Origin of the sequence: Bombella apis, assembly GCF_018221685.1 — a bacterium.
Lineage (GTDB): Bacteria > Pseudomonadota > Alphaproteobacteria > Acetobacterales > Acetobacteraceae > Bombella > Bombella apis.
Genome location: NZ_JAGJTM010000004.1, coordinates 438287 through 668972 on the forward strand (window position 1 = coordinate 438287; position 230686 = coordinate 668972).

At 60.6% G+C, this 230686-nt stretch carries 195 protein-coding genes and 2 tRNA genes (1 of these 197 only partly in view); 131 read left to right on the top strand and 66 right to left on the bottom strand.

All coding sequences use genetic code 11. The annotated features are described in order from the left end of the window. Positions 1-103 precede the first annotated feature (103 nt). Positions 104-1615 (bottom strand): globin-coupled sensor protein, encoded by a 1512-nt coding sequence (locus J8Z04_RS05200; protein ID WP_086431150.1) that lies wholly within the window; start codon positions 1613-1615, stop codon positions 104-106. 451 nt (positions 1616-2066) lie between these two features. Between J8Z04_RS05200 and J8Z04_RS05205 the strand changes: the two genes are divergently transcribed. From J8Z04_RS05205 to J8Z04_RS05230, 6 genes are all read left to right on the top strand, one after another. Then, a complete protein-coding gene (locus J8Z04_RS05205) occupies positions 2067-2582 on the top strand; it encodes a hypothetical protein (protein ID WP_143539797.1) in 516 nt (171 codons plus the stop codon). A 79-nt stretch (positions 2583-2661) separates the two neighbouring features. Beyond that, positions 2662-3867: an aspartate-alanine antiporter-like transporter gene (locus J8Z04_RS05210; protein WP_081562953.1), complete on the top strand. Its 1206-nt coding sequence runs from the start codon at positions 2662-2664 to the stop codon at positions 3865-3867. Positions 3868-3994: 127 nt separating this feature from the next. Next, entirely contained in the window at positions 3995-5218 is a 1224-nt protein-coding gene (locus J8Z04_RS05215; RefSeq protein WP_192848000.1) for an aspartate-alanine antiporter-like transporter, read from the top strand. Positions 5219-5234: 16 nt separating this feature from the next. Beyond that, positions 5235-6371 carry an asparaginase gene (locus tag J8Z04_RS05220; RefSeq protein ID WP_081562954.1) on the top strand — a complete coding sequence of 379 codons (1137 nt, stop codon included), beginning with the start codon at positions 5235-5237 and terminating at the stop codon, positions 6369-6371. Positions 6372-6445: 74 nt separating this feature from the next. Continuing rightward, complete coding sequence (locus J8Z04_RS05225; protein WP_232086306.1) at positions 6446-7675, top strand: SMP-30/gluconolactonase/LRE family protein; 1230 nt, start codon at positions 6446-6448, stop codon at positions 7673-7675. A 125-nt stretch (positions 7676-7800) separates the two neighbouring features. Continuing rightward, positions 7801-8709, top strand: coding sequence for a GIY-YIG nuclease family protein (locus J8Z04_RS05230; RefSeq protein WP_192848001.1), 909 nt, complete (start codon positions 7801-7803; stop codon positions 8707-8709). Here J8Z04_RS05230 and gpmA read toward each other — a convergent pair. After that, positions 8671-9408: a 2,3-diphosphoglycerate-dependent phosphoglycerate mutase gene (gene gpmA / locus J8Z04_RS05235; RefSeq protein ID WP_232086307.1), complete on the bottom strand. Its 738-nt coding sequence runs from the start codon at positions 9406-9408 to the stop codon at positions 8671-8673. The two genes, J8Z04_RS05230 and gpmA, sit on opposite strands and share 39 nt — an antisense overlap. 182 nt (positions 9409-9590) lie before the next feature. Here gpmA and J8Z04_RS05240 point away from each other — a divergent pair, with 182 nt between their 5' ends. Next, positions 9591-10130 (top strand): HdeD family acid-resistance protein, encoded by a 540-nt coding sequence (locus tag J8Z04_RS05240; RefSeq protein WP_081562957.1) that lies wholly within the window; start codon positions 9591-9593, stop codon positions 10128-10130. A 68-nt stretch (positions 10131-10198) separates the two neighbouring features. On the opposite strand, the gene J8Z04_RS05245 is transcribed toward J8Z04_RS05240, so the two are convergent. Beyond that, a complete protein-coding gene (locus J8Z04_RS05245; RefSeq protein ID WP_192848002.1) occupies positions 10199-11257 on the bottom strand; it encodes an isocitrate/isopropylmalate dehydrogenase family protein in 1059 nt (352 codons plus the stop codon). A 278-nt stretch (positions 11258-11535) separates the two neighbouring features. Here J8Z04_RS05245 and J8Z04_RS05250 point away from each other — a divergent pair, with 278 nt between their 5' ends. The 3 genes from J8Z04_RS05250 (at position 11536) to J8Z04_RS05260 (ending at position 16324) form a co-directional block, all read left to right on the top strand. Beyond that, entirely contained in the window at positions 11536-12846 is a 1311-nt protein-coding gene (locus J8Z04_RS05250; RefSeq protein WP_052349211.1) for a citrate synthase, read from the top strand. A gap of 52 nt (positions 12847-12898) precedes the next feature. Beyond that, complete coding sequence (gene acnA, locus J8Z04_RS05255; RefSeq protein WP_192848324.1) at positions 12899-15586, top strand: aconitate hydratase AcnA; 2688 nt, start codon at positions 12899-12901, stop codon at positions 15584-15586. An 81-nt stretch (positions 15587-15667) separates the two neighbouring features. Next, entirely contained in the window at positions 15668-16324 is a 657-nt protein-coding gene (locus tag J8Z04_RS05260) for an invasion associated locus B family protein (protein WP_192848003.1), read from the top strand. A 15-nt stretch (positions 16325-16339) separates the two neighbouring features. On the opposite strand, the gene J8Z04_RS05265 is transcribed toward J8Z04_RS05260, so the two are convergent. Then, complete coding sequence (locus J8Z04_RS05265; RefSeq protein ID WP_086431146.1) at positions 16340-17545, bottom strand: multidrug effflux MFS transporter; 1206 nt, start codon at positions 17543-17545, stop codon at positions 16340-16342. 181 nt (positions 17546-17726) lie between these two features. Here J8Z04_RS05265 and J8Z04_RS05270 point away from each other — a divergent pair, with 181 nt between their 5' ends. From J8Z04_RS05270 to J8Z04_RS05295, 6 genes are all read left to right on the top strand, one after another. Continuing rightward, positions 17727-18995 carry a glutamate-5-semialdehyde dehydrogenase gene (locus J8Z04_RS05270; protein WP_192848325.1) on the top strand — a complete coding sequence of 423 codons (1269 nt, stop codon included), beginning with the start codon at positions 17727-17729 and terminating at the stop codon, positions 18993-18995. 242 nt (positions 18996-19237) lie between these two features. After that, entirely contained in the window at positions 19238-19639 is a 402-nt protein-coding gene (locus J8Z04_RS05275; protein ID WP_192848004.1) for a hypothetical protein, read from the top strand. Positions 19640-19729: 90 nt separating this feature from the next. Continuing rightward, complete coding sequence (locus J8Z04_RS05280; protein ID WP_197981594.1) at positions 19730-20077, top strand: hypothetical protein; 348 nt, start codon at positions 19730-19732, stop codon at positions 20075-20077. A 247-nt stretch (positions 20078-20324) separates the two neighbouring features. Further along, entirely contained in the window at positions 20325-21773 is a 1449-nt protein-coding gene (locus tag J8Z04_RS05285; protein ID WP_332067140.1) for an alginate export family protein, read from the top strand. Between the two features lie 248 nt (positions 21774-22021). Then, on the top strand, positions 22022-23551 hold the full coding sequence (locus J8Z04_RS05290; RefSeq protein WP_192848005.1) for an alginate export family protein: 1530 nt from the start codon (positions 22022-22024) through the stop codon (positions 23549-23551). A 134-nt stretch (positions 23552-23685) separates the two neighbouring features. Further along, on the top strand, positions 23686-25101 hold the full coding sequence (locus tag J8Z04_RS05295; RefSeq protein ID WP_052349139.1) for an amino acid permease: 1416 nt from the start codon (positions 23686-23688) through the stop codon (positions 25099-25101). 120 nt (positions 25102-25221) lie between these two features. Here J8Z04_RS05295 and J8Z04_RS05300 read toward each other — a convergent pair whose 3' ends face one another. Continuing rightward, complete coding sequence (locus tag J8Z04_RS05300; RefSeq protein ID WP_043561539.1) at positions 25222-25650, bottom strand: EamA family transporter; 429 nt, start codon at positions 25648-25650, stop codon at positions 25222-25224. A gap of 247 nt (positions 25651-25897) precedes the next feature. Between J8Z04_RS05300 and J8Z04_RS05305 the strand changes: the two genes are divergently transcribed. The 4 genes from J8Z04_RS05305 to J8Z04_RS09455 all read left to right on the top strand — a co-directional run bounded on the left by J8Z04_RS05305 (position 25898) and on the right by J8Z04_RS09455 (position 31643). Beyond that, complete coding sequence (locus J8Z04_RS05305; protein ID WP_081562965.1) at positions 25898-27385, top strand: carbohydrate porin; 1488 nt, start codon at positions 25898-25900, stop codon at positions 27383-27385. A 10-nt stretch (positions 27386-27395) separates the two neighbouring features. Further along, positions 27396-28562 (top strand): NHL repeat-containing protein, encoded by a 1167-nt coding sequence (locus J8Z04_RS05310; RefSeq protein WP_143539796.1) that lies wholly within the window; start codon positions 27396-27398, stop codon positions 28560-28562. A gap of 10 nt (positions 28563-28572) precedes the next feature. Continuing rightward, entirely contained in the window at positions 28573-29769 is a 1197-nt protein-coding gene (locus tag J8Z04_RS05315; protein ID WP_192848006.1) for a Dyp-type peroxidase, read from the top strand. 350 nt (positions 29770-30119) lie between these two features. Further along, positions 30120-31643 carry an LA2681 family HEPN domain-containing protein gene (locus tag J8Z04_RS09455; protein ID WP_192848007.1) on the top strand — a complete coding sequence of 508 codons (1524 nt, stop codon included), beginning with the start codon at positions 30120-30122 and terminating at the stop codon, positions 31641-31643. Between the two features lie 310 nt (positions 31644-31953). On the opposite strand, the gene J8Z04_RS05325 is transcribed toward J8Z04_RS09455, so the two are convergent. Together J8Z04_RS05325 and J8Z04_RS05330 are read right to left on the bottom strand one after the other, a co-directional pair. Next, positions 31954-32030, bottom strand: a tRNA-Arg gene (locus J8Z04_RS05325). Positions 32031-32100: 70 nt separating this feature from the next. Continuing rightward, positions 32101-33081 carry an alpha/beta fold hydrolase gene (locus J8Z04_RS05330; protein WP_232086309.1) on the bottom strand — a complete coding sequence of 327 codons (981 nt, stop codon included), beginning with the start codon at positions 33079-33081 and terminating at the stop codon, positions 32101-32103. 97 nt (positions 33082-33178) lie between these two features. On the opposite strand from J8Z04_RS05330, the gene polA reads away from it, so the two are divergent. The 3 genes from polA to J8Z04_RS05345 are packed head-to-tail and all read left to right on the top strand — an operon-like array spanning position 33179 to position 37353. Beyond that, a complete protein-coding gene (polA, locus tag J8Z04_RS05335; RefSeq protein WP_332067156.1) occupies positions 33179-35959 on the top strand; it encodes a DNA polymerase I in 2781 nt (926 codons plus the stop codon). A gap of 35 nt (positions 35960-35994) precedes the next feature. Then, positions 35995-36657 (top strand): SCO family protein, encoded by a 663-nt coding sequence (locus J8Z04_RS05340; RefSeq protein WP_192848008.1) that lies wholly within the window; start codon positions 35995-35997, stop codon positions 36655-36657. An 18-nt stretch (positions 36658-36675) separates the two neighbouring features. After that, positions 36676-37353 carry an HAD family hydrolase gene (locus J8Z04_RS05345; RefSeq protein ID WP_043560784.1) on the top strand — a complete coding sequence of 226 codons (678 nt, stop codon included), beginning with the start codon at positions 36676-36678 and terminating at the stop codon, positions 37351-37353. Positions 37354-37434: 81 nt separating this feature from the next. Here the strand turns inward: J8Z04_RS05345 and purD are convergent, their stop codons facing one another. Then, positions 37435-38673, bottom strand: a complete 1239-nt coding sequence (purD, locus tag J8Z04_RS05350) for a phosphoribosylamine--glycine ligase (protein WP_086431138.1) — start codon at positions 38671-38673, stop codon at positions 37435-37437. 75 nt (positions 38674-38748) lie between these two features. Between purD and xseA the strand changes: the two genes are divergently transcribed. After that, positions 38749-40200, top strand: coding sequence for an exodeoxyribonuclease VII large subunit (gene xseA, locus J8Z04_RS05355; protein WP_043560782.1), 1452 nt, complete (start codon positions 38749-38751; stop codon positions 40198-40200). An 85-nt stretch (positions 40201-40285) separates the two neighbouring features. Then, the gene (locus tag J8Z04_RS05360) at positions 40286-40687 is read left to right on the top strand and encodes a hypothetical protein (RefSeq protein WP_232086311.1); all 402 of its coding nucleotides are present in this window, start codon (positions 40286-40288) and stop codon (positions 40685-40687) included. Positions 40688-40778: 91 nt separating this feature from the next. Here the strand turns inward: J8Z04_RS05360 and J8Z04_RS05365 are convergent, their stop codons facing one another. After that, positions 40779-43577, bottom strand: a complete 2799-nt coding sequence (locus tag J8Z04_RS05365) for an Rne/Rng family ribonuclease (protein ID WP_192848009.1) — start codon at positions 43575-43577, stop codon at positions 40779-40781. 597 nt (positions 43578-44174) lie between these two features. On the opposite strand from J8Z04_RS05365, the gene J8Z04_RS05370 reads away from it, so the two are divergent. The 8 genes from J8Z04_RS05370 to J8Z04_RS05405 all read left to right on the top strand — a co-directional run bounded on the left by J8Z04_RS05370 (position 44175) and on the right by J8Z04_RS05405 (position 53787). Beyond that, complete coding sequence (locus J8Z04_RS05370; RefSeq protein WP_227431372.1) at positions 44175-44999, top strand: N-acetylmuramoyl-L-alanine amidase family protein; 825 nt, start codon at positions 44175-44177, stop codon at positions 44997-44999. Positions 45000-45192: 193 nt separating this feature from the next. Next, positions 45193-46764 carry a 2-isopropylmalate synthase gene (locus tag J8Z04_RS05375; protein WP_043560779.1) on the top strand — a complete coding sequence of 524 codons (1572 nt, stop codon included), beginning with the start codon at positions 45193-45195 and terminating at the stop codon, positions 46762-46764. A 255-nt stretch (positions 46765-47019) separates the two neighbouring features. After that, positions 47020-48066: a rod shape-determining protein gene (locus tag J8Z04_RS05380; RefSeq protein ID WP_043560776.1), complete on the top strand. Its 1047-nt coding sequence runs from the start codon at positions 47020-47022 to the stop codon at positions 48064-48066. A gap of 67 nt (positions 48067-48133) precedes the next feature. Then, entirely contained in the window at positions 48134-49066 is a 933-nt protein-coding gene (gene mreC, locus J8Z04_RS05385) for a rod shape-determining protein MreC (RefSeq protein ID WP_043560775.1), read from the top strand. A 230-nt stretch (positions 49067-49296) separates the two neighbouring features. Further along, positions 49297-49863, top strand: a complete 567-nt coding sequence (locus tag J8Z04_RS05390) for a hypothetical protein (RefSeq protein ID WP_043560774.1) — start codon at positions 49297-49299, stop codon at positions 49861-49863. 73 nt (positions 49864-49936) lie between these two features. After that, on the top strand, positions 49937-51871 hold the full coding sequence (mrdA, locus tag J8Z04_RS05395; protein WP_043561512.1) for a penicillin-binding protein 2: 1935 nt from the start codon (positions 49937-49939) through the stop codon (positions 51869-51871). Between the two features lie 16 nt (positions 51872-51887). Then, positions 51888-53042, top strand: coding sequence for a rod shape-determining protein RodA (gene rodA, locus J8Z04_RS05400; RefSeq protein ID WP_052349127.1), 1155 nt, complete (start codon positions 51888-51890; stop codon positions 53040-53042). 88 nt (positions 53043-53130) lie between these two features. Next, complete coding sequence (locus J8Z04_RS05405) at positions 53131-53787, top strand: LysE family translocator (protein WP_043561507.1); 657 nt, start codon at positions 53131-53133, stop codon at positions 53785-53787. Between the two features lie 79 nt (positions 53788-53866). Here the strand turns inward: J8Z04_RS05405 and glyS are convergent, their stop codons facing one another. Further along, entirely contained in the window at positions 53867-55972 is a 2106-nt protein-coding gene (gene glyS / locus J8Z04_RS05410; RefSeq protein WP_192848010.1) for a glycine--tRNA ligase subunit beta, read from the bottom strand. Then, positions 55965-56861 (bottom strand): glycine--tRNA ligase subunit alpha, encoded by an 897-nt coding sequence (locus J8Z04_RS05415; RefSeq protein ID WP_192848011.1) that lies wholly within the window; start codon positions 56859-56861, stop codon positions 55965-55967. The genes glyS and J8Z04_RS05415 overlap by 8 nt, the downstream gene beginning before the upstream one ends. 278 nt (positions 56862-57139) lie before the next feature. Between J8Z04_RS05415 and J8Z04_RS05420 the strand changes: the two genes are divergently transcribed. The 5 genes from J8Z04_RS05420 to J8Z04_RS05440 all read left to right on the top strand — a co-directional run bounded on the left by J8Z04_RS05420 (position 57140) and on the right by J8Z04_RS05440 (position 63937). After that, positions 57140-57925: a DUF2076 domain-containing protein gene (locus J8Z04_RS05420; RefSeq protein ID WP_192848012.1), complete on the top strand. Its 786-nt coding sequence runs from the start codon at positions 57140-57142 to the stop codon at positions 57923-57925. A 150-nt stretch (positions 57926-58075) separates the two neighbouring features. Beyond that, entirely contained in the window at positions 58076-59692 is a 1617-nt protein-coding gene (locus J8Z04_RS05425; protein ID WP_192848013.1) for an FAD-dependent oxidoreductase, read from the top strand. A gap of 330 nt (positions 59693-60022) precedes the next feature. After that, positions 60023-60973, top strand: coding sequence for a GNAT family N-acetyltransferase (locus J8Z04_RS05430; protein ID WP_081562980.1), 951 nt, complete (start codon positions 60023-60025; stop codon positions 60971-60973). Positions 60974-61165: 192 nt separating this feature from the next. Next, complete coding sequence (gene aspS / locus J8Z04_RS05435; RefSeq protein WP_043560765.1) at positions 61166-62986, top strand: aspartate--tRNA ligase; 1821 nt, start codon at positions 61166-61168, stop codon at positions 62984-62986. Between the two features lie 135 nt (positions 62987-63121). Beyond that, positions 63122-63937: a nucleotidyltransferase domain-containing protein gene (locus J8Z04_RS05440; RefSeq protein WP_197981595.1), complete on the top strand. Its 816-nt coding sequence runs from the start codon at positions 63122-63124 to the stop codon at positions 63935-63937. Here the strand turns inward: J8Z04_RS05440 and xth are convergent. Together xth and J8Z04_RS05450 are read right to left on the bottom strand one after the other, a co-directional pair. Further along, the gene (gene xth / locus J8Z04_RS05445; protein WP_192848014.1) at positions 63934-64704 is read right to left on the bottom strand and encodes an exodeoxyribonuclease III; all 771 of its coding nucleotides are present in this window, start codon (positions 64702-64704) and stop codon (positions 63934-63936) included. The genes J8Z04_RS05440 and xth overlap by 4 nt on opposite strands. Before the next feature lie 27 nt (positions 64705-64731). Next, the gene (locus J8Z04_RS05450) at positions 64732-65067 is read right to left on the bottom strand and encodes a HesB/IscA family protein (RefSeq protein WP_086431131.1); all 336 of its coding nucleotides are present in this window, start codon (positions 65065-65067) and stop codon (positions 64732-64734) included. 145 nt (positions 65068-65212) lie between these two features. Between J8Z04_RS05450 and J8Z04_RS05455 the strand changes: the two genes are divergently transcribed. The 9 genes from J8Z04_RS05455 to J8Z04_RS05495 all read left to right on the top strand — a co-directional run bounded on the left by J8Z04_RS05455 (position 65213) and on the right by J8Z04_RS05495 (position 75140). Further along, positions 65213-66388, top strand: a complete 1176-nt coding sequence (locus tag J8Z04_RS05455; protein WP_192848015.1) for a deoxyguanosinetriphosphate triphosphohydrolase — start codon at positions 65213-65215, stop codon at positions 66386-66388. Between the two features lie 180 nt (positions 66389-66568). Next, on the top strand, positions 66569-68380 hold the full coding sequence (gene argS, locus J8Z04_RS05460; protein WP_192848016.1) for an arginine--tRNA ligase: 1812 nt from the start codon (positions 66569-66571) through the stop codon (positions 68378-68380). A gap of 3 nt (positions 68381-68383) precedes the next feature. After that, a complete protein-coding gene (locus J8Z04_RS05465) occupies positions 68384-69562 on the top strand; it encodes an SPOR domain-containing protein (RefSeq protein ID WP_192848017.1) in 1179 nt (392 codons plus the stop codon). An 18-nt stretch (positions 69563-69580) separates the two neighbouring features. Next, complete coding sequence (locus J8Z04_RS05470) at positions 69581-70342, top strand: segregation and condensation protein A (RefSeq protein WP_081562984.1); 762 nt, start codon at positions 69581-69583, stop codon at positions 70340-70342. Then, complete coding sequence (scpB, locus tag J8Z04_RS05475; RefSeq protein WP_192848018.1) at positions 70335-70967, top strand: SMC-Scp complex subunit ScpB; 633 nt, start codon at positions 70335-70337, stop codon at positions 70965-70967. Before J8Z04_RS05470 ends, scpB begins: the two co-directional genes overlap by 8 nt. Before the next feature lie 16 nt (positions 70968-70983). Next, positions 70984-71592, top strand: a complete 609-nt coding sequence (gene tatB, locus J8Z04_RS05480) for a Sec-independent protein translocase protein TatB (protein ID WP_192848019.1) — start codon at positions 70984-70986, stop codon at positions 71590-71592. 118 nt (positions 71593-71710) lie between these two features. Then, positions 71711-72493: a twin-arginine translocase subunit TatC gene (tatC, locus tag J8Z04_RS05485; protein WP_043561487.1), complete on the top strand. Its 783-nt coding sequence runs from the start codon at positions 71711-71713 to the stop codon at positions 72491-72493. Positions 72494-72572: 79 nt separating this feature from the next. Then, positions 72573-73838: a serine--tRNA ligase gene (serS, locus tag J8Z04_RS05490; RefSeq protein ID WP_192848020.1), complete on the top strand. Its 1266-nt coding sequence runs from the start codon at positions 72573-72575 to the stop codon at positions 73836-73838. 195 nt (positions 73839-74033) lie between these two features. Continuing rightward, entirely contained in the window at positions 74034-75140 is a 1107-nt protein-coding gene (locus J8Z04_RS05495; RefSeq protein WP_192848021.1) for a hypothetical protein, read from the top strand. 69 nt (positions 75141-75209) lie between these two features. On the opposite strand, the gene J8Z04_RS05500 is transcribed toward J8Z04_RS05495, so the two are convergent. Next, entirely contained in the window at positions 75210-77696 is a 2487-nt protein-coding gene (locus J8Z04_RS05500) for a helicase-related protein (protein ID WP_192848022.1), read from the bottom strand. Between the two features lie 194 nt (positions 77697-77890). On the opposite strand from J8Z04_RS05500, the gene J8Z04_RS05505 reads away from it, so the two are divergent. The 3 genes from J8Z04_RS05505 to J8Z04_RS05515 all read left to right on the top strand — a co-directional run bounded on the left by J8Z04_RS05505 (position 77891) and on the right by J8Z04_RS05515 (position 82501). After that, entirely contained in the window at positions 77891-78784 is an 894-nt protein-coding gene (locus tag J8Z04_RS05505) for a ferredoxin--NADP reductase (protein WP_192848023.1), read from the top strand. A gap of 203 nt (positions 78785-78987) precedes the next feature. Beyond that, a complete protein-coding gene (gorA, locus tag J8Z04_RS05510; protein WP_086431123.1) occupies positions 78988-80379 on the top strand; it encodes a glutathione-disulfide reductase in 1392 nt (463 codons plus the stop codon). 28 nt (positions 80380-80407) lie between these two features. Continuing rightward, a complete protein-coding gene (locus J8Z04_RS05515) occupies positions 80408-82501 on the top strand; it encodes an FUSC family protein (protein ID WP_192848024.1) in 2094 nt (697 codons plus the stop codon). Between the two features lie 75 nt (positions 82502-82576). On the opposite strand, the gene J8Z04_RS05520 is transcribed toward J8Z04_RS05515, so the two are convergent. Continuing rightward, positions 82577-83023 carry a hypothetical protein gene (locus J8Z04_RS05520; RefSeq protein ID WP_043560745.1) on the bottom strand — a complete coding sequence of 149 codons (447 nt, stop codon included), beginning with the start codon at positions 83021-83023 and terminating at the stop codon, positions 82577-82579. Between the two features lie 286 nt (positions 83024-83309). Here J8Z04_RS05520 and J8Z04_RS05525 point away from each other — a divergent pair, with 286 nt between their 5' ends. The 4 genes from J8Z04_RS05525 to gltX all read left to right on the top strand — a co-directional run bounded on the left by J8Z04_RS05525 (position 83310) and on the right by gltX (position 87879). After that, positions 83310-84689 carry a class II 3-deoxy-7-phosphoheptulonate synthase gene (locus J8Z04_RS05525; RefSeq protein WP_103765382.1) on the top strand — a complete coding sequence of 460 codons (1380 nt, stop codon included), beginning with the start codon at positions 83310-83312 and terminating at the stop codon, positions 84687-84689. Between the two features lie 59 nt (positions 84690-84748). After that, on the top strand, positions 84749-85924 hold the full coding sequence (locus tag J8Z04_RS05530) for a beta/alpha barrel domain-containing protein (RefSeq protein ID WP_086431121.1): 1176 nt from the start codon (positions 84749-84751) through the stop codon (positions 85922-85924). 107 nt (positions 85925-86031) lie between these two features. Beyond that, a complete protein-coding gene (locus tag J8Z04_RS05535; RefSeq protein ID WP_192848330.1) occupies positions 86032-86481 on the top strand; it encodes a hypothetical protein in 450 nt (149 codons plus the stop codon). Between the two features lie 60 nt (positions 86482-86541). Beyond that, complete coding sequence (gltX, locus tag J8Z04_RS05540; RefSeq protein WP_192848025.1) at positions 86542-87879, top strand: glutamate--tRNA ligase; 1338 nt, start codon at positions 86542-86544, stop codon at positions 87877-87879. 27 nt (positions 87880-87906) lie between these two features. Here the strand turns inward: gltX and J8Z04_RS05545 are convergent, their stop codons facing one another. From J8Z04_RS05545 to cysS, 3 genes are all read right to left on the bottom strand, one after another. Next, positions 87907-88890: an ion channel gene (locus J8Z04_RS05545; RefSeq protein WP_192848026.1), complete on the bottom strand. Its 984-nt coding sequence runs from the start codon at positions 88888-88890 to the stop codon at positions 87907-87909. A 72-nt stretch (positions 88891-88962) separates the two neighbouring features. Next, on the bottom strand, positions 88963-89745 hold the full coding sequence (locus tag J8Z04_RS05550) for an RNA methyltransferase (protein ID WP_043560726.1): 783 nt from the start codon (positions 89743-89745) through the stop codon (positions 88963-88965). 8 nt (positions 89746-89753) lie between these two features. After that, a complete protein-coding gene (cysS, locus tag J8Z04_RS05555) occupies positions 89754-91142 on the bottom strand; it encodes a cysteine--tRNA ligase (RefSeq protein ID WP_192848027.1) in 1389 nt (462 codons plus the stop codon). A 92-nt stretch (positions 91143-91234) separates the two neighbouring features. On the opposite strand from cysS, the gene J8Z04_RS05560 reads away from it, so the two are divergent. The 5 genes from J8Z04_RS05560 to J8Z04_RS05580 all read left to right on the top strand — a co-directional run bounded on the left by J8Z04_RS05560 (position 91235) and on the right by J8Z04_RS05580 (position 97821). Continuing rightward, positions 91235-92632 (top strand): MATE family efflux transporter, encoded by a 1398-nt coding sequence (locus J8Z04_RS05560; RefSeq protein ID WP_232086312.1) that lies wholly within the window; start codon positions 91235-91237, stop codon positions 92630-92632. A gap of 272 nt (positions 92633-92904) precedes the next feature. Continuing rightward, positions 92905-93201 (top strand): YtcA family lipoprotein, encoded by a 297-nt coding sequence (locus J8Z04_RS05565; protein WP_081562994.1) that lies wholly within the window; start codon positions 92905-92907, stop codon positions 93199-93201. Between the two features lie 15 nt (positions 93202-93216). Further along, on the top strand, positions 93217-94269 hold the full coding sequence (mdtN, locus tag J8Z04_RS05570) for a multidrug transporter subunit MdtN (RefSeq protein WP_043560724.1): 1053 nt from the start codon (positions 93217-93219) through the stop codon (positions 94267-94269). Continuing rightward, positions 94247-96124, top strand: a complete 1878-nt coding sequence (locus J8Z04_RS05575) for an FUSC family protein (RefSeq protein ID WP_192848028.1) — start codon at positions 94247-94249, stop codon at positions 96122-96124. The genes mdtN and J8Z04_RS05575 overlap by 23 nt, the downstream gene beginning before the upstream one ends. Continuing rightward, complete coding sequence (locus tag J8Z04_RS05580; RefSeq protein WP_052349106.1) at positions 96124-97821, top strand: TolC family protein; 1698 nt, start codon at positions 96124-96126, stop codon at positions 97819-97821. The genes J8Z04_RS05575 and J8Z04_RS05580 overlap by 1 nt, the downstream gene beginning before the upstream one ends. A gap of 16 nt (positions 97822-97837) precedes the next feature. Here the strand turns inward: J8Z04_RS05580 and J8Z04_RS05585 are convergent, their stop codons facing one another. After that, positions 97838-99040 carry an MFS transporter gene (locus J8Z04_RS05585; RefSeq protein WP_192848029.1) on the bottom strand — a complete coding sequence of 401 codons (1203 nt, stop codon included), beginning with the start codon at positions 99038-99040 and terminating at the stop codon, positions 97838-97840. 330 nt (positions 99041-99370) lie between these two features. On the opposite strand from J8Z04_RS05585, the gene rpsD reads away from it, so the two are divergent. Next, positions 99371-99988: a 30S ribosomal protein S4 gene (gene rpsD / locus J8Z04_RS05590; protein ID WP_043560719.1), complete on the top strand. Its 618-nt coding sequence runs from the start codon at positions 99371-99373 to the stop codon at positions 99986-99988. Between the two features lie 90 nt (positions 99989-100078). Further along, the gene (locus J8Z04_RS05595) at positions 100079-101620 is read left to right on the top strand and encodes a peptide chain release factor 3 (protein ID WP_043560717.1); all 1542 of its coding nucleotides are present in this window, start codon (positions 100079-100081) and stop codon (positions 101618-101620) included. A gap of 64 nt (positions 101621-101684) precedes the next feature. Here J8Z04_RS05595 and J8Z04_RS05600 read toward each other — a convergent pair whose 3' ends face one another. The 6 genes from J8Z04_RS05600 to aroB all read right to left on the bottom strand — a co-directional run bounded on the left by J8Z04_RS05600 (position 101685) and on the right by aroB (position 110052). After that, positions 101685-102626 (bottom strand): endonuclease/exonuclease/phosphatase family protein, encoded by a 942-nt coding sequence (locus J8Z04_RS05600; protein ID WP_192848030.1) that lies wholly within the window; start codon positions 102624-102626, stop codon positions 101685-101687. After that, complete coding sequence (locus J8Z04_RS05605; RefSeq protein WP_043560716.1) at positions 102619-103311, bottom strand: carbonic anhydrase; 693 nt, start codon at positions 103309-103311, stop codon at positions 102619-102621. The genes J8Z04_RS05600 and J8Z04_RS05605 overlap by 8 nt, the downstream gene beginning before the upstream one ends. 280 nt (positions 103312-103591) lie before the next feature. Beyond that, positions 103592-106231, bottom strand: coding sequence for an alanine--tRNA ligase (gene alaS / locus J8Z04_RS05610; protein WP_192848031.1), 2640 nt, complete (start codon positions 106229-106231; stop codon positions 103592-103594). 143 nt (positions 106232-106374) lie between these two features. After that, a complete protein-coding gene (locus J8Z04_RS05615; protein ID WP_166651622.1) occupies positions 106375-106791 on the bottom strand; it encodes a GtrA family protein in 417 nt (138 codons plus the stop codon). Positions 106792-107006: 215 nt separating this feature from the next. Beyond that, positions 107007-108164, bottom strand: a complete 1158-nt coding sequence (locus tag J8Z04_RS05620; protein ID WP_192848032.1) for an OmpA family protein — start codon at positions 108162-108164, stop codon at positions 107007-107009. A gap of 211 nt (positions 108165-108375) precedes the next feature. Beyond that, positions 108376-110052: a 3-dehydroquinate synthase gene (aroB, locus tag J8Z04_RS05625; RefSeq protein ID WP_192848033.1), complete on the bottom strand. Its 1677-nt coding sequence runs from the start codon at positions 110050-110052 to the stop codon at positions 108376-108378. Positions 110053-110203: 151 nt separating this feature from the next. On the opposite strand from aroB, the gene J8Z04_RS05630 reads away from it, so the two are divergent. The 3 genes from J8Z04_RS05630 (at position 110204) to J8Z04_RS05640 (ending at position 112426) form a co-directional block, all read left to right on the top strand. Beyond that, the gene (locus tag J8Z04_RS05630) at positions 110204-110410 is read left to right on the top strand and encodes a hypothetical protein (RefSeq protein WP_043560710.1); all 207 of its coding nucleotides are present in this window, start codon (positions 110204-110206) and stop codon (positions 110408-110410) included. A 12-nt stretch (positions 110411-110422) separates the two neighbouring features. Next, a complete protein-coding gene (locus tag J8Z04_RS05635; protein WP_192848034.1) occupies positions 110423-111376 on the top strand; it encodes a tyrosine recombinase in 954 nt (317 codons plus the stop codon). Between the two features lie 81 nt (positions 111377-111457). After that, positions 111458-112426: an acetyl-CoA carboxylase carboxyltransferase subunit alpha gene (locus J8Z04_RS05640; RefSeq protein ID WP_043560709.1), complete on the top strand. Its 969-nt coding sequence runs from the start codon at positions 111458-111460 to the stop codon at positions 112424-112426. 60 nt (positions 112427-112486) lie between these two features. Here the strand turns inward: J8Z04_RS05640 and J8Z04_RS05645 are convergent, their stop codons facing one another. Beyond that, positions 112487-113248 (bottom strand): competence/damage-inducible protein A, encoded by a 762-nt coding sequence (locus J8Z04_RS05645; RefSeq protein WP_192848035.1) that lies wholly within the window; start codon positions 113246-113248, stop codon positions 112487-112489. A gap of 138 nt (positions 113249-113386) precedes the next feature. Between J8Z04_RS05645 and J8Z04_RS05650 the strand changes: the two genes are divergently transcribed. Then, a complete protein-coding gene (locus J8Z04_RS05650) occupies positions 113387-114280 on the top strand; it encodes an SMP-30/gluconolactonase/LRE family protein (RefSeq protein ID WP_248460457.1) in 894 nt (297 codons plus the stop codon). Between the two features lie 63 nt (positions 114281-114343). Here J8Z04_RS05650 and mutT read toward each other — a convergent pair whose 3' ends face one another. Next, entirely contained in the window at positions 114344-114763 is a 420-nt protein-coding gene (gene mutT / locus J8Z04_RS05655) for an 8-oxo-dGTP diphosphatase MutT (protein WP_043560701.1), read from the bottom strand. Between the two features lie 218 nt (positions 114764-114981). On the opposite strand from mutT, the gene J8Z04_RS05660 reads away from it, so the two are divergent. Beyond that, complete coding sequence (locus J8Z04_RS05660) at positions 114982-117519, top strand: TonB-dependent receptor (RefSeq protein ID WP_332067141.1); 2538 nt, start codon at positions 114982-114984, stop codon at positions 117517-117519. Between the two features lie 56 nt (positions 117520-117575). Here the strand turns inward: J8Z04_RS05660 and J8Z04_RS05665 are convergent, their stop codons facing one another. Continuing rightward, positions 117576-118451 (bottom strand): ATP-binding protein, encoded by an 876-nt coding sequence (locus tag J8Z04_RS05665; protein WP_192848037.1) that lies wholly within the window; start codon positions 118449-118451, stop codon positions 117576-117578. Between the two features lie 85 nt (positions 118452-118536). Here J8Z04_RS05665 and yajC point away from each other — a divergent pair, with 85 nt between their 5' ends. Further along, a complete protein-coding gene (gene yajC / locus J8Z04_RS05670) occupies positions 118537-118893 on the top strand; it encodes a preprotein translocase subunit YajC (RefSeq protein ID WP_043561439.1) in 357 nt (118 codons plus the stop codon). 105 nt (positions 118894-118998) lie between these two features. Here the strand turns inward: yajC and J8Z04_RS05675 are convergent, their stop codons facing one another. From J8Z04_RS05675 to J8Z04_RS05685, 3 genes are all read right to left on the bottom strand, one after another. Then, positions 118999-119607, bottom strand: a complete 609-nt coding sequence (locus J8Z04_RS05675; protein WP_043560695.1) for a superoxide dismutase — start codon at positions 119605-119607, stop codon at positions 118999-119001. A 166-nt stretch (positions 119608-119773) separates the two neighbouring features. Next, positions 119774-120649: an NAD(P)-dependent oxidoreductase gene (locus tag J8Z04_RS05680; protein WP_192848038.1), complete on the bottom strand. Its 876-nt coding sequence runs from the start codon at positions 120647-120649 to the stop codon at positions 119774-119776. A gap of 140 nt (positions 120650-120789) precedes the next feature. Further along, the gene (locus J8Z04_RS05685) at positions 120790-121395 is read right to left on the bottom strand and encodes a LabA-like NYN domain-containing protein (protein ID WP_043560690.1); all 606 of its coding nucleotides are present in this window, start codon (positions 121393-121395) and stop codon (positions 120790-120792) included. 341 nt (positions 121396-121736) lie between these two features. Here J8Z04_RS05685 and rpoZ point away from each other — a divergent pair, with 341 nt between their 5' ends. From rpoZ to J8Z04_RS05825, 28 genes are all read left to right on the top strand, one after another. Continuing rightward, positions 121737-122102: a DNA-directed RNA polymerase subunit omega gene (gene rpoZ / locus J8Z04_RS05690; RefSeq protein WP_043560688.1), complete on the top strand. Its 366-nt coding sequence runs from the start codon at positions 121737-121739 to the stop codon at positions 122100-122102. 108 nt (positions 122103-122210) lie between these two features. Continuing rightward, positions 122211-124532 carry a RelA/SpoT family protein gene (locus J8Z04_RS05695; RefSeq protein WP_192848039.1) on the top strand — a complete coding sequence of 774 codons (2322 nt, stop codon included), beginning with the start codon at positions 122211-122213 and terminating at the stop codon, positions 124530-124532. Between the two features lie 4 nt (positions 124533-124536). Then, on the top strand, positions 124537-124941 hold the full coding sequence (acpS, locus tag J8Z04_RS05700; protein WP_081563005.1) for a holo-ACP synthase: 405 nt from the start codon (positions 124537-124539) through the stop codon (positions 124939-124941). 123 nt (positions 124942-125064) lie between these two features. Beyond that, positions 125065-125907: a signal peptidase I gene (gene lepB, locus J8Z04_RS05705; protein ID WP_043560682.1), complete on the top strand. Its 843-nt coding sequence runs from the start codon at positions 125065-125067 to the stop codon at positions 125905-125907. Beyond that, a complete protein-coding gene (gene rnc, locus J8Z04_RS05710) occupies positions 125904-126656 on the top strand; it encodes a ribonuclease III (RefSeq protein WP_086431112.1) in 753 nt (250 codons plus the stop codon). Before lepB ends, rnc begins: the two co-directional genes overlap by 4 nt. Then, complete coding sequence (gene era / locus J8Z04_RS05715; RefSeq protein WP_192848040.1) at positions 126649-127575, top strand: GTPase Era; 927 nt, start codon at positions 126649-126651, stop codon at positions 127573-127575. Before rnc ends, era begins: the two co-directional genes overlap by 8 nt. A 93-nt stretch (positions 127576-127668) precedes the next feature. Beyond that, positions 127669-128406, top strand: coding sequence for a UMP kinase (gene pyrH / locus J8Z04_RS05720; RefSeq protein ID WP_043560680.1), 738 nt, complete (start codon positions 127669-127671; stop codon positions 128404-128406). A gap of 74 nt (positions 128407-128480) precedes the next feature. Beyond that, positions 128481-129047 carry a ribosome recycling factor gene (gene frr, locus J8Z04_RS05725; RefSeq protein WP_043560677.1) on the top strand — a complete coding sequence of 189 codons (567 nt, stop codon included), beginning with the start codon at positions 128481-128483 and terminating at the stop codon, positions 129045-129047. An 11-nt stretch (positions 129048-129058) separates the two neighbouring features. Further along, positions 129059-129796, top strand: coding sequence for a polyprenyl diphosphate synthase (gene uppS / locus J8Z04_RS05730; RefSeq protein ID WP_277354978.1), 738 nt, complete (start codon positions 129059-129061; stop codon positions 129794-129796). Beyond that, positions 129793-130563 carry a phosphatidate cytidylyltransferase gene (locus J8Z04_RS05735; RefSeq protein WP_192848041.1) on the top strand — a complete coding sequence of 257 codons (771 nt, stop codon included), beginning with the start codon at positions 129793-129795 and terminating at the stop codon, positions 130561-130563. The genes uppS and J8Z04_RS05735 overlap by 4 nt, the downstream gene beginning before the upstream one ends. A gap of 95 nt (positions 130564-130658) precedes the next feature. Beyond that, positions 130659-131843: a 1-deoxy-D-xylulose-5-phosphate reductoisomerase gene (gene dxr / locus J8Z04_RS05740; protein ID WP_086441239.1), complete on the top strand. Its 1185-nt coding sequence runs from the start codon at positions 130659-130661 to the stop codon at positions 131841-131843. Continuing rightward, on the top strand, positions 131836-132921 hold the full coding sequence (rseP, locus tag J8Z04_RS05745; RefSeq protein ID WP_103765399.1) for an RIP metalloprotease RseP: 1086 nt from the start codon (positions 131836-131838) through the stop codon (positions 132919-132921). Before dxr ends, rseP begins: the two co-directional genes overlap by 8 nt. Before the next feature lie 224 nt (positions 132922-133145). Further along, a complete protein-coding gene (gene bamA / locus J8Z04_RS05750) occupies positions 133146-135641 on the top strand; it encodes an outer membrane protein assembly factor BamA (RefSeq protein WP_192848042.1) in 2496 nt (831 codons plus the stop codon). Between the two features lie 84 nt (positions 135642-135725). Next, on the top strand, positions 135726-136670 hold the full coding sequence (locus tag J8Z04_RS05755) for an OmpH family outer membrane protein (RefSeq protein WP_192848043.1): 945 nt from the start codon (positions 135726-135728) through the stop codon (positions 136668-136670). Between the two features lie 11 nt (positions 136671-136681). Beyond that, complete coding sequence (gene lpxD / locus J8Z04_RS05760; protein WP_192848044.1) at positions 136682-137713, top strand: UDP-3-O-(3-hydroxymyristoyl)glucosamine N-acyltransferase; 1032 nt, start codon at positions 136682-136684, stop codon at positions 137711-137713. A 175-nt stretch (positions 137714-137888) separates the two neighbouring features. Further along, positions 137889-138308 carry a 3-hydroxyacyl-ACP dehydratase FabZ gene (gene fabZ, locus J8Z04_RS05765; protein ID WP_197981607.1) on the top strand — a complete coding sequence of 140 codons (420 nt, stop codon included), beginning with the start codon at positions 137889-137891 and terminating at the stop codon, positions 138306-138308. Positions 138309-138313: 5 nt separating this feature from the next. Continuing rightward, entirely contained in the window at positions 138314-139168 is an 855-nt protein-coding gene (gene lpxA, locus J8Z04_RS05770; RefSeq protein ID WP_086431108.1) for an acyl-ACP--UDP-N-acetylglucosamine O-acyltransferase, read from the top strand. Continuing rightward, entirely contained in the window at positions 139165-140016 is an 852-nt protein-coding gene (locus J8Z04_RS05775) for an LpxI family protein (protein WP_043560655.1), read from the top strand. The genes lpxA and J8Z04_RS05775 overlap by 4 nt, the downstream gene beginning before the upstream one ends. Before the next feature lie 6 nt (positions 140017-140022). Next, positions 140023-140418: a lactoylglutathione lyase gene (gene gloA / locus J8Z04_RS05780; protein ID WP_043560652.1), complete on the top strand. Its 396-nt coding sequence runs from the start codon at positions 140023-140025 to the stop codon at positions 140416-140418. A gap of 174 nt (positions 140419-140592) precedes the next feature. Beyond that, the gene (gene rpmH, locus J8Z04_RS05785) at positions 140593-140727 is read left to right on the top strand and encodes a 50S ribosomal protein L34 (RefSeq protein WP_081563011.1); all 135 of its coding nucleotides are present in this window, start codon (positions 140593-140595) and stop codon (positions 140725-140727) included. 2 nt (positions 140728-140729) lie between these two features. Continuing rightward, complete coding sequence (gene rnpA, locus J8Z04_RS05790; RefSeq protein ID WP_086431107.1) at positions 140730-141080, top strand: ribonuclease P protein component; 351 nt, start codon at positions 140730-140732, stop codon at positions 141078-141080. Beyond that, positions 141077-141307 carry a membrane protein insertion efficiency factor YidD gene (gene yidD / locus J8Z04_RS05795; protein WP_081563013.1) on the top strand — a complete coding sequence of 77 codons (231 nt, stop codon included), beginning with the start codon at positions 141077-141079 and terminating at the stop codon, positions 141305-141307. Before rnpA ends, yidD begins: the two co-directional genes overlap by 4 nt. A 124-nt stretch (positions 141308-141431) precedes the next feature. Further along, positions 141432-143216 carry a membrane protein insertase YidC gene (gene yidC, locus J8Z04_RS05800; protein WP_081563014.1) on the top strand — a complete coding sequence of 595 codons (1785 nt, stop codon included), beginning with the start codon at positions 141432-141434 and terminating at the stop codon, positions 143214-143216. Beyond that, the gene (yihA, locus tag J8Z04_RS05805; protein WP_408580063.1) at positions 143216-143881 is read left to right on the top strand and encodes a ribosome biogenesis GTP-binding protein YihA/YsxC; all 666 of its coding nucleotides are present in this window, start codon (positions 143216-143218) and stop codon (positions 143879-143881) included. The genes yidC and yihA overlap by 1 nt, the downstream gene beginning before the upstream one ends. Positions 143882-143953: 72 nt before the next feature. Then, positions 143954-144850: an acetylglutamate kinase gene (gene argB, locus J8Z04_RS05810; protein WP_043561420.1), complete on the top strand. Its 897-nt coding sequence runs from the start codon at positions 143954-143956 to the stop codon at positions 144848-144850. A gap of 54 nt (positions 144851-144904) precedes the next feature. Beyond that, the gene (gene dapD / locus J8Z04_RS05815; RefSeq protein ID WP_043560646.1) at positions 144905-145735 is read left to right on the top strand and encodes a 2,3,4,5-tetrahydropyridine-2,6-dicarboxylate N-succinyltransferase; all 831 of its coding nucleotides are present in this window, start codon (positions 144905-144907) and stop codon (positions 145733-145735) included. An 8-nt stretch (positions 145736-145743) separates the two neighbouring features. After that, positions 145744-146889 (top strand): succinyl-diaminopimelate desuccinylase, encoded by a 1146-nt coding sequence (gene dapE / locus J8Z04_RS05820; RefSeq protein ID WP_192848046.1) that lies wholly within the window; start codon positions 145744-145746, stop codon positions 146887-146889. A 114-nt stretch (positions 146890-147003) separates the two neighbouring features. Further along, a complete protein-coding gene (locus tag J8Z04_RS05825; RefSeq protein WP_192848047.1) occupies positions 147004-148782 on the top strand; it encodes a chloride channel protein in 1779 nt (592 codons plus the stop codon). Positions 148783-148806: 24 nt separating this feature from the next. On the opposite strand, the gene J8Z04_RS05830 is transcribed toward J8Z04_RS05825, so the two are convergent. Both J8Z04_RS05830 and rfaE2 read right to left on the bottom strand, forming a co-directional pair. Further along, positions 148807-149940 carry an AGE family epimerase/isomerase gene (locus J8Z04_RS05830; protein WP_192848048.1) on the bottom strand — a complete coding sequence of 378 codons (1134 nt, stop codon included), beginning with the start codon at positions 149938-149940 and terminating at the stop codon, positions 148807-148809. Then, positions 149937-151427, bottom strand: a complete 1491-nt coding sequence (gene rfaE2, locus J8Z04_RS05835) for a D-glycero-beta-D-manno-heptose 1-phosphate adenylyltransferase (RefSeq protein ID WP_192848049.1) — start codon at positions 151425-151427, stop codon at positions 149937-149939. Before rfaE2 ends, J8Z04_RS05830 begins: the two co-directional genes overlap by 4 nt. A gap of 255 nt (positions 151428-151682) precedes the next feature. Between rfaE2 and J8Z04_RS05840 the strand changes: the two genes are divergently transcribed. Beyond that, a complete protein-coding gene (locus J8Z04_RS05840; protein WP_103765409.1) occupies positions 151683-152501 on the top strand; it encodes a sulfotransferase family protein in 819 nt (272 codons plus the stop codon). 13 nt (positions 152502-152514) lie between these two features. On the opposite strand, the gene truA is transcribed toward J8Z04_RS05840, so the two are convergent. Genes truA through def form a run of 3 tightly spaced genes read right to left on the bottom strand, consistent with a single transcriptional unit; the run spans position 152515 to position 154786 of the window. Further along, complete coding sequence (gene truA, locus J8Z04_RS05845) at positions 152515-153306, bottom strand: tRNA pseudouridine(38-40) synthase TruA (protein ID WP_192848050.1); 792 nt, start codon at positions 153304-153306, stop codon at positions 152515-152517. Then, the gene (gene fmt, locus J8Z04_RS05850; protein ID WP_192848051.1) at positions 153299-154231 is read right to left on the bottom strand and encodes a methionyl-tRNA formyltransferase; all 933 of its coding nucleotides are present in this window, start codon (positions 154229-154231) and stop codon (positions 153299-153301) included. Before fmt ends, truA begins: the two co-directional genes overlap by 8 nt. Positions 154232-154234: 3 nt before the next feature. After that, a complete protein-coding gene (gene def, locus J8Z04_RS05855; protein ID WP_192848052.1) occupies positions 154235-154786 on the bottom strand; it encodes a peptide deformylase in 552 nt (183 codons plus the stop codon). Positions 154787-154968: 182 nt separating this feature from the next. On the opposite strand from def, the gene J8Z04_RS05860 reads away from it, so the two are divergent. Further along, positions 154969-155484 (top strand): Hsp20 family protein, encoded by a 516-nt coding sequence (locus J8Z04_RS05860; RefSeq protein ID WP_043560630.1) that lies wholly within the window; start codon positions 154969-154971, stop codon positions 155482-155484. After that, entirely contained in the window at positions 155471-155734 is a 264-nt protein-coding gene (locus J8Z04_RS05865) for a DUF1150 family protein (protein WP_227656560.1), read from the top strand. The genes J8Z04_RS05860 and J8Z04_RS05865 overlap by 14 nt, the downstream gene beginning before the upstream one ends. 46 nt (positions 155735-155780) lie before the next feature. Here the strand turns inward: J8Z04_RS05865 and J8Z04_RS05870 are convergent, their stop codons facing one another. From J8Z04_RS05870 to J8Z04_RS05900, 7 genes are all read right to left on the bottom strand, one after another. Next, positions 155781-156017: a hypothetical protein gene (locus J8Z04_RS05870; protein ID WP_146046910.1), complete on the bottom strand. Its 237-nt coding sequence runs from the start codon at positions 156015-156017 to the stop codon at positions 155781-155783. A gap of 70 nt (positions 156018-156087) precedes the next feature. Continuing rightward, positions 156088-156834, bottom strand: a complete 747-nt coding sequence (lptB, locus tag J8Z04_RS05875; RefSeq protein ID WP_043560625.1) for an LPS export ABC transporter ATP-binding protein — start codon at positions 156832-156834, stop codon at positions 156088-156090. Continuing rightward, positions 156831-157760 carry an LptA/OstA family protein gene (locus tag J8Z04_RS05880; RefSeq protein ID WP_232086313.1) on the bottom strand — a complete coding sequence of 310 codons (930 nt, stop codon included), beginning with the start codon at positions 157758-157760 and terminating at the stop codon, positions 156831-156833. The genes lptB and J8Z04_RS05880 overlap by 4 nt, the downstream gene beginning before the upstream one ends. Positions 157761-157767: 7 nt before the next feature. Further along, on the bottom strand, positions 157768-158508 hold the full coding sequence (lptC, locus tag J8Z04_RS05885; RefSeq protein WP_212125591.1) for an LPS export ABC transporter periplasmic protein LptC: 741 nt from the start codon (positions 158506-158508) through the stop codon (positions 157768-157770). Further along, complete coding sequence (locus J8Z04_RS05890) at positions 158505-159482, bottom strand: KpsF/GutQ family sugar-phosphate isomerase (RefSeq protein ID WP_043560609.1); 978 nt, start codon at positions 159480-159482, stop codon at positions 158505-158507. Before J8Z04_RS05890 ends, lptC begins: the two co-directional genes overlap by 4 nt. A gap of 12 nt (positions 159483-159494) precedes the next feature. After that, a complete protein-coding gene (locus J8Z04_RS05895) occupies positions 159495-160145 on the bottom strand; it encodes a ribonuclease D (RefSeq protein WP_043560607.1) in 651 nt (216 codons plus the stop codon). A 60-nt stretch (positions 160146-160205) separates the two neighbouring features. After that, positions 160206-160292: transfer RNA gene (locus J8Z04_RS05900), tRNA-Leu, on the bottom strand. A 324-nt stretch (positions 160293-160616) separates the two neighbouring features. Here J8Z04_RS05900 and J8Z04_RS05905 point away from each other — a divergent pair. The 4 genes from J8Z04_RS05905 (at position 160617) to J8Z04_RS05920 (ending at position 169990) form a co-directional block, all read left to right on the top strand. Then, entirely contained in the window at positions 160617-162047 is a 1431-nt protein-coding gene (locus J8Z04_RS05905) for an NAD(P)-dependent oxidoreductase (protein ID WP_192848053.1), read from the top strand. Then, the gene (gene gltB / locus J8Z04_RS05910; RefSeq protein ID WP_408610203.1) at positions 162047-166606 is read left to right on the top strand and encodes a glutamate synthase large subunit; all 4560 of its coding nucleotides are present in this window, start codon (positions 162047-162049) and stop codon (positions 166604-166606) included. The genes J8Z04_RS05905 and gltB overlap by 1 nt, the downstream gene beginning before the upstream one ends. A gap of 93 nt (positions 166607-166699) precedes the next feature. Further along, on the top strand, positions 166700-168559 hold the full coding sequence (locus J8Z04_RS05915) for a M3 family oligoendopeptidase (RefSeq protein ID WP_232086314.1): 1860 nt from the start codon (positions 166700-166702) through the stop codon (positions 168557-168559). 72 nt (positions 168560-168631) lie between these two features. Then, positions 168632-169990: an ABC1 kinase family protein gene (locus tag J8Z04_RS05920; RefSeq protein WP_081563027.1), complete on the top strand. Its 1359-nt coding sequence runs from the start codon at positions 168632-168634 to the stop codon at positions 169988-169990. 63 nt (positions 169991-170053) lie between these two features. Here the strand turns inward: J8Z04_RS05920 and J8Z04_RS05925 are convergent, their stop codons facing one another. After that, positions 170054-170410: a hypothetical protein gene (locus J8Z04_RS05925; RefSeq protein ID WP_192848054.1), complete on the bottom strand. Its 357-nt coding sequence runs from the start codon at positions 170408-170410 to the stop codon at positions 170054-170056. Positions 170411-170592: 182 nt separating this feature from the next. Between J8Z04_RS05925 and uvrB the strand changes: the two genes are divergently transcribed. From uvrB to gshB, 4 genes are read left to right on the top strand one after another with little or no spacing between them, the layout of a single operon-like run. Continuing rightward, positions 170593-172710, top strand: coding sequence for an excinuclease ABC subunit UvrB (gene uvrB, locus J8Z04_RS05930; RefSeq protein ID WP_103765429.1), 2118 nt, complete (start codon positions 170593-170595; stop codon positions 172708-172710). A 2-nt stretch (positions 172711-172712) separates the two neighbouring features. Then, complete coding sequence (locus tag J8Z04_RS05935; protein ID WP_043560595.1) at positions 172713-173621, top strand: aldose 1-epimerase; 909 nt, start codon at positions 172713-172715, stop codon at positions 173619-173621. Positions 173622-173627: 6 nt separating this feature from the next. Next, entirely contained in the window at positions 173628-174128 is a 501-nt protein-coding gene (greB, locus tag J8Z04_RS05940) for a transcription elongation factor GreB (RefSeq protein ID WP_043560592.1), read from the top strand. A gap of 59 nt (positions 174129-174187) precedes the next feature. Continuing rightward, complete coding sequence (gene gshB, locus J8Z04_RS05945; RefSeq protein ID WP_081563030.1) at positions 174188-175174, top strand: glutathione synthase; 987 nt, start codon at positions 174188-174190, stop codon at positions 175172-175174. A gap of 40 nt (positions 175175-175214) precedes the next feature. Here gshB and J8Z04_RS05950 read toward each other — a convergent pair whose 3' ends face one another. Continuing rightward, the gene (locus J8Z04_RS05950; protein WP_192848055.1) at positions 175215-175517 is read right to left on the bottom strand and encodes a hypothetical protein; all 303 of its coding nucleotides are present in this window, start codon (positions 175515-175517) and stop codon (positions 175215-175217) included. Between the two features lie 184 nt (positions 175518-175701). On the opposite strand from J8Z04_RS05950, the gene J8Z04_RS05955 reads away from it, so the two are divergent. From J8Z04_RS05955 to J8Z04_RS05965, 3 genes are all read left to right on the top strand, one after another. Then, complete coding sequence (locus J8Z04_RS05955) at positions 175702-176358, top strand: class I SAM-dependent methyltransferase (protein WP_103765432.1); 657 nt, start codon at positions 175702-175704, stop codon at positions 176356-176358. Between the two features lie 169 nt (positions 176359-176527). Continuing rightward, positions 176528-177667, top strand: coding sequence for a heme-copper oxidase family protein (locus tag J8Z04_RS05960; RefSeq protein ID WP_192848056.1), 1140 nt, complete (start codon positions 176528-176530; stop codon positions 177665-177667). 11 nt (positions 177668-177678) lie between these two features. Next, positions 177679-178644 carry a heme o synthase gene (locus J8Z04_RS05965; RefSeq protein ID WP_081563033.1) on the top strand — a complete coding sequence of 322 codons (966 nt, stop codon included), beginning with the start codon at positions 177679-177681 and terminating at the stop codon, positions 178642-178644. A 234-nt stretch (positions 178645-178878) separates the two neighbouring features. On the opposite strand, the gene J8Z04_RS05970 is transcribed toward J8Z04_RS05965, so the two are convergent. The 7 genes from J8Z04_RS05970 to J8Z04_RS06000 all read right to left on the bottom strand — a co-directional run bounded on the left by J8Z04_RS05970 (position 178879) and on the right by J8Z04_RS06000 (position 186871). Next, entirely contained in the window at positions 178879-179856 is a 978-nt protein-coding gene (locus J8Z04_RS05970; protein ID WP_192848057.1) for a Tim44 domain-containing protein, read from the bottom strand. Positions 179857-179863: 7 nt separating this feature from the next. After that, entirely contained in the window at positions 179864-181213 is a 1350-nt protein-coding gene (locus J8Z04_RS05975) for a TldD/PmbA family protein (RefSeq protein ID WP_192848058.1), read from the bottom strand. Next, positions 181210-182478 carry a M16 family metallopeptidase gene (locus J8Z04_RS05980; RefSeq protein WP_192848059.1) on the bottom strand — a complete coding sequence of 423 codons (1269 nt, stop codon included), beginning with the start codon at positions 182476-182478 and terminating at the stop codon, positions 181210-181212. The genes J8Z04_RS05975 and J8Z04_RS05980 overlap by 4 nt, the downstream gene beginning before the upstream one ends. A 163-nt stretch (positions 182479-182641) precedes the next feature. Continuing rightward, positions 182642-184039 carry a threonine synthase gene (thrC, locus tag J8Z04_RS05985; RefSeq protein ID WP_043560577.1) on the bottom strand — a complete coding sequence of 466 codons (1398 nt, stop codon included), beginning with the start codon at positions 184037-184039 and terminating at the stop codon, positions 182642-182644. Between the two features lie 26 nt (positions 184040-184065). Continuing rightward, positions 184066-185103, bottom strand: coding sequence for a hypothetical protein (locus J8Z04_RS05990; RefSeq protein ID WP_192848060.1), 1038 nt, complete (start codon positions 185101-185103; stop codon positions 184066-184068). After that, positions 185100-185420 carry a hypothetical protein gene (locus J8Z04_RS05995; protein WP_192848061.1) on the bottom strand — a complete coding sequence of 107 codons (321 nt, stop codon included), beginning with the start codon at positions 185418-185420 and terminating at the stop codon, positions 185100-185102. The genes J8Z04_RS05990 and J8Z04_RS05995 overlap by 4 nt, the downstream gene beginning before the upstream one ends. Beyond that, positions 185417-186871 (bottom strand): PepSY-associated TM helix domain-containing protein, encoded by a 1455-nt coding sequence (locus J8Z04_RS06000; protein WP_192848062.1) that lies wholly within the window; start codon positions 186869-186871, stop codon positions 185417-185419. The genes J8Z04_RS05995 and J8Z04_RS06000 overlap by 4 nt, the downstream gene beginning before the upstream one ends. A gap of 205 nt (positions 186872-187076) precedes the next feature. Here J8Z04_RS06000 and J8Z04_RS06005 point away from each other — a divergent pair, with 205 nt between their 5' ends. Next, a complete protein-coding gene (locus J8Z04_RS06005; protein ID WP_192848063.1) occupies positions 187077-189338 on the top strand; it encodes a TonB-dependent receptor in 2262 nt (753 codons plus the stop codon). Between the two features lie 46 nt (positions 189339-189384). On the opposite strand, the gene J8Z04_RS06010 is transcribed toward J8Z04_RS06005, so the two are convergent. Further along, complete coding sequence (locus J8Z04_RS06010; RefSeq protein WP_192848064.1) at positions 189385-192261, bottom strand: [protein-PII] uridylyltransferase; 2877 nt, start codon at positions 192259-192261, stop codon at positions 189385-189387. Beyond that, positions 192251-194968 carry a DNA mismatch repair protein MutS gene (gene mutS, locus J8Z04_RS06015; protein WP_232086315.1) on the bottom strand — a complete coding sequence of 906 codons (2718 nt, stop codon included), beginning with the start codon at positions 194966-194968 and terminating at the stop codon, positions 192251-192253. Before mutS ends, J8Z04_RS06010 begins: the two co-directional genes overlap by 11 nt. A 185-nt stretch (positions 194969-195153) precedes the next feature. Here mutS and J8Z04_RS06020 point away from each other — a divergent pair, with 185 nt between their 5' ends. Further along, entirely contained in the window at positions 195154-195621 is a 468-nt protein-coding gene (locus J8Z04_RS06020; RefSeq protein ID WP_081563459.1) for a GAF domain-containing protein, read from the top strand. Positions 195622-195639: 18 nt separating this feature from the next. Here J8Z04_RS06020 and murJ read toward each other — a convergent pair whose 3' ends face one another. The 4 genes from murJ to tsaD are packed head-to-tail and all read right to left on the bottom strand — an operon-like array spanning position 195640 to position 199801. Beyond that, positions 195640-197196, bottom strand: a complete 1557-nt coding sequence (gene murJ / locus J8Z04_RS06025) for a murein biosynthesis integral membrane protein MurJ (RefSeq protein ID WP_192848065.1) — start codon at positions 197194-197196, stop codon at positions 195640-195642. Between the two features lie 3 nt (positions 197197-197199). Continuing rightward, positions 197200-197697, bottom strand: coding sequence for a glutathione peroxidase (locus J8Z04_RS06030; protein WP_103765443.1), 498 nt, complete (start codon positions 197695-197697; stop codon positions 197200-197202). An 8-nt stretch (positions 197698-197705) separates the two neighbouring features. Further along, positions 197706-198677, bottom strand: coding sequence for an NAD(P)H-dependent glycerol-3-phosphate dehydrogenase (locus J8Z04_RS06035; protein ID WP_043560562.1), 972 nt, complete (start codon positions 198675-198677; stop codon positions 197706-197708). Then, positions 198674-199801: a tRNA (adenosine(37)-N6)-threonylcarbamoyltransferase complex transferase subunit TsaD gene (gene tsaD / locus J8Z04_RS06040; protein WP_192848066.1), complete on the bottom strand. Its 1128-nt coding sequence runs from the start codon at positions 199799-199801 to the stop codon at positions 198674-198676. Before tsaD ends, J8Z04_RS06035 begins: the two co-directional genes overlap by 4 nt. A 69-nt stretch (positions 199802-199870) precedes the next feature. Between tsaD and hemC the strand changes: the two genes are divergently transcribed. Together hemC and J8Z04_RS06050 are read left to right on the top strand one after the other, a co-directional pair. Next, complete coding sequence (gene hemC, locus J8Z04_RS06045) at positions 199871-200920, top strand: hydroxymethylbilane synthase (protein ID WP_043560559.1); 1050 nt, start codon at positions 199871-199873, stop codon at positions 200918-200920. Between the two features lie 5 nt (positions 200921-200925). After that, on the top strand, positions 200926-201606 hold the full coding sequence (locus J8Z04_RS06050) for a uroporphyrinogen-III synthase (RefSeq protein ID WP_081563042.1): 681 nt from the start codon (positions 200926-200928) through the stop codon (positions 201604-201606). 69 nt (positions 201607-201675) lie between these two features. Here J8Z04_RS06050 and secB read toward each other — a convergent pair whose 3' ends face one another. After that, positions 201676-202194, bottom strand: coding sequence for a protein-export chaperone SecB (gene secB / locus J8Z04_RS06055; RefSeq protein WP_043560554.1), 519 nt, complete (start codon positions 202192-202194; stop codon positions 201676-201678). Between the two features lie 276 nt (positions 202195-202470). Between secB and J8Z04_RS06060 the strand changes: the two genes are divergently transcribed. The 8 genes from J8Z04_RS06060 to galE all read left to right on the top strand — a co-directional run bounded on the left by J8Z04_RS06060 (position 202471) and on the right by galE (position 210218). After that, on the top strand, positions 202471-203166 hold the full coding sequence (locus J8Z04_RS06060; protein ID WP_081563043.1) for a Tim44/TimA family putative adaptor protein: 696 nt from the start codon (positions 202471-202473) through the stop codon (positions 203164-203166). Between the two features lie 95 nt (positions 203167-203261). After that, positions 203262-204497: a murein transglycosylase A gene (mltA, locus tag J8Z04_RS06065; protein WP_227449642.1), complete on the top strand. Its 1236-nt coding sequence runs from the start codon at positions 203262-203264 to the stop codon at positions 204495-204497. Next, positions 204494-205333: a DNA-methyltransferase gene (locus J8Z04_RS06070; protein WP_086431081.1), complete on the top strand. Its 840-nt coding sequence runs from the start codon at positions 204494-204496 to the stop codon at positions 205331-205333. The genes mltA and J8Z04_RS06070 overlap by 4 nt, the downstream gene beginning before the upstream one ends. A 4-nt stretch (positions 205334-205337) precedes the next feature. Beyond that, on the top strand, positions 205338-205907 hold the full coding sequence (locus tag J8Z04_RS06075) for a Smr/MutS family protein (protein ID WP_043560545.1): 570 nt from the start codon (positions 205338-205340) through the stop codon (positions 205905-205907). A gap of 153 nt (positions 205908-206060) precedes the next feature. Then, positions 206061-207200 carry an ABC transporter substrate-binding protein gene (locus tag J8Z04_RS06080; protein WP_043560542.1) on the top strand — a complete coding sequence of 380 codons (1140 nt, stop codon included), beginning with the start codon at positions 206061-206063 and terminating at the stop codon, positions 207198-207200. Positions 207201-207237: 37 nt separating this feature from the next. Continuing rightward, complete coding sequence (locus J8Z04_RS06085) at positions 207238-208284, top strand: FecCD family ABC transporter permease (protein ID WP_052349086.1); 1047 nt, start codon at positions 207238-207240, stop codon at positions 208282-208284. Position 208285: 1 nt separating this feature from the next. Continuing rightward, positions 208286-209083, top strand: a complete 798-nt coding sequence (locus J8Z04_RS06090; protein WP_043560539.1) for an ABC transporter ATP-binding protein — start codon at positions 208286-208288, stop codon at positions 209081-209083. A 148-nt stretch (positions 209084-209231) separates the two neighbouring features. Further along, entirely contained in the window at positions 209232-210218 is a 987-nt protein-coding gene (gene galE / locus J8Z04_RS06095) for a UDP-glucose 4-epimerase GalE (RefSeq protein WP_043560537.1), read from the top strand. 38 nt (positions 210219-210256) lie between these two features. On the opposite strand, the gene hemF is transcribed toward galE, so the two are convergent. Continuing rightward, entirely contained in the window at positions 210257-211162 is a 906-nt protein-coding gene (gene hemF / locus J8Z04_RS06100) for an oxygen-dependent coproporphyrinogen oxidase (protein ID WP_081563047.1), read from the bottom strand. Positions 211163-211423: 261 nt separating this feature from the next. Here hemF and J8Z04_RS06105 point away from each other — a divergent pair, with 261 nt between their 5' ends. Further along, on the top strand, positions 211424-212320 hold the full coding sequence (locus J8Z04_RS06105) for an S-methyl-5'-thioadenosine phosphorylase (protein WP_043560531.1): 897 nt from the start codon (positions 211424-211426) through the stop codon (positions 212318-212320). Between the two features lie 75 nt (positions 212321-212395). Here J8Z04_RS06105 and J8Z04_RS06110 read toward each other — a convergent pair whose 3' ends face one another. Then, complete coding sequence (locus tag J8Z04_RS06110; protein WP_043561370.1) at positions 212396-213184, bottom strand: SDR family oxidoreductase; 789 nt, start codon at positions 213182-213184, stop codon at positions 212396-212398. A gap of 322 nt (positions 213185-213506) precedes the next feature. On the opposite strand from J8Z04_RS06110, the gene groES reads away from it, so the two are divergent. After that, the gene (gene groES / locus J8Z04_RS06115) at positions 213507-213797 is read left to right on the top strand and encodes a co-chaperone GroES (protein ID WP_043560528.1); all 291 of its coding nucleotides are present in this window, start codon (positions 213507-213509) and stop codon (positions 213795-213797) included. 54 nt (positions 213798-213851) lie between these two features. Then, positions 213852-215513, top strand: coding sequence for a chaperonin GroEL (gene groL / locus J8Z04_RS06120; RefSeq protein ID WP_192848067.1), 1662 nt, complete (start codon positions 213852-213854; stop codon positions 215511-215513). 105 nt (positions 215514-215618) lie between these two features. On the opposite strand, the gene J8Z04_RS06125 is transcribed toward groL, so the two are convergent. Further along, the gene (locus J8Z04_RS06125; protein WP_192848336.1) at positions 215619-218600 is read right to left on the bottom strand and encodes an ATP-dependent DNA helicase; all 2982 of its coding nucleotides are present in this window, start codon (positions 218598-218600) and stop codon (positions 215619-215621) included. A 106-nt stretch (positions 218601-218706) separates the two neighbouring features. Here J8Z04_RS06125 and J8Z04_RS06130 point away from each other — a divergent pair, with 106 nt between their 5' ends. Further along, positions 218707-220329, top strand: coding sequence for a lysine--tRNA ligase (locus J8Z04_RS06130; protein ID WP_192848068.1), 1623 nt, complete (start codon positions 218707-218709; stop codon positions 220327-220329). Positions 220330-220332: 3 nt separating this feature from the next. Beyond that, the gene (locus tag J8Z04_RS06135) at positions 220333-222372 is read left to right on the top strand and encodes a lysylphosphatidylglycerol synthase domain-containing protein (protein ID WP_232086317.1); all 2040 of its coding nucleotides are present in this window, start codon (positions 220333-220335) and stop codon (positions 222370-222372) included. On the opposite strand, the gene J8Z04_RS06140 is transcribed toward J8Z04_RS06135, so the two are convergent. Continuing rightward, complete coding sequence (locus J8Z04_RS06140; RefSeq protein ID WP_052349085.1) at positions 222369-222962, bottom strand: 2'-5' RNA ligase family protein; 594 nt, start codon at positions 222960-222962, stop codon at positions 222369-222371. The two genes, J8Z04_RS06135 and J8Z04_RS06140, sit on opposite strands and share 4 nt — an antisense overlap. Positions 222963-223116: 154 nt before the next feature. On the opposite strand from J8Z04_RS06140, the gene J8Z04_RS06145 reads away from it, so the two are divergent. The 5 genes from J8Z04_RS06145 to cyoD all read left to right on the top strand — a co-directional run bounded on the left by J8Z04_RS06145 (position 223117) and on the right by cyoD (position 228290). Then, entirely contained in the window at positions 223117-223881 is a 765-nt protein-coding gene (locus J8Z04_RS06145) for a Bax inhibitor-1/YccA family protein (RefSeq protein WP_043560517.1), read from the top strand. Positions 223882-224314: 433 nt separating this feature from the next. Next, positions 224315-225307: a ubiquinol oxidase subunit II gene (gene cyoA, locus J8Z04_RS06150; RefSeq protein WP_232086318.1), complete on the top strand. Its 993-nt coding sequence runs from the start codon at positions 224315-224317 to the stop codon at positions 225305-225307. 14 nt (positions 225308-225321) lie between these two features. Then, positions 225322-227319 carry a cbb3-type cytochrome c oxidase subunit I gene (locus J8Z04_RS06155; RefSeq protein ID WP_086441195.1) on the top strand — a complete coding sequence of 666 codons (1998 nt, stop codon included), beginning with the start codon at positions 225322-225324 and terminating at the stop codon, positions 227317-227319. A gap of 18 nt (positions 227320-227337) precedes the next feature. Next, positions 227338-227952, top strand: a complete 615-nt coding sequence (cyoC, locus tag J8Z04_RS06160; RefSeq protein WP_043561362.1) for a cytochrome o ubiquinol oxidase subunit III — start codon at positions 227338-227340, stop codon at positions 227950-227952. Then, the gene (gene cyoD / locus J8Z04_RS06165) at positions 227952-228290 is read left to right on the top strand and encodes a cytochrome o ubiquinol oxidase subunit IV (protein ID WP_043560511.1); all 339 of its coding nucleotides are present in this window, start codon (positions 227952-227954) and stop codon (positions 228288-228290) included. Before cyoC ends, cyoD begins: the two co-directional genes overlap by 1 nt. Positions 228291-228454: 164 nt before the next feature. Here cyoD and fdxA read toward each other — a convergent pair whose 3' ends face one another. The 3 genes from fdxA to J8Z04_RS06180 all read right to left on the bottom strand — a co-directional run. Further along, on the bottom strand, positions 228455-228787 hold the full coding sequence (fdxA, locus tag J8Z04_RS06170; RefSeq protein ID WP_043561359.1) for a ferredoxin FdxA: 333 nt from the start codon (positions 228785-228787) through the stop codon (positions 228455-228457). Between the two features lie 102 nt (positions 228788-228889). Continuing rightward, the gene (locus tag J8Z04_RS06175) at positions 228890-229177 is read right to left on the bottom strand and encodes an RNA-binding S4 domain-containing protein (RefSeq protein WP_043560508.1); all 288 of its coding nucleotides are present in this window, start codon (positions 229175-229177) and stop codon (positions 228890-228892) included. Then, on the bottom strand, positions 229174-230686 hold the 3' portion of the coding sequence (locus tag J8Z04_RS06180) for a helicase-related protein (RefSeq protein ID WP_232086319.1). Its footprint extends 1094 nt past the window's final position; the window shows 1513 of its 2607 coding nt (coding positions 1095-2607); the start codon falls outside the window, past its right edge; it ends in the stop codon at positions 229174-229176. The genes J8Z04_RS06175 and J8Z04_RS06180 overlap by 4 nt, the downstream gene beginning before the upstream one ends.

Consider the following 230686-nt stretch of genomic DNA (forward strand, 5'->3'; position numbering starts at 1 on the left):
GGATGGGCAGAGAAGGGCGTTTGTTGTCCTGTCTGTCCTGTACTGCTCCATGGTGCAGTATGCCGCCCGGCGGGCGGGGCACGGCGGCCCCCCCCCCCCCGTATCATTTCTGTCCCCGGAGAACGAACCCATCCAGCAGCTGCCGTAGCTGGCGTGTCCGCTGGGCCATGTTGGAGGTGGCCGCAGAGGTTTCTTCCACCATGGCGGCGTTTTCCCGGGTGCCCTGGTCGATGGTGACGACGGCACCATTCACGTCCCGCAGGGCCGATGCCTGCTCAGATGTGGCCTTTGATATCTCTCTGAGATGTGTGCCGATATTGGCCACGCTGGAGATGATGGTGTCGATGGCGCTGCTGGCATCCTTCATGATGGCTGAACCGGAATCAACATGGGTCTGGGAGGTATTGATGAGGTCCTTCACCTCTTCGGAAGCATCGCCCACCCGGTTGGCCAGTTTGCGGATCTCCTGCGCCAGGACACGGAACCCGCTGCCGGCTTCGCCCGCATGGGCGGCTTCAACACCGGTGTTCAGTGCCAGAAGATTGGTCTGCGTGGCAATGTTGGAGATGACGTTGGTGATCTTGTTCACGGCTTCGGCAGAACGTTCAATCTCTTCCATGGCCGTGCTGGCACGGCGGATCATGGTGCCGAAACGTTCCGTGATGGCCTGGCACTCCTCAACGAACTGGGTCGCCTCGCTGACACGGGATTCGGTGGAAGATACCGTAGCAGTGATCTGCTCCACGGCAGCGGCCGTTTTTTCGACAGAAGCAGCCTGCCGTTCCGTGCGCTGGGCGAGGTCCTGTGCCGCGCTGTTGATCTCATCAGCGGTATTGTCGATGCTCTCCGTTGCCTCGCTGATGGTATGAAGCGTCTGGCAGAGAGACGAGATGGCGTGATTGAGGTTGTCCCGCATGGGGAGGTAGGTATTGGGGAAGTTCCCATCCACCGTGTGGGAGAGGTTCTTGTTGGCAAGGGCGTCGATGATGTGGCCAAAGCGCTCGGTTACAAACCGGCGTTCTTCTTCAATGGCCTCATCCAGTTTGCTCATTTCTTCCTTGTTGAGCTTCTTGGCTTCATCAATGTAGATGGAAATGGTGAGGTCCATGTCCAGGAAGACGGCCTTGCTGAGGCTGGCGAGGGAGTCCGTCAGCTTGGAGAAGGACATCTTTGGGGGCAGCAGTGGTGCCGGAGGGGCCAGCTGGTTTGAGACATCTGCGATGATGTTGGCAAGCAGCAGGGCGTAGCCGCCGATGTACCAGCGTGGTTCCAGCCCGATTTCGGCGTGGGTCCGGCCGATGCGGCGCACCGTATTGGCATATTGCAGGCCGAAATTGGCACCTGCGATGTTCTTCCAGTAAGTCAGCTGCGCCTGTTTGGCTTTCTGTATCTGTGCTTCTGAGGAAAAAAAGCTTCTGGTCTGGGGGGTCCGGCGGACCGTGTCATAGAAGGCATCCAATGCTTTGGGCAGGCATCTGATGACGTATTTTTCAATACGGCGGATGGCCAGGCAGTCCTGTTCATCCAGCTGGAGGAAATGCAGCCGCTCTCTCAGGTTGTCAGTATCCTCAAGGCTTTCATTCGGGTTGTGCATGATAGCTGAAAATTTTGACATGATTCCCTCGTGAAGTAACAGATATTACCATGGATAAGACTTAAAAAAGCCTTTTTAAAGCCTTGTGGCGGATGGAAGCTTTTTGAAGTATTAAAAGAAATCTTATTTTAATATATTTGGTGTTCGTGTAGCCTGATGTTACCTTCTTCAGCATGTTGCGTTAACCATCTCATGCCGTTCCCTCTCTGAGGGCCAATCCCATCGGCTGTGTGGCTGTTGGCGAGGGCGAGGGGCATGAGGCTGGCCCATCAGCAACCATGTTACGTTTTTGTAACGCAGGTGTGTTTTATGGCATTCATGTCATGAATTGCCAGTATTCATCAGGGAAAAAGCCAGATTCCAGCATGAGGATGAGGTTGTGCGTGGGGCGTGACTGACCCCTGAGGGGGTGTGCGAGGCTCCCTGTTCTGGTAGAATGGGCCCCGGCAATTTTTTCATCCAGGAGGGGGCCATGGCCACAACCGCCAAAATCAGTGTTACTCTTGATCGTTCCAAGATGCTGAATTTCAATTCATCCATGTATGGGCCTGAGTTCCTTGAGCGTATTCTGGAGGCTGTGAAGGCCATTGCGCCCGAGCCTTATCAGGTGCAGGCCAATTTCGGGTCCGACATTGCTACGGTGGATGTCACCACGACAGAGGATGTTGAAGAATTTCCCGATACGGCAGCTATCTATGCGGCCATCCGGAAAACCTACGAAGAATGGAACCATGCCGTCCGTCAGATCGACGAAGAAAAGCTGGCTGACCTTCCGTTCGCCAAGAACCAGAAGCTGGTGAAGACGGAAGAGCATCGTGGTGAAGGCGATGCGTCCGACCGCTTCCTCGTCATTGATGTACATTATGATGATGAGGGTTTCATCGTGTACGAGATTGAAAAACTGGACCACGAGGGCAAGCCCATTCCCGATACCCGGGAGGCTGTCTCCTTGGAATATCTCGAGGAAATTTTTACAGCAGCTGAGTAAAAACGGGTCGCAGAAAAGCCACCATGGACCGTGATACGTGTGTGGCTTTTCGTTGAGTGTTTGGGAGAAAGGTCCCGAAATGTTCCAGTTTCTGTCTCACGGTCTGTCGTCGCTTTTTGCGCAGAGTCCGGAGCTGGCTTTTTTTCTTTCCATCGGTCTTGGTTTTTGGATAGGTCAGATAAAGATCGGTACGTTCCAGCTCGGCGGTATTGCCGGGTCGCTGGTGATGGCGGTCCTGATCAGCCAGTTTGGCGTCAAGATGGATTCTGACCTCAAGATCGTTCTTTTCGTTCTTTTCATCTATGCGGTGGGGTATAGCAGCGGGCCCGATTTTTTCCGCTCTCTGGGGCGGCAGTCCCTGCGAGAGATCATGCTGTCTGTCATTCTGGCTGTCAGCGGGTTTGCAACGGTTGTCGGGGTAGGGCGTCTGTTCCACCTGGACAAGGGCATGGCGGCCGGTCTGGCGGCAGGAGGGCTGACCCAGTCTGCCATCATCGGTACGGCCAGTTCGGCCCTTGCAGAGCTGGGATTGTCCGCTGCACAGTTGCAGCAGATGCAGGCCCATGTGGCCGCAGGTTATGCCGTGACCTATATTTTCGGTTCCATCGGTACCATCATTTTCTGCGTGGATATCCTGCCCTTCTTCATGCGGCGTGACATGAAGGCCGATGCCTTGGCGGCAGAGGCAGGGGGACTGCCGGAGGATGTGGGAGGTGAGACCGAGCAGCGTGGCGTTGTTCCAGCGGCGACCGATCTCGTCTACAACATGCTCGGCGTGGCTGTCGGGCTGGTCATTGGCCTTGTGGTCATCCGTGTGTGGGGTATGTCCCTGACGCTCGGTTGTGGGGGTGGGGCACTGATGTCCGGCCTGCTGTTCGGCTGGTGGCACAGGCGGCACGCCGGTTATGGGGAGATGCCGTCGTCTGTCTGTTCCTTCTGGGGCAATTTCGGTCTGGCTGGCTTCGTGGTGGTGACGGGGTTGCAGACAGGCCGGGAGGCTGTGGAAGTCATTGTCCATCAGGGGGTGCTCCTCCTGCTGCTCGGTATGGTGGTGACGATCCTGCCGCTGGTCATTACGGCGCTTATTGGCCGTTTCTTCATGGGGTACCGGAATGTCGCCCTGTTTGCCGGGGCCCTGTCGGGGGCACGTAGTGCCAACCCGGCCTTCAGTGAGGTCCTGGCCAAGGCAGGCAACAACACACCGGCCATCCCTTTTGTCATTACCTATGCCGTGGCCAATGTGCTGCTGACTCTTCTGGGGCCGTTCATTGTGGCTTTCGGGTAGGCTGTTCGCTGGCATCCATCCCGTCTGGATGGAACGTCCCATAATCGGTAAGTAATGTTCTGTAGAGAAAGCCTGGTTGGGAAACCGCCAGGCTTTCTCCATGACTGTTTGGAGAAAAGGTCACGGCATGTTCCAGCGTCTGTTTCACGGGTTGTCTCATCTCTTTGGAGAGAATCCAGAGCTGGCTTTTTTCCTGTCCGTCGGTTTTGGCTTTCTGATCGGGCGCATAAGGATAGGCGTGTTTCAGCTTGGGGGCGTGGCAGGGTCATTGTTGGTGGCCGTGCTGATCAGCCAGTTTGGTGTGCATGTGGGGTCCAGCCTCAGGACAGTACTGTTCATCCTGTTCATCTACGCTGTGGGATATCGCAGTGGCCCAAACTTTTTCCGCTCTCTGGGGCGGCAGTCCCTGCGGGAGGTGGCACTGGCGGTCATCATGGCCATCAGTGCGTTCGGGACCGTTATCGGGGTTGCGCGGCTGTTCCATCTGGACAAAGGCATAGCCGCCGGTCTGGCGGCAGGGGGGCTGACGCAGTCTGCCATCATTGGCACTGCCAGTTCCGCTCTGGAGAAGCTTGGCCTCCCTCTGGCTCAGGTGCAGCAGATGCAGGCGGATGTTGCTGTCGGCTATGCCGTGACCTATATCTTCGGGTCCATCGGCACCATCATTTTCTGCGCCACCATTCTGCCACTCTGCATGCGTCGCAATTTGCGGGATGATGCGCTGAAGGCAGAATCCCTGCCAGAAGATGCGACGGAGGATACGCTGCCTGCTGTCCAGAATGGGACGGTCCAGCGGACTGCCGTGCCGGTTACGACGGACCTTGTCTACAACATGCTGGGCATGGCGCTGGGGCTGCTGTTCGGGCTTGTGGTCGTCCATCTGGGCGGGGTGCCCATCACGCTGGGCAGTGGTGGTGGAGCCCTGCTGTCCGGCCTGCTTTTTGGCTGGTGGCATGGGCGACATCCGGGCTACGGCGCCATGCCGTCTTCTGTCTGCCTGCTCTGGGGCAGTTTCGGTCTGGCAGGTTTCGTCGCAGTGACAGGCCTTCAGACAGGTGGGCAGGTCGTGGCGATCATTACCCGCCAGGGGGGAACGATTCTGTTGCTGGGCATGATCGTCACCATCGTGCCATTGGTGATCACGGCTCTTGTCGGGCGTTTTCTGCTGGGGTATCGGAATGTTGCCCTCTTTGCAGGGGCTCTTGCGGGGACACGCAGCTCCAACCCGGCTTTTGGTGAGGTTCTGGCCAAGGCTGGCCATGGCAGCCCTACTGTTCCCTTTGCCATCACCTATGCCGTGGCCAATGTGCTGCTGACCCTGCTTGGTCCGCTCATCGTGGCTTTCGCATAAGAAAGGGCCGTCCATCATGACCATCCGACACACGCTGAACAGTCTGAAACCCCATAAGGGGGCCCGGCGCTGCCTGAAGCTGGCTTTTTCCGCTCTCAGGGTTCTTCCGCTTGGTACCGGGCTGGTGGCCGCCACCCCGGCTTCGGCGCAGGCAGGGCAGGGCATGGGGCGGTTGCCCCGTGTGCTCGTTCTGGCCACGGGGGGGACCATAGCGGGAAAGGCGGACCCACGTTCTGCAATCGGTTATGATGCAGGCTCGACAACGGGGCAGCAGCTTGTGGCCGCTGTGCCGGGTGTGGACAGGCTGGCCCAGCTTCAGGTGGAGCAGATCGCCAACATTCCTTCGCAGGACATGAATCACAAGGTCTGGTTCCGGTTGATGGAGCGTATCAATCAGGCTTTTGCCCGGCATGAGGCTGATGCCGTAGTCATCACCCACGGGACGGATACGATGGAGGAGACAGCCTTCTTTCTGGATACCGTCCTGCATCATGACCAGCCTGTGGTGATGACAGGGGCCATGCGTCCGGGCTCGGCCATCAGTGCGGATGGTCCGGCCAACATTTATGAGGCAGTCAAGGTGGCAGCCCATCCGCAGGCGAAGGGGCGGGGGGTGCTGGTCGTGCTGAATGATACCATCCATGCGGCCCATTGGGTCAGCAAGGCGGACAGCACGGTCCTGCAGACCTTCGTGTCCCGACAGACAGGGCCTGTGGGTATTGTGGACCCTGCCGCCGTACGCTTTTACGGGCCGCCGCGGCCCCGTCTGTTCCTGTCCCTGCCGGATGGCGCAACGCTGCCTGCTGTGGATGTGGTGTATGCGCATGCGGATATGGATGGTCGCCAGATTGATGATGCCATCCGTGCCGGTGTGAAGGGGATCGTCATTGCCGGAATGGGGGATGGCAATGTGTCGGCCCAGGCCATGCAGGCGTTGGACAGGGCCGTCCGGGCGGGGATTGTAGTCGTACGTTCCAGCCGTGTCGGTGACGGGTTTGTCAACCGTGATGTGGAAGTGGATGATGAGGCCCATCACTTCGTGGCGTCGTATGACCTCAACCCGCAGAAGGCCCGTCTGTTGCTGCAGCTGCTCCTGGCCGGTGGGGTGCAGGATGTCCAGGCCGTGCAGCGTGCTTTTGCCTTCGGGTATTGATTGCGTCGTGCTGAGTTCTACCTTGGTGTGAGTGCTGGATGTCGGCATGAAACGGGCCGGGGGAGGATGTGAATATGGATGAACCGATGCGGGATGGAAAAGCAGGGGCTGGTGGTTCTGCCGGCCGTCTGACACGCCGCGGTCTGCTGGCGGGTCTTGCAGGGGTAGCGGCGTCTCCCGTGGCGGGACATGCTCTTGGGTCCATCGTGTCGGGCCCGAGTGTGATTTCCTCCCCGCCCCGGACATGGGGTGCGGAGGAGACCCCGGTCAATCTGCCCGACCCTGACGTGCTGGCGCTTGATCCATCCTTCGGGCTTGTGAATTACGGCAATGCTCCCTTGCGGAAGCTCTGGCAGGGGGCTGGCTGGCTGGAAGGCCCGGCCTGGTGTACGGTCGGGCGTTTTCTGCTGCTGAGCGATACGATTACGGGGTGCCAGTATCGCTACGACCCGGAGGATGGGCCGCAGGGCCATGTGAGCCTGTACCGGCGGGAAAGTTTTAATGCCAATGGCAACACGTTTGATGCTGAAGGGCGGCTGGTGACCTGTGAGCATGGGATGCGCCGGGTCATACGCTGGGAGCATGATGGCAGTGTCACCGTGCTGGCGGACCGGTACAGGGGCAGGACGCTCAACTCTCCCAATGATGTCGTGGCAGCACCCGATGGCAGCATCTGGTTCACAGACCCGGCCTACGGGGACGGAGTGGTGGAAGGCCACGCCGATGTGGATGGTCCTGCCAATCCCCAGCGTCATCTCAATCCTTATCTGGATGCGGAGCTGACAAGCCAGTATGGCGGGTTGCGTCGGCAGGAGGATCATACCTTCCGGGTGGATGCAAAAACCGGGAAGGTGGAGGCCGTGCTGGGGCAGAAGGATGTGGCAGGGCCCAATGGTCTCTGTTTTTCCCCTGATGGTAGCCGGCTCTATGTGGCGTCCTCTGGTGTGGGCCCTGGTGCGCAGCCGCCTTTGCCGGACCATGCCATCCATGTGTTCGACCTGAAACAGGGGCGGCCGACCAACGGGCGTCTCTTCACGGATTTTACGCTGGCTGGCCGGGCCATGCGCCCTGATGGCCTGCGCACCGATGTGGAGGGCAACCTCTGGTGCGGTGCCTGGGGGCCGCTGGGGCTTTGCGGTGTGTTCATCTATAATCCACATGGCCAGATGATTGGCCGTATCCGCCTGCCTGTCGGCTGTTCGAACCTCACTTTTGGGGGGCCGAAGCGCAATGTCCTCTATATGTGCTGCGGGACGGCCCTGTTCAGCCTCATCACGGCCACGCAGGGTGCTGGCCGCAGCTGACATTATCAAAGGTTACCCACAGTTCCGGCGGATGGAATGGTGGAGGAATCGGGGATGGTGGTGTGAATAGAGGGTACGGAAAACGGCAGTCCGTTTTCTGATGTTTTTTGGAAGGACAGGACGGAATGCTCATGCCACATCCTCAGACCATCGAGATTTTTTTGCCGTTTGGGGATCCCCAGAGTCTGCGTGTCGCCTCGGTTGTGACCCGTACTGTCAGTCTGGTTGAAATTCCCCGGTCACAGCTGCGTCTTTTTTTACAAAGACCGGAAGCAGGGCGGGTGGGTCTTTATTTTCTTTTCGGGGAGGAAGATAAGACGGAGCAGCCGAAAGTATATGTTGGTCAGACCGGAAAGCTGGGGGAGCGGCTGAAGCAGCATAATATGGGAAAGGATTTCTGGAACAGGGCTGTGGTGGCCGTCACGTCCAAGGATGTCTTGACCGAGGTACATGCCCGTTTTCTGGAGGTGCTGTCTCTCAGGCAGGCAGAGGCGGTCGGTCGATATGTGCTGGACAACAGACAGAAAGGCAGGGATTCCCCGCACATGTCTTCCTCCATGAGGGCTGTCTGTGATGAACTCTTTGAGACCATCAGCATTCTGTTGACGACTCTGGGGTATCCTGTTTTTAAACCGGTCCTGGAGCAGTTTCCTTTAGGTGAAGGGCAGGTCGCCCAAGTGCAGGATGATGTACCGGAACTGTTTTTCTGTCGAGGCAATGGTGCTGAAGGGCAGGGCCGTTATACTGAAGAAGGTATGGTGGTTTTGGCAGGGTCTTATGTGCCCGTGTCTTCTTCAAAATTGGAGAAAAAAGCTCCCCGTGTAGCGGCCGCGCGTCAGGAAGCTCTTAAAAACGGTTTTTTGCGGTTGGAGGGGAACAGGTTGGTGCTGAGCCGGGACATGCTTTTCAAAACTTCTTCAAAGGCTGCCACTTTCTTGTTGGGACGTTATGCTACCGGTTGGAAAAGATGGAAAGATGGAGAAGGGCGTGCCCTGTCAAAATGGAGGCGGGGTGTCACCGAGAATGATGTCTGAAGGTTCCAGATAGTGGGACTGTTCAGGGTTGCCGGTATCATCCATTTCATAGACAAGTGGCGTGCCTGTCGGGATTTCCAGCGTCTGCGTTTCCTCGGGGGACAGGCCGTCCAGATGGCTGATGAGGGCACGCATGACGGTGCCGTGCGTGACGACGAGCAGGGAACGGCCCTGCCGCAGGGCTGGCAGCAGCGTATCCTGCCAGTAGGGCAGCACCCGCTTCATGGTCATGGCCAGACTTTCGGCGCAGGGAAGATCGCATCTAGGGATGGAGGCATAGCGGGGGTCGTTCCCCGGATGGCGCGGGCTGTCCGGCTTTACAGCTGGCGGTGTGACGTCAAAACTCCGGCGCCATTGCTGCACCTGTTCCCGACCGTAGCGTGCGATGGTGTCGTCCTTGTTCAGCCCCTGCAGGGCACCATAATGGCGTTCATTCAGCCGCCAGCTCCTGTATTCCGGCAGCCATGACTGGTCCAGCTCGTCCAGACAGTGATGCAGTGTGTGGATGGTTCTTTTCAGCATGGAGCTGTGGGCTGCATCGAAGCGGAAGCCGTGGTGCCGCATCAGGCGGCCTGCCCTGCGGGCTTCCTCATGGCCGTTGGCGGAGAGGTCCAGATCATTCCAGCCCGTGAACAGGTTGGCCTCATTGCCCAGGCTCTGCCCGTGGCGCATCAGCACCAGCTTTGCCCCCGTCATCATGAGGGTCCTCCTTTCTGCTCCATGCCGTACTGTCATGCATGTGCGCATGGCAGGCCAAGATGGCAGGATATGTCAGGCTGGAAAAGATGGCAGGCATCATTATTACGCATGGCTTCTGATACTTGTCAGAAATGTGAATATACGTCATCCTTTTCAGGGAAGATTATGGAGGGATAAGGCTCATGACTGATAATCAGCAGAAAAATCTGGTAAAGCAGGAAGGTAATTGTGGAATCGTCATGGGGGCCCTGATCGTCCTCACGGGTGTGCTTGTGGCCATGACACCCGTGCTGAGCATCATCTCTCTTACGGCCCTCATTGCGGTCGGGCTTCTGTTCGTCGGGGTTTTCACGCTGGTGGATGTGTTCCGCCGGACAGGCATGGAACGCCGGATGCTGGATGGTCTCCTGGGTATTTTCTTCATCATCCTGGCCATCCTGATCTTCTTCAACCCCGTAGGGTCGGCCATCGGGCTGACGATCTGGGTTGCTGCATGGTTCATCGTGCGTGGCGTGATGGAGCTGGCCGGAATGGGGGCTTCGCCTTATGGCCGCAGCTTCATGGCGCTGGATGCCATCGTCAATATTGTTCTGGGCGTGACACTGTTCTGCATCAACCCGATCACGGCACAGGCGGCGCTGGGCTATTATGTGGCCATCAGCCTGATGTTCTGGGGCTTTTCGGTCATCCATCGCAGCATCCTGCTCAAGCATCTGGTCTGAGCCCTGCTTTCAGGCCTGGATGAGGTCAGAACCCGGCCAGAAAAGGCCGGGTTTTTTCATGTTCCGGTTCAGGGTCTCTCCAGGGCGTTTATGACGGCCCTGGTGAACTGGTCTGTTGTGGCAGTGCCACCGAGGTCGCCCGTGCGTGTGCCGTTCTGGAGTGTCTGGATGATGGCGGTTCTCAGGCGGGTGGCCAGGGCTGCATGGTTTGTGTGGTCCAGCATGAGGGCGCCTGCGAGCAGGAGAGCCGTGGGGTTCGCCCTGTTCTGTCCGGCAATGTCGGGAGCGGAGCCATGCACGGCCTCGAAGATGGCCATGTCTTTTCCAATATTGGCCCCCGGAGCCAGTCCCAGCCCACCTGTCAGACCGGATATCTGGTCGGAAAGGATGTCACCGAACAGATTGGTGGTGACAATCACATCAAACTGGGAGGGGTCGAGGCAGAGCTGCATGGCGCAGGCATCCACGATCCGTTCATCACAGGCGATGCGCCCTTCATAACGGGCGGCAACCTTGCGTCCTGTTTCCAGGAACAGGCCGCTCATCAGCTTGAGGATGTTGGCCTTGTGGACCAGCGTTACCTTTCTGCGACCATGGGCCAGTGCATAGTCAAAGGCATGGGTCACGATGCGTTCGCATTCGGCCCGTGTTGTATAACCAGCTGAAAGAGCCATGCCCTGCGGGTCATCGCCCTGGGGAAGATAATAGTCACGGGCGGCGTAATAACCCTCGATATTTTCCCGGATGAGCACGATGTCCAGCCCGTCATAGCGGCGCAGGTCATCCCGTGGGAGAAGAGTACGGGCAGGGCGTATGTTGGCGTAAAGGTCGAATTTCTGGCGCAGTGTGACATTGACGGAGCGGAATCCCGTGCCGCTGGGCGTGGCCAGCGGTGCCTTGAGGGCAAGGCGGGTGCGTTCCAGGCTGCGGAGGGTGGCGTCCGGCAAAGGGGTTCCTTCGTCTTCCAGAGCATGGACTCCGGCTTTCTGCTCGTCCCAGAGGAAGGGGGCGCCAAGGGCCGCCAGAACCTCTTTTGTGGCCCGTGTGATTTCCGGGCCGATTCCATCACCGGGAATCAGTGTTACGGGTATGGGCTGTCCTGCTGTGGAGGATGTGTGGGCTGACATGGGGGAATTCTCCCTGAAAATGGGGCTGTGTGCCCTCTTCATGCCCGTGGTGGGTGAACCTTTCTGTCTGGCCGGTGGCATGATCCAGCTAGAGAGCACCAGCTCATCATGCTTCATGGGAATGTGACAAGAGCTGGAAGATAAAGATTTTTTTGTAGAGCATGATGCTTGCGGGGGCAGGAACTATGTGCGTTACTCAAATATAACGATACCGAAATTAAATGGACTGTTCCGGTGTTGTTTCGCAGGGAGGTCACATCATGGGGATCCGTGAAGTAATGGCAGCACAGCAGGATGCCGGGCAGTGGGTGCTTCGCAGGGTGGAGGGAACCGCGCAGGAGGTGCCGCTGGGCAGCATGAAGGGGCAGCTGGGGCCGGATGTGGTGGACATGCGGACCCTCTACCGGCGGGCGGGTGTGTTTTCCTATGACCCCGGTTTTGCCAATACGGCATCCTGCATGAGTGCCATCACCTATATTGATGGTGAGGCCGGGATATTGCTGCATCGTGGCTACCCGATTGAGCAGCTTTGCCAGAAAGCGAGTTTCCCGGAAGTCGCCTGGCTGCTGTCACACGGAGAGCTGCCTGATGCACGGCAGAAGGCCCGTTTCGAACATGGGTTGATGGCTGAGGCACATCTGCATGAGCAGATACGCAACTTCTTCAACGGGTTCCGGCGGGATTCCCACCCCATGGCCATGCTCTGCGGGACGTTGGCTGGCCTCTCCAGCTTTTATGGCAATCAGGGAGCGGACCAGCGGCACCGTATCACATCAGAGGAGCGGGAGATGTCTACCCTGCGGCTTGTGGCCAAGATGCCGACTCTGGCAGCCTGGGTCTACCGCTACAGCCGGGGGTTGCCGCTGATCTACCCCCGTCCGGGACTGAGCTATGCGGAGAACTGTCTGCACATGCTCTTCTCCATGCCGGAAGCAGCCTGGGAGGTGAATCCGGTTCTGGCACGGGCCTTCGAGAGGATTCTGATCCTTCATGCCGACCATGGGCAGAATGTTTCTACATCCACCGTGCGGACGGTGGGGGCCACGGGGGTCAATCCTTTTGCGTGTGTCGCTGCTGGTGTGGCGGCGCTCTGGGGGCCAGCACATGGCGGTGCGAACGAGGCCGTGCTGGATATGCTGGATGAGATCGGTACGGTGGACGGCATTCCGGATTTTATGAACCGTGTCAGGAATCAGGAGGATGGTACGCGGCTGATGGGCTTTGGCCACCGTGTTTACAGGAATCTGGACCCACGGGCCGGGCTGATGCGGAACATCTGCCATGAAGTGCTGGCAGAGCTCGGGATGGATCATGATCCCCGTCTCGAGCTGGCCATGAAGCTGGAAGAGACAGCCCTGAATGATGAGTATTTCATCTCCCGGCGGCTTTATCCCAATGTGGATTTCTATTCCGGAATCATCCTCCGGGCGATGGGGATTCCGTCCTCCATGTTCACGGTGTTTTTTGCCGTGGCCCGTACAGCGGGATGGGTTGCCCAGTGGAAGGAAATGCTGGAGAGCCGCGCAGGCATCAGCCGTCCCCGTGCCCTTTATGTCGGGCCGGACAGGCGGGATGTGCCGGCGTCCTGAGGAGCAGCCGGCTGAAGAAACAGGGCACGAGACTGGCAAGCGGGAGGGCATGATGACTGGAACAGACAGGACAGCCGGGCAGGGGGGCATTCCATGGCAGAGGCTGGAGCATGAGGGGCAGAGTTATCGATACGTATCGCTCCCCCAGGCTCTGGCCGGAGCGGGGGAGAAGGCGCAACGCCTGCCTTATGTGTTGAAGATCGTTCTGGAGAACGTGTTGAGGCAGGGGCAGCATGATGCGGCGGCGCTGGTGACGGGTTGGGCTGAGACCTGCCATGCCGAAGGTGAGATTCCGTTCCGTCCGGCCCGTATCCTGATGCAGGATTTTACAGGTGTTCCCGCTGTGGTCGATCTTGCCGCCATGCGTGACGGCATGAAACGGCTGGGTGGTGATCCGGAGGAGGTCAATCCGTTCATCCCTGTAGATCTTGTGATCGATCATTCCGTGACAGTGGATGTGGCGGGGCAGAAAGATGCTCTGGAGCAGAATGTGGCCCACGAGTTCAGCCGCAACCGGGAGAGGTACAGCTTTCTGCGCTGGGGGCAGCAGGCATTCGACAATTTCCGGGTCATTCCGCCAGAGGCCGGCATCTGCCATCAGGTGAATCTGGAATATCTGGCTCCGCTGGTCATGCGGAAGGAGGAAAAGGGCGTGACGACCCTTTTCCCGGATACAGTCTTCGGAACAGACAGCCATACGACCATGATCAACGGCCTTGGTGTTCTGGGCTGGGGTGTTGGTGGCATCGAGGCTGAAGCCGCCGCTTTGGGAGAGGCCATTGCCATGCGTCTGCCCGATGTGGTGGGGGTGTATCTGGAGGGACGGTCCGCTCCCGGCGTGACAGCGACGGACATCGTGCTGACCCTGACAGAACAACTCCGGGCGGAAGGGGTTGTCGGCAAGTTTGTGGAGTTTTTCGGTCCGGCGCTGGATCACCTGCCGGTGGCGGATCGGGCCACCATTGCCAACATGGCACCTGAATATGGAGCGACCTGCGGCTATTTTCCACCCGATGCACTGGCCATGGACTATCTGACCCTGACAGGCCGTTCGCCGGATCATGTCCGGCTCGTGGAAGCGTACCTGCGGCAGCAGGGACTGTTCCGGGAGGGTAATGAAACACCGCTTTTCACCACTGTGCTGCGTCTGGACCTGGGGACTGTGAAGCCTTCTGTTGCCGGGCCGAAAACACCCTCCCAGCGTCATGACCTTCCTGCCGTGGCAGAGACCAGCCGGGCCGCCCTGGCGGCCGAAGGACAGGGGGATGTCCGTTTCCCCATCCGCACGAAGGATGCCGCCCTTGCGGGGGAAAGCCTTGGTGCCGGGGATGTCGTGCTGGCAGCCATTACATCCTGCACCAATACATCCAACCCTGCGGCCATGCTGACAGCAGGGCTTCTGGCCCGGAAGGCCCGTCAGCGGGGCCTGAAGGTGGCACGGCGCATCAAGACCTCTCTGGCCCCGGGCAGCCAGGCCGTAACCCGGTATCTGGAACGGGCCGGTCTGCTGGAGGATTTCAGTGCGTTAGGGTTTGAGATCGTTGGTTATGGCTGCACGACCTGCATCGGCAATAGCGGCCCCTTGCAGGCTGACATTGCCCGGACGATCACGGAGCATGATCTGACAGTTGCCGCAGTGCTGTCCGGGAACCGTAATTTCGAGGGGCGTGTTTCCCCTCATACGAAGCTGAATTACATCACCAGCCCACCGCTCGTGATGGCCTATGCATTGGCCGGGACCGTGACACGGAATCTTGCGGTGGAACCTCTTGGCCATGATGAGGCCGGTCAGCCTGTCATGCTGGCCGATATCTGGCCCGGCGGGGATGAGGTGGCGAATCTCATGGCGCAGTCCGTCGTGGCGGAGGCCTTTGCCCGTGGCTATGCGACTGTGGAGCAGGGGCCTGCCCAGTGGCAGGCACTGGGAGACGGCAAGGCCGGTGCAACGTTTGCGTGGGATGGGTCTTCAACCTACATCCAGTCACCGCCGTGGCTGGAGGAGGCTGCCGGCGTGACGGGGCCAATCCGCAAGGCCAGGATTCTGGCCCTGTTCGGGGACAACATCACGACGGATCATATTTCTCCGGCCGGAACGATTGCCATCGGTTCGCCTGCTGCCCGGTATCTTGAGGAGCATGGCGTCTCACCGGCGCAGTTCAACTCTTATGGCAGCCGCCGTGGGAATGATCGTGTCATGGCACGGGGGACATTTGCCAATATCCGTATCCGTAATGAGATGATCCCCGGTAGTGAGGGTGGCGTGACCCGGCACTGGCCAGATGGGGAGGAAGGAGCCATTTTCGATGCTGCTGCCCGGTATCAGCAGGAGCAGGTACCGCTGGTGGTGGTAGCGGGGCGGAATTACGGCATGGGGTCATCACGGGACTGGGCAGCGAAAGGCCCCCGTCTCCTGGGGGTAAAGGCTGTCATTGCCGAGGATTTCGAACGGATTCACCGGGCCAATCTGGCAGGGATGGGGGTTCTGCCCCTTACCTTTCCCAAGGGGGTGACCCGTCAGACGCTCGGCCTGACGGGGCAGGAAGAAGTGAGCATCGACCTTCCGGCCCGGCTTGAGCCCCGGCAGTCTGTCCGTGTGTGTTTTACGGCACCGGATGGCATGGAGCAGGTCGTGCAGGCCACCCTCCAGCTGGAGACGGAGGCTGAGCTGGCCTATGTCGCCCAGGGGGGTATCCTGCCTTATGTGTTGCAGCGCATTGCGGATGGCGGGAGCGTGCGGTGACGGCATGGTCCATGTTTTCCTGATGATGTGTGTGCCGGTTGGTGTTACGGTGGCGGCATGACCGTAGAAGGAGAAAGAAAGATGTTCAGATGCCCTCATGCCGTCATGGTGATGACACTTGGTCTGCTGTCTGCCGTGCCAGCTTCTGCGGCTGGGCCGAAGGATGGTCGGGCCGCAGCTGTGGAAGCCGTGACGGAAAAAGGGGGAGGTCTGCCGGAAATCATGGCGGCTGAACATCCGGGAGTAACGGCCCGGTCCGCTTTTGCCGGGCCATGGCGTTATGGTTGTGCCTATCCGGCCAAGGGCAGCCGACAGGGGACGCAGTTCTGCACCATCCAGCTGGAACGCATGACGGGGACGACGATGGATAGCGGATTTTTCCTGCTGGCTCATGCCACGCCAGACCTCATCAGGAAGCCGCTGGCCCAACAGCCCTGGCAGATCAGCCTGAACCTGCCGACACGCTTGCCGTTCGACATGAAGGCCACTCTTCAGCTGAGCGTGGATAACGGGCAGGCCGTGCCTTTGCCCCTGCAATCCTGTGACGAGACAGGCTGCATGGCCCAGCAGGAGCTTCCGGTCAGTGCCGTGCAGGCTCTGTCATCGGGGAAGACGGCACAGCTGACGGCGAAGACGAAAACGGGCGAGACATGGGCCTATGAGTTCCCGCTCTCCGACATCCAGACGGGGATGCAGCAGATCGCAGGCTGGCTGGAGCGGGGCGAGCTGAACCCGTAAGAAGCGGGCCGGCCTTCAGCCCTTCCTGCCATCACGGATGAGCAGCAGGAAGACGAGGCTGAACAGCGAGGCCACGCAGATGATCGTGGCCATGGGGCGGGGTGTGGCATCCGCCAGCAGCCCCACCAGCCCGGACCCGATGATGCCGCTGCCATAATGGACGGCTCCCGTCATGGCGGAGACGGTGCCCGCATGGGCGGGGTCATCATGCAGGGCACCGGAGAGGGAATTGGCCACGATGAATCCGGCCATGGCGACATAGAGGAAGAGCGGCAGGAACAGCCCCCACAGCCCGCCATAATCAGTCCAGACATCAGCGACCAGCCAGAGCGAGACCAGAACGCTGATGATGACCCCCATGACAAGCAGCCTGTCGCTGCCCCATGCGTGGACCAGCCGGGCATTGATCATGTTGGCCGTCATGATGCCCACGATGCCCATTCCGAAGAGCAGCGCATAGAGCAGGGAGGAGGCGTGGTGGTAGCTGATATAGGCAAAGGGGGAGCCGGAAATGTAGGCGAAAGTCCCCGCATAGTAGCAGCCGCCGGCACAGGCATAGCCCAGCAGGCGGGGGCGGCGGATGAGGTGGGCATAGTGTGAGAAGGCATGGAGAACGGAGTGGGGGCGTTCATCCCGCTTCGGCAAAGTCTCCGGCAGGAAGAACAGGCTGCCGAGCATGATGAGGCCCACACAGACCAGACTGACGAAGATGGCCCGCCAGCCCCAGAAGGCCAGAATCTGTCCGCCAACCAGCGGGGCCAGCAGAGGCGTGATGGCCGTGACGGTCATCAGTGTGGAGAGCATCTGGGCGGCACGGTGGCCGTGATAGAGGTCCCGTACCATGGCCCGGGCGATCACGACATTGGCGCAGGCCCCGATGGCCTGAAGGAGGCGGAAGGCGATGAGTGTCGTGATGGAACCGGCAGCGGCACAGCCTGCCGACCCGAGAGTGAACAGGACCAGCCCGATGGCAATGGGCAGCCGTCGGCCATAATGGTCACTGACCGGCCCCCAGATGAGCTGGCTGAAACTGAACCCCACCAGATAGCCGGAGATCGTCCAGGCCATTTCACCTCCCGGCGCCTGCAGGGCCTGCGCCATGGTGGGCATGGCCGGCAGGTAGAAATCGGTGGAGATGGCCGCAAACCCCATCAGGACGCTGAGAATCCCCAGCAGGCGGAGGGAGTGGACGGTTGGTGGCTGTGTGGCGGTGGAGGACATGCCTCAAGAGATGCGGGGCCGTTGTCGGCCTGTCAAGCAGGGGCGGTACATGGGCATGGCGGGTTTCTGCCGGAGTGACCTTGCCATGCCGGTCCAGATCGGCACGATGGGGCTGGTGATGGATGGTGCGGATCATCCGGCAGCGGGAGGCCGGGCCGGTGGAGATGGAGGAGAAAGACCCATGCCGACAGGAACGCAGACGGACGCTCACGTCCCGCCCATGCATGTGCTGGCACGGCGTGCCCGTGAGGCAGCCGGGATTCTGGCCGTATGTCCGGCAGGGCAGCGGACGGCGGCACTGCGCCATGTGGCCGCAGGCTTGCGGGACGGAACGGAAACCTTGCTGGCTGCCAATCGCCGGGACCTTGAGCAGGCCAGTCTCAGCCCGTTCTTTCAGGAGAGGCTGATCCTGACGGCGGAACGGCTTGAGGGCGTGGCCCGCAGCGTGGACGCCCTTGCGGGCATGGAAGACCCGGTCGGACAGGTTCTGGCCGCATGGCAGCAGCCGAATGGCCTGAAGCTGCGCCGTGTGGCCACGCCACTTGGCGTGCTGGGGATGATCCATGAGGGGCGGCCCACCGTCGGGGTGGATGCGGCCATTCTGGCCATTCGGTCCGGCAATGCCTTGCTGCTGCGGGGCGGGCCGGAGAGTTTTCACAGCACACAGGCCCTGCATCATGTGATCCAGCAGGGGCTGGCCCGTGCTGGCCTGCCGGAGGATGCCGTGCTCATGGTGCCGGATGCCGGACCGGAGCATGTGGGGGACATGCTCCGTGCAGCAGGGCTGATCGACGTGACCGTGGTCCGTGGCGGGTGCGCGCTGGTGGAGCGTGTGCAGGCCGAGGCACGGATGCCGGTTCTGGCCCATGCGGCGGGGCTGTGCCACAGCTACGTCCATGCGGCGGCGGATCATGAGCTGGCCCGGAGGGTCGTGCGCAATGCCAGGCTGCGCCGTCCCGGCATCTGTGGGGCCACGGAAACGCTCCTGATCGACGCTGCCATTGCTCCGGGTCTCCTGCCGCAGCTTGTGGCCGATCTGGCAGCAGAGGGCTGCACCTTCCGGGCTGACGAGGCCGCCCGCAGCATCCTGCCGGAACTGCCCGCTGCCACGGAGGAAGATTTTGCCACGGAATGGCTGGACAAGGTTCTGAACATTTCCGTTGTGGCAGGGGTGGATGCGGCACTGGCGCATATTGTCCGCTTCTCGTCCCGTCATACGGAGGCGATCCTGACGGAAGATGAGGCCGTGGCGCAGTATTTCATGCAACGTGTCCCCAGTGCCATCGTGATGTGGAACACCTCGACGCAGTTCAGTGATGGTGGTGAATTCGGACTGGGTGGGGAAATCGGTATCATGTCAGGCCGCCTGCCGCCCCGTGGCCCGGTTGGCCCGGCCCAGCTCATGACATGGCGTTATGAGGTGCACGGAACAGGGCAGCTGCGCCCGTGACGGACCGGGATGACCCTTCCAGACCATTCCTGAACCGGAACGGGCCGTGCATGGTCATGTAAACGGATCGTGACGTGAAACCGTTTGATGCGCTCCGGGAGGGCGGTTGACGTGCGGGGCGGGGCGGGGCAGAAGGTGGTCTTCATCAGGAAGAGCTGTTGAACTGAAACAGCTTGACGTGATGGCCGATATTCGCAGAAGGTGGTCTTCATCAGGAAGAGCTGTTGAACAGGAGATGCCCCATGTTCCGAGATGAGATGGATACGACCCGGCCAGGTGAGGCTGCTGCCAGCCATGAAGGCGAGGGCGTGTCATCCGTGGGCAGGCGGGCGTTTTTCTCCGGTGTGGCGGCTCTTGTCATTGGTCTGCTTCTCGCCGCTCCTGTAGTTGCCGAAGCTGCTCCCCTCTCCATTCCTGCCACCATTACCATGACCATGCCCAAGGGTAGCGAGACAGTCATGGTCTGTACGTCCAAGCTGAATCTTTCGGACGTACAGGTTGCTTGTCGTCCTACTGAGAAGGTCGTCAAGAAGTTCCTGATAATGGCAGGGATTTTCGAAGTGGTTGGCATCGTCCTTCTTGTTCTTCTGATTGAGGGCATTGCCTTCTTTCTTCGGAAGCTGTGGGCACGGAGGAAGTCATGACGTTCTTGTGTGAACACTGGCCTCGTCTGTTTGCGATGAACATCCTTCCCATTGGATTCAATATCGGCATCACAGTCTATGCCTGTGCGAATGGCATCATCTCGTTCCCAGTCTGCTGTTGCCGTCAGCTATCTGCCGCAGGAAGACAGCGATGCCCGTGAAGTCGCCGTACTGATCCAGAAGGCCGGACGGAAAGCGGTGTTTCTGCCGGGTGACATACGGAAGGAGACGACCTGCCAGAAGATCGTTCACAGGGCCGTTCTGGACGCCGTTGCAGGTCTGTGGCGCTCAGCCGCAGTCCGTCGTGCAGCATTTCGGGGAGGAGACACCCTAGTACCGTCCCGGACAGCCGGTGGAGATTGCGCCGGTCTATGTCACCCTGGCCTCTCAGGAGAGCAGCTACGTGACCGGGCAGGTCTGGGGCATCACCGGCGGTGACGGCGTACCGGGCTGAGGGAAGGCGGGCTGCCTGTGGAGAACATGAGGCGCATGCTCTTTCGAAATATTTTTCCGAGATCGTAACATTCTCTGGGCTGCATTCTCTGGATTATACGGCAGACATGAGGTAATAAGCCGCCAGAACAGCCTGAGAATAAGGATGGTCATGGCGGCAAGGGTGCGGAAACTGCTTTGTACAGCTGCAATGTCGGCTGGTGTTTTTACCGCTTCTGAAGCATCTGCGGACGTGACCCTGTTTTCCCGCAAGGATATCACCCTGAATGCCGCTCTCGATATTGGGGGTGATGCCTTTTATTTCCCCAATGCCAATTTTGGCACGGGCTCTTATGCACCGCACAAGGCGGGTTATTACACACGCACGAAAAATGTTGGTCTTGGTGAGCTGTATGGCCAGCCCATGCTTTCAGGCACATGGCAGACCCCGTGGGGTTTTTCGGTGTTCGGGCTGGTTTCGGCCATCGGGTCCACGACGTTGGGTGACGGCGATGCAGAGAGCGTGAGCCAGACCTCCGGCACGCCCCGACAGGTGAATCTTGAGGATGCCAATCTGGGCGTGAAGATTCCGCTGAATGGGAAAAGACGTCTGATCATCGAGGGGGGACGGCAGAAATTCCAGATTGATGACGGTTTTCTCATGGGGAAGGGAGCCTACAGCTCTGGTGAGCGTGGGGCATGGTGGTATGCGCCCCGGTTTGCTTTCTCCGGGCCGGGGGTCATCAAGTATGAGGGGACATCCATCCGGTCCGATGTGTTCATGCTGGAGAACAACAGCAACAACCGGCAGACCTACGGCAATGACAAGCCGGAAACGAAGTTTGTCGGTTTTGACGTGACGCTCTTCCGCAGCCGTCCGGATGGAGATGGCGGCTCGTCCTACGGAGACCGGGCGGCTTATGTCACGCTGACCTATTTTTATGTCCGCCATGCCGACAAGGGAGCGGCCTACGATTACTCCAACAGGGCGGACCGGCAGGGTATGAGCGTGACGGCCCTGAGCTGGGGGGGAACGCCCTTTGCGATGAAGAGCCGCCCCTTCACGAAGAACATCACCTTCTATGGCAATTTTGTTTCCGAGCAGAACAGCCACGCAGGCAATGGGTACAAGGGGGTCAGTGCCTATGCCGTCTATGTGGAACCGGGCTATACGTTTTCCCGGGTTCCGTGGCGGCCTCATGTTTTCTACCGTTACACCCGCTTCAGCGGGGGGCGGGATCCCCACAGCCGGACGAAGCACAATTACGATACGTTTTTTCTTTATGATGGTGCCCGTTACACGTACGGTGGTTACTGGCCGGGGGAGATTGTGGGGAACAACATGTCCCCACTCTCCAACATGGAGGTCCATCAGTTTGACATTACCGGTGTGCCGCCCGTCCATCTGCTGAAGAAGGATGATGAGCTGAAGCTTGGCCTGCATTTTTACGATCTTGCCTATCTGTATTCCACGGGCGCAGGCCTGCCTGCGGGTACGAAGCGACATATGTCGGATGAAGTCAACGTTTCAGCAGAATATGCTTTTGATGCGAATACATCCGGTGCGATTGCAGCGGGTGCTGCCTTTTCTGGTCCAGCAGGGCGGGCACTGGCCAAGGCTGGCGTGCCGGATGGACAGACCATGCCGAAGATCCATGGAGCTTCCGGTGTAATGGAAATTTATTTTTATAAACATTTTTAATATTAGCGCCCATCATTCCGTTTCTGTTCTTCTGTCCGGTTTGATACGGAACAGGGCGTGGAAGGGTTAATAAACTGCCATTTAGAGCGTGTTTTCGTGAGGCAGTATCGTCATGATGAAGAAAAAGAATAAATTTTATATTGTCTCCATTTCATAGACTGTACTGATAAACAAGTCAGACGGTCGATAGACAAGGAACGGTTCTTCTGTAATAAAATTGTGAGGAAAATTTCCAAAAGGTTCCTCATATGTCATCAAAACTGCGGAAACTCTTCGTTTCGTTGGCCGCTTTGGGCAACGTTTATGTGATTTCTGACGCTTATGCTGACCAGACACTTGTTGCGACCAGAAACATTTCTCTCAAGGCCTCTCTGGATATTGGGGGTGATGCGTTCTTTCTGCCCAATACCAACTTCGGGACAGGGTCGTACCGTGAAAAGCGGACGGGCGGCTATGCCCTCATCAAGGATACGACATATGCCGAGCTGTACGGCAAACCCATTCTTGCAGGGCAGTGGAAAACGCCCTGGGGGTTCAGCGTATTCGGGCAGGCATCGGCCATTGGCTCCACGACATTGGGGGATGGCGATGCCGAGAGCATTTCCCAGACGACACGGACCCCTCGTGCGGTCACGCTGGAGGAGGCCAATCTGGGCATAGACCTGCCCTTCAACAAGGAGCGGAAGCTGATCATTGAGGGAGGACGGCAGAAGTTCCAGATTGATGATGGCTTTCTGATGGGGAAGGGTGCTTACAGCTCCGGGGACCGTGGCGCCTGGTGGTATGCGCCCCGGTTTGCCTTTTCCGGCCCTGGTGTCATCAAATATCAGGGGAAGGCGCTGCGGGCGGATGTCTTCATGCTGGAGAACAACACCAACAACAAGCAGACCCGCAATAATGACAGGCCGGAGACCAAGTTTGAGGGGTTTGACATCACATGGTTTCGCAGCAGGCCAGGAGGGGATGGCGGGGCCGTCTACGAGGACAGGGCGGCTTATCTGACCCTGACCTATTTTCATGTGCGGAAGGCGAATATCGGTTCAGCCTACGACTACGCCAATCGTGGGGACAGGCAGGGGATGAATGTCAGTCAGCTGAGCTGGGGTGGTACGTTCGTGCCCATCCGGGCGCTGGGCATCTCAAAGCACTTCACGCTCTATGGCACATTCGTTTCCGAGCAGAACAGCCATGCGGGCAATGGTTACAAGGGGGTCAGTGCCTATTCGACATATATCGAGCCAGGCTATACGTTCACCAGCCTGCCATGGAAGCCGCACGTCTTTTACCGTTACACCCGTTTCAGCGGGGGGAAAAACCCACATAGCCGGACAAAGCACAATTATGATACGTACTTTCTGTACGATGGGCGCCGGTATACCTATGGTGGCTACTGGCCGGGGGAAATTACGGGCATGTATCTGTCTCCCCTGTCCAATATGGAGATCCATCAGGTGGATCTGACAGGTGTCCCACCTGTCCATCTGTTGCGCAAGGCGGACGAGCTGAAGCTCGGCCTGCATTTCTACGACCTGTCTTTTCTCTACCCCACAGGGTCGGGTTTGTCCCGCAATGTGGGGAGCCACATGTCGGATGAGCTTGATTTCTCCGCAGAATACACGTTTGATGGCAACACATCAGGAGCGATTGCTGGCGGTGTTGCTTTTGCGGGGCCAGCGGGAAAGGCACTGGCAAAGGCCGGTGTTCCGGGAGGTATGCCTATGCCGCCCATACATGGGACATCAGGTGTGCTGGAGCTTTATTTTTACCGTCACTTCTGAGAAGGAACGGAGTTTTAATCTGTTCCGGCTTCCATTTTGACAGTAGATGTTACAAAATGGGAATGACTTAGCGGAGAACCCGTCATCTACTGGATGGGCGATTTGCACAGCCAACTATTCATAAGGACCTTTTCATGAAGGAACCCACCACTGACCAGGCTCAGGCCGAAGATAAGGGGCTCTCGAGTCGTCATATTGCGATGATTGCCCTCGGCGGCGTGATCGGCGCCGGGCTTTTTGTTGGTAGCAGTGCCGCCATTGCCAAAGCGGGACCAGGCATTGCGCTTGTGTTCGTTGTCGTCGGATTCCTGATCATGGGGATCATGCGGATGCTTGGCGAGATCGTTGTCAGCGACCCGGGGCGTGGCTCCTTCGTGGAGTATATCCGCCTTGCGCATGGTGACCGGATCGGCTTTGCCTCCGGCTGGCTCTACTGGTTCTTCTGGGTGGTCGTGATCGGCTCGGAAGCCATCGCTGGTGCCATGATGCTGCGGGACTGGATCGACCTGCCTGTCTGGCTGCTGTCGATCATCCTCATCCTCAGCATGAAGTTTGTGAATTTCTTTGCCCCGAAGATTTTTGGTGAGTGCGAGTTCTGGCTTTCCAGCATCAAGGTTTTCACCATCGTGGCCTTCATCCTGCTGGCGCTGCTGTATGTCCTGCATGTTTTTGGTCCGGGTGTGCCGGTCCATCACAACCTGTTTGGTCGTCGTGGGCTCTTCCCCAACGGGATCGTGCCGCTGCTGGCGCTGGTGCCGACCGTGCTGTTCACCATGATGGGCTCCGAGATCTCCACCGTGGCGGCGTCCGAGACGTCTGATCCGGGGCAGAATGTCTCCCGTGTGACGCGGACACTCGGCCTGCGCATCATGATGTTCTACGTTTCCTCCATCTGCCTGATCACGATGATCGTGCCGTGGTGGAGCCTGTATCCGGGCAAGTCCCCGTTCGTGGCCGTGCTTCAGACCATGGGTGTGCCGGGTGCTGCGCTGATCATGCAGATCGCCATCCTCAGCGCCGTGCTGTCCTGCCTGAACTCCAGCATGTACATCACGTCCCGCATTCTGACAGAGCTGGCCATCCAGGGGGATGCCCCGGCGTTTCTGGTGCGTACGTCGCCGGACAAGGCGCCCCGCATGGCCATTACCATCAGCTCCGTGGCTGGTCTTCTGGTCGCCTTCTCCTCGATCTTTGCACCGAGCGAGATTTTCGGCTTCCTGCTGAACTGTAGTGGTGGTCTGATCCTGCTGACATATGCGCTGATTTCCACGACGTACATCGTGCTGCGCCGCCGGAGCAAACGCTCTGGGACGAGCAAGCACTTCACCCTGCCGCTTTTCCCGTATCTCAGCCTCCTGTGCCTGGGTGCCATCATTCTGGTATTCGTGGCCATGCTGATCAATCCGGGTGAGCGCAACACGGCTTTTGCTTCTCTCGGTACGGCGGTCGTCTGCTACCTGATGGCCTGCAACTTTGCCAGCCGTCTGGCTCCCGTAACGACGGAAGAGCCGGCTGCGGTTGAAGAAGAAACCGGTAAAGAAGGCGAGTAAGCTGGAGGAAGAGGGAAGGCCTGCCTCCCTCTTCTGACAGAAGAGTCTTTTCTGAAGAAAACGGACCTGCCCTCTGGGTGGGTCCGTTTTTTTGTGGCGACTGATAACGGGGAGAAAGGTCTACCCCAGGGAGACCAGAATGGCTCCCAGCCCGATGAACAGGACTCCCAGCCAGCCCTTGAGGGAGAGTTGCTCCCCGAGGACGGTGACACTGAGTATGGCCACGAAAACAACGCTCAGTTTGTCAAGGGGGGCAACACGGGCAGCATCGCCCAGCTTTAGGGCACGGAAATAGCAGAGCCATGAGGCCCCCGTCGCCAGACCGGATAATAGCAGGAACAGGCAGCCCCGCATGTTGAAGCCTCTGGTCTCGTGAAATTTGCCTGTAATCAGCAAGATCATCCCCAGTACGCCGAGTATGACCAGCGTGCGGATGAAGGTGGCCAGGTCGGAATCAATGTTGTTGACGCCAATCTTGGCGCACAGAGCTGTCAGTGCAGCAAAAACTGCTGAAAGCAGAGCCCAGAAGACCCATGAGGTGGAAAGCATGATGATGTGTCCTCCTGATATTGTGGCAGAGACGTTCTGAAAGATGATCGGATGGGCCTGCGGGCTGTCTTCGTGTTTCAATCATGGTGGGGAGTAGACATCATGGCAATTCTGCTTCTTTGACGGGAATGGGCTGTTCAGAGTGCTGGTAACGTCTTTCAATTGCGAATGAGAATCAATTTTTAATTGAATCGAAAAATTTTTCCGATATCAATAATAAGAATCATTAACAGTTATCGGAGCCGCCATGCCCACCCTTACTTTCAGAAGGCTGTTCACCCGGTCCCGTTATTGTGCTGTGCAGGTTGCAGTGATTGGCCTGCTCTCGTTTTTCATGGAAAGTACAGCTCAGGCCCGTGCCCCCGTGGTCAATCTGGGCAATGCTGCAGCGGCAGGGGATGAGAGTGCAGACGGCCTCTTCGGGTTTCTGTCAAACTGGAAACGGGATTCCAACCTGCTCGGCAGCATGTGGGGCCTGCGGACAGCCATGGGGAAGGCGGGGCTGGTTTTTGCCCTTCAGGAGACGTCGGAGATTTTCGGCAATGTCACGGGGGGAACACGGCGGGGAGCCGCCTATGACGGCCTGACTGTTGCGGTGCTGCAACTGAATACGCAGCGGGCCTTTGGCTGGTACGGCGGTACCTTTCAGGTCAGCATGGAACAGATACATGGGCGCAGTCTCAGTGATGACAATCTTCAGGTGGCCCAGACCATCAGCGGGATCGAGGCAGACCGTTCCACCCGCCTGTGGGAAATGTGGTTTGACCAGAAATTTCTGGACCAGCAGGCTCTGGACATAAAGATCGGCCAGCAGAGCCTGGACCAGGAATGGATGGTGAGCAGCAATGCGCTCGTGTTTGCCAACACCATGTTCGGCTGGCCCATGGTGCCTTCGGCGGACATGCCCGGTGGCGGACCGGCCTATCCGCTCTCCTCACTGGGGGTGAGGGCGAAATACTGGATGGCCACACCATTATATGTGCAGGCTGGCGTGTTCAGTGGCAGTCCTGCTCATAATGTCAGTGTGGATGCTCAGAAGAGCAATCCATCCGGGACGAGTTTCGTGTTGAACCGGGGTGTGCTGGCTCTGGTGGAGTTCCAGTATGTCTATCCCGCCCTGGGGGCCATGGTCTCGCCAGATCAGGCCGATGCGCTCTCACGGGTCTATCGCATCGGGGCCTGGTATGATTCCGAGCCTTTTGCGGACCAGTACTGGGACAACATGCACGTGCCGCTTGCGTCTCCGGCAAGCAGTGGCGTGGCCCGCCGTCACCGTGGCCTTTTCAGCCTGTATGCGGTGGTGGACCAGATGCTGTGGCACAGCCATTACGATCCCAACCGGACATTCAATGTCTTTGGCCGGGCGATGGGGACGCCGCAGTCCGACCGTGCGCCCAACGATTTCAGCCTGAATTTCGGCTTCACGTTCAAGGACCCGCTGCCATACCGGCAGGATGACACGCTGGGGCTTGCCATGGGCTACACGCATTTCAGCAAGGCGCTGGCCAAATTTGACAGGGCGACCCGGTTCTACAACGGGAGCTACATGCCGTCCCAGAGCGGGGAAACCTACATGGAGCTGATGTATCAGTGCCAGATGACAGGCTGGCTCCAGCTCCAGCCGGACTTCCAGTACATTTTCAATCCGTCAGGTGGGGTGCCGAACACTCTCCACCCTGACAGGCGCGTGAAGGACATTGCCGTCCTTGGTCTGCGTGCGATCATTGCCCTGTAGGAGGTGCTTCATGAAACAGTTTCTACGCAGAATGCTGCCCGGCCTGGCCTGCCTCGCTTTCGCCGCCGTGTCTGCTCCACAGGGAGGGGAGGCTGCTCCGAAGGGGTTTCTGGAGACCATCCGCCGCCATGCCATGCTGGCTTCCACAAGTCCGGGCAATGGTGATCTCAATCCCTATGCGATTTATCTGGTGCCGCAGGATATGGGCAGCCTGAAGAAGGATGAAGTGCTCATCACCAACTTCAATAATGTGAACAATCTTCAGGGAACCGGCACGACCATCGTGGCCTATTCGCCCGTGACAAAAAACATACGCCTGTTTGCCAGTGCCCCTGCCAATCTGGCAGCCTGCCCGGGGGGGATCGGCTTCACGACAGCCCTAACGGTGCTCAAGGCGGGCTGGGTCATTGTTGGCAGCACGCCAAGCAAGGATGGGACAACAGGCACGAAGGGGGATGGCTGCCTTCTGGTTTTTGATGCCAACGGAAAATTCGCCACGGCGTGGAAAGGACCGGACATTACGGGGCCGTGGGGGAATATTGCCAGCATTGATAACGGAGACACGGCCACGCTTTTCATCTCCATGGCGGCGGCGGGGCTGCCAAGCCCCTATGTTCTGGACCCGGCAACGCATTATCCACCCATCCTGCACAATGCGACGGTCATGCGTTTCAATCTGCATGTTCCGCCGGGTAAGCCCCCTGTGCTGGACAGACAGTCAATCATAGCGACCGGGTTTGCCGGTCGTGCCGATCGTGACAATTTTCTTTTTGGGCCAACCGGACTGGCTCTGGACAGTGACGGCACGCTGTATGTCACGGATGGCTATGATGAGGAGGTCACGGCCATTGATGATGCCGTGAACCGCACGACCCCCGTGACACGTCAGAATGATGCCGTAGGGCGCATCATCACCAGAGGGCAGCTGCTCAACTGGCCACTGGCGATGATCTGGGTGCCGGGGCATCACCTGCTGGTGGCCAACGGGCGCAACGGGCAGGTTGTCGAGATAGACCCCGTGGCGAAGAAACAGCTCTATGCCCAGTGGGTGGACAATGACCAGGCCCAGCAGCCCCCGGGCAATGGCGACCTGTTCGGTCTGGCGATGACCCCTGACAACAGGGGATTCTATTATGTCGAAGATGACATGAACACGCTCAATGTTGCCCTTCCGTGAAAGTAGAACCATGACATTTTCTCTTTCCCGCCGCACTCTTCTGGGGGGGGCGCTGGGGCTGGCAGGGCTGGAGCTGATGCGCCCCGCCACCAGCCTTGCGATGGCCTCTTCCCTGCGTCATCAGCCTGGCATCATGCTGCCGCAGCTGCCGTTCCTGTATTTCATCACGTTTGATCTCACGGCGGAGAAGAAGGCCGATGTGGCCGACATGATGAGGGCATGGACGGAGGCCGCCGAGGCCCTGATGGCGCACCGGCCCGCCCCGCATCTTGTTGATTCCGGTGATGTGGATGGTCTGGAGCCGGCGAGCCTGACCCTGACCTTCGGCTTCGGGCCGGGGCTGTTCACGAAGGAGGGGAAAGACCGGTATGGTCTTGCGGACCGGCGTCCGGCTCCGCTGGCCGACCTGCCCCGCTTTACGGGGGATCAACTCGTTCCGGCCCATACGGGGGGTGATGTCTGCATCCAGAGCTGTGCGACGGATCCGCAGACGGCCTTTCATGCCATCCGCATTCTGGCCCGTCTGGCCGACGGCAGGGCAACCCCACGCTGGGCACAGACCGGTTTTTCACCGGAGTTTGGCCGGCATCAGACACCCCGCAATCTGATGGGCTTCAAGGATGGCACCATACAGCCCGATATAGCCAATCCCGCCGTGGCGAAGCGGGTCCTCTGGGCAGCCCCGACGGACGAAGCGTGGATGCAGGGGGGAACCTATCTTGTGGCCCGCATCATCCGCATTGCCCTGGAGCATTGGGACCGTACGAGGACGGGCTTTCAGGAGGAGACGATGGGGCGTCAGAAGCAGAGCGGTGCCCCCATTGGTGGCCATCATGAGAATGAGCCGCTGACTCTCAGCCAGACCGACAAAGACGGGAATCCTGTCACGTCTGAAAATGCTCACGCCCGCCTTGCCGCCCCGCAGGAGAATGGCGGTGCGGAGCTGCTGAGGCGGTCTTATTCCTATGATAACGGTTTGAGCTACATTGCCGAACGCTGGCCCCCGTGGCGGCAGGGCAACGAGTTTGACGCCGGGCTGATGTTCCTCGCCTATCAGCAGGACCCCCGCACGGCCTTCACCAGGATATTCGAGCGCATGTCGAAATTCGACATGATGAACCAATACACGACCCACATAGGCAGTGGCCTGTTCGCCTGCCCGGGGCGTCTTGATGGTCATTATGTGGGCGAGGAGCTGCTGGGGTGAGGGGCTAGTTCCTCTTTTGTGTGGGGAAGGCTTTTTCTAAAATTTGTAATGAGGATAGTGGGCGTATTTTTGTCATCCCTTATTTCATGGATAGTCAGTAGGTTGAGGTGGCTTAAATTCTATTATCATTAACGATTAAGTTTTCTTGGAGATCAAAAACTTTAAAGGGTTATTCTGTTGTTTGATAAGGTGATGCATGTGATACTTGGAGATGAGAAAGATGTTGGGTATCTTTTTGAAAGTGGAATTGTAGAGGAGGGCATTTCTTTCTTCTTCATGTTTGTATATTTTTTGATAAAAAGTACGGAATGAAAGAAAAGTAATACAGTTAAGAGGCCGAGAGACTGACAGTGAAAATTCATGAAATTGAATATCGCTTACAGAAATTATTGAACACGAATCCTAGAGAAGCGATTCGTGAAGTGAAAAAACTAAAATTAACAGTTAAGGATTCTATAGATTATTTTGATCTGGAATATGTGAAGGCCTGTATTTTGGTTAATGCTGGAAGTCTCATAGGGGAAAGGAACGTTATTGAAGAAGGCTTAAGAGTATTCCAGACGTGTCATGAAAAACGTCCCAATCCTGGAACGGCCTATAACTTAGCAAATGGCATATGTGCCATGGTTGGTACGCCGCCACATGATGAAGGTTGGTTGGATCATCAGGAGAGAACACGGCATGACCGTAACAAAATACGTCAATATTTCTGGAGTGCAGCAGACGGCGGCAAGTTTCACAATAAACTCAGATCAGTTGCTTTGACAAATCTTGGAAATCAATTTTCCGCTAGTTTCCGATATGGAGATGCGCAGGATGCATGGTTTTTTGCTCTGAGGGCAGACCTGAAGAATGGGGTTGCGGCCTGTTGTGCGGCGCGGAATCTCTTTTATTTGTATCAACAGGGAATGGGGTCTGATGCGACTCTTGAACAGATAAGAAGACTGAGTAGAATTGTAAGGCTGAATAAGGAGAGACTGACCGAATACACCAGTCAAAAAGAAGCTGACAATATTCTGAATTTTGTGAATCAGTGGGATGAACCTTTGTCTCAACCTTCGTCTGAGAGTCTTTATGTGCAATGGGTTAAAGATGAACGCCTTGCCCTTGCGCCGGTTTTGGAGGCCGTGAATTCTACTTCAGAAACCTTGGATTGGCTGTGTTTGCCCGGAATCGTAGTCCCGGTAGGTGAAGGTCAGCCAATCATATTTTCCATGTTTAATATGCTGAAAAGTGATTATATCCTGGCACGTGATCTGACATGGAGGGCTTTAGATAGAGATCACTGGGCGGATATAGAAGGGTTTGCCAGTACATCTGATGGTGCTTTATATGGAGCGGATGTATCGGCCCTTATTTTGGCCCATCGTTCTGTGTTAGATATTTTGGATAAAATATCCGTTTTTATTAACAGATATTTTGAAATTGGCGAGAATATGAAAGGTACAAATTTTAGCAAGCTGTGGCGTGTTCCTAAAGGTTTAAATGGAGAGTCTTCTCTAAAAGATAAATTTAAAGAAATAATCAATTCTGGTGTTCGAGCCCTTTATGGTCTGGTTGAATTGTCAGGAGATTATAACTCTGGAAATGGCATTTTTAATGCACACAAAAACATACGAAATTCCTCAACACATCGTTTTATGATATTGCATGAATATTTGTTTCCTGAGTTTCCTGAAGAAGAAAGAATTTTTGATGAAATAAAAAGATACGAATTCTCACAATTTCAGGATGAGGTTCTTCAGGCACTTCGTATTGCACGATCTGCGTTGCAAATACTTGTTTTGTCGATAAAACAGAATGAGGATATATTATCGAAAAATAGAGAGGGTGTTTGTTTGGAAATTGATGTTCCTGATTTTAGAAGAATGTAGCTGTGTTTTTTTAGATTTTATTCGACAATTCATGGTGGAGCACAATCTTACTTGCTCTAGCGTGGGAATGGCACGCTCGTCTCTGAATTTTTTGATACCGTCATTCTAATTCTTGTCCAACTTTTAGTAATAATTGTCTTTTTGCTGTATTAGGTTGGACGGGGACGGATAGCGTACCAAGAACTATCAGGATAGTGGTCCGATCAGGACACGGGAGACCTCATAGCTCAAGTCAAACCTGAGTCAATTCTTTGTGGCACTGTATTTGCCTTCGACGGTAAAAAGACATCAGAAAGCTGGGGAAAATCCATGGTGGACCCGGCGCGATTCGAACGCGCGACCTTTGCCTTCGGAGGGCAACGCTCTATCCAGCTGAGCTACGGGTCCCCGTTGGCGGTACTTTTAACGGCAAGTGGCGTGCTTGCCTAGCCCTTGCGGCACTCTTTTTTTATCCATGTCAGCGTGTCTGTTCCAGCCAGAGCCACATGGTGGCGGCACTGTCTCCGCCAGAGGGGAGAAAACGGTCAGGCCGCTCGATCCATGAGATGATGTCCCTGGCCGGACGGTCCTGCGGTTCACGGGTGATGAGGTGATACCCACGGGGCAGCTCATCCAGCCGGAAGAGGGACGGTGGAGCCTGCCGTATCAGCCGACGTGTGGCAGAGGCGGGGACGAACTGGTCCCTGTCTCCCCAGATGAGCAGGGTCGGTATCTGTACGGAGGGTGCCTGCTCCAGCGCATGGGCCATCAGATGCGTCAGCCCTCTCAGGGCGTGCACGTTCGTGCCGTGGCGGGTCAGCGGGTCGAAGAACATGCGGCGCATGGCCCGAAGATTGGCCGTGGCGACATGATGCCCCGGCATATGCGCACCCGTCAGCCGTGCCTGTGGCGTGATGAGGTTCCAGCCTTCCAGAAGGGTCTGCCACGGCTCACCAATCGTCATGATGGCCGGGGCCAGAAGGATCAGCCCGTCAGGGCGGGGAGTCGACAGGGACGTGCTGGTCAGGAGGGCAAGGGCACCCCCCATGCTTTCCCCCATCAGATGGAGGGGCTGGCCGGGCCAGCGCTGCTGGCACCAGCGGGCTTCCTCCACGGCATCGGCAACCATCCTGTCGGTCGTGCTCCATCCCCCCTTGGCGGGGAATTCGCCAAAGCCCCGCACGTCCGGTGCGACGATGAGAAAGCCCGCCCTGTTGAGGGCCGGGGCCATGACCTCCCAGGCGTCCCGGCTGTCTCCAAAGCCATGAAAGGCCAGAATGATACCACGTTGGGGAACAGTTGCCGGGTAGAGCCGTACCGGTGCTCTGCGGCCATCGGAGAGGGCAATTGTCGCACTGGCTGGGATGTAAGCCGCCTCGGCCGGGCGGTGGGGCAGGCTCCGGGGGGCTGGGGGTGTCTGGCATCCTCCGGGCAGGCCCATGAGCAGAAATGCGGACATGACGGACAGGGAGCCGTTTTTAAAACGGCGGAAATCGGCTAGAGAAGAAAGCATCTGCAAGACTGATCTGCCAGCACGGGCAGGGGAGAAAGACGGCGTGACGTCAGAAAACACACATCTGGTTCTGGTGGATGGTTCGGGGTTCATTTTCCGTGCCTTCTTTGCCATTCCCCCCATGAGCAGCCCGGAGGGTGTGCCCGTCAATGCCGTCTATGGCTTCACCAACATGCTCTCCCGGCTCATCAAGGAGCATGAAGGCCAGCCGATGGCCGTGATCTTCGATGCAGGCCGCAGGACATTCCGTAACGACATTTACCCTGATTATAAAGCCCATCGCCCCGAACCGCCGGAAGACCTGCGCCCCCAGTTCGACCTCATCCGTCAGGCAACCGACCAGTTCGGGATTCCGGCCATCGAGCTGCCGGGCTGGGAGGCGGATGACCTGCTGGCGACCTATGCCCGCCTGGTCGTGGAGCAGGGCGGCAGCTGCACCATCATCTCGTCAGACAAGGACCTGATGCAGCTTGTCCGCCCCGGTGTTTCCCTGAAAGACCCGATGAAGCAGAAGCCCATCGGTCTGGCCGAGGTTGAAGCCAAGTTTGGCGTCACGCCGGACAAGGTGGTGGATGTGCAGGCCCTCATGGGGGATTCCACCGACAACGTGCCGGGCGTGCCGGGCATCGGCCCCAAGGGAGCGGCGCAGCTGATCAATGAATATGGATCGCTGGAGGCCGTTCTGGCGGCAGCCCCCGGGATGAAGCCCTCTAAAAGGCGGCAGAACCTGATCGACCATGCCGAAGGTGCCCGCATCTCCCGGCAGCTTGTCCTGCTGGCGGATGATGTGGCCGTGCCGACACCTGTCGATGAGCTGCGGCCCCGTGAGCCGGACGCCGAAACGTTGCGGAGCTGGCTGGAGAGCATGGGGTTCTCTTCCATTCTCCAGCGCATGGGTTTTGGCGGCAAGGCCCGTCACCCGGCACAGCGCAGGCCCGAGGCCAGCCCGGCCTCAGCTGCGGCAGAGGGGCAGGATGCCGGGGAGATACCCCGCAGTGAGGCTCCTTTCGGTCCCTATGAGACCGTCACGGACAGGGACACGCTGGCCCGGTGGATCAACGCCGCCCGTGCCGCAGGACGTGTGGCCGTGGATACGGAAACAACCGGCCTGAACGCCCGCACGGCCGAAATTGTTGGCCTGTCTCTGGCCGTGGCTCCGGGCAGGGCCTGTTATGTGCCGTTCCGTCATGAAGGCACGCTGGAAGCTCCCGTGGGCGACCAGCTGGACGTGAAGGCAACGCTGGATCAGCTGGCCCCGCTGATGGCCGATGAGGCCGTCCTGAAGATTTTTCAGAATGCAAAATATGACCTCACCATCCTGCGGCAGGCCGGTCTGGAGGTCATTGCCCCGCTGGATGATACAATGCTGCTGTCCTACGCCCAGTCCGCCGGGGCGCACGGGCAGGGCATGGATGAACTCTCCCGCCTGCATCTGGATCATACCCCCATTCCCTATGATGACGTGACGGGCAAGGGGCGCAACCGGGTGCCTTTCACGCAGGTGCCGCTGGATAAAGCGACTGCCTATGCAGCGGAAGACGCCGACGTGACGCTGCGCCTCTGGGAGGTGCTGCGTGTGACGCTGCCCCGCCAGAAGGCGGCGGCCCTGTATGAGGAAATGGAACGCCCGCTCATCACCGTTCTGGAGCGCATGGAGGAAGCTGGCGTGCGGGTGGACGCCGATGAGCTGCGCCGCCTGTCGGAGGATTTTGCCACCCGCATGGCGGAGATGGAACAGGGGATTCATGACCGTGCGGGGCGGCCCTTCAACATCGGATCGCCCAAGCAGCTGGGGGAAATCCTGTTTGATGAGATGGGCCTTCCCGGTGGCAAGCGCACCAAAACGGGCTCGTGGGGAACGGATTCCCGTGTGCTGGAAGAGCTGGCCGAGCAGGGCCATGATCTGCCGACGGCCATCCTGAACTGGCGGCGTCTGGCCAAGCTGAAATCCACCTATGCGGATGCGCTGCTCAAGCTGATGGACCCGAAGACCCAGCGTGTGCATACCACCTTCCAGATGACGACCACGACTACGGGGCGTCTCTCCTCCAACGAGCCGAACCTCCAGAACATTCCCATCCGCACGGAGGAGGGGGCACGCATCCGTCAGGCTTTCGTGGCGGCTCCGGGGTACAGGCTTCTGTCTGCCGATTACAGCCAGATCGAGCTGCGCCTTCTGGCCCATGTGGCGCAGATTGAGCCACTGCTGGATGCCTTCCGTCACGGGCAGGACATCCATGCCCGCACGGCGTCTGAAGTGTTCGGCATCCCGTTGGAAGAGATGGACCCGCTGACAAGGCGACGGGCCAAGGCCATCAATTTCGGCATCATTTACGGCATTTCGGCCTTCGGGCTGGCCCGGCAGCTTCAGGTGCCGCAGGGTGAGGCCAGACGCTATATCGAGGCCTATTTTGACCGCTATCCCGGTATCCGGGATTATATGGAAAAGATGAAGGAAGAGGCCCGGGAGAAGGGCTATGTGCTGACCCCCTTCGGTCGCCGCTGTTATGTGCCGGGAATCACGGCAAAGCAGGCAGCGCAGCGGTCCTATGCCGAGCGTCAGGCCATCAATGCTCCCCTGCAGGGTGGAGCGGCGGACATCATCAAGAAGGCCATGGTCACCCTGCCGGACCGTCTGGCCGAGGCCGGGCTGAAGGCCCGGATGCTGCTTCAGGTACATGATGAGCTGCTTTTTGAAGTCCCGGAAGCCGAGGCTGAGGAGACGGCGGCCCTCGTGAGGGAGGTCATGGAATCCGTGGCCAGGCTAGATGTCGCTCTTTCCGTGGAAACGGGGCTTGGCCAGAACTGGGCTGAGGCGCACTGATGCAGCCGGACAGGAATGAGGAGACAGGAACAGACATGACGGACCGTTCGAAGACCGGGGCAGGCCCGGAAACTGACCCGAAGAAAACAGTCGTCCGTCGGGCCGGGCTGGTCGTTCTGGGGCTGATCCTGCTGGCAGGGCTGCTGGGCTATGGTGGTTACTGGCTCTCCACAGGGGCGGATGAAGGGGCACGGGTTCACGCACAGGGCAATGTGGTGGGCGGCTCCTTCCGGGTCTTTTCCCTTGGTGGTGGCATGGTGACGGAAGGTGATTTCCGGGGCTCATGGACGGTCGTCTGGTTTGTGGACCCACGCTGCCCGCCGGAACGCTGCCAGCCTCCGCTCAAGGCTCTGGACCAGACCCTCGTGACGATGAAGCAGAAAGGCCAGCTTGTCCTGCCTCTGGTCGTCTCGCTGGATGCCCGGGCGGAAGACCCGGACACGCTGAAGGACTATGTGATGGGCGTAGCCCCGCACATCTTCCCGGTCTTTGCGACCCCGAACATGACACAGGCCATGACACGCCTCTACCATGCGCCCTATGCGTTGGAGCCGGGGCAGAGTTACTATCAGTCGGCTCCATCTTTTGTGGTCATGACACCGGAAGGACATTACGCTGACACGCTGCCCGTGACGGATGATGCAGCTGGTCTGACGGCGGGTCTGGAACAGATCATGGCCCGTTCAGGACAGAATTGAGAGCAAGGAAGAGCCCACATGCTACGTTACCCCATTCTTCTGCTGGATTATGACGGCACTTTGGCCGAGACCCGCCCTGCCATCCTGCGGAGTCTGGAGGAGGCCTTCACGGATATCGGCCGGACGCCACCGCCCCGTTCCTACCTGAAGGAGCGGCTGGGCAAGGGGGATGCGCTACAGGGGTTCTATCAGAACATTGTGGATGAAGGGGCCTCCATGGATGAGGCCCAGCGTTATGTGGCTGCCTACCGCCAGCGTTATGCCCAGGCGGATGAGGAAGAAACCTATCTGTATGACGGAGCCCATGAGGTGCTCCAGATTCTCCAGGGGCGGGGCTACAGGATGATTGCCGTAAGCAACAAGCACGGCCCGACCCTGCGGCACAGCCTTGCCCGGTTTCAGCTGGAGCCGTTTTTTGAGGCGTCCATCGGTGCTGAAGAGGGGCTGCCCCGCAAGCCGGAGAAGGAGGTTTTCACGCAGCGTCTGGCCCATATGCTGCCGGGCTGGGGGGCGGAGCAGTGCCTCATGGTGGGTGATACGACAGCGGATATCGGGTTTGCCCAGACCCTTGGCATGGATGTCTGCTGGGCCAGTTACGGTCACGGTGTGGCAGAGGTTTGCAGGGAGATGAAACCTACCTATCAGTTTGACAGCTTGTGGGAACTGCCGAATCTGCTGTCAGAAACGGAAAGCTGACAGAACCCGGCGGACAGGTTCATACGGAACAGGCCCGGCTCATTTTCATGGGCCGGGCCTGTTTTGCAGGTGCGGAAAATCTTACAGCCCGATGTCGCTGCGGAGCATCTTGTCATCCCACTGGATGGTCGCAGCAGCTTCATAGGCTCGGGAGCGTGCCTTGGCTGCCGTGGGACCCGTGGCGCAGATGGTCAGGACACGCCCGCCATTGGCCAGAAGCCGGTCGCCATCCATCTTGGTTCCGGCATGGAAGACGGATACACCGGGCAGCTGTTCCGTCCGGTCCAGCCCGGAAATGACACCGCCCTTGACGGGCGCATCCGGGTATCCCTTGGCGGCCAGCACCAGAGAAATGGATGGTTTGTCCGAGAAGCGGATGCTGTCCTCGGACAGCGTGCCTTCCGCCAGAGCCTTGAGGGCAGGGAGAAGGTCGCTTTCCAGACGGATGAGCAGGGCCTGTGCTTCCGGGTCACCAAAGCGCACGTTGTATTCGATCAGCTTCGGCCCTTCTTCCGTCAGCATCAGGCCAGCAAAGATGACGCCACGGAACGGCGTGCCCCGGCGGACCATCTCGGCCAGCATCGGGCGGACCGTGAGGTCCAGTGCGGCTTCCTGCGCCGCCCGGTCGAAATCCGGTGGCGGGCAGATGGCTCCCATGCCGCCGGTGTTTGGCCCGGTATCGCCATCACCGACCCGCTTGTGGTCCCGTGCAGCCCCGATCAGGCTGGCTTTGTCATCCGCACAGAAGGCGAAGAGGGACACTTCCCGTCCGACAAGACATTCCTCGATCACCAGCGGCAGGCCGAGGCGGTCGATGGCTTCCAGAGCCTCATCCACGCTCTGGGCCACGACCACGCCTTTGCCGGCGGCCAGACCATCCGCCTTGATGACGATGGGAGCACCCTGTTCACGGACGTAGGCCTTGGCGGCCTCCTTGCTGCTGCTGGCGTCGAAACGCTGCCAGCGGGCGGTGGGGATACCGGCAGCATCGGCCACTTCCTTGGTGAAGGCCTTGCTGCCTTCCAGAGCGGCGGCAGCCTGGGAGGGGCCAGCGCAGGCGATACCCGCTTTCTGGCAGGCATCGGTCAGCCCTGCCACGAGGGAGACTTCTGGCCCCGGTACGACGAGGTCGATCTTTTCCTTCCGGGCGAACTCGACAAGACCGGCAATGTCATCAGCCGCAATGGGAACACAGCGTGCGCAGGCTGCCATGCCGGGGTTGCCGGGGGCGGCAAAGAGTGTGTCCAGCAGAGGGGACCGGGCAATGGCTGTGGCAAGGGCATGTTCCCGCCCACCTGAACCCACCAGAAGTACGCGCATCCTGTTTCCTTTTATATCTCGTGTGATGCAGATAGCCGCTTTCACGTCATCTGCCATTTAGCATAGAATGGCCGCATGATGGAACGAGAGAGCCTTCTTTCTCCCGCCGGACCGCAGGGCGGTACGGGGCCGGGGAGCAGCAACATACCGGAATATTCCGTAGGAGCCATTTCCTCGGCGATCAAACGTGTGCTGGAAGGCACCTTCGGGCGGGTACGTGTCCGTGGCGAGATCACGGAGATGAAGCGGTATGCTTCCGGTCATGTCTATCTCTCCCTCAAGGATGAGGGCGGGAAGATATCGGGTGTCATCTGGCGGGGGAACGTCTCCCGGCTGGGGATGGTGCCGGAGAATGGAACGGAGGTCATCGCCACCGGGAAGATTTCGTCCTATGGCGAACGCTCAAACTATCAGCTCATCATCGACAGCATGGAGTTTGCAGGGGAAGGTGCCCTTCTGGCCCGGATCGAAGCCCTGCGTGTCCGCCTGCGGGATGAGGGGCTGTTCGATCAGGGGCGCAAGAAGCCCATTCCGTTCCTGCCCCGTTGCGTGGGGGTGGTGACGTCCCGGTCCGGGGCGGTGCTGCACGACATCTGCACGACCATATCCCGCCGTTTCCCGCGGGATGTCCTGCTCTGGCCCGTGGCAGTGCAGGGGGAAGGGGCAGCCCGTCAGATCACCCATGCCGTGCAGGCCATGGGGAACCTTCCCAATCCGCCTGATGTGCTGATCGTGGCCCGTGGTGGTGGCTCATTGGAGGACCTGATGGCCTTCAATGATGAAGCCGTGGTACGGGCCGTGGCGGCCTGCCCCCTGCCGGTGATTTCTGCCGTGGGGCATGAGACGGATACGACCCTCGTTGATTACGCTGCCGACCGTCGGGCCCCCACACCGACTGCCGCCGCTGAAATGGCGGTACCCCTGCGGTCCGAGCTGATGGCGGATCTCGCCCATCGGGCGGCACGGCTTTCTGGTGGTCTGGCGGGGATATTGCAGCGGCAGGGGCTGCGGCTCCAGGCCGTGGCGGCCCGGATGCCGGACCTTCCGGGGCTTCTGGACACAGCCCGGATGCGGCTGGATGATCGTGCCCAGAGGCTGGAGCTGGCCCTGCCGGGATTTGTGATGCGTGCCCGTGCCCGGCTGGGGCAGGCTGCCTATCATTTGCCCGCCGTGGAGACCGTCATGGGGCAGCGGCGTGGCCTCGTGGAGGCACAGGCCGGGCGGTTGCAGTCTGGTTGGGAGCGGTATCTGGATGGCTGCCAGATGCGTCTGCTGCGGGCGCCGTTGCGGCTGGAGACGGTGCAGTCCCGGCTTGCCCTCCAGCGGACGAGGCTGGAAGGGGTGGCCCGGCATCTGAAGGCCGTCTCACCCCTCGCCATTCTGGAACGGGGCTATGTTCTGGTGCAGGATGAGGCAGGTCATGCCGTGACATCATCCGCTGCCCTGCCAGTGGGGAGCCATGTGCAGCTTTCCTTTGCGGATGGTGTCCGGCAGGCCCGGCTGGACCCGGATGAAGGCCGCAGATAGTCTGCACAGGAGATTTCGGAGCCCCGGGAGCCATCATGGCGTCCCGAGGAAGGACAGGACATCCATGAGGATGTGGAGGAGGGATATGGTGCGTAACATTGCGAGGCGCCGCCACAGATGTGGCTTGCAGAGACTGGGCTGTGGCCTGCTTCTTGTGGCAGGGAGTGTCCTGGCAGGCTGTAGCAGCCAGCCAACAGCCCGGCAGGTCGAGGCAGCGCAACATCCGGCCATCCAGAGCTTTGCCGGGGCGCCGTCTGGTGGGGGGAGCGGGGACAGTTCGTCCTCACCACAGATGAAGACGAACCTGCCATCTGCTCCCGTCAATACACCGCTTTGTGGTACGGCCCTGCGTGAGCAGGCCAGTACGGGGAGCGAAATCTATGGTCGCAGTCTGGCTACAGGCAACAGCTGTACCCGTAATGCCTGCTTCCAGCCATTGACGGGGACGTTCATTGCGGAGGATGGCAACAATAGCGTCTGTCGCTAACATCATATTTGTGTGGATGTGAAAAGGGCGGCCAGAGAGTGATCTGGCCGCCCTTTTTCATGGGCTCCGATGGGAGGGGGAGGAGGCGCCTTTAGCGCTTCCACCAGCCGACACGCCGCTTTTTGGGCTTTGCCTCATCGATATTGACAGGCTGCGGTGCTGCCACATTCTCGACCGGGGCTGTGTCCTCAGCCTTGGGGGCGGCTGCTACAGGGGCCTCTTCTGCCGTGTCCGCCTTTTTGCGGCGAGCTGGGCGCCGCCGACGGGCTGGTTTTGCCTCTGTCTCGGTTGGTGCCTCATTGTCCACACCGGTTTCAGCGACAGAAACAGGCGCCTCTTCCGCAGCCGGGGCAGCGTCCGCTTCTGCCGTTTCGTTCCGTGCCGGGCGGCGGCGGGGACGGGGGCGGCGCGCCTGACGACGAGCGGCTTCCTCTTCAGCCTCGGCAGGATCGACTGGACGGGCCGGTATCTTCACGACACGATTGTCGTCTTCTTCCTGGTCTTCGTCCACCACGATGCGGCTGCGTGTAGCCGGGCGGCGACGGGTACGGGTGCGACGGGCCGGTTTTTCATCATCCCCTTCTGCAGGGCTTCCCGTTTCCACGGGCTGCCTGTGGGGGCGGGAGGAAACGGCAGGTTCTTCTTCTGTGGCAGGAGGGGCTTCAGCACGTCCGCTCAGGCGGGCTTCCTGCTGTTCCATCATGTCGAAGATGTCGATGCCAGCCCCCTGGAAGGGATTGGCCGGTGTTGGTCCCTGATAGCCAGAAGATGCCTGACTGGGGGCCGGTTCATCCTGATGGCGTGCCGGGCGGCGACGGGATGCCGGGCGTTCACGGCGGCGGCTGGGCTGCTCGGTCTCTCCCTCACGGTGGCTTGGAGCAGACGGAGCGGCGGTCGTGACACGCCGTGTCCTTGTTCGGCGACGACCGGGCATGAGAGCCTGGTCATCATTGGTATCTGCCGTGCTGTCAGCCTCTGGCGCTGCGGGGCTCGCCTCCTGCAGGCTGGTCTCTGCCGTTTCGTCCCGGGTCTCCTGCTCGTTGCGGCGACGTCCACCACGGCGGCGGCGGCGGCGACGGGAGATGCTTTCACTGCCCGTTTCCTGTTCGTCCCGGGTATCTTCGGCCTCGGCTGGCAGGCTGGCTTCCATTGCAGGGGCAGCCCCTTCCGTGATGTCGATCGTACGGACCGTGTTGACAGGGCTGTCCTCACGGGAGGGTTTCTGGCGTGCGGCCAGCCGTTCGATGCGGAGCTCGCCTTCCGGCAGGCTGTCGTCATTTTCGAAACGGATGGTCATGTCATGCCGTTGTTCAAGCTGGCTGATGGCAGCCCGTTTGCTGTTGAGCATGTAAAGAACGATGCTGGGGCTGACATGGACGATAATGTCCGAAGAGCGACGGCGGCTGGCTTCATCCTCCACGCTGCGGAGGACCTGGAGGGCCATGCTTTCCACACCCCGGATGAAGCCGGTACCCTGACAGTGCGGGCAGGGGCTGAGCATGCTCTCGGCAATGGAGGGGCGCAGACGCTGCCGGGACATTTCCAGCAGGCCGAAATGGGAGATGCGGCCCAGCTGGATGCGGGCACGGTCCACCCGGAGGGCATCCTTGAGGCGCTTTTCCACCTGGCTGTTGTGGCGGCGGCTTTCCATGTCGATGAAGTCGATCACGATCAGCCCGGCCAGATCACGCAGGCGCAGCTGGCGGGCGACCTCCTCGGCCGCTTCCAGATTGGTGCGGAGGGCGGTTTCCTCGATATTGCGCTGGGAGGTGGACTTGCCGGAGTTGACGTCAATGGCCACCAGAGCTTCAGTCTGGTTGATGACGAGATATCCGCCGGATTCCAGCTTTACCGTCGGTGAGAACATGGCCTCCAGGTGGCTCTCCACCTGATAATGGGCGAAGAGATTCTGCCCCCTGTTCTGCCACATGCGGATGCGGCTGGCATTGTGGGGCATCAGCAGGCGGGCAAATTCCTTCGTGTTTTTCCATGCCTCTTCCCCATCCACCAGTACGGTCTCGATATCACGGGTGAACAGGTCCCGGATGGCCCGCTTGATCAGGCTTGCTTCCTCATAGATCAGCGCCGGGGCGATGGAGGAGAGGGCGTGGTTGCGGATGTTGTCCCATAGCTGGAGAAGGTAGTCGCAGTCTTTGGTGATTTCCGCTTCCGGGCGGCCTGCACCGGCCGTGCGGATGATCATGGCCATCGTCCGGGGCAGGTCCAGCTTGCCGACAATGTCCCGCAGGCGACGACGGTCCGTTTCGGAGGTGATCTTGCGGGAGACCCCACCGCCACGCAGGGCGTTGGGCATCAGCACGCCATATCGTCCGGCAAGGGAGAGGTAGGTCGTCAGGGCGGCGCCCTTGTTGCCACGTTCTTCCTTGACAACCTGGACAAGGATCACCTGCCGACGGCGGATGACTTCCTGAATGCGGTAATTGCGGAGGAACCGGGCCATGCGGCGGCTGGCGCTCTGTTCCTCACCGGTATCATGTTCCCCGCTGACGATCTCCGGGCCGGGCTCGTCATCCTCGGGAAGGCTGTCTTCGTCATCATCAGCCTCCGGATCGCTGTCCCGGCCCCGCTGCTCGGCAGCGTATTCTTCTTCCTGCAGGGCAAGGAGCTTTTCCCTGTCCGCAACGGGGATCTGGAAATAGTCGGGGTGGATCTCGCTGAAGGCCAGAAAGCCGTGGCGGTTGCCGCCGTAATCCACGAAGGCCGCCTGGAGGCTGGGCTCTACACGGATGACCTTGGCGAGGTAGATGTTGCCTTTGAGCTGACGGCGCGCTGATGTCTCGACATCATAATCTTCAATGCGCTTGCCGTTCATGACCACAACGCGGGTTTCTTCGGCGTGTGTGGCGTCTATGAGCATCTGCTTTGTCATGAAGGACTGGACTCCGTGGCGCACGGGTCATGGCCCTGTCTGCGCCGATTGTCTTGGTCAGCAGAGGGCAGGTGGTCCGGTCTCTTGCGGGCAGATACCCTGAGGGGGTCGCCAGATTGGATAACACAGAACAGCATTGCAGCCTCTGGTAAACACGCTGATGGCAGGTCCTGCCATCGGGAATTGACGCAGCCCGCCGGGGGATGGTGTGGCCATCCGGGTAGGCTGCCTGTGGTTCGGATGCAGTGTCTCCGCCAGGGTGTGAGCACACCGGGAACAACCGTCCCGGGCTATCTGCACCAAACGGCGTGAAAGGTACTGCATGTGCGGGCCCTGTCTGATGCTGTCCTGCCTGCCCGTTGTCAGGGGCGGGGATGCATGGGAGATCCGGGCTTCTGCAAAGCGACAATGGCCTAAATCGGCCTTCATGGCAAGTGGGTAGTTGGGGGGTGGTGAAAGGGGCAGAATAAAGCCATTTTTTCCTGTCTGTATCAGGCTGTTAACCAAAGAAAGCAGGAAGATTGTTCCCGTGGCAGGAATGATCGCCTAATGGGGTGTGACAGGCAGGACCTGGACCGGAGAGGGAGGAGGATCACCATGGCAAAGCTGACACGTCGTCATCTTCTTGGTGCGGCTGCCAGCGGGCTGCTGGCGGGCGGAGCGGGAAAGGCTGCGGCAGCACGGCATGGATTGCGGAAGGCCCCCGCCGTATTGCGTGGAGCATCACCGCCCAGACCCGTCATCATGCTGGACCCTGGCCATGGCGGAAAAGACCCCGGGGCCATCGGTGTCTCAGGAACGTATGAGAAGCATATTGCTGTGGCTGCAGCAACGGAGCTGCGTGCGCTTCTCATGGCGTCTGGCCGGTATGATGTGGTGCTGAGCCGGACGGATGACCGTTTCATCCCCCTTGCCGGGCGGGTGGAGCTGGCCCATCGGCACAAGGCGGATCTTTTCATCTCCATGCATGCCGATGCGCTGCATCAGTCTGATGTGCGTGGGGCCAGTGTCTATACGCTGTCCGGCAACGCTTCGGACAGGCAGACTGCCCTGCTGGCAGAGACGGAAAACAGTGCCGACCGTTTTGCCGGGCCGGGCATGGCCGACGTGCCGCCGGATGTGGAGGAAATACTCAACAGTCTTGTTCATGAAGAGACGCGCCGGGGGTCTGCGCATATGGCGGCCAGTGTGATCCGGTCATTCCAGAACCGCATCCAGCTCCTGCATCATCCATCCCGCCATGCGGCCTTCCGGGTTCTGAAGTCTGGAGACATTCCGTCTGTTCTGGTGGAAATGGGGTTCATGTCCAACCATCTGGATGAACAGGCGCTGCGTCGTGCTGCCCACCGTACGCAGATCACCCAGGCCATGAAACAGGCCATTGATGGCTATTTCCTGCGGCAGCGGAAAGGGATGCTGTAAAAAAACAGAGAGTTCCGCTTGCATTCCCTGTCATTGCTCGCTAGCGTGGAGGGGTAATGACATTTTTTCACGCCCTCCTTCTACGACTTATGAACCCCTGAACGCCATACAGGCGAGCAGGTTGCTTTGCTGCGTTCAGGGGTATTTTTTCCCATTTCGGGTTTTCGTAGATATCTGGAGTTAGAGCGTAGTTATGTCTTTTCAGCATCCTTCCTTTGGTCATGTTGCCGATAACCGTGTCATCATTTTTGACACGACCCTGCGTGATGGTGAGCAGTCCCCTGGTTTCTCCATGAATCTGGGCGAGAAGCTGCGGATGGCCCATGCGCTGGCAGCTCTGGGCGTTGACGTCATAGAGGCAGGCTTCCCGGCTGCATCGGAAGGAGACTTCGAGAGCGTGAAGCAGATTGCCGATAATGTGGATGGCCCCGTCATCTGTGGTCTGGCCCGCAGCGCCGCCAAAGACATCGAGGCTGCCGGAAGGGCCATCAAGGGCGCACGGCGTGGGCGTATCCACAACTTCATCTCCACGTCTCCACTGCACATGAAGTACAAGCTGCGGATGGAGCCGGAGCGGGTGTTGGAGCTGATCGCTTTCGGCAACAAGGAATCCCGCCGTTACACGGATGACGTGGAGTGGTCTGCTGAGGATGGATCCCGCACGGACCCGGATTTTCTGTGCCGCTGTGTGGAAACGGCCATTGCCAACGGGGCAACGACCATCAACATTCCCGATACGGTCGGGTTTGCAACCCCCGATGAGATGGAGCGCATCTTCAATATGCTGAGGGAGCGTGTGCCGGGGGCGGATCAGGTCATTTTCTCCACGCACAACCACAATGATCTGGGGCTGGCTGTTGGCAACACGCTGGCAGCGGTTGAAGGTGGTGCCCGACAGATTGAATGTACGATCAACGGCATTGGCGAGCGTGCTGGTAATGCCGCTCTGGAAGAAGTCGTGATGGCCCTGCGGACCCGTCATGACCGTTATGGCATGGAAACCGGCATTGAAACGCCCCGCCTGCTGGGCATGTCCCGTCTGCTGGCGACCATCACGGGCTTCGATGTCCAGCCGAACAAGGCCATCGTGGGGCGGAATGCCTTCGCCCATGAGAGTGGCATCCATCAGGATGGCATCCTGAAGCATGCCGGGACTTATGAGATCATGACGCCGGAAAGCGTGGGCTGGACGAGCACCTCGCTGGTGCTGGGCAAACATTCCGGCCGTGCGGCCTTCCGGGACAAGCTGAAGGCTCTGGGTTATGATGACCTGACTGAAGAGACGGTCAATGCGGCCTTCCAGCGTTTCAAGACCCTGGCAGACCACAAGAAGATCGTTTTTGATGATGATGTGCGGGCACTGGTGGATGATGAGAGCCGTGACCATGAGCGTGTCCGTCTGACCTCGCTGGAGCTGAAGGGCGGTACGCAGCATGCTGCCCAGGTCGTTCTGGATATCGAGGTGGATGGTGAGGCCCGTCATGTCTCTGCCACGGGCAATGGGCCTGTGGATGCCGTGTTCCGGGCCATCGGTGAGGCCTTCCCGCATCAGGCGACGCTGGCGCTGTTCTCCGTGGCCAATGTGACAGAAGGTACGGATGCGCAGGCCCGTACGACCGTGCGTCTCCAGGAAGGGGGGCGCCTGGTGGACGGGCAGGGGAGTGACCCGGATACGGTCGTTTCGGCAGCCCGGGCCTATATCCATGCCCTGAACAAGCTGCTGGTGAAACGTCTGCGGGGTGAACCGGAAGAAATGTCTGCCTGAAGATGAGAGAAGGGGACCGGTAGCCGATACTGCCATGCCTGCATGTCGGCTGCTGTTTTCCTTCTGTCATGGTGGGAATGAAACGTTACCGCATGTTAATTGAAGCGGAGTTTTCTGCGAAAAATATTGTCTCTGGCAGGAATATGGCCTTGCTGAACTGTTGTGGGGCTCTATAATTTGTGGCGAATGCTGTGGGTGGTGTTCTGCTTATTTTCATTCCCCGTGCGTGCGGGGTTATCCGGCCAGGAGTTTTGAATGTTCTCTCGTCTGTTGGGGCTCATTTCCGCTGATATGGCGATCGATCTCGGCACTGCCAATACCCTCGTTTATGTCAAGGGGCGTGGCGTGGTGCTGAGTGAGCCTTCCGTCGTCGCTGTAACGGAAGTGCGCGGGCGCAGACAGGTCCTGGCCGTGGGAAATGAAGCCAAACTGATGGTTGGCCGTACGCCGGGGAACATTCAGGCCATCCGCCCTCTCCGTGACGGTGTCATCGCCGACTTCGAGAGTGCGGAGGAGATGATCAAGCATTTCATCCGCAAGGTTCACAACCGCCGTTCCTTCTTCAGTTCCCAGATCGTCATCTGTGTGCCGTCCGGTTCCACTGCCGTGGAGCGCCGTGCCATCCAGGAGAGTGCAGAGAGTGCTGGTGCCCGCAAGGTCTATCTGATTGAGGAGCCGATGGCCGCAGCCATTGGGGCCGGTCTGGCCGTGACGGAGCCTTCTGGCAGCATGATCGTGGATATCGGTGGGGGAACGACCGAGGTTGCCGTGATCTCCCTTGGCGGGATTGTCTATGCCCGGTCTGTCCGGGTTGGTGGCGACCAGATGGATGAGGCCATCATGGCTTATATCCGTCGCAACTATAACCTCATGATCGGGGAAAGCTCCGCCGAGCGGATCAAGATTGATCTCGGCGCTGCGTCTTTTGACGCCAACATACAGACGGAAGAGCGGACCATGCCGCTCAAGGGGCGTGACCTGCTGAATGGCGTCCCCCGGGAAATCACCGTCAGTGAGGCCCAGATTGCCGAAGCCCTCCAGGAGCCTGTCGGGCATATCATTGATGCCGTAGCCACCGTGCTGGAGCATACACCGCCGGAGCTGGCCGCTGACATCGTGGAGAAGGGCATTGTCCTGTCCGGCGGGGGAGCGCTGCTGCGGCGTCTGGATGATGTCCTGCGTCAGGCTACCGGCCTGCCGGTTTTCGTGGCAGAGAATGCGCTTTCATGCGTGGCTGTGGGGACTGGCCGCACGCTGGAGCACATGCAGCAGCTCCGCAGTGTCCTGAGCAGCATGTATTGATCCCTGGTCTCCGGCGGGGGATTGTATCCTCCGTGACCGGGGGCTGAGCGGAGGGAAAAGGCGGGCCATGGTCTCCATTCACACACGTCAGCTTCTGTCCGGGCTTGTTCTGCCGGTCATGGTTTTTCTGGCTGTGGGGACTGTTCTGGCCGGGCAGATATGGCCGGGCAGGGCCATACAGATTCGCATGGCGGCGGCGCAGAAGGCCGGGGCCATCTATCAGGTTCTGTTGTTCCCTCAGCGGCAGTTTCATGAATGGCAGATCACCCTGCAGGGGGTGGGGGACCTGCTGGCCGCCAATGCGCAGCTTCGGCAGGAAAACCAGAAACTTGCTTACTGGCATGGTGAGGCCCAGACTCTTCGGCAGGAAAATGCCCGCCTGAAGGCTGTGCTGCACTGGGGAGCGGAAGATACCCGGGATTATGTCAGCGGATGGGTCGTTCGGGATGAGAGTGGCCCTTACCTGCGGGCGGTTCTGTTGCAGGTGGGGGAACACCGGGTGCAGCAGGGAAGTCTGGCCGTTGATTCTTTCGGGCTTGTCGGGCGTGTCAGTGAGGTGGGACCGCATGTGGTGCGAGTGCTGCTGATTGAGGATGCTGCCAGCCGGATTCCCGTCACGTTACAGAGCAGCGGGGGGGATGCCATGATGATTGGCGACAATACGCCTTATCCCCGTCTCATGTATTACAATCAGAGCCTCATGCCGGAAGAAGGCGAGCATATCGTCACACGGGGGCAGACAGGCCTGACAGGCGGTGTTGCCGTTGGTCATGTGCATTATCTGGCGCCAGGGCAGCCGGTTGTCATCCCTGATGCCGCTCTGGGAAAACTGGAGCTGGTTCGTATTTTTGATGGTGGCTTTACCCTGGAGGCCCCACCCAGTGCGGGAAGGGTCCGGGAGAAGCCTCCGCTCCTGCCGGATCATCGGGATGGGGAAGCCCCTTCGAATTGGCAGAATCTGCGCCGTTTTCTGCCATTTTCGTCTCTCAGGAACGGCTGAGGGTACTTTCTGGACGGTCGGCGTTCCTGATATACGGTCTCAAATTAAGCCGTTTGTTATCATCAAGGCCTTATAAGGCGGTTAGGTGGCATTTGTGGCACGATTCGGGTAATGGCATGAAACCTGCCCCGAAGGCGTGATCTGCCCTCCAGGGAGGTTTGCTTTCTGTAGAAGAGAGCACTATTTCCGGGAAGGCACGGGGGCGGGGGAGCAGCAACGGGTACGGGGCTATGGCATTACGGTTGGAGCAGGGGCGTCTGGATCATGAGGCGCTGGAGGGAACACGGCAGCGCAAGCTGATGGTTCGTGTGCGGCGCAAGCTGTCCCCCTGTGTCATCATGGTGGTTCTGGCTTTTGTGTTGTCCGCCCCGTTTGGCATACTCGGGCAGACCGAACTCCAGACAGCCCTGACACTGGGGACGGTCTGGTTCTGGGCGCTTTACCGTCCTGCTTTCATGCCCCTGTTCGGGCTGTTCTGTAGTGGGGTGGTGATCGAGTTCTTCAGTGCCAATCCGCCCGGCGTGCTCCTGTTCTGGATGCTGGTAGCCTATGGCGTGGCTCATGGCTGCCGTGTTGGTCTGTCCCGTCGTGGATTCCTGCTTTCCTGGAGCCTGTATGGGTTGATCGTGCTGGGAGAGGCCCTGACAGACTGGGTGTTGATGGTCATCCGGGTCCGGGGGGCGCTGTCGGTCTATCCCATTGTTTTTCAGGAGGCTCTCGCTGTAGGGAGTTATCCCTTTCTGCATGTTCTGTATTTATGGGGGCTTTCTGTTATGGAAAAGCATGACAGACTGTAATAGACTATGACCATCTGAAGTGTGGAAGCCTTGAGTTTTCCTTCCTTAATCTTTTTTTAAGCGTATATTGCAGATGTTCTTCCGGCGTGATGAAACTCGTCCGCCATTTCGGAAACGAAGTGGGCCAGCGGCTGACCTGTCTTTTTCAGAAGAACAGGCTGTCGGTGGGGGTATGTTCACACGCCGTGCCCTGCTGCTTCTGGCAGCGCAGACAGGGGTCATGGGGACGCTTGCCCATCATCTCTATCAGATGCAGGTCGTTCATGGCGATGAGCTGAAGGAGCAGGCACGCCGCAACCGGACCAGCCGCCGCCAGATTGCACCAGCCCGTGGTGAGATCTACGACCGCTGCGGTGTGCTGCTTGCCGGCAACCGTCCCAACTGGCGTGCGCTGATCATGACGGAGGAAACGACGGACCTCCAGGCCGTGGTGGACCGCTTTGCTACGATCGTGCCGCTGGATGACCGTGACCGGGCCCGTATCGAGCATGATCGCAAACATATCCATCGTTACGTCCCGCTGACCCTCAAGGAATTCCTCTCCTGGGATGATGTCGCCCGGCTGGGGCTGAATGCTCCGACCCTGCCCGGTGTTCTGATCGATGTGGGAACAACACGGGAATATCCGTTCAAGGACCTGTTGTCCCATATCATCGGGTATGTGGCCCCTCCCAATGAGACGGATGTCCAGCGGGATGGCATCATGGCCCTGCCGGGGATGAAGGTGGGGCGTGCCGGGGTCGAGCAGACGCAGGAAAGCCATCTGCGTGGACAGCCCGGCACGGTGGAGATGGAGGTCAACGCCCATGGCCGTGTCATGGGCGAGCTTGAGCGTGTGGAAGGCCAGCCCGGGGCCCGGCTGGAGCTGACGCTGGATAGCGCCTTGCAGACCCGCATCCGGGAGCGGATTGGTGAGCGTGTGGCCAGTGCCGTGGTGATGGACTGCCGCAATGGCGAGGTGATGGGGCTGGTCAGCACACCTTCTTTCGACCCGACCCTTTTTGATGGTGGCATCAGCCGGACACAGTGGAACAGTCTGATCACCGACCAGCGCACGCCGCTGGTGGACAAGGCCGTTTCCGGCCTTTATCCGCCGGGCTCCACCTTCAAGCCTGCCGTGGCACTGGCCGCCCTGAAGGCCCATGCCATCACCCCGTCGGACCGTTTTTCCTGTCCGGGTTATTACGACATGGGGGGCGTGCGTTTCCACTGCTGGAGCCGTTACGGGCATGGGTCGATCAACCTGCATCAGGCACTGAAATATTCCTGCGATGTCTATTTCTATCAGGTGGCCCGGCGCTGTGGCATGGAGGCGATTCATGAAGCCGCCGCCTTCCTGGGGCTGGATGGGAAGCTGCCGATAGAGCTGCCCCACATGCGGGCAGGGTCCGTTCCGACCCCGGAGATGCGCCGTCGCCATGGTCACCACTGGAATGGTGGTGATACCGTCAATGCCGGTATTGGGCAGGGGCTGGTGCAGACAACACCTCTGGCACTGGCCACTTATGTATCCCGTCTGGCAACGGGGCGGTTTGTGCAGCCACATCTTCTGCGCTCGGTGAGCGGGCAGGGCATTGCACCGGTTCTGGATCCCCTGCCTTTCGCAAAGGAGGCCCTCGCTGCTGCCCGGGGGGGGATGTTTGCTGTGGTGAATGAGCCACAGGGCACGGCTCCGGCCGCCCGGTTGAGCCTGCCTGGTGTACAGATGGCTGGCAAGACCGGCTCTGCACAGGTGCGGAACGTGCCGAGAGCCCTGCGTGAGAGCGGGCACTTCAACTCCATGAACCTGCCATGGCAGTATCGTCCTCATGCGTTGTTCATCTGCTTTGCACCTTATGACAATCCCCGTTATGCGGTGTCTGTCGTGGTGGAGCATGGCAATGCGGGTGCGACCGAGGCGGCCCCTCTGGCTGCACAGATCATGACGGATACTCTCATCAGGGACCCGGCCAGCCGGACCTCCCTGTCCCGGGGGGTCGTGGCGAGGGCTGACGGCCTGGATGACTGAGGGATAGAAGGACGTCATGCCGCTGAAGGACTTCACCGTTCCCCGTACGGCCCGCCGCCTGCTGCGGGCAGAGCCGAACCTGCGCATGTTCTCCCGGCTCTGGCAGATCAACTGGTTCTTTGTTCTGCTGGTCTGCTGTCTGGCCGGTGTGGGGTATGTTGCCCTGTATTCAGCCGGTGGCGGGCGTGCGGAGGCTTTTGCCCAGCCCCAGCTCATCCGTTTCTGTTTCGGGCTTCTGATGATGCTGGGCGTGGCGCTGGCCAGCCCACGGGTCTTGAGGATGCTCTCCGTGCCCATTTATGGGCTGTCCATCCTGCTCCTGGTACTGGTGCTGAAGATGGGGCATGTTGGCAAGGGGGCGGAACGCTGGATCAATCTGGGCGGCTTCCAGTTCCAGCCCTCCGAGTTTGCCAAGATTGCCCTGGTCCTCATGCTTTCAACATGGTTTTACCGGATCGGGCGGGACCGTATGGGCAATCCGCTGCGGCTCATCATCCCGGCGCTTCTGACACTTCTGCCGGTTGTGCTGGTGTTGAAGGAGCCCAATCTGGGGACAGCAACCATTGTTGGTGTGATCGGGGCTTCACTGTTCTTTGCGGCGGGGATGCGGTGGTGGCAGATCATCATCCTTGTTGCGCCCCTGCCGTTTCTGGGGCCCTTCATCTATAACCATCTCCATGATTATCAGAAGGCTCGGATTGATACCTTTCTGCATCCTGAGCACGATCCGCTGGGGGCAGGGTACAACATTCTCCAGTCCCGTATTGCTCTGGGGGCGGGTGGGCGCTGGGGGCAAGGCTACCTGCATGGCACGCAGGGGCAGCTGAGCTTCCTGCCGGAGAAACAGACAGACTTCATCTTCACCATGATCGGGGAGGAATGGGGGTATGTCGGGGGTGTGGCCGTCATCGGGCTACTGTTCCTGATCCTGCTGAGCAGCATGCTGATTGCCCTGCGTTGTCGGAACCGCTTTGGCCGGCTGGTCGGGTTGGGCATCGCCATGGATTTCTTCTTGTACTGCGTGGTCAATCTCTCCATGGTCATGGGGGTCATCCCGGTGGGAGGCGTGCCGCTACCGCTGATCTCCTATGGAGGGTCAGCCATGCTGACCATGATGTTCGGTTTCGGTCTGCTGCTTTCCAGCTGGGTGCATCGGGATGACCCTGACTGATCTATTGGAACCGTAGGGCCGAGACCCCACCTGGAGGAGGTCGGGTTGCGGAGTATCGTGGCCGGTTTTTTTCAGGTGTCTGTTTTTTATGCATCAGTGGCTTCTTCCCCTGCTGGCTTTTACGACCGCAGCGGCAATTTTCACCATCACGCCGGGGCTGGACTCCGTCATGGTCCTGCGGACAGCTGCCTCCGATGGGCGCCGTGCTGGGATCGGGGCCATTTTTGGCATTGCCGTGGGGCTGAGCCTCTGGGGGCTGGCAGCGGCCTTCGGGCTGACGGCCCTTCTGGCGGCGTCTTCCACGGCGTTCTTCGTCGTCAAATGTGTTGGTGCGGTTTATCTGGTCTGGATGGGCGTCAGCCAGCTTCTGCGCCCTCGTATGGCACTGACGACGGAGGCCGGGCCGGAGCAGGCCCGGCGGGTGGAACATCGCAACGCCTTCTGGCCGGGATTCCGCCGTGGGATGCTGACGGACCTGCTCAACCCCAAGGCGGGTATTTTCGTGATCACCTTTTTCCCTCAGTTCATCCCGCCTGCCACGGATGTGGTGGCGTTTACGCTCGTGCAGGTGGTGATCCAGGTTGTGCTGACCTTCATATGGCTGGGGCTGCTGGTGGCCCTGACGGTCCCGCTGGCACAGTTCTTCAACCGGCCCGTCGTGGTGCGCCGTCTGGACAGGCTGACCGGGCTGGTCTTCATCGGTTTCGGAGCCAAGATATTCCTGACAGACAGTCCCTCGCACTGAGAGGGACACATAAAAAAGGCCGGTGAGAGAACGCTCCCACCGGCCTTTTTTATCGTAGCCTGTTTTGTGAGACTGAAGCTCAGCCTTCGATCCGGCCAAAATCAGCAATCAGCTGGCCACTGCGGCTGAAGGCCGACAGCAGGCGCAGACGGTTGAGACGCTGGCCAGCATCTTCCGCATTGACGGTCACGGCCTCGAAGAAGCGGTCCATGATCGGACGCAGGGCGGCGAGATGCTGCATGGCACTGGTGAAGTCATCATCGGCCAGACTGGCCGTGATCTTCGGCCCGGCCTCATTCAGGGCCGCATCCAGGTCACGTTCCTCATCCTGTACATAGAGTGCCGCTTCAGGGGCCTGATGGTGCGGGCCGTCCTTTTTCTCCTCGATGCGCAGGATGTTCGTGGCCCGGCGGTAGGCTGCCAGAAGGTTCTGCCCGTCTTCCGTGCCCATCATGTCGGACAGGGCCTCCACACGGCTGAGCAGGCGGACCAGGTCGCCATCCAGATGATCGGTGAAGAGGCTCCTGTTTTCCTGCACCTGTGTGACGGCCAGCGTGGCATCCAGCACGTCGTGACGGCGTCCCTCATTGCGGAGCTGGACCCGGAGCCTGTCGGTGAAGAAGGGTTCCAGCTCACCCAGAGCGGAATCCTTGCCCTCCTTCCCGGCATAGGCCTCAGCTGCTCTGGAAAGCAGGCTGCCGAGGTCGATGCGCAGGCCATTGTCCCGGATGGTGCGGATCACCCCAAGGGCGGCACGGCGCAGACCATAAGGATCACCAGAGCCGGTGGGGGTTTCCCCGATGGCGAAGAACCCGGCCAGCATGTCCAGCCGGTCCGCCAGAGCGACGGCCACGGAGACGGGAGCACTGGCCGTGCCATCCTGCAATCCACGGGGCATGTAATGTTCGGCAACGGCCTGGGCCACTTCCGGGGCTTCACCATCATGGGCGGCGTAATAGCCGCCCATCACGCCCTGAAGCTCGGGGAATTCACCGACCATGCCGGTCGTCAGGTCGGCCTTGGCGAGCAGACCGGCCCGTTCGGCGTGTTTTACCTGTGCGTCACTCAGCTGCATGGCCGTGGCGATGATGCCTGCCAGAGTGCTGATGCGCCGTGCCCGCTCTTCCTGAGTGCCCAGTTTCGCATGGAAGGTGACGGGCTTCAGGGCCTCGACACGGCCGGCCAGTTTTGTCTTGCGGTCGAGGTCCCAGAAATGGCGGGCATCGGCGAAGCGGGCCCGCAGGACACGTTCATTCCCGGCGATGCAGAGCGTGCCGCCGTCGCTGAAGGTCTGGTTGGCCACGAAGGCGAAATAGGGAGCGGCTTTGCCGTCTTTCGTGCGCAGGGCAAAGTACCGCTGGTTGACCCGCATGGAGACCTGCATGACTTCCGGTGGAAGGTCCATGAAGGCATCATCGATGCGGCCCAGCAGGGGCACGGGATATTCCACCAGCCCGCTGACCTCACGGACCAGCCCTTCATCCTCGACAAGCGCCAGCCCCTTCTCATCGGCGAGCGCATGGACACCCTGACGGATGAGATCGGCCCGTTTCTCCTCGTTGATGACGACGTGGCGGGCTTCCAGTTCCTTCAGCCACTGTTCCGTGCCAATGACGGTGAACGTGCCGGGGGAGAGGATGCGGTGGCCTTCGGTCACGTTGCCGCTCTTTAGCCCGTGGGCGTCGTCATCCTGACGGGCCAGGGTGAAGGGAACTGTCTGGCCATCCAGCAGGCAGACAACGTGATGGAGCGGGCGTACCCAGGTGAAGAGGGAGCCATTGCCCCAGCGCATGGCCTTGGGCCACGGGAACTTCCAGAGGAGGTCCGGCAGCTGTTCGGCAACCAGCTCCGCCGCCCTGACTGGCGGCAGGGTACGGTTGAGAACCCAGAAACCGTTTTCCTTCGTCAGCTCATCGGGGCTGACGCCATGTTTGCGGGAGAACCCGGCAAGGGCCTTTTCCGGGGCATTTTCACGGGGGCCACGCTCGGAAATGGTGCGGGTGGGGATGCCCTCATCCACCTCGAGGCTGGCCGCAATGTGGCGGGCACCATGAAAGCTGCGGATGTTGCGGGGGTTCAGATCGGCGAGGGCCTGTTCCAGCAGGCGGGCGAGGTCCTCGGCAGCACGGGCCTGCATCCCGGAGGGGATTTCCTCGCAGAAGAGGTCAAGAAGCAGTTCAGCCATGAGTGGTTTCCTCCTCGTCTCCGGCAAGCCAGGCTTCGCAGGCTGCCCTGGCCAGTGTACGCACGCGCCCGATATAGGAGGCACGTTCCGAAACGGAAATGACCCCCCGGGCATCCAGCAGGTTGAACAGATGGGAGGCTTTCAGGCACTGGTCATAGGCGGGCTGGACCACGCCAGCCTCGGAGAGGCGGATGGATTCAGCCTCGGCCGCCCGGAACTGGGCAAGGAGCATGTCCGTATCGGCCAGCTCGAAATTGTGTCGTGAATAGTCCCGCTCCGCCCGGAGGAAGACATCCCCATAGGTCAGGCCCCGGCCATTGAAGTCGAGGTCATAGACATTCTCGACACCCTGCACATACATGGCCAGACGTTCCAGCCCGTAGGTCAGCTCGGTGGAGGGAACGACGGTCGGGATGCCACCAACCTGCTGGAAGTAGGTAAACTGCGTGACCTCCATGCCGTCGCACCAGACTTCCCAGCCCAGCCCCCAGGCCCCGATGGTGGGGTTCTCCCAGTCATCTTCCACGAAGCGGATGTCGTGCTTCTCGGGGTCGATCCCGATGGCCCGGTAGCTTTCCAGCAGCAGGTCCTGGCTTTCCTGCGGGGTGGGTTTGAGCAGCACCTGATACTGGTAATAATGCTGGAGGCGGTTCGGGTTCTCGCCATAACGGCCGTCGGACGGGCGGCGGCAGGGCTGCACATAGGCGGCAGCCCACGGCTTGCGGCCCAGTGCACGCAGGGTCGTGTGAGGGGACAGTGTACCCGCACCCAGTTCAGTATCGTAAGGCTGGAGAATGGCACAGCCCTTCTGTGACCAGAACTGATGAAGGCGCAGGATCAGATCCTGAAAGCAGGGGGGCCGGGATGTGGACAATTCACTAGGCTCCATTAACGTAAAGATGTCTGCATATTACAGGATGAGAGGCCGGATCACCAGCGGGTAGGGGTGGGAGAGGGTAAAGAAGTTGCCGCCGTGCAGGGCGGTTTCTTAAGATGGTCTTTACGGCAGGTGCATTCTGTGGGCCTCTGCCGGGAGGAGAGGGAGCCAAGACCCTTGCGGGGGATGGAGAGCTGTATCATATCATGTGGCATGAAGAGACAGCGCCCATGTCGCGCCCCGCCCGGGCGGGCAGGGGCTGCGGAGCAGTTGTGAAGGACAGCACGCCCATGAACTCGGAAGAACGTGATCTCATAAGTCGCTTTGTTGCCCGTGTTGGGGGAGGCGTGGGGCTGCCGAATGGCCAGAGCCCGGCGTCCCTGCCGCCGATCGACCCGGAGGCAGACCGTTTCATCGCCGAGAATTTCCAGCGTTTCCCGGAGGCCCGCTACCGTATCACGCAGCTGGCTGTCGTGCAGGAGGCGGCTCTCTCCCAGGCGCAGGCCCGCATCCGTGATCTGGAGTTCCAGCTCCAGCAGGCGAGGGGGCAGATCGCCCAGCTCCAGCAGCAGGCCAGTCAGCCGGGGCAGCAGTCAGGTGGGTTCTTCTCCGGGCTGTTCGGTCGGGGGGCTTCTGCGTCCGCTCCACCGCCTCGCGGGGCCGCCCTGCCACCGGGCTGGGGGCCTGCCTCTGGTGCTGCTGCGCCGGAGATGGGGCGGAGTTATGCCCCGCCACCGGGTTATCAGCCGGGTATGTTCGGGCGGTCCGGTTCCGGCTTTCTGGGGTCTGCCCTGTCCACGGCGGCCGGTGTCGCAGGCGGGATGATGGCGGCCCATGCGCTGGAGGGTCTGTTCTCCGGGGAGCATGGCCATGAAGGTGTCGGTGGTGCTGGCGATGGTTTTGGCAGTGAAACGACCATCATCAACAATTATGGGGACAATTATTCTGATCCGTTTGCCGGAAGCGGGACAGATGCCGCAGGGTTCTCTCCGCAGGATTTTGGCCCGCAGGATGCGCCGGTTGATAATGGCGGTGGCTTCGGTGGTGATGACATCGACAGGGACGATTTTTTCTGAGATCGGCTCCGAACGGAGCATGATGCAGGCGGGGCCTTCAGGGGCCCCGTCTTGTCATCATGGAGTACATATTCCGGCCGTGATGGCCCCATGTTCGGAACAGGCTATGTGACCGCCAGGGGCTGACAGAAAGGGACAGGACAGAGAGTTATGGAAAAAGCCCCCCAGCCCGTTCTCGGGCCTGATGCCAGCGCTGAGACACCGGACCAGCAGCCGGACCGGACCCTGTATGATGTGGCTGCTGTTGAGGATGTCAGGGAAGGAGAGGTTTTTTCTGTCATCATCAAGGAGCAGTCCATTGCTCTCGTGCGTGTCGGGGGGGAGGTTCATGCGCTGGGGGGGCGTTGCCCGCACAAGGGGGCGCCGCTGCGGGGGCGTCTGCACTGTTACAGCAAGGCTCACGGTGATGTGATTGTCTGCCCGTGGCACAAGGCGGTGTTTGGCGTACGGGATGGCCGGGTGAAGGAGCCGGTCGCCTTTTCTGGCCTGCCCGTCTATCCTGTCCGCCTCGTGGAGGGGCGGGTGCTGGTCGGGGTCAGTCCTTTGCCTGCCAGAGTTCCTGAGCCCTGCATGGAGGACAGTTCCGTGCTGGTGCTGGGTGGTGGTGCGGCGGCAGCCAGTGCCATTTATACCCTGCGTGAGGAGGGTTTTGCCGGTAGCATCATCCTCATCGGAGATGAGAGCCTGCCTCCTTATGACCGTCCATCGCTCAGCAAGGGCATTTTTCTTGGGGGGCCGGACAAGGTTCAGCCTCCGCTGCTGCTGAATGATGCTTTTTTTGCCCATCATGAGATCACCCGTGTGCAGGGGACAATCACCAGTCTGGACTGCACGGCAAAGCGTGTCGAACTGGCTGACGGGCGGGATTACAGTGCGGACCATGTGCTGATCACGACAGGGGGGCGGCCTGCGAAGCCGGATCTTCCTGGCATCGAGCTGACCGGGGTGATGACCATGCATGGCGTGCAAGATGCCCGCCAGATTGCAGAGGAGATCACGGGGGAGCAGGCTGTCGTGCTGATAGGTGGCGGGCTGACCACGTTGGAGCTGGCTTCTGCCCTGCGGCAGAAAGGGGCTGGTGTGACGGTGATTGCCCCGGAGCAGGTCATTCCCATGGAGGCCCAGTGGGGGCGGGAGGTCGGGCGCATCCTGCTGCGCCTGCATGCTGACAATGGCGTAGCTTTCATCACGGATAGTGAAGTGGTGAACATATACGGAAAGGACCATGTGGAGGGCATCGAGCTTGATGATGGCATGAAGCTGCCCTGCACCCATGTTCTGGTGGCTGTCGGCAATGAGCCATGCCGCAGTTTCCTGCCTGATGATGTTGGGACGGACGCTGATGGTGGGGTGTCTGGCATTGTTGTGGATGAGGACATGCGGGTTCTGCCCGGCATTTATGCGGCGGGGGATGTGGCCGCCTTCCAACATGAAGGAACGCTTTGTCGCATTGAACACTGGCGTCAGGCGCAGATAGAGGGGCGGGCCGCTGCCCGGACTATTCTTGGTCTGTCCCGGCAGCCCATGCCCATCCCCTGGTACTGGACCCAGCAGTTCGGCAAAAAGCTGGAATATATGGGGTGGGGAGAGCCGTTCGACCGGGTCCTGATAGAAGGGGACTTGAGCGGGTTCGACTTCATGGCGGCTTACATGAGGGGGCAGAAGGTGGTGGCGCTGGTTTCGGCTGGCCGGTCTTCCGCCATGGCTCGTGCTGCGGTCGATTTTAATGGGTTCGTTGCAAAAGAGGTGCGGACAAGCATCGTGTGATAGGGCTTGCATCCTGTTTGTTCCACATGGTTAACGGCTGCCTTCTGCAGGGCAGCCGTTTTCTGTTTCCGCAGCTGTTTTGTCGGGAGAGGGACAGGGGATGGCATGACTGTCAGCTCATGCTCATGCCGTGGGTACAAGTGAGAGTCTTCGTATCTGCTCTGCAATAATTGTAAGTTCTGTTTTTACCAAAAAGAAATATTAATGATACATTATGAATGTTTCATGTGGTCTGGATTTGCAAATTAAAAAAATAATTAATTTTTATATGATTATGCAAGTGCTATGAGGCGCCATCCATTCTTTTGTTACAACATGTATTGAGATATTATGCCAGATACTGCACCGTCTCGTCCGCATACTTCCATTTTTCATCAGGAATGGTGGCTTGCTACGGCCAGTCGGCAGGCAGTGTCCTTCATTGATGTGGAAATGGGGGGCAGGGTTGTTTCCCGTTTTCCTTTCGTAATGAAAAAGAGGCTTGGCTCTCCTGTCATCAGGATGCCCAAATATACCCGCACGCTGGGGCCGGATTTTGCTCTGCCACCATCAAAAACATTTCGCCAGGAGCAAAATATCAGGCATGTCGTGGACAGGACCGTTGCCAGCCTGCCCAAATATCATGGTGTCCATTTCTATCTGGACCCCGACAATGCGTCCTCCTTTGCGTTCAGGCTGGCTGGGTTCAGGGTGTACCAGGATTTCACCTTCCGCATCATGCCTGAAAAAACGCTGGACATGGCCTGGCAGGATTGTGACCAGAAGACCCGCAACCTCATCCGCACGGCGGATAAAAAACTCACTGTCCAGCAGTCTGGGGATGTGGCTCCGTTCATCGACCTGGTCAGGCAGGAACTGCCACAGAACCATCATGACTATGCCCTGCTGGAAGACCTGTTTACGGAGGCCCGTAATCGGGACCAGGCCATGGCGCTCTATGCTCATGATGGGGGCGTGCCCGTCTCGGCAGCCCTGCTCGTCTGGGATGACAGGGTGCTGTACTACTGGCAGGCCGTCCGTGTCCGCCGCTCCAGAGTGCCGGGCATGAACATGCTGCTGATCTGGAAGGCGATCGAGGAAGCCAAGAGGCGCAACCTGATTTTTGATTTCGATGGTTTCGGGTCTGTCAGAACGGCCAAGATGCTGGCCAGTTTCGGGCAGAAGCCGGTCATAAGGCCGGAAATCCGCTTCGAGACGCCCCTTTACGCCATGAAGTGCCGTCTCATCAATGTTGTCCGGCGGCATGTGCTCAGGAAGTACCGGGGTTACGATCTTTTCTGAGGTCATCATCTGGCCCTAGTTCCGGGGTGGTGGCGCTGATTAGGATTGGCTTTTCCACCACGATTGGGGTAGGAAATCCCTTACGGGGAGAGCTGCGTTCAGGGCGTGGCCGCCATTCCATGTAGCGAGCCGGAGCATTGGGCACAGCCTGTGCGGAGCCGGGTCACAGACAGATTGACGAGGTTTGAATTCATGCATCAGTACCGTACCCATTTCTGCAACGCCCTGCGTGCTGATGATGCAGGCAGGACCGTACGGCTGTCGGGCTGGATTCACAGCAAGCGTGACCATGGCGGGCTGCTCTTCATCGACCTGCGGGACAATTATGGCGTGACGCAGATCGTCGTTCCGTCCGAAGGGGCGCTGCTGGAACAGGCCGAGCGTCTGCGGGTGGAGAGCGTCATCACCGTGACGGGTGAGGTCGTGGTGCGTGAGGAGGGGCAGCGCAACCCTTCCCTGCCAACGGGTGATGTGGAGGTCCGGGCCAGCGGGATTGACGTGCAGTCCCGGGCGGAGGTTCTGCCCTTCCAGGTGGCCGGGCAGGAGAACTATCCCGAGGACCTGCGCCTGAAATACCGTTACATCGACCTGCGCCGGGAGAAGATGCACCGCAACATCATGCTGCGCAGCCAGGTCATCACCAGCCTGCGCCGCCGCATGGTCGAGCAGGGCTTCACGGAATTCCAGACTCCCATCCTGACGGCCTCCTCCCCAGAAGGCGCACGGGACTTCCTCGTTCCGGCCCGTCTGCATCCCGGCAAGTTCTACGCCCTGCCGCAGGCTCCGCAGCAGTTCAAGCAGCTGGCGATGGTGGCCGGGTTCGACCGTTATTTCCAGATCGCCCCCTGCTTCCGTGATGAGGCCTCCCGTGCGGACCGCAGCCCTGGCGAGTTCTATCAGCTCGATTTCGAGATGTCCTTCGTCACGCAGGAAGACATTTTCAGCGTGCTGGAGCCGGTTCTGGCTGGCGTGTTCAACGAATTCACACCGGAAGGCTGGAAGATCACGGACGGGGCCTTCCCCCGCATCCCGTATGCCGATGCGATGCGGGATTACGGGTCCGACAAGCCGGACCTCCGCAACCCGCTCATCATCAGGGACGTGACGGAACAGTTCGCTGACTCCGGTTTCGGTCTGTTCGCCCGCATTGCAGCCTCTGGTGGCCGTGTGCGTGCCATCCCCGCACCGGGTGCGGGCAGCCGCCCCCGGGCGTTCTTCGACAAGCTCAATAACTGGGCACGGGATCAGGGGGCCGGGGGCCTCGGTTACATCATTTTTGATGAGGAAGGTGGCAAGGGGCCGATCGCCAAGAACCTGGAAGCTGACCGTGTCGAGAAAATCCGTGAAATCTGCGGCCTGAAGGCCGGTGATGCGGTCTTCTTTGCAGCGGGCAAGGGGGATGAGGTCGTCAAGTTCTCCGGCGTGGTGCGGACGAAGGTGGCGACCGATCTGGATCTCATCGAGAAGAATGCCTTCCGCTTCTGCTGGGTCGTGGACTTCCCGATGTATGAGCGCAACGAGGAAACGGGCGAGATCGACTTCTCCCACAATCCGTTCTCCATGCCGCAGGGCGGTCTGGAAGCCCTGAACACGCAGGACCCGCTGACCATCAAGGCCTATCAGTACGACATCGTCTGTAACGGTGTGGAGCTGTCCTCCGGTGCCGTGCGTAACCACCTGCCGGACGTGATGCTGCGGGCCTTCGAGATCGCCGGTTATGGCCCGGATGTGGTGGAGGCCCGCTTTGGCGGGATGCTCAATGCGTTTCGTTATGGTGCCCCGCCGCATGGTGGCGCTGCGCCGGGTGTGGACCGTATCGTCATGCTGCTGGCCGATGAGCCGAACATCCGTGAGGTCATTCTCTTCCCGCTGAACCAGAGCGGTGAGGACCTGATGATGGAAGCTCCGGCTCCGGTCGAGCCTGCCCGCCTGAAGGAACTTTCCCTCAAGCTGGACCTGCCCAAGCCGAAGCCCTCCGCTGGTGGCAGCAAAGCTCAGGAAAAGCAGGGCTGATTCTGGTTCTCTGATCTGTTGATCTGATCCGGGCAAGGCTGGGGCGGCGCGATCCGCTCCGGCCTTTTTCGTGTCAGGTGTTTCTTCCTGCGCCGCTCTGTCCCATTCTGGGAAAGAAAGGGAAGGAGACCTGTCATGAATTTTGATGAGATCATGCCGGATTATGTGCCGGAAATTGCACCGGCCGTACGGGAGGAGGTCATGACCATCCTGCGTCAGATCGAGCGGGACCATGATGTTGACATCCTGTTCGCCGTGGAGAGCGGCAGCCGTGCCTGGGGCTTTCCCTCACCGGACAGTGACTACGATGTCCGCTTCATCTACCGTCACAGGCTGGACTGGTACCTGTCCCTGAAGCCGGGCCGGGACGTGATCGAGCTGCCCATTTCCGATGATCTGGACGTGAATGGCTGGGACCTGCGCAAGGCCCTGAACCTGCTGACGAAACCCAATCCAACCCTGATGGAGTGGCTGGTCAGCCCGGTGCGTTATCTGTGGCGGGAGGAAGCGGATGAGCTGGCTGCTTTTGCCAGACAGGTCGAAGCTGGACTGAGCTGCCAGCTTCACTACCTGAATCTGGGCCGCAACAGCTGGAGACGGGCGATCCGGGAGGATGGCAGCACGCATTACAAGCGGCTCTTCTATGCACTTCGTCCAGCCATGGCCTTACGCTGGATGCGCCTGCATGAGCATGGCCAGCCTCCGATGAACTTTCAGGCCCTCTGTCAGGGCTGCGACCTTCCGGCCGCCGTGCTCAGGCCCATCCGGGAGCTGCTGCACCTCAAGTCCAGAAGCCGGGAGCAGCAGAGCGGCCCCTCCATTCCTGCCGTGAATGAGCTGATCGAAGCCGAATTCGCCCATGCCGAGGCCATGACCCTGCCAAGGCCGGGCATGGACGTGCATGAGCAGGCCGAAGCCTTGTTTCGGAAGCTGGTGAAAGCCGAGTTCTAGGAAAGGCTGACCACTACCGGCACATGGTCGGATGGCTTTTCCCGTCCCCGTTCGTCCTTGTCGATGGTGAAGCCGGTCAGGCGGTCGGCAAGGCGGGGGGAGAGCAGGGCATGGTCGATCCGCAGGCCGGAATTGCGCTGGTAGGCTCCCGCCTGATAGTCCCAGAACGTGTAATGCCGCCCAGCAGGGTGCAGGCAGCGCAAGGCGTCCGTCAGGCCGGACCAGAGAAGGCGGCGGAAGCCCGCACGGCTTTCCGGGCGGAGCAGGGCATCGTCCGGGGACAGGGCCTTGGGGGCGTAATCCTCTTCTGTCGGGCAGACATTGTAATCCCCGATGAAGGCAAAGGATCGTCCCTCTTTCTGCAGGGTCAGGGACCGCTGGTGCAGGGCCTCAAGAAAGTTCAGCTTCTTGGCGAAACCGGCGTCCCCGCCTGAATTGCCATTGGGCAGGTAGAGATTGCCGATGGTGACCCCTTCAAGCTCCGTCTCGATGTAGCGGGCCTCGTCACTCTCGAAGCCGGGCAGATGATCGGTCGTGACGGTCAGAGGGACACGGCTGATGAGAGCCACCCCATTATAGGCCTTCTGCCCCGCCACGGCGACGTGAAATCCGGCTTCCTCAAAGAGTTTCGGAAACTGGTGCGCCTCGCACTTGATCTCCTGAAGGCACAGCAGGGTGCAGTCCGGGTTACGGTCCAGCCAGTCCTTTACCAGATGGGCACGGGTGCGGATGGAGTTGATGTTCCAGCTGGCAAAGGTCAGGGACATGGGGTGGAGGGCCTCCAGAGTGAAAAGTCAGGCGAGGGAGAAGCTGCTGCCACACCCGCAGGATGAGGCGGCGTTGGGGTTGTTGACGGTGAAATGGGCACCCATCAGCTTGTCGATGAAGTCCAGCTCGGCCCCTTCCAGAAGGTCGAAGCTGACGGGGTCGATGAACACGCGGGCCCCGTCCTTTTCGATCAGATGGTCACCAGCCTCTTTCTCCCGCACCAGTTTGAACTGGTACTGGAAGCCATTGCATCCTCCGGCGAGAACGGACACACGCAGGGCCATGCCGTCCGGTTCGGACTGCTGGCTGATGATCTCTGCAATGCGGGCAGCTGCCGCCCCTGAAATGCTAAAATCGGCCACGGACAATCTCCATAATCATCACAAAATTTCACGCCATTGCAGCATACATGGCGGAGAGATGTTGACACTATAAGGCCGGCCGCCAAGAATCGAAACCGGAAAGGCTGTATGCTTCGTGCGGCCCGCTCGGATATGGGGATGGCAGATGGAAATGGCCAGATACGCAGTGCAGCGGCAGGGTGCCCGTGGGCGTCAGTTCACGGAGGAGGAGAGCCAGACCCGCACGCCGTGGCAGCGTGACAGGGACAGGGTGCTTCATTCATCCGGTTTCCGTCAGCTGCAGTACAAGACGCAGGTCTTCCTCAATCACGAGGGGGATTTCTTCCGTACCCGCCTGACCCATTCGCTGGAAGTTGCCCAGATTTCCCGTTCCATTGCCCGGACACTCGGTGTCAACGAGGACCTTGCGGAGGTGATCGCCCTGGCGCATGACCTTGGCCATACGCCTTTCGGTCATGCCGGTGAGGATGCGTTGCAGGCCGCCATGAAGGACTGGGGCGGGTTCGACCACAATATCCAGTCCCTCCGGCAGGTCACCGAGATCGAGGCCCGCTATCATGGTTTCGACGGCCTCAACCTGACATGGGAAACGCTGGAGGGGCTGGCGAAACATCACGGGCCTGTCCGCCGTCCTGCACCGTGGCTGGCCAGTTTTGATGGGCGCTACCCGCTGGAACTCTCCAGCCATGCCTCCGTGGAAGCGCAGATCGCCGCCATCTGTGACGACGTGGCCTATCACGGGCATGACCTTGATGATGGTCTCCGTGCCGGTCTTCTGAGTTTTGAGGACATCGAGGCGGTTCCCCTGCTGAAAACCTGCCTCGAGGAGGCCCGGTCTCTGAACTGGTCAGGGCATGGAGCGTTCGACCGTGACCAGCGTATCCGTCATGAAACGGTCCGGCGTGTCATCAATCGGCTCGTCAGCGACCTGATTGAACAGAGCCGGAAAGCTCTGGATGAGCTGAAGCCGCAGAGTGCCGATGACGTACGCCATGCGGGTCGTGCCATCGTCGAATTTTCTCCGGAAATGGCAGACCGGAACAAGGAAATCCGCACATTCCTTCACGCCCGGATGTATCGCCACTGGCGTGTCCGGCGGATGACCCGCAAGGCCCGCATCGCTCTGGCCGACATATGTGCCATTCTGGGGGATGAGCCGGAACTTCTGCCCACGCCCTGGCAGGAGCTGGCCCTGGAGCGGCGACGTGCAGGCAACGAGGCTGCTGCACGTCGTGTCGTGGCTGATTATATTGCCGGGATGACAGACCGTTTCGCCATGGAGGAACATCGCCGCCTGATGGACCTGTCCGTTCTGGGGTAAGAGGTTGCAAGAATCGCCTGTTCTGGCAGCGAGTGCCTGCTGGGCTGTTCCAAAAAGAGGCGGTGGCTTTTATAGTGGCACGGAACAAGGATGGCAGGCAGTTCTGGTGGCCTGTCATGTAGTGGATCATGACCCCCTTTCAGGGGATTTTGACAGGTTGGATAGAGAAAGTTGCAGAATATGGCCGGCATTGCCCCGACAGCATCATCCCCGGATTGTCTTTTCGCCATCATGCGGGAGAAGGTCGTAACAGCTCTCAAGGCCGTTCTGCCAGACCTGCCGGACGATGTCGCAGCCCGGGTGGAGGTCACGCCTCCCCGTGATGCCGCCCATGGGGACATGGCCACCAATGCCGCCCTGCTGGCCGCCAAGCCCGCAAAGCGCAAGCCGTTCGAAATCGCCAGGGAGCTGGTGGCCGAGCTGGCCGCCCTGCCGGAGATCGCCCATGTGGAGATGGCCGGTCCGGGCTTCGTGAACATGACGCTGAAGCCGGAGCTGTTTCACGATGTCGCCCGGGCCGTGCTGAAGCGTGGGGCCGCCTATGGGCGGTCCACCCTCGGGGCGGGGCGCCGTGCCAATGTGGAATATGTGTCCGCCAACCCGACAGGCCCGATGCATGTCGGTCATTGCCGTGGTGCTGTTGTGGGGGATGCGCTGGCCAACCTGCTGGAGGCGGCAGGTTTCAGGGTCACACGGGAGTATTATGTCAATGATGCCGGGGCACAGGTCATCGCCCTGACATGGGCCGCCTACTGGCGCTACCTTCAGGCCATCGGTACGGATATTCCTGCCGAGGAATTCGGAGAGCTGGCACCCAGCGGCCTGCAATATCAGGGTGAGTATCTCATTGCCGTCGGGCAGGCACTGGCCGAAAAGCATGGTCGCTCCCTCGCATCTGCCGATGGTGGCGTGGCCTCGGTAGACACATGGTTCGGGACCGTCCGTGCGGAAGCCCTTGAGCACATGATGGGCATGATCCGGGATGACCTTGCCGCTCTGGGTATCCATCACGAGATTTTCAGCAGCGAGGCCGAAGTGCTGAAGAGCGGCGAGGTTGATGCCGCCATTGCCAGCCTTGAGACGCGTGGCCTGCTTTACGAAGGCGTGCTGGAGCCCCCCAAGGGCAAGAAGCTGGAAGACTGGGAAGCCCGCCCGCAGACGCTGTTCCGTTCCACCGAATTCGGTGACGATCAGGACCGTGCCCTGCGGAAGTCTGACGGGTCCAACACCTACTTCGCCAATGATGTCGGCTATCACGCCCGCAAGGCGTCCCGCTCCGATCTGCTGATCGATGTTCTGGGAGCTGACCATGGCGGGTATGTCTCCCGCATGAGGGCTGCCGTCGCCGCCCTGACGGAAGGGAAGACGGATTTTGAGGTCGTCATGTGCCAGATCGTCCGTGTGGTGAAGGACGGTGAGCCGGTGCGCATGTCCAAGCGGGCCGGGACCTTCGTCACGCTGCGGGATCTGATTGATGAGGTGGGCCGGGATGCCGTGCGCTTCACCATGCTGACCCGCAAGGCCGATGCGCAGATGGAGTTCGACCTGAACGCCGTCGTGGCGCAGACCCGGGACAACCCGGTCTTCTACGTCAACTATGCCCATGCACGCTGCCGGTCCGTCCTGCGGTTGGGAGAAGAAACCTATGGTGCCGCCGCCGTGACGGACGAGGCGCTCGCCGGGCAGGACCTGTCCATCCTGACGGCGGATGAGGAGCTGGCCGTCCTGCGCCGCATTGCCAGCCTGCCACGGCAGGTCGAGGCTGCCGCTCTTGCCCGGGAGCCGCACCGCATCGCCACATACTGCATCGATCTGGCATCGGACTTCCATGCGCTCTGGAACCGGGGACGTGAGGAAACCAGCCTGCGTTTTATCCAGGATGATGCACCGGAGGCCAGCAAGGCCCGGCTGGCCCTCGTGGCCGCCATTGCCTCAACATTGCGGATCGGCCTTGGCATCCTTGGTGTCGAAGCCGTAGAGGAGCTGCGCTGAACCATGTCCATGCCGGACGATCACCATAACGACATAGCGCCCCCTCAGGCTGATGACCGCCTGGGGGGAGGAAGCCGCAGGCCGCCCCGCAGTCGCCCTGATGAATCTCGGGGAGAACGGGCCGAGGTACGGTCAGGCCTGCTGGCGTCGCTCATGGGGGGGCAGTCCGGCACACGGGGATTGATGCTGCTTGGCGTGATCGGGGCTGCGTTGCTGCTGGGGATTGGTGGGGTCTGGAGCTGGATGGCCAGCCATCATCCGTCTGGTGTTCCGGTCATCGGTCCGCCACCTTACCCTGTGAAGGATCGTCCGGCTGATCCGGGTGGCATGATGGTCATGGGTGATGACACCACGAAGAGCGATGTGACCGGTCGTGGAGCCGTGCATCTGGCTCCCCCGCCTGAACAGCCGGATGCCAGCCTGCTGGCCGGTCGTCTGGCACCGTCCGCCTCCGGGCCTGGGGCGGGAGAAGCGGCCCAGAAGGTAGCGTCTGCCAATAGCGGACCGGCAGGGGATGCAGTGTCGCCCGGGAAACAGGTGGCTGCCTCCGGAGGGGACGCGGATGCTGGAAAAGGTGGCGTGACCCAGGGCGGGGACATCCAGAGCACGTCCCTGCCGCCAGATGATACGGCGGATCAGACGGCAAAGGGAGATGTGGCGGATAAGGGGGCGTCCTCAGCCACAGTGTCCGCGCCGAAGAAGCGTGAGCCATCATCCGATGCTGGGGATGAGGCCGATGAGGCGGACAACAGCCCGGATGAGGCCAGCAGCAGGGTGGAGACGCCAAAGCGGAAGGCACCGCTGGCCCGCAAGGCTGCTGGGGATGATGTGTCTGATGAGGCGTTGCCGCCGCCTGTACCCGCCCGGGCAAAGCCTGCCACCCCGATGGTGTCTTCTGAGGGACCTCGCAGAAAGGCTGCTGAAACAGGTGCGGCAGGGCGGTATGAGGTCCAGCTTGCTGCTCTGGCCAGTGAGGATCAGGCCCGGCAGGAATGGAGCCGCCTGCGCCACAGGCTGCCCGACCTTCTGGGAGGGTATGATCCGGTCTACCGGAAGGTGGAACGGGACGGGAAAACCTTCATTCGGCTGCGCATAGGCGGGTTCGAAGACAGGGCGGCGGCACGCCAGCTCTGTGTCCGGCTGCATGCACAGGCACAGGCCTGCGCCGTGGCGACGAACTGATCGTGGCAGCATCAGCCAGTGAGTGACGCATTGCATCTCGTGCTGGAGGGATTCGAGGGACCGCTGGACCTTCTGCTTGACCTTGCACGTTCCCAGAAGGTGGACCTCCAGCAGATTTCCATTCTCCAGCTCAGTGAGCAGTATCTGGAGGTTGTGGAGCGGGCCCGGCAGGGGGCGGCGGCGCTGCGGCTGGAAATTGCGGCGGACTGGCTCGTCATGGCAGCCTGGCTGGCGTGGCTGAAGTCCCGCCTTCTTCTGCCCTCGGCCGAGCAGGATGATGAAGCGGAGGATGCTGCGGGCCAGCTGCATGAGCGGTTGATCGACCTGGAGCAGATGCACCGGGCGGCCGCCTGGCTGGAGGAACAGCCACGGCTGGGACGGGATGTTTTCGCCCGGGCCGAGGCGGAAAATCACACACGGATTGAAATGGCACCGCTGAAGGGGGATGTGCCGTCCCTTGTTCTGGCCTATCTGGCGGCACGGCGGCGGGGAGGGCGCAAGCGGACCTATTCCCCCCGTGTGGCACGGTACTGGAGTGCCCAGCAGGCGCGGGAGGCTCTGGCCCGCCTGCTGGGGCGCAGGCGGGTGGCAGGCTGGCAGTCCCTGACAGATGTTCTGCCAGAGCTGATGGAAGGTGGAGCGCTGGAGAAGCGGGCTGCTTTGGCCGGTGCCCTGATGGCCGGGCTGGAAATGGCCCGTGGCGGCAGGCTGGAGCTGCGGCAGGACAGGGCCTTCGGCACTATTGAATGGCGGGAAAGAGAGGAGACCGGGCATGAATGAGAGAGGGCCAGCCTTTCAGCAGCTCCCGCCGGACATGGCCGGGCAGGATGAGTTTGCCAGAGCTGTAAGCCTCGTGGAGGCTCTGCTTTTTGCCAGTGCAGGGCCGGTGACGGCCAGCAGCATTGTGGGGCTTCTGCGGGAGCAGGGGCTGGAGGCACAGGCCGACAGTCCGGGTGCCGTGCTGGATGGGGTAGCCCAGCGGTACAGGGGCCATGCGGTGGAGCTTCAGGCCATTTCCGGTGGCTGGCAGTTTCGGACGAGAGCCATGTTCGGCCCGGCTCTGGCACGGGTGATCGAGCGGCCGAGACGGCTGAGCCAGGGGACACTGGAGGCTCTGGCCATCGTGGCCTATCACCAGCCCTGCACCCGGGTGGAGATCGAGACGATCCGCGGGGTCCGGCTGGGGCAGAGCATTCTTGATACATTGCTGGAGGAAGGGCTGATCACGCCCAAGGGTCGCAAGGAGGTACCGGGCCGTCCCGTACTGTGGGGAACGACGCCCCAGTTCCTGAAACTGTTTGGCCTTGCAAGCCTTGCAGACCTGCCCCGTAGGGAGGAATTGCTTTTCGAGCCTTCTTCCGATGGGGCGGGAACTGGGCTAGAAGACACCATACAGCCTTCATGAGGGGAGATGGCCACCGATGTTCGACCTGAGCTGGACAGAAATTGCCCTTCTGGCGATCGTGGCCCTCGTCTGCATCGGCCCCAAGGACCTTCCGGTAGCCATGCGGACCCTGTCCAGAGCCATAAAGGGCATCCGTCGGTTGGGGGCAGAGTTCCAGCAGCATATTGATGAGATGGTCAAGGAGGCGGATCTCAGCGAGGCGAGGGACCAGCTGCGGGAGATCAGGCAGTTCAGCCCACGGGAGCAGCTGCGCAGGGCCATTGACCCGGACCGCTCGCTGGACAGGCAGCTGGATGTTGGGCGGCAGGAAGGGATGCCCATGGCGCCACCACCGCCACCACCGCCCGCACCGGGCAGTGAGGAGTTGGGGGGCTCCCGGTCCCATGTTCCCCCCGCCCAGCCTCATAACGCCCGTATGCAGGCACAGGCAGAAGCGCTGGAGCGTGCCCCGGCCATCCTTCCTCCGACAACAGCCCTGCGGTTGATCGAGGAATCCCGTTACTGGCACCGTCCGGCATTTCTTCCGCCGGAGATTGCCCTGCATAATGGTCGTCGTGCGGCCATCCTGACAGCAGCCCAGCCCTCTGAGAGCATGAAAGGAGAGCCGCAGCATGGTTCAGCCTGAGACATCCGGTGATACGGCACGGACACCCGCCCAGCAGGTGGAGCAGCCTGCTGGGGCGCCGGGAGACGGAACGGTGCCAGGGCAGGCGCAGGAGCGCAGCGTGGCCGGTGATACGCCCATGCCTCTGCTTGATCATCTGATGGAACTGCGGCGGCGGCTCATCTGGTCTCTGGCAACCTTTGTGGTGGCCTTTCTCGTCTGCTATCATTTTTCCGGCGAGATATACCGGTTTCTGGCGGCGCCTCTGGCCAGCATCATGCGGCAGAAGGGCGAGCAGCCGCATCTCATCTATACCGCCCTGTACGAGGCTTTCTTCACCTATGTGCGTGTGGCCGTGTTCGGGGCGTTCTTCCTGTCTTTTCCCATGATGGCCATCCAGGCATGGATCTTCATTGCGCCGGGTCTGTACCGCAATGAGAAGAAGGCGTTCGCCCCGTTCCTGATCGCCACGCCGCTGCTGTTTCTGGCCGGGGCGGCGCTGGCCTATTATCTGGTCTTTCCGTTTGCGTGGAAGTTCTTCCTGTCCTTCCAGCAGCTTGGTGGTGAGAACCAGATGGGGATTGAACTTCAGGCCCGCGTGTCGGAATATCTGAATCTGGTCACGAAGATGATCATGGCCTTTGGCATCTGTTTCGAGCTGCCCGTGGTGCTGACCCTTCTGGTCCGGGCCGGACTGGTGGGTACGGCCCTGCTGCGGCGCATCCGCCGTTATGCCTATGTGGGTGCCTTCGCCATTGCGGCGGTCATCGCCCCGCCGGATGCCATCACCATGCTTGGGCTGGCCATACCGCTGGTCGGGCTGTACGAGGTGTCCATCCTTGCCGCCCGCATGGTCGAGCCGAAGCCGGTTACGGCCGATGACGATGATGAGGCCCTGCCCGAGCGTGGGGACGCCGCCTGAAGGCGACATTTCCCCGGCAGGGGAAACTGGTATAGACAGACCCTGACAGTTGTAGAGACCCAGCGGAGTATCCCGACCCATGCATGACCTCAGAGCCCTACGTGCAGACCCCGCCGCTTTTGATGCCGCCCTTGCCCGTCGTGGCCTGCCCGCCGTGGCTGAATCCCTCGTGAAGGAGGATGAGCAGCGCCGTGCCGCCCTGGCCGAGTTGCAGGAGGCACAGGGGCAGAGAAAAGGGCTGGCCAAGGAAATCGGACAGGCCAAGCGCAAAGGTGAGGATACGGCTGGGATTGAGGCTCGTGGTGCTGCCCTTCGGGACCAGATCGCCACTCTGGAAGCCCGTGCCAATGAGATACAGAAGCGTATCGATGATGTGCTCCAGCAGCTGCCGAATCAGCTGGATGCAAACGTGCCTGATGGCCGGGATGAAAACGACAATGTGGTCGTGCATCAGCGGGGGGAGGTGCCGTCCTTCGCTTTCGAGGCGAAGCAGCATTTCGAGCTGGGCGAGGCTCTGGGCATGATGGACTTCCCCTCCGCGGGAAAAATTGCCGGGTCCCGCTTCGTGATGCTGCGGGGCGCCCTGGCCCGGCTGGAGCGGGCACTGGGGCAGTTCATGCTGGATACCCATACGGGTGAATTCGGTTATGAGGAAGTGACTGTCCCTCTGCTCGTCAATGATGCAGCCATGTATGGCACGGACAAGCTGCCGAAATTTGCCGAGGATTCCTTCCATACCGATGATGGCCGCTGGCTGATCCCGACCGGTGAAGTGCCGCTGACGGCTTCCGTCATGGGGGACATCCTGCCCGCCGAGAGCCTGCCACGCCGCATGACAACCCTTTCCACCTGTTTCCGGTCCGAGGCCGGGTCGGCAGGGCGGGACGTGCGGGGGATGCTCCGTCAGCATCAGTTTACCAAATGTGAGCTTGTGTCCGTCGTAGCACCGGAGGAGAGCGACGCGGAGCATGAGCGCATGACCCGTGCTGCCGAAACGGTGCTGGAAAGGCTGGGCCTGCCCTTCCGCCGGGTGCTTCTCTGTGCCGGGGATACGGGCTTTGGTGCGGCAAAGACGTACGATCTGGAAGCCTGGCTGCCGGGGCAGCAGGCATGGCGTGAGGTGTCGTCCTGCTCCAACACGAGGGACTTTCAGGCCCGCCGCATGAATGCCCGGATGCGCCGGGAGAAGACGACGGTTTTCGTCCATACCCTCAACGGCTCCGGCCTTGCTGTGGGCCGGGTCATGATCGCCCTGATGGAAGTCCACCAGCAGGAAGATGGCAGCATCAGGGTGCCGGAGGTTCTGCGCCACTACATGGGTGGTCTGGACGTCATCCGGGCCTGAAAAAGCAGGAGGGATCATCCGTATCGGCTGGGATATGGATGATTGCCTGATGGTGCTTGAGGCCTGAAAAATATTTCCATTGAGTCATGAGCCTGCTTGCTGGTCAGTGGCGGGGGGCCTGTGATAGATGTCGTGGACTTGATCATGTGCAGGCGGCATGGACGCTCTGGCATATTTTGTTTTTCAGGATAACTCATGACACTGCTTCGTTTTCTGGGATGTGCCTTTGCTGTGGGTACATTGGCCCTGTCTGCCTGCTCATCATCTATCGGGCCACACAACATGCGGCGCGACCGGCTGGATTATGAGAAGGAGATGAGTCGGCAGCAGAATCAGGAGATGCTCTTCAACATCGTGCAGCTCCGCTATTCCCTGTCACCTACATTGATCGAACCGACACAGATCATCTCGGCCTATACGGCAGAGACGAATACCAGTGCGAACATCAGCGGTACGCCCTGGATTCAGGGTGCCGGGGGAACACTGGGCGGCTCGCTGGGCTATTCCTATAGTGACAGCCCGACGGTGACGTATCAGCCGGTTTCCGGGATGCAGTTCTCGGTCAACATCCTGCGGCCCATCTCACCGCAGACGCTTCTGCCGCTGATTTCCAGCGGTCTGCCGGTCGATACGCTGTTGCAGATGACGATGCAGTCCATCGGTCCAGCCAGCAACACGACCAGCACGATTGCCGGGACGGAAGGCAAGGAAGCTTCCATCCGTTTCACCTATCTGCTGCGGGCACTGCGGAAACTCCAGGCAGGCAATGCGCTGAGTATCCGGAGCATTGCGCCGACACCGGCAACCAAGACGCAACCCGCTCAGCCAGAACGGACCTTCATCCTGCTGCCCCACAGCAGTGCGCCGGAGATTACCGAGCTTCAGGGGCAGGTGCGGCAGGCTCTCCAGTTGCCACCGGGTTGTGAACAGGCCGAGGTCATCTACGGCCGTACGGCGGATCATCCGGGCCAGGTGGCGATGGTGACACGTTCCATGCTGTCGATCTGGGAAGACGTTGCGAGCACGATGGAAGTGCCGAAAAAGATGGTGGACAAGGGGATCACGGCTCCGTCCGTGGTCCGTGGTCCGAACGAACCGCAGCCGGCCATCATCATTCATTGCAGTCCGGAAAAACCCAGCAACGAGCAGGCTTATACCTCCGTCGAGTATGAGGGATCATGGTACTGGATTGCCAAGGATGATCTGGCCAGCAAGCTGGCTTTTTCGATGCTCCAGTTCATTCATGCCATTGCAGAGACAGCTTCTGCCAAAGGGGCCATGGTCACCATTCCCAGCCGCTGAGGCTGACTGGCTGACCTGAAACAGGAACGGGCGTGCCTTGTGAAAGGCCCGCCCGTTTTTTGTGGTGGATTATTCCTTCCTGCGCCGTTTGTGTGGTTTTTTCTTCTCGAAGCCTCCAGCCTTGCCTCGTGGCCCTTTGGGCCGACCATGGTTTTCCTGGCGCCCGGGAGGGCCAGTCCGGCGGCCCTGATGACGGCGGGAGGATTCACGCATCCGGCTCTGGGTGCGGAGAACCTGTTCGATCCATTCATCAAGAATGGCGGCATTGCGTTCGGCAACGATGAGTTCCGGATAGTTCTCTGGGAAGCGCATGGCCAGCCACCGCCATGTGACAAGGCGACGATGGCGTTTCTCGGCCCGTTCCAGCTCTTCCCGCCCGGCCGTGGCCGCAGCGGGGAGGCGGCCCGTGCCGGGGGGGAAGATGCGCTGCCCACGGGCATGGAGGGCGGCCCATTCCACAAGGCGGGGGATGCCGTTGTCCCGTGTGTTGATCGGGCACATGGCGTAGGTCCAGCGGGTGGAGAGGTCCAGCCCGTCCACGCCTTCCAGTGCGGCGGCAATTTCCAGAGCCTGCTCCATGTCGGCCAGACGGTAATTTGGGTCATCAGGGCGGAGGACGGCCCGCTTGATGCGGGTCAGCACGCCGTAAAGGCTGTCTGATCCCATTTCCTGCGCAACGGCCTGCACGATGTCCGCATCGGGCTGGACGAGGGGGCGGAGTTCCAGCGTGGGTTCCGGCGGAGCGTCCAGCATCTGGCGGATGAAGCTGGGGCGGCCTGCCCCTTCCAGCACGCAGACCAGCCCTTCCTCATGCTTGCCGAAACGGCCTGCCCGTCCACCGATCTGTTTGACTTCCTGCGAGACAAGGTTGCGTGTCTGCCGTCCGTCATATTTGCGCAGCGTGCTGAACACCACCCGGCGGATGGAGAGGTTGAGGCCCATGCCGATGGCATCCGTCGCGATGAGGATGTCCGCTTCACCCCGGTTGAAGCGGGCGGCCTCGGCCCGGCGGACTTCCGGGCTTAGGGCACCATAGATGACGGCGACCCGGCGGTTATGGGCCATCAGTTCGGCACGGAGGTCCAGCACGTCCCGGCGGGAAAAGGCGATGAGGGCATCACCGGCCCGCAGGTCCGTCAGGGCCAGTGTTCCGGCGGGGCGGAGCGGGCTTTTGCGCTCCAGATGGATCTCATCCACCGGGTCATTGCAGAGTTCGGCAATGCGCTTGACGAGCGGGATGCAGTCCGCCGCTCCGAGGATGAAGACGTGCCGTGCCGGAACGCCCATGATGGCGGCCGTCCACGCCGCTCCCCGGTCCGGGTCGCTGAGCATCTGGGCTTCATCAATGATGGCTACGTCAACAGGGTTGCTGAAGGGGCACATCTCCACCGTGGCGGCCAGATGGCGGGCCGTGGGGTCGATGATGCGCTCTTCTCCGGTTGTCAGTGAGGCCGGAACACCCCGGCTGAGCATGGCTTCCCGGAATTCATGGGCCAGCAGCCGCAGGGGGGCGAGGGCCAGACCGCTCTCTGCCTGGGAGAGGGCCTCCAGTGCCGTGTGGGACTTGCCGGAATTGGTCGGGCCGGTCACCAGCGTGATGCGGCGTTTCAGCGCACGGGCAGTGCGGAAATGGGCGGCGAAGCGGTCCAGTGCGGCGACACGGGCGATGGCCGCATTGCCCTTGCGGGCCTGCGGGCTGTCATCATAGCCGTCACTCTCCTTCTGGCCCGTGCCACGTCGCCAGCTGTTGAGCAGGGGGCGGCATTTTTTCAGCTCTGCCGGGTCGAAATGGAAAATCTCCAGCCCGTCCGGCTGCATGTCCCGCTTGGCGACGGGGATGCGGTTCTCGGCGATCCAGCGCAGGGCCTCCCGGCGGGAGCAGTGCAGCAGGGATGGAACCTTCTCGAAGCCGACAAGGGTGGCTTCCCAGTCCCTGATCTTCTGGAGTTCCCGTGCCCGGCGGGCTTCGGCCCTGGCCCGGATATCTTCCTGCTCCCGTGCCCGGCGTTCCTCCTCAAGGATCATCTCATCCTCGAAGCCAAGGTCCACGCCACCAAAGGCCCGGGCGATGCTGTGGGAGAGCCGTTCAATCTGCGTGCCGGAGAGGAAGGTGCCGACATCGGCAAAGTCCGCCCGCATGTCGTCCAGCACCCGCAGGGGGGTGTCTGCCATGTCCCGCCAGCGTTCTTCCAGCACGCTTTCCAGCACGGCGTTCTGGCCGTTCTCGTCAATCAGCGGATCGCTGATGCGTTCGGCCGCCAGAAGGACATCGGCCTTGCGGACCCAGACATCTCCGTTGCGATGGGCACGGTTCATCATGCCACTGGCCCAGCTGCGGCGGCGGACCTGGCAGAGCGCATGGAGCAGCTCGGCCTCGTTGATCTCCGTCTTGTCGGCTCCCAGCCGGCGGGCGACCTGCCGCAGGAGGGCGGCCCGTTCCCGTGGGGTGATGGCCAGGTGCGCCCCAAAGGCAGATTCAGCCTGTTCGAGGGCACGTTCTGCCGGGGAGGCGGGGGTGAAGGAGGAGGGATCGTGGGGCTGGGAACTGTCTGTCATGCAGGTGTTTTCAGGAGGGCAGGGCCGGGAAGTCAAGAGAAAAGGGGGCATGGCGTCCCGTTTCTGGTGACAATCGGGTAAAAGAAAGGCATGTTGTCGAACATGCTGGTCGGTGCCCCCGGTCTCCGGGTGGTGCCGTGCCCTGTTGACTGAACATGATGTGATTTTTGCATTTCTGGAGATGACGACGGATCATGAGCACGCCTTACCCCGCTGAATCCGCCCCCACACCCGTGATTGATGAGCCGTTGACCGGCCTTGTCCCCTTTGAAGGGCATGAGGGCCAGTATCGCCTTGTCGAACCGACCAAGGAATATGGTCACCTCTATCCGGCCAAGGTCCAGCAGGTCCATCACTGGACGAACCGCCTTTTCAGCTTTACAACGACTCGTGACCCTGGCCTGCGTTTCTCCAACGGCCAGTTTGCGATGATTGGCATCGAGGTGGAGGGCAAGCCGCTGCTGCGTGCCTATTCTCTTGCTTCCGCCAACTATGAGGACCAGATGGAGTTCCTCTCCATTGCCGTGGAGAATGGCCCGCTGACCTCCCGCCTGCGTCACGTCAAGGTGGGTGACACGGTGCTGATCGGCCGCAAGCCGGTGGGGACCCTGCTGCTGGACAACCTGAAGCCGGGCCGCAATCTGTATTTCCTCTCCACCGGGACAGGTCTTGCGCCGTTCCTGAGCCTCATCAAGGACCCGGACGCCTATGACCGTTATGAGAACGTGATTCTCACCCATACGGTGCGTGAGCGTGGCGAGCTGGCCTATCGTGATTACATCACGAACATCCTGCCCAAACATGAGTTCCTTGGTGAGGATGTGGCCGCCAAGCTGAAATATTATCCGGCTGTCACCCGTGAGGAGTTCCCCGTGCAGGAGCGCATCACGGCCCTGATCAATAACGGGCGCATCTTCCGTGACCTGAACATTGACGAGCTGGACCCCGAGCATGACCGCGTGATGATCTGCGGGTCCCCGGAGATGCTGGCCGATACCCAGAAGCTGCTGGAAGAGCGTGGCTTTGAGGAAGGCAACATGAGCCGTCAGGGCTCCTATGTGGTCGAAAAGGCTTTTGCCGAGCGGTAAAGGCGAGGCTGTAAAATCAGCGGACCCGTAAGCGGGCAGGTTCGAGCGGGTATGAGTAGGCGATGTGTGGCGGGGCCCCTCACGCATCGGTGAAGCCCCTCGGGCCTGCCCGTTCTGCTATCTGGTGGAAACGGGTCATGCAGGTGTGGCGATAATCAGGGCCTGTTTCCCCTGGCTGAAGGGGGAGAGGTGGGAGGAACGTTATGCAGGATTATGATCTCTTTGTGATCGGTGCGGGGTCGGGCGGGGTGCGCTGCGCCCGCATTGCAGCCCAGAATGGTGCCCGTGTGGGTATTGCCGAGCGCAGACACTGGGGTGGTACCTGTGTCAATCTGGGCTGTGTTCCCAAGAAGCTGATGGTCTATGCAGCCGAAACGGGCCGGATGATCGAGGATGCCCCGGCGTTCGGCTGGGATGTGCAGCGCCCGTCCTCCTTTGACTGGTACGGCTTCCTTGCCGCCAAGGACCGGGAAATCGAGCGGCTGAATGGCATTTATGTCTCCATGCTGGAGAAGGCCGGGATCGACCTCTACACGGGTGATGCCCGGCTGCTGGATGCCAATACGCTGGAGATCGGCCCGTCCGTTCTGGCACCGGAGGCTCCGGTCCAGCGCATCCGGGCCAGGAAGATCGTGCTGGCACCTGGCTCCACCCCCGTGCGGCTGGATATTCCGGGTGCTGAGCTGGCCATCACCTCTGATGAGCTGTTCCATCTGCCCGAGCGGCCCCAGAGGGTTGCCATCATTGGCGGCGGTTATATCGGGGTGGAATTCGCCGGGATTCTGGCGGGCATGGGCTCGCAGGTGGACCTGTTCTACCGCCAGCCCCTGCCACTGCGTGGATTTGATGAGGAAGTCCGTACGCATCTCAGGGAGCTGATCGACCTGCATGGCATCACCCAGCATCCGGGCACCTCGCCGGTCCGTCTGGAGGATATTGGTGGCGGCAGGGCCGTCCGTCTGGTGATGGATGACGGGGCCTCTTACGAGGTCGATGCGGTCATCATGGCTACGGGGCGCCGGGCTGCCGTGGATTCTCTGGGGCTGGATGCCGCAGGTGTGGCGGTGGAGAAAGGACATGTCGTGGCGGGGGTGGATGGCAGGACCAATGTGCCCTCCATCTATGCCATCGGGGATGTCAGGGATCAGTACAACCTGACCCCTACTGCCATTGCGGAAGGTCACATGCTGGCCGAGCAGCTCTTCAATCCGCAGGGGCGGACATGGTCCTTCGAGACCCTGCCGAAGGCCGTCTTCTTCTCATCCCCCGTGGGTGTCGTGGGGATGAGCGAGGAAGAGGCAGCCAAAACGCATGATCTTGCCATCTATACGTCCCGCTTCACCCCCATGCGGCAGACGCTGCCCAAACGGGCCGGGAAGATACTGATGAAGCTGGTGGTGGACCGTCACAGTGATGTGGTGCTGGGTGCCCACATGGTCGGGCCGGATGCTCCTGAGATCATCCAGATGCTGGCCATTGCCGTGACGGCGAAGCTGACAAAGAAGCAGCTGGACCAGACCGTGGCCCTGCACCCCAGCACGGCAGAAGAGTTCGTGACGATGAGGACGCCCACCCGTCTGGTGGACCGCCACTGAACGGGCAGGCAGGAGGACAGGGCGGATCATGAACTGGCTCAAGTTACAGCCGAATACCCTGAGTGCCGTTCTGTTCTCCCTGCGGACGACCATCGCCTCGCTTGTGGCACTGGCCATCGCCTTCTGGATGGAGATGGGATCGCCCCAGTGGGCTGCCATGACGGTCTGGATCGTGGCGCAGAATTCCCGTGGGATGAGCCTTTCCAAAGGGCGCTGGCGCATTGCCGGAACCCTGCTGGGCATGGTGGGAGGCATCAGCCTGATAGCGGTAGCCCCGCAGCATCCGTGGATTTTCTTTGTGTTGCTGGCCGGCTGGGTTGGCTGGTGTACCGGCATGGCCTGCATGCTGGAGAATTTCCGGGGTTATGCCATGGTTCTGGCCGGTTATACCGGGGCCATCATTGCTGTCGGTGCTTCGGAACATCCCGATCAGGTCTTCTATATTGCCATGGCCCGCGGGTCTTACATCCTGCTGGGTGTGGTGTGTGAAATGGTGGCAGGAATGGTCACCGTGCCGGGGGCAGACCGGGTGGCCCGTACGGACCTCCAGCAGCGTATGGCTGCCCTGCTCAGCCAGACAGCCGCGGCTCTGGCCCTCATCCTGCGTCAGGACGAGAAGGGTGTGGCGGAGATGACCCGCATTCTTGGCTCGTTGCAGGGGTTCAATGATCAGCTTGAATTCATCCGTATTGATTCCCGTCATGCAGGCGAAGAGGCGGATCAGGCCTATGTGACGCTGGAGCGTGTTTCCTTCGTGCTGGCCCGTGGGGTGGGGGTCCGCTCCCGTCTTGCATCAGCACCGCACATACCGGCCCGGCTGGCAGCCGGCCTGGAACGTGTCGCCGGGGAGCTGGATGGCATCGCAGCCCTGCTCAGGCAGGACACGGCTCATGTCATGGCTGGGCTGGGCCAGCTTGAAACCATGCTCCAGGAAAATCATGACGAGCTGGAACGCTGCCTCTCCCGGGATGATGAGGATGCTCTCCAGCAGGGTATTGTTGGGGTAGGGGTGGAGATCATGCTCATTGATTTCCGCTCGGCGGTGGAGTCCCACTATGCAGGTCTGCGGAAACTGCCCGCCCTGAAACGCCATCGCATAAAACGTCAGGCGGATGGGCGGCTTGCAACCATCAACGCCATCCGGGCTGCCGTGGCCATATTGATCGGCGCCTTTGTCTGGGAGGTGACGGCATGGTCCTATGGGGGGGCTTACATGAGCCTGCTCAGCGTGGTGTGCGCCCGGTTCGCAATCATGAACAACATGATCCTGATCAGCAAATATTTCTTCTATGGGGCTGTCTGCTCCGTACTGGCCAGCATTATTCCGGTTTTCCTGGTCATGCCCATCACGTCGGACTATGCCGTTTTCGCCATACCGGTTGCCGTGCTGATGTTCCTCGGGGGGCTGGCACTGCGTATACCCGCTCTGGCAGGGGTTGCAGCGTCCTATGTCAATTTCTTTCCGTGGGTTCTAACTCTGGACAATCAGGCCAGGGTGGATGAGGTGACATGGTTCAACCAGTCACTTGCCCTGTTGCTTGCCTTGTGGAGCGGTGTGCAGGTGTTCCGCACGGTTCTGCCTTTCTCCGTGACACAGGCATGGGTACAGTTGCGGCGGCAGCTGGTCAAGGAGATTCAGAAGCTGAAAGAGCCCCTGCGGGGACGGGCCCAGACCCAACGGCTCTGGACCAACGAGACAACCCTGCGGATGGAGCAGATCATCCGTTTTGCGGGCCAGATCCCGCAGGATGAGGTTGACAGCATGATTCGTGGCACGCTGGCCGTCATGACGGTCGGGCGGAACCTGTTGACCCTGCGGGACCTTGTTGCGCTCGGGCGTCTGCCCCCAAGTGCCCTGGCCGCCGGGGAGCATATGGTCCGGGACATCATCCATCTGACTGAACAGGGGCAGGAAAGCAGCCCGATGACGGTGGAAGAGTTCACGCAGGAACAGGCCCATCTGGAAACTGTCTTCCATGGCAGTAGAGGGCTGTCCCGCCGGCGGGACCTTGCTGCCGGGATAGGCTGCCTCAGGATCATCCGCTTTGAGTATCAGACAAGCCGGACGTTCTTTCTCAGGGGGTATGGCGCCGCAGCAGGGCAGGTACTGGGGGCAGGATGAAAAAAGCCCCGTCTCCCAGTGGGGAGACGGGGCTTTTCCGGGGGCGGGCTGACCGTTTACAGGTCGCTTTTCCCCTCAGAAACCATTGCCGCGCGGGGCGACCCAGCCATTGCCGGTAGCGTCACCCACCTGGCCACTCTGGATGGGGTTGGTATCCTGATAGGAGCTGCCGAATTTGCCGAGATTGCTGCCCGTGACAGCATCACGGTTGGAGCGGAGATGGGCCTCGTGCTCCGGGTCCGGGCCATTTTCGAACTCCGTGGAGGGAACATCCTGATAGCCCGGCGGCGGCGGACGATGCCCCCGGGCACGGAAGTGCTCACCACCTTTCACGGCGTTTTTCTGTGCCTGCTGGGCAGCCTGTTTTGAGGAGGTAGTGGCGGGGTTGTCCTGATAGGGGGTGCTGAAATGGACCGTCTGGGCCATGGCACCCGGCATAGCAGCCGGAACAAGAGCCGCAAGACCGAGGGCAGCCGTCACGGCTGTCAGGCATCTGGAGACTGAATGAAAAGGCGAAGCCATGTGTGTTCTGTTCCTGCGTAGATGGGAAGTACTTCCTTCCCCCATATATCCTTTCAGGCGGCGGGATGATCAAGCCTTTTCAGGGTAAAATGATGAAGGAACCGCAGGGCGGTCATGGCATGGCCGCATGGGCGAAAGGAGCCGGGTTGAATATTTTGCGGCCTGCTCTACCATTCAGCGGACATTTCGGTCATAAAATCACCCACTGGAATGACAGCTCCAACCATTACGTTACGGGCGGCCCATCCCATGAGCAGGGTCGCTTCCCTTGTCGCAGGAGAACAAGATGCAGCAGTCAGACGGGCACAGCAGCACGACACAATGGTCACCGGCCAGCTGGCGCCTGCGTCCGATCCGTCAGGCCCCGACCTATGAGGATGGGGCAGCCCTTGCCGCAGTGGAAGAACGTCTGCATCGCTATCCGCCGCTCGTTTTTGGCGGGGAGGCCCGCCGCCTGAAAGAGCGTCTGGCGGCTGCCTCCCGCGGGGAGGCCTTCGTTCTTCAGGGAGGGCCTTGTGCCGAAAGTTTCGGGGAGTTCACCGGGGACATCATCCGGGATACGTTCCGTGTCCTGTTGCAGATGGCTGCCATCCTGACCTTCTCCGCCAAGGTTCCGGTCGTGAAGATCGGGCGCATGGCCGGGCAGTATGCCAAGCCCCGTTCTTCCGATGTGGAGAAGCGGGATGGCGTGGAGCTGCCCTGCTACCGTGGTGACAATGTCAATAGTCCGGAATTCACTGCCGAGGCCCGCAGGCCGGACCCGGCCCGTATGGAGATGGGCTATTTTCAGGCGGCAGGCGTGCTGAACCTGCTGCGGGCCTATTCCCGGGGCGGGTTTGCCAATCTGCATGACATCCATCGCTGGAATCTGGACTATGTCCGCAACTCCCCGCAGGGTGAGCGTTATGAGCAGCTGGCCTCCCAGGTGGAGGATACGCTGGCCTTCATGAAAGCCTGTGGCGTGGAGGACAATGCCCCGCATTACGACGAGGTGGAGTTCTATACCTCTCATGAGGCCCTGCTCCTGCCGTATGAGCAGGCTCTGGCCCGTGTGGATGAGGTGACAGGCCGCCATTATGGCCTGTCGGCCCATTTCCTCTGGATTGGCGACCGTACCCGCCAGCCGGAGGGGGCGCATGTGGAGTTCCTGCGTGGGGTGGACAACCCGATCGGCATCAAGGTCGGGCCGACCACGACCATTGAGGACCTCCAGAAACTTCTGGAAATCCTTAATCCGCAGGATGAAGCAGGCCGCATCACGCTCATTTCCCGCATGGGCCACAGCAAGGTGCGTGAGCTCCTGCCCCCGCTGCTGGAGGCCGTGCGCAGGACAGGCCGGACCGTGACATGGATATGTGACCCCATGCACGGCAACACCACCACGTCGTCCAACAAATACAAGACCCGTGCTTTCGAGCATGTTCTGGACGAGATCATGGGCTTCCTTGATGTGTTCGAGCAGGCCGGTGTGGTGCCCGGTGGTATCCATCTTGAGATGACCGGCAGCGACGTGACGGAATGTACGGGTGGTCCCCGGTGTCTGACGGATGCCGATCTGCCGACCCGGTACACGACATTCTGTGACCCGCGGCTGAATGCCGAGCAGTCTCTGGAGATCGCCTTTCAGCTTTCAGACCGGCTGAAGCGTATTTTCGAAAAACGCTGAAGGTGTCCGCCCGGCCGTAAGCGCAGGATCGGCCCAGTTCTGTCAGGGGAGACAGCGTGATGAGTTGGAAACAGACTCTCGAGCAGGCCTGCAGCCCGCAGGAGGCGTTGGATGCGCCGCAGATCGAGGGACGGACGGATGCCTATTTCCTGCGGATGCGGGACATCGTCAGCCAGTTTGGCGATTGTGAGGTCACCTATGCCGTGTTCGTCCGCCGTCCAGTCGTGGCGGCCTATGGGCTGGCCCTGCAATGGGTGCAGAATGTCGCCCGTCATCAGGGTTTTTCCGTCAGGATCACGGAGGTGCATCCAGAAGGTACATGGGTCGGAGCAGGGGATCCGCTCTTCTATCTGACAGGGTCGCTTGTTGCGCTGGCGCCGTTGGAGACGTTGCTGCTCCAGAAGACGGGTGCTGCCTGCGTGGCAGCTCATAACGCCTACCAGATGGCCCTTGCCCTGCCGAAGGTGCCTTTTCTGGCGATGGATGCCCGTCACTGTGCCGGTGGTGAGATGCAGGAGCTGATGGCCTATGCTGCTGCCGTGGGGTCACGGGCGGCACAGGCGGAAGGGGCCGTGGGCTTCATCGGCAATGCCAACCATGCCACGGCCCGTTTTTTCGGGCAGGAGCGTGGATTGGGGACCATGCCTCATGCCTTCATCGGTTATGCCGGGTCTACCCTGCGGGCGGCGGAAATGTATGTGGAGCGTTTCCCTGATGAACCTTTGACTGTGCTGGTGGACTATTTTGGGCAGGAAGTGACGGACATGCTGGAAGTCTGTCGCCGCTTTCCGGAAAGGGCCGCCGCAGGTGAGTTGAGTGTGCGGCTGGACACGCACGGAGGGCGCTTCCTCGAAGGGCTGGACCCGCAGCGTTCCTATGAGGTGCTGGAGCGGAACACGCCAGGCACCATCCGCCGCTACCGGTCGGAAAAGGAGCTGCGCTATCTGGTAGGGACGGGCGTTTCTGCGGCCGCCATCTGGCGGATGCGGGAAGCGTTGGATGAGGCAGGTTTTCCGAAGGTGAAAATTGTCGTTTCGTCCGGGTTCGGTATTTCCAAATGCATGGCCATGCATGATGCTTCTGCACCGATCGACATTGTGGGGACGGGGTCGTTCCTGCCGGATCGTTGGTCAGAAACCTACGCCACGGCTGATATTGTTTCCTACGACGGTGAGCCGAGGGTGAAGATCGGGCGTGAGTTCCTTCTTCAGAAAATTCAGGAAAGGGCCGGATGATGAATGACGAGGATAAAGAAGCCAGACGGGCTTTCATCAATGGAATCCGGGGCGGAGAAAGCGGGCAGAGTACTGAGGAAGCCGTGCAGGCAGAGGCCGAGGCAACCATGAAGCAGGATGAAGCCGGTTGGGTTGTCCGTATTCTGGATCAGTCCGGCGCCAGTGAGGGTGACGATGATGTGGTGGAAGAGGTGAAGGGCTTCTTTGACCTCGCCCACGCCAACGCTTTTGCCCGGGCTTATGTGCGGGACAGCATCGAGCGGTGCCGTGTCCCCGGTGCGGCGGATCGGGATGTGTTGCAGAGCTGGTTTGCTTTTGGCGAGAATGCCGAGGTTGTGGATGCTGGGGAAGACGGATGGAAGTCCAGCACGGAACTGGATGATTTCGTTTCCAGCCCGGCCACGCCGATGGAATGTGACTGGCGGGCACTGGACCCCCGCCGCCTCGTGAGTGACGAGGAACTGGCCGGACCGCCTGATGAGGACGGTCAGGATGACGATGATGATGAGGCTTTCGTGGCAGAGGTCATCCGCCGCCGTCAGAACGGGCAGCAGTAAGGGACCGGGAACTGGTCCTGCAGCCATGCGTCCCATGAGAGAGTGAGAACAGAGTACGGTATGAAAGTACGTTTTGCCCCTTCACCAACAGGGCATCTTCATGTTGGCAATGCCCGTCTTGCCGTGGCGAACTGGCTGTTCGCCCGTCGGCATGGTGGCCGGTTCCTGCTGCGGATGGATGATACGGATACGCAGCGTGGCAACAGTGCCTATGAGGAAGCCATCCGCCGGGACCTGACATGGCTGGGGCTGGACTGGGACGAGTACGCCCGCCAGTCGGAACGTCTTGCCCGGTATGAGGAGGTGATCGAGCACCTCAAGGAAACGGGGCGGCTCTATCCCTGCTTTGAGAGTGAGCTGGAGCTGAAATACAAGCGGGAGCAGCGTCTGCGGGCCGGCAAGCCGCCGCTCTATGACCGTGGCATGCTGAAAATGACGGCCGAGCAGCGTGCCCGGGCAGAGGCCAACGGCAAGGTGCCGTACTGGCGTTTCAAGCTGAGCGGGGCCACCCGCCGCTGGACCGACCTCGTGATGGGGGACTGCCATGTGAAGCTGACCGCCGTTTCCGATCCTGTTCTGGTGCGGGCGGATGGCAGCATCCTCTACACGCTGGCCTCGGTGATTGATGATCTGGACATGGGCATCACCCACATCCTGCGGGGTGAGGACCATGTGACCAACACGGGCGTGCAGCTTGACCTTGCCGAGGCCCTCGGGGCGAAGGAAGGGCGTTTCACCTTCGGGCATCTGCCACTGCTGCTGGGGCAGGATGGTGGCAAGCTGTCCAAGCGTCTGGGAGGGCTGGCCCTTTCCACACTGCGTAATGACGGGATCGAACCCCGTGCCCTCGTGGCCTATCTGGCCCGTCTGGGCAGTTCGGATGACCCGCAGGCCGCCTCCAGCATGGATGAGATCGTGCGCGGCTATGACATCGGCCATGTGTCCCGGTCAGCGGCCCGGTTCGATGTTCCGCAGCTGCTGGGGCTGAACCGCCGTGTCCTGCATGGCATGTCCTATGAAGAGATACGGCCTCACCTGCCGGAAGGGGCTGATGAGGCCTTCTGGCTGGCCATCCGGGGCAATATCGATCTGGCCGTGGAGATCGCTCACTGGTGGTCTGTCGTGCAGGGGGACATCGTGGCTCCGTCCCAGCCTGAAGAGGCAGGGTTTCTTCAGGAAGCAGCCCGTCTCCTGCCGGAAGGACCGTGGGATGGGACGGTCTGGAAGCGTTGGACTGACGTGCTGAAGAGTGAAAGCGGCCGCAAGGGAAAGACGCTCTTCCTGCCCCTGCGTCTGGCCCTGACAGGCGAGGATGCCGGGCCTGAACTGGCAGCCCTTCTGCCGCTCATGGGGCGGGAGCGGGTCCTGCACCGTCTGCAGGATGCCATGCAGCATTGACCTGATGAGACCGGGGCGGGCTGCCTGTCAGTCTGTCCCGGCAGAGGTCTCATCTGTCACGGTGATGGGCTCCTCATCCCTGGCGGGCAGCGGGTCTGGAGATGTCGTGTGGAAGAGGCTGAAATCCACTTCCATCAGGCCCTGTCCGGAGGCTCTCAGAAGGCTGACGAAGCGTGCCCCGTAGAGCATGTCCTGTGCCATGTAGGTATGGTGGGCGAAGACATCCTGCGCTGAAACGGGATCGGTGGCATTGAAGATGAGGAAAATGCGGGCCTGTTGTTCCTCAAGGGTGGCTTTGTCCAGCCCGTGGAGTGGACTGCTTTCCGTGATGTGGTGGGTGAAGGAGAGGCTGACCGGAAAAACCGGGAAATGGTTGTAAACCAGTGGCAGTATTTCCAGCTGGAGCGAGGTATGGCCATTTTTGTCGCATCGCGTACGGGCCAGAATGGCCTCCACGCTGGTATTCATCAACGGTGTATTGCGCAGGTTCCCCAGCCGGAAATTGAGTTTGAGATTCTCCCCCTCCTGGAAGATCGTGACGATGCTGCTGAACAGGACCCTGGCCTGCGGGCGTGAAAAACGGGCGAAGACAAGCCCGGTGATGATGGCGGTCGAGATGACCCCCACCAGCATCTCGAACGTGGCGAGTGCATTGGCCGCTGGGCTCTGGGGATAGATATATCCATATCCGACTGTGGAGAGGGTCTGGGCGCTGAAGAAGAAGTCTCCCCAGAAATTTCCACTGTGCACGTTGCTCAGCCCATGCGGCACGAGATAGAAACCGACGCTGAACAGCAGGTTGAGCAGCAGATAGGCGGCTGTCATCGTGGCAAAGAAGGGCAGCCACCCCATGGTCAGACAGTTGTGATACATGTCTCCCAGCAGGCGGCCCTTTGTTTTCCTGCGCGTGACGATGTTCAGGATGTTGTCCTGCGAGAGAAGGCTCAGACCCGGTGTCTGTGGTGCCGTCTTATGCTGGTGGAGCAGGGTTTCTGGCAGTTTCAGATGCATGGGGAGCCTATGGCAGGATGGAGGGATGGGGATGCTGCCTGCCCGGAATCTGGCCGGGCAGACCGGGACGGGTCATTTCATATGGCGGATTTTCCGGGCCCGTGAGAGTTCGCTCACGACACCATGCAGTGTCCGCAGTTCCTGTTCCGTTACCTCTCCACGGGCGAAAAGATGGCGCAGGTTGCGGATCATGCCCGGCCTTTTCTGCTCGTGGTGGAGGAAACCGCACTCATCGAGATCCCGCAGCAGGTGGGTCATGAAATTTTCCACCTCGCCCTTGGTTGCCACATGCGTCTCGTTGGTCATGAGATACTGCTCCGGTACCGTATCTTCGGTCAGGTACCATTCGTAGGCCATGACCAGCACCGCCTGGGCCAGATTCAGCGACATGAAGCGGGGATTGAGCGGATAGCGGATGAGTGTGTCCGCCCGGGCCATGTCCTCATTGTCCAGCCCTGCCCGTTCGGGACCGAAGAGGATGCCGCTTTTCAGCTTCCGGCTGCTGGTGGCCCGCAGTTCTGCTGCCGCTCCACGGGCTGTCATGACCGGTTTGATGATGTGGCGGGGGCGTGGACAGGTGGCAAAAACACGGTGGAGGTCGGCGATGGCGTCATCCACCGTCTCGAAGACCGTGGCCTCTTCAAGGATGCGGTCGGCACCGGAGGAGGCATACCAGGCCCGGGGCTGCGGCCAGCCGTCACGGGGGGCCACGAGGCGGAGATGGAACAGCCCGCCATTGGCCATGGCCCGGGCGGTGGTCCCGATATTTTCAGCCAGCTGCGGGCGGACAAGGATGACGACGGGGTCAAAGGGAGCGGGCGGAGCCAGATCAGCTCCACCATTACGGCCTGTCATGGGATGACTTATCCTTTCCGCCATGTTGTGCCGGCAGGTCCATCTTCCAGAAGGATGCCCTGTTCTGCCAGGTCGTTGCGTATCTGGTCGGCCAGTGCAAAGTCACGGGCCTTGCGGGCGGCCAGACGTTTTTCAATCAGGGCTTCAATGGTGGCGGGGTCAAGGTCTGTCCCTCCCTGGAACCAGTCTGCCGGTTTCATGGTGAACAGCCCAAGCAGCTGCCCGCCGGCCCAGAGGTGGTTCGCAGCACTCTGCTGGCCTTCCAGCGCAGCATCGGCGTAACGGTGGAGAGCGCTGAGGGCCAGCGGCGTGTTGAGGTCGTCACACAGGGCTTCCAGCATGTCGGCCGGAAGGCTGTCCGTGCTGGCTGGTGGCGTTTTCTCCAGCGCCCGGTAGAATCGGTCCATGATGCGGCGGGCTTCGTCCAGCTTCTCCCATGTGAAGTCCAGCGTGGAACGGTAATGGGAGCCAAGAAAGAGCAGCCGCAGGGCCTCGGCTGGAGTACGCTCCAGCACCTCATGGATGGTATGGAAGTTGCCCAGGGATTTGGACATCTTCTCACCATTGGAGAGCAGCATCCCGGTATGGACCCAGTGCCGGGCGAAATGGCCATGCGGATAGCAGCAGAGGGATTGTGCCCGTTCATTCTCGTGGTGGGGAAAAAGCAGGTCGTTTCCACCGCCGTGAATGTCGAAACTCTCCCCAAGATAGCGTTCTGCCATGGCAGAGCATTCAATGTGCCAGCCGGGGCGGCCACGGCCATATGGGCTGTCCCAGCCCGGCTCATCGTTGCGGGAAGGTTTCCAGAGGACGAAATCGCCAGGGTTGCGCTTGTAGTCGGCCACGTCCACTCGGGCACCGGCCAGCATGTCCTCCAGCGAGCGGCCCGACAGGGCCCCGTAACTGGGGAATGATGTGACGTCGAAGAGAACATGCCCCTCCGTCTCATAGGCATGGCCCTGCGTGATGAGGCGGCCGATCATCTCCAGCATGTCGGGAATGTGCTGGGTGGCTCTGGGTTCCACAGTGGGAGGCAGGATGTTCAGGGCAGCAAGATCGTCGTGGAAGTCTTTCGTGGTCCGTTCTGTCAGATGGGAGATGTCTTCATCATTCTCCCGTGCCCGCTGGATGATCTTGTCGTCAATGTCGGTAATGTTGCGAACGTAGGTAACCTGTGGGTAGAGCGCCTTGAGCAGCCGGACAAGCACGTCTGCACTCAGCATGGAGCGCAGATTGCCGAGATGGACCCGGTCATACACGGTTGGCCCGCAGAAATAGAGGCGGACATTGCTGGCATCATCGGGGGTGAAGGGAACAGTGGTGCGCTGATGGCTGTTGTGAAGCCTCAGGCCGGGCCGGGGGGAGATGGGGGCTGTATTGCTCTTCTGCGTGCTCATGTCTGTTCAATGCGACAGAGATGCGTTTGGTGCAACAGGGGAATTTATTTTTAGAATTTGCACTTTGCTTTATATGCGATAGAGACGGTCTCATGTCTGCATCACGTATGAAACAGGGCCCCCAGATTGTGGGGATGCCGACCCATATCCGCACTCTTGTGCAGGTTGGCCTGCCTCTTGCGCTGTCCCAGCTTTCGGAGATGGCCATGGCGGTGACGGATACCGTTCTGCTGGGCAGCCTGGGGGTGGATGCAGTCGCCATCGGGGGAATTTCCAACAATTTCTTTTTCACGACGATGATCTCCTTTCAGGCCGTGCTTGGTGGAGTCGGCGTGTTGCTGTCCCATGCCCGTGGTGGTGTGGAGCATGGCCATGGGGGCGGGCATGACAGGCGCAGCATCATCAGTGCAGGGGTCGTGCTGGGCATGGTGGCGTTTATTCCCTGTCTGCTCCTTCTTCTCTGTTCCAGCGGTATTTTCAGCCTGATGGGGGAGCCGGAGATGGTGACCAGGCAGGGAGGGCAGTTCATCAATGTGCTGCTCTATGCCCTGTGGCCCAATCTGGTTCTGCTTGGCCTGTGTCGTGTGGCGCTGCCATCCCTGGGAGCGGAATCCCTGCTGTTGTGGACGATGCCAGCCATGGCCCTGTGCAATGGGGTGCTCAATGCGGCCCTGATTCATGGCTGGTTCGGCCTGCCAGCCTATGGGCTGTTCGGGTCCGCTCATGCCACGATGCTGACGGGCTGGGCCATGAGCCTCGTCCTGCTGCTTCTCTGCCTCGGGCGGCCACAGCTTCGGCACCTGCTGAAGCCTGCGAGGGTCCACTGGCCGCTCTTCAGGGAACTGCTGGTGCTGGGTCTGCCCATGATGGTCACGGCAGCCTCCGAACTGCTGCTGTTCCAGATCACGACTCTCAATGCAGGGCGATTGGGGACACGCAGCCTTGCGGCGCATCAGGTTGCACTGAACACGATTTCTTTGCTTTTCATGGTGTGTCTGGCCATCGGGCAGGCGGCGAACGTACGGGTGGCTTACTGGCGGGGGGCCCGGAAGAGGGCAGAAGCCTGTCGGGCTTCCAGCGGTGCCCTGTTGCTGGTGCTGGCCTGGACCATTCTGACGGGCCTTGTCCTCATGCTGCTGCCGGGTTGGATCGCCCGCCTCTATTATACTGGTGGACCACCGGATGCCGGTACGTTCGCCACTACTGTCCTGCTGCTGAAGATTGCCGGAATTTTCCAGATCGTCGACGGGGTGCAGGCTGTCTGCAACGGGGCGTTGCGGGGCTGTGGGGATACCTTTGTTCCGATGGTGATCAGTATCGTGAGTTATGGTGTCGTGGGGATCGGTCTGGGGTACTGGCTGGCTTTCCACCAGGGCTATGGTGTGGAGGGGCTATGGATCGGCCTTGCGGCCGGGCTGGGTGTGACGGCCTTTGCCCTTGGGGCACGGCTTTACCTTCTGCTGTACAGGACGGGGGATGCACGGCCTTAAAAAGGTCACTTGCGGGAAGACCCTGCGGGAGGATAGGTAATCTGAAACATTTTTCAGGTTGTTAAATGTTACTTTATAGGGATTGAGATGCTGGTTGTCTCAATTCGTTTGAAAAAAGGGGTCATGCTCCCGTATCGTCGGGCGCTTCGATGTGTAAAAAAGATGAGTGGTCTGGTTGGTCAGATGCTTTGCGAGGGCAGGTGTTTCCGTATGTACGGGGGCAGGCCCTTCAGGGCTGTGTGTTGTCCCCGTAGCTGGAAACAGGAGCGTGCATGAAGCTGCCCGGAGTATTTTCTTTCAGGGCTCATGGAGCCCCAAGGTGGGGGCTGGCCCTGCTCATGGTGCCCTTGCAGGGTTGTGCCGGGATCGGGGCACCGAGCTTTCCTCTGGCCGGTGCGTATTTTCCGGCCTGGCTCATCTGCCTGTTCATCGGTGCGGTGTCCGCCGCCCTGCTGCGGCTGGTCTTTCTGATCCTGCATATTGATGGCCTGTTGCGGTATCATCTGGTCACCTACCTTTCCATGGGCACGATGATAGGGCTTGTCGGCTGGCTTCTTCTCTACGGGTAATTCAGGGGCGGTTTCATGAAAAAAGAACGGATTAAAGGCCGCTTCCCGGTGGGGAGCGTGATTGCAGCAGCTACGCTGTTATGTGCTCTCCTCGGTGTCCTGTATGTGGATCACCGGTCAGGCCAGCATCCCAACAGTGATAGTGCTGTCATCTATACGGAAAGCGTACATGTGGCCGCTCTGGTGGGTGGGCGCCTCCAGACTCTTTCTGTCCGGGAAAATCAGGTCGTCCACAAGGGGGATCTGCTGTACCAGATTGATCCCGAACCCTATGAGATTGCCCTGCACAAGGCTGAGGCCAGTGAAACACAGGCACAGGCCGACCTGAACGACGCCCGCCGTGCTCTGGCCGTCCGCATGGCCAATGCGGCAACCAACGAGCGCAAGCGGCACCAGGCCGAGGATGAGAAGGACCTTGCCTGGCGTACGGTGACTCGTCTCAAGCCATTGGCCGAGCAGCATTATGTGTCATGGCAGGTCTATGACCAGGCCGTGACGAAGTTCAACTCTGCCGTGGATGCCCTGGCAGAAGCCCAGCACGAACAGCAGGCCAGCCAGGTGGCTGTCGGTGATGTCAAACACGCCGAGGCCATGTTGCAGGAAGCATCCGTGGCGGTGGAACATGCCCGCTATGAGCTGCGTCAGACCCGTGTGACGGCCAACATAGATGGCTATGTGACGAGTCTGAATGTTCGGGAAGGCGAGGTGCTGGCTGCCAACGAGAACCTGTTTACGCTGGTTTCCAAGGATGAGTGGTATGCCATTGCCCCAATCCGGGAAATCAACCTGAAGCCGGTCCGTCCGGGTGACTGCGCCACCGTGTATTCCATGATCGACCGCAGCCATGCCATCCACGGGGTTGTCGAGAGCATTGGCCGGGGTGTGACGACCGATTACATGAGGGAAAGCGAACGTGGTGTGCCGTCTGTCGAGCGGCAGATGGACTGGGTGCATATTGCCCAGCGTTTCCCTGTGCGCATCAGGATCGAACATGCTCCTGAACATCTGATGAGACTGGGGGCAACAGCCAACGTGGAAATTCTCCATGGTGCTGCCTGTCATGGTTAAACCCTATCTGGACGCCTTCATGCGTCTCTGGCGGTTGGCCGTAAGGCCAACCCGTGGGCGCACGGCGCTGGCCTTGCGGACCGCCATCGTATGCATGGCGCTCGTCCTCATAGGTGAGATATGGCAGCTGCCCATGTTGACCCTGCTCACGCTCACCCTGGGGGCGTTGTGGCAGGGGAACAGGGTGGCGAACATGAAGATCTCCGTCATGTACATCATCTTCTTTTCCGGTGTGACGGGGGCTCTCTATGTGGGGGTTGCCACGACAATCAACAATTTTCTGGCAACGCTCATTTTCAACCTTGTTCTCAGCTTCGTCTTTTTCTTCCTCAGCACGACAACCATCCTTGGCATGATCAGTGTCATTGGCGGGTTGATCCTTTCCTACATGCTGGTGGCGCTGGACAATGTGCAGAGCGGTGACAGTATCGCCCGTCTTGTTCTGTCGGCATGGCGTGTGTTTCTCATCATCGCCGGCATGATGGCCTTTGTGGGGAGCTGTCTTTCTCCGTCTCCAGAGCATGTCCTCACGGACCAGATCATCGAGCGGCTGCGCCTGTCGGCGAAATGTCTGGGACGGCGGGGCGAGGGGCGCGGCATCCCTCAGGCCTGGCAGGATGCCGTCATGGATACCGTGGGTGAGGGGGTCAGCGGCATGTTCGGCATGCTCGGTGCTGCCACCGCGGAACAGCGCTGGAGCCCGGAAGACCTGTCCTACCTGCGCCGGGCAGCTCTGAACAGTTTTGGCATCCTGCAATTTGTTGAACGCTGCCTGAAGCCCAACGCCCCCATTTCCATGGAGGATTGTGCGTATCTGGCCAAGCGGCTGGAAGAAGCGGCGGAGTGTTTTGAAACAGGTGGCCGCCCGGCCGAAACGGGCACGGATCAGGTCTGCTCAGGTGATATCGCCCAGGAGATGGAGCGCCTGCTGAACGGTCTGGACCAGCCCCTGACAGCCGAGGACGTGCAGCTGCCTTCCAGCCAGTCCGGAAATGCCGCACCGAAAAAGAAATCGGGCTTTTTCCTTCCTGGTGCCTTTACGGACCCGGAGCATGTCCGCTTTGCCGTCAAGGGGACCGTCTCTGTCTGCCTTTCCATCATCACATACAAGATGCTGAACTGGCCGGGGGTGCATACGTGCATCATCACCTGCTTCATCGTGTCCCTGCCGACGATGGGGGCCGTGCTGGACAAACAGCGGCTGCGTATTGTCGGGGCTCTGATAGGCTGTTTCATGGCCATGGGCACCATCGTATGGCTCATGCCACACATGACGGACATAGCCGAGATCATGCTGGTCATGGGTGTGGTCATTTTCATCGGGGCATGGGTCAAGGCCGGCGACCAGCGTATTTCCTACCTTGGGTTGCAGATCATCGTGACCTTCACGCTGGCTGATCTTGCCAAATATGCGCCAACGACGGACCTGACAGTGCCCCGTGACCGTATCATCGGTATCTTGATCGGTCTGGCCATCACATATGTCGTGCATACCATGTTCTGGCCACACAGTGCGATGGGTGGGGCCCTGCAAAAGCTCAAGGCGCTTGATGGCCTGCTGGCGCAGGATATCACGGACTGGAATCACGACCAGCGCATGCTTCAGGCGGCACGGATACAGGAAACGGCCAGTGGGGCCATGAGCCAGCTGCGGCAGGTCATGATAGAACCGGCCGCCATGCGTCCGACAAAACATCGCATGAGGCAGTACATGCTGTTCCTGCGGCGTGCGGCCATGAGTGCCGGGTGTCTGTTCGGGGATATTGCTGCCAGCCAGCAGAAACAGTCTCTTCGTCTGGGGCAGATACTGAAGGGGGGAGAGACCGCTTCCCTTAAGGAAGGAGGAGGTCTCTGATGGATGGTTTTGAGTGGAAACAGGTCATGGAGCGTAAAAAAATGCAGCAGCCGGGGAAGGTATGGCGCAGGGCCGTGCTGGTCTGTAGTGCTCTTCTCTGCAGCAGTGCGTTGAGTGGTTGCCAGACAACGGCCATGCGGAATATGCCGCCTGCCCCCAACCAGCCATGGAATGCACCGGTTGATGTGAATGGTCATATCATCGAGGGGCATGAAAAAGGGGCACCGGGCCAGAAGGGGGGACGTGTCCTGAAAATGCCTGCGGGGTACCGCCTCGCATCGGACCGTGTCCTGCCGCAGCCTGCTGCACTGGGCACCGTGCAGGTGGATCATTCCTACGATCTGGCCGATCTGATCGACATGGCCCAGTCCATCAACCCCTCTACACGTCAGGCCTGGGATGCAGCACGGGTCAGTGCGGCAGAGACGGGCATTGCCCGCTCGGCCTATCTGCCGCATCTGACAGCCGTAGCCATGGGGGGGTATGGCCTGCTGGAGCCACACAACCGCTTCCGGGTGGCAGGCCAGCATGCGAGTCTGAATACCCGCCTTCAGGGCACACTGGAACGTCAGCAGGTCGGGCTGGAATGGTTGCTGTTCGACTTCGGCAAACGTCGTGCCGTGATGGAGGAAGCGACCCAGAAGAGCATTGGGCAGAACATCCTCTTTACTGGTGAACACCAGAAGGTCATCCACAAGGTGGCTCTGGCTTATTACCGTTATGCGGCTGCTCTGAACAATGTGGCGCTTGTGCGCCAGTCTCTTGAGAATGCCCATGCGATTGCCCGGGCCGCAGATGCCAACCTGAGAAACGGGGAAGGGACGGTCATTGATACGTCACAGGCCGAGCAGGCCGTGGCGGAAGCCGAGCTGGTGCTGGCCAGAACGGAAGGGGATGTGGAGACATACCGGCTGGAGCTGCTGGCTGCCGTGGGCGTGAATCCATCCCAGCCACTGCATGTGCAGACGGACAGCGGGAGGAACATCCGCGTTGAGGATATCCGCCTGAGTGATGAGATGGTGCATGAGGCTGTGGCCCGTCGGCCGGATGTCCTGGCAGCCTATACGAGCCTGCGTGCCGCCCAGAGTGCGGTGGAAGGCGCCCGTGCCAGCTACAGGCCGCAGATTTTCATGAGTGGCAATGTCGGGTACAACTTTGATGACCTGCATTTTCGCAATCTGCCGCTTGTCAATGTGAACTCGATCAACGATCGTGTGCATACATTCGGGGGTCTCATCACGGCAGGTATTTCCGTGCCGATCTATGATGGCGGGCTGCGTCGCAATCGTCTGCGGCAGGCGCATGAGCGGGAAGACAGTGCCCGTGCTGCGCTGCAGGACACGCAGAACAATGCTGTCCGGACGATCGTGAGTGCAGAGGCCATGCTGCATACGGGCATCACGGCCTATCAGGCGGCACTGAGCCTCCAGAAGGCTAGCCAGACCGGCTTTGATGCCGCCCTTACAGCCTACCGTTCGGGTGATGGTACGATGACCCGGATGCTGGAGCTCCAGAATACGCTGCTCAATGCCCGCCTGTCCGTTTCGGACAGCTATTACGGCATGTTGAGTGCAGCCGCATCATTGGCTTATGCGGCTGGTACGCTGGGCAGCAGCAGTGTTCTGTCCAATATTGAAGGTTCATTGGAAGAAGCAGCTCCGGCTGTGCCGGTCTCCAGCGGTCAGGCCCCCGGCTGAGGGGCCTGCCGTTTTTTCATGGCTTGTGAAGGCGGGCGACCTGGAGCGTGACGAGGTAGATCAGCAGCCCGCTGGCTGAGAGGATGGCCCCGCCCCAGCCAACGGCTCTGATGCCCAGGCCGTGCTCTACCAGCATGGCACCCAGGGATGCCCCCAGAGCGTTGGCGATGTTGAAGGCCGAGTGATTCAGCGAGGCTGCCAGCGTCTGGGCATCTCCGGCAACATCCATGAGACGGGCCTGCATGGCGGGACTGAGGATGATCGTGGCAGCAGGCAGGAAGAAGCAGACAACCAGCATGGCAGTACTGGAGGGAAGCAGCAGCCAGAAGGCCAGCATGAAGACAACGCTGGCAATCAGGCTGAAAATGGTCGTGCGGTTCAGGTTCCTGTCAATCATGGCCCCGCCGAAGGCATTGCCGGCGACCATTCCGCATCCCCAGATGACCTGATAGAGCGTGACCATCCAGGGGCTGAGATGCGTTACCTGTCCCAGCCCGGAGGTCAGGAAGGTATAGACGGCGAACATGCCGCCGAAACCGATGGCCCCGGTCAGCAGGGTCAGCAGGACGTGGGGGTTCCTGAAGGCGGACAGCTCGGAACGGGCATTGATGTTGTTCTGCGGGCGGTCAGCGGGGATGAAAAAGGCTACCCCGGCCACGCAGATCAGCCCCAGAACGGACAGGGCTCCATAAATCACTTCCCACGGAACATATTGGGAGAGGAACGTGCTGAGTGGTGCGCCTATGACGGTGGAGATCATGATGCCGGACAGGACCATGCTGATGGCCCGTCCCCGCCGGGCCCGTTCGACCATGGAGGCACCCGTCAGGGCAGCGATACCGAAATAGGCCCCATGGGGCAGCCCTGTGATGAAGCGCATGACCTCGATGGGCAGGAGTGAGGTAAAGAGGATGGTGCCGATATTGCCGATGCAGAACAGGGAGAGCAGAAGCAGCAGGACTGTCCGGCGGGGCAGGCGGGCTCCGGCGATGGCCATGATGGGGGCACCCACTACCACGCCAAGAGCATAGGCGGAGATGACGGCGCTGGCCTGCCCGATGGAAATGTCAAGGGCATGGGAGAAGGCAGGCAGGATGCCCATCATTCCGAATTCTCCCGTGCCAATGGTAAAGGTCCCGAGCATGAGGGCTGCAATGGCCGGGGCGACGCCATGAGGCGGGGTCAGGCGTGGGCCTGTAACCGTTTCGGTCTGCTCCATAAAGGGAGTGCTCCAGTCTGATTGGGGATGACGAGGATATACGGGATATGGCCTGCTTTTTCCAATCTCTTCTTGCCGTTCAGGCATGGCGTACGACCTTCCCACATGGTCGGATTTCTTGACACTCTGTCCTGCCTCGTGTAACGGCAGTGCCATTGCCGGGAATGTTGGATGGTCTGGCCGGGATGATGCGTGCTGTGGCGCACTGTTCCATGAGGTTCGCAGGCTGTTCCGTTCTCCAAGTACCCCGTGATGGGGGAGGGGAACCTACCGGTGCAACAAAGGGCTGTCGCACAGGGCCGCCGGTCTGAGAGAATACGGGTTTAACCGATGTCAAAACGTCTTGAGAGCAAGTACAAGATCAACCGCCGCCTCGGCGTCAACCTGTGGGGCCGTGCCAAGTCCCCGGTCAACCGTCGTGAATATGGCCCGGGTCAGCATGGTCAGCGCCGCCGTCAGAAGCCGTCTGACTACTCCGTGCAGCTGATGGCCAAGCAGAAGCTGAAGGGCTATTACGGCAACATCAGCGAGAAGCAGTTCCGCCGCTATTATGACGAGGCCGTGCGCCGCAAGGGTGATACCTCTGAGAACCTGATCGGCCTGTTGGAGCGTCGTCTGGATGCCGTCATCTACCGTCTGAAATTCGCCATGACGCCGTTCGCTGCCCGTCAGTTCGTCAGCCACGGTCATGTGCTGGTCAACGGCAAACGCGTCAACATCCCCTCCTATCTGGTGAAGGAAGGCGATGTGATCGAGGTGCGTGAGAAGTCCAAGCAGCTCGCCATCGTTCTGGATTCCGTCCAGAGTGCCGAGCGTGATGTGCCGGAATACATCGAGGTGGATCATCGCCAGATGAAGGGTACCTTCATCCGTGTTCCGCAGCTCTCCGATGTGCCTTACCCGGTGCAGATGGAACCGAATCTGGTGGTCGAGTTCTACTCCCGCTAAGATACGGCTACTGGCTGTATATGGAGGCGCCGGGCGGTTTTACCGTCCGGCGTTTGCCGTTTCTTACGCTCTCTTCCCAGGAAGGCTGATATGTCCGACCCTACCATCGCTGCGGAGATTCCCCGGCGGCGCACTTTTGCCATCATTTCCCATCCTGATGCCGGTAAGACCACGCTGACAGAGCGCATCCTGCGGGCAGGTGGGGCCATCCAGATGGCCGGGAATGTCCGGGCCAAGGGAGAGCGGCGGCGGACACGGTCGGACTGGATGAGCATCGAGAAGGACCGTGGCATTTCGGTCGTCACCTCGGTGATGACCTTCAATTATGGTGGATGTGTCTTCAACCTGCTGGACACGCCGGGCCATGAGGACTTCTCCGAGGATACCTACCGCACGTTGACAGCGGTGGACTGCGCCGTGATGGTGATTGATGCCGCCAAGGGCATCGAGGCCCGGACCCGCAAGCTGTTCGAGATCTGCCGTCTGCGGGATATTCCCATCGTCACCTTCATCAACAAGATGGACCGTGAGGCGCAGGACTGTTTTGCCCTGCTGGATGAAATCTCCAGTGCGCTGGCTCTGGACGTCTCCCCGGCGACATGGCCGGTCGGGCGTGCGGCGAAATTTGCCGGTATTTATGACCTTCGTACGAAGTCCTTGCACCTGAAGGAAGAGCTGCCCGAGGATGATGAGCGGCTGGCCCAGATGCGGGAAGAAGTAGAACTGGCCGAGGTGGCCCTTCCTCCTTTCGAGAAGGAATTTTTCGATGAAGGACATCTGACGCCCGTTTTTTTCGGTTCAGCCATGAAAGAGATTGGGGTGACGGACCTTCTGGATGCTCTGGCTGCCTATGGGCCGCCGCCCCGTGCCCAGCCCTCTGAGACACGGGATGTGCAGGCGACGGAAGAGAATGTCACGGCCCTGATTTTCAAGATTCAGGCCAATATGGACCCCAATCACCGGGATCGCATGGCTTTTGCCCGTGTCTGTTCAGGGAAGCTGACCCGTGGGATGCGTCTGAAGCATGTGCGTATCGGCAAGCAGTTCGCCCTTCATACGCCACAGTTTTTCTTTGCGCAGGACCGGCAGCTGGTGGAGGAAGCCTTTGCCGGGGACGTGGTGGGGATTCCCAACCATGGGACACTTCGCATTGGTGATACGTTGACGGATGGTGAAGACCTGCGCTTCACGGGGGTTCCGCATTTTGCCCCGGAAATCCTGCGTCGTGTGCGGCTGGATGATGCCATGAAGGCGAAGAAGCTGCGTCAGGCCCTCGTGGAGCTGGCGGAAGAGGGGGTCGTCCAGCTGTTCCGCCCGCAGGATGGAGCCCCGCCAATCGTGGGCGTGGTGGGGACCCTCCAGCTGGACGTGCTGCAGTCCCGCCTCCAGGCGGAATATAACGTGCCGGTCGGTTTTGAGAGCACGCCTTTCACGCTTGCCCGTTGGGTCACGGGCGATAAAGCTGCCCTGGAGCAGTTTGTGGCCCTCAACCGGAGTGCGATGGCTGATGATCTGGATGGTGATCCAGTCTTCCTTGCCGGTTCTGGCTTCATGATGAACCGGGCTATCGAGATGAATGAGGCTCTCAGTTTCCATGACATCAAGCAGATCGGGATGTCTGGAACGGCCTGAAGTTCTTCCTGCCCGAAACATGAGGAAAGGCCCGGGCGGGAGACCGTCCCGGGCTTTTCTGTTTTCAGGGCAGCCTGATCTGCACGGAGACAGGACAGTGGTCTGAAAGGGTCAGCCCTTGTGCCACATTGCGCAAGAGCATGACACGGAGACTTCCCGGAATGAACCAGTCCCGGGCCTGATTGCCGAGCAGGATGTGATCGATGAACAGGTCACCACTGCGGCGGCAGGGGCTGGTAAAGCCCGCCGTGGTGAGGGTCAGGCTGGCGTCGTTCTGGAGATTTTGCATGAGAGGGTCAGCCGGTGTCAGGCGGCGGTTGAAATCTCCCAGAATGGCAAAGGGCGTCCCGTCATCCACCCTGTCCAGTATCCAGTCCTCGATGACATGGAATTGTTGATAGAGCAGGGAACAGGCACGTTTTCTGGCAGCAAGAGGCTGTGCCCAGCATCCGGTCTTCAGATGGACGATGAGCAGTCTCAGGCTGGAGGCTCCTTTGCGGAGGGTGACATCCATGCCGCCCCGGAGGGGGTGATGATGCCCCGGCTGCGGGATATTGAGAGCCGTGATCTCGGGATTGACGGTGACGCTCAGGCCGGCCGTCCGCCGGATCGCCAGTCCGACCTTCTGGGGAATAGGGTCTGGCGTGATGTAGAGGTCATACTCGTCCTGAGGGAAAACAAGCTGGGCCGCCGCAAGACTGTCCACTTCTTCAAAAGCGAGGATGTCACTGTGGAGACGGTGTGCCTGATGACGCAGGGCTGCGAAGTCCGCAGCCGTGCGTGTGGGGGCATCAGGGGGCAGGGTATGGTCACTGGCAGGGCGGAGGGTGAGCCAGTCCATGTTCCAGCTGGTCAGCTTCAGGCTTTCCGAAGCCTGTGCTGGGGACAGCAGCAGGATGAAGCTGCACAGCAGAGAGAGTGCAAGGGACAGGGCGTGGCATGAAAAACCGCCTGCCCCGGGGGACAGACGGCTCTCCGGTGCCCGAAAGGGCACGCTGTCAGGCATGGTTGGCTGTGCCGGTTTCCTTGAGAAGGGCGATGGCCTCTTCAACGGAATATTCCGTCTTGTTATTCTCGTGGAGAATGTACATGCGTCCATTCTGGATGTCGTAGTACCAGCCTTGTACGTTCAGCTCGTTACGGGACAGAGCCTTGGCAACGATCGGGTGTGTCTTCAGATGGGTGAGCTGAAGGCGGACATTGGCCTCAGCCAGATCGCGGACATCTTTGGGGCCAACATCTTCAGCCCGCAGATCGCCGATGGTGGCAGCAGCGGCCTCGGCATTGTGCAGCCAGCGGCGGACGGTTGGCATGTCGGCCAGCTTTTCCGGGTTTGTGGTCAGATTGATGAGGGCGGACATGGCCCCGCAGTTGGAGTGGCCACAGATGATGATGTTTTTTACCCCCAGAGCTCCGACGGCGTATTCGATGGCGGAAGCCACGGCCCCGACCATGTTGCCATAGGCCGGAACGATGTTGCCGACATTGCGGATGAGGAACAGCTCACCCGGTTCTGTCTGGGTGATCAGGCTCGGGCTGATGCGGCTGTCGGCGCAGGTGATGAATAGCGTTGGTGGGTTCTGATCGTAAGCCAGACTCTGGAAGAGATCCTTTTTTTCCGGATACACCTCTTCTTCAAAGGTGCGGACGCCATCAAGGAGTTCCAGAAGAGTGTTACGGTGGAAGACCATAGCGTTATGTTTCCTGATCAAAGACGCATCATGCGGGGCAAAGCCCTGGCGAGCCCACTATGGGCAAGGCAGGTCACGGTGCCCATAGGCCATATATTAAAAATCTTTTTAAGAAGCGTCCAGACGAAAGCCCCTCCTGATTCATGAAATGTCTTTCATGACCTGGGCGGGCAAGGCCAGAGAAGGATCATCTGCAAGAAAAAAGCGTCAGGCCCTCCATAACAGGCCTGACGCTCTCTTCAGGGTAGTTCTTTTCGTCAGAAAAGAGGTCTCGCAGGTCTCAGCCTTCGGCCAGTGTCTTGCGCAGCATGGCGAATACGGCATCGGCAGCCGGTTCGGAGCCACCAGCCTGCGCCATGTCAGGGCGGCCACCGCCACCTTTGCCGCCCATCAGGGCGGAGGCTTCCCGGGCCAGCTTCACGGCATCGAAGCGGTCCGTAAGGTCCTTGCTGACGGCGATGACGATGCTGCCCCGGTCATTGGCGCCGGAGATCAGGGCCACCACGCCGGAGGAGATCTGCTTCAGCAGGCCATCAGCCAGCCCCTTGAGGTCCTTGGGGCTGACATCCTCAAGGAAGCGGGCCGCCAGAGTGACGCCATTGACGGTCTCGCTGGAGGCAGACCCTTCCCCCGTGGCCAGCTTGTGCTGGAGGGAGGAAATCTGCGCATTGAGGGCCTTGCGTTCTTCCAGCAGGGCGGCAAGACGGGCCGGAGCCTCGGCAGGCGTGACCTTCAGGAGGGCAGCCATTTCGGCCAGCCGTTCCTCACTGGTGCGGATGGTCTGCTCGGCCGCAGCCCCGCAGACAGCCTCGATACGGCGGACGCCGGAGGAGACGCCACTTTCGGAGACGATGCGGAACAGGCCGATCTCACCCAGACGGGTCACATGCGTACCGCCGCAGAGTTCGATGGAATAGGCCTGACGGTTTTTCTCATCCTCATTGCCCATGAAGACGACACGGACTTCATCGCCATATTTCTCACCGAAGAGGGCCATGGCGCCGCTTTCAATGGCCTGTTCCTGCGTCATCAGGCGGGTTTCGACCGGGCTGTTCTGGCGGATGCGGGCATTCACCTCGGCCTCGATGGTTTTCAGCTCATCCTCCGTCAGAGGGCGGGGCTGGCTGATGTCGAAGCGCAGACGGTCCGGCGTGTTCAGGCTGCCCTTCTGGGTGACATGCTCACCGATATGGCGGCGCAGGGCCTCATGCAGGAGATGGGTTGCGGAGTGATGCCCCCGCACGGCGGTGCGGCGCACGTGGTCGATCTCGGCATGAACATCCATGCCCGGCCTGAGCGTGCCTTCCACGATGCGGCCATAATGGACGATCAGGGAGCCGTTCTTCTTCTGCGTGTCAGTGATTTCGATCCGCAGGCCCGGGGCTGTCAGCGTACCATGATCGCCAACCTGTCCGCCGCTTTCTCCATAGAAGGGGGACTGGTTGAGCAGGATGGCGACTTCGTCACCGGCTTTGGCTTCGGCAAGCTCATCGCTGCCACGGAAGACGGCCTGCACCTGGGCATCGGCAGCCTCGCTCACATAGCCGAGGAACTCCGTGCTGCCGAAGCGGTCACGGGTATCGAACCAGACGGTCTCCACGGCACTGTCACCGGAGCCAACCCAGGCGGCACGGGCACGCTGGCGCTGCTCGGCCATGGCACTTTCAAAACCGGCCTCATCGACCTTGTGGCCACGCTCACGTAGCACGTCCTGCGTCAGGTCCAGCGGGAAGCCGAACGTGTCATAGAGCTTGAAGGCCACGTCACCGGGCAGATGACCGTTGCTGGAGAGGCGGCCCATCTCGTCTTCCAGCAGGGCCATGCCACGGCCCAGAAGGGCGGAGAAGCGTTCTTCCTCACCCTTCATGGTTTCGGTGATGAGGGCCTTGTGCTGGTTCAGCTCAGGATAGGCATGGCCCATCTGCTGGATGAGGGCAGGCAGCAGACGGTAGAAGACCGGCTCCTTCGCCCCCATCAGGTGGAGGTGACGCATGGCACGGCGCATGATGCGGCGCAGCACATAGCCACGTCCCTCACGGGAGGGCAGAACACCATCGGAGATGAGGAAGGCGGTGGACCGCAGATGGTCGGCCACCACACGATGGCTTGTCTTGAAGCGGCCATCCGCATCCTGTTTCAGCAGGTCGGCAGAGGCCTCGATGAGGGCACGGATCGTGTCCGTGTCGTAATTGTCCTTCTTGCCCTGCATGACAGCGGCGAAACGCTCCAGCCCCATGCCGGTATCAATGGAAGGGTGGGGAAGATTGGTCCGCTTGCCTTCGCCTTCTTCAAAGAACTGCATGAAGACGAGGTTCCATATCTCGACGAACCGGTCGCCGTCTTCATCAGGGCTGCCTGGAGGGCCACCGGCCACGGACGGGCCATGATCGTAGAAGATTTCGGAGGACGGACCGCAGGGGCCGGTATCGCCCATACGCCAGAAATTGTCGGACGTGGCGATGGGGATGATCTTGTCATCCGAGAGGCCAGCGATCTTCTTCCATAGGGAAGCGGCCTCATGATCGTCCGCATAGACGGTGACGAGCAGCTTCTCGGCCGGGATGCCGAAGCCTTTGGTCAGCAGCGTCCAGGCAAATTCGATGACCTCAGCCTTGAAGTAATCTCCAAAGCTGAAATTCCCCATCATTTCAAAGAATGTGTGATGACGTGCCGTGTAACCGACGTTGTCCAGATCATTATGTTTGCCACCGGCACGGACGACCTTCTGGGCTGTTGTGGCCCGCTTGAAAGGCAGGGTCTCCTGCCCGGTAAAAACGTTCTTGAAAGGCACCATCCCCGCATTGGTGAAGAGCAGGGACGGATCATTCTGCGGAACCAGAGAGGCAGACGGAAGGATGCGGTGCCCGTGGGATTCAAAATACTGAAGGAATTGTGCGCGGATATCGTTGGTACTGATCATGAGTCTGTAGGTCCGGGTTCCGGAGAAAGAAAGGATGGTTCCTGTTTTCTAGCCGATTTTCTGGCTTTTGGAAATGGAGGTCCGATGGAGGAGATGCAGGGAAGCGTGCAGGAAAAGAAGACCACCAGCCGGGGAATGGGGCTTTATGACTGGGGGGTCTTCTTGTGAAAGACGAAGTGATGGCAGAGGGCAAAATTGATGAACATGCCGCCTGCTGTCCCGCAGAGCAGAGCAATGACGGTGTAATGCCGTGTCAGCGGCCAAAGGCTGAAGAGGGCCAGCACGATCCCACGGTTGATGATGAAACCGGGAAGATTGGCCAGTACAAAGCGCCCCCATTGATGATGCACCTTGTGGCGTTTGCGGCAACAGTCCCGGAATGTCCAGTAACGGTTCAGAATCCAGTTGTTGCTTGAGGCAATGACATAAGCGAGCAGGGCGGCAGCACGGAGCCCGACAACATGGCGGAAAAGGGAGAGGCTTGCCCAGTCCACGAGAAAGCCGACAGCTCCCACAACGCCGAAATAGAAGAAGCGCTGCATGAGAGGAAGGAACTTCATCAGGCTTCTGGGAATGAACTGTTCAAGCATTTTTCAGCTGGAAAACCATAAGGATTGTTGCAGAGGCGGAGGGGACCCTAACACAGCTTCACAGGGGAGAGGTAAATCTTTTCTTGTGAAAGGTTGCACAGGAGGAACGGGCCATAAAAAAAGGGTGCCCGAAGGCACCCTTTTTCCGTAACCGTAAGGCCCGGGCTGAAAATCAGCTCTGAAGATTACTTCAGGATGATCTCAACGCGACGGTTCTGCGGCTCACGCGTGTTCTTGGCAGTTGCCACCAGCGGGTTGGCATCGCCGTAACCGTGGATGTCAATGGCCGTAGCCGGAACGCCCAGACGGATCAGCTCAGCCTTGACGCTGTTTGCACGACGGAGGGACAGACCCATGTTGTACTTCTCACCGCGCGGACCCGGATGAGCAGCGGAGTTGTCGGTGTAACCGTTAACTTCGATGCGCGTCGTCTGCACGTGTGTGGAAGCCTGGGCAGCCTGGGCAACGATGTCGCGGGCGCGGCCGGTCAGGTTGGACTTATCCCAGTCAAAGAAGACGAGGTAAGTACGGGCAGCCTGAGTCGGCGGCGGAACGACAACATGCGGAGCCGGCGGCGGCGGCGGCGGAGCATTGTTGAAGGCATAACGCAGGCCGAGCATGAACTGGTGCGTGTAGCGCGTGTTGAAGCTTACGCGGTCACCCTTGCCATGGTTCTCGTTGTTGTTGTGCAGGTACTGACGGCCGCTGGTCACGCCGCTCATGGAACCCGTCTGGCCCATGAAGCGATACTGCGTGGTCAGAGCCAGGCCCGGAACGCCCGGGATGTCGTAAGCGGCACCAGCGATGAACTGAGCAGCGAAACCACCCTGGGTGTTGTTGAAGTTCGGGTCAGGACGACCGGTGCTGCGGTTGTAGACCTTGCGGTAACGCTGCCACATGTAACCGGCACCGATACCGACGAACGGTGTAACCGGAACATCGTTCAGGCCGAACATGCCGAGATCGATGTCATACAGCACGTTGGCGAACCCGCCCCAGCCTTCGCTCTTGCCGTGGGCCTTGCGGTTGCCACCAGCGGCAAAGGCGCCACCCAGACGGGTGATGTGGGTCTGGTTGTAGGTGCCCTCAATTTCGAGGCGCAGACCGTTACCGAAGCCGTAACCAGTGGAGAGGTAGCCGTTGAAGCCGGTGCCGGAGTGGGCGTTGCCACCGATGCCACGACCGTGGGAGGTGCCAGGGTTACCCTGACGGAACTGCTGGTGCTGAACCAGGTTGTAACCGCCTGCCATGTCGACATACGGGCCGGTGATCGTGCTGGCCATGGCAAATGACGGCAGGGCCACCATTGAGGTCATGGCGAGAAGTGCATTACGAATACGCATTTACTTCCTCAGTCCTTAATTCTGTATACTTACGGCCATTACGGTTGGCGGGCGTCGGAACGATCACCGTATGGAGCCAGCGCGGCCGATAACTGAGATGTAATGGAAAGCTGGTAGGAAGTTAAGAGGTTTTCCGCCCTGCGTTTGCGATGGAAGATACACTGTGACCAATACAACACATTATCGGAATAAAGGCTGGAATGTGGCGGTATCAGGGGGCAAAACCTTCAGCCAGAAGCAGGGCCCGGACATCATCCATGGCGACATCACGGCAGGTGAAAGCCATGCCGATTCCGCGGAGCAGAACGAAGGTGATCTTCCCGTCGCGCAACTTCTTGTCCCGGCCCATGTGGTTCAGCAGGGTTTCCGTACTGAGGCCGTGGGGCAGGTCTGCTGCACCGGCGGGCATTCCCAGGGCGTGGAGATGGGTGTCAAGCCGTGTCAGGTCATCCTCGGGGGCAAGCCCCATCCTGACGGACAGTGCCAGGGCCATGTGCAGGCCGATGGAGACGGCTTCCCCATGCAGGAGGCGGCCGTCATAATGGAACTCGGCTTCAAAGGCATGGGCGAAGGTGTGGCCCAGATTGAGCAGGGCCCGACCGCCTGATCCTGCCTGCTCCCGTTCATCGTCCTGTACGACTCCGGCCTTGAAGGCACAGGCCCGGCGGACAGCTTCACCCAGCTTCCCGGGCTCTCCCTCCAGAACGGCCTGACCATTGGCTTCGCACCAGGCAAACAGTTCGGCATCAGCGATGAGGCCTGCCTTGACGATTTCTGCATAACCCGCCACGAGCTGGCGGCGGGGGAGAGTGGCCAGCGTTTCCGTATCGGCCAGCACGAGCCGGGGCTGCCAGAAGGCTCCGATGAGATTCTTTCCGGCCCGGGCATTGATTCCCGTTTTACCTCCGACAGAACTGTCCACCTGTGCCAGCAATGTTGTGGGAATCTGGATGAAGGGAATCCCGCGCAGCGCCGTAGCCGCCACAAATCCGGCAAGGTCACCAATGACCCCCCCACCCAGGGCAATAACGGTGGTGCCACGCTCGATGCCCCGTTCGAGCATTTCTTCCATGACGGCTTCAAAACGGGCGAGAGATTTGCTGCCCTCTCCCGGAGGCACGATGATGGTGTGAAAGCGGATGCCGACCTCACGGAAACTGCGTTCCAGCGTGGCCAGATGATGGGTGGCAACTGTCTCGTCGGTCAGGATGATGGCGTGGCCGTTGGGCAGATGGGGCTTTACCCGCAGGCCCGCCTGCGCCAGCAGCTCACGGCCGATGAGAACCTCATAACTGTGGCCGGCGAGAGCAACCGGGACATGATGGGGCAGACTCGTATTGGCAAGGGTATCAGTAATGGTCCGGGTGGCCTGTTCCACGCTTTCATCTCCACAGTCGATAATGATGTCTGCCTCGGCATAGCGCGGATACCGCACGGTGGCGAGCTGACGCAGGGTGGCCGCCGGGTCGCCCTGGGCGAGGAGGGGGCGGCTTCCACGGTTGTTGAGCAGGCGTCTGAGCAGGACAGCCATGGGGACATGCAGCCAGACAGCACAGACATCTGCTGCCTCGTGGATGAGGGCACGGGTCTGCGGATGCATCCAGGCGCCACCACCGGTGGCCAGAATGCAGGGGCCGTTCTTCAGGAGGCGGCGTATGACCCGATGTTCCCCGGCACGGAAATGGGCTTCGCCATGGTGGGCGAAGATTTCCGGGATGCTCTGGCGGGAGGCTTTTTCGATCTCGGCATCGGTATCGATGAAGGGGATGCCATAATGCTGGGCCAGCATCCGTCCCAGAGTCGTTTTTCCGGCCCCCATGAGGCCGACAAGGACAATGATGCGGAACGGTGGTCTGGCTGGCTGCGGGGCGTGCAAGGAAGGGGACATGCTGTCCCTCTATCACGGGTGAGAGAGGTGGGGTAGGTCTCTCATCGCCCATGTCTCTGGGAGGGTGTGTCTCCGGTGGAAGAGAAGAGGGTTTTTAAAACGGGATGATCCTTCTATAAACGGGACGTATCCTTTGACATGGAGCCGTCTTATGAAAACCGTTGCCCGTCTGGTGCTGGTCCTGCTGGTTCTTGTGGTGTTGGTGGGGGGTGGGTACGTCCTGACGGCTCACGATACGCAGCCCCCGGCACCGGTGATGGTGCATCGTGACCTGACACCGCAGGCCGTGTCCCCTGCCACCTCTGCCCAGAAGGCGGCCCCGGGCCTGCCGGAGCTTCCACCTGTTGGAGGGCATTGAGGAGCGGCCCTCATGACGGACGGGCGGGAGGTCCGGCGCTGCCCTGCAGAATCTGCTGCCCTGATAGAGGCGTTTCTTGAGGCCATCGTGGCAGAACGGGGAGCAGCAGAGCAGACGAGAGCGGCCTATCGGGCTGATCTGGAAGATTTTGCCTGCTGGTGTGCGCCCCTGTCGTTGGCAGATGTATCCCGGGGCAGTGTACAGGCCTATTTTGCCGATCAGGGGCGCCGTGGCATTTCCGCCCGGACACAGGCCCGCCGTCTTTCCTGCTTTCGGCAGTTTGCCCGTTTCATGCTCCAGATGGGCGTGCGGGCGGACGAGATGACCGCCGGGCAGGCATCTCCCCGCTATCAGAGTGGTCTGCCTCATCCATTGAGTGAGGATGAGGTCAGGCGACTTCTGGAAAAGGGCACCTGCGGCCATGCGGATCTGCGCCGGGACCTTCTCTCCCGTGTGGCGCTGGAGATGCTGTACACGACAGGCCTGCGCATCAGCGAGCTTCTGAGCCTGCCAGCGGGCTGTGTCCGGCAGAGAGGCGGCATGCTGCCCGTGCGGGGCAAGGGCGGGCGGGAAAGGCTCGTGCCTTTCTCCAGCGCAGCCAGGGAAGCGGCAGAGGCGCTGCTGGCCTATGATGCCGTGCTGGACAGCCCGTGGCTGTTCCCGGGGCGCAATCCCCGGAAGCCACTGACAAGGCAGGGATTCGACAAGATACTTCATGCCTGTGCGCTCAAGGCCGGGCTGGACCCCCTGCGTGTCAGCCCACACGTGCTGCGTCATTCCTTTGCGACCCACCTGCTCAACAGGGGGGCGGACCTGCGGGCGCTTCAGGTGCTGCTGGGACATGCCGATATCACGACGACCCAGATTTACACGCAGGTCATGACGGAGCGGCTGAAAGAAGTTGTCCGCCAGCATCATCCCCTGGGGCAGGACAGGCAGAGCGGGGAGGCGGGAAAGCGGGGGTGATAGCCGGCTCCGGCAGAGTTTTCCTGCTTCGTGTCAATTTAGGGCTGTCTTGCGTCCTGTTTGCGTGCTATCGGGCAGAACATGCGCCAGTTCCTAGATTTCGAAAAATCGGTTGCCGAGCTTGAGACCAAGATCGGTGAACTTCGTCAGGTTGGTCGCCAGGAGGATGGCGCTGGTCTGGATGGTCTGAACATTGATGAGGAGACAGCCCGCCTTGCGGAGAAAGCGGACAAGCAGCTCCGCACGCTCTACAGCAAGCTGACCCCTCTCCAGAAAGTGCAGGTGGCCCGTCACGCACAGCGGCCTCATGCGCTGGATTACATCCAGTCGCTGATGACGGATTATACCCCGCTCGCCGGGGACCGTGTTTTTGGGGATGATCAGGCTCTTGTAGGGGGGCTGGCCCGTTTCCGTGGGCAGCCGGTCGTGGTCATCGGGACCGAGCGTGGTTCTGATACGGAGAGTCGTCTCCGTCACAATTTTGGCATGGCCCGACCGGAAGGGTATCGCAAGGCCCAGCGTCTGATGCGCATGGCAGAGCGTTTTGGCCTGCCGATTCTGACATTCGTGGATACGGCCGGTGCGTGGCCGGGGATTGATGCCGAGGCCCGCGGGCAGGCAGAGGCGATTGCCCGGGCGATTGATACCTGCCTTCAGGTCAAGGTTCCGCTGATCGCTACGGTGATCGGCGAGGGCGGGTCTGGTGGTGCCATTGCCATTGCCGCAGGCGATCGTGTTCTGATGCTGGAACATGCCATTTATTCTGTCATCTCTCCCGAGGCGGCCGCTTCCATTCTCTGGCGTGACCCCAAGATGGCGCCAGCCGCTGCCGAAGCGCTTCGTCTGACGGCGCAGGATCTGAAAAAACTTGGCCTGATCGATCATGTGATTGATGAGCCGGTGGGGGGCGCCCAGCGTCTTCCTGCTGAAGCCATCAATCGCGTGGGTGAGGCCATTGCTGCAGAACTGGCCTCCGTCCAGGGGCTCTCAAAGGAAGAGCTGCTGGCCCGGCGTCGGGAGCGTTATCTGGAAATGACACGGGTAGGCTGACCGTTCCGCCTGACTGATATGGAGTTTTTGGGAAAGCCGCCTTTTTAGGCGGCTTTTTTTTCAGGCTCCTCGTGGAGGATCTCCCTCCAGGGGGGTGAAGCCCAGGCTGGCAAGAAGGGTGCGCAGGGCCGCCCCAGCCAAGGTGACAGCCTCAGCGTCATAGCCTTTTGCAACAAGGGCCACACCCCGTTTCTGTCCTTCGTCAAACGGGTAGGAGCCGATATCCAGTGTAGGGAAGTCATGCTGGATGGCCGTGAGTGCCTCGGCAAGATCGCCTTCATAGACATTGTAACTGTACCAGCTGGCACTGGTCAGTGGAGCTCCGCCCTCAAGACGTGGCATGAGCCAGCCCACCATGGCTTGAAAGATGCGGGGGACTCCGGCCATGACATGGACATTGCCCAACGAGAACCCGGGTGCTGTGGACACTCTGTTTTCTATGGGCGTTGCGCCTTTGGGCAGCCATGCCATGCGCTGTCTGGCCTTGTTGAATTCTCCCGCCGGGAAGAGGGCTTCCAGCTGGTGGAAGCTCTCTTCATGGCATGTCAGGGGGACCCCAAGGGCCTCGGCCACACATGCAGCGGTAATGTCGTCATGGGTGGGGCCGATGCCGCCGCTGGTGAAGAGAAGATCGAATCGGGCCCGGCAGTCATTGATGGTGGTTATGATGTGTTCCGGGATGTCGGGAATGACCCGGACTTCAAGAAGCCGGATGCCTCGGCCATTCAGGGCCTGGGCCAGGACACGGATGTTGGCGTCCTGCGTGCGGCCTGAAAGGATTTCATTGCCGATGACAAGAAAACATGCAGTACGGGGAGCCATGAGCCTGTAATACCTTGGTGCTGGCCGCATTGTTTTTCTGCGGGCTTGGGGCCCTCGGGCGTGGCATCCGGGGGTGTGGAAATTGAACCTTCTTCATTATATGGGAGGGTATGGCCTTTTAGAAAGGGAGAGATGCCTGTGAAGCTGGAACACCATAAGCCCGTGTGCCTGTCAGAGTTTCGAGCAGTGCTGGGGGAGGGGCCGGTCTGGATCAAGGCAGAAAATTCTTTCTATTTTGTCGATATTGTGAGCCACCGCATTCATCGGTACAGCCTGACGGATGGCTCCCTGTCAGGCTGGGATGCTCCCAATCGTACGGGTTTTCTTCTGCCTGTCAGTGACGGGACATTTCTGGCCGGTCTGCCGGATGGTCTGCATCGGTTTGATGTGAAAAAAGGCTATTTCGAGCGGGCCTGCGTCATCGAGCCGGACGATGAGGGGAACCGGCTGAATGATGGCTGTGTCGACCAGCGGGGGCGCATCTGGTTTGGTACGATGGATGACGGGGAAAGTCGGGAGAGCGGGTCTCTCTACCGGGTTGACCACAGGAACGGCCAGCTGGATATCTCACATTGGGATAGTGGTTATACCGTTTCCAACGGTCCGGCTCTGTCACCTTGTGGTCGGGTGCTTTATGCCTGCGACAGTCCCCGGCAGCGTATCTACGCCTTTGATGTCGCAGCAGATGGCCGCCTGACAGGCAAGCGCATTTTTGCCACTTTCACCAAAGGGTATCCAGATGGGGTTGTGACGGACAGCGAGGGCAATCTCTGGTGCGGGACATGGGCAGGGGGACAGATCACCCGCTTCCGCCCGGATGGCACCATGATGGACCCGATTGCCCTGCCGGTAGCCAATGTCACGAAGGTGGCGTTTGGTGGGGATGATTACAGGACCGTGTTCGTGACGACAGCCTGTAAGGGGTTGGACCCCGAGGAGCTGGCAGCCCAGCCGCAGGCTGGTGGCATTTTTGCGTTCCGGACGGACGTTCCGGGCAATCCGCAGCACAGTTTCGTGCTGGAAGGTATCTGATCCTTCGTCTGTTGAGGGTAGACCTGCCGGGAAAGGGGCTTTCGAGGGCCCTTTTCGTCCATGTCAGCCCAGCAGGGCCTGAATACGGGGAACAAGAGGGGCATCGGCCTTGGGCATGGGGTATTCATCCAACCTTGAGGCAGGCACCCATGCCAGTGTCTGGCCTTCCCGCCCGACAGGGTCATTCTCCCACTCCCGGACAAGATAGAGCGTCATGAGCAGGTGGAAGGTAGCACAGTCTTCACTGACAAACGTGAAGGGTTCCAGGCGGTCGGGTTGAACGGTAATGCCCAGCTCTTCATGGAGCTCCCGTGCCAGGGCGGTTTCCGGGGATTCGGGTACTTCCACCTTTCCACCGGGAAATTCCCACAGTCCGGCAAATGTTTTTCCCTCCGGCCGCTGTGCCAGCAGGACAGAGCCATCCGGCTGGATGAGGATGGCTGCCACGACAAGCAGAGTGTGGGGACGGAAAGGTGAGGTCATCAGAGGCTCCGTATCCAGAATGTCCTGTTGTATGGGATGCCAGTTGAAAATGCGCCTTTTATGTCACAGGGGAAAGAGGAAACGTTAAAAAAACGTCATAACCTTTGCGGCAGAGGCTGCTGCTCTGTAGGAAGTCCACCATAACATGAGTTGATAGCTGCCCTGACAGGGAGACAACCCTGACATGGGCTTTTTATTGTGTGCCAATATTGTTGGGAGTGCCAGACGCATTGCGCCGCCATCTTCTTCTGTCCTCTGCTGCCATTTTTCTGGGAATGGGGAGTGGAACTGCCTTTGCCCAGACCCGTTCATCAACTCCGGTGAGTTCCGCTGGTAAAACGGCAGGTGTTTCTGCCGCACAGCATGGTGGGCACACCCTGACGGGGCACCGGCATGGCAGTCGCCGGGATATGACAGGCAAGGGTGGAAACCAGGCAGCAGCGGCAGGGACTGGTGCAGGGCGTGTGAAGGCGGCCAGCCATCACAGGCCGAAATATGTGTCTGCTCATGGGGTGCAGAGCCTGTCCGTCCACGCCTCGCACGTCAGCCGGGCGGCGGAGCTGGTCGTACCGAAAAGCGTGATGAAGGAATATGTGCCCGGGACCAGCCCCTACAAGGCACTGGACCGTATGCCGGGCGTGAGCTTCACCTCCACGGACCCGTTCGGAATCGACAGTTTCGGGGCGAATCTGTACGTCCGTGGCTTTTTCATGAACCAGCTGGGCGTGACGCTGGATGGCATTCCCCTGAATGACCAGACCTATCAGTCCGTCAATGGTCTGAGCCTTGCCTCGGCCATCATTCCTGATGATATCGGCAGCATGACGATGTCGCAGGGTGGGGGTGGCGTGGATGTGCCATCCACCAACACGCTGGGCGGGACCATCCGTTTCACCTCCAGCGATCCGTCCGACAGGCTGGGGGGCAAGGTCAGCCAGGCTTTTGGCAGTTACGGGTCTTACCGCACCTATGCCCGGTTTGATTCCGGCCGTCTGAATGACTCCGGCACGAAATTCTACACCTCCTACGCCCGTACGGATGAAGGCATGTGGGAGGAGAAGGGGGACCAGTTCCTTCAGCAGGTCAATGCCAAGCTGGTGCAGCCGCTTGGCGAGCGCAGCAGGGTTTCGGCCTTCTTCGACTGGACGGACCTTCAGCAGCAGAACTATCCGGACCTCTCACTGGGGATGATCAACAATCTGGGCTGGCGTGTCCCGCATCTCTACCCGGATTATGGCAAGGCCTATCAGTGGGCGCAGCAGTGCAATAACAGCCCGAACAATTTCATGGCCTATCCGGGGTCCAACGGGCAGGTGAATGCCTGTCAGATGCCCTATTATGACGGTGGGCAGCATGAGACCAATTTTCTGGGTGGCCTGAATCTTGATCTTGCCCTGACGGACCATCTGACATGGCATACCACGGCCTATGGTCATGCCCAGTCCGGCAATTACAGCTACACGGCTGCCGCATCCGCCGCTTCGGAGGACCCGGACCTGCAGGTCGCCACGCCGAATGGCGTGCCGCTCTATCAGGAAGTCTGGAAGAACAGCCAGCAGCGTTTCGGCATCAACAGCAGTCTGGACTATCGCTGGAGGCATCACAGGATCAATACGGGTGTCTGGTACGAGAACAACAACCAGACCGCCGGGCTTTACAATTATCTGGAGCCGGAGCTGGGGGCGGGTGCGCCCGTCAAGGCGGTCGGGCCTTACAATGTGTATGGGCCGGCCGACCGGGTCTATAATTTCAGATGGCGTACCAATGTGGTGCAGACCCACCTTCAGGACACCTACACCATCCTCAAGGGATTGACGCTGACAGCGGGTTTCCGCTCCCTGATCTCCCAGACATCCGGTGGCGGGCATGAGAATGACGACTCATGGGCGGCTCTGGATGCCGGTGGCCTGCCCTCCGGCTCCCTTCATGCCACGGGAGCTTTCCTGCCCCATTTCAATCTGGACTGGCGTCTGAACCGGCAGAACGAGTTCTACATCGACGTCTCCAAGAACATGCGGGCCTATGAGGTCTCCGGCACGGGTGTGGCAAACTCGCTCTTCTCCGTGCCCAACCAGCAGGAGTTTCTGCGGCAGAAGGCGCAGACCAAACCGGCCCGGGCCTGGACCTACATGGGGGGGTATCGTTTCACGTCTTCCATCGTGCAGCTGGATGCGACCGTCTATCACTCCACCCTGATGCACGAGCTTCTGGCTGGGGCACGGGGAACGATGTTCAATCCGATTTCTGAAGAATTCGATTTCGGGCGCATTTCCATGACGGGAGCCAATGGCAGCGTGTCCGTCCGTCCCCTGCCGGGGCTGATCATTACCAACACGCTCAGCTACAACAAGGGCACCTATGACCGGGACGTGACCTCCAGTGCCGGGAACTATTATCCGCTGAAGGGCAAGAATATCGTCAATTACCCGGCATGGATGTACAAGGCTTCCATCGCCTATACATGGCGTGGGCTGAATGCACATTTTGATGCCAACTATTTTGGCAGGCGGTATTACAGCTTCATGAACGACACCTCAATCGGCAGCTACTGGCTGGCCAATACGGGGGTGACTTATACGTTCAGGAAACTGGCAGGCGTGCGGGACCTGACGGTCAGCTTCAACGTCTACAACCTGTTCAACAACAGATACATCGCCATGATGGGTGAGAACAACAACCCGCCCGTGGGGGATTACCAGTCCCTGGAGCGCGGGGCGACACGGGAATATTTCGGAACGATCAGTGCAGCCTTCTGACTGGTCCGCAGCATGAAGAACGGCCCGCTCTGGTTTCAGGCGGGCCGTTCTGCTGTTCAGCGGGCTTCTTCGGCCAGTTCGGCACTCAGGGCGGTGATGAACTGCGAGGCGACCCGGCCGGAGCGGCTGCCCCGCTGCATGGCCCATTGCAGGGCACGCCGGTGCAGCTCCTCCCGGGCGATGGGGAGCTGCCTCTCCTCCGCATAGGCATCGATGATGCTGAGATAATGGGGCTGGGAAGCACCATAGAGGCCGATCCACAGGCCGAACCGGTCGGAGAGGGACACCTTTTCCTCGATGGCCTCGCCCGGGTTGATGGCATCCCCCGCTTCATTCTCGATCATGTTCTGCGGCATGAGGTGACGGCGGTTGGAGGTGGCATAGACCAGCACATTGTCAGGCCGTCCGGCGATGCCTCCATCCAGGACCGATTTCAGGGACTTGTAATCCGCATCCTGAGTCTCGAAGGAGAGATCGTCACAGAACAGGATGACCCGGCGGGAGGTGCGGCGCAGCAGGGCCAGCAGCTGCGGCAGGGTGGCGAGGTCATCCCGTGGAATCTCGATCAGTGCCAGCGGGGGCTGGCCGTTCCTGCGCTGTTCCTCATTGACGGCCAGAAGACAGGCCTTGACGAGCGAGGACTTGCCCATGCCTCTGGCACCCCAGAGCATCACGTTGTTGGCTGCCAGTCCGTGGGCAAAGAAGCGTGTGTTGCCCATGACCTGCCTGATCTGCCGGTCGATGCCCTTCAGCAGCTTCAGCGGGACGGCCTGCATGTGGGGGATGGGCAGCAGATGGCCGCTCCCGCCCTGCCAGATGAAGCTGTCCTGCGTGGGGTCATCCAGCATGGCAGGGTCTGCTGGTGGAGGAGCCATGCGTTCCAGACTTTCGGCAATGCGGGTCAGGAGAGGGAGAAGAGCGGTTGCTGGCATGGTCTTCCTGTGTAATGAGCTTGACGTGACGGTCTGGCACGATATGGTCCGCAATTATCTCATCAAGATGGAACCAACACCACCTATGCACAATATTCTTTTTTCCACGGCTTATGCCGCTGATGCCGGTACCAATGGCGGCGCCTTCAGTTCGGCAGCGCTTGTGCAGTATGCACCTTTCGTGCTGATCTTTGTGGTCTTCTATTTCTTCCTGATCCGCCCACAGCAGAAGCGCCAGCGTGAACTGCGGGAGGAGCAGAACAGCCTGCGTCGTGGTGACCGGATTGTCACGGCAGGTGGCATCGTGGGGACGGTACAGAACACCCGTGATGATTCGCAGGAAGTGGATGTGGAAATCGCACAGGGCGTGAAGGTGAAGGTCATCCGCAGTACGATCACGACCATCCTGCGGCGTGAGGGCAAGCCTGCCAACGAGGCGTAAGGGAACGTTCCTCAGCGGGTTTCATGCCCAGCTGGCACCATAAAGAAAAGGCCCTGCCACGATGAACCGTGGCAGGGCCTTTCTCATGTCGGGTGGGCCGGACGATCAGGCACCCTTCAGGCAGCTCTCGGCGTACTCGTAGTTGGCGAGACGGTCGAGGAAGTTGGTGACGTAGTCCGGACGACGGTTGCGGAAGTCCAGATAGTAGGAGTGCTCCCACACATCCAGCCCCAGCAGCGTACGCCCCTCATCCTCGGAGAGCGGATTGGCGGCATTGGCCGTCTTGGTGACCTTGAGCTTGCCATCGGAGCCCAGAACCAGCCATGCCCAGCCAGACCCGAACTGTGTCGTGGCAGCCTGCTTGAAAGCGGCCTTGAAGGCATCAACGGAGCCGAAATCCTCGGTCAGTTTCTTCTCCAGCGCACCGGGGATGCGGCCGCCGTTGGGGGAGAGGCAGTTCCAGAAGATGCAGTGGTTCCAGTGCTGGCCGGCATTGTTGAAGACCGGGGCCAGGGAGGAATCAGCGTGAGACAGGGCAATGATTTCTTCAAGGGCCTTGCCTGCCAGTTCCGGCTTGCTCTCGACGAAGCCGTTCAGGGCTGTGACATAGGCCTGATGGTGCTTGCCGTGGTGCAGCTCCAGTGTTTCCTGGCACATGCCGGCATCGGCCAGGGCGTTTTCGGCATAGGGGAGTTTTGGGAGTTCAAAAGCCATGTGAATCTTCCTTGACATATGAGGGGCAGGAGGCATCCCTCCTGCCAATTCATGACCCCCTCTAGCTATGGTTGCCGGGCGGCAACGTCAAGGTGTGTGGGGCGGAGTGTCTTAAAAAAAGAGTAAAACAGTCCCAATAGTGGGAAGAAGGACCGCTGGGTACCTTTCAGCGGTTGGCAGCCTCCCGTTCCATCCGGGCAATCAGGGCGGAGTAATCGTCATCAGCATGATTCCGATTGGAGGCGGCCAGATTCTGGGAGGCTGCCGCCATGCCGTGCATCGGGACGCCACAGCGGCGGGCGGCCTCCATCAGCAGGCCCATGTCCTTGCTCATCAGGCGGGTTGGAAACTGGGAGGGGAAATGCCCTGCCTTGCCCATGCCGATCTTGCGCTTGTGATGGGGGCTGATGACGGCCAGTTCCTGAAGGGCATCGAAAAGGACGCTGCGCTCCACGCCAGCGGCCAGGCCATAGGCGATCCCTTCAGCAATGATGTTCAGCGTGCCCCCCATGATGCCGTTGACGACGAGCTTCAGCCGGGCTGCGCTCCCGGCCGGACCGGCATGGATGGTGATGCGGCCGATGTGGTCCAGAATGGGGCGGGCGAGCGTTACGGTTGCTTCCGGGCCTCCCACCAGCATGATGAGGGCCCCTTTTTCGGCTTCCGGCGTGCTGCCTGACATGGGGGCGTCCAGCACGGCGACATTGCGCTCACCCAGCAGGGCTGCGAGGTGGTCGGCCTGTTCCGGTGAGACGGTGGAGGTGTCCAGCACGAGCTGCCCGCTCCGCAGTCCCGCCAGGAGGCCATCCGGGCCATGCAGGGCCGTGTTCTCCGCCTCGTCATTCGGGACACAGATGATGATGGCGTCGCTCCTTTCCGCCACGAGGCAGGGAGAGGCCAGCATGGGGACATCCGCCTCAGCGCCATTGCTCCGGCCTGATGGCGTGTGAGCGACGACATCGTATCCGGCCCGGACCAGATTGCGCCCCATGAGGGACGCCATGGCACCATAACCGATGAAACCGATGGTCTTGATGGACATGGGCGGGTTCCTTTCAGGGTTTGTTGAGTCAGTCTTTACGGGGGAGATGGACCGGGGCGGGTAAGGATTAAAGAGGGATGGCGGAAGCGTGATGGAAAGCCGCCATGAAAAAACCCCGCCGGAGCGGGGTTGGAAAAGGATCATTCCTCGTCGTCGTAATCTTCTGCATCGGCCGGGTGGCGGATGGGGGGACGGGACCGGTTGTCCGCATTGCGGCGGGTGAAGTGGTGAGCAATGTCAGCCAGTTCCACGAAGTGGTCTGTCTGGCGGCGCAGGTCGTCACCAATCATCGGTGGTGTCGTCTTGACGGAGGAAATGACCGTGACCCGCACGCCACGGGACTGCACGGCCTCCACGGCACGGCGCAGGTCGGAATCCCCGCTGACGATCACGATATGGTCCAGCCGGGGGGCCTGTTCGATCAGGTCCACGGCCAGCTCGACATTCATGTTGCCCTTTACGCGGCGTTGGCCGGACTGGTTGGTGAATTCCCGTGCCGTCTTGGTGACCAGATGATAGCCGTTATAGGCCAGCCAGTCTGTCAACGGGCGGAGGGGGGAGTAATCTTCCGTCTCCGGCATGGCCGCATAATAGAAGGCCCGCTGGAAGGAACACTGCTGTTCGAAAAGGTCCCGCAGGGCGAGGAAATCGACCTCGAACCCCAGGTTGCGTGCGGCGTGGTGCAGGCTGGCCCCGTTGATGAAAAGTGATGTGCGATCGTTTTTGCGTAGGAGAAGGTTGGACATATGGCTCACATATGGTCTTGGGTTAGTCTTGGGTGCGGGGAGTGTTGATCAAGAAATGTCCTGTCAGTCTCGGGCAGGGCTGCCCTTTGATTGTTTCCCTGTTCCGTATGTATGGCGGACTCAGCACCAGATCTGATGATGGAAGGCATGTCGGGTGGAGAAAGCAGGACAGCCTCCTGCTTCCCTCTTACAGCTTTGCGTTGCGTCAATAAAGGCCTTTGTGGTAACAAAAGCCCAGATTGTGAGATAGCAATGGGATGGGCTGCCTGTTTCGGCAGGTGGGGCTGTCCCGGCCCGTTTGCAGGGGCCATTTCAGCATGTGAGTGGGGAGCGCCGGTTTTATGGCACGTGTGACCGTAGAGGACTGCATCGAGAAGGTTCCGAACCGTTTTGACCTGGTGCTGCTGGCCGCCCAGCGGGCCCGTGGTCTTTCCCGCGGGGAGGAGATGCAGGTTCCGCGGGATAATGACAAGAATACCGTTGTTGCCCTGCGTGAGATCGCCGAGGATCATGTGAGCCTCGAGGGGCTGAAGAACGGCATTGTCCGCTCCATGAGCAACCAGCCGGAAGTCGAGCCTTCCGATGAGGAAGTGATGGACCTCATCCCGACAGACCAGAACATTTTCGGTCTTCAGGATGTATCTGCGGAAGAGGAAGCTGCCAACATGGCAGCTGATGAAGCCGGCTCCGGCCGGGGGCGTCGCTAAGCCTTTCAGGAACTGAGGTGTGCGCCCTGGGGAAGGGCCCCCTTTTCTTCGCCTTCGGGCGGGGATGGGATGCAGGTTCTTCCATCAGTGAAGAATGGGGGCTGATCCATGGCTGATGAAACGCTGCTTTCCACCGATCTCCCGGCGGAGACGGTGGCTGGTGCCGGGGACGCCCTTTTGCAGGATTTCTACCCCTCCATAAGCGGCCTGCTGGAGCGGGTCCGCTGTTACGATCCCCATGCTGATCTGGCCCTGATGCAGGAGGCCTACGATCTGGCCGCCAAAGCCCATGAGGGCCAGTGCCGGGACAATGGTGATCCTTACATCACCCATCCGATTGCCGTGGCCAACATACTGGCCGGGTTCCGTATGGACCCCGTGTCCATCATGGTGGGTTTCCTGCATGATACCGTGGAGGATACGGGCATCTCTCTGGAGATGCTGGCAGGGCGTTTTGGCAAGGATGTAGCGGCCATCGTTGATGGCGTGACCAAGCTGACACGGCTGGAGCTTCAGTCCGACAGGACCAAGCAGGCGGAGAATTTCCGCAAGCTGGTGCTCGCCATGTCGCGGGACATTCGTGTGCTCATCGTCAAGCTGGCGGACCGGCTGCACAACATGCGGACGTTGCATTATGTCCAGCGGACAGACCGGCGGCAGCGTATCGCCAGGGAAACACTGGACATCTACGCCCCTCTGGCCGAACGCATCGGCATGGACCGGGTGAAGACGGAACTCCAGGATATTGCCTTTGTCAATCTGGAGCCGGAGGCTGATGCCACCATCCGGGCCCGGCTGAATTACCTGCGTGGGCAGGGTGCGGACATGATCGAGCAGATACGCTGCGAGCTGGCCACACTCTGCAAGGAAGCCGGGGTGGAGGGGGCGACCGTCATCGGGCGGGAAAAATCCCCCTATTCCATCTGGGAAAAGATGAAGCGGCGGAATGTTGCTTTCGAGCAGCTTTCCGACATTATGGCGTTCCGCATTCTCGTGCCCACGAGAGAAGCCTGTTATGCGGCGCTGGGGGCGGTGCACGGGGCCTACCCCATGATTGCCGGACGCTTCAAGGACTACATCTCCACCCCCAAGACGAACGGCTACCAGTCCCTGCATACAGGGGTGACGCTCTATCGGCCGCACAGCCAGAAGATCGAGGTGCAGATACGTACACCGGAGATGCACGATCTGGCAGAGAATGGCGTGGCCTCCCACTGGAGCTACAAGGATGGCAGCAGCCCCAGCGAGCATGAGACGGCCGTTCTTTCGGAAACATTCGGGGCCTATACCCGCAAGCTGCGTTGGGTGCAGGACCTGCTGGACATTCTGGAGGACAGTCAGGGGCCGGACGAGTTTCTGGAGAATACCAAGCTCGAACTCTATCAGGATCAGGTCTTCTGCTTCACCCCCAAGGGACAGCTCATTTCCCTGCCTCGTGGGGCTACGCCGGTGGACTTTGCCTACGCCGTACACAGTCAGGTCGGGGACCGGTGTGTGGGGGCCAAGGTCAATGGGCGTCTTGTCCCGCTGAAGCATGTTCTGGAGAATGGCGACCAGATCGACATCATGACGGCACGGGGGGGCACGCCGTCCCCGTCATGGGAGCGGTTTGTCGTCACGGGCAAGGCCCGTGCCCGTGTGCGGCGCTTCGTGGCCCTCCAGCAGCGGCAGAACAACGTTGAGAATGGCCGTGGTACTGTTGCCCGTGCGTTCCGCCAGAAAGGTGTTGATGGGTCGGAGAAAGTGCTGGAGGGCCTTCTTGGCACGCTGAAGCAGAACAGCCTTGATGAGCTGTATGGCAGCGTCGGGGCCGGGCAGCTGGACCCGAGGGATGTTGTAGGGGCGGCCTATCCGGAGCTGTCCCGTCAGGGGCAGGTGCCCCGTATCGTGCCCGGCCTGTCCCCCCGGCTGGAGGGAAGGCTGGACCAGAAGCCCCTGCCGCCAAGACGGCCTTCCAGTTATGAGGGCACGTTGGTCAATGGTGTCGGGCGGGGTATTGAACTGCACTTTGCGGGTTGCTGCCGTCCTTTGCCGGGGGACCGCATCGTGGGCATCATTGCCCAGGGCAAGGGAGTGACCGTACATCGGCGCAAATGCCACAATCTCAGCATGTTTTCGGACATGCCCGAGCGCTTTCTTGAAATCTCATGGAGTGAGGAGGCCCTTGGGCGGACAGGGCGGGATGCCCCCCGTTACACGGCCCGCCTTTCCGTCGTGGCGGGAAATGACCCGGCTGTTCTGGCAGCGCTGACCAACCTGGCGACACGGCACGAGGCCAGCGTGATCAATCTGCGGATCGTGAACCGCCAGCTGGATTTCATGGAAATTCTGGTGGACCTCGAGGTGCGGAGCAAGGGGCATCTGGCAACGGTTCTGGCAGGGTTCCGGGCCGAGAAGGGTGTTCTTCAGGCCGAACGGACAAAGGGATGACCTCATGATTCTGGGGATCGGGGTTGATCTCTGCTCCATCGGGCGGATCGAACGGGCCCTGGCCCGCCATGGGGATGCGTTTCTGGAGCGTGTGTTCACGCTGGAGGAGCGTCAGTATGTGCAGGCATTGCGGGGGGCGGCCCGGGCAGGGGCCTGTGCCAAACGCTGGGCAGCGAAGGAGGCCTGCGCCAAGGCTTTGGGAACAGGCTTTGCCCAGGGGGTGCAGCTTCAGGATATTTCCGTGGGGCGGAATGATCTGGGGGCTCCTGTGCTCAGCCTTTCGGGCGCAGCGGCGACCCTTCTGGACCAGCGCCTGCCAGCAGGGCATCGGGCCGAATTGCTGTTGAGCCTGAGTGATGAGCCGCCCATGGCCATGGCACAGGTGCTGATACAGGCTGTTGCCCTTTAGTCTTGGCGGCTTGAAATATCGTCAGGATGGAATTAACGCATGACCCGGCGGGTCAGGCAGGCTATGGCAGAAACGGGCAGGGCAGTCTGCCTGCTTCTTGCCAGAACAGGATGAACAGGGACCATGAACGAAGACAGACAGGAAGAACAGACAGAAAAGCCGGAAAGCCTTCTGGCCTCCATAAGACAGATTCTTCTATGGCTCATTCTGGTGGTTGCCGTACGTTCACTGCTGGTCGAACCGTTCAATATTCCGTCTGCCTCCATGATCCCGACCCTTCAGGTCGGGGATTTTGTGGCGGTCTCCAAGATGAGCTACGGTTATTCCCGGTATTCTTTTCCGTTCTCGCCGCCGTTCATTTCGGGACGTGTGTTCGCTTCCATGCCGCACCGTGGGGATGTGGCGGTGTTCCGGTTCACCAAGGATACGTCAGTCGATTACATCAAGCGGATTGTCGGCCTGCCCGGGGATCGCATCCGCATGGAACAGGGGCATCTCTTCATCAATGGTCAGGAAGTGCCGCGGGAGGACCGGGGGCATTACAGCGTGATGGATGAGCGGGGCTATGTGCTGTCTGGGACCCGTTATCGGGAAATGCTGCCCCGGGAGGATGGCAAGACGGTACCGCATGATATCCTGAAGATGCGGGATGATGACCTTGCCAACAATACGCCTGAATATACCGTGCCAGAGGGCTGCCTGTTTGCCATGGGGGATGACCGGGATGACAGTTCGGACAGCCGCTTTCAGGGAGGGCATGAGAGCGGTGCCTGTGCTGTCCCGGCCGGGCGTGATTATCTGACGGATAGCGGCGGTCATGATCTGGGGTTCGTGCCTGTGATCAATCTGGTCGGACGGGCAAAGATGGTGCTGTTCTCCGTTGATATGCGGCATCCGGCCTGGCAGTTCTGGTATTGGCCGACAGAGATACGCTGGGGCCGTTTCCTGCGTGGTATTGACGAATGATGACACGTGATGAGGCTGTCCGCCATGTCGAGGCGAAGCTGGAACACCGTTTTGCTGACCCCGCACTTCTGCATGAGGCTTTGACCCACCGGTCCGCCGTGCCACGGCGGCAGGGACGGAACCGGGGGCGGCAGAAGGGGCATGCTCCGGGGAAAACGCCACGGGGGCAGGGGTCCAACGAGCGTCTGGAGTTCGTGGGGGACAGGGTGCTTGGCCTGCTGATGGCGGAATGGCTCTTTGAGCGCTATCCGGAGGAGCAGGAAGGCGCTCTGGGGGCCCGCCACGCCCATCTGGTCTCCCGTCCTGTTCTGGCCCGGATTGCGGAAGGGATTGAGCTTTCCGAGGCGATACAGATTGCCCAGCATGAGGAAAGTGCCGGCATACGTGTTCTGGCCAGTGTTCTGGCCGATGCGATGGAAGCCCTGCTGGGCGCACTCTATCTGGATGCCGGGCTGGACCCGGCCCGGCATGTGGTCCGTCGCCTCTGGGACAGGGACATCGAGAAGAGTGGACAGCCCCACAAGGAGCCGAAAACGCTGCTTCAGGAGTTTCTGCTGGGGCGTGGCGAGGCCTTGCCGCATTATGAACTGACCGCCGCTGATGGGCCGTCCCATGCACCGATATTCCGTGTGGAGGTCCGGGCACTGGGGCAGGTGGGTGTTGGCCGTGCAGGCAGCAAGCGGCTGGCTGAAAGTGCGGCGGCGACAGATTTGCTGAAGAAGATGGGGCAGGAGACAGAACGTGCCTGAGGATACAGAAAAGACCGCCACGGGCGGAGAGACACGCTGCGGTTTTGTTGCTCTTGTCGGGGCTCCCAATGCAGGAAAATCCACCCTGCTGAACCGCATGGCTGGGGCCAAGCTGTCCATTGTCAGCCCCAAGGCGCAGACGACACGGTTCCGTACGCTTGGCATTGTGATGCGGGATACGGCGCAGATCGTGTTTGTGGACCTGCCGGGCATCTTCAAGCCCCGCCGACGGCTGGACCAGGCGATGGTCAATGCTGCCTGGAGCGGGTCGCAGGATGCTGACCTCAACCTGCTGCTGGTGGATAGCCGCATCGGTCTGACAGACGAGATCAGGGAGATCATCGCTCGACTGAAAGAGGGGAAGCGGCCTGTCTGGCTGGTGCTGAACAAGACAGACCTCATCCAGCGGGATCAGCTTCTGCCTCTGACGAAGGCCATCACGGACCTCCTGCCGGTGGAAGAGGTCTATATGGTCAGTGCCCGGTCCGGTGATGGGGTTGAGGGCCTGCTGGACGGGTTGGCCAGGGCCATGCCCGTTGGGCCTTACCATTACCCTGAAGATGATCTGACAGATCTGCCAGACCGTCTGCTGGCAGCGGAAATCGTGCGGGAGCAGGTCTTCCTCCAGACCCATGAGGAGATTCCCTACCATGCCACGGTGGAGACGGAATCCTTCAAGACACGCAAGGACGGATCCATCCGCATCGACGTGACGATCTACGTGTCACGGGCAGGGCACAAGGCCATCCTCATCGGGGAGCGGGGGCAGCGCATCCGGGAGATCGGGATGCGGGCCCGGAAACAGCTGGAAGGCCTTCTGGATGCTCCCTGCCATCTTTTCCTCAATGTGAAGGAGAGGGCTGCGTGGGACAAGGAGACAGCCCGCCTGCGGGCCCTCGGTCTTGCAGATTATGGCTGAAGCGCACGAGTTTCGCTTGTTCATGCAGGGGTAGCTCTGTATGAGGGAGCAGACAGATTTCAGGACATCATCAACCAGAGAGCCGGTACGATCATGAGCACCGCCCCCCAAGAGCCGAACTTCCCTTATAAACGGGTCCTTCTCAAAGTGTCTGGCGAGGCGCTGATGGGCAAGGGAACTGCCGGTGTTGACCCGGAGATGGTGGACATGGTGGCTGCGGACATCGCCGGTGTGGCCGCTCTGGGCGGGCAGGTCTGTCTCGTCGTGGGGGGAGGCAACATCTTCCGTGGACTGGCCGCTGCCGCCAAGGGAATGGACCGGGTGCAGGGGGACTATGCCGGGATGCTGGCAACGGTCATCAATGCCCTGATGCTCCAGAATGCGCTGGAGAAGCGTCATGTGGAGACCCGGGTGATGACGGCCATCCACATGGCCTCCATTGCCGAGCCTTATATCCGCCGCCGGGCCGTCCGTCATATGGAGAAGGGCCGTGTGGTTATCTTCGCAGCCGGTACGGGCAATCCGTTCTTCACAACTGATACGGCTGCTGCCCTGCGGGCGAACGAGATGGAGTGCGATGCCCTCTTCAAAGGAACGCAGGTTGATGGTGTCTATTCCGATGATCCTCGCCTGAATCCCGATGCCGAGCGTTATGAACAGCTGACCTACATGGATGCCCTGGCCCGCAATCTGAAGGTCATGGATGCAGCAGCTGTCAGTCTCGCCCGGGAGAATGCTCTGCCGATCATCGTGTTCAACATGCATGCGCCGGGGGCTTTTGCGGCAGCCATGAAAGGTGAAGGGCGCTTCACCCGGATTGTTGAGGGTTGAGAGCGAGCGACCAGATTACCATGTCAGCCCGCACCGGCTGACGAACGGAACGATTACTGAGGAAGTGATTTGCCATGAGCACAGAACTGAACGACCTGCTTGATGACCTCAAACGTCGCATGGAAGGGGCGCTGGAGAGCCTGCGCCGTGATCTCTCTGGCCTGCGCTCCGGCCGTGCCAGCCCGAACCTTCTGGAGCCGGTACGTGTGGAGGCTTATGGCTCCGTGGTGCCCCTCTCCCAGGTTGGTTCCGTTGCCGTGCCGGAAGCCCGGATGCTGACGGTCTCTGTCTGGGATGCCAGTGTTGTTTCCTCTGTTGAGAAAGCCATCCGTGACAGTGGGCTGGGGCTGAACCCTGCTGCTGAAGGGCAGACCATCCGTGTGCCCATCCCGCAGCTGACAGAGGAACGCCGCAACGAGATGGCCAAGGCCGCTGCCCGTTACGCCGAAGGTGGCCGTGTGGCCGTGCGTGGTGTCCGCCGGGATGGCATGGACAAGGCCAAGGCCCTGGAAAAGAATGGCGATATCAGTCAGGACGACATGAAGGTCTGGACGGCTGCCATCCAGAAGCTGACAGATGAGCATATCGGTCGTGTGGACAGCCTGCTGGCTGACAAGGAGCGGGACATCAAACAGGTCTGATCGCCAGAACATTGTCGGAACTTCACCCTTCTTCCCGCCCGGCTGGCACACTCCCACGTCATGTTGCCGTCATCATGGATGGTAACGGACGCTGGGCCAGAGCACGTGGCGTACCGATCGCACAGGGCCATCGTGAGGGAGGCGAGGCCGTGCAGCGTTGCGTCCGTGCCGCCATGGAGCATGGGGTGGATTATCTGACACTCTATGCATTCTCATCAGAGAACTGGCGCCGGTCCGGTGAGGAGATCAGCGACCTGACAGGGCTGATGCAGTTTTATCTGCGGCATCGTTTCCGGGAGCTGGATGAGCAGGGTGTCCGGCTGCGCATCATTGGTGATCCTGAACGTTTCGGGGGGTCTTTCTGCCGGGAGCTGCGTCGGGCAGAGGAAAAGACACGCCACAATACCCGGCTGACTCTGGCTCTGGCTCTTTCCTATGGCAGTCGTGCGGAGATTGCCGGAAGTGCCCGCCATTTGGCCGAACGGGTCCGGGCGGGCACGCTGGAGCCGCATGAGATTGACGAAGCCCTGTTCGCCAGTGCCCTCCAGACGCATGACATGCCCGACCCCGACCTTGTCATGCGGACGAGTGGGGAGAGCCGACTTTCCAATTTCCTGCTCTGGCAGTCCGCCTATGCAGAACTTGTGTTTCTTGACGTGCTCTGGCCGGATTTCGGTGAGAAGGATTTTGCCGAGGCCATGATGCGGTACATGCGCCGTCAGAGGCGTTTCGGTGGGCGGCCAGAATGACAGAGTTGCAGAAACGCATCCTCTCCAGCCTTGTGATTGTTCCCGTGGTGCTCCTCTGTCTCTGGTTTGGTGGATGGGCCTATCGGGTACTGGTGCTGTTCGTCATGGTCGGGATTGTCTGGGAAGGGGAAACCCTGCTTGGCCAGCCGATGAAAAGTCTGCGGGGTGCTCTGCTTTTGCTCTGGCCTCTCTGTGGTGGACTGATCGCCATCAAAGGGCAGTGGTTTGCGGCCTTTTACCTTCTGGTGTCCAGCGTCCTGTTTGGCAGGCGGGCCTGCGGTCCGGTTCTGGTGGCCATGCTGGGTGGTTTTTCCCTGCTCTGGCTGCGGGGGCGGCCTGACGGTTTTTTGGAGACCTTTTTCGTCATTTTCGCCGTCATAGCCAGTGACAGCTGCGCCTACGCCACCGGGCGTCTGATTGGCGGGCCGAAACTGGCCCCGGCCATTTCTCCCGGCAAGACCATTTCCGGCTCGTTGGGGGGCATCGTGGGAGCCGTGATCCTCGGCGGGCTGGTCGGGCACTGGTCGGGTCATGGCTGGTCGTTCTCTGCCTGCCTGACGGGTGGAGTGATTGCCGTGGCGGCCCAGGCAGGCGATCTGCTGGAGAGTGCCTTCAAGCGGCGTCTGGGCGTCAAGGATTCAGGGCGGCTCATCCCCGGTCATGGGGGACTGCTGGACCGGCTGGATGCCCTCCTGCTGGCGGCCCCTGTTGCAGCCATCCTGGCCCTCATGGCCGGAGAGGGGCCATTCTGGCAGCTTTTCCGTTAAGTCTTATTCTGGAGCGGCAGTCTCTGCTATAGGTCTGTCATGAGGCAGACCCGCCATCACGTATCATGTTGAAATCATCAAGGGAGAGGTATTCCATGGGGGGAGGTTCCGGGCGTCGGCGCATTAGTGTGCTTGGCAGTACAGGCAGCATTGGTGTCTCGACAGTCGATCTTCTGAAGCAGCAGGCAGACTCCATCCAGGTGCGGGCTCTCGTGGGGGGAAAGAACGCCGCCCTTCTGGCCGAGCAGGCCCGTGAGCTGAACGCCGAGCTGGCCGTCCTGAATGATGAGCAGCATTACGAGGAGCTGAAAGAGCGTCTCGCTGGCACCGGCGTGAAGGTAGCTGCCGGACGGCAGGCTGTCATCGAGGCCGGTGCGCTGGAAGCGGACTGGACGATGGCCGCCATCACTGGGGCTGCCGGCTTGGCCCCCACGCTGGAAGCCGTCCGCAACGGGCACAAGGTGGCTCTGGCCAACAAGGAAGCTCTCGTCTGTGCTGGCAACGTCATGCTGGAAGCTGTGCGTGATGCCGGAGCCGAGCTGCTGCCTGTTGATTCCGAACATAATGCGATCGTGCAGTCCCTGGGCGGAGCGGACATGTCCCTCGTGGAGAAGATCGTCCTCACGGCCTCTGGCGGACCGTTCCGCTGCTCCACAAAGGAGGAGATGGCGAAGGCCACGCCCGAACAGGCCCTGAAGCATCCCACATGGTCCATGGGGGCCAAGATCACGATTGACTCCGCCTCCATGGCCAACAAGGGGCTGGAGGTCATCGAGGCCGCCCGCCTGTTCGATCTGCCTGAACATCAGATAGACGTGCTGGTTCACCCGCAGTCAGTCGTGCATGGCATGGTCTGTTTCCGTGATGGCAGCTTCGTGGCCCAGATGGGGACGGCGGACATGCGGATTCCCATCGCACACACGCTGGCCGCCCCGACCCGGATGCAGACGGGATGCGAGCGTCTGGATTTCGTGAAGCTCGGGCAGATGAATTTCGAGGCAGTGGATGAGGACCGCTTCATCCCGCTGCGTCTGGCACGTCAGGTCCTGCGGGCTGGTGGCGTGGCCCCGACCGTGTTCTCCGCTGCCAACGAGATTGCCGTGGAGGCTTTCCTCGCCGGGAAGATCCGTTTCCTTGGCATTGGTGAGCTGATTGATGCCAGCCTTCAGGCCATGCCGGAAAACCCGGTGCCGACATCTCTGGAGGATGTCTATCACTGGGACGAAATGGGGCGTGAGCTGGCCCGGACACAGATGAAGCGGATGGTCGGCCATGCATAGTCTTCAGAGCATCCTTGCCGGTCTGGCCGTTTTCGGGATCGTCGTCTTCATTCACGAGCTGGGCCATTATCTGGCCGCACGCTGGCGTGGTGTGCAGGTGACCGTCTTTTCCATCGGGTTCGGTCCTGCACTGACATCATGGAAGGACCGGGTTGGAACACGCTGGCAGATCAGCCTGCTGCCGCTGGGAGGGTATGTCAAACTCCACGGGTTTGAGAACCGTCCCGATGCGCCCCGGGAAGAAGGTGACGAGAATGCCTTCAACCGCAAGTCTGTCCTCTCGCGGGCAATCGTGACGGTGGCGGGGCCTGTCTTCAACTTCCTGCTGACGATCCTTCTGTTCGTGGTGCTGCTGTCCTGCTTTGGCAGGCCGGAGGCCCGGCCCGACATCGGCACGCTGGCCCCGAATGGTGCAGCCATGAAGGCCGGGCTTCAGGTGGGTGACGAGATACAGCGTCTGGACGGGCATCACATCCTGAGCATTGGCGACATCCAGGCGCAGGTGGCGGCCCATCCGGGTGAGGTCATGAAGGTTGGTCTGCTGCGGAAGGGGCAGAGCCTGGAGCTTCCGGTCACGCTGGACCGTATCCAGCAGGGGGGGCATGACGTCGGTCGGCTGGGGGTTGGTTTTGCCGTCAGCCACAGTGCGCCCCTGCCTGTCTACAAGGCTGTTCCGGCGGCCATCGGGCAGACGTGGGACATGTGCGGCAACATGCTGGAGGGAATCTGGCAGATCATCAGCGGGCAGCGGAGCGCCAGGCAGCTCTCCGGGACCATCGGCATCATTCACATGTCCGGGCAGGCCGTGGATTATGGCGTGGCCAGTGCGCTGGGGTTCGTGGCTCTCCTGTCGCTCAATCTTGGCCTGCTGAACCTGTTCCCCGTGCCGATGCTGGATGGCGGCCATCTGCTTTTCTATGCTTTTGAGGCAGTTCTGGGGCGGCCTCTCTCCGAGCGGACACAGAGCTATGCCCTCCAGTTCGGGCTGCTGCTGGTCGTGGGGCTTTTCATTTTCTCAACGGTGAATGATCTCAGAGGGTTGGGAGTTTTTCACTGGTTGTTTGCACATGGGGGTTGATCTTTCCCCCTCCAATGATGGAAAAGACCTTCTAGGGTAGAGTATATAACTGAAACAGGCAGCTCCCTTCATTGTGATGTCGTGGGAGTCTGTCTGGTGCGGTTGTGCGTATGGGACTGTCTGGACCTCCTGCATCAGGGTTGTGTGGCGGGATGGCCGTTCGTAGAAATTTGGGACGAGGAATACCGGTTTTGTCAGGATTGCGTACGAAAAGGTTCCGGCCGATGGCCGTTCGACTGGCTCTGCTGGCTTCTGTCTGTACGGCACCGGCTTTGCTCTGTGCGGCAGAGGCAGCCCCCCAGAAGGGGCGCAGCATCCATCATGCCCGCCGGTCTGCGGGGGATGGCTATGCGTCGGCCGGTGGTCTGATCCAGGCCATCGAAGTCCACGGCAATACCCGGATCGAGACCAGTACCGTCCTTTCCTACATGGTCGTGCAGCCGGGCGACAGTTTTGACCGTGATGCGCTGAACCGTTCGCTGAAGACACTTTACGCTACAGGTCTCTTCAGGGATGTGACGCTGAGGCGTGAAGGCAGCACCCTGCTGGTGGAGCTGACGGAAAATCCCGTGGTGAACCGGATTGTCTTCGAGGGGAACCATGCCCTCAAGGACAAGGACCTGATGAAGGAGATCAGCCTGCGGACCCGTGCCGTCTTTTCGGCCCAGACCGTGGCTGTGGACAGGCAGAAAATCCTGAACATGTATGCGGCCCGTGCCCGCTATGGGGCCACGGTGGTGCCGCAGGTCATCCGTCTGTCCCACAATCGTGTTGATGTGATCTTCAACATCAATGAATCCCAGCAGACACTGGTCCGGAAGATTGCTTTTGTTGGCAATGACAGTTTCAGCGAAGCTGCCCTGTCTCATGTCGTGTCTTCCAAGGAACATGCCTGGTACCGTTTTTTTTCTTCCTCGGATGAGTATAACCCGGAGCGTATCCGCTACGATGCGGAACTGCTGAGACGTTTCTATCTGCATAGCGGCTTTGTGGATTTCCACATGGTGGATGCCACGGGTGAGCTCTCTCCGGACCACAAGAGCTTCTACGTCACCTACACCCTGCATGAAGGGCCACGGTACCGTCTGGGCAAGATTGGTGTGCGTTCCAATGTGCATCATGTCACGGCTGACACGATGAAGAGGCACATCGAGGTTTACAAGAACCAGTATTATGACGGTACGGCCGTGCAGGACAATGCGACGGACATGCAGGAGTGGCTCCAGGCCAACGGGCACCCGTTTGCCATGGTCCGGCCTGAGATTGCCCGCAATCCTGAAAAGAAGGTCGTTGACCTGCTGTTTGATATTGTCGAGGGGCCGCATGTTTATGTGGAGCGGATCGACATCAACGGCAATACGATCACACGTGACCATGTGATCCGCCGCAACCTGCCGATGGTCGAGGGCGATGCCTATACGCCGTTCAACCGCAAATATTCCAAGCTGGCCCTTCAGGATATGGGGTATTTCAGCAGCACCAATGTGGACCAGTCCCAGGGGTCTGCGCCGGACAAGGTCAATGTCAGTGCCAATGTGGTGGAGAAGCCAACCGGCGAGTTCTCCCTCGGCGGTGGGTACTCGACCGATGCCGGTATCATGGGGAATCTCGGGTTGAAGCAGCATAACCTGCTGGGGACCGGGATTGATGCCGGGTTCTCCGGTACGGTTGCCTATTATGAGAAACAGGCCGACCTGTCCGTGACGGATCCATACTTCCTCGGGCGCAATTTCGTGGCCGGGTTCGACATTTATACGATCCAGAACAATTACCAGACGTATCAGAGCTATAATGAAGGCCAGTATGGTGCGTCTGTCCGGCTTGGTTATGCCTATAACCGGTATCTTTCCCAGTCCTGGACCTATACGGTCGTGGACCGTCACGTGGGTAACGGGGTGCCGGGGTCGCAGTATCCGGGGTGGGAAGATGACACGCCGTCCGTTTATGTGCGTGATGCCGCAGGCTGGTCGCTCCTTTCCCAGATTGGCACGAACATCACTTATGACCGTCGTGACAACCGCATGAATCCACGGTCTGGCTACGTTCTCAGTGCCGGAGGTGATTTTGCCGGTCTGGGTGGCAACGAGAAATATTACCGTGTCAAAGCCAATGGCAGCTATTATCTGCCGCTGGATGACCTGACAGGCAGCCACAGCTGGGGCTTCCAGTTCAAGGGCGGTGTTGGCTACATGCATGACTGGAGCTCCAGCGGCGACCGCAACATCGTCGACAACTTCTACCTCGGTGGTCAGAACCTGCGCGGGTTCCTCCAGGGTGGTGTCGGGCCCCGCAGCAGTCATTACAAGGCGCCCTGCCACAGCGGTGCCGCCAATACGCCGCTGGGGCAGGCCCGGAATGGCTACTGCCCGGGTGCCGGACAGGAGGACCTGATCGGTGGTACTTTCATGTACACGGCATCTGTCCAGCTGAATTTCCCGCTGCCGATGGGTGACAGCCTTGGCATCTCCGGGCGTGGTTTCATCGATGCTGGTAGTCTTTCCGGCAAGCGTGTGAGGGACCGCAACCATTACCGTAACTGGAACGACCCGTACTATACGCCGATTGGCGGCAGCACCATGACGCCCCGTGTCTCTGGTGGTCTTGGTATTTCCTGGAAGAGCCCCTTCGGCCTGGTCAATATTGACGGTGCGGTCCCGATCCATCGTGAGCATGGGGACAGGCTTTATCCGGTTCGTTTTGGCTTCGGGCAGCAGTTCTGAGGAAAGGTGCAGGCCACGATGCCGGCTTCATTCCGGGCTGGCAGGGTGACCTGGGGGATGCCCATTTTCATAAAGAGGTTTTTCATGTCACGTTTTTCACTGCCTTTGACCCTGATGACCGCGAGTGCTCTGGCTTTCATGGCGGTTGGTTCTTCCGTGGCTGCTGATGGCAATGATGGAAACGGTGCCTGGTTTGTTCCGAAAACGGCCCAGCCATCGGCTCCAGCCGCCTCCCATCATCATGCGGCTCCGGCTGCTGCTCCTGCTCCGGCTGCCGTGCCGGACATGGCAGGCCTGGATGATGGTGGTGATGCTGGCGCTCCGGATGGGGAAGGCCAGCAGCAGGCAGCGCCCGTGCTGCCTCTGCCGTCTGTACCGCCTTCTCCGGCTGTTCCGAAGGAAGATGCCCCGCCGCCGGTTGTGCTTGGCCTCATCAGCGTTCAGGGTGTGATGCAGCTTTCCACGGCTGCGCAGGAAATGCAGCAGGTGCTTGGTGAGCGTCGTGACCGTCTGGCCCGTGCGGTGCAGAAGGAAGAGGGCGCCTGGAGGGAAGAGCAGCAGAAGCTTCAGGTTCAGGCTCGCACTCTGACATCCGACCAGCTCCAGCTCCGTGTCCGTCATCTGCAGGAGCGGCGTGCGAAGGATCAGAGGGATTTCAGCAACAAGGCCCGGATCATTCAGGAAGCCTATCAGGTGGCATTCCATCAGATCGAGCGTGTGCTGGAGCAGCGTGATGGAATCATTGCCAAGGTGGCTGCGGCCCATGGCATGAATCTTGTTCTGCATGCCGAGCAGGCTGTCCTGCATGTGGATGGTCAGGACATAACCGAGGAGGTAGCAGACCGTCTGAACAAGGTTCTGCCGCATGTCTTCATTCCGGATGACGGGGTGGACCCGGAGGTTCTGGCAAAATCCGGGAAGATGCCGACAACGGCTGATGAAGAACGCCTGATGAATCAGGCGGCTCCGCAGCAGCCTGCCGAGGCTCCGGCACAGGCCAAGGGGTCCATCCTGCGTCGCCAGAAGTAAGGGGAAGGGCGATGGTGGCGGACCAGCTCCCGGGTGATTCCCGTTTTTTCAGGCGGTGTGGCCCTTTTGCGTTGAAGCACCTTCTGGAAGTAACGGGAGCGGAGGCCGCAGGTTGCGCTGAGATGGGGGCGTCTTTCGAGGGCGTGGCCCCGCTTCATGCTGCTGGCCCGCAGCACATCTCCTTTCTGGACAACCGCCGCTATCTGCCCCTTCTCAAGGAGACGAAGGCTGGCGCCGTCGTGCTGGCCCCTGCTTTTGCGGACAAGGTGCCAGAAGGCTGTGCCGCTCTGGTCAGTCGGGAGCCCTATCTGGCATGGTCCCGGGTTGCCCGTCTGTTCCATCCTCTTCCGCCTGCACGGGCCAGCCAGCATCCGACGGCTGTCATTGGTGAGAATGTCGTCATTGGTGACCGGGTGGAGATAGGTCCTTTTGCGGTCATCGGCGATGGCGTGCAGATTGGTGATGGCTGTGTCATTGGGCCTCATGCCATGCTGGGGGACCATGTCGTGCTGGGAGATGGCTGTCGGATCGGGGCGCATGTAACTCTCACTCATGCTCTGCTGGGGGAGCGGGTCATCCTGTATCCCGGGGCCCGGGTCGGGCAGGATGGTTTCGGCTTTGCGGTGGGGCCTGACGGATTTGAGACCGTTCCCCAGCTGGGGCGTGTCATCCTTGAGGATGGTGTGGAGATCGGTGCCAATTCAACGATTGACCGAGGCTCCATGCGGGATACGGTCATCGGGGCCGGGACCCGGATCGATAATCTGGTGCAGATTGGTCACAATGCCCGTCTGGGTCGGTGCTGCATCGTGGTATCGCAGGCTGGTGTTTCAGGTTCCACCGAGATTGAGGATTTCGTGACGATTGCAGCCCAGGCTGGGCTCATCGGTCATATTCACATTGGCAGCAAGGCCCGTATCGGGGCGCAGTGTGGCGTGATGAATGATGTGGAAGCCGGGGCTGATGTCATCGGCAGCCCGGCCATGCCGTTCAGGGAATTCTTCCGAAATGTGGCGACTTTGCGTAAGCTTTCGCGCAAGTAAGATGATCCAGTTGGTGTTTCGGGATTTTTTTTGGTAATAAGGTGTAGACATTGACTGCCTCTCCCCGCGGGGACAGGGGCGGACGGTTGCATTTTGTTGAAAAAAAAACCGGGAGATGAGATAAGTGGGTGATGCTGCTGGGCAGACACATCAGGTGCCTGAGAGCGTAGATGTGATGCAGATTATGAAGGCGATTCCTCATCGCTATCCTTTCCTCCTGCTGGACCGGATGGAAGAGATCAGGGCGGCGGAATCAGCCGTTGGCATCAAGAACGTGACAGTCAATGAGCCATTCTTCCAGGGGCATTTCCCAGCACGCCCTGTCATGCCGGGTGTGCTCATCGTTGAGGCCATGGCCCAGACGGCGGCCACGCTTGTCGTGCTGACACTGGGCAAGGCCTTCGAGGGCAAGCTGGTCTATTTCATGACGGTGGAGAATGCAAAATTCCGTCGCCCGGTCGGGCCGGGGGATCAGCTGCGCATTCATGTCAACAAGGAACGCGCCCGTGGAACGGTCTGGCGGTTCCGTGGGGTTGCCAAGGTTGATGGAACCACGGTGGCGGAAGCATCTTTCAGCGCCATGATCGTGGACTGATCCTGATGCCAGAACCGGGACAGCGCCCTGGAAAAACCGAGATTCATCCCACGGCTCTTGTGGATCCACGGGCGTCCCTCGGTCAGGGAGTGAGGATTGGTCCCTGGTGCATGGTCGGTGCGGATGTGCGGCTGGGAGATCATGTCCGGCTGCACGCTTCTGTCATGGTGGACGGGCATACGGTGCTGGAGGATGGGGTGGAGGTTTACCCCTTTTCGACCGTAGGCTATCCCCCGCAGGACCTGAAATATGCTGGAGAGCCGACCAGGTGTCATATTGGTGCAGGGACGGTTGTACGGGAGAATGTGACCATCCATCGGGGCACGGCACAAGGCACGGGAGAAACCCGGATTGGCCGGGGCTGCCTGCTCATGGCCAATGCCCATATCGCTCATGATTGTGTGTTGGGTGATGGTGTCATCATCGTCAACAACGTAGTCATGGGGGGGCATGTCCTGATCGGGGACAATGCCAGGATCATGGGCTCTGCGGCCTTGCATCAGTTTGTCCGCATCGGGCATGGGGCTGTTGTCGGAGGGCTGTGCGGTGTGGAGATGGATGTCATCCCGTACGGCAGCGTCCTGGGTAACCGGGCCAGGCTGGTTGGGTTGAACTGGATCGGTCTCAAGCGGTCTGGCGTGGAGGCCAGTGAGATCCAGCAGATGCGTCTGGCGTTCCGGGAACTTTATCCACGGTCTGGCCGTGGTGGGCCGCTTTTGGGAGAACGCATGGACCAGGTGCGTCAGCGTTATGGTCACATTGAGCGTGTACGGGAAATGCTACGCTTCATGGAGGCTCCCAGCCGCCGTGGGCTGACGCGGCCGGGACAGGCTGGCAGTGACAGGGATGTTGACAGGTGAGCAGGCCTGCACGGGTTGGGATCCTGGCCGGTGGCGGGCCGCTTCCAGCTCAGGTGGCAGAGGCTCTCAGGAAAAGAGGGCGGGAGCCTTTTCTCATAGGCTTCCAGGGTTTTGCTGATGAAGCCCTGCTGGCCCCTTATTCTCATGAAATGATCCGTCTGGCAGCGGCCGGTGCGATCCTTCGGTCTCTGCGTCGGCAGGGATGTTCCGAACTTGTCCTGATAGGACCTGTCCGCCGGCCCTCATGGCGGTCTCTGCGGCCAGATGCGGAGGGGGTGCGCCTGCTGGCCCGGCTTGGGCGTGCCCTGTTTGCCGGTGATGACGGCCTGCTGGCATCCATCATCCGGCTGCTGGAAGAAGAAGGCTTCCGGGTGCGGGGAGCGCATGAATTCCTGGATACGGAGAGCAATCGTTGGGGAGCATGGGGCAGGGTTCCCCCTGACCGTCAGGCCATGGCCGACATTCATCAGGCCGTGCGCATATTGTCTGTCATGGGGCCTCTGGACATAGGGCAGGGATGTGTGGTGCAGAATGGCCTGACACTGGCTGTTGAGGCCCTTGAAGGAACGGATGCCATGCTGCATCGCTGTGGAGGTCTGCGGCAGGATGGGGTGGCTGGTGGGGTGCTCGTGAAAATGCCAAAGGCAGGACAGGAGCTGCGGGCGGACATGCCTGCCATTGGGCCGGTCACTATCAGGAATGCGGCAGCAGCCGGGTTGCGGGGGATCGCCTTTCCCGCACGGCTTACCTTGGTCATGGAGCCAGATCGCTGTATAAAGGAGGCGGATCGTCTGGGACTGTTTCTCTACGGGCTGGGACCAGACTTCCTTTCTGACAAAAGGACATAAAGATATATGAGCATCTATCTTCATACGATGGTCCGTGTGCGGGACCTTGATCGCAGTCTGGCTTTTTATCACCTTCTGGGCATGCGTGAACTTCGTCGGCTGGAGGTGCCGGAGGGGCGTTTCACGTTGGTTTATATTGGTTATGAGGGTAATGCCCGTGGTGAGGCCGAGATCGAACTGACCTATAACTGGGATCAGACCGAGGATTACACACACGGGACAGGCTTCGGGCATTTTGCTGTTGGCGTGCGTGATGTCGCAGCAGCCGTGGACGTGGTCCGCCAGGGCGGTGGGCGTGTCACCCGTGAGGCCGGACCGATGGGCAATACGGGTATTGTCATTGCCTTCGTGCAGGACCCTGATGGCTACAAGATCGAGCTGATTGAAAAGAAGGACGCCTGAGCTCAAAAGCCGGGTACAGCTTCGGGATCTGTCCGCTCTGGATGGAATTGCAGGATTGACAGGGCAGGGCCATCCCCTTAAAAGCCACTCCCTGAGTGGAGGGGCGTTACTGGGTGCGTCCTGTTCTAATACACGCCTTCACAGGTGTGTTGTTGAGATTAGAGGATTGAAAAGATGAAGCGCACATATCAGCCTTCCCGTCTGGTTCGTAAGCGTCGCCACGGTTTCCGCACGCGTTCCGCTACTGTTGGTGGTCGTCGTGTTCTGGCAAGCCGTCGCGCCAAGGGCCGCAAGAAACTTTCTGCCTGAGCATGAAACAGCCTGACCGCCTGAAGAAGCGGTCGCAGTTTCTGCGTGTGGCCCGCAAGGGCCATAAGGTCGTGTCTCCCGGGCTGATTGGCCAGGTTCTGCCGGAGCCGGGGGACGTGACGGTACGGGCCGGTTTTACCGTGACCAAGAAGGTCGGTAATTCTGTCGTGCGCAACCGTACCCGTCGCCGCCTGCGGGAGGCTCTCCGCCTGGTGGTGAAAGAGGAAGGTTGTCCTTCCTCTGGTGATCTCGTCCTGATCGGACGCGCCGCAACCAGAAAGCGGCCTTTCCCCCTTCTGAAGCATGACGTGCGTCGGGTTCTGCAGGCCCTTGGCCGGGAAGAGGCAGAATGAGGGCGGCCAGCGGGCTGTTTTCGCTTCTTCTGTTGGGGCTGATAAGGCTCTATCGCCTGTTCCTCAGTCCATTCATGGGACGGCAGTGCCGTTTTCATCCCAGTTGCAGCGTTTATGGCGAGGAAGCCATCCGCCGTCATGGTCCTGTGCGGGGTGGGTGGCTGACACTTTGCCGCATTTGCAGATGCCATCCTTTTCATCCGGGTGGCGTGGACTATCCCCCCTGATCCGCCTCTGATGCTCTGGCAGAAAATGTAAAAAAAATGGCGTGGCTATTGTTTTGAGGACGATTTTACGCCAGTGAAGAGGCAATCTACCCTTCCAGCATGAAGAAAGAGCGGCTCCAGCCCGATGGAAAGTAGCAAACGTATTATTCTGGCCGTCATCCTGTCGGCCATGATCCTGATCGGTTTCAACATCTTCCTTCCGCCGGACAGACACAAACCGGTGGAGGATCAGGGGTCTGCTCCGGCACCAGCGTCTGCCGTGCAGCAACCCGCTCTGGCATCTCCGGCGCCTGCTGGCCCTATGGATGAGGCGGATGATCACCAGGAACATCGGCTGAAGGTTACGTCATCGGATGTGCAGGGTTCCTTCAACCTTCGTGGTGCACGGCTGGATGATCTGGAGCTGACCCGCTATCGTGAGACGATTGCCAAGGACAGCCCTCTGGTCCGTCTGCTGGACAGGGCAGGCAGTGCCCAGCCGACCTATCTGGTCATTGGCTGGGAAAATGCTGCCGGGTTCACCACCCGTCTACCCAATGACCATTCCCTCTGGCAGGTTGATGGGGAGCAGACCAGCCTGACGCCGGAATCCCCGGTCAGCCTGCATTGGGACAATGGGGCAGGGGTCCGCTTCCTCATTCATCTGGAGCAGGACCACCACTACATGGTGACGGTGCGGCAGGAGGTGGAGAACCATTCCGGCCAACCCGTGTCGGTCTATCCGTTCCAGCGTGTCCAGCGTGACTATCTGCCGGAGGATACCGGTTCCTTCACGGCTTATGAGGGGCCAATCGCCGTCATGAATGGCCGTCTGGCGGACAAGGGGTACAAGTCCCTGCGGACTGATGGCAACGGCCCGGACCATGTGTCATGGACAGACGCCGGAAAAGGCGGCTGGGGTGGCATCACGGATAAGTACTGGCTGACAGCCGTTGGGGCGGATGCGTCTGCCAACGTGCGCATCCGGTACAGCTACCTGCCGGAAGAGCACGGGTCCTATCGTGTGACCTTCACTTCGCAGGAGCCGCAGGTCATTCAGGACGGGGCCCGCCTCGGGCAGGGCAGTTACCTGTTTGCCGGGGCCAAGGAGCCGGGCCTGCTGCGCTATTATGGTCGCAAGCTGGGGCTGCCCCGTTTTGATGACAGCATCGACTTCGGCTGGTTCAGCTTCCTGACGAAGCCGATCCTGTTTCTGCTGCACTGGCTCTATGCGCATATCGGCAATTTCGGCCTTGGGCTGATGGCCATGACGCTGATCGTCAAGATTGTCCTGTTCCCGCTGGCCTCCAAGGCGGCGCAGTCTTCGGCCCGCATGCGCATGATTGCGCCGAAGGTCACGGAGATACGTGAAAAATACAAGAATGATCCGGCAACCATGAACCAGAAGGTCATGGCCATGTATAAGGAAGAGAAGATCAACCCGGCAGGTGGATGTCTGCCCATGCTGATCCAGGCACCGATCTTCTTTTGCCTGTACAAGATGCTCAATCTCAGCATCGATGAGCGCCATGCGCCCTTCTTTGGCTGGATCAAGGACCTTTCCGTACCGGACCCGACCAATCTGTTCAATCTGTTCGGGCTGCTGCCGTTTGATCCCACGCACATCTTCTCCTTCCTGCATCTCAGCATCTGGGGGGCGGCACTGGGCATCACCTTCTGGCTGCTCCAGAAGCACAGCATGGTCAGCATGGACCCGGCCCAGGCCCGCATCATGCAGTTCATGCCCATCGTGTATGTCTTCGTGATGTCCAGCTTCCCGGCGGGCCTGCTGGTCTACTACACATGGAACAACGTGCTGACTTTCCTCCAGCAGCATTACATCGAGCGTCGGACCAGCCTGCCCGTGCCGTTGATCGGTCGCAAAGGCAAGGCACCGCGCAAGGGCGGTGAGAAGAAGAAGGGCTCGTGATGGAGCAGATGCAGACAGTCCTGCCCAGCGAGGATGAGCTGGAGGAAGGCCGCAGACTTTTTTCAGGTCCCTGTGATTTCTTCTTCGGGGCGCAGACAATCGAGCAGCTGCCCCCGCCCGACCGGGCGGAGGTGGCGTTTGCTGGCCGCTCCAATGTGGGCAAGTCCAGCCTCATCAATGCGCTGACAGGCCGGAAGGCTCTGGCCCGGGCTTCGTCCGAGCCGGGGCGGACCAAGCAGCTCAATTTCTTCAATCTGGGGGGGAGGCTCTCCCTCGTGGACATGCCCGGTTACGGCTTTGCCAAGGCCTCCAAAGCGGTGAAGGAAGATTGGCAGAGGACGATGTTCGCCTATCTGCGGGGCAGGCCGAATCTGGCCCGCGTGATCCTGCTGATTGACGGGCGTGTGGGCCTCAAGGATTCCGACAGGGAGGTCTGCGACCTGTTGGACAGGGCCGCTGTGGTGTTCCAGATTGTACTGACGAAATGTGATGCTCTGTCGGCTTCCGCTCTGGCCACACGGCAGAAAGAGGTGGAGGCTTTGGCAAAGACCCATGCGGCGGCTTTCCCGCATATTGTGGCAACAAGCAGCACGACATCATTGGGGATTGCCGAGCTGCGTGGCATAATGGCCCGCTTTGCCGAGCCCGCCGGTACACGGCCCTGAAAAGTTTTTCTGTATAGTGAAATGCCCATGTCTTCTTCTGATACCTCTTCTACCGCTTTCCCGGATGCCCTGATGGCCCATGGTGGCCTGCTGAGCGACCAGCAGCAGGCTGCCGTCCTTGCCGGTGCGCTGCCTTATCTGCGCCGTTATGCTGGCGACACCATCGTGGTGAAGTATGGTGGCCACGCCATGGTCGAGAACAGCCTTGCCGCTACCTTTGGCCGGGACATTGCCCTGCTCAAGCTGGTGGGCATCAACCCGATCGTGGTGCATGGCGGTGGTCCGCAGATCAACAGCATGATGAAGCGGCTTGGTGTTGAGTCCCGCTTCATTGATGGCCTTCGTGTCACGGACCGTGAGATGATCGATGTGATCGAGATGGTCCTCTCCGGCACGGTGAACAAGCAGGTGGCCGATCTCATCAGCCACGCTGGAGCGCTGGCCGTGGGCATTTCGGGGCGTGATGGGCGTCTGATCCAGGCCAGCCGTCTTGTCCATTATCACCGGACGGAAGGAAACGGGCGGGAAGCGGTCGATCTGGGCTTTGTCGGCAAGCCGGAGCATGTGGACCCCCGGGTGCTGTATGCCCTGCTGGGGGCTGGCCTGATCCCGGTCGTGGCGCCGCTCGGGGCTGGGGATGAAGGTGAGATTTACAACATCAATGCGGATACGGCTGCTGGTGCGGTTGCCGGTGCCGTGCGAGCCTCCCGCCTGCTGATGCTGACGGATGTTCCCGGCGTGCTGGATGAGAATGGCCAGCGCATCGAGGAGCTGACAGCCGAGGAAGCCCGTCGTCTCATCCGGGAGGGGCACATCACGGGCGGCATGATTCCCAAGGTGGAGACCTGCCTCAAGGCTGTGCAGGCCGGGGCCAAGGCGGCCGTCATTCTGGATGGTCGGGTGCCACATACCTGCCTGCTGGAACTCTTCACCAGGGCAGGGCAGGGTACGCTCATCAAGGCGGACTGAGAGATGGGGCAGGGCAGCCTGCCTGGATTATGGTTGTAGAATAAGGAGCGTTTTATGGATCACGCAGAGCTTCGCAAGCAGATTGAAACCCTTTGGGAAGACCGTGCCAGCCTGTCCCCGCAGACGCAGGGTCAGGCCCGTGATGTCGTGGAAGCCGCTCTTGCCGGGCTGGATGACGGGACCTTCCGCGTTGCCGAGCAGCAGGAAGGTGGACGTGTCGTGCATGAATGGCTGAAGAAGGCCGTCCTCATGTCCTTCCGCCTGTATGAATCCGAGCCGATGGCCAATGGCTGCGGTGGGGCTCCGGGTTTTGACAAGGTGCCGCTGAAATTCGCCGGCTGGGGCAAGGCAGAGTTCGAGAAGGCCGGGTTCCGGGCCGTTCCGGGGGCTGTCGTCCGCCGTTCCGCCTACATCGCTCCGGGTGTCGTGCTGATGCCGAGCTTCGTCAATCTGGGGGCCCGTGTCGAGAGCGGCACGATGATCGATACATGGGCCACGGTCGGCTCCTGTGCACAGATCGGCAAGAACTGCCATATCAGCGGTGGTGCCGGGATCGGTGGTGTTCTGGAGCCGCTCCAGGCCGCACCGGTCATCATCGGGGATGACTGCTTCATCGGTGCCCGTTCCGAGGTGGCCGAGGGCGTGGTCGTGGAGCGTGGCTCAGTCCTCTCCATGGGCGTGTTCCTTGGGGCCTCCACCAAGATCGTGGACCGTACGACGGGTGAGATCCATATGGGGCGTGTTCCGGCCTATTCCGTGGTCGTGCCGGGAACCCTGCCGCCGAAGACTCCGGGCGGGCCGTCCCTGGCCTGCGCCGTGATCGTCAAGCGTGTTGACGAGCGTACACGCTCCAAGACATCCATCAATGAGCTGCTGCGTGACTGAGTGACCTCATGAGCCATCCATCATCTCCTTCCAATCCCGTCGCCCTGTTGCAGGACCTTCTGCGGTGCCGCTCCGTCACTCCGGCGGATGACGGGGCACTGGGCGTCGTGGCCCGGTCGCTGGAGATGATGGGGTTTGAGGTCACACGCCTTGCCTTCGGTCCCGAAGGCGGGCAGACGCCCAACCTCTATGCCCGGCTGGGACAGGGCGGTCCCTGTCTCTGCTTCGCAGGGCATACGGATGTCGTTCCTCCCGGTGAGGGCTGGAGCTGCGACCCTTTCGCCGGAGACATCCGGGACGGGCATATCTACGGCCGTGGCACGGCGGACATGAAGGGCGGTGTCGCCGCTGCTCTGGCTGCCGTAGCCCGCAGGCTGGAGGCCGGACCGCTGAAGGGCAGTCTGGCCTTCCTCATAACGGGGGATGAGGAAGGACCGGCCCGGTATGGCACCCGTTCCGTGCTAGAATGGATGAAAGAACAGGGCGAGGCCCCGGATTTCTGCCTGCTGGGCGAGCCGACCAATCCGGCTGAAATGGGCGAGGTCATCAAGATCGGCCGCCGTGGCAGCATGAATGTGGTGATTACCGTCAAGGGCACGCAGGGGCATGTGGCCTATCCGCATCTGGCAGACAATCCCATTCACCGCCTTGTGCCGATCCTGCATGATCTGACATCCCGCACGTTGGATCACGGCAGTGACTGGTTTGCTCCGTCTTCCTTGCAGATCACGAGTGTGGATGTCGGGAATCCGGCCACCAACGTCATTCCCGCCACGGCACAGGCCCGGGTGAACATCCGTTTCAATGACCTTCATACGAGCGGCAGCCTGTGTAACTGGATCGAGGATGTCGTTGCCTGCCATGCGCCGGAGGCTGATCTTGATGTGGCTGTCAGCGGGGAATCTTTCCTGACGGAACCCGGTGCCGAGGTGGAGAAACTTTCCCAGGCCGTGCAGGCCGTGACGGGGAGGACGCCGAAGCTCGACACGGGCGGGGGAACATCCGACGCCCGCTTCATCACGCATTGCTGCCCCGTGGCGGAGTTCGGGCTTGTGGGGGCCACCATGCACAAGCGTGACGAGCATGTGTCTCTGGCCTCCGTGGAGCAGCTGACACAGGTTTATCTGGAGTTCATGCAGCGTTTTGGTGTCTGAACTTCTTCCAGAATGATGGATGCCTGGGAAAACCCGCCCGTCTGAGGCGGGTTTTCTGTATACAGGGCGGGACTCTGTAGCACGGCCGATACTGGAAAGAGGAGAGAGCCCCGCATGTCCAGAGGGAACGGGTCATCACGGATGAGACTGCTGGCTCCTGCCATGCTGCGGTCCTTCGTCCGGCGTGACGGGCTGGGGCTGTTCCTGCTGGCCCTGCTGACGGGGGGACTGGCGGGCTGCTGTGTCCTGCTGATCAATGTCGTGACCCTCGGTCTGCATGTCGTGTTTTATGGCCTGCATAATGGCGGCAGACTGTCGGAACTGCCTGCACTGCCACTATGGCGTTGTCTGCTGGTGCTGGGCGGTGGTGGTCTGGCGGTTGGCGGGCTGAGTGCCCTGCTGCGCCGCTGGATGAAGCGGCGCCCGGTGGACCCGGTGGAGGCCAATGCCCTGCATGGCGGGCGCATGTCAGTCCGGGACAGTGTCAGTCTTGCTGTGCAGACGGTCCTGTCCAATGGCGTGGGGGCCTCCATCGGGCTGGAGGCTGGCTATGTGCAGATATCTGCTGCTTTCGGTTCGTGGCTGGGGCGGGTCTTCCATGTCCGGCGGGAGGACATGCGGATTCTGGTGGGGGCCGGGGCGGCCGGGGCTGTCAGTGCCGGGTTTGATGCTCCGATTGCCGGAGCCTTCTATGCGTTCGAGCTGGTGCTGGGAACGTACAGTCTTGCCAACCTGTTTCCCATTGCGCTGGCGGCCATGGCCGGGCTGGGTGTCCGGCATCTCATGCGGATGGATGGCGGCCTGCCACCACTGGTGACCCGCTGGCAGATGGGCTGGGCTGATGTGCCCGGGGTCAGCCTGCTGGCCATTCTGTGCGCCCTCGTGGCCATTCTCATCATGTACTGCGTGACGCAGACCCAGGCGGTGTTCCAGAAGCTGCCTGTACCGGTCTGGCTGCGGCCTGTCGCTGGTGGTCTGCTTGTGGCCTGTCTGGCGGCACCTTTCCCCTCGGTCTTGTCGGCCGGGCATGGTGGGGTTGGGCTGGTGCTGAAGGGGGAGATCGTGCCGTCCCTGGCTCTTTTGCTGCTGGTCCTCAAGGCGGTGGCGTCGTGCCTGTCCATCGGGTCGGGCTTCCGGGGCGGGCTGTTTTTTGCCTCGCTGTTTCTGGGTGTTCTGGCCGGTGAGGCGTTCGGGGCTCTGCTGGCTCCTTACGGTCTGGCCCCGGTGGATGGTCATGTTTGCTCCGTGCTCGGCATGGCGGCCATGGCCACGGCCATCATTGGAGGCCCCATGACGATGATCTGCATGGTGCTGGAAATGACGGGGATCATGCCGCTCAGCAGTGCCGTGGTGCTGTCGGCCACCCTGTCCCTGCTGACGGTCCGGCGGCTCTTCGGATACAATTTTGCGACATGGCGTTTTCACCTGCGGGGAGAGACCATCCGCTCTGCCGTGGATGTGGGCCGCTTCCGTACCCTGACCGTGCAGAAGCTGATGCGGGCACAGGTCCGCAGCTTTCCGGCGGCCATGACCATCCGGCAGGCACAGGCGCAGCTGACGCTGGGAATTGAGGAGCGGCTCGTGCTGGTGGATGAGGAGGGCCGGTATCAGGGAATTGTCCTGGTGTCCGAGATCACGGCGGCCTGCGCAGGCGAGGAGCCTGTCTCCAGTCTGGCCTGCTATCGGGACATCATGCTTGAGCCGCACATGACCATCCGTGAGGCAGCCGACCTGTTTGCAGAGGCGGAAGCTGATGTGCTGGCCGTGGTGGAGGATCGTCAGTCCCGCCAGCCTGTCGGGCAGCTGAGCGAACGGCACACGCTGCGCTGCTACGCCGTGGAGCTGGAGCGCAGCCGCCGGGACCTTGCCGGGGATGGACGTTTTTCCGTGTGATGGTCCGTCCCCGGTGGAGCGGACTTATGGAGTGGTGCCGAGGATGGCCTGTCCGGCACTGTAGATGTGATAGAGGCTGCTGGCGGGCATGTGGTCCGTGGCAGTCTTACCCTGCTCATCCAGCCGGTCGATCCACCCGCCATTGAGCGGGGCCGGGGCATAATGGGTGAAGAAGAGCTGGCTCATGGTGGCGAGCCGTTCCTGCCGGGACTGGAGATCCGCCGGACCATGCTGGGCCAGAAGGCGCATCATTTCGGTCTGGGGCCAGATGCGTGTGGAGGCTTCCAGCATCGAGCCATCATCCAGCAGGGCATCCGGCAGGAGAGGGCCGGGAGCGGTCTTCTGAAGGCGGTCATGGAGGCGCTGCTGCGCCTGACGGGCAGCAGCGGCGTGCCTGCCATCGGGGGCAAGACGGAGATACTCGCCCAGTAGCCAGCACCATTCCGCCTGATGGCCGGGTTCGACACGGTTCTGGCCCGCAGGCCGTTCCGGCTTCCATTCCGGCGTGAAGAATTCCAGCAGGGCATCCGTTCCGGCCGGGATGAAGGAGTGCAGGGCCAGTTTCAGGATGGCATCGGCATGATGGAGGAACACCTCCCGACCCGAGACCTCGAAAAGTGTCAGACAGGCTTCCAGCAGATGCATGTGGGGGTTCTGGGAGTGCCGGTCCGACGTGGCAGGCAGGACATCCCGGTATCCGCCATGTGTGGAGGGGAAGAGCTGGTCGATTTCGGCCAGGCTGGCCTCAGCCCTGTGCAGCAGGGCGGGGTCTTTGCCCAGACGGTAGGCCCATCCATGGGCAAAGAGGATGAAGGCGTGGCCGTACAGGTCCCGTTTCGTGTCGGAAGGGGCCAGATCAGGCCCAAGGGCGAAGACCCAGCCTGCGCTGCCATCAGCCCGGTGATATCGCTGTGTGACATGGTCCAGCACCGTCAGGGCCTGCTCCCCGGCGTCGTAATGGCCGTTCAGGGTGGCCTGACAGTAGGTGGCGATCTGCCGGGCCTGCACCATCAGGCGGCGATGGGGCAGGGTGATGGGGGTGGCCTCAAAGGTCAGCCGTTCGTGATAGAGGCCTGCATCCCTGTCGAAACCGGCCTGGGACCAGAGGGGCAGAGCCTTGTGGAGCAGCCAGTCCTGCCATGTCTGTCTGTATGTCATTGTTGGGTGTCCTTTGCCGGGTGGCTGTCATCCATCGTCTGCACGATGCGGCTTGTGGAATGTCCGTCCAGCAGCGGGGCCAGACAGACATGCCCGCCATGTTCCCTGACGACATCACCCCCGACGACCTCATCTTCCCGGTAATCGGCCCCTTTCACGAGGACGTGGGGCTTCAGGGCGGAGATGATGTCCAGTGGCGTGTCCTCATCAAAGAGGACGACCAGATCGACATGCCGCAGGGCACGGATGACCGTGGCCCGGGCCTGTTCGGTCTGGAGCGGGCGGCGGGGGCCTTTCAGCCGCCTGATGGAGGCGTCGGTGTTGAGGGCGACGATCAGCTTGTCACCCTGGCTGGCGGCAAACTGGATGAGCGAGACATGGCCGGGATGGAGCAGGTCGAAACAGCCATTCGTCAGGACGACGGAGGCTCCGTGCCGTTTCCAGTTCTCCACGATGGCGCAGGCGTCGGGCAGGGGAAGGCAGGCTCCGCTGTCGGCGATTTCTTCCAGCAGCTTCTGGTGCAGTTCGTCCCGGGTGACAAAGGCCGTGCCCAGCTTGCTGACGGCAATGGCGGCGGCCGTGGTGGCCATGGTCACGGCGCTGGCCAGGGAGCGGCCACTGGCCAGAGCACAGGCGATCGTGGCGATGACGGTGTCCCCGGCCCCGGAGACGTCATAGACTTCTGAAGGATGGGCACGGCAGTGCAGCGGGGCGGCCTTCTGCTGCCAGAGCGTCATGCCTTTTTCGGAGCGTGTGAGGAGAATGTTGCCGCCCGTCAGCGGGGCGATGGCGGCGCAGGCCTGTTCCACCTCCTCATCATCCGTCAGTGTCCACGGGCAGCCTGCCGGGTGGGCGATGCCGGAGGCGGCAAGGGCCTTGCCGAGTTCCTGCCGGTTGGGTGTCAGCAGGCTGGCCCCCCGATAGGCGGAGAGATCGGCCCGCTTGGGGTCCACCAGAACGGGAATGTTCCGGCGGCGGGCGGCCTCCATGACGGCGTGCAGGACACGGTCGGAGAGGACACCCTTGGCATAGTCGGAGCAGATGAGAATCCGGGATGTTTCCAGTGCCTTCAGGGTGGAGGCGATGAGGGCCTCCTCGGTGGCTCTGGAGAAAGGGACGAGCTTTTCATTGTCCAGCCGGACGATCTGCTGCCGCCCGCTGAGGACACGGGTCTTCGTGATGGTCGTCCAGCTGGCATCATCGACTAGACCATCCAGCCTGATCTCCTGCCATACCGAAAGGGCCTGACGGAGCGTCCCGGCCGCCTGGTCCGTACCCACCACGCCGACCAGATGGACCGGATGACCGAGGGCGGCCACGTTCACGGCCACGTTGGCGGCTCCGCCGGGCGTGGACCGCTGGTGGCTGCTCAGCAGGACAGGGACGGGGGCTTCCGGCGAGATGCGGGTGACATCCCCGGTGATGTACTGGTCCAGCAGCAGATCACCCAGAATGGTGATGGCACCGTCAATCAGCGTGTCAGTCAAAAAACGTCCCTCCCTTCAGGAGACAGCACTGCCCGTGAGTGGCGTTCGGCAGCGTCCGTGGCCTCATGTCTGGAGAGGAAAGTTTAGGATGTTTTTACCACTCTGTCGTCAGGGAAAGGGTCTTATCCAGCCCGGAAGAGGGTCTGTGGCATAATAAATAAATTTTTATACATTTTTGAAGTTGACAGTGATAATTATGACACATACTCATGCAATACAGACTGAAACAAAAAAAACAGGGCCGGGAAGTACGTAATGTCTCGTCATGTTCACTTTATATCCGGTCTTCCCCGCTCAGGAAGTACCCTTCTTAGTGTTCTTTTAGGGCAGCATCCTGACATTTACTGTGCAGAATATTCAACACCTGTCTGTTCTCTCATGACAAAGATGCTTTCCGTTATTTCAGAAGGTGAATATAAAACTGAATTCAGCGATGAAAAGGTCATGAATCTTCTTAAGAAGACAATGGATACATATCACGACATGCCATCAAGGCCGAATCTGGTCATTGACAATAACCGGGCCTGGTGCAGCAAGCTTCAGCTTCTGGACTATCTCTACCCTGATGCAAAAGTGATCTGCTGTGTGCGTGATCCTGTCTGGGTGATCAACTCCTTTGAGCGCATCATTGGCAGGGACCCGATGCTTTCATCCTATCTCGTGCCCGTGGAACATCGGGCCACGCTTCATCAGCGGGTGAATTATCTGCTGTCTCCTGCGGGGGCTTTCGGTTTTGCGTATCAGGCCTTGCAGGAGGCGTTTTTCGGACAGTTTTCGTCCAAACTGGTACTGGTTGATTATGACAGCCTGGTGACACAGCCCCTGTCCGTCATGCGTCTTCTGGAAAAGGAACTGAACGTTCCTGCTGCAACTTACGACATGAACAATGTCCGTTACACGCCTCCTACGGCATACGACAAGGCTCTGGAAACGCCGGGCCTGCATGAAATTGCCCAGAAGGTGGAGCCCCAGAAGCATCCTCTCATATTGCCACCCGATGTCGTGAACCGTCTTGCTGGGGGTGCATTCTGGAGGGACAGAAGCATGAACCCGAAGTCGGTACGGATCATATGAAAACCAGCAGAGTTTATGGCCGGAAAGGATCATCCGGGTAGCCGACATCCATCAGGCACAGCCCGTCGGGGGGAGCCGTGGGGCCAGCCTTGCAGCGGTCCCGGGCTTCCAGTGCTTCTTTCACACGGTCCGGGTGCCATTGATGATGGCCGACCAGAGCCAGCGTTCCGACCATGTTGCGGACCTGATGGTGAAGAAAGGACCGGGCCTGCACGTCCACATAGACATGGTCGCCGGAGCGGGTGATGGTGAGTTCATCCAGCGTCCGCAGGGCGTCCCGGGCCTGACAGGCCGCCGCCCGGAAGGAGGTGAAGTCATGCCCGCCCAGCAGATGGCTGGCACCTTCCTGCATGGCCTCGACATCCAGCGGGGCACGGATGTGCCAGACGAACCCTTCCTGCATGGCCGGACGGGCCGGACGGTTGAGGATGGTATAGCGGTAACGCCGCCATGTGGCGGAGAAGCGGGCGTTCCAGCCCTCGGGGGCCGGGGCGGCTTCCAGAATGGAAATGGGATGGGGCTTCAGATGGTAGCCGATGGCGTCCCGCACGGCCTTGCGGCTGAGGGGGGCATCATCGGGAAAGTCCAGATGGGCCACGAGTCCGGCGGCATGGACGCCTGAATCGGTCCGGCCCGCCGTCACGCTGCTGACCTTGCGGCCCTGCGTGAGGTGTTCGGCGGCTTCCTCGATGAGCTGCTGGACGGAAAGGCCACTTTTCTGGCGTTGCCAGCCGACATAGGGCCGCCCGTCAAATTCGATGCGGATGGCCCAGCGGCTGATGCCGGGCGGGGCGGCGTCAGTCAAGGCGCATCCCTCTGTCCAGTTTCGTGCCACGGAGGAAGGCCTCCCGGTCCATCATGGCCCGGCCCGGTTTCTGGATGCGCTCGATCCGCAGGCAGCCTGTCCCGCAGGCAATGGTCAGCCTGTCATCCAGAACCGTGCCTGGAGCAGGAGCCGAGGCCATGAGGGCGGCAGTTTCGGCCTCGTCAGGCAGGCTGACGGCTCCGATGCGGTAGGTCTGCCCCTCCAGCAGCGTGTAGCTGCCGGGCCACGGAATGAAGGCCCGTACCTGACGTTCAATCTCCACGGCAGAACGGCCCCAGTCGATCTGCCCGTCCTTGCGTTCCAGTCTTGGAGCGTAGCAGCTCCGGGAATCATCCTGTGGAACGGCAGTTGGCTGTTCCTCCAGCGTGCGGACGACCAGCTGGGCACCGATCCCAGCCAGCCGGTCATGCAGGCTGCCTGCCGTGTCCTCGGGTGTGACGGGGGTGGCCTCGGAGAGAAGGACGGCTCCGGTATCCAGCCCCTTGTCCATCTGCATGATGCAGACGCCGCTTTCGGCATCTCCGGCCCGGATGGCGGACTGGATGGGCGAGGCCCCTCGCCAGCGGGGGAGCAGGCTGGCATGGATGTTCAGGCAGCCCAGCCGGGGAGCCTTCAGGATGGCTTCCGGCAGGATGAGGCCGTAGGCAGCCACGATGGCGGCATCGGCCTTCAGGCTCTGGAAGAAGGCCAGCTCCTCATCATTGTGGCGCAGTTTTTCCGGGGTCCGCACGGGAATGCCGAGCGCATCGGCTGCCTCATGAACGGGCTGACGCCGCAGGGCCTTGCCCCGGCCTGCGGGACGGGGGGGCTGCGTATAGACGGCGACAATCTCATGCCCGGCCTCGATCAGGCCGTGCAGGGCCGGGACGGAAAAATCCGGCGATCCCATGAAAACGAGGCGCATGGGTTATCGTCTCCGCTTCTGTTCCTTGGCCAGACGGCGCATGATCATGTTGCGCTTCAGGGAGGACAGATGATCGACGAACAGGATGCCATCAAGATGGTCGATTTCGTGCTGGATACAGGTGGCCAGCAGGCCGTCCGCATCCTGCTCGATGGTCTGGCCGTCCAGGTCACGATAGCGGACACGGATGGACTCCGGCCGGATGACCTCGGCATACTGGTTGGGGAGGGAGAGGCAGCCTTCCTCCCGCACGGCCAGGGTCTCGGTGGACTCGATGATCTCGGGATTGATGAGGACCATCGGTCGGCGGGGTTCATCCTCCCGGGCGACATCAACCAGCACGAAACGCTGGCTGAGCCCCACCTGCGGGGCGGCCAGACCGATGCCGGGGGCCTTGTACATGGCGGAGAACATGCCCGGCAGGGCCTCACGGAGGGCCGCCATGTCTTCCGGGCGGACCTCATGGGCCACCTGGCTCAGCACGGGCTGGGGGGCAACAAGGATTGATGTCGGGGCGATGTCATCAAGCCGGTCGAGAAACTCTAAATTTTTCATGGCAGGCATGTTAGCGGCTGGCTGTGTGTAATGCCAGCCTGTTCTTTGATGCGGCAGGCCGGGGCATGGCGGGCCTTGCATCATCGTCTTTCCATCCTCATATCAGCGGGGACGAGCGATGCCTTGTGTAGGGTCGTTCGTCATCATTCACGTCTCGCTCCCTGAGGAGGCATTTTAGAGCCATGTCGTCTGGACGTCTTTTCACTTCCCCCATGTTTCTGGGGTTTGATCATCTGGAACAAATGCTTGAACGGGCATCAAAAACAGCATCGGATGGGTACCCGCCCTACAATATCGAACAGCTGAGCCGCACGGCACTCCGCATCACGCTGGCTGTTGCAGGTTTTGTCATGGATGATCTCCAGATCACCCAGGAAGACAACCAGCTCGTGATTCGTGGGCGGCAGGCGGATGACACGCAGGGGCGCGTTTTCCTGCACCGTGGGATTGCAGCACGGCAGTTTCACAAGGCCTTTGTTCTGGCGGAGGGAATCGAGATTGCTGGAGCCTGGCTGGATAACGGCCTGCTGCACATCGACCTTCATCGCCCGGAGCCGGAGGTGCGGGTGAAGCATATTGCCATCCAGCAGGGCAGTTCCGGGGGAGCCGTACGGGCCCCGGCACCACCAGCCCGTGATGTGGAGCTGGCCCGTGATCTTCCTCCTGTCGCAGAGGAGGAGCCTTTTGGCCGGGAATGATGAGAGGGGAGCCTCTGCCGACGCTGGGTTGGCAGGGGACATGCAGGTCCGGGCCCGTACCATGACGGGTGCGGAGCTGCGGGACTGGGGGATGAAGGAAGTTGCCTATTTCCGGACCATAACGCATGAGGGGGCCACGCTGGTGGCCATTCATGCAGCGGACGGCACCCCGGTTGGCATTGCCGAGGATGAGGACAGTGCCGTGGATGCCATCCTAGAGCAGGACATGGTGCCGACCTTCCTGCAATGAAGGGCCAGCCGTGGGGCTGCCCTTTCCTGGCGGAGGGAAGGCTGGATCATCGTCTGTTTTGCGAGCGGCAACGTGTCTGAATCCAGTCAAACAGCAGGCATAGGGGAAGGACTATGACGACCATGCAGGCGAGGTCGAGGAGGTCACTGTGTCCGATGCCCCAGTAGAGGCTCAGCTGGTGGGAGGTACGGTCCGAGATCATGCTGCACGTGACGAAAGAGCAGGTCTGTGAACCTTCGAACAGGATTTTTTTCATGGCCTCCCCAGCATCCGGAGTGGACATGGGCACATCCACTTTTCCTGACAGATACTGGCAGCTCATTATGGCAGGGGTGTGAAAGAGTTTTTTTTCTTTACAGGGAGAAATTCTCTCCCAGATAGACCCGGCGCACGTCCTCGTTGGCCACGATGGCTTCCGGTGTTCCTTCCATCAGGACACGGCCGCCATGAAGGATGTAGGCCCGGTCGATGACCTCCAGCGTTTCACGCACGTTGTGGTCCGTGATGAGAACGCCGATGCCACGGTCCTTCAGATGGGAGACGAGGGCACGGATCTCGCTGACGGCAATGGGATCGATCCCGGCCAGTGGCTCATCCAGAAGGATGTAGTTTGGCTGGCTTGCCAGGGCGCGGGCGATCTCGAGACGGCGGCGTTCACCCCCCGAGAGAGCCAGGGCAGGAGAGTGGCGCAGACGGGTGATGCCGAATTCAGCCAGCAGGCCATCCAGCATGGCCTGCCGCCTGTCCCGGTCCTTCTCGACGGCTTCCAGAGCAACAAGGATGTTCTGCTCGACATTGAGCCCTCGGAAAATGCTGGCTTCCTGCGGCAGATAACCGACTCCCAGCCTGGCCCGCCGGTACATGGGCAGGGGGGTGATGTCGGCACCGTCCAGAGTGATGCTGCCCATGTCTGTCTGCACCAGCCCGACAATCATGTAAAAGCTGGTCGTTTTTCCTGCACCATTCGGGCCAAGCAGCCCGACAGCCTCGCCACGCTGCACGTGGAGAGAGACATCATGGACGACGGTGCGCTTTTTGTAGCTTTTGCCGATACCCCGGGCAGCCAGGCCTGGTTTCCCCTGATTTTCCTGCATGGTCATTTGCCTGCCTCATTGGGGACGATCAGCCCCTGTACGGGATCGCTGGAGCCGGAGAGCATATGGGAGACGCCGGTCTTCATGTTCACGATGGCCTGCGAACCATTGTTCTGGTTCTGCCCCTGCGTGACACGGACATGGCCGATCAGCCGGGCCAGCTCCGGTCCGGCCAGATAGACGCCACGGTCCCCGGTGGCGGTCTGCCGGTCCGTACGGATGACCACATGGCCCCAGCCATAGGCCCGGTCCAGATTGCCACTCTTCGCTTTTTCCCCACCAGCAGCCTGGCTGGCCCTGTTGGCGGCTTTCTGGGCATCGGAAAGTTCCACAGCCTGCATGACATCAGCGGTGATGCGTTTGCCGTCACTGGTATTGACGGTCGCTTCTCCCCAGCCAATGGAGGTATGGGTCTGGGGGTGATATTCCACAAGGTCCCGAGCTGTCATGAGCTGACGGGGCGTAGTGAATTTCATGGCTTTGCCCGTCATCAGCAGGACGGCCCTGTCAACATCGTACAGCCCGTGATCGCCCCAGCCCTGATCTTCCAGATTGTAGATATGGACATGGCCGAAGGCCTCAACACGGTACAGTTCCATGTCGCTGCTGCCACCATTTTTCTGGCTCTCATCAGTACCGGATGTGCCTGCGGCCTGCTTTTTCGGGCGCAGATAACCGATGAGTGTATCGGCATCGACAGTCATGTCGCCCCGCTGGGCACGGGCACCTCCCGTCAGGGTAACGGTCTGGCGGTTATGGTCGTAGATCTCTTCTTTCTTCCAGAAAAGATGGACGACCTGCCCATGGGCCTGATCCCCGGGTGTCGGGTCGGCTGCCAGAGCAGTGGGAGAGGGGGCCAGGGCCTCGGCCAGAAGAAAACCGGCAGCGGCAAGAAAAGCATGAGGGCGGGAAAAAACAGGGAGACGCATCATGCTTCCTTTATGGGCTTTTCGGCGTTGCGGGAGAAGAGGGGGCGGGTGATAAATCCTCAAAATGATCCGTACGTCCGGCACCGAGGAACTGAAGAGTCCCTGTCTGCTGGTCCATGAAGGCGCCTTCTGCATCCTGCGTGCCGAAGGGCCCGTCGGCATGGACCCAGTCATGCGTGGCGATGACCTGCTGGGGCAGGTCAATATCGGCTGAAGGGCTGTTCAGCAGGACGCCGTCACTGCGGTAGATCACGACATGGCCGTTCAGTGTCAGCGTCTGTTCGTGCTGGAGATACATGCCGCTATCCGCCCGGGCATGGACCCACTGATGATTGTGCAGCAGGATGTCAGCCTCAGGCTCGGTCATGTCGATGCGGTCCGGCTCGCTCTGGCGGGCAATGCGGGATGTGATGGTATAGGGGCGGTCCTGCGAATCAAGATCGTGGTAGGCGGCATGTTCCATCATGCCGCTATCCGTATGGGCATGACGCATGCTGGCCAGAATGGCGCTGTTCTGGTGGATCAGATGATTGATTTCCGGCCATATGGCGACCGAGAACAGCAGGAACATCGCAAGACCGGGGAGACCCCATTTGGCCCGCTTCAGCAGCAGGCTCCGTCTGGCCATGGCTTCGGCTGAAGGGGGCGTGCGCCGTCTGGCCATGCTTTCCTGTCGCATGGCATCCAGCTGGCGGGTCTTTTCCAGACGGTCCGGGTCAAAATCTTCCCGGTTGGGCTGCGGTGCGTTCATGAGAGACCTGCCCGCAGGAGATCATGCAGATGAAGAATCCCGACAGGGCGACGCTCTTCATCCAGAATGAAAAGACTGTTCACCGGGACAGGGCGGTCATTCATGAGGTGCCGTATGTCCTGAGCCCGCATGTCTGCCGTGCCCGTCAGGGGCGTGCGGTTCATGATCTCCACGGCCGTGGTGTTGTCGAGATCACGGTCCAAAGCGGGGCGGAGGTCACCATCGCTGATGAGCCCGGCAAGGCGGCCTTCGTCATCCAGAATGCCGATGCAGCCGAAACTCTTGTGGGTGATTTCCAGAATCACGGCACGAAGGGACATGTTTTCATGGCCCAGTGGCATGTCCTGCCCTGTATGCATGAAATTGCTGACGGGGCGGAGCTGGGCACCCAGCGTCCCTGCCGGATGCAGGAGACCGAAATCATGCGCATTGAAGCCACGGCGTTCCAGCAGGGCGATGGCCAGCGCATCCCCCAGGGCCAGCTGGAGCAGGCAGGAGGTCGTCGGGGCCAGTCCCATCGGGCAGGCTTCCGGCGCGGCAGGGAGGATGAGGGGAATCTGCACCGACTGGGCCAGTGTCGATGAGGCCCGTGTCGTAAAGGCGATCTGCGTGAGATTCAGGCGGGCTGCATGAAGCAGGACTGGCGCCAGCTCGTTGGTCTCGCCGGAATTGGAGAGATAGAGGATGACATCATCGGCCTCTACCATGCCGAGATCCCCGTGGGCGGCTTCGGCAGGATGAAGGAACAGTGATGGTGTTCCCGTGGAGGCCAGGGTGGCGTTGATCTTGCGCCCGATATGGCCGGATTTCCCCATCCCTGTCAGGATGAGGCGGCCTTTCATGGACAGTATGGCAGTGAGAGCGGCTTCAAACCCTTCCTGCATGGGGCCACGCAGGCACGCCTCGAGCTGCTCAAGCCCCTGACGTTCTGTCTGGAGGGCACGGCAGGCGGTCGAGAGGGAAGATGAGGTCATGGAGCAGCTATGTCAGGCACGATGGGCGAAAATGTCCGACACATCATAGCCCAGAAGATCCAGCTTTGCACGGGCAGGGAGGAAATCATAGCAGCTCTGCGCAAGATCACGCCGCCCTTCCCGGATGAGCATGGCTTCCAGCTTTTCCCAAAGGGCATGGAGATGCAGCACATCGGAGGCTGCATACTGGCGCTGCTCTTCTGTCAGGGTCGGGCTGCCCCAGTCGGAGCTCTGCTGCTGTTTGGACATCTCGACGCCCAGCAGCTCCCGGCTGAGATAGGCAAGGCCATGCCTGTCCGTGAAGGTATAGACAAGACGGGCGGCAATCTTCGTGCAGATGACGGAATTCAGCGTGATGCCGAGATAATGCTGGAGAACGGCCACGTCGAACCGGGCAAAATGCATCAGCTTGGTGACAGAACTGTCCTGAAGGAGCGCCTTGAGGTTGGGGCAGTGCCCGTAGCCACGCCCGCCCAGATGTTCCGGCACGAACTGTACGAGATGCGCCTGACCATCCCCGGCGGAAATCTGCACGAGGCAGAGGCGGTCCCGGTGGGGGTTGAGCCCCATGGTCTCGGTATCAATGGCGATGGAAGAGCCCAGCTCAAGATTGTCCGGGAGGTCGCCCTCATATAGATGAATGGCGTTACGCGGAGTGCTCATAGATTCACCGGATTTTCTGAGAGGGGACAATTCTGCCCTGCATGTCAGGGGAGAAAGCCTTGGTGCCCAGAAGAAGACTCGAACTTCCACGTCCTTGCGGACACAGGCACCTGAAGCCTGCGCGTCTACCAATTCCGCCATCTGGGCATAAAGCTGTAAGAGGAAGCTGTCTCCGTGAGGAAGCCGCCTCAGCTCTGTTGAAGATGCTTTTACGGCGCAGGAGGGGGGACGTCAATGAGGAAAATGCATCCTTTTGAAAAAAAACGAATGGAATGATGTCAGGGTGATAATAGGTCCGTTTCGGACTTATTTTGTAAAATGAAAATGACAATCATGCGCATTTTCAGGATGTTATGACACTCATTAGGTAAGCGGTACTGTCTGGTCTTTTATGGCTGAGCTGTTTAGTGCTGGGGCGACAAGGACCATTCTGCGCCTCACGGTGCAGGCAAGACAGGGATTGATGTCATAATGGCTGAACAGATGCTGCGGTTCGTAAACTGCTCCCAGAAACTCCCGGACAAACGCTCGGCTGCCGAGAGACGGGGGGATTTTGGCGAGATTTACGCCGGGTTCAGCCCTCAGAGGGCGCAGGAGCAGGCGTCACGCTGTTCCCAGTGTGGGATTCCGTACTGCACGGTCCACTGCCCGCTGGGCAATGTCATTCCCGAATGGCTGCGCCTGACGACGGAAGGGCGGCTGAAGGAAGCCTATGAACTTTCCTCCAGCACCAACAGCTTTCCGGAAATCTGTGGCCGCATCTGCCCGCAGGACCGCCTCTGTGAAGGGAACTGCGTCATCCGTCCGGGTTTCAGTAGCGTGACCATCGGGGCCGTGGAGCGGTATGTTACCGAGACGGCCTTTGCGGAAGGCTGGGTCCTGCCCCGTCTGCCCGCCGAGGAAACGGGGCAGAGCGTGGGGATTGTCGGGTCCGGCCCGGCCGGTCTTGCCTGTGCCGAGCGTCTGCGGGCCGCAGGGCATGAGGTGCACGTCTATGAACGGCAGGAAAAACCCGGCGGGCTGCTGATGTACGGGATTCCGGGCTTCAAGCTGGACAAGAGCGTCGTGGAACGTCGCTGGAAGCTGCTGGAGGAACAGGGAATCATCTTCCACCTGGGGCAGTCCGTCGGGCATGGCGATGGTGCTCTGCCTCTGGAGGAACTGCGTCAGCGGCATGATGCCGTTTTTCTGGCCACGGGTGTGTATCGTGCCCGGCAGGTGAAGGGGCCGGGGGCCGGTCTGGCCAACGTGGTGGAGGCCCTTCCTTACCTCAAGGCCTCCCAGACGGAGCATGAGACTGCTGGTCTGACAGCGAAAGGCAAACGTGTCGTGGTGCTGGGGGGCGGTGATACCGCCATGGACTGCGTCCGCACGGCCATCCGGCAGGGGGCGAGGGAAGTGGTCTGCGCCTATCGTCGGGACCGTGACAACATGCCCGGCTCCCGTCAGGAGGTTCTCAATGCGGAGGAAGAGGGAGCCCGCTTTGAGTGGATGCTGACACCGGAGGCCTTCCTTGGCGATGACAGGGTGAAGGCCGTCCGCCTGCGGGAGATGCGCCTCGGGGCAGCTGATGCGGCGGGCCGCCGGGCCGTGGAGCCGACGGAATCCACCCGTGAACTGAAAGCCGATCTGGTCATCTGTGCGCTGGGGTTCGAGCCGGAAGACCTGCCGGACCTCTGGAACCGGCCCGACCTCGCCGTGACACGGTGGGGCACGCTGGAGGTCTCCGGCAGCGGGCATGAAACCAGCCTGCCGGGTGTCTTTGCCGGTGGGGACATCGTCCGGGGGGCGAGCCTCGTCGTCTGGGCCATCCGGGACGGGCGGGACGCCGCCGATTCCATCATGAACCATCTGTCTGCCGGGGCTGCCCGGACCGCAACATCTGTCGGGGAGTGTGCCTGATGACCACCATGAACGAAACCACGACCATGACATCCGCTCCGGAAACGGCGCAGGACTTCGTGAAGGCCTATCAGGCCAATGTTGAACGGCTGGAAGGGCTGTATGACCCGGCGCAGGAGCATGATGCCTGTGGTGTGGGGCTTGTGGCGGCGATGGATGGCAGGCCCAGCCGTGCCGTGGTGCAGGCGGGCATCGAGGCCCTGGGCAACATCTGGCACCGTGGTGCCGTCGATGCTGATGGCAAGACGGGGGACGGGGCTGGCATCCATGTGGAAATCCCGCAGAATTTCTTTGAGGATGCCATCCATAATGCGGGTGACCTGCGGATCGAGGGACGCATCTCCGTCGGGATGGTCTTCCTGCCCCGCACGGACCTGGGAGCGCAGGAACGCTGCCGCCAGATCATCGAGACGGAAATCCTGCGGTTCGGCTATGGCATCTATGGCTGGCGTCAGGTGCCGATTGATACGGCCTGCATTGGCGAGAAGGCCAACGAGACCCGCCCCGAGATTGAGCAGATCATGATCCGCAACACGCTGGGGCGTGATGAGGAAACGCTGGAACGGGACCTCTACGTCATCCGTCGTCGGATCGAGCAGGCGGCGACACGGGCACAGGTGGAGCTGTACATCTGCTCCCTGTCCTGCCGTTCCCTCATCTACAAGGGCATGTTTCTGGCGGAGAACCTGACGGATTTTTACCCGGACCTGCTGGATGAGCGGTTTGTCTCCCGTTTTGCCATCTATCACCAGCGTTATTCCACCAACACCTTCCCGAAATGGAAGCTCGCCCAGCCTTTCCGCAAGATCGCCCATAACGGGGAGATCAACACGCTCTCCGGCAACGTCAACTGGATGCGGGCGCATGAGACACGGCTGAGCAGCCCGGTGCTGGATGACTACATGGAGGCCCTCAAGCCGGTCGTGCAGGTGGCGGGGTCCGACACGGCCGCTCTGGACAATGTCTTCGAGCTTCTGACCTTCGCTGGACGGACGGCACCATCGGCCAAGGCCCTGCTGATCCCGGCAGCGGCGGGGGCGAATTCTTCCCTGTCCGCCCGGGCCAAGGCATTCTACCGCTACTGCAATGCCGTCATCGAGCCGTGGGACGGTCCGGCGGCCTTGTGCGGGACGGATGGCCGCTGGATCATCGCCGGTCTGGACAGGGCCGGTCTGCGGCCGCTGCGCTACAGCATCACGAAGGACGGGCTGCTGATCGTCGGGTCCGAGACGGGCATGGTGCGTGTGCCGGATGAGGCCATCGCCCTGCGTGGGCGGCTCGGGCCGGGGCAGACCCTTGCGCTGGACCTTGATGAAGCCCGTTTCTACACGCCGGATGACGTGCTGGACATGCTTATCAACCGGCAGGATTATGAAAGCTGGATCAGGGACGGCATCGAGGATGTCGGGCCGCTGATGGCTCGGGTGACGGAACCGGACGGCATTGATGCGGAGATGCTGCGCCGTCGCCAGCTGGCCGTCAACCTGACCTATGAGGACATGGAGGCCACGCTCCAGCCGATGGTGGAGAATGGCAGCGAGGCTCTGGCCTCCATGGGGGATGACACGCCGCTTCAGGTGCTGTCCCGGCATTATCGGGGGCTGTCCCACTATTTCCGGCAGGGATTCAGCCAGGTGACGAATCCGCCGATCGACAGCCTGCGGGAAACACGGGCCATGAGCCTGGTGACGAGGCTGGGCAATCTGGGCAACATCCTTGCCGAGGAAGCGGGCCAGTGCCAGCTTCTCCAGCTTTCCAGCCCCATCCTGACGAATGGCGAATTCAGCCGTCTTCAGGAGATGTGCGGCAGGCAGGGTGAGGTCATCGACTGTACCTTCCCGCTGGCCGAGGGTGAGGACGGGATGCGGGCGGCCCTGACGCAGATATGCCAGAAGGCCGAGGATGCCGTGCGGGGTGGCTGTGCCCATCTCTTTCTGACCGATGAACACGCCACGGAGGACCGCGTGGCGGTTCCCATGGTGCTGGCCGTGGCGGCCGTGCATGTCCATCTCACCAATCACAGCCTGCGGACCTTCACCTCCGTGAATGTCCGGGCCTCCGATGTGCTGGACGTGCACAGCCTCGCCGTGATGGTCGGAGTGGGGGCCTCCACGGTCAATCCGTGGCTGGCCCAGCAGAGCATTGCCGATCGTCTCCAGCGGGGGCTGTTCGGAAAGATGACCCTGCGGCAGGCCATGGAGCAGTACCGCAAGGCCGTGGACAAGGGGCTGCTCAAGATCATGTCCAAGGCGGGGATTTCGGTCGTCTCGGCCTATCGTGGCGGGTACAATTTCGAGGCGATCGGCCTCTCCCGTGCGCTTGTGGCCGAGTTCTTCCCCGGCATGGCGTCCCGCATTTCGGGCATCGGCCTGCCCGGTATCGCCCGGAACGTCATCAAGGCGCACAGGCAGGCATGGCAGCCCGCCAACGTGTCTCCGCTGCCCATCGGGGGGCGGTACAAGATCCGCCCGGGTGGGGAGGCGCACTCCTTTTCGGCCAGTGCGGTCCACATGCTTCAGACGGCGGTGCAGGCCAACAGCTACAGGCTCTTCCGCCGTTATGCGGACGCTCTGGAGGCGCAGGAGCCGGTCGCCCTGCGTGATCTGCTGGATTTCCGTTCCAGCGCACGGTCCATTGACGTGGATGACGTGGAAGGCATCACCCAGATCCGCCGCAGGCTGGTTGCCCCGGGCATCTCCCTCGGTGCGCTGAGTCCGGAAGCGCATGAGACGCTGGCCATCGCCATGAACCGCATCGGGGCGAAGTCCGATTCCGGCGAGGGAGGCGAGGACCCGGCCCGGGCCACACCACGGCCTAACGGGGACAATGCGTCCTCGGCCATCAAGCAGGTGGCGTCCGGCCGCTTCGGCGTGACGGCGGAATATCTCAACAATTGCCGGGAGCTGGAGATCAAGGTCGCACAGGGGGCCAAGCCGGGTGAGGGAGGCCAGCTTCCGGGCTTCAAGGTCACGGAGCTGATCGCCCGTCTCCGTCATGCCACGCCGGGCGTCACGCTGATCTCGCCGCCGCCGCATCATGACATCTATTCCATCGAGGACCTTGCCCAGCTGATCTACGACCTCAAGCAGATCAATCCGGAGGCGACCGTGACGGTGAAGCTCGTGGCCCGGACGGGCATCGGGACCATCGCCGCCGGTGTGGCCAAGGCCAAGGCTGATGCCATCCTGATCTCCGGCCATTCCGGCGGGACGGGGGCCAGTGCCCAGTCTTCCATCTATTATGCCGGCCTGCCGTGGGAAATGGGGCTGAGCGAGACCCATCAGGTGCTGATGCTCAACCGTCTGCGCCACCGGCTGAAGCTGCGCGTTGATGGTGGAATCAAGACCGGGCGTGACGTGGTGATCGCCGCCATGCTGGGGGCCGAGGAGTTCGGCATCGGTACGGCGGCTCTTGTGGCGATGGGCTGCATCATGGTGCGGCAGTGCCATACCAATACCTGCCCTGTCGGTGTCTGCGTGCAGGATGAGGAGCTGCGGAAGAAGTTCGAGGGCACGCCGGAGAAGGTCATCAACCTGTTCACGCTGATCGCCGAGGATGTCCGCAATATTCTGGCCCGTCTGGGATACCGCTCTCTTGAGGAGATCATCGGCCGGACGGACCTGCTCCATCAGGTCTATCGTGGCTCGGATTATCTGGATGATCTGGACCTCAACGCCCTGCTGGTGCAGGCGGATACGGGCGGCTTTGCCCGTCACTGCACGCTGGAGGGCCGCAATGAGGTCCCGGACACGCTGGATGCACAGATCATCGCTGATGCGCAGCCGTTGTTCGAGCGGCGGGAGAAGCTGCATCTGCACTATATCGTCCGCAACACGCATCGTGCGGTGGGGACGAGGCTGTCATCCCTCATCACCCGTCGCTTCGGCATGGCCAGCCTGCCGGAAGGGCATCTGACGCTCTCCCTGCGTGGGTCTGCCGGTCAGTCCCTTGGGGCCTTCGCCGTACAGGGGCTGCGCATCGAGGTGGAAGGTGATGCCAACGATTATGTCGGCAAGGGCCTCTCCGGGGCCACTCTGGTGCTGCGGCCCAGCAGTGCGACACCCTGCGCCACGGAGAAGAATTCCATCATCGGCAACACGGTGCTTTATGGTGCGACGGCGGGAGCACTCTTTGCCGCCGGGCAGGCCGGAGAACGGTTCGCCGTGCGGAACTCCGGTGCCGTGGCCGTGGTGGAAGGCTGTGGCTCCAATGGCTGCGAATACATGACAGGCGGTACGGTCGTTGTTCTGGGCAAGGCCGGGGACAATTTCGGGGCAGGCTTCACGGGTGGTACGGCCTATGTGCTGGACCGTGATGGCGATTTCCCGAAACGGGTGAATCACGACACGGTCATGTGCCAGCCCGTGACGGCCAGACGGTGGAAAGATGAGCTGCGGGGCCTCGTGGAGCGGCACGAGCGTGAGACGGGCAGTGCCTATGCGGCGGATCTTCTTCACCACTGGGAGGAGGTTCTGCCGAAATTCCGGCATGTCGTGCCGAAGGATTATGCCCGCATCATCGGGTATGAGGAGGCCGATCTCAGAAGCCTGTCAGCCTGACAGGGGCCACCCGGGCAGGGCTGCGGGGCTGGAGGATGGACCGTGACAGAAAAGAGAGTTTTCACAGCCCCCTCGCTTGGCTAGTCTGCAGGGATGATGACATCATTTCTCAAGACACGCTCCTTTGCCCGTCTGCCGGAAGGCAGGCAGGTTTCCGCCCCGGAAGGTGAGGCGGCTGCGCCCGTGGCTGCCCCCCGCTGGGACCTTTCCGACCTCTATGCCTCCCCGGAGGACCCGGCCATTGAATCGGATTTCGTCCGGCTGGACCATGAGGCCCGGACATTTGAAAGCCGCTGGAAGGGTACGCTGGGCAAGGCCTCTCCGGCCGATCTGGCCCATGCCCTCCAGGGCTATGAGGTGATCGAGGAAGGGCTGGGGAAGATCGGTTCCTATTCCCAGCTTCTCTTTGCAGCCCACACGACCGACCCTGCCTGTGGCCGTTTCGCCCAGAGCGTGCGGGAGCGTCTGACCGCCATTTCAGCTTTCCTGCTGTTCTTCCCGCTGGAGCTGAACCGGCTGGATGATGCAGCCCTTGAGAAAGGCTTCAGCGAGAATGCGGAGCTGGCCTCATGGAAGCCTTATCTGCGGGACCTGCGGGTCTTCCGCCCCTATCAGCTTTCCGATGAGGTGGAGCGTGTTCTGATGGACATGGCCGTCTCTGGCCGGAATGCGTGGGTGCGGCTGTTTGACGAGACCATGGCCGGGCTGATGGTCTCCTTCGAGGGGAAAGAGCAGCCGCTGGGCGACGTGTTCAATTACATGACGGACAGCGACCGGAAAAAGCGGGAAGGGGCAGCCAGGGCCATCAGTGCCACGCTGGCAGCCAACAACAAGCTGCTGGTGGGCATCACCAACACGCTGGCCAAGGACAAGGCCACGATTGATACCATGCGGGGTTACCCCCGGCCTGTCAGCAGTCGCAACCGGGCGAACATGGTGGAAGACGAGGTGGTGGATGCGCTGGTGGATGCCGTGCAGTCGTCCTTCTCCCGTCTCTCCCACCGTTATTACGGCATGAAGGCCCGCTGGCTGGGGCTGGACAAGCTGGAACACTGGGACCGCAATGCCCCGCTGCCCGACGTGCAGGACAGGCGGCTGAGCTGGGATGAGGGCAAGGCGATCGTCCAGCGTGCCTATCAGGATTTTGATGAGGAGATGGGCCGCCATGCCAGCACGTTCCTCAACAGCCCGTGGATCGATGCGGCAGCCGTACCGGGCAAGTCTTCCGGGGCGTTTGCCCATCCGGTCGTGCCCTCCGTGCATCCTTATCTGCTGATGAACTATCATGGCCGTCCCCGTGACGTCATGACGCTGGCCCATGAGATGGGGCACGGCATCCATCAGATGCTGGCCGGGAAGAAGCAGGGCTATCTCCGTTCCGACACGCCGCTGACGCTGGCCGAGACGGCCTCTGTCTTCGGGGAGATGCTGACCTTCCAGTCCCTGCTGGATGCGGAGAGTGATCCGAAACGCCGTCATCATCTGCTGGCCTCCAAGGTGGAGGACATGCTGAACACGGTCGTGCGGCAGATCGCCTTCTACCAGTTCGAGGTGCAGGTGCATGATGAACGCCGCAGGGGCGAAATCCCTGCCGAGCGTCTTGGTGAAATCTGGCGGGACGTGCAGACACGCAGCCTTGGCCCGGCCTTCAGCTTCACCCCGGATTATGACCTCTACTGGTCATACATTCCGCATTTCATCCACTCGCCCTTCTACGTGTACGCCTATGCCTTTGGCGACTGTCTGGTGAATGCGCTTTATGGCGTGTATCAGGACAGCCCGGCAGGCTTTGCGGAAAAATACAAGGAGATGCTTGCCGCCGGTGGCACGTTGCGCCATCAGGAGCTGCTCGCACCGTTCGGGCTGAATGCCGGTGATCCGTCCTTCTGGAACCGTGGTCTGGATGTCATTTCCGGGCTGATCGACCAGCTTGAGGCTGAACCGGCTGCATGAGGATGAAAGCCGGCCTGCACGCCATGCAGGCTGGCACACTGCCTGACAGGGCAACAGGTAAGGGTTGAGATCATGGCACGTGAACGTGACATCGACAGGACGGGCTTTGTCGATAACATGCAGCGCATGTTCCGGGCCTCCAGCATGGTGGGGGGTGTTGCGGCCCGCATGGCCGGGCACAAGCTGGGCCTGCGGAGCAACACGACCAGCCATGCGGAGGAGCTGCGGGCCGTTCTGGGCAACCTGAAAGGCCCGATGATGAAGGCTGCCCAGCTTCTCTCGACCATTCCCGGTGCCCTGCCTGATGACTATGCCGAGGAGCTGGCCCATCTCCAGGCCAATGCGCCGCCGATGGGATGGAACTTCGTCCAGCGGCGGATGAGGGCCGAGCTGGGGGCGGGGTGGGAATCCCGCTTCCGGTCTTTCAGCCATGAGGCCGTGGCGGCGGCGTCACTGGGGCAGGTGCATCGTGCGGCTCTGGCCGACGGGCGGGAGGTGGCCTGCAAGCTGCAATATCCCGGCATGGCGGGAGCCATGGAGCAGGACCTCCGGCAGCTGAAGCGCGGTCTGGGCGTGTTCAGCCTCGTGGGTAATGCCATCCGGCAGGATGAGGTCTATGCCGAACTGGCCGAACGGATGCGGGAAGAGCTGGACTACACACGGGAGGCCAGCCACCTGCGGCTCTACAGGCTCATGCTGGCGGATGTGCCGGAAGTTACCGTGCCTGCCCCCGTACCCGGGCTGGTCACGGAACGGCTGCTGACGATGGACTGGGTGGGGGGCCGCTCCATGAAGTCCGTGCTGGAGGAACAGCTCCCGCAGGAAGAGCGCAACGCCATTGCGGTTGCGCTGTTCAAGGCCTGGTACAGGCCCGTCTATCATTATGGCGTCGTGCATGGTGACCCGCATATGGGCAATTTCACCGTGCGGCAGGATGGTGGGCTGAATCTGCTGGATTTCGGTTCCGTACGCATTTTCTCGCCCCGGTTTGTCGGTGGTGTCCTGTCTCTCTTCGATGCCCTGCGGGATGGCGATGAGGAACGGGCCTACGAGGCCTATCATGACTGGGGCTTCAGGGACATTTCACGGGAGCGGGCCGCCGTGCTCAATGAGTGGGCACGCTTCTTCTATCGTCCTCTCATGACGGATGAAATCTGCAACGTGGAAGAGAGCAACAACCCGCAGGAGGCCCGCCGGGTGCTGGAGCATGTCTATGACGGGCTGAAGCGCACGGGCGGCATCACTCTGCCACGGGAATTCGTCATGCTGGACCGCTCGGCCATCGGGCTGGGCAGTGCCTTCCTGCGGCTGGGAGCACGGGTGAACTGGCACCGGCTCTTCATGGAGCTGACGCAGGATTTCAATGTGGATGTTCTGGCGGCCCGGCAGAAGGACGCCCTGCGGAAGGCGCAGGTCCAGCCCGCCAGATGAAGGAAAGGCCGGACGGGTGAGCATACCGGTCCGGCCTTGCCTGTCAGGGTGGGCAGGGAACTGTCAGCGGAAGAATTTGCTCAGCAGGTTGCCGCCGATTTCCTGGATCACGTCCTGCTGGAGGGCCTTGCCGAAGCTGGCGAAGCCGCTGCCCTGTTCACCGGAGCTTTCGCCCCCGTTTTTCTCGCCGAGATGGCTCACCAGACCGGCCAGCTGGCCGACGAGGTCCCCGGCATGGCCCTGGCCATTCTGGAAGATGGAGGAAATCTGCTGGAGGTTCGCAGCCCATTCCCCGGCCTGTGCGTCGCCATTCTGCGAGGCATCCTGCATCTGGCCGATCAGCCGGTCAATCAGCTGGAAGGCCTGCTGCGCCGTGTTGCGGAACTGCGTGTAGCTCTGCTCGATCTGTTCGATATCCATAAGGTTCTGACCTTTTTGTGGAAGTGGAGCCTCATTGGGCAGTGAAGAGGCGGTGTGATGGTAAACGACCCTGTAAAAACTGCCAGTCTTTTTATGAGGAATGAACAGCCGGAAACGGGTGGCTTCATTTATTCCGTCAGAGGCATCTTGTGGTGGCAGGAACATGCTCCCATCTAGGGGCCATGGCAGTTTCTTCGTCGTCCCGCAGAAAGAAAAAACCGGTCGCGCCCCGTCAGACGGATTTTTTCCCTGAAAAACAGCCCGCCAAACCGAAGACCAACCGGTTTGTCGTCAAATCGGATTACGAACCCTCCGGGGACCAGCCGCAGGCGATTGCCGCCCTGCTGGACGGGTTGCAGGCCGGGGAGCGGGATCAGGTGCTGATGGGTGTGACAGGGTCGGGCAAGACCTTCACCATGGCCAAGGTGATCGAGGCGGCGCAGCGGCCCACGCTCATCATGGCTCCCAACAAGACCTTGGCGGCCCAGCTCTATAGTGAGATGAAACAGTTCTTCCCCGACAATGCGGTGGAATATTTCGTTTCCTACTATGATTACTATCAGCCGGAAGCCTATGTGCCCCGTTCGGATACCTTCATCGAGAAGGACAGCCAGCGCAACGAGCGCATAGACCGGATGCGCCATGCTGCCACGCAGGCCCTGCTGGAAAGGAACGATGTCATCATCGTGGCCTCCGTGTCCTGCATTTATGGTATCGGCTCGCCCGAATCCTATGCCCGCATGAAAATCCGCCTCGTGCCGGGGGAGATCATCGATCGGGACGACCTGATCCGCCATCTGGTGGAGCTGCAATACCAGCGGAATGATCTGGCCTTCGAGCGTGGGTCATTCCGGGTGCGGGGGGAGCAGGTGGACATTTTCCCCATCCAGAACGAGGACAGGGCGTGGCGTGTCATGCTCTTCGGGGATGAGGTGGAAAGCATCACCGAATTCGACCCGCTGACGGGGGAGAAGACGGCTGATCTGGAAGAGGTCAGCCTCTATGCCAGCTCCCATTATGTGACGCCCCGCCCCACGCTCAATCAGGCGATGGTCAGCATCAAGGATGAACTGCAGGACCGCATCCAGTATTTCAGGGACAAGGGAAAGCCGCTGGAGGAAGAACGCATCCTTCAACGGACCAATTTTGATCTGGAAATGCTGGAAACGACAGGCGTCTGCAAGGGAATTGAGAACTACTCCCGCTATCTTTCAGGTCGCCGTCCCGGTGATCCGCCGCCAACCCTCTTTGAGTATCTGCCGGAAGATGCCCTGCTGATCGTGGATGAAAGCCATGTCGGTGTGCCCCAGATTGGCGGGATGGAACGGGGGGACCGTGCCCGCAAGGAAACGCTGGCAGATTTCGGGTTCCGTCTTCCCTCCTGTCTGGATAACCGGCCCCTGTCTTTTTCGGAGTGGGATGCCTTCCGGCCGCAGAGCATCTTCGTGTCCGCCACGCCGGGGCCGTGGGAGATGGAACAGACGGAAGGCGTGTTTGCCGAGCAGATCATCCGTCCGACCGGCCTGACAGACCCCATCACCATCATCCGACCCGTGGAAGGGCAGGTGGACGACCTGCTGCATGAGGCCAGGGCGACCATTGCCGAGAATGGCCGTGTCCTCGTCACGACCCTGACCAAGCGCATGGCTGAGGACCTGACGGAATATCTTTCCGAACATGGCGTGAAAGTGCGGTATCTCCATTCCGACATTGATACGCTGGAGCGCATGGAGATCATCCGGGACCTGCGGCTGGGGGCCTTTGATGTTCTTGTGGGCATCAACCTGCTGCGGGAAGGGCTGGATATTCCCGAATGTGCCCTTGTGGCGATTCTCGATGCAGACAAGGAAGGCTTCCTGCGGTCCCGCACCTCTCTTGTGCAGACGATCGGCCGCGCCGCTCGCAACGTGAATGGCCGTGTCCTGCTCTATGCGGACAAGGAGACGGACAGCCTGCGTTACGCCATCGAGGAAACGGCCCGCCGCCGGGAAAAGCAGATGGCCTGGAACGAGGCGCACGGCATCACGCCGCAGACGGTCCGCAGCCGCATCAGCGACACGCTCTTTCAGGAAGAGCTGGCGGGCAAGGAAGCTTCGCCGGAGTCTGATCCACAGCTCACCATTGACGATCTGCGCAAGAAAATGCGTGAAGCAGCAGCTGAGCTGGACTTTGAACAGGCCGCCGCCCTGCGGGACGAGATTCACCGGCGGGAGGCCAGCGACATTGGCCTCATTGCTCCGGCCCCGGCAGCTTCGCAGGCCAGACAACGCAAGACGACCAGACGGAAAAAGAAGGACTGACCATGCTGGAACTCAAGAGAGACGGGCAGAGCCTGACCATCCTGCCGGAGACGGGGGCTGCCCTTGGCCAGTGGCAGGTGCAGGGGCATGACATGCTCCGTCCGGTCGCCAATCCGGCCCTGCGGAACCAGAAGGGCGTGGCCGTGGGGGCCTATCCTCTGCTGCCCTATGTCAACAGGATTGCAGACGGCCATTTTGCCTTCGGGGGAGAGGAGCACAGGCTTGTCCCCAACATGGAGGGCTGCCCGCATCCCATCCATGGCAATGGCTGGGAGCATGAATGGCAGGTGGCGCACAGAACGGACAGTCACGCCATCCTGACTTTCGATCACACGCCTTCTGATGATGAAGCCGGTCGGGGGGAATGGCCCTATGCCTATCGGGCCGTCATGTCCTACGAGCTGCGGGCGGACGGGCTGCATGTCTCCATCGTGATCCGGAACAGCGATACGGTCGATCAGCCGGTCGGTCTGGGGTTCCATCCTTTCTTCCATTCGGAGGCCAAATCCCGCCTGAAATTCGCAGCGGACTCGGTCTGGCTGACGGACGGTCACGGCCTGCCGACCGAAAAAAAATCCTGCGAAGGTGAGTGGGATTTTTCGACAGGGCAGGCCCTTGAGGAGCTGAAGCTGGATAACGGGTTTGCCGGGTTTGCCGGTCAGGCCCGGCTGGAGCAGCCCGGGGGTCTGCCAGACCTGACGGTGGAAGCGGACCGGATTTTCTCGCATCTGGTGGTCTTCTCCCAGCCGGAGGAGGGCTATGTGGCCATCGAGCCGGTCACGAGCATGACGGATGCCCTCAACAGGCCGGAGATCGCCGGGCGTGGCGTGCATGTGCTGGCACCGGGGCAGAGCCTTGGCGGCATGATCCGCTTCCGTGCTGATGTCTCACGTCGTCCGGCGGAAGGCTGACGCCGCATGGCCGCCGAGAAGATTGCCCTGCACCGTTATCTTTCCCCACAGGGTGCGGCCCGGATGCGGGCTGAGCTGAAAGAGCTGACCCAGAAGGAGCGGCCGCAGGTCGTGGAGGTCGTCTCATGGGCGGCGAGTAATGGCGACCGTTCGGAGAATGCGGACTACCAGTATGGCAAACGCCGCCTGCGGGAGATCGACCGGCGCATCCGGTTCCTGACGAAACGGCTGGATCAGGCCGTGATTGTGGACCCGGCAGCCCAGACCAACCGGAACCGTGTCTTCTTCGGCGCCACCGTCTGCTATGCGGATGAGGAGGACCGTCATTATACCGTGACGATTCTTGGCGTGGATGAGTCCCGGCTGGAGCATGGGGAGGTCAGCCTGCAGGCTCCGGTGGCCCGTGCTCTCATGAAAGCTGCCGTGCATGACGAGGTCACCATGCAGACACCATCCGGCCCTGTCCTTGTGGAAGTGCTGTCCATCGCCTATCCAGACCCGGCCTGATATGGTGGGGGCCTGAAAGAAACCGTTCGGTCCTGAACTGCTTTTGCGGAGTTATTCTTATGGTCCAGTCCTCTTCCTCCCGGCGGCGTGTTGCCGTGCAGATGGACCCGCTGGAAGACATCAACATCGATGGTGATTCCACCTTTGCCCTGATGCTGGAAGCCCAGCGACGTGGGCACGAGCTGCATGTCTATCACCCCACCACCCTGTCCCTGCTGGAAGGAAAGGGCACGGCAGGCCGTCTTCAGGCCCGGAGCCGCAGGGTGACCGTACAGCGGAAGAAAGGCGATCATGCTGCCTTTGGCCCGGAGGAGGTTCTGGACATCGGCTCATGTGATGTCGTGCTCATGCGGCAGGACCCGCCTTTCGACATGGGCTACATCACGGCCACCCACATGCTGGAGCATGTTCATGGCACGGGCGAGGGGCAGGCCCTCGTGGTGAATGATCCGGTATCCGTACGCAATGCACCGGAGAAGCTGCTGGTCACGCATTTTCCCCAGCTCATGCCGCCAACGCTGGTGACGTGGGACCGGGAGGCGATTGCCGCTTTCCGGCAGAAGCACAGGGACATCATCCTGAAGCCGCTTTATGGCAATGGTGGAGCGGGCATCTTCCGGGTGAAGGAGGATGACGAGAATTTCTCCTCCCTGCTGGAGATGCACTTCTCCCGCTCCCGTGAACCGCTGATGGTGCAGCGTTATGAGCCTGCCGTGCGGCTGGGGGACAAGCGCATCATCCTTGTGGATGGCGAGCCGATCGGGGCAATCAACCGTGTTCCTGCGCAGGGTGATGCCCGGTCCAACATGCATGTCGGCGGCCGTGCCGAGCGTGTGGAACTGACGGACCGTGACAGGGAAATCTGCCGGACCATTGGTCCGTACCTGAAGGAACATGGCCTCATTTTCACGGGGATTGACGTGATCGGGAACTGGCTGACGGAGATCAACGTCACCTCCCCGACGGGCCTACAGGAACTGGACCGTTTTGATGGCATCAACAGTGCCGGGATGATCTGGGACTGCATCGAGGCCCGTCTTTCCTGAAAGGAAACATGGAAGCGGCCTGGCCCTATGGTCAGGCCTTTCACCTGTTTGGTGTCTGGTCCGTTTTCCGTGTTACGGTCTCGTGGGGAGGCTCTTCCGGTGATGTGGAGCCGTCCTCTGTCCTGGCATCTTTTTCAGGGTCGGAAGGATAGAGATTGTCCCGGAATGGAATGGGTACGCCATCAGAGAAATATCCATTTTCCACCTTCAGGTCCCTGGATGGTCTGTCCCGGCTGAACCTGTTGATGAGCCATGGAAACAGTCTTTCATGGTAATAGACGACATAAAGGGCCACCCAGAAAAACAGGCAGAGAAGGGCCAATATGAGATCGAGATGCTTCATCGTGTGATCCAGTCATGAGTTCTGGTTCTGTTCTGGACAGGTAGACCAAATTTTTTCGCATAATATCGTCAGAATACCTTGTCAGCCAAGGGCGTTGGGGGGCAAGAAAGGGGCGGACTGATCGGTATCAGTAGCGATAATGCTCCCCGCTTTGTTGGGGGCAGACAGTTGAGGCTGCATTTTCATGGTGTCTTCCCTTAAACCCCGTTCTTCCCTCGATGCTGACAGCGTACGTGATGCCTATCGCCGTTGGGCTCGCATGTACGACAAGGTTTTTGGCGGTGTATCCGCTTTCGGGCGACGGCGGGCCGTGGCGGCTGTCAATGCGCTTCCGGGCACGCGTGTGCTGGAGGTGGGAGTTGGAACCGGGCTGGCCCTTCCTTCCTACAGGTCCGACAAACGCATTACAGGAATCGACCTCTCGGAAGACATGCTGGCCCTTGCCCGGGAGCGTGTGAAGAGGGAAGGTCTCCGTAATGTTGATGAACTTATGGTGATGGACGCCGAACATACCACCTTTGCCGATAACAGCTTTGATATCGCCGTCGGCATGTTCGTGGCCTCTGTCGTGCCTCATCCGGACCTGCTTCTGGCAGAGTTGAAGAGGGTGGTGAAACCGGGGGGACACATCCTTTTTGTCAACCATTTCCTTGCCCGTGGGGGCCTTCGGCTGAAGGTGGAGAAGGTCATGGCCCGGGCCTCCCGTGCGCTGGGCTGGCATCCTGATTTTGCCATTGAATCCCTGCTTCCACCGGAGGATATGGCCCGGGCGACCATCGTGCCCGTCCCTCCGGCGGGTCTGTTCACCCTCGTGACATTGCCGCCTGAGAAGACTAAGTAGGGGAAATCCATCTGCCTTCGAGAAAGGCAGATGTTTCATGGTGGCAACAGGCTGGCGGAATAGAGTGACTTCAAGGCCGTTATTTCAGACAGTATCTTCATCCCGTCATGGGAGAAGCGGTGGGGCGTTTTTTCTGCTGGCGTTGTTTGCTGGCATGTTGGGGGGCGCCATGGGGTTGCCTTTCCTGCATGTGCATCCGTCTCCTGGTGTCGTTGTGTCCCATGCCGTGCTGATGACATTTTATGTTGTATGCCCGGCTTTTCTGGGCGGGATGGCCCGCTGGTTCCTGCCGGACCTGCTGAAAGGCGAGGGCATGGCGCTGCCGTTTGCGGTCCGTACCGGTTTTGGCGTGCTGGCTGTAGGTGCCTTTCTGCTGCCGGTCATGCCGTTTGTCGGGCTGGCTCTCTGGAGCATTGGCGTGCTGGCGCTGGCTTTCAATGTGCTGGCCACGGTTCTGGAGATGCGGTCCATCCCCTTCCGTGATTGTCCGCCGCTGGTCTGGGCGTTTCTGGCCAATGCTCTGTCTGTGCTCATCATCGCTCCCGTTCTGCTGGCTTTTCTGCTGCGGAGTGGTCTGGCTGGTGCCGGGCCTGAAGCCCTTCTGACGGTTCTGCGTGGCAGTGTGGAAATGACCCTGCTGAGCGTGCCTTCGCTTGGCATCATCATGGCTGCTCTTCTGCCCGGGCAGAAGGAGCAGGGGTGGGTACCCCGCTGTGCTCCCCATGCGTTTGGCGTCATGGGTGTGGTGCCTGTTCTGCTCTGGGCTGACCATCTCTTCGGCGGGCTTCCGTCATCGGTTTACAGCGCTGGATTAAGCATCGGGCTAGGGGTTCCCTGTCTGGTTCTTCTCGTAGCCTTTGCCAGGGATATATGGCGTACTGCCCTGCCATCGGGGCCAGTGGCGGCCTGGGCTTCCGGTGGGCTTGTATTGCTGCTTGCTGGCTGGGCCGCCATGCTGACCGAACCAGTCTGGGGCATACAGGGGGTGCCGCCGGGGGCCTTCGTTCTGGGGGCGGCAGGGCATCAGCTTGTGATGTTCGGCAGCCTTCTTGCTCTCAGTGCAGCTTTCTATGGCTGGTGCGGGGCCAGACTGGCACGGTGGGGGCGATCTTTCTCCATTTTTGGCATGATTCATGCTTTCATCACGTTTGTCGGGGCGCTCTGTTCCATTCTGCCGCAGCTGATCGTGCCTGCCGTGCTGTTGATGGGCTGCAGCCTGCTCATGTTCGCCCTGTCTGCCGGAATGGTCTGGTATGGCCTGCTGGTAGAGCGGACCCAGGGGACAATGGGGCTTTTTCCTGAAGAGTAAGGTGTTTTTCCATGCAGGCATCATCCGGTCTTTCGGCCTCTCCACTGGCCCGTTTTCTGGGGGCGCTGCGTGTCGAGGGACATGCTGGTGATACGGCTCTGCAAGATTGGGTGGCGCTGCTCAAACCACGAGTGATTTCACTTGTGGTCTTCACCGGGTTGGCGGGCATGGCCGTAGCGCCGAAATGGCCGTCCGTACCTGTCGGGCTGGTTATCATTGCCTGCATCTGCATCGGGGCCGGTGCGGCGGGTGCCATCAACATGTGGTATGATCGTGACATTGATGCGATCATGAAGCGGACCCGCATCCGTCCTGTTCCCGGAGGGCGGGTCGAACCGACGAGTGCGTTGGTTTATGCGGTTGTGCTGTCGGTAGCCTCCGTTGTGCTGCTCTGGTTGGCGACCAACCTGCTGGCGGCAGGGATTCTGGCTTTTTCCATCTTTTTTTATGGTGTGATCTACACCATGTGGCTCAAGCGCAGCACGCCGCAGAACATCGTGATTGGCGGCGCAGCCGGAGCTTTCCCCCCCATGATCGGTTGGGCAGCGACGATGGGATCGCTGGACGTGCTGCCGGTGGTGATGTTCGCCATCGTCTTTCTGTGGACGCCTCCGCATTTCTGGTCGCTCTCTCTTTATGCGTGCAAGGATTACGAGAGTGCGGGCATCCCCATGCTGCCAGTCGTGAAGGGCGCACGCCATACACGCTGGCAGATCGTCATCTACACTTTCATTCTGGGGGCCGTGTCTCTCGTGCCGAGCGTGGTCGGGCAGTGTGGCTGGTTCTACACGGTCTGTGCCAGCCTGCTGGACCTCGGTTTCATCTATTACGGCCTGCGGGTCCTGTTCGACAGACAGGATGAGAAGGGGAACAGCCTGACGAAAGATAAACCGGCCCGTCATGCGTTTCGCTATTCACTGGCCTATCTGTTCTTCCTCTTCTGTGGCCTTCTGATTGACAGGGTTCTTCTGGCATGAGCGATCATAACACTCCTTCCCGCCGCCAGGGCCGTCTCTTCGGCATCGTTCTCGGGCTTTCCTTTTTCACGCTGGCCCTGTTCGTGGTGGCTTTGTACCGACTGTGACGTCTTCTCGTAGATGGGAAAGAAAACCCCGCCTGCCTGTCCATGAAAGGTTCAGGCAAGCGGGGTTTTTTCATTCAGGTGAGGGCGGCTGAGAGGCAGGGTGGCTGCCTCTCGCCCAGGGGAGTGGTCACCCGGCCTGCTGGATGGCGGAGAGGATCCAGTTACCCCGGCCATCGGCACGGAGGAAGGTCCAGAGTTCCGTGATGGTCTGGCGTTCGGTTTTGCTGCCGTCCAGAACATTGCCCATGCTGTCGGTCGTGACATCAATGGCGGAATATTGCAGGGCCACGGTGGCGTAGGTGATTGTGCCTTCCCGCCAGGCTTCGGCAAGGTCACCCCGCAGGAACTGGATATCAGAGACGATGTTGCGGGCACCACGGCTTGTCAGCTCGGAAAGCTGGTTGTTGAAGTAACTGACCATTTCAGGCGTCGCCATGCGCTGGAGGGACATCATGTCCTGTGCGCTCCAGGCAGCCTGTACGTTTATCAGCAACTGCTGGAAGGTGCTGTAATCATCAGGCGTCAGGGTCACGCCCTGCGAAGGAGCCTGCTGCGGCTGGCTGGTGAAGGGGGAGGAAGCGCCACCGGCTGCACCAAACAGGCCAGAGCCACCTGCATTGCTGGACATGGTGTTGTTGGAAGACCGTTTCCGCCAGAGTTTGATGAGGAAATTGATGATGAAGGCAACGACCAGCACCTGAATGAGGAAGCCGAAGAAGGACCCGCCGCCTCCGCTGAAACCGCTGAAGAAGCCATGCCCGCTCAGCATTCCGAACAGCCCGGCCCCAAGGAAGCCACCAGCCAGCCCGGTCAGAAAGGGGTGCCGCATGGCAAAGGGTGGTCGCATGCTGTTGCCGAAGTTTGGCCGACTGAAGCCGCTCTCCGGTGCCGGAGAGGCATAGGACGGCGTGCGGGGCGTCATGCTGCGGTCCATGGGCCGGGCCCAGTTGGGGGTGAGGCTGGTGCGGGGCGGGGGGCTATAGGTGCGGGAGCCCCGGCTGCCCAGGGAAGACCCCATGCCAGCTCTGGCATCGGCAGCCGGAGCAAGGGCAAAGAGTGGCAGGCACAGGGCTGCCGCTGCGAGGGGGAAAAGACGAATACGCATAATCTGGTCAGTCTCCAGCAAGACTCATCTGGTCAATACGGATGGTTGGGGCGTGATGGCCCGTCATCAGGTTGAGGTCATTGGCGGGGATGAGCCGCGCAAACATGTCAAGCAGATTACCTGCCACCGTGATGCCTGATACAGGCTCGGCAATCTCGCCATTGCGGATCATGAAGCCTGAACCGCCCCGGCTGTAATCGCCTGTCAGCATGTTGATGGCGTTGCCCATCAGTTCGGTGATGAGCACACCCTCCCTGATATCACGTCTCAGTTCTTCAGGGGAGTGGGTGCCCGCATGAAGGAACAGGTTGGACGGACCGGGGTGGACATTGCCCCCGCCGGTCCGGTTGGCCCGGCCATTGCTGGCGGGCAGACCCAGCCTGCGGGCACAGCGGCTGTCCAGCAGCCAGTGGCGAAGCTGCCCGTCTTTCACAAGGTCCAGCGGCAGGCAGGCCGTGCCCTCACCATCAAAGGGGCGGGAACCGGCAAGACGGGGCAGGGTCGGGTCATCGGTGATGGTGACGCCAGACCCAAATACCGCTTCATCCAGCCTGTCCTTGAGGAAGGAAGTCCCCTGCACGATGGCGGATCCATTGATCGCCCCAGCGAGATGCCCCAGCAGGGAGCCGGACACGCGGGGGTCGAACAGGACCGGATAGAGGCCCGTTCTGGGGCGGGTAGGGTTCAGCCGGGCAAGGGCACGGCGGGCCGCCTCATGGCCCAGCCGGGCAGGATTTTCTAGGTCGGCCTGATGCACGGCACTGTGCAGGGCATAATCCCGTTGCATCCCTGTTCCTGTTCCCGCCAGGACGCTGACGCCACAGCTGTGGCCGCTGCGCTGATACTGGCCGGCAAAGCCGGCACTGGTGGCCAGGGCGATGTCCTGAAGGGTCGTGCTGGTTGAGGCACCACTGCTGTTGGTGATGCCTGCATGTGAGAGGGCTGCGTCTTCCATCTCACGGGCTCTGTCCAGCAGGGCCGGCGTATCCGGCGTGCCAGAGGGGTCGAACAGGTCGAGCTTTGCAATCGTGCTGGCAGGAACAGGCATGAGCGGTTCGTCTGCCAGACCGTCATCAGGGGATGGAGGAACGACCCTGGCCATGGCACAGGCCCGTTCTGCAAGCTGTGAGAGGGCTTCCGGCGTTACGTCATTGCCGGAGACCGTGGCCACACGGCCCTGATGGAAGACACGCAGCCCGAGGGACAGGCTCTCCGCATGGCGGAGGCCTTCCGCCTGACCCTGCCGGATCATGGCGGAGCGGCTCCGGCCACGGAGCATGACCGCATCGGCATGGTCGGCACCGTGCTGGCGGGCAAACTTCAGGGCGGCCTCAAGATGGGGGAGCAGATCGGTCATGCGGATTTCAGTGCGGCGTGGATGGCATCTGGCCCGGGGATGTTGCGGGCTGGTCCCATGGTGGTCAGCGTCGGAGCCCCGTTGAAGATGGTCCGGGCCATGGCCAGGACGTCTTCTTCCGTTACGGCATCAATCTTGCGGATCATGTCGCTGGTGGAAATGATGCGGTCATGGACCTGGATCTGGCGGGCGATCTGGGCACAGCGGCTGCCTGTGCTCTCCAGCGACATGAGCAGCGAGGCCTTGAGCTGCGTGCGGGCACGGTCCAGTTCTTGCTTGCTGATTCCCTTCTGGAGGGTGCTGAGCTCAGTCAGGGCGGCAGGAATCAGTTCGTCCGTCTTGTCTGGCCCGGTCCCGGCATAGAGGCCGAACATGCCGCTGTCCGCAAAGGGGCTGGCAAAGGTGTAGACGCTGTAGACGAGCCCGCGCCGCTCCCGGATTTCCTGGAACAGACGGGACGACATGCCACCTCCCAGCAGGGTGGAGAGGATCATGGCACTGTAATAGCCTTTTTCCCGATAGCCGGGGGCGGGGAAACCCAGCAGGAGGTGGACCTGGTCCAGCTTGCGGTCCGTCTGCTTCATCCCGCCGACATACCGGCCCGGTACGGCCTGTGGTGGCGTGTGCGTGGGCAGGTCGGCAAAATGGGTACGGACGAGGTCGACAACCTCATCATGGTGGAGATTGCCCGCTGCGGCGATGACCATGTTCTGCGTGCTGTAATGCTCATGCATGTAGGCCATGAGCGTCTCCCGGCTCATGCTGGCGATGCCATCTTCCGTGCCAAGGATGGGGCGGCCCATGGGCTGATCGGGGTAGGCACATTCCTGGAAATGGTCAAAGACGATGTCATCAGGCGTATCATTCGCCTGACCGATTTCCTGAAGGATGACACCACGTTCCCGCTCCACTTCTTCCGGCAGAAAGGTGCTGTGGGTGAGGATGTCGCCGATGAGGTCCACGCCAAGTGGCAGATCATCCTTCAGCAGCTTGACGTAATAGGCCGTGTTTTCTCGGGCCGTGTAGGCGTTGAGATAACCGCCCACATTTTCGATTTCCTCGGCAATGCGGATGGCAGAACGACGCCCTGTTCCTTTGAAGGCCATATGCTCGAGAAAATGGGCTGCTCCATTGGTGGCTTCGCTTTCATGGCGGGTGCCAGCAGCCACATAGGCTCCGAACGAGACGGTTTCGACACGCTCCATCCGTTCCGTCACGATGTTGAGGCCATTTTCAAGAGTCGTACGTCTGATCTGTTCGCTCATGCAGTTCTGCGTGTCCATGATGTGAGAAGAAGCGGAAAGTGTTTGCAATATGGGGTGCTGGGAGTCTTTTTCCAGTCCCCCCGTTTTTCACGGGGCAGACGGAAAAGGGGACAGCCTGACAGGGCCATCCCCTTTTGCCCATGTGTAGCAGCCAGCGGAGGACTCAGCGTCCGCGATGCGCCCGGACAGCCGCTTTGACCTTTTCGAGGTCGTTGGGAAGAACCTCATAACGTTCCTTGCGGGAGAAGAGGTCTGCCAGATGCGGCGGCAACTCCGGATGGATGCCGGTTGCTTTCTTTACGGCATCGGGGAACTTGGCCGGGTGGGCCGTGGCGGCGGCCACCATCGGCACGCCTGCTTCACGGAAGCGCCGCCCCGCTGCCAAGCCGATGGCGGAGTGAGGGTCTGCCAGATAATGGCTTTCAGCGTAAAGTGCCTTCATCGTGGCGGTCGTCTGCTCGTCACTCAGGGCAACGCCGTGGAAAGTTTCCCGGATCTGCTCCCAGGCGTCATGTGGCACGGCCATGCAGCCCGTCTGCCGGAATTCTTCCATGATGGCACGGCAGCGGTTGGGATCACGGCCCAGCATCTCGAACAGCAGACGCTCGAAGTTGGACGAAACCTGAATGTCCATGGAGGGGGAGAGGCTCGGCTCCACCTGCCGCTTCGTCATGTCGTTGTTCAGAAGGAAGCGGGTCAGGATGTCGTTCCGGTTGGAGCCGACACAGAGATGATCGACAGGCAGCCCCATCTGGCTGGCCACCCAGGCGGCCAGGATGTTGCCGAAGTTGCCGGTTGGCACGGCGAAGGAAACCGGGCGGTCCGGCCCACCAAGAGCGAGGGCGGAGCGGACATAATAGGGAATCTGGGCTGCAATGCGGGCCCAGTTGATGGAGTTGACGGCGGAGAGGGCGCAGTCCGTACGGAAGGATTCATCGGCGAACATGGCTTTGACCATGTCCTGACAGTCATCAAAGTCGCCTTCCACGGCGATGTTGAGGACGTTGTCCTCCAGCACTGTGGTCATCTGGCGGCGCTGGACTTCCGACGTCCGGCCATGGGGATGGAGAATGACGATGGACACATGTTCCCGGCCACGGAAGGCCTCGATGGCGGCGGATCCTGTATCGCCCGATGTGGCACCGACAATGGTCACATGGTGGTTGCGCTGTTTCAGTACATGTTCGAAGAGGCGGCCAAGCATCTGCATGGCCATGTCCTTGAAGGCGAGCGTCGGGCCGTGGAACAGCTCCAGCGAAAAGAGACCATCCTCCACTTCCACCAGCGGTGCTACGGCGGCATGGTCGAATTGTCCGTAGACGTCGTGCGCCATGGTACGGAGTGTGTCACGGTCTATGCTGCCCTCGGTGAACAGGCCGATGACCTCTGCCGCAAGGTCGGCATAGGAGAGGGTGCGCCAGCCTGTCAGGGTCTCGCGGGGGATATGCGGCCAGTGATCGGGCATGTAGAGCCCGCCATCACCGGCCAGACCGCTGAGCAGAATATCGGAAAAGTCGGGGGCAGCGGCATCCAGTGTGCCGCGGGTAGATCGATAACGCATGCCCCCACTATATCACCGAAACGCCATCAGGGCAGGGTAATTTCCAGAAGATGCTGGTGATTGGTTATTGGGGCCGGATTCGTGCCGTTTTCCGGCATGGCGGAACCGGTCAGGACAGCCAGCCGTCCCGGCACGCCTGAGCGGCCTTTGAGCAGTGTGACGGCCTGGGCATCATAGAGTTTCTCATCATGAAGCAGGCGCCAGGGCAGGCGGTCGGCACCAAAGGCGAGCAGGTCTCCATGTTCGATGTCGATCATGTAGATCGTGTCATCCCGGCTGATGGTCATGCCGCCAAGGCTGGGGGTACGGCGCCAGTTTGTCATGGCTTCTATCCGTTCCGCCGGGCCAAGGCTGGAATCGGTCAGAATGTCAGTTCCGATTCGGTAAAGTGGCCCTGTCGGGGTCTGATAAAACAGCCAGTTTTTGCCGTGGTCCAGTAGGAGGAAGCGCACGTTGCCCCCCGTTTTGGGCTGCCCCTGTGCCGTCGTGACGGGCTGGCCATGCCTGATGAGAGGGGCATGGCTGCTGAGGGAGGGGGCGCCTTCCAGCAGACGCTCTGCATGACCGCTCCTGAGGTCGATGATGACGAAAGCCGGAACGCCGTCATCGACCAGAAAAGCTTTGCTGTCCGTGACCTGAAGGGCCGAAATGTGGCTGCCGACGGCCAGGGCATTGCTGAAGCCGATATGGTTGAGGATGACCCCTGTATCCGGTGCGATATTGAGCAGTGCGGGCGTGGGCGCCTGTGTTACGGCCCAGAGGCCCTGGGATGTCGCCGTCAGGGCCGTGATGGCGGGCAACTCGTCCATCAGGAGAGTGAGGCGGCTGTCCACGGGGTCCAGACGATAGATCTTGCCCGTCATACCCAAGGCGAAGGGGGACCCATCGGGAAGGGAATTCAGCGAGGGGGCCAGCGGCAGGCTCAGCTCATGTTCGCCAACAATCCGGGCCTGCACATGGGCGTCCTGCCAGGGGCGGTCTGCTCTGGCAGCGGGGCTGAGCCCCAGAACGGCGGCCGACATGATAAGGGCTGAGGTCAGCAGTGAGGACAGACGTATTTTCATGGCAGGTATCTGGGTGTTCCCCGATGGTTTTGCAAGTTCCGGCCTTTGGGAGCTGGTGAGTGTGGCAGATGGGGGAGGGTCAGGCCGAGCAGAAAGCCCGTGGCTGGAGCTGTGAAGACCCAGAGGAATAGTCCGTCCAGTCCTTCCAGAAGGCAGGCTCCGGTCAGGCCGGCGGCAGGCAGGGCCGGGCGGAGAAGCGTCTGTAGCGTTCCGGCAGGGGGAAGATGGCAGGGATTCTGTCGCCTGTAGGTGGGCAGTCTGTTGAGATGGAGCAGCCAGACAGCAGCCCAGAGGCCCATGAGGAACAGGATGATCATGCCGCCTGCTTTCGGAAAAGATGCAGAAGAACGGACAGGGCAGCCAGTCCAAGGCAGGCTGCCAGAAGGTCCACGGCGCCGAAGAGGAGAGGTCGCCCCGTATGAAAAGGGCGAGTCAGCAGGTCGAGTCCTGTAGTGCAAGTGCCCAGAACAGCCACAAGGGCGAGCTGCTGGCAGGTTGCCGGTCTGATGATGAAGGCATGGAGCAGTGAGAGGCTCCAGAGACCGAAGAAAACACTTTCTTCCCAGAGAATGGGCGACAGGGAAAACGGCGTGGGGAGGCGTGTGCTCCAGAACAGGGCCAGCGTGGCCAGGGGCAGCCCCAGTGTGGTGGCGATGGTGACGGCCTCATGACTGCGCTGGAGGCGCTGCCGGATTGTGGAGGAAACAGGGTGATGGGCGATGCTGTTCCTTTCCGACTGCAGGAAGAGGACCAGGCCGGACCCGATGATGATGCAGCCCATCAGACCGCTGAAGCAGTAGAACCAGCGTGTTGCCAGTCCGGCCCAGCGCAGGTTGTGCAGTCCCACGAAGAAGCTGTGTACGGTCGGGCAAACGGACCGGGGCGGCAGGGTGGGGTGGGAAGGTGTCAGGGCCTGCCTCTGGAGGCAGAAATGCAGGGTGTCAGGGCCATAAAGGCCGATTTCCCTGCCGGTCTGCATGAAGAATCCATCTGCTACCGTGCCCCACTGCCGCAGGCCGTTTTCGGTCAGGCTGCTGATGATGGCGGGAGACAGGGACGGTGGTATGGCTGTGTGGGCCTGATGGCGACTGGCATGGCCTGCGGGGTGATGGGGCGGGTTCATCATGTGGATGAGCTTCTGGGACTGAAGGATCACGCCGGACAGGCCGATGATGAACAGGACGGGCAGGCTCAGCGTGCCGCACAGCAGGTGCAGGTCCAGCCAGCGGCGTTGGGAGGCAGCCCGGGGGCGGAAAAGCAGCAGGTCCGGCAGGAAGCGGCGCAGCTGGAGCCACAGGCCGGTCAACAGTGTCACGAGCAGACCGATGCCTACGGTGGTTGTCAGTATCTGCCCCCATGGGTTGGGCAGGTGAAGGCTGGCATGGAGGGTCACGAAAAACGTGCCGCCGGTGACGTCATGGTCTGTCAGCGGCAGGCCCGTGTCAGGCGCAAGGGCGGGGCCGAGGAAGATGCGCCCATCATAGTGCCAGAGGCGGAAAACGGGGTCCCGTGGAGAGGGAAGTTTCAGGAAAGCGAAGATGCCCGTGTCGAGCTGTGTCTTCAGATTCTGTCCGGCCTTCAGCAGGCCGGTGCGTGTCATGGCGGGCAGGGGACTGTGGAGGGCGGTGCGGGGCTGCATCCAGCCCTGTATTTCCGGAGAAAAACAGGCCAGCGAGCCGGTGAAGCAGAGAACGAACAGGAAAAGGCCAGCCGGGAAGCCGATCCAGCGATGGAAAAGGCGTAGTGCGGTGCGGAGCCTTGGAGACATGATGGACGCAACACGGCATAAATGAGAATGATTCTCATTTATTACGAGGTTTTGGCAGTTCTGTAAATGGGCAGGACGCAAAAATGACAGGGGTGTAAAAAACGGTAAGAGAAAAAAGGTTTTTTTTATGAAAAAAAGTTGAGAATAATTATCGTTAACATATAAAGCGGCACTCATTCAGTTTCACAGTTCAGGATGGGCACGCATGGTTATTCCTTTCCGTTTTTCCCGCAGAACCGTCACTCTCTGGTGCCTTCTGGCAGGCAGCATGCTGACGGGGCATCCCGTCTGGGCTGCCGGAGATGAGGGCAGAGAACAGACGGCAAAGGGCCAGATGGCCCGGCCCGGCCAGCCGGACGGCAAGGCTGACATCAGGAAGAAGAGCGTCGGAAAGGACCGTCAGCAGGCGGACGCACCCCCGGTGGAAACCATCCTCGTCAAGGCACGGCGGCGGGAGCAGATGGAAGTGAAGCTGGGCGGGCAGGCCGGCGTGCTGGGCAACAAGAAGGGGCTGGACCTGCCCTTCAACCTGCGCAGCTATACGTCCAGCATGATCCTGAACCAGCAGTCCCAGACACTGGGGCAGGTGCTTCAGAACGACCCGTCCGTGCGGACGACCTATGGTTTTGGCAATTTCTCGGAGACGTTCATCATTCGGGGGATGCCGGTTTATGGGGATGATGTGGCCATCAACGGCCTGTATGGAATCAGCCCCCGCCAGCTGATCTCTCCCCAGCTCTATGATTCGGTGCAGGTGTTGAATGGGGCAAGTGCCTTCATCAACGGGGCCGCTCCGGGGGGAACGTCGGTCGGTGGCAACATCAACCTCCAGTTCAAACATGCGGGGAGCGAACCGCTCGCTCGTCTGACGGGCGACTACACCAGCAGGGGTCAGGGCGGCGGCAGTCTGGATGTGGGACGTCGTTTCGGCAGGGATGACCAGTTCGGCATCCGTTTCAATGCGGCGGGCATGGACGGCCAGACCTCCATTTCCGGTGAGCGGCGTCATTCTGTTGCGCTGGGCCTGGATACGGACTGGCACAATGACGACACCCGGATCAGCCTCGACATCAACTACCAGAACCAGAACGTCCAGCAGGGGCGTGGATCCGTGGTGCTGAATTCCGGTCTGACGGCCGTTCCCAGACCCACGAGACCGGGGCGCAACTGGAGCCAGGGCTGGAGCTATGAGGACATGCACTATGTGTTCGGGCTGCTCAATGTCGAGCATGACCTGAACAGCCATGTCATGCTCTATGGCACGTTCGGGGGCATGACAGGCCATGAGGAAGGCAATTACGATACGGTCTATGTCTCGGACGGGCTGAAGGGCACCGGCTTCGGATACGGGTCCTACGTCCCCTACCAGCAGACCAATGAAAGCACCCGGGGTGGCGTGCGGGCGCATTTCAGAACAGGTTTCCTGAAGCATGAGGTCAATGCCGGTGGGTCGGCCCTGTGGTCGGGGGCCTCCACGGGCTATGCGGGCGGAATGGTCGGCGATACGAGCCTGTACGCCCCTGGGGTCCAGGCCAAGCCGGCGTCGGTCCATCACGTTTCGGCAACGCCAGCCACGAAGACGCAGCTTTACAGCCTGTTCTTCTCGGATACGATGTCGTTCTGGCACGACCGCATCGCCCTGACGGGAGGCTTCCGGTACCAGCACATTCTCCAGAACAGCTACCAGTACACGCCGACCCATTATTCCCGGGATGCCATCACGCCTGTGGTTGGGCTGGTGGTGCATGTGGCCCGCCATGCTTCTCTCTATTTCAACCGGGTGGAGGGGCTGAACCAGGGGCTTCAGGCCCCGGCACGGAGTTCCCTCTATCCCAATCTGGTCAATGCGCAGCAGTTCCTGTCACCCACACGGACCGTCCAGTATGAAGTTGGCGGGAAATATGACATTGGCCGTTTCAGTGCGTCCCTGGCCTTCTACCGGTTGGACCGGCCGACAGGGCTGGTCGAGGATTATGGGACGGAACAGATATTCAAGGCCAGTGGCAGGCAGCGCAACCAGGGCATCGAGCTGAACGTCAATGGTGAGATCATTCACGGGCTGCGCTTCAACGGGGGCAGTGCCCTCATCCAGGCCAAGCAGGTCAAGGGGGACTATGTCGGCAACAGGGCTGTCGGCATTCCCGGTTATACGATCAACGGGAATCTGGAGTATGACATTCCCTTCATGAAGGGACTGACCCTGACGGGGCGTGTCACCCATACGGGCCATCAGTGGGTCAATGTCCAGAACTCCCTGCGGATTCCGAACTGGACGACCTACGATCTCGGTGCCCGCTACACCTTCATGATGACACCGAAACGCCCGATGACCTTCCGTTTTGGTGTGGAAAATCTCACCAACAGCCATTACTGGGCTTCATCCTACACGGCGTTCAGCAGCGTGAACGGTTATCTGACCCAGGGGCTGCCACGGACCTTCAAGGCGTCTTTCTCGACCGACATGTGAGTCGAACCGGACGGGGCCATGCCATGCAGGCACGGCCCTGTTCCCGTCAGGAGATGTCCGCCTCCGTGTGGCGGAGCGTTTCCAGCAGGGCCGTCTGAAGGGCCTCTTCCTGCTCTGGCGTTGCCAGCTTGTGACCTTCCGCATCCGTCACATAGAATACGTCCACGGCCCGCAGCCCGTAGGTCATGATGTGGGCGGAAGAAATGTGCAGTTTCAGGCGGCTGAGCGTGGCGGTGATGTTGTACAGCAGGGCCGGTCTGTCCCGCCCGTTGACCTCGACGATGCTGTGATTTTCTGACGCATCATTGTCGATGAGAACACGGGAGGGAATGGGAAGGGCTTCCAGCCGCCGGACGAGGGGGAAGCTGGCGGCACTGAGCGTCTCGTCCAGATTGACATCCCCTTCCATGACCTGCGTGATTGTCTCACGCAGGCGTTCTACATGTTCCGGCTCCAGAAAAGCCTCGCCGTGAGGGGTCTGGAACCAGAATGTGTCCAGCACCATGCCATTGTGGAGCGTATGGATGCGGGCATCGGCGATGGTGGCCCCGCAGAGGGCCAGTGCCCCCGTGATGCGGGAGAAGAGGCCCGGCTTGTCCTTGCAGAAGACGGTCAGCTCCGTGATTCCCCGGCTCGGGAGGGGGACGATGTCCATGATGATGGCGTTGTCACGCCCGTCCTCACGGTGTTGGCTGATCAATCCGGCATGGCGGACATGGCTCTGCGGGTCGAAGCTCAGCCAGTAGCCGGGGCTGCCAAGCTTCATGAAGGAGGCGATGTCTGCGGGGGCCATGTCTTTGTCCATCAGCTCCTGCCGGACGAAGGCCTTGTTGTGTTCCACCCGTTCATCATCTTCCCGGGCCTGCAGGCCGCCTTCCAGCACATCGGCTATGCGGGCATAGAGGCGGCCCAGCAGGGTGGCCTTCCATGCGTTCCATGCCCGTGGGCCAACGGCCCGGATGTCGGCAATGCTGAGCAGGAGCAGCATCCGCAGCCGCTTGGGGGACTGGATGGTGTCAGCGAGGTCCAGAATGGTCTGGGGGTCATCAATGTCCCGGCTGAAAGCCGTGCGGGACAGCAGCAGGTGGTGGAGCACCAGCCATGAGACCGTATCTGTGTCGCTGGCGGAGAGACCAAGCTGCTGGCAGATATGTGTGGCGATTTCGGCCCCGATCTCGGAGTGGTTGCCGCCCCGGCCCTTGCCGATGTCATGCATCAGCGTGGCAAGATAGAGCAGGGGCCGTTGTGTCATGGTACGGGCCAGCCTGTAGGTCAGCGGCAGCTCGTCTGCCATGCGGTTCTGCTCAATCATCCGCAGGATACGGATGGCTTCGATCGTATGGGCATCCACGGTATGGATGTGATAGCCATCAAACTGCGTCCGACCGAGGATGCGGGACCAGCCAGGCAGGAGATGGGAGAGGATGCCCGTCTCGTTGAGCAGTGGCAGCCAGAAGAGGCGGTCCTGCCACTGCTCGGGATATTGCTCCGGTACAGTAGCTGTGCCTGGTGTCGGAAGTTCAGCAGCCGGTTCGCAGAGCAGCCTGATGAAGAGGGCGGAGGCCTCATCATCATGGCGGAGGAAGGCGCTGTGCCGTTCAAAACGGATGATATGCTGTATGGCAGCAGGGTGCAGAGCCAGTTGATGGCGGCGTGCACAGTCCAGAAAACGCAGGACGGTCACAGGTTCCCGGACAAGGGCCAGCGGGTTGGGGAAACTGAGGCAGCCATCAATGCGCTGGAATCCGTCTGGCCCCGGTTCCACCCGCGGGGGGCGCTGCTGGAGCTGGTTGCGCAGGTGCAGAAGGATGGCAGGCTGGAAGACATGGGTCAGCCGCATCACGGCCCGGGCCATGAGGAAATGGTGGCGCATGAAGCGCTCCACCCCTCGCTGATGACCATGATTGCCATAGCGCATCCTGGCCCCGATAATGGGCTGGACATCAAATGTCAGACGTTCTTCATTCCGGCCGGTGATGTAATGAAGGTTGAGCCGCACCGTCCAGAGGAAGTTCCAGAGGCTGCGGGTACGGGATATTTCCCGTTGTGTCAGCAGGCCGAGCAGGGTACAGGCCGGGGCCAGCCCCTGGGCACGCTGGAGGTTGGATTTTATTGAAAGACCATTTCCCAGCACGGCATAGCCAATCCAGTTCAGGACCTGAAGGTCCCGCAGCCCGCCTTTGCCTTCCTTGATGTGTGGCTCGACCAGATAGGGTGTATCACCAAACCTCTGGTGCCGCTCCTCCCGCTGGGTGATGGCCTGGAGGACGAAGCGCTCCAGTGCAGGGCCTTTCAGATAGGCTTCCAGCTTTTCCTGGAGAGCCAGGACGAGTGATTTCTGTCCGTGGAGAGGGCGTATGTCCAGCAGGGTCGTGCAGGAGGTCTGGTCTGTTCTGGCCATCTCCATGGCACTGTCGATGGTGCGTGTGGCATGGCCGACCCGCAGCCCTAGGTCCCACAGTGTATAGAGGATGTACTCGATGGCTTTGATGAGGTTCGCAGAGGGAGGGGCCTCGGTCAGGAAGAGCAGGTCCACATCACTGAAGGGAGCCAGCAGTCCCGCACCATGTCCGCCCGTGGCACAGAGGCAGAAGGCCTCACCTGTTCCATCTTCCTGTGGGGCAGAGGGCAGCCCGGCATGGCGGGCCAGTTCTGCAATGACATGGTCCATCAGCAGGGCGAGGTTGCGGGCTGTTTCCACACCGCTCGTTTCCCGTTTTTCAAACTGCTGGCGGATACGCTCCCGTTGCAGGCCGAGTTCTGTTCTCAGCTGTTCCAGAGCTTCCTGGCGGGGCACGACGGGCTGCCAGGCCTGGTTCATGTGTGATGGAGGGAGGGAGGTGAGGGGAGCAGACATGACAGCTCTCTTGTTGGCGGCAGGCTCTGGCAGGTTTTGCAGGGTACCCGTTGCGTCATTCTGCATCCGCAACATCCTTTTTGGCAAGGCCATCCATCAGGCTTTTCAGCTGATAGAGGGCTGAATGGGCCTCCCGGGGGGAGAGGGAGTCCGGGTCCAGCCCTGCCAGTTCGTCACGCAGGGCATGGAGGGTGGCCAGTCCGTCGGTGGAGGTATGGCCAGTGGGCAGGGGGGCATCCGGTGGAGGGGTTTCCATGGCGGCCTGTTCAAACAGGGGCAGGCTGGCAGGCTGGCGGGTCTGTCCCCGTTCGCCCTCGAGGCGTGCCAGCAGGACCCGTGCCCGCTGGAGGACGGAAGCTGGAATGCCCGCCAGCTTTGCCACATGCAGGCCCCAGCTTTTCTGGGCCAGCCCGGGCCGGACCTCGTGCTGGAAGACGACATGCCCCTTCCATTCCCGCACGGCCATGGTGCAGGCGGCCAGCCGGGGGAGGGTTTCCAGCAGGGCACCGAGCTCATGAAAGTGCGTGGCGAAGATGGTGCGGCAGCGCAGCTGGGAGTGCAGGGCCTCCAGCGTGGCCCAGGCGATGGAGAGGCCATCCAGCGTCGAGGTGCCCCGCCCGATCTCATCCACCACGACAAGGGAGCGTGGCCCCGCCTGATTGAGGATGGCGGCGGTCTCCGTCATTTCCACCATGAAGGTGGAACGCCCACGGGCCAGATCGTCGGCCGCCCCCACACGGGAGAAGAGCCGGTCCACGATGCCGATCGTTGCCTCCTGTGCCGGGACGGGCAGCCCGGCCTGTGCCAGAATGACGGCCAGGGCGTTCTGGCGCAGGAAGGTCGATTTCCCGGCCATGTTGGGGCCTGTCAGCAGGATGGCGTGTTTTTCCGGTGGCAGGGTGCAGTCATTGGCGATGAAGGCCGTGTCATGGGCGGCCTGGTCGTGCAGGGCGGCTTCCACCACGGGGTGACGGCAGGCACGGAGCGTGAAATCCTGCCCGTTCGTCATGGTGGGGCGGCACCATGTGCCACGGTCCATGATGCGGGCGCAGGAGATCAGCGCATCCAGCTCGGCCAGGGCACGGCCGACATCATCAAGGGCAGGGGTGTTGAGGCAGTGCTGGGCCAGGTCGGCAAAAAGGTGACGTTCCAGCTCGTCGGCTTTTTCCGACGCTTCCAGAATGGCCTGGTTGAGCGAGGAGAGTTCTTCATTGGAGAAGCGGGCGAGACTCGCCGTGCCCTGCCGCAGGCTCAGCCCCTCATGCTGGCGCAGTTTCCGGCCTGCCGCCGCAGGAACCTCGATGACGTAGCCGAGCTGGTTGTGATGGCGGATGCGCAGGCTGGAAATCTCATAGTCTTCCGACAGGCGGACCTGCAGCTGGGCGATCAGGCGGCGGCTGTTGTCCCGCAGGTCCCGCTGGCGGTCCAGCTCGGCATCAAAGCCGGGAGCGATGACCCCACCATCCTCGATCTTGACGGGCAGCTCGGTGTTGAGGGCGGCCTCAAGCCGTTCCAGCAGGGCGTCGGCCCGCCCGTACAGGCTGGCTCCGACATGGCGGATGCGCTCGGGCATGCCGGTTTCTGTCAGTCCGCCGAGTATCCCGGTGATCTGATCCGCTGCCCGGAGCGTGTCCCGGATGGCGGCAAGGTCCCGTGGCAGGGGACGGCCGCTGGAGATGCGCCCCAGGGCACGGGCGGAATCGGGAGCCTGCCGGAGGATGTCCCGCAATGTTCCCGTGGGCTGGGGATGCTGGTGAAGCCAGTTCCAGCCCTCCTGCCGTTGCGTGATGAGGGTGAGGTCCGTGCTGGGGGTGCTGACCCAGTGGGACAGAAGGCGGGTACCGGCCGCTGTGGCTGTCTGATTGACACTGGTGAAGAGCGTGTGCCTGCTGCCGCCATCCCGGGACTGGAGAATGTCGAGACTGCTGCGGGTGGCCGGGTCCAGCCCCATGATGCTGTCCAGCCCGTGGTCGATGGGAGGGGCCAGCCGGGGGAGCCTGCCCGCCTGGCTGCGGCGGACATAGTCCAGCAGCACGGCACAGGCGATGATCTGTTCATCCCGGAAATCCCCCAGCGCATCCATCTGGGCGACCTGATAGGCGTCTGTCACGGTGCGTTCTGCGGCTTCCCGGCTGGGAGCGGCCGTGGAGGGGGTGATGATTCCGGCATGGTCCGCCGGGATCAGGGCCGGGTCGGAGAGAATTTCCGAGGGGGAGAGGCGGGCCAGCAGCTCGGCCAGGGTGTCTGCCTCCAGCTGGAGCAGTTCCAGCGTACCGGTGGAAATGTCGATCCAGGCCGCCCCGAGGCAGTGCCTGCGGCGTCTGTCCGGGGCGACGATGGCCAGCAGCGTGTTGGCCCGTCCGGCTTCCAGCAGCTCATCTTCCGTCAGGGTACCGGGCGTGATGACACGGACGATCTCCCGGCGGAGCGGGCCTTTCTGGCCCTTGCGGGGGATTTCCGTCTGTTCGGCCACGGCCACCCGGAAGCCCCGGCGGATGAGCCGGGAGAGGTAGACCTGCGCCGTGCCCACGGGCACGCCACACATGGGGATGGGTTCCTCATCATGAGTCCCCCGGTGAGTGAGGGTGATGTCCAGCGCAAGGGCGGCCGCATGGGCATCGCCAAAGAAAAGCTCGTAGAAGTCTCCCATGCGGAAGAAGAGCAGGGCATCAGGTTCCTGCTTTTTCAGGGTGAACCACTGCTCCATGGTCGGCGTGACCTTCCCCGTTACCTGCGGGGGAATGGGAGGGACGGATGGTTTCTGGTCGACCATGCAGAAAAAAGACCTCACCGCTTTGTCGTGGCTGGGCAGCCCATGAAGATTAATAGAAGGTTAAGTTGAGATGCGATGCTTCTTATTATCATGAAATGGTGAGGGGAAGGCCAGAGTCATGATGGCAGGGCAGGGTAGAGTGGTTTCCCTTGCCACAACCTGCCCCGGGGCGGCATGGTGGCCTCATGAGTACTGCACCGGAAAATCATGTTGTTTTTGAAGATGTTCTCCCGATGGCTCAGGGGCTGCTGGAAGCCGAACGGGACGAAATCGCCAATCTGGCCAATATTGCTGCCCTGCTGTTCGAGGCGATGGCGCAGGTCAACTGGGTCGGTTTTTACCTGATGAAAGGTGGTGAGCTGGTCCTTGGTCCGTTCCAGGGCCGGGTGGCCTGCACGCGGATCGCCGTGGGCAAGGGCGTCTGCGGGGCTGCTGTGGCAGAACGGGCCGTGCAGCGTGTGGCAGATGTCCATGCCTTCCCCGGTCACATCGCCTGTGATGGAGCCTCGGAATCGGAGATCGTCCTGCCCATCATGAAGGGTGGGGAAGTGCATGGCGTGCTGGACATCGACAGTCCCGTGAAGAATCGCTTTTCGGCAGAAGATCAGGCACAGCTGGAAGCCCTTGTCCGGCTTTTGGAATCGCATCTCTGAAATTGTTTTTCCGCCTGCCTAGCGCCTGAAACGCCGGAGCAGGCGGGTACGGAGTTCCTCCAGTCCCAGCACCCGCAGGGCCACGAGCAGCCCGCCATAAAGTGCGGCGCTGCTGCCGATCAGGATGATCAGGGTGCAGAGTCGGGGCAGGGCGTGCCATTCCGGCAGGCCGGTGGCCAGAAAGCGGGCACAGCCCCAGGCCCAGACGCCCATGATGAGAGCGGCCACCATGATGCGGATGGCCCGTGACAGGCTCGTGACGGTGGGGCGGAACGAGTCCCGTCTCCAGAGCAGCAGGGCCAGTGCCCCCATGTTGACGATGGCGGCCAGCGTGCTGGCCAGTGGTGGAGCCAGATGGGCCAGCGTGCGGTACAGCAGCAGGTTGAGGGCCAGATTGATCCCCATCGTGACGAAGCCGATGCGGACCGGTGTCGTGGTGTCGCCTTCGGCAAAAAAGGCCGGAGCCAGCAGCTTGATGATGATGAAGGCGGGCAGCCCGAGCGCATACATGCGGAGGGCTGCGGCGGAATTCTGCACGTCATGGGGTGTGAAATGCCCATAGCCGAACAGGGTGGCCATGATCTCCGGTGCCAGGCTGAACAGGCCGATCATGGCGGGGAGGCTGAGCAGCAGGGCGTAGTTCAGGGCCTGGGTCAGGCTGGTCTGGAGGGCGGAGCGGTCATTGGCAGCGACGTGACGGGTGAAGAGCGGCAGCAGCGTCGTGCCGAGGGCCGCCCCCAGCACGCCAAGAGGAAGCTGGTTGACCCGGTCTGCAAAATAGAGCCACGAGATGGAGCCTGTTGGCAGCAGGGTGGCGATGATGGTGTCGATGGTCAGGTTGATCTGCGTGACGCCGGAGCCGACCAGCCCCGGCAGCATCCGGCGGAGTAGCAGCCGGATGTCGGGCGACAGCGCCGGGCGGACCAGTGGCACCGTCAGTCCGGCCTTTCGGGCTGCCCAGAGCAGCCCGGCAAGCTGGGCGATACCGGAGAGGGTGATGCCCCATGCGCTGGTTGGGGCGACATGCTGGTGCCCCCAGAAGGCCCCCACAAGAATGGCGGCGATCCCGACGATGTTGAAGGAAATGTACGCCGCCGAGGCGGCTGCGAAATGGTTGCGGGCATTGAGGATGCCGGCGACCAGGGCTGCTCCGCAGATCAGCACCGTATAGGGCATGGTGATGCGGGTGAGCTGCACGGCGATGGCGAAACGGCCCGTGCCGTGGGAGCGGAAGCCGGGGGCGATGAGGTCGATCACCCACGGCATGAAGATTTCTGCCAGAATGGTCAGCAGGCTCAGCCAGAGCAGCAGGAGGGAGAAGGCCTGCCCGGCCAGCAGAAGGGCAGCCGGTGGGCCTTCCTTCTCATAACGGGACGTGAAAAGCGGAACGAAAGCGGCGTTCAGGGCCCCTTCTCCGAAGAGGCGGCGGAACATGTTGGGCAGACGGAAGGCGATCTGGTACGCATCCTGCACGGGGCCGGCCCCCAGAAACATGGCCAGAAGCTGGTCCCGCACCAGCCCCAGCAGGCGGGACAGCATGGTCCAGCTGCCAACGGTGAGAAGGTGACGCAGCATCGTTCAGGCGTGTTTCCGGCTTACCCGGCGGATCTCCTCCAGCAGGCGGGGGGCCTGGGGGTCTGTCAGCGGGGTGAACCAGCGGTGCAGCTTTCCCTGACGGTCGATGAGATATTTGTAGAAATTCCAGCGGGGCAGGGAGAGGAAGCCTCCTTCCTTCGCCAGCCAGTGGAACAGCGGAATGGCTTCCGTTCCCCGGACGACGGAGCGTGCTGCCAGAGGGAAGCTCACGCCATAACGACGCTGGCAGAACTGGCTGATCTGCTCCGATGTCCCCGGCTCCTGTCTGCCGAAATCATTGCTGGGCACGCCAAGCACGATGAGGCCATCCGGCGTGGAATGTCCCATGTCACGCCACAGGGTCTGGAGGCCCTCATACTGTTTGGTGAAGCCACATTCGGAGGCTGTGTTGACGACCAGTACGGGGCGGCCCCGCCACTGGGAGAGGTCAATCTCGCCGCCTTCAAGGGCGGGGAGCCGGAAATCATAAAAGCTGGTCATGATGGGGCCTATTCAAAACGGGTGGGGCGGTCCAGCAGCTCGTCACGGGCCTGATGGGGGGTCAGCTCCCCGGACAGGAGACGGGTGATGACATTGATGATGGGGGTTTCGATGCCGAAACGCTGGCCAAGCTCCTGCAATGTCGGGGCTGTCAGAACGCCCTCGGCCACCGTGTCACGCTGGGCGAGGATGTCCTGTATGTTCTCGCCTTTCCCCATGGCCACGCCCAGGCTGTAATTGCGGGATCCAGCCCCCGTGGCGGTCAGGATCAGGTCGCCCATTCCGGCCAGGCCGTACATGGTACGGCCCTGCCCCCCCATGGCATCGACAAGGCGGGCCGTTTCGGCCAGCGCACGGGTGATGATGGCGGCTCTGGCATTTTCACCCATCCCGGCACCGACACTGATGCCCGCCCCGATGGCGATGACATTCTTGGCTGCCCCGGCGATCTGCACGCCCAGCGGGTCCGTGCTGGCATAGAGGCGCAGGGTGGGGGTGGTGAGGCGTTCGGTCAGCGCCGTGACGAAGGCGAGATCATGCGCGGCCAGCGTGGCTGCGGCGGGCATGCCCCGGGCCACCTCGATGGCGAAGTTGGGGCCGGAGAGAACGGCAGCCGGTCGGCCGGGCATGGTCTGCTCCACGATCTGGAGAGGGAGCAGGAAGGTGCCCCGCTCCATCCCCTTGCAGCATGTGATGACCGGCACGTCAGGCTTCAGATGCTTCTGGAGGGCCATGGTGACATCCCGCAGCCCCTGCGTGGGGACAACAAGCACCACGATGTCGGCTTCCGTCGGCAGGTCGCTGGTGACGGTGACGGCCTCTGGCAGGGTGACCTGTGGCAGGTGCGGCAGGGCACGGATGCCTGCCGGAACGGGAGTGCGTGTCCAGAGGGTGATCCGGGCGATGTGGGAGAGGGTGCAGGCCAGAGCGATGCCCCATGCTCCGGCACCGATGACGGCAATATGTGGCTGGACGGTCATGCGGATGGTTCCATCAGAGAGCTGTGTCCGGTGGAGGACGTTTCCTGTGTGGCCTGTGGCCGGTAGGGCTGGCGTTCACTCAGCGGCCAGCGGGGGCGGGGGGCCAGGGTGATGTCGTCCGGCACTTCACCCTGTTTTAGCCGTTCCAGCGCAGCCCAGCCGATCATGGCGGCATTGTCGGTGCAGAGACGTAGCGGGGGCGCAAGGAAGGTGATCCCGTGCTGGCTGGCAATTTTTTCCAGCCTCTGGCGCAGCACGCTGTTGGCCGCCACGCCACCGGCCACCACGAGTGAGGTGACCTGCGGTGCCAGAGCCAGAGCATTGAGGATGCGGTCCGTCATCACGTCCGTCACGGCCTGCTGGAAGGAGGCGGCGAGGTCGGCGGCCACCTGTCGGGGCAGGGCCTCACGTCCGTATGGTTCGATGTGGCGGGCGACGGCCGTCTTGAGGCCGGAGAAGGAAAAATCGCAGCCGGGGCGGCCTTTCAGCGGGCGAGGCAGGCTGTAGGCCTGCGGGTCGCCTTCTCTGGCGAGCTTCTCCAGTGCCGGGCCGCCGGGCCAGCCCAGTCCCAGCATCTTGGCCACCTTGTCGAAGGCTTCCCCGGCGGAATCGTCAATCGTGCCTCCAAGGCGGCGATACTGGCCGGTATCCTCCACGGTGATGCACTGGCAGTGCCCGCCAGAGACGAGCAGGGCGAGATAGGGGAAAGCCGGGGCCGCTTCATCCGGCCGCAGGGCCGCAGGCAGGCGGGGGGTCAGGATGTGGCCTTCGATATGGTTGATGCCCATGAAAGGCTTCCCGCAGGCCATGGCCAGCCCCTTGGCGTAGGAACTGCCAACAATCAGCCCGCCAATCAGGCCGGGGCCGGTCGTGGCGGCAAAAAGGGCGATGTCCTCCAGCTCCAGTCCGGCCCGCTGGAGGGTCAGCTCCACCAGTTCCGGCAGGGCCTTCAGGTGGGCACGGGCGGCCAGCTCCGGCACGACACCGCCCAGGGCAGCATGATCCTCCTGCGAGAGGACGCTTTCCCCGAGCAGGGCTCCGTGGGCGTCCAGAATGGCGCAGGCGGTGTCATCGCATGAGGTCTCGATGGCCAGAAGCGGCGTCAGGTGGGAAATGTCAGACATGATTGGTTCATTATGGCGGATTCTTCGGAGCATGACACCCCTTCCAGAATCGGTTATGGAGGGAACACCATGAATGCTTCAAACTTTTCCTCCGCAGCACTTCAGAAAATTGCTGCCGAAGCGGCTCGCCGCTCCCATGCGCAGGCTCCACCGGACCGGCGCAAACTTCCCCTGCGGGTCGGGACACGGGCGTCCCCGCTGGCACTGGTGCAGACGCGGCACTTCCTGACCCGGCTGACCCGTTTCTGTCCCGTTCTGCGGGACATGGGGGCCTTCAAGGAAGAGCAGATGCAGACCTCCGGGGACCTGAACCTCAAGGACCGTCTGGCCGAGATCGGTGGGAAGGGGCTGTTCTCCAAAGAGATTCATGAACTTCTGGCCGTGGGCGGGATCGATTTTGCCGTTCACAGCCTCAAGGACCTTGAGACCCACCTGCCGCCGGGACTGGTGCTGGCCTGCACGATGAAGCGTGAGGATGCCCGTGATGTGCTGATGCTGCGCAAACGGGGCGTGACGGTTGATCCTGAAAGGCCGTTCGACTGTCTGCCGGAAGGAGCACTCGTGGGCTGTGCGTCTGTCCGCCGCCAGGCGCAGATGCTTCATGTCCGGCCGGACCTCCGCTTCACCCTGCTGCGGGGCAATGTGCAGACCCGGCTGGACAAGCTGGGGGCAGGACAGTGCGATGCGACGCTGCTGGCCTACGCCGGGCTGAAACGCCTCGGCATGGAAGACCGCATCGACGTGCCGCTCTCCCCCGAGGTGATGCTTCCGGCCTCCGGGCAGGGCATCGTGGGCGTGACGGTACGGGAGAGCGACCATGAGCTGAGGGAGCTGCTTTCTGCCATTGAGGACCCGGAGGCCCGTGCCGTGGCCACGGCGGAACGTGCCCTGCTGGCGGAACTTGATGGCTCCTGCCGGACTCCGATTGGCGGTTATGCCCAGCTGAAGGAAGGGCGGCTTCATCTTTCTGGCCTCGTGGCCAGCGAAGATGGCACCTTCCTGCTGCGCCGGGAAACTGAAGGACTGCCGGAAGATGCGGCTCGTCTGGGCTATGAGCTGGCCTGTGAGCTGCGGCGGGATACACCGCCTGCCATCTTTGCGAAGATCGTCCAGCCATAACGACCATGCGTCAGACTGTGCTGGTAACCCGGCCTGAGCCGGGGCTGAGCGAGACAGTCGGTGCCGTGCAGGCGCAGGGCTGGCGGGCTGTTGCCAGCCCTGTCATGACCATACGTCAGGAACCGCCAATGGCGGACCGGCCCTGTCACGCTCTGCTGGTAACGAGCGGTCAGGCCCTGCCTTTTCTGGTCCATCAGGACCGTGACAGGCTGCTGCTGACAGTGGGCCACCGTACGGCGGAGCGGGCTGTGGCGATGGGGTTCCGGCGTGTCGAGGCGGCATCAGGGACACAGGCCGGTCTGGAAACGCTCTGCCGCCAGAAAGGGTTGTCTGGCTCCGGCCTTGTGCTGGCCTGCGGGCGGGGGCGGCATGGACAGCCCTACGGGGCCGATCTGGCGGCCAATCTGGGGGCGCAGCGTGTTGAGGCCTATCGGGTACAGCCTGTCAGACAGCTTGCTGCGGCGGCAAGGACCGCCTTGGCGAGCAAAGAGGTGAGTGCTGTCCTTTTTTATTCCAGTGAGACGGTTTCCCTGTTCATGGAGCTGTGCCCGCCGGACCTGTACCGGCAGCTTGGCCATTGCAGGGCCATCTGTCTCTCCCAGGCCATCGCCGGGCGTGTCAGGGAGAGCGGCCTGTGGGGGCAGGTTGAGGTTGGTCCTCCCCTGAGGCTGCTGGGAAGAGGATAAGAAAAAAGGCGAACCCTCATTGGGTCCGCCTTTCCTTGTTGTGGTCTGGCCACAGCGTGTTTCCCGGCTTCAGGCTTCGCCTTCCGGCTCGGGGAAATTCTGCTCCTGCTTGGCCTGCCACAGAGCGGCAAAGTCGATGGGCTGGAGAGCCACCGGCGGGAAGCCGCCATCCCGTGTGACATCGCTGATGATGGCCCGGGCGAAGGGGAAGATCAGGCGGGGTACTTCCACCAGCAGGATCGGCTCAATGATTTCCTGCGGCGGGTTGTCCAGCGTGACGATGGCGGCATAGGCGAGCTCCGTGATGAACACCACTGGCCCGGGGGTCTGGCTTCCTTCTGCCGGGGCCTCGGTGGCCTCGGTGCGGATGATCAGCGTGACCTCATAGATGGACTGTTCTTTTTCGATGCGGTTCGCCTGCACGTCGATGTTCACGCCAACCTGCGGCGGAGCCTGAAGGGAGGTGAAGGTTGACGCACCACGGGGAACTTCGAAGGAGAGATCCTTGGTATATTGCAGGTTGATGGCCAGCGGCAGGGAGGGAGGGGTGTTGTCCTGCGGGGCCTCAGGGTTTGTCTTGTCGGACATTCGGGATCATCCTTGCGTGAACGTAACTCTAGATGGGGCGCCCGCAGGGATGAAGCCGCTTTCCGACGGGGGGATGGGCCCGCCTCCTGCGTACGCACGTCTTTTATGGCGGTAGCATGTCTTGAAGAAGGGGCCAAGCAGATGCGGTTCTTCTTTTGCTGCTGCGGTGCGAGAGGGTGGTCACTCTTGAGATTGCCGACGGGGCGGCCTACCTTTAGGGCATGATGAGGAGAGGGCCGTGCAGGCCGGCTCCGGGTGTGATGATTGGGACTTGAGATGACGGATTTCCCTTGGGATATCGTTTTTTGGGCTCTGCTGGCCGTGGCCGTGGGCAGTGCCGTGTTTTTTGTTCTGGGGCGCCGCATGGGGGCGCAGGCCATCCGGCAGGAACAGATGCCGGCAGCCCGTGCTGTTGGCCAGCGGCAGGAGGGGGGCGTGGCCGATGCCCCCAAGCCGCCGCCGTTGCCCGGCCGTGTCGGCGGAGAGCAGAAAGCGACGGAATACAGGCTCCCGGAGGCGGATACGCAGCTCGGACAGGCTCTGGCCCGAGTCGGAACGGATGTCAGTGGGTTCTCGGCAGAATATTTCCTGAAGAAGGCTGAGGATATTTTCGCCCGTACCATCAAGGCCTTTGCCTGCGCTGATCTTCCTGCGCTGGAGAAGGTTCTGTCCCCCGCCGTGCTGGAAACGTTCAGTCACGTTCTGGAGGAGCGGAAGAAGCGTCATGAGCAGGTTCATCTGGAACTGCGACGGATCGAGCGGCTGGATTATGCATCCGTGCATCCGGGAGATGGGGAGGGTGGTGCCTGCCGTCTCGGTGTCCGCATCGTGTCGTGGCAGGTCAGCTACTGCCGGGATGAGAAGGGGATGCTCGTCGAGGGAACGGAAGCCCTGACGGAGTTTCGTGATCGCTGGACCTTTGAACAGGGCGAAAATGGCCAGTGGAAGGTGGTTGCCACAGAAGCGGACTGAGGCTACCCCGCTGGGTAAGGTTGGTCTCCCGCACGGGGAGGCCGGGTATGATGAAGACCCGGTGCTTGTTCATGCCGGGGTGGGGTAACTCTGTCATGATGAAACGTCGTTTCTCCTCTGCTGGTCTGGTGCTGGGCCCTCTGATGCTTCTTCTTGCCGGGTGTATGCCCGGCGCTCCCAAGGGCAGGATGGATGTTGCTCCTGTCAGCTTCAGCCAGCTCCCCGGCTGGGAGGGAGAGGACCATACGGCGCTGGTCAACATGGTGCGGCTGGAGTGCCTGCGTATCGCCCATCTGCCTGCGGGGACTTCTCTTGGAGGCGCCGTTACCCTGCCTTATGGCCGTGACATGAAAGACTGGAAGAATGTCTGCGTGGCAGCCTCGTCGGTGCGGAGTAACAGGACGGAGGCCAGACAGTTCTTCGAGAGCTGGTTCCAGCCCTACCTCGTCCAGCAGGATGCTTTCTATACGGGGTACTATGACCCTGAGGTTTCTGCCTCGCTTACACAGGGTGGAGAGTATCAGATTCCTGTTTATGCCCGCCCGAAAGACCTCCTGCGGGGGCGGGATGAAAATGGCGAGCTGGAATATGGCCATTGGGTGAATTCCGTGTTCCGGCCCTATGATGACCGGGCAACCATCAATTCTGGTTCTCTGGAGGGGAAAGGGCTGGAGCTGGCCTGGCTGAAAAGCCCTGTCGATCTGCTGTTCCTGCAGACGCAGGGCTCTGGCCGTTTGCGCCTGCCGGACGGCCAGCAGGTGTTTCTTGGCTATGATGGCCGCAATGGGCGGCCTTATGTTCCGATTGGCCGCGTGCTGGTCAAACGTGGGCTGATGAAGTCGGAAGATGTGGATGCCCAGAGCATCCGGGACTGGCTGGCCAACAATCCGGATCAGGTTGCTTCTGTCCTGGAGGCAAACCCCAGTTATGTCTTTTTCCGCCGCACGCAGCGCACGGCTGATGAAGGACCGACAGGGGGCTTTGGCCTGCCGCTGACTCCTCAGCGTTCTCTTGCCGTGGACAGGCGCTTCGTGGGGTATGGGATGCCTGTCTGGGTGAATATCAGTGGCAAGGATGCGCAGGGGCGTTTCGTGACATGGTCCCGGATGGTCTTTGCGCAGGATACCGGGAGCGACATACGGGGTGCAGCGCGTGGGGACCTGTTCCTCGGGTGGGGTGAGAAGGCCGCCAGGATTGCTGGGGACATGAAGAATCACGGTCAGATGATGGTTCTCGTCCCCCTGCCTGAGGCAAAGCAGGCTGGTGAGCAGCCGGTCGTCGGTACGGCAACGGAGGTCATGGCAGCAGGGGCGGGGCAGACAGCCAGATGATTCGTGCGCGTCGTGAGACGCTGGGGATGCATACGCTCATCCGGGGAGACTGTCTGAGTGTCATGCGGCGTATGCCCGCAGGCAGTGTGGATGTGGTGGTGACATCCCCTCCCTATAATCTGGGGCTTGCTTATCGCAGCTACAGGGACAGCCTCTCCGAGGAGAGTTATCTCGACTGGATGGAGATTATCTGCTCCAAGGTAGCCCGTGTGATGCGGGATGATGGGTCTTTTTTTCTCAATATAGCCGGGTCATCTGCCCAGCCATGGTTGCCATTCGAGCTGATGGTCCGGTTGAGGAAGCTGTTTACCCTTCAGAACCATATTTCATGGATCAAGTCCGTATCGGTAGGGGAGGTGACGCATGGGCACTTCAAGCCGGTCAATTCACCTCGCTACGTCAACCGGAACCATGAGCATATTTTCCACCTGACCAAACAGGGAGATGTGGAGCTGGACCGGCTCGGGGCGGGTGTTCCTTTCACGGACAAAAGCAACATCCATCGTCGCCAGCACAGGGAGGACCGGCGGTGTCGGGGTGATACATGGTTCATCCCCTATGAAACGGTACGGAGTCGTTCAGCCCGCTACAGCCATCCGGGGACCTTTCCCGTTGCCCTGCCGGAGCGTTGCATCCGCCTGCATGGGGTGCATCCTGAGATGATGGTGCTGGACCCGTTCATGGGAACGGGGACGAGCCTTGTGGCCGCAGAGTCGCTGAAGGTCCGCTCCATCGGCATTGAGGCCGATACGACCTATGTCCGGTTTGCACGCAAGCGTCTGCGTGCCATGATAATGCAGGGTGATACCGGCGCAGTGACGGAAGACGGGGCATAACAAGGTGGCAAGACGGACTCTGGGTGATGATGAAGCGGCGCTGTGGAAAGCTTTCGTCCGGGATGTTGCCCCGTTGCGGGGGCGAAGGGAGGCTGCGGGCGGGTTTGTCCGGGAGGAGACTGGCAAGACGGAGAGTACGGTAGCCCGCCAGTCGGAAGGAGGGCGGAATACAGGGATGATGACGGTCAGGCTGGTGATGGCCCAGCCGGCCAGGGCACCCCGTCCCCGTCCTGCCCCGCATGTGGGGGTCCGTGCTCCTGGCCTTGATGATACGCAGTGGCGTCGTCTGTCCCGTGGGCAGATGCGTGTGGATGCCCGGCTCGACCTGCATGGCTACGTCGTGCAGGAGGCTTTTGAGGAGTTTCACCGCTTCATGCAGCGCAGCCGTGTCATGGGGTGGCGCTGCGTCGAGGTCGTTACCGGGCTGGGCAGTGGCATCCGGGGAGGGAGCATCCGCCGGGAATTGCCTCATTGGTTGCATCGTGCCGACATAGCGCCCATGGTGCTGGGTGTGGTGCACAGCCATCAGGGAAATCAGGGTGCCTTGCGGCTTCTTTTGCGGAAAAAACGCTAGAAGAGGAAAGGGAGGATCATTCCGATCTTGGAGAAGGGGAAGAGGTTTTCTATAACATTAATATCGAGAATGATTATCAATTAAAGCAGGAGGTTTCATCCATGGGGGCACGGTGTCCCTGCGGGATGACCTTTCCGGGAAAGGCGCAAGATCATGGTTTCATTGAAAGCCCTGTTTGGCTCTGCCGGCGTCATGCTGGCAGCCCTGGCTGGCGGTATGTGGCCAGTCCATCAGGCTCAGGCGAAGGATGTGCGGGACATCACGGGGGCGGTCGTGTCCGTTCCGGATCATCCCCAGCGCATCATTCTGGGAGAAGGGCGGCTGATCTACGCCCTGGAGCCTCTGGAGGGAAAGCATCTGTTTGACCGTATCGTCGGCTGGCAGGGGGAATTCCGGGAGGCCGACAGACAGAATTATGAGCAGATGCTCAAGACATTTCCGGAGGCTGACAAGGTCGCCGTGATAGGACGGACAACCGCTGATACGATCAGTCCGGAAAAGGTGCTGGACCTTCATCCTGATCTCGCCATTTTCAGCACGACCGGCCATGGTCCCGGGCAGACTGGTGATGTGACGGCCAGGCTGCGGGCAGCGCATGTGCCTGTCCTGTTTGTGGATTTCCGGCAGGACCCGGTAAAAACGACCGTCCCCAGCATGGTCATTCTCGGCCAGGCCCTCGGGCGTGAGGCAGAAGCAAAAGCCTATACGGATTTTTATGAAAGCCGCCTGAAGGCCATCCAGTCTGTCGTGGAGACAATCCCGGAGGCCCAACGCCCCAGCGTGTTCATCAACATGCTGGCCGGGGCGCGGCAGAGCTGCTGCCATACGGCAGGGCGAGGCAACATGGGAGCCTTTATCGAGGCTGCCGGGGGGCGAAACATCGCAGCCGATCTTCTACCGGGTTATATCGGCGATGTTTCGGCAGAGATGGTCATCGCCAAAGATCCCGACGTGCTGATTCTGGATGGCACCCGGGGGCCGGGCAACAGCGGGCCGGGCCTGAAGATGGGATCACAGGTGACGCCGGAGATGGCGCAGGCCTCTCTTGCGGCCCTGCTGAAAGCGCCTGAACTTGCCGGGCTTGGGGCGGTCCGCAATGGACGTGCCTATGGTATCTGGCACACGTTCTATGACAGTCCGTTCAATATTCTCGCCATTGAGGTCATGGCAAAATGGTTTTATCCCGAACGCTTCAGGGATCTGGACCCGGATGCTGACCGCAGCCTGGTACAGAGCCGTTTTACAGTGATGCCGAACAGCGGGACATATTGGATCAAGGCGAATGCCCATTAAAGAGACAGAGACCAGAACAGACGGGCCATCAGACGAAATGGCCCGTCTTGCCGCACGATTGACAGGCATACAGGCATCCTATGTAAAGCTGACCCGCCACAGGGTGGGTGTCCTCTGCCTGATGGCAGGGCTGATCCTTTTTTCCATACTGCTTGATTTTTCCCTGGGCCCGGCCGGTCTTGGCCCGGCGGCCTTGTTTCATGCGCTCATGCATCCCTCATCCGGGACGAATGCCGTCATCGTATGGCATATCCGCCTGCCTTATGCCCTGATGGCGGCCCTGGTGGGCGTTGCTTTGGGAATATCCGGTGGGGAGATGCAGACGGTGCTGGATAACCCCCTGGCCAGCCCTTACACGCTGGGTGTATCGGCGGCGGCGGCATTTGGGGCCTCTCTGGCCATCGTGCTGCATTGGCATATCCCTTATGTGCCGGAAAACTGGATGGTCCCGCTGGAGGCGTTCGTGTTTGCTGTGGGTTCGGCTGGTCTGCTGGAGCTGGTGGCCCGGGCACGGGGCCATTCCACGGCCATGGTGGTGCTGTTCGGTATTGCGCTGGTATTCACTTTTCATGCCTTCGTGGCCTTGATGCAGTTCATCGCTGATGAGGATGCTCTTCAGGACCTTGTTTTCTGGACGATGGGTAGCCTGACCCGGGCTGACTGGGGCAAGATTTCCGTCATGAGCCTCGGTTGCCTGTTGGTGCTGCCGTTCTGCTTCCGGGCGGCTCCGGCCCTGACAGCCCTGCGGCTGGGAGAGGACCGGGCTGCAAGCTATGGTGTGGATACGAAACGCCTGCGGATGATGTCTCTGCTGCGCATCAGTGTGCTGTCTGCCCTGGCTGTATCCTTTGTCGGGACGATCGGTTTCGTGGGGCTGGTTGCGCCCCACATTGCCCGCCGCCTGCTGGGGGAGGATCATCGTTTTTATCTGCCCGGGGCTGCCCTGTGCGGTGGGCTCATCATGTCGCTGGCCTCCATCGCGGCCAAGAACATTCTGCCGGGGGTCGTGATTCCGGTGGGGATTGTTACCTCACTGGTGGGAATTCCTTTCTTCCTTGCCGTGGTTCTGAGAAAGGGGGCCTGAAATGGGGAACTGTCAGACACATCAGCTGGAAGTTGAAAATTTCAGTGTCCATTATGGGCGGCGGCAGGTCCTGCATGACATGACGCTTGCCCCCATGCGGGCCGGGCGTGTAACGGCCCTGCTGGGGCCGAATGGCTCGGGCAAGTCCACCTTCATGCGGGGAGTTGCCGGCCTGACCCGGGCGGAGGGATGTGTTCGCCTTGCCGGGCAGGATCTTTCAAAACTGGGGGTTGGTGAGCGGGCCAGGCTGGCTGCCTATCTGCCACAGAGCCTGCCGCCTGCCGTTCATCTTCAGGTGATCGAGGCGGTGATGGTGGCCCGTCGGGCGGGGGAGGCCGTGTCTGCCGAGTGTGCCCTGCGGGAAAGCACCGACGTTCTGGAGGAGCTGGGTATCGGCAGGCTGGCCCTGCGCTACATGGATGAACTGTCTGGTGGTCAGCGGCAGATGGTGGGACTGGCGCAGGCCTTGGTGCGCCGTCCGGCCATGTTGCTGCTGGATGAACCCTTGAGTGCGCTGGACCTGCGGTATCAGTTTGCCGTCATGGACGTCGTCCGTCGTGAGACACGGAAACGTGATATCGTGACGCTACTGGTTGTTCACGATCTGAACATCGCTCTGCAACGTGCTCATGATGTTGTCTATATGCGGGATGGTCGGCTTGTGGCACAGGGGGCTGTCATGGCCGTGACAACACCTGCCGTGCTGGGAGATGTCTATGGTGTCCAGACCCGTCTGGAGGTCTGTCCCCGTGGGCTGCCCCATGTGCTGGTGGATGGCATTATTGGGAGTGATGGCTGAGGCACTGTGCTGCCGGAAAGTCCCATGATGACCCGCACGGATACCATGGCGTGTTTGTCAGGTAGGGACAGGATGAGCCATTGCCCAGTAACGGACTGTTTTCAGATGTCGTGAGTTCTTTCGGGGCTTTTCTGGTCAGGAGGCCCCGATGCGTTATCTCGTGACGGGTGGTGCCGGTTTTGTTGGCAGTCATGTCGTGCTTGCCCTGCTGGATGCAGGGCATGAAGTTGCTGTTCTTGATGATCTGAGCACAGGGCATCGGGCAGCCGTGCCACCTGGCGTCCCTTTCTTTCTGGTCGATCTGGCCAGTCAGGAGGCCACAGCGGGTGTGATGGCCCAGGGGCCGTGGGATGGTGTGCTGCATTTCGCTGCCCTGTCCCGTGTTGGTGACAGTGTGAGAAGGCCCCTCCATTATCTGAGGCGGAATTATCTCACCACGCTCAATCTCATCGAAGCCTGTGTGGCCCATGGCGTGAAGAAATTTGTCTTTTCCTCCACAGCGGCACTGTTTGGAGGAACGGAGCGCACTGGCCTCATTTCAGAAGCGGCATCTGTTGATCCCGGTTCCCCCTATGGGGAAAGCAAATTCATGATCGAACGTGTCCTGCATTGGGCTGACAGGATATACGGCATGAGAAGCGCCTGCCTGCGTTATTTTAATGCTGCTGGGGCCGATCCCGCTGGAAGGGCAGGTGAAGATCATCGCCCTGAAACGCACCTGATTCCTTTGACGATCGAGGCTGCGTTGGGAATGCGGCCAACGCTGAAGCTGTTTGGCCTGGATTATCCAACGATGGACGGGTCCTGTATTCGTGACTATGTGCATGTCGCCGATATTGCCGAAGCCCATCTCAGGGCGCTGGAGCAGATGGAGCAGGGCAGCATATGCTACAATATCGGGACCGGGTGTGGTTATTCCAATCTGGAGGTTATTGCCAGTGTTGAAAGGGTAAGCGGCCGGTCGGTACCTTGGGAGCCTGCTCCAAGGCGGGAAGGAGACCCTGTCAGACTGGTGGCAGACCCGGCACGACTGCACGCCGATACAGGCTGGACGCCCAGATTTGCAGGGCTTGACATGATTGTTGAAACAGCCCTGCGCTGGCGGCAGGCTCATCCGCAGGGCTATGCTGACTGATCATTCTTCAGCTCCGTATGGAGCTGGACATGAATGCTTCAGGGCCAGATGACTTCTGGTGGCATGGACATCAGGATGGCCTCGGTATTGCCGCCTGTTTTCAGGCCGAAGAGCGTCCCCCGGTCATAAAGGAGGTTGAACTCCACATAACGGCCCCGTCGCCTGAGCTGGGCCTGACGGTCTCCATCCGTCCAGGGAGTGAACATCCGCCCCCGGACGATGCCGGCATAGCTGTTCAGGAAGGCTTCTCCCACATCCCGGGTGAAGGTGAAGTCATTGGCGAGGTTCTGGCTGTCCAGCCAGTCATAGAAGATGCCGCCCAGCCCACGGGGTTCGTTGCGGTGTTTCAGGAAGAAATACTCATCACACCATTTCTTGAAGCGGGGATAGTAGTCCGGGTCGTGTCTGTCGCAGGCCTCCTGAAAGGCCCGGTGGAACGTGGCCGCATCTTCGAGGGCTTCCGGGCTTTCAGGGAACATGGGCGTGATGTCGCCACCCCCACCGAACCATCCCTTTGAGGTGATGATCATGCGGGTGTTGAAATGCGCCGCACTGACATGGGGGTTGCAGGGATGGGCCACCAGAGAGATGCCTGTGGCAAAGAAGCGTGGGTCCTCCGCCGCACCGGGAATGGTCTTGCGGAATTCTGGTGAAAATTCCCCCCAGACGGTTGAGACATTCACGCCAACCTTCTCAAAGACACGCCCCTTCATGACAGACATGACACCACCGCCACCTTCAGGCCTCTCCCAGGCCGTACGCTGGAAACGCCCCGGCAGCTCATGCCCGGCCAGAACGGGAGCGTCCCCGGCTGCTGCCTCGTCTTCCAGAGCCTCATAGGCGGCGCATATCCTGTCACGCAGGCTTTCGAACCAGCTGCGGGCCTCGTCCGTCAGGCCGGCATGGGGCAGGTCGGGCAGGGCAAAAGGCGTTGAGGATGGCATGGGCATCTCCTGATCTGTGTGGGGCAGAAATGGATGGTTTGTCACTCTGGGTTGTCATGCTGTTCATAGGCCAAAAGGCTCATTCTGGCTTACTGGCTTTTCCTGATGTTGTAAAAAGGGCAGGCAACCCTGCCTATTGATTTTTGGGTTGGTCTTCTGAAAGACTGTCCGCTATCTGATGAGAGGACTGCCGGAAGGGTTGTGCGGGACTGTGTGCCCTGCGAGCGGCGACCGGGTCGAGGCAGGATGGAGTGAGGATTTATGGTTGCAGACAAGATGATCGAACCTGTCATTGGTGTCATCGGGGGCTCAGGCCTTTATGAGATTGACGGGCTGGAAAACCGGGAGTGGCGGCGTTGTGAATCCCCTTGGGGCGCTCCTTCCGATGAGCTCCTCTTTGGCACGCTGGAGGGGGTGCGCTGCGTGTTTCTGCCCCGTCATGGCCGTGGGCATCCCATTCCGCCCTCACGTCTGAATTACCGTGCGAACATTGATGCCCTCAAGCGGGCCGGTGTGACGGACATCATCTCTCTCTCTGCCGTGGGGTCTCTGAAGGAAGAGCTGGCTCCGGGCCATTTTGTGCTGGTGGATCAGTTCATTGACCTGACACAGGGGCGTCCCCGGACCTTTTTTGAGGAAGGCTGTGTGGCCCATGTCAGCATGGGTGAGCCGGTTTCCGCCCGCATGGCCACCACGCTGGCTGATGAGGCCGAAAAGCTGGGTATCACGGTTACACGGGGCGGCAGCTATGTCGTGATCGAGGGGCCGCAGTTTTCCACCCGGGCCGAGAGCGAGCTTTATCGCTCATGGGGGGCGTCGGTCATCGGCATGACGAACATGCCGGAGGCCCGTCTGGCCCGTGAGGCAGAAATGAACTATGCCACCGTTGCCATGGTGACCGATTATGACTGCTGGCACGAAGAGCATGAGCACGTCACGGTGGATGCTGTCGTCCGTACCATGAAGAGCAACTCCAAACATGCCCGGGAGCTTGTTCGCCGGGCCATTCCGGCCCTTGGCAAGGCCCGCCCCATCTGCACCGGTACCGGTGCAGCCGAGCGTGCGCTGGACAATGCCATCATCACGCCGCCGGAAGCCAGAGACTTCTCCGTTCTGGCCCGTCTGGACGCTGTTGCGGGGCGTGTGCTGTTCAGCTGAGCGCCAGCCTGATGGCTTTGTGAAGGGAGGGCCTCCCTGCCGGATGGCGGGGAGGTCTTTCTGCATGCAGGGCTTTCAGAAACCGTGAAGCAGGCCCCCGTCAACCGGGATGCGGGTCCCGGTGATGTAGGCCGCCAGAGGGCTGGCCAGAAAGGCGGCCATGTGCCCCAGCTCTTCGGGTTGGCCGTAGCGGCCTGCGGGCACGCCGTTTTCTTTCTGCCTGCGGAACTCTTCGAGCGGAATACCAGCCTTTTCAGCCCGTATCCTGTTCAGGGTGGCGACGCGGTCCGTCTCGAAGCGGCCGGGCAGCAGCGTATTGACCGTCACGCCATCATGGGCGACCTCCCGGGCGAGGGTTTTGCCCCAGCTGGCCAGTGCGGAGCGGAGTGCGCTGGAGAGAACGAGGTTGGGAATGGGCTCCACGATACTGGTGGAGGACACCATGATGATCCGGCCGAACTGTCGTTGCCTCATGCCCGGCAGATACTGGCCGACAAGCTGCATGACAGGCAGAAGCATCGTGGCGGTTTCTTTCTGCCAGAGTGCCGGATCGCAGGCCGTGGCAGGCTCCAGGGGCGGTCCGCCGCCATTGCCGATGATGATGTCCGTCTCCGGCATGATATTCTGGAGGGCTGTCAGGCAGGTCTGTACGCTGTCTGGTGCCGAGAAATCCACGGCATGCCAGTGCGGGGTGATGCCGGTATCGGCTGCCAGATCATGAGCGGCCTGCCGCAGTCTGTTTTCATCACGGGCCAGCAGACAGGGGCGGACGCCTTCCCGTGCCAGGGATCGGGCAATGCCCAGTCCCAGCCCCCGGCTTCCTCCCATGATGATGGCTGTTCGTTCTTGCAGATGCAGGTCCATGATGGCCTCTCCTGATCCTGTAAAGACGCCCCTTTTCAGGGAATGGAAAAGAGAAGTTTTCACCTCTTCGTGGTCAGGAGCAAGAGGGAATGAAACGGTGTGGTTCATGACAGGATGCGCCTATTCATGAATGTTTATTTAAAAGTAAGAACGATTAAAAAATCTCCGGTGCCTCGGAGGGGAGTTCTTGACGCTACAGGGGGGCATCACTATCTCTCATTCGCCCCGTTTGATCGGGGAGTTTACTGGTGCGCTGCTAGAATGAGCGCGATAACCCGGCTGCGCTGCTTTATGGAAGGGCCAGCCTAAAATGGAGTGATCCATGACGAAGTTTCGTCCCCTTCACGACCGTGTAGTGGTCCGCCGTCTGGACGGTGAAGAAAAAACCGCCGGTGGCATCATCATTCCTGAAACCGCCAAGGAAAAGCCGATGGAAGGCGAGGTCTTGGCCGTTGGGTCCGGTGCCCGCAATGAGCAGGGTCAGGTCGTGCCGCTGGATGTCAAGGCTGGCGACCGTGTCCTGTTTGGCAAGTGGTCCGGTACCGAGGTGAAGATCGGCGGTGAAGACCTGCTGATCATGAAAGAGAGCGACATTCTGGGCATCGTCGGCTGAGGCCACATTCTCGGACATTTTTCTCTCTGACCATCTTTGAAGGAATTAGGTGTTATGGCTGCTAAAGACGTGAAATTTGGTGCTGATGCCCGTGAGCGCATGCTCCGTGGTGTTGATATTCTTGCCAATGCCGTGAAGGTGACGCTCGGTCCGAAGGGCCGCAATGTCGTTCTGGACAAGAGCTACGGTGCCCCCCGCATCACCAAGGACGGCGTTTCCGTCGCCAAGGAGATCGAGCTGGCCGACAAGTTCGAGAACATGGGCGCACAGATGGTGCGTGAGGTGTCCTCCAAGACCAACGATGTGGCTGGTGACGGCACCACGACCGCTACCGTTCTGGCCCAGGCCATCATCCGTGAGGGTGCCAAGGCTGTCGCCGCCGGCATGAACCCGATGGACCTGAAGCGTGGCATCGACAAGGCCGTGCTGCGTGTTGTGGAAGAACTGAAGACCCGCACCAAGAAGATCTCCTCCCAGGATGAGATTTCCCAGGTCGGCACGATCTCTGCCAACGGCGAGTCCGAAGTCGGCAAGATGATCTCCGAAGCCATGGAGAAGGTCGGTCACGAGGGTGTCATCACGGTGGAAGAGGCCAAGGGCCTGCACACCGAGCTGGATGTCGTGGAAGGCATGCAGTTTGACCGTGGCTACATCTCCCCGTACTTCGTGACGAACACGGAGAAGATGACGGCTGATCTGGAAAACCCCTACATCCTGATCCATGAGAAGAAGATCTCTTCTCTCCAGCCAATACTGCCGCTGCTGGAAAGCGTCGTGCAGTCTGGCCGCCCGCTGCTGATCATCGCCGAGGAAGTCGATGGTGAGGCTCTGGCCACGCTGGTCGTCAACAAGCTGCGTGGTGGCCTGAAGATCGCTGCCGTGAAGGCTCCGGGCTTCGGTGACCGTCGCAAGGCCATGCTGGAAGACATCGCCATCGTGACCGGTGGTCAGGTCGTCTCCGAGGATATCGGCATCAAGCTGGAATCCGTCACGCTGGACATGCTTGGCACGGCCAAGAAGGTGCATATCGACAAGGAGAACACCACCATCGTCGAGGGTGCCGGTGCTGCCGAGGGCATCAAGGGCCGTTGCGCCCAGATCCGCTCTCAGATCGAAGCCACGACATCCGACTATGACCGTGAGAAGCTCCAGGAGCGTCTGGCCAAGCTGGCTGGTGGCGTTGCCGTCATCCGCGTCGGTGGCAGCACCGAGGTCGAGGTGAAGGAGCGCAAGGACCGCGTTGATGATGCCCTGCACGCAACCCGTGCGGCTGTTGAGGAAGGTATCGTCCCGGGTGGTGGTACGGCTCTGGCCCGTGCAAGCCTGCTGTTCGATGACCTGACCTTCGAGAATGACGACCAGCGTGCTGGTGCCCAGATCGTTCGCAAGGCTCTTCAGGCTCCGCTGCGCCAGATTGCCCACAATGCTGGTGAAGATGGTGCCGTGATTGCTGGCAAGGTGCTGGAACTGAGCAACTACAACGAAGGCTTTGACGCCCAGAAGGGTGAGTACAAGGACCTCGTGGCTGCCGGTATCATTGACCCGACCAAGGTCGTCCGCACGGCCCTTCAGGATGCAGCCTCCGTGGCTGGCCTGCTGATCACCACCGAAGCCATGGTTGCCGAGCGTCCGGAGAAGAAGTCCGACGATGCTGCTGGTGCCGGTATGGGTGGCATGGGCGGAATGGGTGGCATGGGTGGTATGGGCGGCTTCTGATCGCTCATCCTTCCCCATCCCGGTCACTCTGGCCGGGATGGCCTCCTGTCCCGTACAGGCAGAAAGAAAAGCCTCGCTCTTTCGGGAGCGGGGCTTTTTTGTGTTTTACCTGTTCAGGAAGCCGTCAATGTCTGTCAGTGCTTCGCTCAGCGGTAGACGCTGGACGGGTACGCCATCAGGGAAGGCGGAGAGAAGGCGGGACGGCATCCGGCTGTCCAGAATGATGAACACGCCCCGGTCATCAGCACGGCGGATGAGACGGCCGAAGGCCTGGCGCAGGCGCATCCGGGTGATGAGGTCGTCATAGTCACCCGGCCTGCCGCCGGACAGATGGCGGCGGCGTTCCCGGTGTAGGATGTCGGGCCGGGGCCAGGGGGTGCGCTCCATCACCACCATGCGGAGGGCCTCTCCGGGAACATCCACGCCATCCCGCATGGCATCCGTGCCCAGCAGGCAGCTGTTCGTCTCGGTACGGAAGACATCCACCAGCGTGGCGTTGTTCATGGCGTCCACATGCTGGGCGTAGAGGGGGATGTTCTTCATCCCCAGCGGCTCATGGATGCGGCGGTGGACCTCTTTCAGCCGTTGAATGGCTGTGAAAAGCCCCAGAGCTCCTCCATTGGCGGTTTCAAAAAGAGCCTGAAAGGCCTGCGCCTGTGCTGCCGGGTCCCGTGAGACATCCGTGATGATGTAGGCCCGTGTCTGGTGGGCATAGTCGAAGGGACTCATCAAGGCAGCCCGCATGGGGGGCTTGAGGAAATGCGCCGTGCCCAGTCGTCGCTCAGCCTTTTCCCATCCGGCTTCCCCGTCTTCATCCGGGCTGCGGTCCCGCAGGGTGGCGGAGGTGATGAGCAGCCCGTGCGTGGTGCTTTGCAGGGTGCTGGCGAAGGGAATGGTCGGGTCCAGCCAGTGGCGGTTCAGGGCAATGTCGTGTCCTCCCTGGAGGAGCCGTGTGGGGGGTAAAGGCTCCCGGTGGATGAAGTCCACATAGGTCGGCAGGCTTGTCTGGGCAACGGGTTGCTCCATGATGGCCCGTACCATGCTGATCCACCCTTGAAGGCGGGAGAGGGCACGGCGATGCAGGCTGCGTATGGTTCCCTCCAGCCGTTGCTGGAAGGCTGTATCGGGGTCTTCCTCCTGCGCTTCCAGAGCTTCCTGAAGGTGCCGGATGATCCGGTCCAGCGGGGTGACGATGTCCTGAAGGGCCGTGAGCAGGGTTTCGGCGTGTTCACGCAGCGGGGCGGGTATGGGGTGCAGGTCGCATTCCTGGCGAGGATAATGGCCCTGCTGGCCGCGGGTCTGCATCTGTATTTCCGCTATGCGGGCATCCAGATGCATGTCCAGCATCTGGAGGAACGCCTCGGCCGGTTGGGGGAGGGACGCTTCCTCGACCATGGCGAGGGGGAAAGGGTCTTCCTCATCGTCATCAGGCGGGGTGGCAGGCCTGTCTTCCAGCGGGGGGACGTCTGGTGGCGGCGGGGCCATGCGGGCCTGCCGGGCCTCATGCAGGCGTCCGCTCCAGCCGGGGCGTGGCAGGCCTTTCTGTGTGGCAAGGACAAGCTCCTGAAGGGCATCCTTGAGGGCTGGCAGGCGCTCCATCAGGTCTTCCATGCGGCGCATCAGGCCACGGGCACGGGAGCGGCTCCCCTCAGCCCCGAGTATCCAGCGGCGCAGGTCGGCTGCTTCCAGTCCGGAGAAGACCAGAGAGAAGGCACTGTCTGCTGCATCAGGGATATGATGGCCTTCATCAAAGACATAACGGGTGGGGACGCCATTTTCGTCTGCCAGATTGCCGGGTGCCATGTCCTGCGGCAGCATGGCGTTCCACGCTGCCTGGGACAGGACGAGCGCATGGTTGGCGATGACGAACCGGGCATGTTGTGCACGGCGTATGCCATGCTCGATGAAGCAGCTCTGATAATGCGGGCAGGCGGAATGGATGCACTCGCCCCGCCGGTCGGCAATCATGTTCAGCAGCCCGGGCTGGAACAGGTCCCCGAACCAGCCGGGAAGGTCGCCCCCCATCAGGTCGCCATCTTCCGTGGTCTCGGCCCAGAGAGCGAGAAAGACCAGCGGGATGAGGCCAGGCTGCGCCTGTGGCTGGCGGTTGAGAAGGGCGGTGGTGATATCTTCCAGGTTCAGGAGGCAGAGATAGTTTTCCCGCCCCTTGCGGATGACGGCAAGTTTATGCCGTTCTGTCGGATCGGGGTAAAGACGGGTCAGTTCCTGTTCGATCTGCCGTTGCAGATGGCGGGTATAGGTACTGACCCAGACAGCTCCGTCATTCTTTTCGGCCCAGAGGCTGGCCGGGGCGATGTAGCCCATTGTCTTGCCCGTGCCGGTACCCGCCTCGGCCAGCATGATGTTGGGGGCATTGGCGACATCCCGGGGGGTGAAGGCGTAGCTGGTGGCCGAGGCAAAATCGGCCTGACCGGGGCGGGGTTCTGCATGCCTGCCCAGCAGGGCGGAAAGACGCCTGCGGGCTTCCTGCTGGCTGACTGGCTGGCTGCCAGCAGGGGGACGGGGCGCACGCTCCTCCCATTGGGGCAGGCGCCGCCATATTTTCAGGGCATCAATTTCTCTGGATCGTCCCGAAGATGCAGAGGGAGGAGGCAGGGCCTCTTTCACGATGTCGTGCCAGCTCCATCCGGCCTGGTCCAGAGTGGGCAGCAGAAGGTGGAGCGTGGCGATTTTCTGGGAAGGCTGTCCTGACAGCTCATCCAGAAGGTGCTGGGCAATACGGTAGAGACTGTCGGCCTGTAGGGGAGCTGTATCCGTCGGTTCTGCAAGGCCCAGCTCCAGGGCGAGGCCACGGGCTGTCGGGGTCACGCTCCGGGCCGGATGGACGAGAAGGAAGAGTTCCAGCAGGTCCAGCCAGGGAGCGGGAGGAGGTTCCGGGGGCAGTTCCAGCAGGCGGAGCGTGGCAGGCCCGTGGATGAGCAGCGGCGGCGGCAGCTGGCGGAGCATGTCCCGGACTTCGGCAAGGGGAATGTCCAGCACCTCACCATCAGGCGTGATGAGGGAGGAGAGGCCATGTCGTGCGATCAGGGCTGGCGCATCAAGGTAGGAGCGGAACAGGCTGGGCATGCTCCAACTCATACACAGGAAGTCCCCCTTCTGCGAGGGGAAAGCAGTGCACGCTCCGCCTGCATACTTGACCAGAGGGGGGAGGGTTCATAATTAACGTAGTCTTATGCAGAACAAAACGCCTTCTCCCCAGAATGATTCGTCTTTCCCCAAGCTCTGGCCGTTTGAGGAAGCCCGTAAACTGGCCGCCCGTGTGGCAGACAGGGACCCCAGCAAACCGGTTCTGATGGAGACAGGCTATGGGCCTTCCGGCCTGCCGCATATCGGTACGTTCGGCGAAGTGGCCCGGACGACATGGGTCCGGCAGGCTTTTGAGAAGCTGACAGGTCGCCAGACCCGTCTTCTGGCCTTTTCTGATGACATGGATGCCCTGCGCAAGGTGCCGGGCAATGTCCCCCAGCAGGAGATGCTGGCTGAGCATCTTGGCCTGCCGCTCTCCCGTATTCCCGATCCGTTTGGTACGCATGAGAGTTTTGCGGCGCACAACAATGCCCGCCTGCGCCAGTTCCTTGATGCGTTCGGGTTCGATTATGAATTTGCTTCTGCAACCGATTACTACACGTCCGGCATCTTCGATGCGGCGCTGAAGCGTGTTCTGGAAGAGCATGACCGCATCATCGAGGTGATCGCTCCCACGCTGGGCAAGGAACGGCGGGCGACCTATTCCCCCGTGCTGCCGATCCATCCCGAGACGGGCCGTGTCATGCAGGTGCCCATCATCAGCGTGAACCCGGAAGCCGGGACAGTCGTCTGGAAGGACGAGGACGGGAAGAGCTTTGAGACATCCGTCTATGGCGGACAGGCCAAGATGCAGTGGAAGGCCGACTGGGCCATGCGCTGGTATGCTCTGGGTGTCGATTATGAGATGTCCGGCAAGGACCTCATCGACAGCGTGAAGCTTTCCTCCAAGATATGCCGCATTCTTGGCAGTGAGCCACCGCTGAACCTGACCTATGAGCTGTTCCTCGATGCCAATGGGCAGAAGATCAGCAAGTCCAAGGGAAATGGCCTCTCCGTGGAGGAATGGCTGAGGTACGGCCCGTCGGAGAGTCTGGCTCATTACATGTTCCAGCAGCCGACCCGTGCCAAAAGGCTCTATACGGACATGATCCCCAGAGCCACGGATGAATATCTGGCCCTCGTGCAGAAGGGTGAGCAGCAGAGTGCAGAGGAGTTCCTTTCCAATCCGGTATGGTTCATCCATGAAGGGAAACTGCGCCCGCAGGATACCAGCCCGGTTTCCTTCACAGCCCTGCTGAATCTGGCCAGCGTGGCCAATGCCCGGGAAGTGGAGACACTCTGGAAGTTCCTGCGGCGTTATGATTCCAGCCTGTCGCCAGAGACACATCCTTATGTGGCACGGCTGGTGCAGCACGCTCTGGATTACTTCAATGAGCGTGTCCGTCCGACCAAGGTGTTCCGTGCTCCGACGGAGACAGAGCGCAAAGGTCTGGAAGACCTCGCAGCAACGCTGAAGACGGTGCCGGACAATGCGACCCCGGATGATGTGCAGAATGTCGTATTTGAGGTCGGCAAGCGTCACTTTGCCAAGCCGGAGCTGCGGTCCTGGTTCGGGTGCCTGTATGAGGTGCTTCTGGGGCAGAAAGAGGGCCCCCGCTTCGGCATTTTTGCGGCTTTGTTTGGCCTGAAGGAGACTGTTGCCCTCATTGATGAGGCTCTGGCACGTCCTGTTGGGCCTGCCGGGGCAACGGAGGAAACCAGAGGCTGAGGCATGACAGCTCCCTCCGGTATGCCAGATGGTGCGGATGCCTCTCCGTCACTTGCTGACGGACGGCTGCGGCGTTTTCTGACGCGTCTGCCGGCCATGGTGGGGCTGGTCCTGCTCATTTTTGCGGGGCTGGTGATCTGGCGGGAGCTTCAGCATCTGTCCCTCCAGCAGGTGATGGCGGGGCTTCATGCCATTCCTGCCGCCGCCTTGTGGAAGGGGGCCGGGGCAACCATTCTTTCTTATGCCATCCTGTCTTTCTACGATGGTCTGGCCTGTCATCATGTGCAGGCGGGCATTTCGTGGCGGCGGTCAGCCTTTGTGGCGTTCTGTTCCTATGTCCTGTCCCATAATCTTGGGTGCGCAGCCATTTCGGGCACGGCTGTGCGCTACAGGCTCTATCGTAACTGGGGTGTGCCGGGGATCAAGATTGCGGCCATCGTGGCGTTCTGTTCCGTCACCTACTGGCTGGGGATGCTGGGGCTTGTGGGGTTCATCCTGCTGGCCCAGCCGGGCATTATTCCTTATGTCCGTCATCTGCCGCCCTGGGTAACTGATCTTGGGGGAGCAGCCTGTTTCTCTGTCCTGCTGGCCTATGTGCTTCTGCCCTGCTGGAAGCAGGAAGTGCATATTGGCAGGTGGACATTGCGGTTTCCAGACTGGCGGATCGGGCTGGGGCAGATCCTGTCCAGCATGGCGGACATGTCTGCTACCGCCCTGATCGCCTGGTGTGTGCTGGATACGCTGCCCAATGGGAGCGGCCTGACATTTGGCGGGTTTCTGGCCATCTATATCGGGGCTTACACGGCCGGTCTGCTGGCCAATGTTCCGGGTGGGCTGGGAGTGTTCGACAGCACCATGCTGCTGGCGCTGTCCCCGTGGTTTTCCGTGCCGCACATCATGGCAGGGATTCTGGTTTTTCGCCTGTTCTATTACATCATTCCCCTGCTTCTGGCGGGTGCCATGTTTGCCGGGCATGAGCTGTTCATAAAAGGGGCACCTTTGCTGGCCCGGTTTGGCAGGACCGTGGAGCACAGCCAGAGTCTGCGTTCATCTGAAGCGGATTTCGCCACGATCGTTGCCACGGGCAGTCAGGCCGTGCTGGGCATCGTCATCGTGGTTTATGCCCTTCTGGCACCATTGCCTCCGTTCCATTCTTTCTGGAGTGCGGTCCTTCTTCAGGGCGCCGCTTTTCTGCTGACCCTCATCGGGGTGATGCTCGTCGGCCTGTCTCTGGGGCTGTCCCAGCGGGTGGCGTTGGCCTGGCGGCTTTCTGTCGGGGCTCTGTCCATCACGCTGGTGATCCTGACCGTAAGGCAGGCCCATTGGGTGGCTTTTCTTGTCGTGCTGGCCGTGTTGTTCGTTTTGCTGCCATTCCGCAAGACCTATTACAGGCAGGCTTACTGGCGGGTAGAGCCGTTTTCTCCTTTTGTTCTGGCGCCATTCTCGCTCTGGCTGTGCGGGTTGGCCGGTGTCAGCTGGATCGCCCGTCAGCGGCATCTCGGGCATGTCTGGTGGCGTTCTATGGTTCATGATGCCCATACGGCGGTCGGGCGCTGGTTTCTCGGTGGTGCGGCCGTGTGCTGTCTGCTGGGGCTGTGGTTTGCCCTGAGGAAAGCACGGCTGCATCTTCTCCCATGGAACATGGATGCCCGGGTGCAGTACGCCTGCCTTCAGGATTCAGCAGAGGCTCTTTCCCTGCCGTGTGAGCGCCTTTTCGTGCCTGATGGCATGTTGTCGGATGCAACGGGGAAGGCTGCCTGCGCGGTGGTCCGGCTGAAGCCTTTCCTGCTGTCGGAGCCAGTGCTCCTGTGTCTGGGCGGAGCCGTGGGGGCACGGGGACAGCGGGGTGGTGCTGTCTGGCGGCTGCGGGATTACGCCGTGCAGGAGGGGTGCCAGCTGGCCGTCCTTCAGCAGGGAGCACGGCAGGCGGACATCTACGCCTCTTTCGGCCTTGGTCTTTTTTCTCTTGAAGGCGACGAGGGATGGTTTCTTGTCTGCCGGCCGGAAGATTATCACGCCCTGAAGCTGCTGCTGGGCCTTTAGAAAAACCCGTTTTCCTCATCAGCCAGAAGAGGGCTGACGTGCGGCAGGGCAAGTCCCGGCTGGGCCGGGTAGGCTTCCAGAATCTGGAGATGGGGGCCGGTGCCAGAAGGCAGATGCTCTACCAGACTGATGTGGTCTACTGTCATTTCAGAGCTGTGAAAGAGGTTGTGCCGCTGTATCCATGGGATGAGATCGGTCGGGGAGGCCGGTTCCAGCCAGGCAATGGTCACTTCCGGGACGACGGCACGGCGGGGCAGGGAGAGGCCTGCGCGGCGGAGGGTGCTGGCAAGCCGCTTCTGCAAGGCAAGCAGCGGAGCCTGCGGAGTGAGGCTGACTGTCAGCCGGTCTTCCATCTCTCCCATCTGATGGCCGACCTGATGGAGGGCCAGAGAGAAAGGTTCCCATCGCAGGTGGGACAGGGTCATGTCCAGCTCCTCCATCTCGTGGCGGCTGTTTAGGTGGCCAAGGGGCTGGAGGGGGATCAGACACTGTTCTGCCGGTGACCAGCGGACATCATCCAGACTGCCACGCAGCAGGCCAAGTTCTGCCTGTATGGTGGGGGACAGCGTGAGGGCGAGGGAAAGATTCATGGGGCCTCCCGCAAATCAGGGAGATTAACAAAAAGAAAGTCAGGGTCTTGTCCTGAATTCTTGACTTGGGAAGAAACTACCCCACATTCTACGGGAACGATAGGGGCGGGCCCAGTGAGTCCCCCCTGAAGACTTATCGCAGCAAGTGGATATCATGGCTTTCCATTCCGATTACGAGACAACACGAGGACAGGCGGCTGCCGCTTTTGATGCGGGTCTGCGGGCTTACATGCTGCGTGTCTACAACTGGATGGCTCTTGCTCTGGGGATAACGGGGGTGACGGCCTATGCCGTGGTCCATACGTCGCTCCGGGCGCTGTTCTTTCATGTCGTGCAGAGAGGGGATGCTTTTGCGCTGGCTCCGACCGGACTGGGGATGGTGAGTGTTTTCGCCCCTCTGGCCTTTGTCATGGTGCTGTCCTTTGGTGTGAACCGTCTCTCCCGTTCGACAGTGCAGCTTCTGTTTGTGCTGTTCAGCGTGGCCATGGGCGTCAGCATGGCATCGCTGCTTCTGGCCTACACAGGGTCTTCTGTTGTCCGGACATTCTTTATTGCCGCCTCCCTGTATGGCGTCATGTCTCTCTGGGGGTATGTGACGAACCGGTCCCTCATGGGGATGGGGTCGTTCCTGACGATGGGGCTGATAGGTCTGGTGATCGCTTCTCTGGTCAACATGTTCATCCCGGCCCATGGGCTGACAGTGGCCATATCTTTCATCGGGGTGCTGCTGTTCACGGGGCTGACAGCTTATGACACCCAGCGCATCAAGCTTTCCTATCAGCAGTATGCGTCTGTCCTTCCGGCTGAAGAGACGGGGAAGATGGGGATCTATGATGCCCTGACGATGTATCTGAATTTTGTAAATCTCTTTCAGTTCCTGCTGCAGTTTACAGGAACAAGATCTGGTGGGCGCGATTGATCCACTGATGAGTCGGGTCAGTGCCCTGACAGGAAGAGGAGCCTCCGGGCTCCTTTTTTGTTGCGATTTTTTGCGGTTGAAAGGAAAATGGAAAATTAAGCGATCATCTTCTTGTTTTTGATGAAAATATGATGTTTTCTCAGAAATGGCAGATAACCGGTCTTTTTTTTAAAAAGACCGACGGGGTTCCTTTTTTTTATGAGGCTTGCCCCCTTGTAATCTCCGTTATTCGGGAAGAATAAAGTGGGCGGCACTGGGGTCTCAGGGCTCCATATTTCATATTGAGTACGGAGGGAGTTCCCTTCTGTTGTCAGGATACGAACGGGAAAGGCACATATAAGATGACAACGTTCGGTGGCGATCGCGCTGTCCTGACTGTGTCAGAAAGTGTTCCGGCCTTTTTATGGCGGAACAACAGATAGAGGCAGGATCCATGAAAAGACTCTGGCGATTTTTCCCGGCGTTGCCTGCATTGATGCTGTCGGGCTGTACGGTTGATCTTCTTCAGCCAGCCGGCCCGATCGGGGAAGGTAATCGCGACATGATGGTGCTTGAATGGGCCGTCATGATGTGCGTTGTGGTTCCGGTGATTATTGCGACACTCGTATTTGCCTGGAAATACCGGGCTTCCAATACGAAGGCGGAATATCTGCGGAACTGGTCACATTCAAACAAGATTGAAGTGTTCATCTGGGGTGTCCCCATTCTGATCATTCTTGTTCTGAGTGGCTTCAATTACTGGAGCACGCATTATTACGACCCGTACAAGCCCATCTCCAAAGAGATGCAGGTAAAAGTTGGTGCGCCCGATGCAAAGCCGCTCCATGTGGAAGTTGTTTCCCTAGACTGGAAGTGGCTGTTCATTTACCCAGACCTTGGGATTGCAACCATCAACGAGCTGGATGTCCCCACAAAGACACCTCTGGATTTCCGGATTACGTCTGACAGTGTGATGACATCGTTCTTCATTCCGCAGCTGGGGTCACAGATCTACAGCATGGCCGGGATGGAAACACAGCTCCACCTGATGGCAAGCCGCCCGGGCAATTTCCAGGGTGAGGCCGCCCAGTACACGGGGCCGGGCTTCTCCGACATGCGCTTCCGCACGATTGCCATGCCGCAGGAGCAGTTTGACGCCTGGGTACAGAATGTACGCAGTGGCGACAATCCGCTCGCAGCCAAGGAAGCCCTGGATGCACAGACGTACCTGAAATATCACGCCGCACCGGCTGCCCCGCATGCTGAGGCACCCAAGCCGGCTCCGGTCGTGTATTTCTCCAACGTACAGTCTGGGCTGTTTGAGAGCATTGTTGCGAAATACAATGTCGGCATGACCCATGAGAACCACGGCACGAGCATGGGCGACAAGTCCATGGACATGCCTGCTGAGTCTCATACGGCTGCACCTTCCAATACCGGCATGTGAGGACTGATCTAAAGATGCTCGGAAAACTTACCCTTTCGTCCATACCGTATGATGTGCCGATTCTTGTCGGTACATTCATCGGTGTGGCTGTAATCGGGATTGCCGTTCTTGCGGCGGTCACCTATTTCAAAAAATGGGGTTATCTGTGGCGCGAGTGGCTGACCACGGTCGACCACAAGAAGCTCGCCATCATGTATGTTGTTCTCGGTCTCGTCATGCTTGTGCGTGGCTTTGCCGATGCGCTGATGATGCGTACACAGCTTGCCCTTGCCTACGCAGGTAACCCCGGTTATCTGCCTCCGCACCATTATGACCAGGTCTTCTCGGCCCATGGTACGATCATGATCTTCTTCATGGCCATGGTGATGATGCAGGCCCTGTTCAACTTCGTGGTGCCATTGCAGATTGGTGCGCGCGACGTTGCGTTCCCGCTGATCAACTCGATCAGCTTCTACATGACGCTCGTCAGTGCCATTCTCATCAACATCTCCCTCTTCATTGGTGAGTTCTCCAATGTTGGCTGGCTCGGCTACCCGCCGATCTCCGAACTGCAGTTCAATCCCGGCGTCGGTGTGGATTACTACATCTGGTCGGTGCAGATCTCCGGTATCGGTACTCTGCTGACAGGGATGAACTTCCTGACGACGATCATCAAGCTGCGTGCCCCCGGCATGAAGTGGATGCACATTCCCGTCTTCACATGGACGGCTTTCTTTGCCTGCGTCATGATCCTGACGACCTTCCCGGTTCTGACGGTTTCCATGGCTCTGCTGGCTCTGGATCGTTACCTCGGCATGCACTTCTTTACCAATGATGGTGGCGGTAGCGTCATGCTCTACCTGAACCTGATCTGGTCCTGGGGTCATCCGGAAGTTTACATCCTCATCCTGCCTGCCTTCGGTGTGTTCTCCGAAATTGCAGCGACCTTCTCCGGCAAACCGCTCTTCGGTTATGCCACGATGGTCATCGCAACGGGTATCATCACCTTCCTGGGCAGCATCGTGTGGGTTCACCACTTCTTCACGATGGGTGCTGGTGCTGATGTGAACACCTTCTTCGGTATCATGACGATGTTCATCGCCGTGCCGACGGGTGTGAAGATCTTCAACTGGCTTTTCACCATGTACAAGGGGCGTGTCCGCTTCGAAGGTCCGATGCACTGGATCGTCGGCTTCATGATCACCTTCTCCATCGGTGGTATGACCGGTGTCATGATGGCCATGCCGGCAGCGGACTGGGTGGTCCACAACTCCCTGTTCCTGGTGGCGCACTTCCATAACGTGATTATCGGTGGTGTGTTCTTCGGTTACGTGGCTGGTCTGAGCTACTGGTTCCCGAAGGCTTTCGGCTACAAGATGCGCGATGTCTGGGGTAAATGGGCGTTCCGTTTCTGGTTCGTCGGTTTCTACCTCTCCTTCATCCCGCTCTATGCTGTTGGTCTGGAGGGCATGACCCGTCGTATGAACCATTACGACAACCCGAACTGGCACCCCTGGCTGCTCGTGGCCTGTGTTGGCGTGTTCGTTCTGGCTGCTGGTCTGGCCTGCCAGGTCATCCAGTTCGTGCTGGCTGCGTTTGACGCCGTCAACAAGAAGCCGGATGCTCTGGATCTGACGGGTGACAACTGGGGTTCTGGCCGTACGCTGGAATGGTCCCTTCCGTCTCCGGTTCCGCACTACAACTTCGCACGTCTGCCGGTCATCCGTGGCCTGGATACGTTCCATATCGAGAAGGAGCTGGGTCGCCCGGCACCGGTCTCCGAGCTGGAGCCGATCCACATGCCGAAATATTCGGCGGTTGGCCCGATGCTGGGTGCCTGCGGGCTGCTGATCGGCTTTGCGCTGGTCTGGCACATCTGGTGGGCTGTGATCGTAGGGCTGGTCGTAGCCTTCTTCACCATCGTTCACCGCAGTGCGAACCTGGATGTTGATTTCTACGTCACCGTGGAAGAGATCCGTGCTGATGAAGAAGCTTTTGCCCGGCGGCTTGCCGCTGCCAAGGCAGCAGAGTAAAGGGAGGCGATGAAAACCATGTCTTATGACGTAATGCACGCGCCCTCTGCTCATCACGATGAGCATGAGCATCATCAGCAGGAAACCACGATCTTTGGTTTCTGGATCTACCTGATGACAGACTGTATCATTTTCGGCACGCTGTTTGCCGTCTTTGCTACACTCTGCCATCACTTTGCTGGTGGGCCGACGGGGAAGGACCTGTTCGATATCAAGAATGTTGAGATCGAAACAGCCATCCTGCTTTTCTCCTCCATCACCTACGGCTTTGCTTCCATCAACGCCCACAAGAAGAACAAGGGTGCCGTGCTGGGTTGGCTGCTGCTGACCTTCGTGCTCGGCGTGTCCTTCGTCGTTCTGGAGATCAACGAGTTCCACGAGCTCGTGGCTCACGGCGCAGGGCCGGACAAGTCCGCCTTCCTGTCTTCTTTCTTCACGCTGGTAGGGACACATGGGCTGCATGTCACGATCGGTCTGATCTGGATGCTGGTCCTGTTCTTCCAGATCATGGGCAAACAGGGGCTTAGCACCCGGATGCAGACGAAACTGACGTGCCTGAGCCTGTTCTGGCATTTCCTTGACATCGTCTGGATCTGCGTCTTTTCCTTCGTTTACCTGGGGAGTGTTGTCTAATGAGCGGGAATCATACGACATCGCACGAAGGTGAAAATCACGGCTCCTATGGCTCCTACATTGTAGGGTTCATCCTTGCCGTGGTCCTGACAGTGGCATCCTTTGCCACTGTTCTCAGCAAGGCCTTCTCCTTCTGGCAGACGATTGCCATTCTCGGTGTGCTGGCTGCGGTCCAGATGGTCGTCCATCTGATCTTCTTCCTGCACATGGGTACGAAGAGCCTCTCCCAGCGGCAGAATCTGGCAGCTTTCATCGTGACGGCCCTGATGGTCCTGATCGTGGTTGCCGGGTATCTGTTCGTTCTCTGGGACGCTCAGGCGAACATGATGGCTGGTTGATAGACCGGCCCATCATGTCAGCGACATGAAGAAACCGGTGGGGGGAAACCTCCACCGGTTTTTTTTATGTGTGATGCAGCCGTGGCGGCCATGCAAAGAAAAACCCCCGGAGGGAGAATTCCCCCCGGAGGTTCTGCTCCGTTCCAGCAGGAAGAAGGCTGGCGTCAGTCCTTGTGTGGCTCTTCGGAGAGCATCTCACGCTTGCCTTCCTTGCCGTTCCATTCCTCACGGTCGGCCGGGGGCGTGCCCTTCTGGCTCATGTTCGGCCAGATGGCTGAATATTTGGCATTGATCTCCATCCAGTCAGCGGCACGGGCATCACTGTCGGGGAAGATGGCTTCTGCCGGGCACTCAGGCTCGCACACGCCGCAGTCAATGCATTCATCAGGATTGATGACGAGGAAGTTCTCACCAGCGTAGAAGCAGTCAACGGGGCAGACTTCCACACAGTCCATGAACTTGCAGCGAACACAGTTTTCTGTGACCACATAGGCCATTATTGCCGTCTCCGGTTTGGTGTTGCAGGCCAGCCAAACGGCCCATTTCAAAGATTCCAGCACTGATATGCCGAAAGCGGAGGGCCTTTTGCAAGCCTATTGTCAGAAATTGGCCGTCTTTTCCTCGATCCGTTCATAAAGGAGGGCGGCCTCTCTGGCAGGACCACGTCGCTCTCCCAGCTGCATGACACGCCATACGCAGACCTCCCCCTGACGGTGGGGAGAGGCGAAGCTGACGATGTCTCCCAACCGGAGGCGGGCATGGGTCTTGTGGGTCCGCTGTCCGTTGATGCGAACCCGTCCCTTGCGGATGAAGGCGGCGCAGAGACCACGGGTTTTGGCCAGGCGGGTGTAATAGAGCCAGAGATCAAGTCGCTGTCCGTCCATCATGATGATCTGCCAGATGACCAGTTCCGGAGGGCTGCGAATGGTGAGTCGGCCTGCTTCTGGGCGGCTTTCCGTTCCCTGCGGCCAGCAGACGGTTTCTGTTGCCGGTTCCTGCGCCGTTCGGTGCCTTTCTGGCGGCCGGAAGGCCGTGTGTCCCTGCGGCCCGTCCGACCCAGAATGATGAGGGGCGAGGCGACGCCATACTGCCCGGTCGAAAGCGGCTGCGGCGCATGATGGGGAATGTTCAGGCTCTTGAGCAGGGCGGGCAGCAGGGCCGCCTTTATCCCGAGGGATGAAGCCAGTGTGTCGGGAGCCATGATATTGCGGCCGGGCTGTCTGCCATGAGGGCGAAGGGTGGAGAGCAGGGCATCCAGCCTGTCCAGACGGACATGCACGGGGCCGGCCTTTTCCCAGCCCGGCGGGGGGATGGGATGGCCATCGCTTGTGAGACAGATGCGGGCGGCATCGGGTGTGGCCTGCTGGCGGTCATGCCAGATGTTGTGCAGCAGGACCATCATCGGCAGGCAGGCCGGGCGAAACAGCTGCGGGCAGTAGACCTGCCGCCAGCCGATGCGAACCCCGCTGCGGTGCAGGCGTTTTCTCTCGGCAGGGGTAAGGGTGCGGTCTTCGGGCAGGGTAGGGGTGGTGCCGCCATCCTCCCGCAGGCGGTAATAGAGGCCACGCAGGGTGGGACTGTCCTGCAGCTTGTCTTCCAGACGGAAAAAGAATTCCAGAACGGTGCTGATCCGCTCCGTCATCAGGGCCTGAAGATGGGTCTGTACCTGTCGGCTCTGGTGGTTGTCCTGAAACTCACCGGGCAGAAGCTGGATGAGGGGGTGAAACAGGTCATCGCCCCGCACGAGGGTGGCAATGGGGGCACCTTCCCAGTGAATCTGCCTGTCATCGGTCAGGGTGAACCGGCTGATGTCCTGTGTGAGGAAATGGCGTATCCGGGCGGGCATGGCCTGCCGCAGGGCACGCCTGCCTGCCCGGCGCAGCAGGTCACCCTCCCGGCTGTCGGCGGGCGTGTCGATCTGCATGGTGAAGCCCACAATCTGCCCGACCTCGTGCCCTTCCACGATGATGCGGTTCTGGGGGGTGACGGCATGGAGAGCCTCGGAGGCCGCCCCGGGTTCAGGACGGCGGAGCAGGGCGGTGGCCCGCCTGTTGACGAAGCGTTCCTTCAGCCGTTCATGCAGCGTGTCGGAGAGGCGGTCCTCCACGGCACGGCAGCGTTCCTGCCACTGGCGGCTCTGGTGCATCCAGCCCGTCCGGGCAGCCACATAGGCGCAGACCCGCACGCCGGAGAGCCGGTGCATCAGTGTGTCCATGTCGCCATCCAGCCTGTCCAGCCCTCTCAGCTGGCCTTCCATCCACGCTGGAGGGATGCGGCGATGTTTCAGGAGGTCAAGGAACAGGCGGGCACAGAGGCGTGTATGGCTGCCATCGCCCAGCTTGCGGAAGTCCGGAATCTGGCAGACATCCCAGAGCAGTTCCGTTGCCCTGTGGCCA

Excerpts from the sequence above, each read along its gene's own strand:
- J8Z04_RS05890 (WP_043560609.1), bottom strand. The coding sequence starts at position 159,482 with ATGACCTCATCTTCCCTCTCGACCGCCTGCCGTGCCCTCCAGACAGAA.
- J8Z04_RS05585 (WP_192848029.1), bottom strand. The coding sequence starts at position 99,040 with ATGGAGCAGACCGAAACGGTTACAGGCCCACGCCTGACCCCGCCTCAT.
- frr (WP_043560677.1), top strand. The coding sequence starts at position 128,481 with ATGAGCACAGAACTGAACGACCTGCTTGATGACCTCAAACGTCGCATG.
- mdtN (WP_043560724.1), top strand. The coding sequence starts at position 93,217 with ATGAAAAAAGAACGGATTAAAGGCCGCTTCCCGGTGGGGAGCGTGATT.
- groES (WP_043560528.1), top strand. The coding sequence starts at position 213,507 with ATGACGAAGTTTCGTCCCCTTCACGACCGTGTAGTGGTCCGCCGTCTG.
- J8Z04_RS05295 (WP_052349139.1), top strand. The coding sequence starts at position 23,686 with ATGAAGGAACCCACCACTGACCAGGCTCAGGCCGAAGATAAGGGGCTC.
- J8Z04_RS05260 (WP_192848003.1), top strand. The coding sequence starts at position 15,668 with ATGTTCAGATGCCCTCATGCCGTCATGGTGATGACACTTGGTCTGCTG.
- J8Z04_RS05275 (WP_192848004.1), top strand. The coding sequence starts at position 19,238 with ATGTTCCGAGATGAGATGGATACGACCCGGCCAGGTGAGGCTGCTGCC.
- J8Z04_RS06105 (WP_043560531.1), top strand. The coding sequence starts at position 211,424 with ATGGTTGCAGACAAGATGATCGAACCTGTCATTGGTGTCATCGGGGGC.
- J8Z04_RS05360 (WP_232086311.1), top strand. The coding sequence starts at position 40,286 with ATGGTGCGTAACATTGCGAGGCGCCGCCACAGATGTGGCTTGCAGAGA.
- J8Z04_RS05620 (WP_192848032.1), bottom strand. The coding sequence starts at position 108,164 with ATGCGTATTCGTAATGCACTTCTCGCCATGACCTCAATGGTGGCCCTG.
- J8Z04_RS05240 (WP_081562957.1), top strand. The coding sequence starts at position 9,591 with ATGACTGATAATCAGCAGAAAAATCTGGTAAAGCAGGAAGGTAATTGT.
- J8Z04_RS05455 (WP_192848015.1), top strand. The coding sequence starts at position 65,213 with ATGGAAATGGCCAGATACGCAGTGCAGCGGCAGGGTGCCCGTGGGCGT.
- J8Z04_RS05560 (WP_232086312.1), top strand. The coding sequence starts at position 91,235 with ATGTCTGCATCACGTATGAAACAGGGCCCCCAGATTGTGGGGATGCCG.
- J8Z04_RS05925 (WP_192848054.1), bottom strand. The coding sequence starts at position 170,410 with ATGGATATCGAACAGATCGAGCAGAGCTACACGCAGTTCCGCAACACG.
- xth (WP_192848014.1), bottom strand. The coding sequence starts at position 64,704 with ATGTCCCTGACCTTTGCCAGCTGGAACATCAACTCCATCCGCACCCGT.
- J8Z04_RS05310 (WP_143539796.1), top strand. The coding sequence starts at position 27,396 with ATGAAACAGTTTCTACGCAGAATGCTGCCCGGCCTGGCCTGCCTCGCT.
- fabZ (WP_197981607.1), top strand. The coding sequence starts at position 137,889 with ATGCAGATTATGAAGGCGATTCCTCATCGCTATCCTTTCCTCCTGCTG.
- pyrH (WP_043560680.1), top strand. The coding sequence starts at position 127,669 with ATGAGCACCGCCCCCCAAGAGCCGAACTTCCCTTATAAACGGGTCCTT.
- J8Z04_RS05430 (WP_081562980.1), top strand. The coding sequence starts at position 60,023 with ATGCCAGATACTGCACCGTCTCGTCCGCATACTTCCATTTTTCATCAG.
- J8Z04_RS06080 (WP_043560542.1), top strand. The coding sequence starts at position 206,061 with ATGGTTTCATTGAAAGCCCTGTTTGGCTCTGCCGGCGTCATGCTGGCA.
- bamA (WP_192848042.1), top strand. The coding sequence starts at position 133,146 with ATGGCCGTTCGACTGGCTCTGCTGGCTTCTGTCTGTACGGCACCGGCT.
- thrC (WP_043560577.1), bottom strand. The coding sequence starts at position 184,039 with ATGCGTTATCGATCTACCCGCGGCACACTGGATGCCGCTGCCCCCGAC.
- greB (WP_043560592.1), top strand. The coding sequence starts at position 173,628 with ATGGCCGCCGAGAAGATTGCCCTGCACCGTTATCTTTCCCCACAGGGT.
- J8Z04_RS05685 (WP_043560690.1), bottom strand. The coding sequence starts at position 121,395 with ATGTCCAACCTTCTCCTACGCAAAAACGATCGCACATCACTTTTCATC.
- J8Z04_RS06060 (WP_081563043.1), top strand. The coding sequence starts at position 202,471 with ATGACGGATTTCCCTTGGGATATCGTTTTTTGGGCTCTGCTGGCCGTG.
- lpxD (WP_192848044.1), top strand. The coding sequence starts at position 136,682 with ATGGTGGCGGACCAGCTCCCGGGTGATTCCCGTTTTTTCAGGCGGTGT.
- J8Z04_RS05420 (WP_192848012.1), top strand. The coding sequence starts at position 57,140 with ATGAACTCGGAAGAACGTGATCTCATAAGTCGCTTTGTTGCCCGTGTT.
- J8Z04_RS05495 (WP_192848021.1), top strand. The coding sequence starts at position 74,034 with ATGACACTGCTTCGTTTTCTGGGATGTGCCTTTGCTGTGGGTACATTG.
- groL (WP_192848067.1), top strand. The coding sequence starts at position 213,852 with ATGGCTGCTAAAGACGTGAAATTTGGTGCTGATGCCCGTGAGCGCATG.
- J8Z04_RS05870 (WP_146046910.1), bottom strand. The coding sequence starts at position 156,017 with ATGTCCACTCCGGATGCTGGGGAGGCCATGAAAAAAATCCTGTTCGAA.
- J8Z04_RS05225 (WP_232086306.1), top strand. The coding sequence starts at position 6,446 with ATGGATGAACCGATGCGGGATGGAAAAGCAGGGGCTGGTGGTTCTGCC.
- J8Z04_RS05905 (WP_192848053.1), top strand. The coding sequence starts at position 160,617 with ATGGCTGAACAGATGCTGCGGTTCGTAAACTGCTCCCAGAAACTCCCG.
- tsaD (WP_192848066.1), bottom strand. The coding sequence starts at position 199,801 with ATGTCTGACATTTCCCACCTGACGCCGCTTCTGGCCATCGAGACCTCA.
- J8Z04_RS05380 (WP_043560776.1), top strand. The coding sequence starts at position 47,020 with ATGTTCTCTCGTCTGTTGGGGCTCATTTCCGCTGATATGGCGATCGAT.
- J8Z04_RS05375 (WP_043560779.1), top strand. The coding sequence starts at position 45,193 with ATGTCTTTTCAGCATCCTTCCTTTGGTCATGTTGCCGATAACCGTGTC.
- J8Z04_RS06020 (WP_081563459.1), top strand. The coding sequence starts at position 195,154 with ATGAGTACTGCACCGGAAAATCATGTTGTTTTTGAAGATGTTCTCCCG.
- J8Z04_RS05880 (WP_232086313.1), bottom strand. The coding sequence starts at position 157,760 with ATGATGCGTCTCCCTGTTTTTTCCCGCCCTCATGCTTTTCTTGCCGCT.
- J8Z04_RS05365 (WP_192848009.1), bottom strand. The coding sequence starts at position 43,577 with ATGACAAAGCAGATGCTCATAGACGCCACACACGCCGAAGAAACCCGC.
- J8Z04_RS05950 (WP_192848055.1), bottom strand. The coding sequence starts at position 175,517 with ATGAAGCATCTCGATCTCATATTGGCCCTTCTCTGCCTGTTTTTCTGG.
- J8Z04_RS05315 (WP_192848006.1), top strand. The coding sequence starts at position 28,573 with ATGACATTTTCTCTTTCCCGCCGCACTCTTCTGGGGGGGGCGCTGGGG.
- J8Z04_RS05955 (WP_103765432.1), top strand. The coding sequence starts at position 175,702 with ATGGTGTCTTCCCTTAAACCCCGTTCTTCCCTCGATGCTGACAGCGTA.
- J8Z04_RS05330 (WP_232086309.1), bottom strand. The coding sequence starts at position 33,081 with ATGTCCGCATTTCTGCTCATGGGCCTGCCCGGAGGATGCCAGACACCC.
- J8Z04_RS05290 (WP_192848005.1), top strand. The coding sequence starts at position 22,022 with ATGTCATCAAAACTGCGGAAACTCTTCGTTTCGTTGGCCGCTTTGGGC.
- J8Z04_RS06175 (WP_043560508.1), bottom strand. The coding sequence starts at position 229,177 with ATGATGGACGGACAGCGACTTGATCTCTGGCTCTATTACACCCGCCTG.
- argS (WP_192848016.1), top strand. The coding sequence starts at position 66,569 with ATGGCCGGCATTGCCCCGACAGCATCATCCCCGGATTGTCTTTTCGCC.
- J8Z04_RS05630 (WP_043560710.1), top strand. The coding sequence starts at position 110,204 with ATGAAAACCGTTGCCCGTCTGGTGCTGGTCCTGCTGGTTCTTGTGGTG.
- J8Z04_RS05515 (WP_192848024.1), top strand. The coding sequence starts at position 80,408 with ATGAACTGGCTCAAGTTACAGCCGAATACCCTGAGTGCCGTTCTGTTC.
- glyS (WP_192848010.1), bottom strand. The coding sequence starts at position 55,972 with ATGGCTGAACTGCTTCTTGACCTCTTCTGCGAGGAAATCCCCTCCGGG.
- J8Z04_RS06085 (WP_052349086.1), top strand. The coding sequence starts at position 207,238 with ATGGCCCGTCTTGCCGCACGATTGACAGGCATACAGGCATCCTATGTA.
- J8Z04_RS05390 (WP_043560774.1), top strand. The coding sequence starts at position 49,297 with ATGGCATTACGGTTGGAGCAGGGGCGTCTGGATCATGAGGCGCTGGAG.
- J8Z04_RS06005 (WP_192848063.1), top strand. The coding sequence starts at position 187,077 with ATGGTTATTCCTTTCCGTTTTTCCCGCAGAACCGTCACTCTCTGGTGC.
- gshB (WP_081563030.1), top strand. The coding sequence starts at position 174,188 with ATGGTCCAGTCCTCTTCCTCCCGGCGGCGTGTTGCCGTGCAGATGGAC.
- J8Z04_RS05920 (WP_081563027.1), top strand. The coding sequence starts at position 168,632 with ATGGCACGTGAACGTGACATCGACAGGACGGGCTTTGTCGATAACATG.
- J8Z04_RS05530 (WP_086431121.1), top strand. The coding sequence starts at position 84,749 with ATGAGTTGGAAACAGACTCTCGAGCAGGCCTGCAGCCCGCAGGAGGCG.
- J8Z04_RS05640 (WP_043560709.1), top strand. The coding sequence starts at position 111,458 with ATGCGCCAGTTCCTAGATTTCGAAAAATCGGTTGCCGAGCTTGAGACC.
- alaS (WP_192848031.1), bottom strand. The coding sequence starts at position 106,231 with ATGATCAGTACCAACGATATCCGCGCACAATTCCTTCAGTATTTTGAA.
- hemC (WP_043560559.1), top strand. The coding sequence starts at position 199,871 with ATGAATGCTTCAAACTTTTCCTCCGCAGCACTTCAGAAAATTGCTGCC.
- J8Z04_RS05595 (WP_043560717.1), top strand. The coding sequence starts at position 100,079 with ATGTCCGACCCTACCATCGCTGCGGAGATTCCCCGGCGGCGCACTTTT.
- J8Z04_RS05340 (WP_192848008.1), top strand. The coding sequence starts at position 35,995 with ATGACGGACCGTTCGAAGACCGGGGCAGGCCCGGAAACTGACCCGAAG.
- J8Z04_RS05695 (WP_192848039.1), top strand. The coding sequence starts at position 122,211 with ATGGCTGATGAAACGCTGCTTTCCACCGATCTCCCGGCGGAGACGGTG.
- J8Z04_RS05280 (WP_197981594.1), top strand. The coding sequence starts at position 19,730 with ATGGCATCATCTCGTTCCCAGTCTGCTGTTGCCGTCAGCTATCTGCCG.
- J8Z04_RS05270 (WP_192848325.1), top strand. The coding sequence starts at position 17,727 with ATGCCGACAGGAACGCAGACGGACGCTCACGTCCCGCCCATGCATGTG.
- gltB (WP_408610203.1), top strand. The coding sequence starts at position 162,047 with ATGACCACCATGAACGAAACCACGACCATGACATCCGCTCCGGAAACG.
- argB (WP_043561420.1), top strand. The coding sequence starts at position 143,954 with ATGGCCCATGGTGGCCTGCTGAGCGACCAGCAGCAGGCTGCCGTCCTT.
- J8Z04_RS05840 (WP_103765409.1), top strand. The coding sequence starts at position 151,683 with ATGTCTCGTCATGTTCACTTTATATCCGGTCTTCCCCGCTCAGGAAGT.
- fdxA (WP_043561359.1), bottom strand. The coding sequence starts at position 228,787 with ATGGCCTATGTGGTCACAGAAAACTGTGTTCGCTGCAAGTTCATGGAC.
- serS (WP_192848020.1), top strand. The coding sequence starts at position 72,573 with ATGCATGACCTCAGAGCCCTACGTGCAGACCCCGCCGCTTTTGATGCC.
- J8Z04_RS05965 (WP_081563033.1), top strand. The coding sequence starts at position 177,679 with ATGCAGGCATCATCCGGTCTTTCGGCCTCTCCACTGGCCCGTTTTCTG.
- J8Z04_RS05605 (WP_043560716.1), bottom strand. The coding sequence starts at position 103,311 with ATGGTCTTCCACCGTAACACTCTTCTGGAACTCCTTGATGGCGTCCGC.
- J8Z04_RS06050 (WP_081563042.1), top strand. The coding sequence starts at position 200,926 with ATGCGTCAGACTGTGCTGGTAACCCGGCCTGAGCCGGGGCTGAGCGAG.
- xseA (WP_043560782.1), top strand. The coding sequence starts at position 38,749 with ATGATGGAACGAGAGAGCCTTCTTTCTCCCGCCGGACCGCAGGGCGGT.
- cyoC (WP_043561362.1), top strand. The coding sequence starts at position 227,338 with ATGTCTTATGACGTAATGCACGCGCCCTCTGCTCATCACGATGAGCAT.
- J8Z04_RS05755 (WP_192848043.1), top strand. The coding sequence starts at position 135,726 with ATGTCACGTTTTTCACTGCCTTTGACCCTGATGACCGCGAGTGCTCTG.
- gltX (WP_192848025.1), top strand. The coding sequence starts at position 86,542 with ATGAAAGTACGTTTTGCCCCTTCACCAACAGGGCATCTTCATGTTGGC.
- J8Z04_RS05995 (WP_192848061.1), bottom strand. The coding sequence starts at position 185,420 with ATGATCATCCTGTTCCTCATGGGCCTCTGGGCTGCTGTCTGGCTGCTC.
- J8Z04_RS05210 (WP_081562953.1), top strand. The coding sequence starts at position 2,662 with ATGTTCCAGTTTCTGTCTCACGGTCTGTCGTCGCTTTTTGCGCAGAGT.
- J8Z04_RS06110 (WP_043561370.1), bottom strand. The coding sequence starts at position 213,184 with ATGGACCTGCATCTGCAAGAACGAACAGCCATCATCATGGGAGGAAGC.
- J8Z04_RS05220 (WP_081562954.1), top strand. The coding sequence starts at position 5,235 with ATGACCATCCGACACACGCTGAACAGTCTGAAACCCCATAAGGGGGCC.
- lptB (WP_043560625.1), bottom strand. The coding sequence starts at position 156,834 with ATGACCATGCAGGAAAATCAGGGGAAACCAGGCCTGGCTGCCCGGGGT.
- J8Z04_RS05960 (WP_192848056.1), top strand. The coding sequence starts at position 176,528 with ATGGGGTTGCCTTTCCTGCATGTGCATCCGTCTCCTGGTGTCGTTGTG.
- rpmH (WP_081563011.1), top strand. The coding sequence starts at position 140,593 with ATGAAGCGCACATATCAGCCTTCCCGTCTGGTTCGTAAGCGTCGCCAC.
- lepB (WP_043560682.1), top strand. The coding sequence starts at position 125,065 with ATGAACGAAGACAGACAGGAAGAACAGACAGAAAAGCCGGAAAGCCTT.
- J8Z04_RS05615 (WP_166651622.1), bottom strand. The coding sequence starts at position 106,791 with ATGAAGTTCCTTCCTCTCATGCAGCGCTTCTTCTATTTCGGCGTTGTG.
- mltA (WP_227449642.1), top strand. The coding sequence starts at position 203,262 with ATGATGAAACGTCGTTTCTCCTCTGCTGGTCTGGTGCTGGGCCCTCTG.
- rseP (WP_103765399.1), top strand. The coding sequence starts at position 131,836 with ATGCATAGTCTTCAGAGCATCCTTGCCGGTCTGGCCGTTTTCGGGATC.
- J8Z04_RS05565 (WP_081562994.1), top strand. The coding sequence starts at position 92,905 with ATGAAGCTGCCCGGAGTATTTTCTTTCAGGGCTCATGGAGCCCCAAGG.
- acpS (WP_081563005.1), top strand. The coding sequence starts at position 124,537 with ATGATTCTGGGGATCGGGGTTGATCTCTGCTCCATCGGGCGGATCGAA.
- J8Z04_RS05545 (WP_192848026.1), bottom strand. The coding sequence starts at position 88,890 with ATGCATCTGAAACTGCCAGAAACCCTGCTCCACCAGCATAAGACGGCA.
- yidC (WP_081563014.1), top strand. The coding sequence starts at position 141,432 with ATGGAAAGTAGCAAACGTATTATTCTGGCCGTCATCCTGTCGGCCATG.
- J8Z04_RS05680 (WP_192848038.1), bottom strand. The coding sequence starts at position 120,649 with ATGTCCATCAAGACCATCGGTTTCATCGGTTATGGTGCCATGGCGTCC.
- J8Z04_RS05405 (WP_043561507.1), top strand. The coding sequence starts at position 53,131 with ATGCATCAGTGGCTTCTTCCCCTGCTGGCTTTTACGACCGCAGCGGCA.
- J8Z04_RS05575 (WP_192848028.1), top strand. The coding sequence starts at position 94,247 with ATGGTGCTGCCTGTCATGGTTAAACCCTATCTGGACGCCTTCATGCGT.
- cysS (WP_192848027.1), bottom strand. The coding sequence starts at position 91,142 with ATGAGCACGCAGAAGAGCAATACAGCCCCCATCTCCCCCCGGCCCGGC.
- hemF (WP_081563047.1), bottom strand. The coding sequence starts at position 211,162 with ATGCCATCCTCAACGCCTTTTGCCCTGCCCGACCTGCCCCATGCCGGC.
- gloA (WP_043560652.1), top strand. The coding sequence starts at position 140,023 with ATGAGCATCTATCTTCATACGATGGTCCGTGTGCGGGACCTTGATCGC.
- J8Z04_RS06070 (WP_086431081.1), top strand. The coding sequence starts at position 204,494 with ATGATTCGTGCGCGTCGTGAGACGCTGGGGATGCATACGCTCATCCGG.
- lptC (WP_212125591.1), bottom strand. The coding sequence starts at position 158,508 with ATGAACGCACCGCAGCCCAACCGGGAAGATTTTGACCCGGACCGTCTG.
- J8Z04_RS06155 (WP_086441195.1), top strand. The coding sequence starts at position 225,322 with ATGCTCGGAAAACTTACCCTTTCGTCCATACCGTATGATGTGCCGATT.
- tatC (WP_043561487.1), top strand. The coding sequence starts at position 71,711 with ATGCCTCTGCTTGATCATCTGATGGAACTGCGGCGGCGGCTCATCTGG.
- galE (WP_043560537.1), top strand. The coding sequence starts at position 209,232 with ATGCGTTATCTCGTGACGGGTGGTGCCGGTTTTGTTGGCAGTCATGTC.
- purD (WP_086431138.1), bottom strand. The coding sequence starts at position 38,673 with ATGCGCGTACTTCTGGTGGGTTCAGGTGGGCGGGAACATGCCCTTGCC.
- J8Z04_RS05550 (WP_043560726.1), bottom strand. The coding sequence starts at position 89,745 with ATGACAGGCCGTAATGGTGGAGCTGATCTGGCTCCGCCCGCTCCCTTT.
- def (WP_192848052.1), bottom strand. The coding sequence starts at position 154,786 with ATGAAAAATTTAGAGTTTCTCGACCGGCTTGATGACATCGCCCCGACA.
- J8Z04_RS05245 (WP_192848002.1), bottom strand. The coding sequence starts at position 11,257 with ATGTCAGCCCACACATCCTCCACAGCAGGACAGCCCATACCCGTAACA.
- J8Z04_RS05825 (WP_192848047.1), top strand. The coding sequence starts at position 147,004 with ATGTCCAGAGGGAACGGGTCATCACGGATGAGACTGCTGGCTCCTGCC.
- gpmA (WP_232086307.1), bottom strand. The coding sequence starts at position 9,408 with ATGATGACGGGGGCAAAGCTGGTGCTGATGCGCCACGGGCAGAGCCTG.
- rpsD (WP_043560719.1), top strand. The coding sequence starts at position 99,371 with ATGTCAAAACGTCTTGAGAGCAAGTACAAGATCAACCGCCGCCTCGGC.
- scpB (WP_192848018.1), top strand. The coding sequence starts at position 70,335 with ATGAATGAGAGAGGGCCAGCCTTTCAGCAGCTCCCGCCGGACATGGCC.
- J8Z04_RS05735 (WP_192848041.1), top strand. The coding sequence starts at position 129,793 with ATGACAGAGTTGCAGAAACGCATCCTCTCCAGCCTTGTGATTGTTCCC.
- J8Z04_RS06130 (WP_192848068.1), top strand. The coding sequence starts at position 218,707 with ATGCAGAACAAAACGCCTTCTCCCCAGAATGATTCGTCTTTCCCCAAG.
- J8Z04_RS05230 (WP_192848001.1), top strand. The coding sequence starts at position 7,801 with ATGCTCATGCCACATCCTCAGACCATCGAGATTTTTTTGCCGTTTGGG.
- J8Z04_RS05915 (WP_232086314.1), top strand. The coding sequence starts at position 166,700 with ATGATGACATCATTTCTCAAGACACGCTCCTTTGCCCGTCTGCCGGAA.
- dapE (WP_192848046.1), top strand. The coding sequence starts at position 145,744 with ATGAGCCATCCATCATCTCCTTCCAATCCCGTCGCCCTGTTGCAGGAC.
- J8Z04_RS05505 (WP_192848023.1), top strand. The coding sequence starts at position 77,891 with ATGAGCACGCCTTACCCCGCTGAATCCGCCCCCACACCCGTGATTGAT.
- J8Z04_RS05205 (WP_143539797.1), top strand. The coding sequence starts at position 2,067 with ATGGCCACAACCGCCAAAATCAGTGTTACTCTTGATCGTTCCAAGATG.
- J8Z04_RS05520 (WP_043560745.1), bottom strand. The coding sequence starts at position 83,023 with ATGGCTTCGCCTTTTCATTCAGTCTCCAGATGCCTGACAGCCGTGACG.
- J8Z04_RS05345 (WP_043560784.1), top strand. The coding sequence starts at position 36,676 with ATGCTACGTTACCCCATTCTTCTGCTGGATTATGACGGCACTTTGGCC.
- J8Z04_RS06140 (WP_052349085.1), bottom strand. The coding sequence starts at position 222,962 with ATGAATCTTTCCCTCGCCCTCACGCTGTCCCCCACCATACAGGCAGAA.
- rnc (WP_086431112.1), top strand. The coding sequence starts at position 125,904 with ATGATGACACGTGATGAGGCTGTCCGCCATGTCGAGGCGAAGCTGGAA.
- yihA (WP_408580063.1), top strand. The coding sequence starts at position 143,216 with ATGGAGCAGATGCAGACAGTCCTGCCCAGCGAGGATGAGCTGGAGGAA.
- J8Z04_RS05525 (WP_103765382.1), top strand. The coding sequence starts at position 83,310 with ATGCAGCAGTCAGACGGGCACAGCAGCACGACACAATGGTCACCGGCC.
- J8Z04_RS05975 (WP_192848058.1), bottom strand. The coding sequence starts at position 181,213 with ATGACCGATCTGCTCCCCCATCTTGAGGCCGCCCTGAAGTTTGCCCGC.
- acnA (WP_192848324.1), top strand. The coding sequence starts at position 12,899 with ATGACTGGAACAGACAGGACAGCCGGGCAGGGGGGCATTCCATGGCAG.
- J8Z04_RS05980 (WP_192848059.1), bottom strand. The coding sequence starts at position 182,478 with ATGAGCGAACAGATCAGACGTACGACTCTTGAAAATGGCCTCAACATC.
- J8Z04_RS05500 (WP_192848022.1), bottom strand. The coding sequence starts at position 77,696 with ATGACAGACAGTTCCCAGCCCCACGATCCCTCCTCCTTCACCCCCGCC.
- J8Z04_RS05300 (WP_043561539.1), bottom strand. The coding sequence starts at position 25,650 with ATGCTTTCCACCTCATGGGTCTTCTGGGCTCTGCTTTCAGCAGTTTTT.
- lpxA (WP_086431108.1), top strand. The coding sequence starts at position 138,314 with ATGCCAGAACCGGGACAGCGCCCTGGAAAAACCGAGATTCATCCCACG.
- dapD (WP_043560646.1), top strand. The coding sequence starts at position 144,905 with ATGGATCACGCAGAGCTTCGCAAGCAGATTGAAACCCTTTGGGAAGAC.
- J8Z04_RS06035 (WP_043560562.1), bottom strand. The coding sequence starts at position 198,677 with ATGACCGTCCAGCCACATATTGCCGTCATCGGTGCCGGAGCATGGGGC.
- aroB (WP_192848033.1), bottom strand. The coding sequence starts at position 110,052 with ATGTCCCCTTCCTTGCACGCCCCGCAGCCAGCCAGACCACCGTTCCGC.
- J8Z04_RS05425 (WP_192848013.1), top strand. The coding sequence starts at position 58,076 with ATGGAAAAAGCCCCCCAGCCCGTTCTCGGGCCTGATGCCAGCGCTGAG.
- rodA (WP_052349127.1), top strand. The coding sequence starts at position 51,888 with ATGCCGCTGAAGGACTTCACCGTTCCCCGTACGGCCCGCCGCCTGCTG.
- cyoA (WP_232086318.1), top strand. The coding sequence starts at position 224,315 with ATGAAAAGACTCTGGCGATTTTTCCCGGCGTTGCCTGCATTGATGCTG.
- J8Z04_RS05265 (WP_086431146.1), bottom strand. The coding sequence starts at position 17,545 with ATGTCCTCCACCGCCACACAGCCACCAACCGTCCACTCCCTCCGCCTG.
- J8Z04_RS05535 (WP_192848330.1), top strand. The coding sequence starts at position 86,032 with ATGAAGCAGGATGAAGCCGGTTGGGTTGTCCGTATTCTGGATCAGTCC.
- J8Z04_RS06135 (WP_232086317.1), top strand. The coding sequence starts at position 220,333 with ATGACAGCTCCCTCCGGTATGCCAGATGGTGCGGATGCCTCTCCGTCA.
- J8Z04_RS05645 (WP_192848035.1), bottom strand. The coding sequence starts at position 113,248 with ATGGCTCCCCGTACTGCATGTTTTCTTGTCATCGGCAATGAAATCCTT.
- J8Z04_RS05895 (WP_043560607.1), bottom strand. The coding sequence starts at position 160,145 with ATGAGCACTCCGCGTAACGCCATTCATCTATATGAGGGCGACCTCCCG.
- J8Z04_RS05250 (WP_052349211.1), top strand. The coding sequence starts at position 11,536 with ATGGCAGCACAGCAGGATGCCGGGCAGTGGGTGCTTCGCAGGGTGGAG.
- J8Z04_RS05935 (WP_043560595.1), top strand. The coding sequence starts at position 172,713 with ATGCTGGAACTCAAGAGAGACGGGCAGAGCCTGACCATCCTGCCGGAG.
- J8Z04_RS06010 (WP_192848064.1), bottom strand. The coding sequence starts at position 192,261 with ATGCAGAATGACGCAACGGGTACCCTGCAAAACCTGCCAGAGCCTGCC.
- rnpA (WP_086431107.1), top strand. The coding sequence starts at position 140,730 with ATGAAACAGCCTGACCGCCTGAAGAAGCGGTCGCAGTTTCTGCGTGTG.
- J8Z04_RS05970 (WP_192848057.1), bottom strand. The coding sequence starts at position 179,856 with ATGCGTATTCGTCTTTTCCCCCTCGCAGCGGCAGCCCTGTGCCTGCCA.
- J8Z04_RS05215 (WP_192848000.1), top strand. The coding sequence starts at position 3,995 with ATGTTCCAGCGTCTGTTTCACGGGTTGTCTCATCTCTTTGGAGAGAAT.
- yidD (WP_081563013.1), top strand. The coding sequence starts at position 141,077 with ATGAGGGCGGCCAGCGGGCTGTTTTCGCTTCTTCTGTTGGGGCTGATA.
- murJ (WP_192848065.1), bottom strand. The coding sequence starts at position 197,196 with ATGCTGCGTCACCTTCTCACCGTTGGCAGCTGGACCATGCTGTCCCGC.
- J8Z04_RS06145 (WP_043560517.1), top strand. The coding sequence starts at position 223,117 with ATGGCTTTCCATTCCGATTACGAGACAACACGAGGACAGGCGGCTGCC.
- J8Z04_RS05600 (WP_192848030.1), bottom strand. The coding sequence starts at position 102,626 with ATGCCTGACAGCGTGCCCTTTCGGGCACCGGAGAGCCGTCTGTCCCCC.
- J8Z04_RS06030 (WP_103765443.1), bottom strand. The coding sequence starts at position 197,697 with ATGACCAGCTTTTATGATTTCCGGCTCCCCGCCCTTGAAGGCGGCGAG.
- mutT (WP_043560701.1), bottom strand. The coding sequence starts at position 114,763 with ATGACCTCACCTTTCCGTCCCCACACTCTGCTTGTCGTGGCAGCCATC.
- yajC (WP_043561439.1), top strand. The coding sequence starts at position 118,537 with ATGCACAATATTCTTTTTTCCACGGCTTATGCCGCTGATGCCGGTACC.
- uvrB (WP_103765429.1), top strand. The coding sequence starts at position 170,593 with ATGGCAGTTTCTTCGTCGTCCCGCAGAAAGAAAAAACCGGTCGCGCCC.
- mutS (WP_232086315.1), bottom strand. The coding sequence starts at position 194,968 with ATGGTCGACCAGAAACCATCCGTCCCTCCCATTCCCCCGCAGGTAACG.
- J8Z04_RS05830 (WP_192848048.1), bottom strand. The coding sequence starts at position 149,940 with ATGACATACAGACAGACATGGCAGGACTGGCTGCTCCACAAGGCTCTG.
- secB (WP_043560554.1), bottom strand. The coding sequence starts at position 202,194 with ATGTCCGACAAGACAAACCCTGAGGCCCCGCAGGACAACACCCCTCCC.
- aspS (WP_043560765.1), top strand. The coding sequence starts at position 61,166 with ATGCATCAGTACCGTACCCATTTCTGCAACGCCCTGCGTGCTGATGAT.
- tatB (WP_192848019.1), top strand. The coding sequence starts at position 70,984 with ATGTTCGACCTGAGCTGGACAGAAATTGCCCTTCTGGCGATCGTGGCC.
- J8Z04_RS05580 (WP_052349106.1), top strand. The coding sequence starts at position 96,124 with ATGGATGGTTTTGAGTGGAAACAGGTCATGGAGCGTAAAAAAATGCAG.
- J8Z04_RS05635 (WP_192848034.1), top strand. The coding sequence starts at position 110,423 with ATGACGGACGGGCGGGAGGTCCGGCGCTGCCCTGCAGAATCTGCTGCC.
- dxr (WP_086441239.1), top strand. The coding sequence starts at position 130,659 with ATGGGGGGAGGTTCCGGGCGTCGGCGCATTAGTGTGCTTGGCAGTACA.
- J8Z04_RS06000 (WP_192848062.1), bottom strand. The coding sequence starts at position 186,871 with ATGTCTCCAAGGCTCCGCACCGCACTACGCCTTTTCCATCGCTGGATC.
- J8Z04_RS05440 (WP_197981595.1), top strand. The coding sequence starts at position 63,122 with ATGAATTTTGATGAGATCATGCCGGATTATGTGCCGGAAATTGCACCG.
- J8Z04_RS05465 (WP_192848017.1), top strand. The coding sequence starts at position 68,384 with ATGTCCATGCCGGACGATCACCATAACGACATAGCGCCCCCTCAGGCT.
- J8Z04_RS05305 (WP_081562965.1), top strand. The coding sequence starts at position 25,898 with ATGCCCACCCTTACTTTCAGAAGGCTGTTCACCCGGTCCCGTTATTGT.
- fmt (WP_192848051.1), bottom strand. The coding sequence starts at position 154,231 with ATGCGCCTCGTTTTCATGGGATCGCCGGATTTTTCCGTCCCGGCCCTG.
- J8Z04_RS05860 (WP_043560630.1), top strand. The coding sequence starts at position 154,969 with ATGTCGTCTGGACGTCTTTTCACTTCCCCCATGTTTCTGGGGTTTGAT.
- J8Z04_RS05415 (WP_192848011.1), bottom strand. The coding sequence starts at position 56,861 with ATGGAGCCTAGTGAATTGTCCACATCCCGGCCCCCCTGCTTTCAGGAT.
- mreC (WP_043560775.1), top strand. The coding sequence starts at position 48,134 with ATGGTCTCCATTCACACACGTCAGCTTCTGTCCGGGCTTGTTCTGCCG.
- J8Z04_RS06125 (WP_192848336.1), bottom strand. The coding sequence starts at position 218,600 with ATGCCCAGCCTGTTCCGCTCCTACCTTGATGCGCCAGCCCTGATCGCA.
- J8Z04_RS05665 (WP_192848037.1), bottom strand. The coding sequence starts at position 118,451 with ATGCCAGCAACCGCTCTTCTCCCTCTCCTGACCCGCATTGCCGAAAGT.
- J8Z04_RS05200 (WP_086431150.1), bottom strand. The coding sequence starts at position 1,615 with ATGTCAAAATTTTCAGCTATCATGCACAACCCGAATGAAAGCCTTGAG.
- J8Z04_RS05675 (WP_043560695.1), bottom strand. The coding sequence starts at position 119,607 with ATGGCTTTTGAACTCCCAAAACTCCCCTATGCCGAAAACGCCCTGGCC.
- J8Z04_RS06090 (WP_043560539.1), top strand. The coding sequence starts at position 208,286 with ATGGGGAACTGTCAGACACATCAGCTGGAAGTTGAAAATTTCAGTGTC.
- J8Z04_RS05990 (WP_192848060.1), bottom strand. The coding sequence starts at position 185,103 with ATGAAAATACGTCTGTCCTCACTGCTGACCTCAGCCCTTATCATGTCG.
- rpoZ (WP_043560688.1), top strand. The coding sequence starts at position 121,737 with ATGGCACGTGTGACCGTAGAGGACTGCATCGAGAAGGTTCCGAACCGT.
- cyoD (WP_043560511.1), top strand. The coding sequence starts at position 227,952 with ATGAGCGGGAATCATACGACATCGCACGAAGGTGAAAATCACGGCTCC.
- mrdA (WP_043561512.1), top strand. The coding sequence starts at position 49,937 with ATGTTCTTCCGGCGTGATGAAACTCGTCCGCCATTTCGGAAACGAAGT.
- gorA (WP_086431123.1), top strand. The coding sequence starts at position 78,988 with ATGCAGGATTATGATCTCTTTGTGATCGGTGCGGGGTCGGGCGGGGTG.
- J8Z04_RS05370 (WP_227431372.1), top strand. The coding sequence starts at position 44,175 with ATGGCAAAGCTGACACGTCGTCATCTTCTTGGTGCGGCTGCCAGCGGG.